Here is a 227,382-nt window from a genome sequence, read left to right as displayed (position 1 = left end):
GCATGTGGCTGGCGGAGCTCGCCAACGACCACAAAGCCCTCTCCTACATCCGCCACCGGGACCTCGCAGACCAGCTCGCGGCGGCGTCGAAGGAACTGCGCCGCGTGGGAACCTACGTAGGCAACATCCTGGTGCGGGAATCGTAGGTGACCACCGCCCTGCTCGTCGCCGTGATCGCCTTTGCGGGCTGCTACGCCTTCATCAACGGCTTCCACGACGTCTCCAACTCCGTTGCGGCCGCGCTGCGGACCCGGGCATTGACCCCAGGCGCCGCCGTCGTCTCGGCCAGCGTCTTTAATCTCCTGGGCGCGCTGATGAGTACCACCCTGGCATTGGTCCTGGCGGATCTGTTCATCAAGCTGCCCGCCGGAAGCAGCGGGCTGGGGATCCTCATAGCCGGGCTGGCAGCGGCCTGTGCGTGGGGTTTATGGACGTGGCTGCGCAGAATGCCATCCTCCTCCACACACGCCCTTGTAGGCGGCATTGTGGGTTCCGGAGCGGCATCCACGCTCGTTGGCGGGCAGAGCATCTCCGAGTCGTTCCGGGTGCTCTGGGACCAGATCGCCCTGCCCCTGCTGCTCTCCCCCGTGATTGCCTTTGTTCTGGCCTATCTGCTGGTGTATCCCGTGATGTGGCTGATGCGGTACAGCTCGCTGCGCCGGGGGGACGCCGGCAACCGGATTGCGCAGTCCGTGCTGTCCGCGGCCTTTTCACTGGGTCACGGCATGCAGGACGGGCAGCGGACCATGGCAGTGATTGTCCTGGGTCTGGTGGCTGCGGGCTACTCGACCGGCGGCCAAATCCCCTGGGGGGTGCAGCTGTTCGCCGGAGGCGCCCTTGCTGCGGGCGCACTGTTCGGCGGATGGCGGATCACCCACACCCTTGGCTACCGGCTGGTGCGCATTGATCCGCTGCGCGGCATGAGCGCGCAGGCCGTAGCCACGGCGATGCTCTTCCTGGGCGGGCTGTGGCTGCACATTCCACTCTCCAGCACCCAGACCATGACGTCCGCGATTGTCGGTGCGGGAGCCAACCGCCGCTTTGCCGCGGTACGGTTCATTCCGCTTCGCGAGATCCTGGTCACGTGGCTGATCACTGCACCGGCTGCAGCCCTGCTGGGCGGGATCTTCTTCCTGGCGCTCAGTCCGCTGCTCTGAGGCCGGCCTCCGCCTGCAAAAACTCCGGGTTACCCGAAGCGGCCTGAGACGTAGTCCTCCGTGGCCTTCACTGACGGATTGTTGAAGATCACCGTGGTGTCGTCATACTCAATGAGCTTGCCGGGCTTGCCGGTGCCGGCGATATTGAAGAACGCCGTCTTGTCCGAGACCCGTGCGGCCTGCTGCATGTTGTGCGTGACGATCACGACCGTGTAGTCGCTCTTGAGCTCCTCGATGAGGTCCTCGATGGCCAGCGTTGAAATGGGGTCCAGGGCCGAGCAGGGCTCATCCATCAGGATCACCTCGGGTGAGACCGCAATCGCCCGGGCAATGCACAGGCGCTGCTGCTGGCCGCCGGAGAGGCCTGAGCCGGGCTTGTTCAGCCGGTCCTTGACCTCGCGCCACAGGTTCGCGCCGGTGAGGGACTTCTCCACCAGGTCATCGGCGTCGGACTTGGAGATCCGCTTGTTGTTCAGCTTCACGCCGGCCAGCACATTGTCACGGATGGACATGGTGGGGAACGGGTTCGGGCGCTGGAACACCATGCCGATGTGGCTCCGGACGGTCACGGGATCGACGCCGGGGCCGTAGAGGTTTTCGCCGTCGAGCAGGACTTCACCCTCCACGCGGGCACCGGGAAGGACTTCATGCATCCGGTTCAGCGTGCGCAGGAAGGTGGACTTGCCGCAGCCGGACGGGCCGATGAACGCGGTCACCGAGCGCGGTTCCATCTTGATGCTGACGTCTTCGACGGCCAGGAAGTCGCCGTAGTAGACGTTGAGGCCCTTGACGTCGATTCGCTTGGACATGTGTTTCCTTCTGTTCTGTTCCGGTGGACATCCGTACGGATGTCCTGTGCCGCAGCAGCGGCCGGGTCGGTCTGGAGGTCAGCGGCCGGTCTTCGGCGCGAAGATTCGCGCGACCAGCCGTGCGGCAAGGTTCAGCAGCATGACCATCACGATCAGCAGCAGGGCGGCGGCCCAGGCACGCTGCGTGCTCGGGTCGGTGTTGGTCGGTGAGGTCGGGCTCATCAGCTGCCGGTAAATGAAGGTCGGAAGGCTGGCCATCCAGCCGGCAAACACGTTGAGGTTGATGGTGTTCACAAAGCCAGCCGTCACCAGCAGCGGTGCGGTCTCGCCAATAACGCGGGCTATCGCCAGGGTAACGCCGGAGGCAATGCCGGAGATGGCAGTGGGCACCACGACCTTGAGGATGGTCCGCCATTTGCGCACGCCCAGTGCATAGGCGGCCTCGCGCAGCTCGTTCGGGACGATCTTGAGCATTTCCTCCGTCGAGCGCACCACCACGGGGATCATCAGGACGGAGAGCGCGACGGCGGCAACAAAGCCGGTGCGGGTGCCCGGCCCGAACAGCAGGCCGAAGAACGCGGCGGCGAACAGGCCCGCGACGATCGAGGGGATGCCGGTCATCACGTCGACAAAGAACGTGATGGCACGGGCAAGGGGGCCGCCCTTGCTGTACTCGACAAGGTAGACGGCGGTGAGCAGGCCGATCGGCACGGAGATGACCGTCGCCCACAGCGTGATCAGCAGGGTGCCCATGATCGCGTGGTAGGCACCGCCGAGGACCGGTCCCCCGGTCTCCACGGTGTTGTTGTCCACGGTGCCGGTCATGCCGCCCATGGAAGTAAACAGGAAGTCCGGGCTGAGGCCGGGGATGCCGCGCACCAGCACGGTAAAGATCACCGAGACCAGCGGGACCAGCGCCAGGATGAAGGCGCCGTAGATCAGGTTCGTGGCGAAGCGGTCCGCAGCCCGGCGGCTGCCTTCGACGACGCGGGTGAGGATTGTTCCGGCAGCCACGAAAAGGACGGCGGAGAAGATCGCGAACGATGCGATATGGAAGCCGAGGAGAGCGGAAAGCGCAGCGCCCAGGATGACCGAGGCCGCCAGGACGGCCCACATGGCATAGCCCGGCAGCCGGTTCTTGGTCAGTGATGAGGAGCGGGTCAAAGTGGTGTCAATCATCAGTTGGCTCCCGAGAATTCTTTGTGGCGGCTGATGATCCAGCGGGCAATGACGTTCACGATCAGCGTGATCACGAAGAGGACCAGGCCTGCGGCGATCAGCTCAGAGAGGCGCAGGCCGTACGCCTCGGGGAAGTTCAGTGCGATTTCCGCGGCGATCGTCTGGTTGCCGGGCCGGATCAGGCTGGCGATGAGGCCGCCGGAGGACAGCACCAGGGCTACGGCCATGGTCTCTCCGAGGGCGCGGCCCAGTCCCAGCATCACGGCGCTGATAATGCCCGGACGCGCGAAGGGGAAGACGGACATGCGGATCATTTCCCAGCGGGTGGCGCCCATGGCCAGGGCTGCTTCCTCATGGAGCTTGGGAGTCTGCAGGAAGATCTCCCGGCTCAGCGAGGTGATGATCGGCAGGACCATGACTGCAAGGACGATGCCGGCGGTGAGCATGGTCTTGCCCGTCTGGCTCGCGGGTCCGGTGAAGAGGGGGAACCAGCCTGCGTTATCGGCAAGCCAGTTGTACGGGCCCACGAGTGCGGGTGCCAGCACGGTCATGCCCCAGGCTCCGTAGACCACTGACGGAATGGCGGCCAGCAGGTCCACGACGTAGCCAAGGGTCTGGGCGAGCCTGCGCGGCGCATAGTGGGAAATAAACAGGGCGACGCCGATTCCCACGGGTGTTGCAATCAGCAGTGCGATGGTGGCGGCAATGACCGTGCCGATCACCAGCGGGAAGATATAGGCCAGGAAGCCCGAGCCGCCTGAGATGTCCGATGAGGATGCGGTGAAGGTGGGGAGTGCCTGCCACAGCAGGAAGGCTGCGACGGCGAACAGGACAGTCAGGATGAGGCATCCTGCCAGGAGCGTGATGCCGGAGAAGACTTTGTCCCCCGCGCGCCCGGCACCGCCGGTGCCCTGTATTGACTTGCTTGACACTGCACAACCCTTCGAACTTTGTTGGCACTTTTGCATTACGTTGTGGACAAGACACCGCACTCGCCAGTTTTCACTGTCCATCGATGAGATTCAAGCTGGGCCCGGACCGGGCGAATGCCCCGCGCTGCGCCCGCGGCGCGGCGCGGGGACTGTCCCTTCAGCTCTTGGTTTCAGGAAGCAACCTTGATGGAATCGAGAGCTTTCGAAGCCTGTTCCTGCAGGTTAGCGGACAACGGGGCGTTGCCTGCGGCATCGGCCGCGGCTGCCTGGCCCTCAGCACTGACCACGTAGTGGCCAAAAGCCTTCACCAAGTCCACAGTTTCCTGGTCCTCATACGCAGTGCAGTAGAGGTGATAGGAGACCAACACCACAGGGTAGGCACCGGATTCAGTGGTGTCCCGGGCAAGTTCCATGGCCATATCCAGCTCCGGACGTCCCTCTCCCTCTACCGGAGTCGAAGCCTCCACGGCCTTCGCCGCCGCATCAGGGGTGTAGGCAACGTAGTCATCACCCACCTTCACGGCTACCGTGCCCATGGTTCCGACGGCTGAGGCGTCCGCGTAGGTGATTGCGCCTTCTGTAGCGCTGGCTGCCGATACGACGCCGCTGGTGCCCTGGGCGTTTTCCTGGCCGCTTAGCGCGGCTGGCCATTCGCCGTCGGGCTCATCGGTCCAGACCGACGGAGCCGCAGCGGCGAGGAATTCAGTGAAGTTTTCCGTGGTTCCCGACTCGTCCGACCGGTGGACCACCGTGATGGCGGTGGCCGGCAGTTCCGTGCCCTCGTTCTGGCCGGTAATGGCCGGATCGTTCCACACGGTGATCTCGCCGCGGAAGATCCCGGCGAGGGTGTCAGCGTCGAGGTTCAGTTCCTCCACAGCCTCGAGATTGAACGCGATGGCGATGGGGGAAATGTAGGCGGGAATGTGGAGGGCACCGTCGGGACCGCAGACTTCAAGGGACGATGCGGCTTCCTCGTCCGACAGGTAGGCGTCCGTTCCAGCGAACTGCACCCCTCCCGCCAGCAGGGCTTCGCGGCCTGCGCCCGAGCCGTCCGGTGAGTACTGGACCGAGGCGGTGGGGTTGGCGGAGTTGAACCCGGCGATCCAGGCGTCCATGGCGGCAGACTGCGAGCTGGCCCCTGCCCCGGTAAGCGTTCCGGAGGCGGTCGAGGCGGAGGCCGCGGCATCTGTGCCGGCGGCGGCGCCGGTGGCGTTGTCAGAGCCACAGGCGGCCAGGGCCAGGGCGGATGCCGAAAGAACGGCCGCGGTGCGGCCCAAGCTCAATACCTTCACGTTGTTGTTCCCTTTCAAGGGTGTGGTGGCATTTCCGGCGCCAAGAGCGCCGGGAGACCGTGTTCCTGGGCGGATTTCCCGTCCCGCAACTGAGCGTGCCCTCCCAAAGTGAACAAAAAGTGAACTGGGGCCAAGCACTGGGGGAATTCCCGTAGCGTTCAGGCCTCCCGCTTGTTTCCACAGGGTCCGGAAACAAGCGGGCATAGATCCAGCCGGCCATCTGCCGGTCATAGTGACTCGCCGGGTCGGCACTTCGGCGGAGCCGTCCTAGACTAATCCCATGCCAGCCCGTAACCGTATCGCCGCCAGCCGCGGGTTCCTGCGGGACCGGTTCCGGGTAGGGGTGAAGCGCAGCGGAGCCTCGGTCATCCCCGCACTGCAGATGACAATCTGCGCGGTGGGTGCCTATGCCTTTGCTGAATATGTACTCGGCCACGAAGGTCCGCTGTTCGCAGCGACCGCTGCCCTGATATCGCTCGGCTTTTCCCGGGAACCGCGGACCCGCCGGGTGCTGGAGGTCGGAATCGGCTGCACGCTGGGCATCACGATCGGTGAGGCGCTGCTCCATGTCCTTGGCACCGGTCTCTGGCAGGCCGCCGTCGTACTCTTTGCTTCCCTGATGCTGGCGCGTTTCCTGGACCGCGGAGTCATCTTCACCACCCAGCTGGGACTGCAGTCCCTGCTCGTGGTGCTGCTTCCGGCGCCCGACGGCGGTGTCTTCACCCGCAGCGCCGACGCGGTGGTGGGCGGCATCTTCGCCCTGATCGTCACCATGCTGGCGCCGCGCGACCCCCGGCGCGAACCGAAATCCAACATTCGGGAACTGCTCAGCGAACTCTCCGCCGTGCTGCGCCAGACCGCTGACGCGCTGGTCCGCAGCGACTCGACCTTGGCGTGGCATGCATTGGTCCGGGCCAGGAATACCCAGCCGCAGCTGGACCTTCTGGCCCGCAGTATCCGTGATGCCCGCGAGGTCGCGAGGATTTCTCCGGCCTACCGGCGGTACCTCGCCGAGCTCGGCGACCTGCGCGGATCCGTCAGTTACCTGGACCTGGCGATCCGCAACAGCCGGGTCTTCGCCCGCCGGTCCACCTCCGTGATCAACCACGCAGCACTGTCGGATTCAGCGCTGGAGAAAGTCTCCGAAGTCATCAATGACACCGCCGACGCCGTTGATGTTCTGGCCCGGGCCCTGGGCGGCGGGGAATCCGCAGCCATGCGCGAACGCCACCTGCGCCAGGCCCGCAACGAACTTGCCGCCGTCGCGTCCCGGCTGCACCCCGCGAATTTGGAGGTCACCGATCTGTACGGCGATGCCCTGGTGATGCTCTTCCGGCCGCTGGTGGTCGATCTCCTCGAAGCCACCGGCCTGCCGCACGAAGAAGCGGTCAGCTACCTTTCCGAGGTCTAGCCTCCCGGCGGCAGCCGGCCTGCGTGGCCGGCCGTGTCAGTGCCGCCAGATAGCCTGTTGGCATGGCCACCAAGACATCCCGGGCAAAAACTGCCAACTACCGCTGCACCGAATGCGGCTGGACCGCCGTGAAGTGGGTGGGCCGCTGCGGTGAGTGCCAGGCCTGGGGAACAGTGGAGGAAGCCGGGGAAGTCCTGGCCCGGACCACGCCTGCCGCAACAGTCGCCCGCCCGGCGCAGCGGATCGCCGACGTCGACGCCACCACTGCCGCTTACCAGCCCACCGGGGTGGGCGAGCTGGACCGCGTGCTGGGCGGCGGCCTCGTCCCCGGCGCCGTCATCCTGCTGGCTGGGGAACCGGGTGTCGGCAAGTCCACGCTGCTGCTGGATGTCGCCGCACGGGTAGCCGGGCAGGGCAAGGACGTTCTCTACGTCACCGGCGAAGAATCCACCGCTCAGGTAAAGCTGCGTGCTGAACGGATCGGCGCGGTGTCCCAGAGCCTCTACCTCAGTGCGGAAACCGACCTGGGCCAGGCGCTCGGCCAGGTCGAGCAGGTCAAGCCAGCCCTGCTGATCGTGGATTCGGTGCAGACGCTGAGCAGCTCTGCGGTGGACGGCAGCGCCGGCGGTGTCAGCCAGGTCCGTGAGGTCGCGGCGTCGCTCATCAATGCGGCCAAGACCAGGAACATGACCACCTTGCTGGTCGGCCACGTCACCAAGGACGGTTCAATCGCCGGCCCCCGGCTGCTGGAACACCTGGTGGACGTGGTCTGCCAGTTCGACGGCGACCGCCACTCGCGCCTCCGGCTGGTCCGTGCGGTCAAGAACCGCTACGGCCCCACGGACGAAGTGGGCTGCTTCGATCTCACTGAAGACGGCATCGAAGGACTGGCTGACCCGTCCGGCCTGTTCGTTTCCCGCACCAAGGAACCCGTGTCCGGAACCTGCATCACGGTAACCCTGGAAGGGCGGCGTCCGCTCGTTGCCGAGGTCCAGGCCCTGCTGGCTGAAACCGGAAATGCCCAGGCCCGCCGGGCCACGAGCGGCCTGGACTCGGCCCGAGTGGCCATGCTGCTTGCCGTGCTGCAGCAGCGCGCCTCCATGAACCTCGCCAAGGACGACAGCTACGTGGCCACCGTTGGCGGAGTGAAACTGTCCGAACCGGCAACCGACCTCGCCGTCGCCCTGGCCGTTGCTTCGGCCAAGATGAACAAGCCTCTTCCTGCCCGGCTCATAGCCTTCGGGGAAGTCGGCCTGGCCGGGGAGGTCCGTCCGATACCCGGCATAGCCCGCAGGGTGCAGGAAGCCGAACGGCTGGGGTTCAGCCATGCCGTGGTTCCGGCATCCCCCAACGGTCCGGGCCAGGTTCCCGCCGGCTTCAAGGTACGTGAGGTCACTACGCTCTCCGAGGCACTGGAACTGCTCTTCTAGGGCGCGCCTGTCCCGCGGGTGTGAGCTTTCGCTGTCATACTGCGGGAACAATGGGGCCAATGTGGCATGTTGGCGCATTACTATGGTGAAGTGTCTGCGCACCCCACGCCCAGAACGCCCGTGGGCCGGACTGGCCGGAAGGAAGTGACAATGGCACGCACCCCCGAGGATGCGCTGAAGGCCACTCTGGCCAGAGTGGCGCCCGGAACCGCCCTGCGCGACGGTTTGGAACGGATCCTCCGCGGCCGGACCGGCGCGCTGATCGTCCTCGGCTTCGACCGCACGGTGGACTCCATCTGCTCCGGCGGCTTCGACATCGGTATTGAGTTCTCCTCCACGCGCCTGCGTGAGCTGGCGAAGATGGACGGCGCAATCGTCTGCGACAAGGACGGGGCGAACATCCTGCGTGCCGCTGTCCAGCTGGTGCCGGACCACACCATTGAGACCCACGAGTCCGGAACCCGCCACCGCACGGCGGAACGCGTTGCCATCCAGACCGGCTTCCCCGTGATTTCCGTCAGCCAGTCCATGCAGATCATCCAGCTTTACGTCGGAGGCCTGCGCCACGTCCTGGAGGGATCCGAACCCGTCCTGGCCCGCGCCAACCAGGCTCTGGCCACCTTGGAGCGCTACCGCACCCGCCTGGACCAGGTGACCAATTCACTCTCCGCACTGGAGATCGAGGCGATGGTGACTGTCCGCGACGTCGCCGTCACACTCCAGCGCCAGGAAATGGTGCGCCGGATCTCCGAGGAGATCTCGCAGTACGTGCTTGAACTGGGAGTCGACGGGCGCCTGCTCTCCCTCCAGCTCGAAGAGCTCACAACCGGGTTGGGCCCGGGAAGCGAAATGATTGTCCGCGACTACGCCGACATCAGCAGCACTCCGGGCAATGTGGACGAACAGGTCGCAACGCTGCAGAACCTCAGCTCTTCCGACATGGTGGACCTGGGCAAGATCGCTGCCGTTGTCGGTTTCCAGCCAGGCCAGGATTCCCTCGAAGCAGTGGTCCAGCCCCGCGGCTACCGCCTCCTGAGCAACATCAAGAGCGTCCCGCCGGCTGTCTCGAACCGCCTGGTGGACCACTTCAGCGGCCTGCAGAACCTCATGGCCGCCAACATCGAGGACCTGATGCAGGTTGACGGCATCGGCGAACAGCGGGCGCGGACCGTGCGCGAAGGACTTTCCCGGATAGCGGAGACCAGCCTGCTCGACCGGTTCATGTAATCCCCTCAGGCTCCGCGGCAACGGCCGTCAATCCAGCTGGAAGACAGCTTTCTCGCTGGTTTTTCCGCCCAGGCTCGCCGTGAACACGTACCACCCGGGGTTGGGATTGCTGGCTACGGCCGTGCAGCCGGGCGCCGAGCGCAGCCGTTCCCACGTGAAATTGGCCGTTTCGGACGCACCCGCCGCGAACTCCTTCACCAGGTCTTCGCCGCCGTCCTGGCAGTCCACCGAGGAGAAGATGCGGTCCGAACCGCTGGTGACGGTGAACTCCATTTGTGTGGTCCCTACATTGATCTCGCAGGGCTCCGGACCCGTATTCGTCACGGTGAGGCTCAGCACCGGATTCACCCCGGCGGCATAGACCGGCGCGTCGGTGGCTGCTTCGACCTTGACTGCCGCGGCCGGACAGGCGGGATCCGCTTCACCCTCGGCAGGTGCGTCCGGCTCCTCCGGGGCCTTGCCGCCGTCGTTCTCCGCAGCTGACGGCGAGGCAGTCGGCGCGGACTGAAAAGGTTCTGCGGCATCCGCGTTGCCGGGACGCGAAAGGGCTCCGGCGAGTGCTGTGGCTCCCCAGACCCCGCCCGCTATGACGAGCAGCAGGGCCAGGAGCAGCACCAGGCGCCGCCTGCGGTAGACAGCCTTGCTGGGACGCGCAGGCATACGGGAGCCGCTGCCGCCGCGAGGCTTGGCCTTCGCGCCGGCAGTGCCTCCCCGGCCCGGCTTGCCCTGGGGCTTTTTTCCCGCCATGCGTTAAGGCTAGGGAGGCAGCGGCGGATTACTGCGCACACCACGCCGGTCAGTAGAGTATTGGTGGTCAGACAGAGGGAGCAGCGGATGGAACCGGAGCACAAACGGAAGCTCCATGCCCGCATTAACGGCTGGTTCGCCGAAAATGCCCGTGACCTTCCCTGGCGCGATCCGGAGTGCAGCCCATGGGGCATCCTGGTAAGCGAGGTCATGCTTCAGCAGACGCCCGTAGTGCGCGTCCTGCCCGTGTGGCACGAGTGGATGGAACGCTGGCCCGAGCCTGCCGCCCTCGCGGCTGAACCCAGCGGCGAGGCCGTCCGCGCGTGGGGCCGGCTGGGGTATCCGCGCCGGGCGCTGCGCCTTCATGCAGCCGCCGCAGCGATCACGGAAGTGCACGGCGGCAAGGTCCCGGATACCCATGCCGCCCTGCTCACCCTTCCCGGCGTCGGGGACTATACAGCCGCCGCCGTCGCGTCCTTCGCGTTTGGACGCCGGGAAACCGTAGTGGATACGAATATCCGCCGTGTCCATGCCCGGCTGATCACCGGCAATGCCCTTCCTTCCCAGTCCCTGACAGCTGCGGAAATGCGGCTGGCTGACTCGCTGCTTCCCGACGCCGACGCTGAAGCTGTCGCCTGGAACGCATCGGTGATGGAGCTGGGAGCCATGGTGTGTACCGCCCGCAGTCCCCGCTGCGAAGAGTGCCCCGTGCTCAGTAACTGCGCCTGGGTGCAGGCCGGGCGCCCGGAGCCGCACTACATCCCCAAGGGCCAGGCCTGGCACGGGACCGACCGCCAGGTGCGCGGCGCCATGATGGCGGTCCTGCGGCAGGCCGAGGGTCCGGTGCTCCGCGAACTGCTGCTCACCGGTCCGGTGGATCTCGGCGCTCCGGCCGCAGACTCCTCCTTGAGCCCGCTGGGCGCACTGCATGCGCTTTCCGCACCGCAGGAGCAGCTGGAACGCGCTCTGGCAGGTTTGCTGCGCGACGGACTGGCAGAACTTTCAGACGCGGGTGTCCGGCTGCCGGCGTAGGGGCTCTGTTTCCTAAATCTCGGCTTCCTAGATCTCGCCGAACCCGTTGCGGACCTCGAGTCCGAGCATCTCGATGGCCCGCTCGGCGTCCGGCCCGTGCGCCGAAACCGTCAGGGTGTCCCCCGCTTTCAGCCCCAGCGTCATCAGCATCATCACGGATTTAGCGTCCACGCCGTTGATGGTGATCTCTGCGTCCAGGTCGGCCATCGCCTGCGCCACGGCCGCTGCCGGCCGTGCATGCAGGCCCATCGGGTTGATCAGTTCCCAGGAGGCTTCCTGCACCCCGGTGTCGTCCTGGTCTATGTCGTCCAGCGTGTCGGCAGGCGCCTGACTGCTGTCCTTCGGCGGGGCGGCCGCTGCCCCGGCCATGGAGGCCGCTGTGGCCTCTGCATCCCGGATCACGGTTTCCAGCGGCTGGCCGGTCTGGGCAGCCACCGCTGCCGCCACCGCACCTTCGACCAGCGGAGCGTCAGCCAGGCGCACCCTCTCCGACTGCTCGGGATCCAGGAACTCCAGGGCCATTTCCGTGGTCATGACCGCAGACCCCAGGTCCGCCAGGATGGCGGCCCCTGCACCGCCGTCGGCCCGGGCTATGCCTGCCGTGATCTTCTCCAGGCTGGTGCCAATCCCGCCGTCATCCGTTCCGCCCGCAGCAATGATCGCCACATCGGGCGCCATCTGTCCGGCAAGGTCGCAGACGCCCTCAGCGAGCTTCTCGCTGTGGGAGACGATGACCAGTCCTACCTTCATGCCTGCTCCCCCGCCGCACGGGCAGCGGCCTTGAGGATGAGCGCAGTCGAGGCGGCACCGGGATCAAGGTGCCCGGCGCTGCGCTCACCCAGATAGCTTGCCCGGCCTTTCCGGGCGATGAGCGGTTCGGTGCCCGCCAGCCCCGCCTCGGCCGCGTTGGCAGCTGCATCCAAGGCCTCCGGGCCGCTGGCCTCTGCTGAGGCGGCTGTCTGCGCAGCTTCCACCGCCGGAGAGAAAGCATCCACCATGGTCTTATCCCCGGGCTCGGCCTTCCCCCGGCTCACGATGCCGTCGCGCGCCGCTGCAAGGAAAGCTGCGACGTCGTCCGCGGTCAGGGCGTCCTTCCCGGCCACAGCCGCAGCTCCGCGCAGGAACGCCGTGCCGTAGAGCGGCCCGGCGGCGCCGCCCACTTTGGACATGAGCGTCATCGCGGCAGTCTTGAAGACGTCCGAGGGCGTGGCCGGCACGCCGTCAGCGTCGAGCTTCTCGACGATGGCACTGAATCCCCGGTCCATGTTCTCGCCGTGGTCGGCGTCGCCGATCGCGCGGTCAAGGTCGATCAGCCGCTGCCGGTTGTCCGAGAGGGACACAGCCGCGTCCCGCATCCATGCTGCAGCCCACTGGGCATCGAGTTCCATTCCTACACCCCCCACCGCAGGGCCGCGGTATGAACCGGAGAGTCCCACAGATCGATCATGTCGTCGTCGAGTTTCAGCACCGTCACCGACGCGCCCTGCATTTCCAGGGCCGTGATGTAGTTGCCCACCAGGGACCGCTCAACATGGATGCCCCGGTCCGCCAGGACCTTGGCTGCATGCCGGTACACGATGTAGAGCTCACTCAGCGGAGTGCCGCCCATTCCGTTGACGAAGAGCAGCACACGCTCACCCGAGCCTGTACCTAGATCTGAGAGAACCGGTTCGAGGAGCTGGTCCGTGATGGCGTCAGCAGCGGCCATCGGCATGCGACGGCGGCCGGGCTCGCCGTGGATGCCCACCCCCAGTTCGATTTCGTCCTCGGCCAGTTCAAAGCTTGGCTCACCGGCGTGCGGAACCGTGCAGGCGCTCAGGGCGACTCCCATGGACCGCACGTTGGCGTTGACGCGTTCGGCAATGGCCGCCACTGAGTCCAGCGAGTCTCCGCGTTCCGCCGCCGCACCCGCAATGCGCTCCAGCAGCACAGTGCCGCCAACCCCGCGCCGTCCGGCGGTATAGAGCGAATCCTCCACCGCGACGTCGTCGTTGACCACCACCGTGCGGACCTGAATGTCCTCCATCTGGGCCAGTTCTGCTGCCGTCTCGAAATTCAGGATGTCCCCGGTGTAGTTCTTGACGATCAGCAGGACGCCCGCGCCGGAGTCTGTCCCCGTGATGGCGGGGAGGATCTGGTCCGGTGTGGGGGACGTGAAGACGGCCCCGGGCACGGCGCCGTCCAGCATGCCTTTGCCGACATACCCGGCATGGAGCGGTTCATGGCCGCTGCCGCCGCCGGAAACGAGGGCAACCTTGCCGTGCACGGGAGCATCGGCGCGCAGGACATAGGCAGGATCTGCGTGCACCTTCACGATGTCGCCGTGGGCCTGCGCGAAACCCTCCAGGGATTCAGCGACCACCGAGCGGGGATCATTGATGAGTTTCTTCATTGTCCGAACTCTCCTTTGCCCACAAAACGGGGTAAGACCGGGACCGGCATCCACGCTGGCCCACGCCCGCTGACTGAGAGCCACACTACCGCTCTGCAGGGACGCTGCACAGGCTTGGAAACTTCCCCCGGACGCACTGAAGGAAGGGCGTTACGCCCTTCCTTCAGTGTTCCCCGGCCAGCAGCGACAACAGCGACCGGGAGCGTCGGCGGGAGGTTATCCCGAGAGCGGGCTACTTGCCCTTGAAAGCGTCCTTGACGTGTTCGCCGGCCTGCTTCATGTTCGCCTTGGTCTGGTCCCCCTGGCCTTCAGCCTCCATGCTGCGGTCGCCGGTGACTTTGCCAAGGCCTTCCTTGACCTTGCCGCCGATTTCTTCGCCCTTGTTCTGCATCTTGTCGTCTGCGCCCATAAGAGGTACCCGCTTTCTGATCGGCAGGCTGTCCTTCCGGATAAGGAATGACCGCCTGCATTTGTGATGCTAAGTATGCTTAGCTTAGCGGTTTGAGGGTAGTGCGGCCACTTATCAAGCTCAGTTCTTCTATGCGCGAACAGTGCGGATCATGCGCGTATTACCGAGGGTATTCGGCTTCACCCGGGCCAGGTCGAGGAATTCCGCCACACCTTCGTCGTGGGAGCGCAGGAGTTCCGAATACACCTCGGGATCCACGGCGGACTGGTTTTCCATCACGACAAAGCCATGGCGCTTAAAGAAGTCAACTTCAAAGGTGAGGCAGAAAACCCGCGTGACACCAATTTCCGCGGCGTCCGAAAGCAGCTGTTCAAGAAGGATGTGCCCGACTCCGCGCCCGCGCCAGCCGGGGTGCGTTGCCAGCGTCCGGACCTCGGCCAGGTCCTCCCACATCACATGCAGGGCACCGCAGCCCACGACGTTGCCTGCAGGGTCCTCCGCGATCCGGAATTCCTGGAGCCCTTCGTAGTACGCCACCGCTTCTTTCGCGATCAGCACCCGCTCCTCGGCCAGCGGCGCCACCATTTCGCGGATCTTAGCGACGTCCGAGGTGCGGGCTCGGCGGACGGTGACCTGTGCTGTCTGTGCGGTAAGCGTCATTTGTTCAGTCTAGGACTTCTGCAACGGACTCCCTTGCGGGCGGGCAGGGAGGAAGACACAAAGAAGCCCCCGGAATCCCGGGGGCTTCTTTGCTTTAGTGCTCTAGTTTGCGTTGCCTGCGTCGCCCACACCGGCTTCAATGGCCGAGGGGGCCTCTTCGATGGCGCGGGGGGCTCCGTGTCCGGTGAAGGTGAACGTTGCTTCGTCTCCCTCGCCTTCCACGTCGACCGAAACCAGTTCGCCGGGCTTCAGGTCCCCAAAGAGGATCTTCTCGGAGAGCTGGTCCTCAATCTCGCGCTGCATGGTGCGGCGCAGCGGCCGGGCACCCATGGCGGGATCGTAGCCGCGCGTTGCGAGCAGAACCTTGGCAGCCGGGGTGAGCTCGATGCTCATGCCCTTTTCTGCCAGGCGCTTGCCCAGGCGCTCCAGGAACAGGTCCACAATCTGGACGATCTCTTCCTGGGTCAGCTGCGGGAAGACCACGGTGTCATCGACACGGTTGAGGAACTCGGGGCGGAAGTGCTGTCGCAGCTCTTCCGTAACCCGGGCACGCATCCGGTCGTAGCCGGTCTTCGTGTCGGTGCCGGACTGGAAGCCGGTCATGACGCCCTTGGAAATGTCCTTGGTGCCAAGGTTGGTCGTCATGATGATGATGGTGTTCTTGAAGTCCACCACCCGGCCCTGCGAGTCGGTCAGGCGGCCGTCTTCCAGGATCTGCAGCAGCGAGTTGAAGAGATCAGCGTGTGCCTTCTCCACCTCGTCGAACAGGACCACGGAGAACGGACGGCGGCGTACCTTCTCGGTCAGCTGCCCGCCTTCTTCGTAACCGACGTATCCGGGAGGAGCACCGAACAGCCGCGAGACCGTGTGCTTCTCGGAGTACTCGGACATGTCCAGCGTGATGAGTGCCTCTTCGTCTCCGAAGAGGAACTCAGCCAGTGCCTTGGCCAGCTCGGTCTTACCGACGCCGGTGGGACCGGCGAAGATGAACGAGCCGCCCGGGCGCTTCGGATCCTTCAGGCCGGCACGCGTACGGCGCATGGCCTGCGAGATCGACTTGATGGCCTGGTCCTGGCCGATGACCCGCTTGTGCAGCTCATCTTCCATCTTGAGCAGCCGCGTGGATTCTTCTTCGTTCAGCTTAACCACGGGGATGCCGGTGGAGTTGGCGAGAACCTCTGCGATCAGCTCCTCGTCCACCTCGGCGATGTCATCCAGGCCGCCGGACTTCCACTGGCGCTCCTTCTCCGCACGCTGGTCCTGGAGCTTCTGCTCCTTGTCCCGCAGCGAGGCAGCGCCCTCGAAGTCCTGCGCGTCGATCGCGGATTCCTTCTCCATCTTCAGAGCGGAGATGCGCTCGTCGATTTCCTTCAGCTCAGGCGGAGCCGTCATGCGGCGGATGCGCAGCCGGGCACCGGCCTCATCGATCAGATCGATGGCCTTGTCCGGCAGGAAGCGGTCGCTGATGTAGCGCTCGGCGAGGGTCGCTGCCGAAGCCAGTGCGGCATCCGTGATGGAGACGCGGTGGTGGGCTTCGTAGCGGTCACGCAGGCCCTTGAGGATTTCGATCGCGTGGGCAACAGACGGCTCGTTGACCTGGATCGGCTGGAAGCGGCGCTCAAGCGCTGCATCCTTCTCGATGTGCTTGCGGTACTCGTCGAGCGTGGTGGCACCAATGGTCTGCAGCTCACCGCGGGCCAGCATCGGCTTCAGGATAGAGGCTGCGTCGATGGCGCCTTCTGCGGCGCCTGCGCCCACAAGGGTGTGGATCTCATCGATGAAGAGGATGATGTCGCCGCGGGTACGGATTTCCTTGAGGACCTTCTTCAGGCGTTCCTCGAAGTCACCGCGGTAACGGGAACCGGCCACCAGTGAACCGAGGTCCAGGGTGTAGAGCTGCTTGTCCTTAATGGTCTCAGGGACATCACCGCGGACGATCGACTGCGCGAGGCCTTCGACGACGGCCGTCTTGCCGACGCCCGGCTCACCGATCAGGACGGGGTTGTTCTTCGTGCGGCGCGAAAGCACCTGCATTACCCGTTCCATCTCGTGCTCGCGCCCGATGACCGGATCAAGCTTTCCTTCACGCGCCGCCTGGGTGAGGTTGCGGCCGAACTGGTCCAGGACCACCGAGCCTGCCGGCTGGCCTTCGGCCTGCTGGCCGCCGGCCGAGACGGGCTCCTTGCCCTGGTAGCCGGAGAGCAGCTGGATGACCTGCTGGCGGACGCGGTTCAGGTCGGCCCCGAGCTTGACGAGGACCTGCGCCGCAACGCCTTCGCCTTCACGGATGAGGCCGAGCAGGATGTGCTCGGTGCCGATGTAGTTGTGCCCAAGCTGCAGGGCTTCCCGCAGCGAGAGCTCAAGTACCTTCTTGGCCCGCGGGGTGAAGGGGATGTGGCCGGACGGAGCCTGCTGGCCCTGGCCGATGATCTCCTGCACCTGTTCGCGCACAGCACCCAGGGAAATACTCAGGGATTCAAGGGCCTTAGCGGCTACGCCTTCGCCCTCATGAATGAGTCCAAGCAGGATGTGCTCGGTCCCGATGTAGTTGTGGTTGAGCATGCGGGCCTCTTCTTGGGCAAGCACGACAACGCGACGGGCACGGTCGGTAAATCTTTCAAACATGAGGCACACTCCTAGCTAACGCGTAATTCGATGCTACGGCGCACGGCCCGGGTTAAGGGCCGTGTTCGCCATGGGCGTGACCTCTGGGGGGCAGTTAGCCCTGGGCTGCGCGGTAAGCCTCGATGATCTCGCTGTTGACGCGGCCGCGCTCCGAAACGGTGTAGCCGTTGCTGCGTGCCCATTCCCGGATCTGTGCGGCTTCGTTGCTCCGGGATGCGCCGGTGCCGCGGGGACGGCCTGTGCGTCCTCCGGTCTTGCGTCCGGCATCAACATAAGGCTTCAAAGCAGCCCGCAGGTTCTTCGCATTGTCAGTCGAGAGGTCAATCTCGTACTGTGACCCATCCAGGCCGAAACGCACGGTTTCATCCGCACTTCCACCGTCAACATCATCAACCAGAATGATTTTTACCTTTTGCGCCATGTCAGGCTCCTATGCAGTACAAGCGGCGAATGTCGTTAAAATAACGGGACCGCTTTCGAGTATGGCGCAATTGGCAATGTCTCGTCAAAGCCGGGGAGGTAATTTTTTACTTTTATTGTTTATCTGCTCCGTCGGCAGCATCATTCTTGGGTTCCGCTGCCAGCTGGGCCTGCTCGGCTTCACGTTCCGCTTCCGCAAGTGCTTTTCGCTCGGAGCGGTCCGCGTTCAGTACTGCCTTCATGACGAAATAAAAGAGAGCTGCAACACAAATTGACGGCAGCAGGACTTCGACGTATTCCATCTTCTAACCCATTTCCGGCTTGAGCAGGGGGAACAGAATTGTTTCCCTGATTCCTGCGTTCGTGAAAAGCATCACCAAGCGGTCGATGCCGAGGCCGATGCCGCCCATGGGCGGAGCGCCGTACTCGAGTGCGCGGAGGAAGTCCTCATCCAGTGCCATAGCCTCATCATCGCCGGCGGCAGCGCGGCGGGACTGTTCAGTCAGGCGCTCACGCTGGATGACCGGGTCGATCAGCTCGGAGAAGGCAGTTCCCCGCTCCATACCGCCGATGATCAGGTCCCAGGCTTCGATCAGGCGGGGGTCCTCCCGGTGCGGGCGGGCCAGCGGCTGCGCCGACGGAGGGTAGTCGTACACAAAAGTCGGCTGCAGCAGTGTGGGCTCAACGATCTCACCAAAGAGCTCGATGACCAGCTTCTCGGCGTCCCACTTGGGGTCGACCTTCACGCCGCGCTCTTCGGCGATGCGGCGCAGGGTCGCAGCGTCCGTGTCCGGAGTGATCTCCTCCCCCACAGCCTCGGACAGGCCGGGGTAGACGGAGAGCCAGCGCCACTCACCGTCCAGGTCGATCACGCCTTCGGCAGTCTCGATCTGCCGGCTTCCAGCCGCATCCGCGGCGTTAAGGATGATCTCCTTGATCCGGTCCGCCATCACATACTGGTCGGCGTAGGCCTCGTAGCACTCCAGGGTGGTGAATTCTGGGCTGTGAGTGGAATCCACACCTTCATTGCGGAAGATCCGGCCCAGCTCGTAAACGCGCTCGATCCCGCCGACGACGGCGCGCTTGAGGTAGAGCTCGGTGGCGATGCGCAGGGTCATCGGCTGGTCGAACGCGTTGAGGTGTGTTTCGAACGGCCGTGCGGCCGCACCGCCGTGGATGAGCTGGAGCATCGGGGTCTCGACCTCGACGTAGCCGTGGTCATGCAGGGTGTCGCGGACGGCACGGATAATCGACGCCCGCTTGTAGACCATCTCCCGGGCTTCGTCACGGACCATCAGGTCCACGTACCGCTGGCGGACACGGGTTTCCTCGTTCAGGCCGGCGTGCAGCACGGGGAGCGGCCGGAGGGCCTTGGAGGCCATGGACCAGGACTCCGCCATCACAGACAGCTCCCCGCGGCGGGAAGAAATCACTTCGCCGCGGATGAAGACGTGGTCACCCAGGTCTACGGTGGCTTTCCAGTCAGCCAGGGCTTCTTCGCCGATCGAGGCCAGCGAGAGCATGGCCTGCAGGCGCGTGCCGTCGCCTTCCTGAAGGGTCGCGAAGCATAGTTTTCCGGTGTTGCGGATGAACACCACGCGGCCGGAGACGCCGACAGTTTCGCCGCTGGCCTCGTCTGCCTGCAGGTGCCCGAACTTTTCCCGGACCTCGCGCAGCGAGTGCGTTCGTGCGACTCCTACGGGATAGGCTTCGTCACCGCGCTCGAGCAGCTTGGCGCGCTTTTCAGCGCGGATGCGCATCTGCTCGGAGGTGTCTGCTGCTTCGGGAACGGGATTAGAGGAGGTCACGGTCCTTAAGTCTACCCAGCCGTGCGCGCTGCGCCGGACCCGCAGCGGGCAGCCCCGGTCCTTAGCCGCTAAGTTCCGCGTTGTCGATCAGGCGGATACTGCCCACACGGGCCGCGACCAACGCCAGCGCCGGGCCGGAAAGGGTGTCCGAGGGGCCGGCCGGCAGTGCTGCGAGGGTAAGCGGATCCACGACCTCGAAATAGTCGAGTTCGACGCCGCCGCGTGAAGTGATGAGTTCGACGGCGGCAGGCAGGTCCAGCGGCCGGCCCGCGGCTGCGCGTTCCTGCAGCTGGAAAAGCGCCTGCGAAAGCACCAGGGCGTCTTTGCGCTGTTCCGGGCCCAGGAAAACGTTGCGGCTGGACTCTGCCAGTCCGTCTTCGGCCCGGACAATCGGGACGGGAAAGACCTGCACGGGGAAGTTCAAATCAGCGACCATGCGCCGGATGAGGGCTACCTGCTGCGCGTCTTTCTGCCCGAAGTAGGCCCGGTACTCCGCCGGGACCGCCGGCTGGGCGCAGTGCAGCAGTTTCGCGACGACGGTGAGGACGCCGTCGAAATGGCCGGGCCGGAAGGCTCCTTCAAACCGGTTCCCCAGGTCCCCGGAACTGACCCGGACCAGGGGCGCCCCTCCGGGGTACATGGTTTCTTCGGCCGGCGCGAAGACGATGTCCACGCCCGCCTCCCCCAGCAGCGCGAGGTCCGCTTCCAGGGTCCGTGGGTAGCGGGCCAGGTCATCGGGATCGTCAAACTGGAGCGGGTTCACGAAGATGCTGGCGACGACTACGTCATTGTCTGCGCGGGCGGCCTGCGCCAGGGCTGCGTGCCCCTGGTGCAGGGCTCCCATGGTGGGAACCAGTCCGAGCGCGGGCCGGTCCTTGCCGGTCGCCTCGAGGAGTTCCGTGATTGCCTTGCTGAGCTCTGCTGGGGTTGTTGCCAGCCGGGGGTGGTTCACCGGGGTCCTTCGGGTTGGGAATTCAATACTTCTATGATGGCCTCTCCCTGGGCCTCGGTAAGAAGTCCGCGGGCAACAGCCCGCCGGGCGGTTGCGGTGGAGAGCGCCTGGTAGGCGGCGGCAAGGTCCGGAGCAGCGCCGGAGCGCAGGGCAGCCGAGTGCGCGGCTACGGTTCCAGTGTCTCCGCGGGCTACGGGACCGGTCAGTGCATGTTCCCCGGACGCCAGAGCGTTCTCCAGCGACGCGCGCATCAACGGTCCGAGCAGCCGTTCGGGCTGTTCCACGCCGAGGCCCCGCAGGAGTTCCGAGGACTGCGCGGCGATGGTCACCAGATGGTTCGAGGCGTGGGCCAGGGCTGCGTGGTACTGCACCCTGTCGGCTTCATCGATGACCACGGGCTCGGCACCCATTTCCACGACCAGGGCCTGGGCGATGGGCAGCACAGCGGTCGGAGCGGTCACGCCGAAGGAGCAGTCCGCCAGGCGGGTGAGGTCCAGGCTCATGCCGGTAAACGTCATGGCCGGGTGGATCGCCAGCGGAATCGCTCCGGCCTGCCGTGCCGGTTCCAGGACTGCCGTGCCGAAGCGTCCGGACGTGTGTGCCACGAGTTGGCCTGCCTGCCAGGCACCAGTTGCGGCGAGGCCGGAGACCAACGGCTCCAGGGCGTCGTCGGGCACGGCAAGCAGCACGAGTTCCGCGCGCTCAACAATGTCTGGAATCTCCAGGATGGGAACACCCGGCAGGAGGTTCTCCGCCCGTTCCTTGCTCGCATCAGAAACGGCCGAAACGCCTACTATGGCGTGCTCGGCCGCCCGCAGTGCGGCTCCCAGGACGGCGCCGACCTTGCCTGCGCCGATGACGCCGATTCCCAGCCGTCCGCGCCGGCGCTGATCAGCGGTGTTCATTCCAGTTTTCCTCCATCTGTGGTGCGGGATGCGCTGCCTCGCCAGGCTGCTCCGCTTCCGCCGGTGCTGCGGGTCCTGCGGGTGCTGTCGGTGCTGCCGGAGTCGGCAGCCCAGCTCCGGGACCTGCCGGTCCGGTTGCCGTTTCGCGGTGCAGCCAGCGTTCGGTGCGGTCCCGGCGGCGGGCATCGGCTGCCCGTACAGACTGCTCACTGAAGAGCTCCAGCAGCACGGAGTCCTCCAGCTGGCGGATCCGCGGGGAAACGGGCCCTGGCGTCGAATGCAGGCGCAGGTCTGCGATCCGCAGTTTCCGGGCCAGCGGGCCCTGTTCCAGTGCCATGGACTGGATGCGTTCATGCGGCACGACGGCGAGGCTGCGCCAGAGCCGGCCGCTTCGGCTGAGCAGGGCTGTCTCGGTTAGGGCATAGCCGCTGCGCCGCCACTGCAGGGGTGCAACCCAGCGGGCGCGGCGGGGTGAAACCGTAAAGCCGTAGTCCTCCCCGCTGCCCTGGATCCCGGCGGTGAAGAGTCCCACCGGGTCCGCGGTTCCGGGGTTCGGCAGCACCAGGGCGAGGATTCGAAGTGTTTCATCGAGGGTTCCCACCGGCAGGAGGCGGGTCCGGGCGGCGTCGTTCCCGGCCGCGGCGCCGTATCCGGCCACGTTAATCGAGATCCGGTACCAGCCGGTCAGGCGCCAGAGCAGGGGCTGGTTGACGGCCACCGCCTGGATGCGTCCCGGTGGAACAGTCTGGGTGCGGGTATCCAGGAGTCCGTAGCGGATCCGGACTCCATCACGGGAGATCGCTGCGCGGAAGTTCCAGGCACCGCTCAACGTCGACCAGTAACCGCCGGCGACGGCCAGCCCCACCGGGATGAGGGCCGCCAGGGAAATGCCTTCCCCGGTCAGGGCAGTGACGACGGCTATGGCCGCTGCCGCGACGAGCAGAAAGACGGTATTTCCGGACAGGAGCGTGGCGCCGATAACCCGTCCCGGGGTCAGCGCCAGGACCGGCTGTTCCGGAGCTTCCGAGGGCATGCCGGGCTCACCGGGCGCGGCTTCGGAAGGCTCGGCGCCGGACGCACGGTCAAGGATGGTTGCCCGCAGGGCGCGGGCGTCGTCCAGGCGCAGGAAGGCCAGCCGGACGGCTGACTCACCGGCGTCCGCAACCTCGAACCGGAGTTCGGCCAGCCCGAAAAGCCGGGCAAGCAGCGGCTGGCTGATGTCGATGGCCTGCACCCGGTCCAGGCGTGCCTGCCGGTGCTGGCGGAAGAGCACGCCGGACCTGACCCGCACATGTTCGGCCGTGACCTGGTAGCGGGTGAACCACCAGGAGAGGAAGAAGACGACCGAAATGACCACAAGGACGGCGATGAGGGCCAGGACACCCCAGAGAAGGGGGGTTCCCGGAGGCAGCGGCCCGGAGGACTCCTCCCGCAGGAAAAGTCCTTCGACCTGGTCGCGGCCCACGAAATAGGCAATGGCCGCCAGTGCGATCCAACCGCGGACCAGCGGAGAGACAGGGTGGACCCGCTTCCATTCGGCTCCGGGACCCGGTGCGGGCAGCTCCTGGCCGTCCGAAGCGCCGGGGTCCTCCGGGGAAGTCACAGTCCCGCCAGCTGCGCCTCGCCGCGCGCGGAGAGGTGCTCGCGCAGCCGGGCGCCTTCAGGGCCGGGGATGCCGGGGATGGTGGCGTTGGTACCCGTGGACGCAGTGTGCAGCTTCAGCGTGCAGAGCCCAAAGAGCCGCTCGAGGGGTCCCACGGCGACGTCGACGTACTGCATCCGCCCATAGGGCACCACCAGAGTGCGCTGGAAGAAGATTCCGGAGCGCAGCAGCAGGTCCTCGTTCCGTTCCGCGTACCCAATGGCGCGGACCTGGCGGGGCAGCAGGACGCCGCGCCACACGAAACCGGCCAGGAACACGGCGGGGAGTCCCCAGGCGATCCAGGCGGGGAAGCCGCCCCAGATGTCCAGGCTGCGCAGCACCAGGGGAACACTGAACACGGCCAGCGTGATGACGGCTTCTATCGCGAGGGAGAGCAGGCGCAGGGTCAGGTAGCGCGGTGATACCCGCTGCCACTGCAGTCCCTCCGGATCAATTGCTTGGCTATGCATACTCTCCCCCGCCGTCAGGCATATTGTCTTCTCGGCCGTCCTTGTCCTCGGGCGGCAGCTTGCAGAACCGTTCAACCACCAGTCCTGTGGCGATCATGACCATCCCGCCGGCTGACATGGCAAGCGAAGCCCACGTCGGCGCGTGGTTTGGCCGCATCTCCCAGAGGCCAAGCTGGTCCAGGAAGATTCCTCCGTGCCATCCCAGCAGCAACGCTCCGGCATAGGCCGTGGCCTGCGCCAGCACCAGCGTGCGGGCTGCGGCTATGGGGTCAAGCGGTTTCTCGCGGTCACCGTCCCGCCAGCGCCGCACGCGCAGGCCCAGGAAGAGGGTGAATCCCACGATGAAAGCCAGCGTGAGCAGGGCGGAAAAACCCAGGACCGGTGAAGGGAAGCCGTTGCGTGTGGCCCAGGCATTGACCTGCCAGCCGGCGATTCCACAGACCACCGCTACGACTGCCAGCCAGCGGTACCGAATGGTCCTCACGTTTGGGTTCACTCCCCCTCGAAAAGCTCTACTCCGGAATGGTCCTGCGCCCGGCTGGCCAATTCTGCCACCGGTTCCCCTTCCAGCACCGCGTCCGGATCCATCCACGCCCATGGCTGCAGCACAAAAGCCCGCTCTGCCGCCCTTGGGTGCGGAATCACCAGGTCGTCGTCGTTAACATGCTCGGTGCCGTACGTGATGATGTCGACGTCGAGCGTCCGGGGACCCCAGCGCACCTCTCGGGTGCGCTGGTGCAGGTTTTCCACCTGGTGACAGTGCTCAAGGAGCTGGTGCGGGTCCAGCGTTGTCTCGAAGGCCGCAACAAGGTTCAGGTAGTCGGGCTGCTCGGGTCCGCCCACCGGCTTGGTGCGCGCCACGGGGGAAACTGCCACAAGCTTCATGGCCGGATGGTCCGCGAGGGCGGCGACGGCGTCGGAGAGGGTGGTGCGGGATTCGCCCAGGTTGCTGCCCAGCGCCAGCACGGTCCGCACTGCTGCGCTCATGCCCGTTCCCGGTGGATGAGGATCTCGACGTCGCCAAAGGGAACCGTGATCGGAGCGTGGGGCTTGTGAACGGTAACGTCCACCGCGTCGATCACCGGAAAGGCCTCCAGGACATGGGATGCAATGCGTTCGGCAAGCGTCTCGATCAGGTTTACCGGATCACCCGCAATGATGGCGCAGACCTGCTCCGCCAGTTCGCCGTAATGCGCTGTCAGGGTGAGGTCGTCTGCGGCGGCCGCCGGACGAAGATCCGTGTGCAGCACCAGGTCAACGGTGAACTCCTGGCCGTCGCGCCGTTCGTGGTCGAAGACTCCGTGGAAGCCCGTTGCCTTCAGCCCGGTGAGCCGGATCCGGTCGCGGAGCGCGTCGGCCACGGGTTAGCCCTGCCAGGCTGCGGCGACTTTGACGGCGTCCGCGTTGGCTGCGACGTCGTGAACCCGGACAGCCCAGACGCCCTGGCTGGCGGCCAGGGCAGTGGTTGCCAGGGTCGCGTTGTCCCGCTCGGCCGGCTTCGCGGCCTTGCCTGCCGTTGTCAGCAGGGAGCCCAGGAAACGCTTGCGTGAGGCTCCGATGAGCACGCGGTGGCCCAGCAGGGTAAGGCGGTCCACGTTTCGCAGCAGTGCCCAGTCGTGTTCGGCGTTCTTTGCGAAGCCAAGTCCCGGATCCAGGATGATCTGCTCCGGAGTGACGCCGGCGTCGTAGAACGTATCGCGCAGTGTGGTGAGCTCAGCGATGACGTCCTCGACCACGTCGCCGTAGTCCGCCTTCGGATCCTGGCTGCGAACGCTTCCGCGGCTGTGCATCAGGACGTAGGGAACCTTCGTGCGCGCAATCAGTTCCGGCATCTCCGGGTCGAGCTGCAGGCCGGAAACGTCGTTGATCAGTCCGGCTCCGGCTTCAATGGCCTTTGCGGCGGTGGAGGCGTTCATGGTGTCGACGCTGATCAGCGCACCGGCTTTCACCAGCGCCTGGACAACGGGCAGGATCCGCCGCTGTTCTTCCTCGGGGCTGATCCGCTCGGCATCCGGACGGGTGGATTCCCCGCCGATGTCGATGATGTCAGCGCCGTCGTAGTGCATTTTGAGTCCCGCGCGGATCGCCGCGTCAGTGGTGGCGTGGTCTCCGCCGTCGCTGAAGGAATCCGGGGTCACGTTCAGGATCCCCATCACCAGGGTCCGTCCCGTGGGCAGGTCCTCGAAGCGGCGCTGCTTCGCAGCGGGGCGAATCACCGGCAACGGGTTGGTGGCAGGCCCGGTTCCGGGAGTGGCGGCTAGCGAATCCATGGAGTCGTCCTATCGTCCGAGTATCAGGCTCATTGCTTCAGCACGCGTGGCGGTCTCGCGCAGCTGGCCGCGCACGGCCGAGGTTACCGTTTTGGCCCCCGGCTTCCGCACTCCACGCATGGACATGCACAGGTGTTCACATTCAATGACGACGATCGCTCCGACGGGCTGCAGGTTGTCCATCAGGGCGTCAACAATCTGGGTGGTGAGCCGTTCCTGGACCTGCGGGCGCCGGGCGTAGACGTCCACCAGCCGGGCGAGCTTGCTCAGCCCGGTGACCTTGCCGTCGTGGGAAGGGATGTAGCCGATGTGCGCAGAACCGTGGAAGGGAACCAGGTGATGCTCGCAGGTGGAGTAGAACGGGATGTCCTTGACCAGCACCATTTCCTCATGGTCCAGGTCGAAAGTGGTGGCGAGCAGGTCCGTTGGGCTCTGGTGCAGCCCGGCGAAGATCTCCGCGTAGGACTTGGCCACCCGGGACGGCGTCTGCTTGAGGCCGTCGCGGTCCGGATCCTCTCCAATGGCAAGGAGAATTTCGCGCACCGCCCGCTCAATGCGGGGCTGGTCCACTTCTGAGGCGGCCTCATTCAACTCGGCCAAAGTCAGTTCGTCGTCGAAATCCGTCACTGCACGATCCTACCGTGGACGCTGAAGGTACCCTGACGGCCGGAGCAGGTGCCCCGGCCGTCAGTTCTTGCGCTATTCGCTGCGGTTGGAGGAGCCGGTATGACTGCCCCGCCCGCTGTTCTCGGGCTCGGGAAGCCCGTTCGCGGAAACATCGAAGTCCTGCGGAATTTCGGCGTCCGCAATCTGGTCCTGCGGGGCCACGGTGTCCGGGTCGGGTTCGCCGGCGGCCGCCGCCTGTTCCCGTTCGCGCGGAGAGACCACCGGGGGAATGTCATGCACCGGACGGGTGGGCTTGGAGAGCCAGACTTCCCGGAGGTCACGCTTGCGGACGTCCTTGAAGACCTCCGCGATCTCGGCCTGGTTCAGGGTCTCGCGCTCGAGCAGTTCCAGGGCCAGACGGTCCAGCACATCCCGGTTCTCGGTAAGGATCTGGTACGCCTCGTCGTGGGCGTTATCCAGCAGCCGGCGGACTTCTTCATCCACCACGTAGGCAACCTGGTCGGAGTAGTTGCGTTCCTGGCCCATGTCCCGGCCCAGGAACGGTTCCCCGCCGCCGGAGCCAAGCTTCACGGAGCCGATCCGCTCGCTCATGCCGTACTGCGTGACCATCTTGCGGGCCGTGGAGGTGGCCTTTTCGATGTCATTGGACGCGCCGGTGGAGGGATCGTGGAACACGATTTCTTCGGCGACGCGCCCGCCCATGGCGTAGGCCAGCTGGTCCAGCAGCTCGTTTCGGGTGATCGAGTACTTGTCATCCTGCGGCAGCACCATGGTGTAGCCCAGTGCCCGGCCGCGGGGCAGGATGGTTACCTTGGTGACCGGATCGGTGTTCCGCAGCGCCGCGGCTACCAGTGCGTGTCCGCCTTCGTGGTACGCGGTGATCTTGCGCTCGAGTTCCTTCATCACGCGGCTGCGCTTCTGCGGCCCGGCGATCACCCGGTCGATTGCCTCGTCCAGGGCGCGGTCGTCAATCAGCTGCGCATTGGAACGCGCAGTGAGCAGGGCAGCTTCGTTGAGCACATTGGCAAGGTCCGCGCCGGTGAAACCGGGGGTCTTCTTCGCCACGGTTTCCAGGTCGACGCCCGGAGCCATGGGCTTGCCCTTCGCGTGGACCTGGAGGATGTGCAGGCGGCCCTGCATGTCCGGGGCTTCCACGCCGATCTGCCGGTCGAAGCGGCCCGGGCGCAGCAGCGCCGGGTCCAGGACGTCCGGGCGGTTGGTGGCGGCGATCAGGATGACGTTGGTGTTGCCGTCAAAACCGTCCATCTCCACCAGCAGCTGGTTCAGGGTCTGCTCGCGTTCGTCGTTGCCGCCGCCCACGCCGGCACCGCGGTGACGTCCGACGGCGTCGATCTCATCAACGAAGATGATTGCCGGCGCGTTGTTCTTGGCCTGCTCGAAGAGGTCGCGGACGCGGGAGGCGCCCACGCCGACGAACATTTCCACGAAGTCCGAACCGGAGATCGAGTAGAACGGAACACCCGCCTCGCCGGCCACGGCGCGGGCCAGCAGGGTCTTGCCGGTGCCTGGAGGGCCGTAGAGCAGGACACCCTTGGGGATCTTCGCCCCGACAGCCTGGAACTTGGCCGGTTCCTTCAGGAATTCCTTGATTTCGTGGAGTTCCTCCACGGCTTCATCCGCCCCGGCGACGTCGGCGAACGTCACCTGCGGCATGTCCTTGTTGGTCAGCTTGGCCTTGGACTTGCCGAACTGCATGACCTTGGACCCGCCGCCCTGCATACGGGTAAGCAGGAACCAGAAGATAACGCCGAGGATGATGATGGGCAGGAAGAGTCCAAGGAAGCTCGTGAACCAGTTGGTCTGGACCGGCTGGTCGGTGAAGCCGTCGACGTCGGAGTCGTTCACCGCCTTGACGATGTCCTCGCCGCGGGCCGTACCGAAGAAGAACTGGACGTTTTCGCCCTTGTCTTCATAAGGCTCGCGAAGGGTCAGGTCCACGCGCTGTTCGCCGTCGTAGATCTTTGCCTGTTCCACCTTGTTGTCAGCCAGCAGCTGCAGGCCTACGTTCGTGTCAACCTGGGAAGCGCCGGAGGGGGCAAGGTTGGGAAGGATGATCAGCAGTGCGGCAAGAGCCAGCACAATCCAAATGATCGGTCCCTTGAAGAAGTTCTTAGATTTCATTCGTCGTCAGGGCCAAAGCCCCGTCCCTCCTGATCAACAACGCTTGTCTTGCGCGAGAATTTGCTGCCCCTGGCACCGTCTTGATGGCTGCAGCAATGTCTAGCTATACACCGTCTCCCCAAAAGACACGGTCGGAAAGATGCTTTAGTTCCCTCAGGGCGTAGCCGCCGGCCGTGATTCCGCTCATGCCGGCGGGAACAAAAAACCCGCCGTCCCCCGCTGCGCGGCCCCCAAAGGGGAATCGGCACCAGGGGCGGCGGGTCAGGGCACCTGCGTGCAGGTTACTCGTAGACGTGCGGAGCCAGGGTGCCGATGAAGTCCAGGTTGCGGTACTTCTCAGCGAAGTCCAGGCCGTAGCCAACCACGAATTCGTTCGGGATTTCGTAGCCGACGTACTTCACGTCGATTTCGACCTTGGCAGCATCGGGCTTGCGCAGCAGGGTGCAGATTTCCACGCTTGCCGGTCCGCGGGACTGCAGGTTGGTCCGCAGCCAGGACAGCGTGAGGCCGGAATCGATGATGTCTTCGACGATGAGGACGTGCTTGCCCAGCAGGTCGGTCTCCAGGTCCTTCAGGATCCGGACGACGCCGGAGGACTGGGTGCCGGAGCCGTAGGAGGACACTGCCATCCAGTCCATGGAGACGTGGCTGTGCAGGGCGCGTGAGAGGTCCGCCATGACCATGACGGCGCCTTTCAGGACGCCAACCAGCAGGACATCGCGTCCGGCGTAGTCGCGGTCAATCTCCGCCGCCAGCTCCTTGATCCGATCGGCAATCTGTTCCTTGGTGTAAAGAACGTGTTTGAGGTCTGACTGGACGTCGTGTGAATCCACGAATGGCTCCCGGGTACGAGATGTTGCAGCTGGTCTTAGGCGCTGCTCTTTTTCCTAAAAACAAGATTGCCATAGCTTGAGGCACCTTGGGGAACCGGTTTGCCGCGCACCTGGCGGTAAGCGCTGACCTTACCCACCAGCTGGACGGGCCCGGCCGAGCCCTCCCGGCGCAGCAGTGCCTCCACTGCGCGCACCCTTTCCCAGCTGGGACGGGCGGCTCCGAGCTCCGCGGCGGCCAGGGCCAGCACCCGTTGCCTCAGTGCCGGGGGCAGCGCCCGAAGGCCGTCTTCCGAGAGCAGGATCTCATCCGGGCTGCCCGAATCCGGCGCTTCGCTGCGCAGCCGCGCATAGGTTTCGGTGGCCTGCCCGTCCAGGTAATCGGCGTCCTGTGCCAGGATCCGGGAACTGCGGTACAGCGCCTCCGCAATGCCCGGCCCCAGCGCCTGTTCAAGGAACGGAAGCACCTCGGTCCTCACCCGGGACCGTGCGTAGGCCGGGTCCGCGTTGGTCGGATCGTGCCAGGGGTCAAGGTCCTGGGCGGCGCAGATCTCTTCAACCTCATCGCGGCGCAGCCCCAGGAACGGACGGAGGTAACGGCCGCGGCGGGGCGGAATGCCGGCAAGGGACCTGGTCCCGGATCCGCGGGCCAGGCCAAGGAGCACCTGCTCGGCCTGGTCGTCCAGGGTATGGCCGAGCAGGACGGCGCCGGCGCCGGCCGCCTCGGCGGCGGCATCAAGTGCTTCATACCGGACGCTGCGGGCGGCAGCCTCGGGTCCCATGCCGGATTCGGGAACCCGGACACGGTGGATGGTGACCGGGTGCAGTCCCATGGCACCCAGCTTCTGAGCAGCTTGCGCGGCAACCTCGGCAGATCCGGGCTGAAGCCCGTGGTCAACGACGGCGGCACCGACCCGATAGTCCCCGCGCCGGTTGAAGAAGGACGCCGTCTCGGCGAGGGCCAGGGAGTCCGGGCCACCGCTGCAGGCGACCAGGAGCACGGGCGGGGCCTCGCCGCCGGGGGACAGGCCGGCGTCGAGCAGGAATTCCCGCAGCATGGCCCGGGCCTTGCCCAGCGTGGGGTTCAGCCGCTTACGGGCGCGTACTGCGGGAACGAGGGGATGCGTTTGGGAATCATTCACGTGCGGGTTACAGCCCCATCCGCTGGATCCAGAGGTCCGGGTTGTGGATCTCCGCTTCGGTGGGCAGGTTTTCCGCACGTTCCCAGACCCGGTTGAAGCCCTGCATGCCGGCTTTGTCCACCACGGACCGGACAAACCTGGATCCGTCCGCGTACTGGCGCATCTTGGCGTCCAGCCCCATCACCCTGCGGAAGAACTTGTCCAGCCAGCCCCGGTTGGCACCGCGGTCATTGAAGCGGCGGCGGATGGTCTTCACGCTCGGGATGATGCTGGAGTCGACTGCGTCCATCACCACGTTGGCGTGGCCCTCCAGCAGGCTCATGACAGCCGTGATGTGGGAGAGCCGGGCTTTGTCTTCCGGATCCTGCAGAAGGGTCAGCACGTCCATCTGCCGTGCGGGAACGCCGTCCGAAGATTCAACGGCCTTCCCTGTTCCGGCAGCGGCGGAAAGCTGCTTGGCCAGCTGGTTAATCCGCTCCGGCAGGCCCTGCGCCTTGTCCATCAGTCCGTTGCTGAGCTGCCGGATCTGGTCCAGCATGTGGTCGCGCAGCCACGGGGCCGCAGCGAACTGCACCCGATGGGTCTGTTCGTGCAGGCAGACCCAGAGCCTGAAGTCCCGGGGCTCAACATTCAGTTCCCGCTCGGTACTGATGATGTTCGGGGCCACCAGTAGCAGCCGGCCGCCGGTCTTGGACGGGTTATCCGCTGCCAGCGCTGCGAATGGGTCGTACTGGCCCAGCACCTTGCTGGCCAGGAATGCCAGCACGGCACCGAGTTCGGCACCGGTCAGCGTCCCGGCGACGGCGGTATTCGTGGCGTTGACTGCCTCCGGGCGCGTCTGGGCCAGGTGCTGCAGCATGGGGTTCATCAGGGCGGCGAAACTCTGTGAGTTCGCTTTGGCCCAGGACGCACGGTCGACAATCAGGACCTGCGAGTCACGCAGGTCCTCCGCTGCATCCAGGCCCGTAATCCGGTGGACGTGGGTCACGGATTCATCCGCGAGGCGGCGCAGGTCAGTTACGGCGGCCTGGATTTCGCGGCGGCTCATCTTGGGTCCGGGGGCCACCAGGGCAGCGGCCGTGGCAGCTGCGAAGTCCCAGTTCACCAAACGGCTGGCGGTTGCGGCACTCAGGTGCTGCTGGTTGCTTTCCATGGCACCATTCGATCACAGGCGCAGCTCAAAGTGTTCCGTCCGGTTCCAATTGCGCGGGTGTTCAGCGGCAGCCGCAACCGGCCAGAACCGCTGCAGCGGCGTCAACGGCTTCCCGGGCCTCGAGCGTGTTTCCGTCCAGTCCCCGTGCCACCAGCGCGAACGCCAGAAGCCGGCCATCGGCGTCGGTGACGTACCCGTTGAGCGCGGTGACGGCAAACAGTGTTCCGGTCTTCGCCCGGACCAAGCCGGCTGCGGCGCCGCCGTCGTCATACCGCCGCTCCAAGGTTCCGCTCAGCCCGGCGACCGGCAGGCCGCGGGCAACCGCACGCAGCCCCTCGTCGCTGGAGGTCAGGACCAGCCGGACGGCGTCCGCGAGCTGCCGCGCGGTCAACGCGTTTTCGGCCGCGAGTCCGGACACGTCCGCCAGCACCATGCCTGCGGTATCGATCCCCAGGGCTGATGCCTGGTCAGCCACAGTGTCCAGTGCGCCTTCAAACGACGGCTCGTGTCCCGTTGCCGCAGCCGCCGAGCGGGCCAGGGCTTCTGCAAGATAGTTGTCCGAGACCATCAGCATCTGCTGGATCTGGTCGGAGACCGTGGCCGACTCGACGACGGCAAGCCGGCGGGCTCCCGCCGCCACGGTTCCCCGTTCCACGCCGTCGGCCACACTGAAGCCGGCTTTCTCTCCGGCCTGGGCCAGGGCGTTCCGGAAAGCTTCTGCCGCAGCCATCGCCGCGTCCCCGGTACGCGGACCGCCCTGCCGGGATTCGTCCGTCCAGGCGGAGTTCACGGCCAGGGGGTAGACGGGAGCGATCTCCCCCGCGTCGATGTCCGCTTCGTTCCAAGCGGAGGAGAGCGCAGGACCCGTGAAAAAGGAATCATCGACCTGGACCCGGACAGTCCCGGCGTTGGAACCCAGGGCCTTGGCGGCAGACTGGGCAAGCGTCGCCAGTCCGGCCCGGCCGACGACGGCATCGTCGGCGGACTCTCCCGTGCCCAGCAGCACGTCCCCGCCGCCCCTCAGGACCACGACGGTCTCTCCCGCGGCTGCCGGCGCCGCATGGACGGTGGTTTCAAAGCGGGACCCGGGGTCCAGAGCCGAGGCTACGGCAGCCGCGGTCAGGACTTTCAGGGTCGACGCCGGCATCCCGGCCACCGCCGGATTCCGCTCGTACAGAACCCGCCCGGTAAGGGCATCAGTGACTACGGCGGAAAACGATCCGGCACCTTCCAGTGCGAGCTCGGCGTCAAGCAGGCCGGCCAGGACCGCCGGATCCGGAACCGGGGCGGCAGGGTCGAGCGGGCTGACGAAGGAATTCTTCGTCAGTGCTGCGGGGGGACGCTGGTAGGAAGGCGTCACGCTCTGGCGTTCGACAGCGGAACCGTCCAGCTCCCGGAGCAGGGGCGGACCGGCGTAGACAGCCAGGGGCACCAGCAGGACGGCAAAGGCCAGCGCCAGCGCCAACCCGGAGAACATCCTCGCCAAGGGCCACCATCTTCTGTTTCGTCGCTTCCCTGATGCCTCAGGTCCCGCCCCAGCGGCGGCCGTCTGCAAGGCTTCCAGCGCCGGGGCGGACCCGGCAACGCCTGCGGACATATATCTTTAACACTAGACCGGCGCGGTGAGCCAAACGGACATTCCCAAATGGACGGGGAATTCCGGCTGCGCCCATTGTCCATCTGCGCACTAAAGTGCACTAAACCGTCTGTCCGTTTGCGCGGTCCGCCCGGGCCGTTTTCAAGGAGCCGATATGAAACTCGACGTAACGATCGAGATCCCCAAGGGATCCCGCGTCAAGTACGAAATTGACCACGAGACGCACCGCCTGCGGCTGGACCGCGTGCTGTTCACCTCCATGCAGTACCCGACCCACTACGGCTACTTCGAAAACACCCTCGGCGAGGACGGCGATCCGCTGGACGCCATGGTCATGCTGCAGGACTTCGACCTGATCCCGGGTGTGCTGGTTGAATCCCGCCCGATCGGCGTCTTCAACATGGTGGACGACGGCGGCGGAGACGCCAAGGTCCTCTGCGTTCCCGTGGACCCGCGCTTCGACCACATCCAGGACATCTCCGACGTGTCGGATTTCCTGCTGGACGAAATCAAGCACTTCTTCACCAAGTACAAGGACCTTGAGCCGGGCAAGTGGGTAGAGGCCGCTGACTGGGAAGGCCGCGAAGCCGCCGAAGCAGAGGTCGAAGCTTCCCTCGAGCGTTTCAAGGCGCAGGGCGAGGCCAGCGAAGAGGACGAGCCGCAGGGCCGCGACGTCGACGCGAACCCCGAAAACAACTAGGGACTTCCTCCCCCAACGAGATGACAGAAACTGCACGTACCAGCGCTGGTACGTGCAGTTTCTGCTATCTGGACGCGGCACGCCCAATCAACCCCTAGCGGTTGTTTCGCCGGTTGCTCTGGCATGCTGAGGCCATGCATTTTGTGCTGACCATCAACCAGCGGGACTCCCGCGAGGTGGGCGACCAGGTTCCGGAGCTGCTTCGCTCCCTGCGGCACATTCCTGCTGCCGCTGGATTCCAGCGCTCCGTGGGGGATGAGGTCCAGGGGATCCTTGCTGATCCCGCTGCAGCGGTGGACGCCGCCCTGATTGCCGTGCGGGCCCGGCGCTGGCACGTTGGCCTCGGCGTTGGTGAAATCCGCCGTCCCCTGCCGCAGGATGTACTCCAGGCTGAAGGATTCGGGCTGGTCTACGCCAGGCGCGCGGTGGAACGGGCGCAGCGCACCGGAGACCGCATACCGCTGGCCGTTGAAGGACCCGATACCCAAATTGCTGCCGAAGCCGAGGCTGTCCTGCGTCTGCTGGGGCAGCTGGTGGCCAGCCGCACCACCGCGGAATGGAACGTTCTGGACCTGCTGACGCCCGGAGCCCGGGGGCAGCAGAAGTACGTGGCCGAAGTACTGGGCATCAGCGCACAGGCGGTCAGCAAGGCAGTGGTGCGCGCCCACTGGGTCGAGGAGTGGGCAACCCGTCCGGCTGCTGCCCGCCTGCTGGACCTGGCTGCGGGGCCTGCTGCCCTCCCGCCGGCGCCGCTTCCCTATCTGCGCTGAACATATCCGTACTGAACATATCCGCACTGCCCCACATATCCGTACTGCCCCGAAGCGCCACTGACCAGAACCTTGCGGTCAGCGTGTGGTGGCAAGGCGCGGCCGGTCAGCGCGGGGCGAGCAGGCTGCGGATGACCTTCGCGGCGCCGTCCTCATAGACCGAGCCGGTCACTTCGGAGGCAACGGACAGCACTTCCTTCGGGGACTGGCCCATAGCGACACCGCGTGCGGCCCAGGAGAGCATTTCAATGTCGTTGCGGCCGTCGCCCACGGCAACGGTGTGCAGGGGGTCGATGTCCAGACGGCGGCGGACCTGTTCCAGCGCGGATGCCTTGGTGACGCCTGCTGCGGCGATGTCCAGCCAGGCGGTCCAGCCCACTGAATACGTCACCCCGTGCAGGCCGATGGCGGCCACGGCGTCGCCGAATTCCTCGGCAGTGCTGTCGGTGCTGAACACCACCACACGCACGGCTTTGCTTTCGCGCAGGTATTCGAAGTCCACGGCCTGTGCTTCCGCGCCGAAGCTGGCGTCCTGGAACCGTTCGGTGGACAGGAAACGTCCCTCGTGGTCTTCCAGGGCGAACTTGGCGGTAGGCAGTGACACGCGCAGGGCGTCCAGCGCGGGGCGGGGATCAAAGACCACCCGGTCCACAATTTGGTAGCCGTCCGGCAGGGAGGTGTCGATCTGGAGGGTGACGCCGCCGTTGGAGCAGACGGTGAAGCCGTCAGTGAGGCCAATGCTCTCAAGGACCGGAAGTGCGGCGCCAAAGGAGCGGCCAGTGGAAATCACCAGGTGGTGGCCGGCGTCGATCGCGTCCCTGGCCGCGGAGCGGACATTGGGGGACATGTGCCCGTCGTGGTCCACCAGGGTTCCGTCGACGTCCAGGGCGATGAGGTGCTTGCTGTCTGTGTTGAACCGGTCTTCGATGCCGGCGGAGGTGAGAGTTGTCATCGACTCATATAAACAGACGTAGGTAAATAGCGGTAGGACGCGGTTCACACTCCGGGTGAACCGCGGGTGAACCGTTACCGGCCCCCGCCGCTGCACCGAATGCGGCAGCAGGGGACGGGCCGGATCAGAGGACCGGAAGGACTTCCAGGCCACCCATGTAGGGCTGAAGCGCCGCCGGCACGTTGACCGAACCGTCCGGATTCTGGTGGTGTTCGAGGATAGCGACGATCCAGCGGGTGGTTGCCAGCGTGCCGTTCAGCGTGGCCACAGCGCGGGTCTTGCCGTCCTGGCGTTCGCGGATGTTCAGGCGCCGGGCCTGGAACGTGGTGCAGTTCGACGTGGAGGTCAGCTCGCGGTAGGCGTTCTGGGTGGGCACCCAGGCTTCGCAGTCGTACTTGCGGGCTGCGGACATGCCCAGGTCTCCGGCTGCAGTTTCAATCACCCGGTAAGGCAGCTCGACCTTGGCCAGCATTTCCTCTTCCCAGGCCAGCAGCCGCTGATGCTCGGCCGCTGCTTCCTCAACGGAGGTGTAGGTGAACATTTCCACCTTGTTGAACTGGTGCACGCGGATGATTCCACGGGTGTCCTTGCCGTGGGAACCGGCTTCGCGGCGGTAGCAGGAGGACCAGCCGGCGTAACGTACCGGACCACCCGTGAGGTCCATGATCTCGTCGGCATGGTAGCCGGCCAGCGGAACCTCGGAGGTGCCCACCAGGTACAGGTCATCCTCGGCCAGGCGGTAGATCTCGGCGTCGTGGGCCACGTCAAAGCCCGTGCCCTGCATGGTTTCCGGGCGCACCAGAGTGGGCGTGATCATCGGCACGAAGCCGGCTTTGACTGCCTGGTCCATGGCCATCTGGAGCAGGCCCAGTTCCAGCCGGGCGCCGACGCCGCGCAGGAAGTAGAAACGGGAGCCGGATACCTTCGCACCGCGCTCCATGTCGATCGCCCCCAGGAGCTCGCCAAGTTCGAGGTGGTCGCGTGGGGTGAAACCTTCCGCCGCAAAGTCGCGGGGCGTACCTACGGTCTTGAGGACGGTGAAATCGTCTTCGCCGCCTGCGGGGACGCCGTCTTCAACGACGTTCGCAACGCGCCGGACCAGCGCCTCCTGCTCCGCCTGGACGGCGTCTGCCTCGGTTCCGGCGGCCTTGACGGCTGCAGCCAGTTCCTTGACCTCGGCGAGGAGCGCCTGCTTCTCTTCGCCCTTGGCCTGGGCGACACGCTTGCCGAACGCATTCTGCTCGGCCCGCAGCGTCTCGTAGCGGGTCCGCGCCTCGCGCCGGCGGGCGTCTGCGGAAATGATCGCGTCCACCAGCTCGGGTTCAGCCAGCCGTGCCCGTTGGGAAGCTCGGAACTTGTCAGGGTTTTCTCGCAGCTCATTAACATCGATCACGGTTCAAGAGTACCGAAAACCACCTTGCCGCCCCGCACGCAGGGCTGGACTAGTCTGGAAATCACCATGCCTGCCGAAATAGCCGTCATCCTGCTGCTGACAACTGCCGTTATCGCGTCCGTGTCGACCTGGCAGGTGATGTCCCGGCGGGAGCGCCGCCTGCTCGCCGCACGCGTCACCCGCCCGGTAGCCGCAGCTGACCAGCGGGTGGCCATGGTCATCAACCCGATCAAGTCGCAGGCAGATTCCGCCCGCACCATCCTCGCCGCAGCCTGCGAAATCGCAGGGTGGGAACCTCCGCTGATTTTCGAGACAACGGTGGAGTCCCCCGGCCACCAGCAGGCGCAGCAGGCGCTGGAAGCCGGAGCCGACGTCGTACTGGCAGCCGGCGGGGACGGCACTGTCCGCGAGGTGGCCCGCGCACTGGCAAACGCACCCGCGGCCATGGGCCTGATTCCGCTTGGCACCGGGAACCTGCTCGCCCGGAACCTCGGCCTGCCCCTCAATGACCTGGCCGGCAGCGTCCAGGCGGCGCTGCACGGTTCGGAGCGGCGGATCGACATGGGCCGGCTGGTGCTGGAGGACGCCCGCACCGGGGCCCGCTCCACCAGCAACTTCCTGGTCATGGGTGGAATCGGCCTTGATGCGGAGGTCATCGCGGCTACGCGTGACGAGCTCAAACGACGCGTGGGGTGGCTGGCCTACAGCGAAGCCGGCGTGCGGCTCATGCCCGGCCCGCGGCGCCGGATGCGCATCCAGCTCGACGACGAGCCGGCGCAGGTGCGCAAGGTCCGGAGCGTACTCTTCGCCAACACCGGCCGGCTGCCGGCAGGAATCGACTTCATCCCGTCAGCCGCGGTTGACGACGGCATGCTGGACATCGTGGTGCTGAGCCCCCGGACGGTCCTGGGCTGGGCAGCTGTGGTGGGCAAGATCGTCACCCGCAACCGCCGCGACCTTCCCCTGATCGAATACCGCCGGGCGCGCAGGGTCACCGTCAGCACCGAGGAACCCACGATCACCCAGCTGGACGGAGACCTGACGGGCGCAGCAACCAGCGTCAGTGTGACGGTGGACCCGCGGTGCCTTCGCGTCCGGGCTGCTGACCCCCAGCCGCCCGGCGGAGGGGCCGGAAGCACAGCGGCCGCCTCCCCAGCCCGGTCAAGGCTGCGGAGACGGCCGCCAACCGGCTGATTCCCGCCGGAAAAGGTCCTAAAGTGCTAGTCCTGGGTGCCTTCAGAGTCGGTGTAACCGCCTTCTTCGTCGCGGGCCCCGCCGCGGGACGGCGGCTCCTTTGAGCCGTCTGCGTCCGTGTACTCGCCTTCATCCTTCTTCAGCGAAGCAGGGGAGGCCTGCTGGCGGATGAGTTCCTGCTCCTCAGCGAAGCGGATGTCGTTACCCTGGTCGCCGACGTCACCGCGCCAGTTATCGTCGCCGGTGGACTGGCCGCTTGGCTTGGGATCCGTCAGCTGCTCTTCTTCATTCGGGTGCTCGCTCATAGTCCGCCTTTCGTTTCGATGGCTTGCCCGGCTGCCTTGCGGCACGGGTCTATAAGCATACTTACCATAAGGCGGGAGCAAATGCTCGGCTAATCCCCGAGCATCTCGCGCACTGCCGTCTCCGAGGCTGAGTAGCCGGCCACTGGAATCACTTCCCCGGCCAGGAAACGGTCCACCACGCGCGGGTCAATGTAGGACTTGCGGGCGACGGCGGGGGTGTTGCCCAGGCGCTCCGCCACCTCACGCACGGTCCGGGCCACGGCCTGCTGCTGCGCCCGCCTGGTTGTGGCTTCGGAGTGCGCCCGGGCCAGCCCCATTGCCGCAGAGACCGTTGCCTGCCAGGTCCTGAAGTCCTTGGCGGTGAAATCTCCGGCCGTCGCCTCGCGCAGGAAACCGTTCAGCTGGGAGGCGTCGATGCTGTGCCACTGCCCGTCCACGCCGATGTACGCCAGCGCGGTGTCCGCATCCGGCCGCTCCAGCATTGGCACCAGGGCAGCGACCAGGTCCTCGTCATCCAGCTCCACGTACCATTCCTGGCCGTGCTTGCCCGGAAATTCCAGGATCAGCCGGGTGTCCTGGACCGTGACATGTTCGATCCGCAGCGTGGTGGTTCCGTAGGAGCCGTTCATTTCGGCGTACCGGGAACCTCCGACCCGCAGGGCTCCGGAGTCTATGATCCGCAGCGCTGCCGCAAAGGCCCGCTCCGGTGTGCTTTCGCTGCTCCGCAGGTATTTCGTAATGATCCGGCGGGCGGCAGGGAGGGCCTGGGCCAGCTCCAGGGCACGGTCAAACTTTTCCCGGTCCTTCATCTCGCGCCAGTGCGGATGGTAAATGTACTGCCGCCGCCCTGCCGCGTCCTGGCCCGTGGCCTGGATGTGCCCGTTGGGGTAGGGACTAATCCAGACATCCTGCCAGGCGGGCGGGATGGCCAGTGATCGTATGCGCTTCAGTTCCCGCGGATCCCGCAGCACCTCGTTCCTCAGGCCGCGGTAGCTGAACCCCTTGCCCCAGCGGCGGCGGGTGTATCCGGGATGTTCGCAGTTGCTGCGGCGCAGGCGGGGCACGGCTAGCCGTCAATCAACGATGCGAGCCACTGGTCCGCAGCCTCGAACGCCTCGTCGGAGGTATGCGGCGGCACCTCCGCACGGCGGTGGTCCGCCCGTGGATAGGAGCCCAGGAACCTCAGCCCCGGCGAGACCCGGTGCAGGCCCTTCAGTGCGTCGGCCACCCTTGCGTCAGAGACGTGCCCGTCGGCGTCGATGCTGAAGAAGTAGTCACCAAGGAAGGCTCCGGTGGGCCGGGACTCAATCCGGCTCAGGTTGACCCCGCGGGTGGAGAAGTGTTCCAGGATTTCCATGAGTGCGCCCGGACGGTCTTCGGGAAGCGGAATAACCACGGTTGTCTTGTCCGCGCCGGTCGGTTCCGGCAGGAGTCCGGGCAGGCTGATCAGGATGAACCGCGTGACCGCGTCCGCTACGTCCCCTATGTCCCGGGCAATAACGTTCAGCCCCAGCCGCGAAGCCACCAGGGGCGCGCAGATGGCGGCATCGAAGCCGGACTCCGGATCCTGGAGTCCGACGGCGGCTGCCGCCGTCGACGAGGCGGGCAAATATTCCGCATGTGGAATGTTTTGTTCCGCCCAGTCCCGGCACTGCGCCCAGGCGTGGCTGTGCGTGGAAACCCGGCGGATGTCTGCCAGTTCCATGCCGGGCCGAACCGCCAGGACAAAGGTGATGGGAACCAGGATTTCGCGCAGGATCCGCAGCGGCTGACCTACGGAGATCGCATCAAGCGTGGCGCTGACGCCGCCTTCTACCGAGTTCTCGATCGGCACCACAGCGGCATTGGCGTGCCCGGACCGCACCTTTTCCAGGGCCGAGCTGACGCTTGCGGACGGAATGCGCACCGCCTGGTCGGCTCCGGGAACCTGCAGCAGGGCCGCTTCGGTGAACGTTCCCTCCGGGCCCAGATAGGTGTAGACCATGGTGCCGGGCAGCCGCGGCGTCCCGGCGCTGCCGGAGCCGCTCATACGACGGTGGGTTCTTTCCCGTTGTCGGAGACCATCGGCTGGCCGGCCTCCAGCCAGGCGCCCATGCCGCCGGTGACGTTGACGGCGGAATATCCATGGGCTTCGAGCCACTGGGCAGCCCGGGCGCTGCGGCCGCCCGAGCGGCAGATCACCGCAAGGTCGGTGTCCGGGTCAAGGTCATCCAGGCGCTCCGGAAGCTGGTCCAGCGGAATGTGCAAAGCGCCGGGGGCGTGCCCTGCTTCCCATTCATAGTCCTCGCGGACATCAAGGATCCGGGCACCTTCAGGAATGGCCGTCACGGACACGTTTTCCATCTCGCTCATTGCTTCCTCGCAGTTGTCATAGCCGGGTCTGACAAGGCACGCGATAGCCTGCCGTCAGGTCTTTCCCACATTTTCTTCAAGCCTATAGTGGGACGCACCGCCAGAGAACCGAAGAGCCCCGGCCCCGGAGGTAACAAATGTCCATTGGTCCTACTACCGGCAACAGCGCCAACTCCTCCGCCGGAGAGTTGGGCGGCATGACCGCCGTCGCGCTGCGGGACGCTCTTGCCGCCGGCGAAATATCGGCGCGGGAAGCTGCCGAGTACTTTCTGGGCCGGGTCGCCGAGCTGAATCCGGAGCTGGGCTCCTTTGTTGAAGTCACCGCCGAGCCGGCCCTCCGCGAAGCTGCACGGGCCGATGTTGAGCACGCCCGCGGCCGGAACCTTGGCCTGCTGCACGGCATGCCGCTGGCGCACAAGGACCTCACCGACGTCGCGGGTGTTCCCACCACCATGGGCAGTGCCGCGGTACCGCGCGAACCCGCGGCGCAGGACGGCCCGCTTCCCGCCATTCTCCGGCGGGCCGGCGCCATCAGCCTGGGCAAGACGCAGGTGCCCGAGTTTGGCCTCAGCAGCTACAGCGAGAACCTCATCGGCCAGCCTGCGCGCAATCCCCTCGATCCTTCACTGAGTCCGGGCGGCTCATCCGGAGGCAGCGCGGCTGCGGTCGCTGCGGGAATGCTGCCGTTTGCGCCTGGCACCGACGGCGGCGGGTCAGTTCGGATCCCGGCAGCGGCGACCGGCCTGACCGGCCTCAAGCCGAACCGCGGACGGGTGCCTTCCGGCGGGGGCCAGCGCGACCTCGGCCAGTTTGTGGTCGCCGGGCCGCTGGCCAGGACGGCTGCCGACGCCGCCCTGCTGCTGGATGCCATGACCGGCGAGCCGAACTTCCACGCCACGAGTGCACCCGCCGTCCCGGGCAGTTTCCTGGCGGCCGCACAGCGCGCCGAGGGCCGCTTCCGCATAGGGGTCAGCGCACGCTCACCGTTTGAGTCCCGGCTGGAGATCCGGCTGGACCCTGACGCGCGGCTGGCCCTGGAGGCGGGCATCGTGGCACTTACCAACGCCGGCCATGACATCTCCGAAGCCGAGGTCCGATATGACGAGCGGTATCCGGATGCCTTCGGCCTGGTCTGGACCGCACCGCTGGCGAACATTCCGCTCCCGCCGGGCGCCGAGGAGCTGCTGACCCCGCTCACGGCAACCATGCGGCGCCGGGCCCTGCAGCGGTCCGCAGCAGACTTGGCCGCCGCCGTCGACATCCTGCGCGGTTTCGAGGAGGACACCATCTCCCAGTATTCGCAGTGGGACATGGTGCTCACACCGGCACTGGGCATGACGCCGCGTCCCATCGGCTGGTACTGGACCGGCGACGCCGACGAAGATTACGCCCTGCAGTGCCAGTATTCTCCGTTCACCTCCATGGTGAATGTGTGCGGCCTTCCCGCCATCACAGTGCCCACCTACCGGAATGCGGACGGACTGTGGATGGGCATCCAGCTCATCGGGCGTCCTGGAGCGGAAGCAGAGCTGCTTTCCGTGGCGGCGCAGCTTGAGGCCCACTAACAGCACGACGCTTAATGATCGGCAGTTTTGTCCAGCATGTGGACAAAACTGGCCATGACACGGTGATACCTGTCACAGACCCTTGATTGTTCTTCCACGGATCACCCCGGTTTTGGCGGAAATGTGCCGTTAGGGCCCCTTGGCCCTTTGGGATTATTGGACAATGAGTCCAAGTCCCACCACTACCGAACCCGCTGCCGCACTGCCGGCACGCAAGGCGTTCTTCGGCCACCCCCGCATGCTCGCGAACCTTTTCAGCGTTGAGCTCTGGGAGCGGTTCTCGTTCTACGGCATGCAGGGAATCCTGCTCTACTACATGTACTACTCCGTCACAGACGGCGGCCTGGGCATGGACGAAGGAGTCGCAGCCGGCCTCGTCGGAGCCTACGGCGGCGGCGTGTACCTCTCTTCCATCGCCGGAGCCTGGCTCGCGGACCGTATCCTCGGCTCGGAACGGACACTCTTCTACTCGGCCATGATCGTGATGATCGGCCACATCTCCCTGTCGCTGGTTCCCGGCTACGCGGGCCTGGCCATCGGATTGGTCCTCATCGCACTCGGTTCGGGCGGCTTGAAGGCAAATGCCACCGCACTGGTCGGCTCGTTGTACGAAAAGACCGACGAGCGGCGTGATGCAGGCTTCTCCATTTTCTACATGGGCATCAACATCGGCGCCCTCATCGGCCCGATCCTGACCGGCCTGCTGTGGGATTCCTTCGGCTTCCACGTCGGCTTTGGCCTGGCCGCGGTAGGCATGGGTATCGGCCTGGCACAGTACGCCGCCACCCGGAAGTACCTGCCCGAGTCCGCCCACCTGGTGGCCAACCCGCTGCCCAAAGCCCAGTTCGCCCGCGTCGGCGGCCTTGCCGTACTCGTCCTCGCCGCCGTCGGCGCCGCAATTGCCTTCGGCCTGATCAACAGCCAGAACCTTGTTGCCCTGATGGCCGTGGTGGCGCTGCTCTCTGCCATCGCGTACTTCGTGGTGATCCTGTCGAGTAAGCGGGTCAGCGCCATCGAGCGCAAGCGGGTCTTCTCTTTCATGCCGCTCTTTGTTGCCAGCACGGCCTTCTGGGCCCTGTTCCAGCAGCAGTTCACCGTCGTCGCGCTTTATGCGGATACCTCACTGAACCTTGACCTGTTCGGCTGGGAGATGCCGCCGAGCTTCGTCCAGTCCATCAACCCGGTGTTCATCATCGTGTTCGCCGCGATTTTCGCCAGCATGTGGACCAAGATGGGCACACGCCAGCCCGGCACACCGCTGAAGTTCGGCATGGGGCTGGCCGTCATGGGACTCGCGTTCCTGGCGTTCATCCCGTTCTCCGGCGGCGGCCCCGCCAGCACGCCGCTTCTTGCCCTGGCAGGCATCCTGCTGCTCTTCACGTTCGCGGAACTGACACTGTCCCCCACGGGGCTTTCCGCGGCGACCAAGCTCGCTCCGGCGGCGTTCCCCACCCAGATGGTGGCCCTGTTCTACCTGTCGGTATCCCTGGGCAGCACGCTTTCGGGCTGGCTCGCACAGTTCTATAACCGGGAGACCGAAGTCGGCTACTTCTCCTTCCTGGGCCTCACTGCCATCGCACTCGGCATCATTCTCGCGGCGTTCGCTCCGGCGATCAAAAAGCTCATGGGCGGCGTTCGCTAACAATTTTATAAATCGATACAAAAAGTGCCCGCTTGGTTACCAAACGGGCACTTTTTGCTATCCGGTCATACCCTCGAAGCGTCTGCCCGCACTAGACACTATGACGGCGGACCTCCCTATCTGGTGCAGGTTCGTCGCCGGAGAGCGCCGTTCCCGGAACAATTGTCTTCGCAGTGACGTAACCATTAGACAATGTGACTGTCCTCACAGTTAGTATCGGTAAACCAGCCGGTGCGAAACGACACCCGTGCATCCTCCGGAACGACGCCGACGTCGGCCCCCGAGGAACGGGCCAGGGAAGCCCGGCACCACGTCACCCTGCCCCCGGCGCCGTCCGCCGCTGGGCAGCGCATTGAAAGGGCAACGATGAAGCGTTCTACGACAGGGGCACTGGGGGCCCTTCTGCTGAGTGCATCACTCGCAGTCACCGCCTGCGGCGCCGACGCTGAAGCCGGCGATTCCGAAATGATCAAGGTCGGCATCACGCAGATCGTCGAACACGATGCGCTCACCTCCGCCAAGGAAGGGTTCAAGCGGGCCCTGGCGGAAAACGGGTACACCGAGGGCGAGAACATCACCTACGACGAGCAGAACGCAGCCGGTGAGCAGGCAACTGCCACCTCGATTGCCTCAAAGTTCGCCTCGGACGACCTCGATTTGGTGCTGGCAATCGCCACCCCGACGGCTCAGGCCGCCGCACAGGCCATCACGGATACTCCCATCCTCATCACCGCGGTCACCGAACCGGAAGAAGCAGGACTGGTCGATTCCTGGGACGCCCCCGGCGCCAACCTCACCGGAACCAGCGACCTCAACCCGGTCGCAGACCAGCTCGGGCTGATCAAGGAACTGGCTCCCGATGCCAAGACCGTTGGGATCGTCTACAGCTCCGGCGAAGTCAACTCCGAGGTGCAGATCGAACTGGCCCAGGAAGCAGCCAAGGAGCTCGGCCTGGAGCTGAAGCTCGCGGCTGTAAGCAACACCGCTGAGGTGCAGCAGGCCGCTGAGTCCCTGGACGTTGACGCCTTCTACATCCCCACCGACAACAATGTGGTGGCAGCACTGGACTCCGTGGTCCAGATCGCCGAGACCAAAAAGATTCCGCTGGTCACCGGCGACGCCGGTGCCGTCGAGGCCGGCGGCGTTGCCACCTGGGGCATCGACTACGAAGCACTCGGCTACCAGACCGGCCTGATGGCCATCAAGATCCTGGAAGAGGACGCCGACCCGGCCACCATGCCGATTGAAACCCTGGATGAAGTGCAGCTCGTGGTCAACAAGACCGCAGCCGCCAACATGGGCATCGAGATTCCCGCGTCGATGCTCGAAAAGGCCGACAAGGTCATCGAGTAATCCTCGAAGCTGCCTTTCCCACCCTGCTGTAAGGAACAGAACTTCCATGATCACTGCTGTTGAACTGGGGCTTATCTACGCCGTTATGGCCCTGGGCGTTTACCTCACCTTCCGGATCCTGGATTTTCCGGACCTTACCGTGGATGGCAGCTTCACCACCGGCGCAGCCGTGGCGGCCATTTCCATCACCAACGGGGTTCCGCCCCTGGCCGCCACGGCAGCCGCGTTCGGAGCCGGCCTCGTGGCCGGCTGCGTCACCGGCCTGCTGCACACCAAGGGCAAGATCAACGGCCTGCTGGCCGGCATTCTCACGATGATTGCCCTCTACTCCATCAACCTGCGGATTATGGGAACGTCCAACCTTTCCCTGCTCCGCGAGGACACCCTCATCACCCCGCTGCGTGAAAACGGCTATCTGGGCGGCGCCGTCGCCATTGCCCTGTTCGCGCTGCTGGCCCTCGGGGTGAAGCTCTTCCTCGACTGGTTCCTGCACACCGACCTCGGCCTGGCCATGCAGGCCACCGGCGACAACCAGGAAATGGTCAGCAGCTTTGGCGTCAGCACGGACCGGATGAAGATCCTCGGCCTGGCACTTTCCAACGGTTTCGTCGGTCTGTGCGGTGCCTTCGTGGCGCAGTACCAGGGCTTCGCTGACATCGGCATGGGCATCGGCCTGATCCTTGTGGGCCTGGCCTCGGTCATTATCGGGCAGGCCATCTTCGGCAGCCGCCTGATCGTGGTCTCCACCCTGGCCGTGGTCCTTGGCGCGGTTGTCTACCGCATCGTGATTGCCCTGGCGCTGGACCTCGGCTTCGAGCCCAACGACATGAAGCTGATTTCCGCAGTGCTGGTGGTGCTCGCACTCATCCTGCCGCAGTGGAAACTGTTCCGCCGGCTGCCCACCTTCAGCAGCCTGCGCAAGTCCAACGCCACCACAGCCAGCTAGGCCGGAAAGCAGAACAATGCTGAAAATCGACAACGTACAGAAGACCTTCTTCGCCGGCACCGTCAACGAACGTGTGGCCCTGGCACAAATCGACCTGGAACTGCACGCCGGGGAGTTCATCACCGTCATCGGATCCAACGGCGCCGGAAAATCGACACTGCTGAACATGGTCTCCGGCAAGCTCCGTCCGGACACCGGATCGGTGCTCATCGACGGCAAGAACGTCACGAAGCTGGCCGACTACCAGCGGGCCAGGTTCATTGGCCGGGTGTTCCAGGACCCCATGGCCGGTTCCGCCCCGCAGCTGAGCATTGAGCAGAACATGTCCATCGCCTACGAACGGGGCAAGCGCCGCGGCCTGGGCTGGGGTGTTTCCCCGAAGAAGCGCGAGCTGTTCCGCGAGGAGCTCAAGTCCCTGGAACTCGGGCTGGAGAACCGGCTCAAGGCCAAGGTCGGCCTGCTCTCCGGCGGTCAGCGCCAGGCGCTGTCCCTGCTGATGGCGACGTTCAGCGAGCCGAAGATCCTGCTGCTGGACGAGCACACCGCTGCCCTGGACCCGCAGCGTGCTGCCCTGGTTTCCCGCCTCACCGGGGAGATCGTGGCCCGCCACAACCTGACCACACTGATGGTCACTCACAACATGCAGCAGGCCCTGGACCTGGGCACCCGGCTGATCATGATGCATGAAGGCAGGATCATCCTGGACCTGGACAGCGCCCAGAAGAGCGCCATGACCGTACCGGACCTGCTGCACGAGTTCGAGAAGATCAAGGGCGGCCTGGACGACCGGACAATGCTCCAGTAACCCTCGTCCCCCTTTCCATTCCGCCGAGAGGCCAGTTGCGGCTGTTTTGAACGCTCAAACCAGCCGTAACTGGCCTCTCGCGTGGGCGGCGGGAACCGGAGAGGACGGCACGGAAGGCAGATGCCTGCCGGATCATCCGAATCTTTGGCATGCTTGGGTCTATGTCTAACCGCGCCGGAACACCTGCCCAACCATCCGACCTCGTTGACCTGACGGGACTGCTGGACGCCTATTTCGACGTCGCACCAGATCTGGACGACCCGGGGCAGCGTGTCGCTTTCGGAACGTCCGGCCACCGCGGGACTTCACTGAAGGGTTCCTTCAACGAGCCGCACATCGCTGCCATCACCCAGGCGATTGTGGAATACCGCACCGGACAGGGCATCACCGGCCCGCTGTTCATGGGCAAGGACACCCACGCACTGTCAGAGCCGGCACAGAACACCGCACTGGAAGTATTGGCCGGCAACGGCGTCGAGGTGCTGATCGACGCGCGCACCGGTTACACGCCGACGCCGGCGCTGAGCCACGCGATCCTCACACACAACGCGTCGCGCACGGACCAGGCGGACGGGATCGTGATTACCCCGTCGCACAACCCTCCGGCCGACGGCGGCTTCAAGTACAACCCGCCCTCGGGCGGGCCGGCGGACTCGGACACCACATCGTGGATCGCCAACCGGGCCAACGAACTGCTCGAGGACGGGCTGCGCGGGGTAAAGCGGATTCCCCTGGGGCAGGCCCGCCTGGCGGATTCCGTGGGCTCCTATGACTTCCTGCAGCACTACGTCGCCGACCTCGGTTCCGTCCTGAACATGGACGTCATCGCCTCCTCCGGCCTGCACATCGGTGCGGATCCCATGGGCGGCGCATCCGTGGATTACTGGGGCGCCATCGGCGAGCAGTACGGCCTGAACCTGACCGTGGTCAACCCGAGCGTTGACCCGCAGTTCGGTTTCATGACCCTGGACTGGGACGAGAAGATCCGCATGGACTGCTCCTCTCCGAACGCGATGGCATCCCTGATCTCGCAGGCCGGCCAGTACGACATCGCCACCGGCAACGACGCCGATGCCGACCGCCACGGAATCGTCACCCCGGACGCCGGACTGATGAATCCCAACCACTACCTCGCCGCGGCCGTCGAGTACCTTTACGCGAACCGGTCCGGCTGGCGCAGCGATGCCATGGTCGGCAAGACCCTGGTCTCCTCCTCGATGATCGACCGGGTCACGGACAGCCTGGGCCGCCGGCTCATGGAGGTTCCCGTGGGCTTCAAGTGGTTCGTTCCGGGCCTGCTTTCCGGCGAAGTGGCCTTCGGCGGGGAAGAATCCGCCGGCGCCTCCTTCCTGCGCCTGGACGGCACCGCCTGGACCACGGACAAGGACGGCATCCTGCTGGCCCTGCTCGCCTCGGAAATCACCGCAGCCACTCAGAAGACGCCGTCGCAGCATTACCGCGAACTCACGAACCGCTTCGGGGACCCCGTCTACGCCCGTGTGGATGCTCCGGCCACCCGCGACCAGAAGGCAGCGCTGTCCAAGCTGGCGCCGTCGGACGTCACCGCCACGACCCTGGCCGGCGAGGAGATCACCGCACGCCTAACCGAGGCGCCCGGAAACGGTGCTGCCGTGGGTGGCCTGAAGGTCACCACCGAGAACGCCTGGTTCGCGGCTCGGCCGTCAGGCACTGAGGACGTGTACAAAATCTACGCCGAGTCCTTCAAGGGCGAGGAGCACCTGCGGAAGGTCCAGGAGGAGGCCAAGGCGATCGTGGACGCCGTGATCTCCTAGGTCCATCGCACCGAGCTAGAGCAGGCGGCGCAGGATCCGGGACTTGAACCCGTTGTACGGCGGATACGCCACCCGCAGGGTGTCCAGCAGTGTGCCCTTGGAGAAGACCGGACGCAGCTGGCTGAACGTGTCGAAGGAATGCTTGCCGTGATAGGCGCCCATGCCGCTGGCACCCGCGCCGCCAAACGGCAGCTCCGGAACGGCCAGCTGCACGATTGCCGCGTTGTGGTTCACGCTGCCGGCACGGACTCCTTGTTCAAACTTCCGCTGGTTGGCGGCTGAAGAAGTGAACAGGTACGACGCCAGCGGCGAGGGCCGGGAGTTGATGATGTCCATGGCAGCGTCCAGGTCCGGGACAGTGATGACCGGCAGGATCGGCCCGAAGATTTCCTCCTGCATCACCGGGGATTCAAGCGCGACGCCGGTCAGGACCGTTGGCTCCAGGTACAGGGCCTGCCGGTCGCTGCGCCCTCCTGATGCCACGGTGCCGTCGGAAAGGTAGGCCGTGAGCCGGTCGAAGTGCCGTTCATTGATGATCCGTCCGAAGTCCGGGCTGCGGGACGGGTCCTTGCCCACGAATTCCCGGATGGCCTTGCCCAGGGCTGCCACCAGTTTCGGTGCCACGTCCCCGGTGGCCAGCACGTAGTCCGGCGCGACGCAGGTCTGCCCGGCATTCATCAGCTTGCCGTAGACCAGGCGGCGGGCGACGGCGGCCAGGTTGCCGTCCAGGACGACGGCGGGAGACTTGCCGCCGAGTTCCAGGGTGACCGGTGTCAGGTGTTCCGCCGCCGCGCGCATAACGGCTTTCCCGACCCGTTCCCCGCCGGTGAAGAAGATGTGGTCGAAGCGTTCCTTCAGCAGCGCCTCGGATTCCTCCTGGGCGCCTTCAATGACCACTACGGCCTCCGGGTCCAGGTAGTGCGGCAGGATCCTGGCCAGGGCTGCGGACGTGGCCGGGGCCAGTTCGCTGGGCTTGAGCACCGCGGCGTTGCCTGCTGCCAGGGCTCCGATCAGCGGCGCCAGCAGGAGCTGGACGGGATAGTTCCACGGCGAAATGATGAGCACGACGCCGAGCGGCTGGGGTTCAGTGCGCGCCGACGCCGGCTGCAGGCCCAGCGGGACGGGTACCTTGCGGCTCCGGGTCCACGCCGCCAGGTGCTTCAAGGTGTACTCCACTTCGGAGCGTGTGATCGACACTTCGGTGAGGTAGCTTTCGAGCGCGTTCTTACCCAGGTCGGCGTGCAGCGCAGCAGCCAGCTCTTCTTCCCGCTCGGAAAGCAGCCGCAGCATGGCCTGCAGCTGCCCGCGGCGCCAGGCCAGCTCCCGGGTCCGGCCGGAGTCGTAGGTCTTCCGGACGGCTGCGACCTGCTCGGGGATGGCCCCCATGCCCGCCTCGGCAGAAGCCAGATCCGCGCTCACGCGTCGCCTCCGGTTCGGGTGCCCTGACCCGCAGGGGCTGAACCCGCCGCCGGACGGCCGGTGAAATGGTCCATGGACTGGTAGACCTTGAAAACCCTGCCGGCCACAACGTCCCAAACCGGCTGCGGCAGCAGTCCGCGCAGGGCGCTTCCCAGCGGAACGGTCCAGGGCAGCTGCACGCGGGCCTTGCCGTCCAGCAGCGCCTTCCAGGCCTTGTCCACCACATATTCGGGTTCCATCAGGGGAGTCATCAGCGGGCCGCGGGCGCCTTCGAACATGCCGGTCTTGATGTAGCTCGGGATCAGCGTGGTCACCTGCACGTGCCCGTGACCGGCCTCTTCCAGCTCCAGCCGCAGCGAATCGCTCCACCCGATCACGGCCCACTTCGAGGCCGTGTAAACGCTCATCTTCGGAACGGACAGCGTTCCGGAAGCGGAAGCGACATTCAGGATCCGTGCCGGGGTCCGGCGGTCGATCATGCCCGGCAGGAAGGCCCGGGTGATATGCATGGGGGCCAGCGAATTCACGTCCATCACGGCGTCTATGTCGGCGTCCGAGTGCTCCCAGAAATACTTGCCGCGGACTATTCCGGCGTTGTTGATCAGGATGTCCGGAGTGCCGGCCTCAGCCAGGACGGCCTGGGCGGCTTCGGTGACCTCAGCCAGCGAAGAGACGTCAAGGCTCCAGGAACGCACGGTCGACGAGCCGAGGCCGCGCAGCCGCGCAGCCGCCGCCTCGAGCGCTACCGTGTTGCGGTCCCAGAGCAGGACCTCCCGGGCACCTTCGCGCACCGCCCGTTCGGCGTACAGGAGCCCCATGCCCATGGCAGCGCCGGTAATGAGGACCGTTCGTCCCGAAACTGTCATTCCCACGTGTATTCCGTCCGTCACAGGCCGCCTTCGGCCTCACAGCTTTCCCGGTAAAATTGGTCGTGCGTGCAACATAGCGTGGCACAGAAGCCCCGCCGGTAACATTCTCCACGAATCAATCCCCCAATGTCCCTTTGGAAGGCACACGCATGAGCAGGCTCGGCACAGACTGGAAACTCCACGGGAACGGCCGGACAGTTACTCCCGGCTCATTCGTCGCTCCGGATGAAAGGCTCAGCTGGCCGCGGACCATCGGCATCGGCGCCCAGCACGTTGTAGCCATGTTCGGCGCAACGTTCCTGGTACCCCTCCTGACCGGGTTTCCGCCCGCCACCACCCTCTTCTTCTCCGGCGTCGGGACGATCCTGTTCCTGATCATCACCGCGGGCAAGGTGCCCAGCTACCTGGGCTCCTCCTTCGCCTTCATTGCGCCGATCGCCGCTGCGGTAAACCAGCATGGACCCGGCGGCGCCCTGGGCGGTATCATCATGGCCGGCGCCACCCTGTTCCTGATCGGCCTCGCCGCCCAGCTGGCCGGCACCCGCTGGATCCAGGTCCTGATGCCGCCCACCGTCACCGGCGCGATCGTGGCACTGATCGGCCTGAACCTGGCGCCCACCACCCGGACCAACTACGAGGCCGGACCTATTACGGCAACGGTTACCGTCGTCGTGATCCTGTTGACGACAGTGCTGTTCAAGGGCCTGATCGGCCGCCTGTCCATCCTGGTCGGCGTCCTGGCCGGCTACGCAGCGGCCGTGATCCAGGGCGAAGTCGACTTCTCCACGATCAACGACGCCGCCTGGTTCGGCCTGCCGGAGTTCATGGCCCCGACCTTCCACTTCAACGTCATTGGACTGTTCGTCCCTGTTGTCCTGGTGCTGGTTGCCGAAAACATCGGCCACGTGAAGTCCGTGGCCGCAATGACCGGCCGCGACCTGGACCCGTACACCGGACGCGCGCTGATGGCCGACGGCGTTGCCACGGTCCTCGCCGGAGCCGGCGGCGGTTCGGGTACCACCACTTACGCGGAGAACATCGGCGTCATGGCTGCCTCCCGCGTGTACTCCACCGCGGCCTACTGGGTCGCCGGCATCACCGCTGTCCTGCTCAGCCTGTTCCCGAAGTTCGGGGCGCTCATCGCGACCATTCCCCCGGGCGTGCTCGGCGGGGCCGGCGTCGTGCTCTACGGCATGATCGGCATCCTCGGTGTCCGCATCTGGGTCGACAACCGGGTGAACTTCTCCAACCCGATCAACCTCTCCGTGGCCGGCGTCGCCCTGGTGGTCGGAATCGCCAACTACACCTGGAACGTCGCGGGCCTGACCTTCGAAGGCATCGCCCTGGGCACTGCAGCGACCCTGGTGATCTACCACGGCATGATGGCGATTGCCCGCTGGCGCGGCACCGTGCCGGACGAACCGCAGGAAGATGTCGGTTCCAAGCCTTCCAGCCTCGGCTAGGAACCGTTCGGGAGCCTAGGCCCCTTCAAGGGCCGCCTGCGTGGCGCGGGCAACGTAGAACTCTGCCCGCGCCATCGCGTCTTCCGGCCCCTGCGCCAGGTCCAGCACACTCACCGCAGCCTCGACGCCGTACTCGGCAAGAACTTTCGGGCTCAGCGTGATGGCTCCGGCCACCAGCACCACCGGGATGCCCCGGGCAGCCGCCAGGCGAGCCACCTCCAGCGGCGCCTTCCCGTACCGGGACTGCTCATCGATCGAGCCTTCCCCGGAGAGCACCAGGTCCGCCTGGTCCAGTGCCTGCACCAGCCCCACGAGGCCGGCAATGAGTTCAAAACCCGGTTCAATCTGCGCCTTCGTGAAAGCCAGGAACCCGGAGGGGAACCCGCCGGCCGCACCGGCACCGGGAACGTCGACGTCAACGCCGGTCGCTTCCTTGAGGACCCCGGCCCAGTTTCCCAGCGCCTCGTCCAGCAGCAGCCGGGCGGAGGAATCCGCGCCTTTTTGCGCGCCGAAGACGTGGGCGGCACCGTTGTGGCCGGTCAGCGGGTTGGTGACGTCCGCGGCGATCCGGATGCGGGTGTCCTTCACCCGCGGGTCCAGGCCCGAGGCGTCGACGGCGGCGGCCAGTGCGAGTCCTGCGCCGCCCGGGGGAACCGGGTCACCCGCAGCGTCAAGGATCCGCAGGCCCAGGGCGGTCAGGGCGCCGGAGCCGCCGTCGGTCATTGCTGATCCGCCGATACCCAGGATGATCTCCCGGGCGCCGGCGTCGAGCGCCGCCGTGATCAGTTCACCGCTGCCAAAGCTCGACGCCGCCAGGGACGTCTGCACGGACGGTTCCACGAGCATCAGGCCGGAGGAGCGTGCAGTTTCCAGGACCGCCGTCGTGCCGTCCATCGCCCAAACCGCGGTGACCTCGCGGCCAAGCGGACCCCGGACCCGCGCGGTGCGTTCCTCCGCTCCGGCGGCGAGGGCGGCTTCGAGGGTGCCTTCCCCGCCGTCGGCGACGGGAATTCGGGTGACGTCGGCGTCCGGGTAGACGGAGAGCACCCCCTGGGCCATGGCCGCAGCGGCCTCTTCGGCGGTGAGGCTGCCTTTGAACTTGTCCGGGGCTATGAGCACGCGCATGGACTACATCCTGCCAGCGATTGCAGCCGGCGGCACAGCTCCAGCGCCCGGCTTCAGCCCGGCCGCACTGCGCGGTGCGTTTGCACAGGACCTATAGACTTCCGGCAGGTCCGGCGGGCGCCGGAAGTCCAGACGATGGGGGAAGAGAAAATGATGGCTGTTTCAGGCGTGGGTGCGGTCTTTGCAATTCTGTACGTGCTGGTGATTGTCGCGGTGGCGGTACTCTCCGTCTGGGCGCTGGTCCTGCTGATCATTTTCCTTAGGCTCCGCATCGCCGAACTGCGCTCGGCAGCCAACGCCGCTCCCGCAGACCCCCTGGGCTAGGTGTACTGAGACAGCTAGGCGCTTCCGGAACCCTGCGGCCAGGCGCCGCGCGCAGAGAGCACCTGGGAGAGCAGGTCCGCACGGTCCGAAACGAGGCCGTCCACTCCAAGGTCCAGCAGGCCTTCCATCAGCGGGCGGGTGTTGACGGTCCAGACATGCACCTGGATGCCGGCGCGGTGGCAGCGCCGCAGGAAGGCAGGGCGGACCACCGGAATTCCGCGGAAGTTCAGCGGGACCTGCACGCAGCCAAACCGGCCCAGCCGTGCGACCAGTCCGCCCAGTCCCAGCGGAGAGAGCAGCAGCATCGCAGCGGTGCCGCCGGAACCGGCGGAGGAAGCCGCTGGACGGGAAAGCCGGCGCAGGCAATCCAGCCGCCTCCGGTCGGAGAAGGAGGTCACCAGCACCCGGTCATGTGCCTGGTGCTTTTCGATCAAGGCGGCCAGTGCCCCTGCTCCCGCAGCGTCCTTGATGTCCACGTTCAGGCGCACGTCCGGCCACCGGACCAGGACCTCCTCCAGCGTGGGGATCGGCTCGGTGCCGCCCACCCGGACCCCGCGCAGTTCACGCAGGCTACGGGCACTGATCGGGCCTGATCCGTCCGTGACGCGGTCCAGGGTCTCATCATGGAAGGCCATGAGCACCCCGTCACTGGTGGTCCGGACATCGGTTTCCAGGTACCCGAAACCCAGGTCCACCGCGGCTTGGAAGGCTGCCATGGTGTTTTCCAGTCCGGCTGGGCTGAAACCCCGGTGGGATAGGCCCAGCGGGGCCGCGGCGCCTGAGTGCTGCGGCAGGAAAGGCGGGGTGAAGTACGGCAGGGGTGCGCTCACAAGCTGTACTTTATCGCCTGCCGCAGGCCGACTTGCACTGCTGGCGGGTCCGCGGAAGCACTGCCGGAATTAGACTGGCTGCACCCGGGGGACGGCACCTTCGCCCACCGCGCCGGTAAGCCATGGAGGTGGCCGCATGCAGCACGGTTCTGCCCGGCGGACGGCGGGACGCTACCTCCGCTGGCCTGCGGACGGCCTGCGCGGCGCCCTGGCGAAGTCGCCGGTGACCCTCGTCTTCCTCACCCTGTTCTGGTTCCTGGGCATCCTGACCTCTTCAATCCTGCGGGGTCCGGAAAATCCCCTGCTTGGGTGGGTGAGCGTGTCAGTCCATACGCTGCCCGGCCACTGGCCTGCACTGGTGCTCTCGGCCCTGTGGGCCAACGGACTGGCCGGGTACATCGGCGGGACGGTCCTTGCCCTGGTGGTGGGCCTTCCGGCGGAACGGCTGCTGGGAAGCCTGCGCTTCCTGGCCGCAGCAGTGGGAACACAGGTGACCGGCGCGTTGGCCGGCATTGGCTTTGCGGCCGCCCTGCGGGGCGCCTTTGAGAACTGGGGACGTGAGCTCAGCACGGATACCTTCCTGGGGCCGGTGGCGGTGTTCTGCGGGGTCGCCGCCGCTGCTTCCGCCGGAGTTGGAACCCTCTGGCGCCGCAGGGTAAGGCTGCTCCTGTTTACCCTGCTGGTGGTGCTGGCGCTGTACTCCGGTGCACTGCGTGATGTGGTGGCCCTGGCGGCGGCACTGGCAGGCGGGCTGTGGGGACCATATCTGTTCGGGCGGCGGCCGCGCTTGCCCCGGAGCCTGGTTTCCAGCCGCCGCGAGGCCCGGGTGCTGGTTGCCCTGGCCGTGGTGGCTACCGCGGTGGGGCCGGTCATCGCCGCCCTGAACGTTCGCGCCGTCGGACCCCTGGCCGTCCTGGCCTACCTGTTCACCAACGCCGAGACGCTGGATCCGGTGGCACTCACCACCATCTGTGCCGATCCGGGCATGCAGGCGGAATGCCGGACTGCCAAGTTGGAGCAGAGCGCCGGACTGGCGGGCTTTTTCCTCGCTGTACTGCCGCAGGTACTGCTCGTCGTCTTCGCCGCCGGACTTCGTCGCGGGCGCAGGTCCGCCTGGATCGGTGCGCTGGTCCTGCAGGGGCTCATGACCCTGACCGCGGCCGTCCATACGGGTTTCTTCCTGGCCGGCCACACCGGCGGCGTGTACGGAGTGGACGGACGCGTGCAGCCCCTGGCGCTGGTGCTTCCCATGCTGCTGCCGCTGCTCATCTTCGTGCTGCTGGCCGCCACCGGCCGCCGCCTGTTTGCCGTGTCAGCCCCGCCGGGCACTTACCGGCAGCTGTTCCTGGTCTGCGTCACGGCAGGGGCACTGCTGGCCGCTCTCTGGGTGGCCGGCGGGCTGGTGCTGCGCACGGGCTTCACCCCGCAGGCCAGCCTGCCAACGCTGCTGGCGGATCTGCCGCTTCGCTTCCTTCCGGTCTTCGAGATCATCTCGGCCCCGCCGCAGCTGCTTCCGGAGTCCGTTCCCGCCATCATTCTGTATGAAGGCGTGGGCGTGGCGTTCTGGGCGCTGACCTGCGTGCTGCTCCTGCGTTCGTTCCTTGAACCGGCGTACAGCCGGTTCGCTGCGGATGAGGAACGGGCCAGGGGCCTGCTGGCCTCCAGCGGCGGCAGCACCATGGCGTGGATGACTCTGTGGAGCGGGAATTCCTACTGGTTCTCCCCCACGGGCCGCTCCTATGTGGCTTACCGCCTGAATTCCGGCGTGGCCCTGACCGTGGGAGACCCCGTTGGCCCAGCGGAGGAACTGAACCGCAGCGTGGAGGGCTTCGCCGCCTACTGCACCGACGCCGGGGTGACGGCCTGCTTCTACTCAGTGAATGAAGCAACACGGGACGCAGCGGCCGGGCTGGGCCACACCGACCTGCAGGTCGCGGAGGAGACACTGCTTCCGCTGGGGTCGCTCGAGTTCCGGGGCAGGCGGTTCCAGGACGTGCGGACAGCGTTCAACCGTGCCAGGAAGGCCGGGATCCGTGCCGAGTGGAGCACTTACCGCACCGCTCCGCTGTCCGTCCTGGACCAAATCAACGCCATATCCGAGGAGTGGGTGGCGGATAAGAAGATGCCGGAAATGGGTTTCACCCTCGGCGGGATCGAAGAGCTTGACGACGACGGCGTACGGCTTCTGCTGGCCGTCGACCAGGACCGTACGGTGCATGGAGTGACCTCCTGGCTGCCAATCTACCGGGACGGGCAAATCATCGGCTGGACGCTGGATTTTATGCGCCGGCGCGCACAGGGATTTCCTGTGGCCATGGATTTCCTCATCGCTTCGGCAGCACTGTCCCTGCAGGATGAAGGCTGCCGCCTCCTGAGCCTCTCCGGTGCACCCCTGGCCCGGAACGAGGCCTCCTCCCCGGCAGCATCCGGGGCCGGAACCGCTGCCGGGACCGGGGCAGACACCGCGGGGCGGCGGACCGCTGCGACGCCTCCTGCGCTTGAGTGGTTGATGGACCGGCTGGGAGCCACCCTGGAACCGGTTTACGGTTTCCGCTCCCTGCTGGCCTACAAGGCCAAGTTCCAGCCGCAGTACGTTCCGCTCTACATGACCTACCTTGATTCCGCGTCCCTGCCGGCGATAGCGAACGCGCTGGCCCGGGCCTACCTGCCACACGTGTCCATGGGCCAGACGCTCACGATCGCCCGCAGGATCATAGGCCCGCAGCGATGAACCTGGCGCTGACTACGGGAGCAGTCCCTCTCGCAGCCTTCGCTCTGGGAGTGCTCGGGCTGTGCTGGCTGTGCGCCGGGCCGCCGCGGTATGTCACCCGGGTGGTTCCGTTGGCGCTCATGGGCGCCCTGGCGGGAACCGTAGGGCTGTTCGTGGCCGCCGAGCTGCTGCTGTCCTGGTGGAATGCCTCGTTTCCGCGGTATCTGTACCTGTATTCCGCTGCAGGAATACTCGCTGTACTGCTTGTGGTCCCGCGCTGGCGGCTCAGCCGCGGCGTCACCGCGCGGATCCTGACGGTGCTTTCCACCGCCGCCGTGCTGCTTGGTTCGGCATCAGCCGCAAACGTTGCCTACGGGCAGTACCCCACGATCCAGTCCCTGGTGGAGCGGCCCGGAGAATCGAGCGGCGAGGTACCTCTTCGGAAAGCGGTTCCGGGGCAGGACACGACGCCAAGCACGGAAGCGAACTGGACGCCGCCGTCGGACATGCCCTCGGAGGGCGGCGTCTATAAGGTGCCGATCCCTGAGTCCGGCTCCGGGTACGCCGCCGGGCCCAGCCTGGTGTACCTGCCGCCCGCCTACCTGGGTACGCCCCACGCACAGAACCTTCCGGTGCTGCTTGCCCTGCACGGGCAGCCAGGCGGGCCTGCTGACTGGTTCGCGGGCGGCCAGCTCCAGCAGGTGATGGACGATTTCGCGGCGCAGCATCACGGGCTGGCACCCGTCGTCGTCATTCCCGATCTCTCCGGCGGATCCAACTCCAACTGGTCGCTTTGCCTTGATTCGAAACAGGGCCGCGGAGCCACTTATCTCGCTGAGGATGTGCCCCGCTGGATTCAGGAAAACCTTTCGGCCGGACTCAGCGGCCCGCGGCAGTGGGCCGCTGCGGGCTACTCCTACGGCGGAACCTGTGCCCTGCAGCTGGCCGTGAACTTTCCCGAAACCTTCCCAACGTTCATCGACATAGCCGGAGAGAACGAACCAACGATTCCCGGCGGAATGCAGTCACTGCTCAATACCTACTTTGGGGGCGACGCCGGAGCCTTCGCGGCGCAGAACGCCCTGGACGTGCTCAAACAGCAGTCCTTTCCGGATACTGCAGGAATAGTGGTCATCGGAAAGGACGACGGCGTGTACAAAGGGGAGGGCCGGCAGGTCTATGACGCAGCCCAGGCCGCGGGCATGGACATACAGCTGCAGGAACTGCCCGGCGGGCACTCCTGGCAGGTGTGGAAGGAAGGGCTCGCCGGCAACCTGGATTGGCTGGGCCACCGGCTTGGCATACTGGGACCATGAGCGACGCCCCTGCCGCCCGGCTCCAGCACCAAGTCTCCCGTGCTGCCCAGGCGCTGGGGAAGCACGGAGTCCTGCTCCTCACCTTGACTGCCGGCCTGGTGCCGGCCCTGCTGCTGGCCCTGCTGGCGGGAGGCGTATACGACGCCGTCGCGGAGGAGGACGGTGTGGCAGCCCTGGACCAGCCGGTGCTCACTGCCGCGCAGTCCATCCGTTCGCCGGGACTGGACACCGCGGTGACCTGGCTGACCAACCTTGGCGGGACCATCGGACTGCCGCTCCTGGCCGCAGCCGCAGTGGCCGTGCTGTGCCGGTGGCAGCGCAGCTGGACTCCCCTGATCCTTACCGCCTCAGCTGCTGCGGGTTCCCTGCTGATGACCATCGCAGGCAAGGCCCTGGTGGGACGGTCCCGGCCAGCGCTTTCCGACGCCGTTCCGCCGTATGAGTACTCCGCGTCCTTTCCCAGCGGGCATTCACTGAACTCCATGGTGGTAACCGGAACGGTTGCGTATCTGCTGTTCCTCTATCTGGACTCCCGGTGGGCCAGGATCATCACGCTGGTGCTGGCCGCCGGATTCATTGCGGCCGTGGGGCTGAGCCGGGTCTACCTGGGACATCACTGGCTGACGGACGTGCTGGTGGCCTGGTTCCTGGGACTCGCCTGGCTGGCCATCCTCATAACGGTCCACCAGCTGCTGCACGCCCGCCGGCTGCGGAACGTTCCGGCGCCGTAGCGCTACCGGCCGCTCAGCAGGTCCTCAAGCACCTGGGCTACGCCGTCCTCCTCGAACGGCGGCGCGGTGCGGGCCGCGGCAGCACGCACGGCAGGATGTCCGGAGGCCATGGCGTAACCCCGTCCGGCCCAGCCCAGCATCCCCAAATCGTTGGGCATGTCACCGAAAGCGACGACGTCCGCCGCCTCAATCTGCAGGGAAGCGGCGTACTCCGCCAGCGTCACGGCCTTGTCCAGGCCGGGAGCGGACATTTCCAGCAGCGGAACCGACGGGGCTGAATGGGTGGTGGAAACCAGATGCGCCACCTCGGGCTGGACCGTCCGGAGGAATTCGTCCGGATGGACGTCCTGGACCCGGGCGAGGAACTTCACCACTCGGCTTCCCGGCCCCAGCGACTGGACCAGCGGTGCGGGGGCGACTTCCCCCAGCAGGTCAGCACCGCCGTCCTGTAAAAACCCTGGCTCCAGGTGGAAACCTTCCACGGTTTCGGCGGCGAACCGCACGGCGGGATAAAGGCGGCGGATGATCCCTGCAGCCTGGAACATACCGTCCAGCCCGAGGGCCCTGGACCACGTCACCCGCGCGGCCTTGAGGTCATAGAGGATTGCCCCGTTGGAACAGATGACCGTGCCGGTGTGGCCCAGCTGGTCGCGGATCGGGCCCAGCCAGCGCGGCGGCCGGCCGGTGACAAAGACAATCTTGATGCCGGCGTCGGCGCACTTGCGGAACGCGTTGACGGTCCGGTCACTGATCCGGTTGTCCCGGCCAACTATCGTTCCGTCCAGGTCACTTGCTACCAGCCGCATGCCCCGCCTTTCCATCAGCTTCCAGATTAGCGGGAATGCACGCCCCTGCCGCCAGCCGCGGTTCGGCGGTCCCTTGTGGAACCGGGCGCTCTCCTAGAACAGCTCATCCCGCCGGGGCGGGTCTGCACCAGGACGGGACACGGTCATGGCTGCCGCCCGTGCGGCATAGGCGAGGATGGCTTCGAGGTCCCCGACGCCTATCTTCCGCAGCTCCGGGCGGCGGGCAGCGCCGTCGTAATTGCGGTCCATAAGCCCGGCAATCAGCGCCGACATAAAAGAGTCTCCTGCTCCAACGGTGTCAGCGACGGCGACGGCGGGCGCCGGCACCTCACAGCTCCCGGACGCAGCCACGCCCCAGGGTCCGCGGGAACCGCGCGTCACGACCACCACCGCCGGCCCCATGCCGAGCCATGCCCGGGCCGCGTCCTGGGCAGACTGGTCCGGGTAGAGCCAGGCGAGGTCCTCGTCGGAGGCCTTCACGACGTCGGCCAGGCGGACGAACTTTTCCGCCTGCTCCCGCGCATATGACACATCAGTGATGATGGTCGGCCGGCAGTTCGGATCAAAGGTGATGGTGGCCTGCGGATGCGCGCGTTCGACGGCGGCGAGCACCTCGTGCGCCCCCGGGGAGAGCATGGTGGCAATAGAGCCGGTGTGCAGCAGCGTGGTTCCCTCGAGCAGCCGCGGCAGCTTCTCCGCCAGGCCGGGCAGCGCCCACTCCAGGTCGAAGGTGTACCTTGCTCCGCCGGCTGGATCCAGGGTCGCCGTGGCAACGCTGGTGGGCCGGTCATCCGCCGGCAGGGCGGTGAGGACCGAGTTGTTCCTCAGGTGCTCGGCGATCAGCACGCCGTGGGCGTCACTGCCGTACCGGCCAACGAACTGCACCGGCCGGCCCAGCCTGGCCACTCCCACCGCGACGTTGAGCGGACTGCCGCCCGGGTGGGACCGGCGGGGCGCGGTATCACTGAGGACTTCGTCGATGAGGGCTTCGCCAATGACTGTGATCACGCCCTCAACCTACCGATTGCGGCACGGGCGGCGCTAGCCGGGATTCGCTTCAGCCGCGTCGTCGAGCGCACGCAGCACCTCCTCCCAGCCCGCCGTTCCCGGGGTGATCATCTCAAAGTGGTCCCCGGGAATGAGGCGCAGCTCCGCGGATCCGCCCGCCGCATGCGCAGCCCTGACGTAGGACTCGGCCAGTTCCAGGGGCACTGTTGCGTCCTCCTTGCCGTGCAGGGCGAACACCGGCACCGGCACCGGCACGGACCGGACCGGGTCGGCCGCCTGCCAGCGCTCCGGGTCTTCTTCCGAGCCCGCGCCCAGGAAGTTCTCCACTGCCCCGCTGCTCAGTCCCAGCTCGTGGGCACGGCGCAGATCCAGCACCCCGGACTGGCTGACGACGGCGTCCAGCGCCACCCGGGGCGCCTGCCGTCCCGCCGCCCAGACCGCCAGCTGCCCGCCGGCGGAATGCCCCAGGGCGATCACCGGTCCCGACAGGCCGGTGCCCCCGGGTTCGGGAAGGGCCGCCAGCGCATCGATGCCGGCGCCAATGTCAGCGAAGGTCTGCGGCCAGCCGCCGCCGTTTCCCGCGCGGCGGTACTCCAGGTTCATGGCAGCCCATCCCCGCCCCGCCAGGTCCGCGGCCAGCGGCCGGCCCAGTTCCAGCGAGTACGTTGAACGCCAGTATCCGCCGTGGATGATGACCACGGTTCCACGGACAGGCTGGCCTCCCGGCGGAAGTGTCAGCTCGCCGAACTGTTCAGGATGGCTGCCGTAAGTGAACCGCTGTGGCATGGATGGTCCTTCGTCAGGGAGAGGTGCCTGCGGCTGCCTGCACGCGGCGGGCCGCCGTCGTCCTAATCTGGAGATGAGCCTAACCGCCGCCGGACCGTCCAGTGTCTGCGGCGTGCCCTAGGCTGGCAGAAACTGCGAAAGGACAGAAGTGAGCGCGTGGGACACCCTGGATGACCGGCTGCGCCCGGTGGTCCAGGCCAGCACGGACGAGTATGCCCGGGTGCGCCCGGCACTGGAATCCGTGACGGCGGAAATGGAAGCCAGCCTGCGGGCCGTGTTCGAGGACACCCCGGTGAAGCCGCTGTTCATCGCTTCCCGGACCAAATCGGTGGAGTCGTTCCGGGACAAGGCCTCCCGCACGCTGCCCTCCGAGAACCCGGACGAAGTGCCGAGCCTGCTTTTCCCGGATCCGCTGCGGAACCTGACCGACTTGGTAGGCGTGCGCGTCATCATGACCCTGCCGCACGAGGTGGATGAGGCAGCGAACCTGATCAAACGCCAGCGGGCCGAGTTCGACTGCCGGGGGGACCGGGAGAAAGACATCGGCTCGATCGAGTCCGGAACCTACGGCTACTCCAGCCGGCACCTGATCCTGCGCACCATCCAGAACGAGACGGTGCGCAAGTTCCACCGCCTGCTCGAACCGGCGCAAAAACCCAACGGCAGTTACCTTTTCGAGGTGCAGATCCGCACTGTGCTCGCTCATGCGTGGTCTGAAATTGAGCACGACATCCGGTTCAAAGCCGGGGATCCGCGGGCCTGGAGCCCGTACTTCGACCGGCAGTTCATTGCCACGGCCGCCATGCTGGAGACTGTGGAGAACGAGTTCGCTGAGCTGCACGAACGCTATGAGGCGGTCACTGGTTTCTGGGACGACGAGGGTGAGGGGGCGGCGCCGCTGACTCCCAACCGGATCCGGCATGTCTGGATGACCCTGCTGCCCCATGTGAACCGCAAGGCCGGTGACGACTGGGGCTGGGCCGCGGAACTGCTGGCGGCGCATGGCCTGAAAACCACCATGGACCTGGCCGGGCTGCTCCAGGCCGAGGCCATCACCAAGGTCCGCGCGGCCTTGGACCACCGCTACTCTCCGGGACCGGACCGCCTGCTGGACGACCTTCTGCTCTGGAGGTTCGGCAAGAAGCACATCGACCTGACGGCCGAGCCGGAGGACGCTCCGTCCCAGCCGAGGCGTGAATCCCTGGGCCGGCGCTACCGGCAGATGCAGCTCTACCGCGCGCGGGAGAACTAAGGCCTGCTGCCGTTTGCAGGTTCTGCTGCCGGTTGTAACCGGCAGCAGAACTGCGAACCCGCCGGTTTCCTGCCAACCGGAGCCGACTCCTACGCGGAAGAGCGGAGGACCAGGGTCACGGGGGGCAGGCTCTCCGCCGGTTCCGCTGTGAGGCCGGCGGAACTATCGGTGGGCACCAGCGACGCAGTTGCCAACTGCGCAAAGAGGACCCCGATCCTGCGTGCATGCACGCTGACGGTGGTCAGCGGGGGGATAGCCAGCCGGGCGAGCGGAATGTCCTCTGCACCGACCACAGCCAGGTCCGACGGCGCAGACAGGTTGAGCATGGACAGTCCAGCCAACAGCGCAAACGCGTATTCATCGTCAAAGGCACAGACCCCGGTCACGGGTATGCCTGCCTGGCGCCACCGGCCAATGGCCGCGGCTGCAGCCGCCGGATCAAGGCCAATCCGCTCGACGGCAGGCGGCAGCAAACCATTTCGGGAGCAGGCCTCCTGGATGGCCGCCAGCCGGGCGTCCGCGCGCCACTGGTAGCCGGGGCCGGCCGGCAGGGCAACGCCAATGCGGCGGTGTCCGGCGGAGGACAGGTACTGCACCTGCATGGCGCCGATCCCCAGGTCCGCTCCCAGCGGATCCGCGTGGTCCTGCTGCAGCGACGCCATGGGCACACCGCTGGCCTGCAGCGAATCCAGGTCCTCGGCATTCAAGGGTGTCGCCACAATCAGCGCCGCGGGAACGAGTGACCGGACCAGCGGGGCGGCCGCACCTCCGTCGGGCAGCCGGTGCGCAATGAGGCGCAGACCGGCCTGTTCAACATATTCCGAGGCGCTGTCCAGCACCATCGCGAGGGCACGTCCCAGGGGTTCGGGCGGCAGCAGCATCAGAACCAGGTCGCTGCGCCCGCGGCGGAGCGTGCGGGCAGCCGTCGACGGTGAGTATCCCAGCTCCTGTGCGGCAGCAAGGACGCGTTCTCGGGTAGCCTCCGAGATGCTCTGCCCGGAACGTCCGTTGAGGACGTAGCTGACGGTGGCCCGGGAGACCCCTGCAACCCGTGCCACGTCCTCCGACGTCACCCGTGATGCCATTGAGCGCCCAGCCTTTCGTTTCACGGACCGGGATCCCGCGGTTCTTGCGATGGGGCCCCGGTATTGAGCTAATCTGACCTTACACGCGTTACTTACACGTGTAACCACGTGCGGCCTGTACCCCGGCCGCACCGACGAAAGGACTACCCTCTATGTCCACTACACCCCTAACAGCCCGCAACACGATCGAGGAATGGCTCAACCACCCCGTGGGCGGCCCGGTCCTGCGCGGCTTCCTGGCCCAGACCGGAAGCGACGAAGCTTCCCTCGGCCCGGCCAAGGCACTGAAGCTCCAGCAGCTCGTGGACCTGAGCCAGGGCCAGATGCCCCAGGCAGCGGTCGATGAAATGGTGAAGGCGGCCAATGGCGGCGTCATGCCGGAGCTCGAAGAGACTGCGCTTCCCACCGTTCCGGGCCGCTTCGAGAACAAGACCGTGATCGTCACCGGCGCCGGCTCCGGCATCGGCCGGGCGACCGCGTCCCGGATCGCCCGCGAAGGCGGCAGGGTGATTGCCGTGGACATCGCCGAAACGAAGATCAAGGAACTGGCCGAAGAACTTGGTGACGCCATTGTCCCGGTAGCCGCCGACCTCACGGACCTCGACGCCGTGGACCGGATCATCGCTGCAGCCGGCGGACAGGTCGACGGCCTGGCCAACGTCGCCGGCATCAATGACGACTTCAGCCCCCTGCACGAGGTCTCCGACGCCATGTGGCAGAAGATCTTTGCCGTGAATGTGGACGGCCTGGTGCGCCTGACCCGCGCCGTGCTTCCCGGCATGCTGGAGGCCCGCAAGGGCACGATCGTGAACGTCACCTCCGAAGCAGGCCTGCGCGGTTCCGCCTCGGGTGTGGCTTACACGGCCTCCAAGCACGCAGTTGTTGGCATCACCAAGAGCGCCGCCTTCATGTATGCCAAGGAAGGAATACGCATCAACGCGGTTGCTCCGGGCGGCGTTGCCACCGGCATTCCGATGGGCGGCAAGACCTCCGAGTACGGCGAGGCCCGCCTGACGCCGGCCCGCGTGATGATTCCCGGCCTGGCCTCCGCCGAGGACCTGGCAGCCTCCATCACGTTCCTGCTCAGCGATGACTCCGTGAACATCAACGGCGCCATCCTGCCCTCTGACGGCGGCTGGTCCGCGGGCTAAACCGCACCAAACACAACGGCGGCGGCCGGCTCCCTTCTCCGGAAAGGGAACCGGCCGCCGTCGTCATTCGAGAGGCCAGTTACGGCTCGTTTCACGCCTCATAAGAGCCGTAACTGGCCTCTCGGCGGGGGTTAGGAGCCGGAAACCGCAGCCGCGAGCTTGTTCAGCGAGGCTTCCAGCTCTTCCTTGCTGACCATCGGGAAGGACACCTTTTTCAGGGTCTCCTTGTCCGTGACCTTGCTCCAGTCATAGGTCAGGGTCACTTCGGTGGAATCCGGACCCATGGAAGCCAGCTCCCACATCCATTCCCAACCAGCGGGCTCCGTGCCCGCGACGGCGGTCTTCCAGGCCAGGAGCTTGTTGTGGTCGAAGCCTGTGACGTGGTTGTCCGTCTTGTACTCACCCATCTTGGAGTTGTTCATGTTCATGGTGAACACATCGCCGACCTTGGCGATGCGGTCGGTCTTCTCATCCGAAACCACCATGCCCGAACCGTCCAGCTCGTGGTGCCGCTCAGGGTTGGAGAGCAGGTGGAAGATGTCCCCTGCCGGTGCGTCGATGACGCGGGATACGGAAATGGTCGACTGTTCGTTGGACATAGTGCTCCTTCGTGTAGACGGATCATGCCATCCCGGCGGGCGGTAGCCCGCGGGAAATCTAGTCTTGCGTTGAACGCTGGGCCTCTTCGAGCGTCCAGCCGCTGATGAACGGCGGGTCCTGCCCCTCGTCCCGGGTGTACTGGCGGCACCGCTGCCGCTCGTCCTGCAGCCACTGCCGGAAGCCGGCCTGGGTGGACCCCAGCGACGGTACGCGGTCCAGCACGTCGATGGCCAGCTGGAACCGGTCAATCTGGTTCAGCATTGCCATGTCGAACGGCGTGGTGGTGGTGCCCTCTTCCTTGTAGCCGCGCACGTGCAGGTTGGAATGGTTGGTGCGGCGGTACGTCAGGCGGTGAATCAGCCACGGATAGCCGTGATAGGCGAAAACCACAGGCCTGTCCTTCGTGAACAGGGTGTCGAAGTCCCGGTCGGAGAGCCCGTGCGGATGCTCGGTGGAATCCTGCAGCCGCATCAGGTCCACTACGTTCACCACGCGGATCCGCAGCTGCGGCAGCCGTTCCTTCAGCAGTGCGGCGGCAGCGATGATCTCCAGCGTGGGCACGTCCCCTGCACAGCCCATGACGACGTCGGGATCCGGCTTCACGCCGGGGGACTCATCTTCGCTGCCGGCGAAGTCCCAGACGCCGATACCGCGTTTGACGTGCAGCTTGGCCTCTTCCGGATCCAGCCACACGGGCGCCGGCTGCTTGCCGGAGACCACCACGTTCACCCGGTCCCGTGTCCCGAGGATGTGCTGCGTGACGGCCAGCAGCGTGTTGGCATCCGGCGGCAGGTACACCCGGATCACGTCGGCTTTCTTGTTCACCACGTGGTCGATGAACCCCGGATCCTGATGCGAGAACCCGTTGTGGTCCTGCTGCCAGACATGGCTGGAGAGCAGGTAGTTCAGTGACGCGATGGGCTGCCGCCAGGGCAGCTCCCTGCTGACCTTCAGCCACTTGGCGTGCTGGTTGAACATCGAATCGACAATGTGGACGAAGGCTTCGTAGCAGTTAAAAACGCCATGCCGGCCGGTGAGCAGATAGCCTTCCAGCCAACCCTCGCAGAGGTGTTCGCTGAGCACCTCCACCACCCGGCCGCTGCGGGCCAGATGTTCGTCCACAGCCTCGATCCGCTGCTGCCACACCTTGTCCGTGACCCCGTAAACCTCCTGCAGCCGGTTGGAGGCCGTCTCATCCGGGCCAAAGATCCGGAAGTTCTCCGGGTTTAGCCGGATGATCTCTGCCAGGTACTTTCCGAGGTTCAGCATGGGGCTCACGCGTTCCCCGCCCGGCTCCTCAATCGCGACGGCGAAGTCCGCGTAGGCGGGCAGGCGCAGGTCCTGGAGCAGACGGCCGCCGTTCGCATACGGAGTGGCGCTCATGCGCAGGTTGCCGGCCGGGGCCAGGGCCGCGATTTCGCCGCGTAGGCGGCCGTCGCCGTCGAACAGTTCCTCCGGACGGTAGGACTGCAGCCAGTCCTGAAGCTGGGTGAGGTGTTCCGGGTTGTCGTGTACCTCGGACAGCGGCACCTGGTGCGCCCGCCAGGTCCCTTCCACGGGTTTGCCGTCCACTTCCCGCGGGCCGGTCCAGCCCTTGGGGGAACGGAGAACAATCATGGGCCAGCGCGGGGCGTGGGGGTCGACGTCGCCGGCAACCGGAGCGTCGGCCGGAACGGCCTGCTTCTCGCCGGACCGGTACGGCTCCTGGATCGCGTGGATCTCTGACAGGCAGGTGCGCAGCGCCGCGGCGAAGTCCTCATGCGCGGTCATTATGGCGTCCGGGTCCGTCACGGTCACGAAGTGCGGGCGGTAGCCGTAGCCTTCGAGCAGCTTCACCAGCTGGGATTCGGGCATCCGGGAGAGCACGGTGGGGTTCGCGATTTTGTAGCCGTTCAGGTGCAGGATCGGCAGGACCGCTCCGTCCGCGGCTGGGTCCAGGAAGCTGTTGGAATGCCAGGACGCGGCCAGCGGACCGGTCTCGGCCTCGCCGTCTCCAATGACCGTGGCCGCCACCAGGTCCGGGTTGTCGAAGACGGCGCCATAGGCGTGCGCCAGCGAGTAGCCCAGCTCGCCGCCCTCATGGATGGACCCGGGCGTTTCCGGCGCCGCATGGCTGGGCACACCACCGGGATAGGAGAACTGCTTGAACAGCGTATGCAGCCCGTCCTCGTCCTCGCCGACGTGGCTGTAGATCTCCGAGTAGGTCCCTTCCAGCCAGGCGTTCGCAACATTGGCCGGGCCGCCGTGGCCCGGGCCGGTAATGAACAGGAACTGCTGGCCGGTCTCATTGATCAGCCGGTTCAGGTGCGCGTAGATGAAGTTCAGGCCGGGGGTGGTTCCCCAGTGTCCCAGCAGGCGGGCCTTCACATCGCCGGGTTCAAGCGGCCGGCGCAGCAACGGATTGTCCCGCAGGTAGATTTGGCCGGCGGAGAGGTAGTTGGCCGCCCGCCACCACGCATCCACCGCCTGCAGCTGGTCCTGGGGCGGCAGTGCCGTTCCGGGCAGTCGATCTTCAGGGGTTCGGGTATCGGTCATTGCTGCGTTCCTCCCGGTTGGGGTGGTGGACGTTCTTGGCTGTCCCAGGCGGTTGCCCTAGGACGGTGCGGGAATTTCCGGTACGACGTCGGAGGGCCGTTTGTCCGGCCGCAGCCCGCGCCACACCGGGTGCCGGAGCTTGCCGGTGCCCGTCCGCTCCGCGTAGGTCACCTCACCCACCAGGACCGGGCGGACCCAGTGCGCGTCGGAGGCGTCGGCCCGGGGCACGTCGTCCAGCGGAGCGGTCTTGCGGGAGAGTTTCTTCAGCCGGGAGCCCACCAGGGCGAGGTCCTTCTCGCTCAGCCCGGAGCCGACCCGGCCGATGTACTGCAGCTCGGTTCCGTCCGGCACTGCCACCAGCAGGGACCCGACTTTGTTGGCCCGGTTGCCCTGGCCCGGCCGCCAGCCCACTATGACTACTTCCTGGCTGAACTGGTTCTTCAGCTTGATCCAGCTGCGCGACCGGATGCCGGCTGAGTAGTCCGCTGAACGGCGCTTGGCCATGACGCCCTCAAGCCCCAGTTCCTTGCTGGCCTCGACGGCGTCCTCCATGCCCAGGTCCAGGGCGGGCGGAACCTGGATATGCCCGCCGTCGTCGCTGGATTCCACGGCCTGTTCCAGGATTTCGCGGCGCTGTTCCCAGCTGAGCTCCAGCAGGGAGTTCCCGTCCAGCCAGAGCAGGTCGAAGATCATGAACTGCACCGGAGTCTTGGCTGCCGCGGCTTCCGCGTCGCGGGCACGGGTCAGGTGCATGCGCGGCTGGAGCAGGCCGAAGTCCGGGCGTCCTGCCTTGTTCAGTGCCACGATCTCCCCGTCCAGCACCGCCCGCTCACCGTTCAGCGAGCGGCCCAGTTCCTGCAGTTCGGGGTACGCCACGGTCATGTCATTGCCGTTGCGGCTGATCAGCCGGGTGCCCTCCGGGGTCACTTCGGCGATCGCCCGCACACCGTCCCACTTCATCTCGAACGCCCAGTCGGCGTCGTCGTTGATATCCGCCTTGGAACCCAGCGTGGCGAGCATGGGTTTCAGGGACGGCATGCCGGAGTCCTTGATGTCCTGCCTGACCGCCGAAGCGTCCGGAAGCGGCAGCGGGTCCGGCCGGGCTTTGGCCGCGGTCTTCACTGCCTCTGCAGGGTTCGGAGTGGACGTGGCGCGTTTCGTGGACGGGGTCCGCTTGGCCGCAGACTCCGAGCCCCCTCCTGTCTCCGGAGCTTCCGCCGGGCGCTGGTCCTTCATCAGGTGCAGGAGCCAATTGTTCTTGCCGTCCTCGCCGCCGGTATGGATGAAGGCAAATCGCCGGTCCGCCGCACCGTCCCGGGCCAGGCCGCCGTCGGGCTGGCCGTGCACGGTGACAATGACTTCCTTGTCCGGGCGCCATTTTTCCGTGTCATAGGTGCCGTGGTCCCAGATCGTCACTTCACCGGCACCGTATTCACCCTTGGGAATGGTGCCTGAGAAGCCGCCGTAATCCAGCGGATGGTCCTCTGTCTGCACCGCCAGGTGGTTTCTGTTCGGCGTAGTGGGCGGGCCTTTGGGAACTGCCCAGGAGACCAGGACGCCGTCGCGCTCCAGCCGGAAGTCCCAGTGCAGCCGCCTGGCGTGGTGCTCCTGGATGACGAAGCTGTTGCCGTCGCCCTCCACGGCCTTGGGCGCTTCTTCCGGAACGGGCTCCGGTGTCTTTGCGGCATCGCGCATGCTGCGGTACTTGTGGAGCCTGTCCGGTGCCGTCGACGCGTCAAGGTCGCCGGCATCCGCCTGTCCGGAGTGCATTCCGGCCAGCGGATCCCCCAGGGTGTCCACCCGCTCCAGGACCTGCTCATAGTCCAGCTGCGCCAGGTCGGGGTCCTCCAGTTCCGCCCAGGTCCGCGGCGCGGCGACCGTCGGGCGGAACCGTCCGCGCAGCGAGTACGGGCAAATGGTGGTCTTGTTGGCGTTGTTCTGGCTCCAATCCACCAGCACCTTGCCCTTGCGCAGCGTCTTCTTCATGTCGCTCACCACCAGGTCCGGGTGGTCAGCTTCCAGCGCCCGCGCCAATTCATGCGCGACGGCGCTCACCTCATCCGACGTCTGCTTTTGATCCAGGGCAGCGTAAAGGTGGATGCCCTTGGAACCGCTGGTGACCGGGCGGGCGTCGAGCCCCATGTCGGTGAGGATGCCCCGGGCCAGGCGGGCTACCTCGGCGCACTGCGCCAGCGAGGCGCCTTCCCCGGGATCCAGGTCCAGGACCAGCCGGTCCGGATTCTGCTTTCCTCCCCGCGGCCCGAACTGCCACTGCGGGACGTGGATTTCCAGGGCAGCCAGCTGGGCCAGCCAGGTCAGCGTGGCCAGGTCATTGACCAGCGGATAGACGTTCGTGCTCTCCTTGTGCTCAATGGCGTTGCGCTTCACCCAACTGGGCGCGGAGTCGTCGATGTTCTTCTGGAAGAAGACCTGCCCGGGCTTCTGCGGAGTTCCGACGCCGTTGACCCAGCGCTTGCGGGTGGCGGGCCGGTTGCGGGCGTACGGAATCAGGGTGTCCGCAATGGCGGCATAGTAGGACAGCACATCCGCTTTGGTGGTACCGGTTTCGGGGTAGAGCACCTTGTCGAGCGAGGTCAGGCGCAGGCGGTGTCCGTCCACGTTGACTGTTTCCCGCTGCTTCGGGGCCGTTCCCGTAGTTGCCATGCCCCCTAGTCTTACCGGGATTAGCAGCCGATTTCCAGTAGCCATCAGCATGCTTACAAAATGTTGCGGGGCTTTTGGGACGGGTTCGCGCAGGGACCTCCGGCACGCAGGCATCGTGTGTATGTTGGGGAAATGACTGACACGCAGCGGGTCCTGGTCACTGGAGCAACCGGCTACATCGGCGGGCGGCTGGTGCCGCTGCTCCTCGCGGACGGGCACGACGTGCGGGTGCTGGTCCGCTCACCCGACAAGCTGAACGATGTCCCGTGGCACGACGACGTCGAGATCGTCCAGGGCGACCTGTCGGATGCGGACTCCGTCAACTCCGCGTTCCAAGACATCGACACGGTGTATTTCCTGGTCCATTCCATGGCCTCGGGCAAAGGGTTCGCCGCGCAGGAAGAGAACATCGCCACCATCGTGGCACAAGCCGCTGAGACCGCCGGCGTCAAGCGGATCGTGTACCTGGGCGGCCTGCATCCCTCCGAGGGTGAGCTCTCACCCCACATGGCGTCAAGGACCGCCGTCGGCGAGATCCTGCTCAGAGGGGCCGTTCCCGCAGTGGTGTTCCAGGCCGGGGTGGTGATCGGTTCCGGCTCGGCGTCGTTTGAAATGATCCGGCACCTGACCGAGACCCTGCCCGTCATGCCCGCTCCGAGCTGGGTGCGCCGGAAAATCGAGCCGATCGCCGTACGGGACGTCCTGCACTACCTGACCCGCGCCGTCGACCTGCCCGAAAACCTGAACCGCACCTTCGACCTCGGCTCCGGCGACGTCCTGGAGTACGCCGACATCATGAACGGCTATGCGGAGGTGGCAGGACTGCCCCGGCGGCGGATTTATGCCCTGCCCATCCCGGCACCCAAGCTGGCCGGCCTGTGGGTGGCACTGGTAACGCCCATCCCGCTCTCCATGTCCCGGCCCCTGGTTGAATCCCTCCAGCACGATGCCGTGGCGAAGGAACGGGACATCAACGGCTACATCTCGGAACCGCAGAACGGACTGACGAACTACCACGACGCCGTCACCCGGGCGCTGGGCAGAGAGGCACGCAACGAGGTGGAGACCACGTGGGCCAGCGCCTCCAGCGCGGCCGACCTCGCGTCGGAGCCCCTTCCGTCAGACCCCGACTGGGCCGGCCAGACGGTCTACGTGGACCAGCGCCGTCGCCGCTCCGACGTTGACTCCAGCCACGTATGGAAAGTGATCGAAGGCATCGGCGGCAACAACGGCTGGTACTCCCTTCCCATGGCCTGGGCCATCCGCGGCGTCCTGGACAAAACCGTGGGCGGTGCCGGGCTGAGCCGCGGAAGGCGGAACCCGGCCACACTCTTTACCGGCGACGTCGTGGACTGGTGGCGGGTGGAGTTCCTCGAACGCGGGACGCTGCTGCGGCTGCGGGCGGAAATGCGGGTCCCCGGCAAAGCCTGGCTGGAGCTTCGGGTGGATCCCGACGGCGGCGGCAGCGTCTACAGCCAGCGCGCCATCTACTTTCCGCGGGGGCTTCTGGGACGGCTGTACTGGTGGCTGATCTATCCCTTCCACGGGTTGATCTTCCCATCCATGGCGAAGAACATTACCCGCCAGGCGGCCAGGCTGGCGGAACTGGGGTAAAGCTTTACCCCGGCCCTTTGTCAAGGTTTGATTCCAGTTTTCCCTGCTCCGCGCGGGGATTGGCTGCGCAGCAGGTCAGCGGGCTAGATTCGTTCCAATCCCGCTCCCCTGCCGAAAGCGTCCAACGTGTCCCTGCCACCGTCCACCCGTGCACAGGCGCGGCAGCAACGGTCGGCCCCTGCCTTCCGGTATGACATCGAGGGCCTGCGCGCCGTCGCGGTGGCTGCCGTGCTCGGAAACCACCTGTATGCGTGGCCGGCAGGCGGCTATGCCGGCGTGGACGTCTTCTTTGTCATTTCGGGTTTCCTCATCACCACCATCCTGGTGCGCGATATTACCTCTCCGGAGAGGCTCTCCCTCGGCGATTTCTACCGCCGCCGGATCCGCAGGCTGGTTCCCGCCGCGGTGGCCGTCCTCGCAACCACTGTCACGGCCGCCTTCGTGGTTTTTGGGCCCGGACGCGCGGCGGCGATCCTCGAAGACGCCGTATGGTCCTTCTTCTTCCTGGGCAACTGGCGCTTTGCGGCGTCCGGGACGGACTATCTGAACGCCGGAGCGGCAGTTTCCCCGCTGCAGCATTTCTGGTCCCTCGGCGTTGAGGAACAGTTCTACCTTGCCTGGCCCTGGCTGCTGATGTCAGGCATCGCCCTGGCCGCGGTGCTGCGCTGCACCGACCGCGGAATGCGTGTGCTGCTGCTCGCCCTGATCGCCGGTTTCTGCGCGCTCACCTTCGTCTTTGCCCTGTGGGAAACCGTGCACCGGCCCACGACGGCGTATTTCTCCACCCTCAGCAGGGCCTGGGAACTCGGTGCCGGAGCCATGCTGGCGGTCGCGGCACCGTGGCTTGTCCGCCTGCCGGGTCTCTTCCGGGCAGTTGCCGGATGGATTGGACTGGGCGGCCTCGCCCTGTCCTTCGCTGTCCTGTCGTCGCAAAGCACTTTCCCCGGCCCCTGGGCACTGCTTCCCGTAGCCTCCACCGTCCTGCTCATCGCGGCCGGAACGGGTGTCCCGGGGCACGGCTACAACCGGATCATGTGGCCCCTGACGAATCCTGCCAGCCGCTACGTTGGACGCATTTCCTATTCCCTCTACCTCTGGCATTTCCCGGTCATCGTCTTCTTCACCGCCCTCTTTCCGGAATCCCCTGCCCTGCCCGCCCTCCTGGTGTCGCTGCTGCTGGCCAGTCTCTCCTTCCACTTCCTAGAGGATCCCGTCCGGCACTCGCGCTGGCTGATGCCCCGGTACACCGCGCGTGAACGGGGCCGGCGCTACTTCCAGCCGGCCACGGCACCGCGTCCGGCCCGGCTGGCCGCCATGGCCGCCGCAACGGGCCTGCTGGCATCGGGTCTGGCGGCGGTCGCCATCGATACTGCCCTGCAGGACAGCCTGCCGCCGGCAGCGGCAGAAACACTGCAGCGGCCCCTACCGATTCCGGCGCCGTCCAGCGTGGAGTCCCCCGTTCCCGCGGAGACTCCCGGCGAAACCGTCCCCGCACCCCAGGATCCCCTGACGGCCCACACCGCGGCCCTGCGCGCAGCCCTTCAGAGCCCGGAATGGCCGGCCCTCTCACCGGATCCTGCATCCTTCACCGAGGGCGGGCGCAACGCGAAACCGGTTGAGTGGATCCAGGACGGCTGCCTTGGCAGCAATGAGGCCAGGAACCCGGATCCCGTCGCCAACACGGCGCACTGCGTCTACGGGGACCCCGGCGCATCCCGGGACCTTGTCCTGTACGGGGACTCGGTGGCGATGGCCTATCTTCCCGCGCTGAGGGCTGTCCTTGACCCCGGACAATGGCGGATCCACGTCTACACCGCTGCGGGCTGCACTCCGGCCGAGGTTGCCCAAACGCGGATCGGCGGCGCCCCCTATCCCGAGTGCCCGGTCTTCCGGGACTGGGCAGTCCAGAGAATCGGCGAGCTGAGCCCGGAGGTGCTGCTCATGGCATCGTTCCGCTACGACCCGGCGCTCTCCAGCGGCGCCACCGGGAAAGCCGCCGACGCCGAGTGGGAGAGCGGAACGCAGCGAATCCATGAGCGGCTGGCGTCAAAGGCGCAACGGACCCTGGTCCTGGGGGCACCGCCGGAAGCAAAGGATCCGGCACAGTGCGCCACCAGGTTCAGCAGCCCGAAGGACTGCGAGCAGGCCCTTCCGGAAGGACACGGTGACCGGGCGGCGCTCGAAGCCCGCGCCGCCACGGCCGGAAACCCCGACGTTCGGTGGATAGACACCACCGCGTGGTTCTGCGTTGACGGACGCTGCCCCTCCTTCGTGGGCAGCACACCGCTCTACGCCGATGCCTACCATCTGTCCGCTGCCGGTGCTGTGTCCCTGGGACCGCTGGTGGCCCACGCACTGTCCGGGGAAACGGCCGGCGAGGTCCGGGGATGACGCAGCCATGCCGCCGAACAGTCTCGCTCACGTAGTATGACTTCAGCCAAACAGAACCAAGGGGATTGAACATTGCAGGAAAAGAGCAGCCGTAAGCGGTGGATCCTGGCCGCTGCGGCCGGGGTCCTGGTCATCGGCGGCGCCGCCGGCGTGGCAGCTGCCACCGGCGCGTTCGACGGCGGAACCACCGCGCAGGCACCTGGGTCCACTCCGTCGCCCAGTAAGCCGGCCGAACCTGCCATCCCGGTTGAATTCACCGCCGAACCCGCAGATGCCGCAGTCGAGGTCAATCCGATAACGGTCCCCACCTTGAAGGTCCAGCACGGCACCATCGAATCCGTGAGCCTTGCCCCGGAAGCCGGCGGTGAGGACGTTGCCGGCGAATTCGCCGGGAACCGGACAGAATGGGCAGCATCAGAGCCCCTGGCTTTCAACACCCGGTACACCTTCACGTTCACGCTGGCGGATTCCAACGGCGAGACGAAGACTTCATCGCAGGCCTTTCACACCGTCACCCCGCCGAATGAAGCCAACGCCTTTATGGGTCCGCTGGACCAGTCCGTCGTCGGCGTCGGGCATCCGATCGAGATCAATTTCAGTGAACCTGTGCTGAATAAGGAAGCCGTCGAAGCTGCCATCACGGTCACCAGCACCAGCGGGCAGGTTGGCGCCTTCTATTGGATTTCGGATAACAAGGCACGCTACCGGCCGGAAACATTCTGGGAACCAAACTCCACCGTGACCGTGGACATGAAGCTGTTCGGTGTGGATTTCGGAAACTCGATGATCGGCAACTTCAACGAAAAGCGGACCTTCCAGGTCCATAACAGCCGCGTTGCCGTCGTGGATAACCTGACCAAGACCATGCAGGTCTTTATTGACGGGCAGCTCACCCGTTCGTTCCCCGTAACCCTGGGCGACTCGGAATGGCCTTCCCCCAGCGGCTACCAGGTGGTCATGTCCCAGCATTCGACGCTGCCGTTCCGGGCCGAGAGCATTGGGCTGAAGCCGGGAGACCCCGCCTACTACGAACCGTTCGACGCATCCTGGGCAAGCCGCCTGACCAACAGCGGCGTCTTTGTCCATCAGGCGCTGCCCGGGGCCATGGGCGCACTCGGCGTCATCAACGTCTCCCACGGCTGCATCGGCATGTCACCTGAAGGGGCGAAGTACTTCTACGACACCTTCGAACCGGGGGACCTGGTGCAGGTATTGAACACCGGCGTTGGCCCCGCAGCCATGTGGGACGGCTACGGGGACTGGAATGTTCCGTGGACGGAATATTCCACGCAGGCGAAGAGCTAGTTCCGGCGGCGCCCGAACACGAAGTAGGCGATCGGGCCAATAAAGTTCACGGCACAGGCTGCGCTCCAGGCAGCTTTGGGACCGTTGATTTCACTGCCCGGACGGCGCCAGATGTCCACGAGCGCGGCGCCTGCCAGCAGGAACTGGATGCTCGAGAGGATCCCGAGACCCTTTTTCTGGTCGGACGTCAGGTCCTGGAAAGACTTTTTCCCGCTCATTGATTCTCCTCGCTTGGCTTGCCATGCCCGGCTTGGGCCTTCATCGGCCCATCCGCATCCGGAAAGCCTGCATCTGTTCGATGACGACCTGGACGATGGCGGTTATTACCCCCAGCATAATCAGGTTCGGTGCCGCATAGCGGAGCCTCATGGTCCACGGTTCGTTCATATACCCGCTGTAGTTCATCTGCGGCTCTGCCGGTTCCGGCGGGACGATGAGGTCCGCGAACAGCCCAAAGAGGCCCAGCACCACCAGCCCGCCCGCGAGGCCCCAGGCCGCGAGACGGTATTTGCGCTGGCGCCGCTCAAGTTCCACCCAGACTTGCGGAGGAGCGCTGGTGGGGTGCGATACTGCCGGGACGTCGCTGATCTCCACAACTTGGGGAGCCTCGGCGGTAAACCGCTGGATGCCTGTCCCGCCGTCCCCGCCTCCACGCTGGAAGGCGGCGTCATAACGCGGATCGAAGTCGCTCTGCCTGCTGGTCATGGGCAGTGTCCCCTTAGCTTGTCCGGGGGGGGGGAAGCCGGCGGCCGCGTCCTGGCCGCCGGCCCTGCCGCTTTCCCCGGCCCTCCCCCATTGATGGAGCACACTGTAGTCCATCCCTGCGGCAGTCGGGCCGGGGACTTGGGACTACTGCGCCAGGAACTTCAGCAGTGCATCGTTGACATCGTCTGCGTGAGTCCACAGAAGGCCGTGGGGCGCTCCCTCAATCTCGATGTACTCGGCCGAAGGCAGGGCCTTGGCGAAACGCCGCCCCGTTGCGTCAATAGGCAGGATGTTGTCCGCTGTGCCGTGGACGATCAGGGCGGGAACGTCGATCTTGGGAATGTCCTGGCGGAAGTCGGTCAGCCAGGTGGGCTGTGCCGCAATTGACGCGACGGGACTGGCGCTGGAGGCCAGGTTCCACCCGGCGTCCATGACCTCCTGGCTAAGCCGCGAAGTGCCCAGCAGTTCATCGGCGTTGTAGAAGTTCTTGAAGAACTCGGTAAAGAAGGCATACCGGTCCGCAGTGACGGCCTCCAGCTGCCCGTCGAAGACCTCCTGCGGGACACCTTCCGGATTGTCGTCCGTCTTCAGCAGATACGGTTCCAGCGAGCCCAGGAACACGGCCTTGGCGACGCGGCCGGAACCGTAAGTACCGAGGTAGCGGCCGACTTCCCCGGTACCCATGGAGAAGCCGACCAGTACGGCGTCCTGGAGGTCCAGGGTGTTGAGCACGGAGTTGAGGTCCGCTGCGAAGGTGTCATAGTCGTAGCCCGTGGCCGGCTTCCCTGATCGGCCGAAACCGCGGCGGTCGTACGTGATCACCCGGTAGCCCGCCGCCAGCAGTGCAGCGGTCTGCTTCTCCCAGGAGGACCCGTCCAGCGGGTAGCCGTGGATGAGGACAACCGGCTGCCCGGAGCCGTGGTCCTCGTAATAGAGGTCTATCGGGGTGCTGTTTTCCGTACCAACACTGATGCGTCCCATTCTTGTTCCTCCTCGTGAAGCGGTGAGATTCATCATTCTCCATTCGGTGACCACTCTAGGGAACGATCGTTCTCAGAGAAGTACAATGGAGTCTATGAACTTAGCGGACGAACGTGGACACGTGATCGACGTCGCGGACCGCCTTTTTTATGAGCGCGGCGTCCAGGCTGTCGGCATGGCTCAACTTCGGCGCGAGGTCGGCCTCCCGCTGAAGAAGCTCTATACCCTGTTCCCGTCTAAGCAGGCCATACTATTCGCCGTGCTGGACCGGCGCCATACCACCTGGACTACCGGGTTGCAGGCCAGGATCGAAGAAGCAGCGGAACCGCGGCAGAAGCTGCTGGCCGTCTACGACTACCTTGCCGGCTGGTTCGCGGAGGAATCTTTCCGCGGCTGCGCCTTCATCAACACCTTTGGCGAACTGGGAAGCCAGTCCCCCGACGTGGCACAGCGTACGCGGGCCCATAAGGAGTCTTTCCAGCGCGTAATGGACGAACTGGTTGCGGCAGCCGGCGGGGATCCGGGGCTCGGCCCCCAGCTGGCCCTGCTCGCCGAGGGAGCACAGACGACGGCGGCGATTTGCGGATCCGCAGAACCGGCCCACCAGGCACGCCGGGCCGCGGAAATCCTGATTGACGCACAGGTACGGGCGGGCTCCGCCTAAGCAGGCCTTCTGTGCCTACACAGGGGTCCGGAGAAGACTGAAGGCAAGTACGGCCATGAAGACGGCGATCCCCAGGTCGAGCACCCGCCATGCCCTGGGCCGGGCGAACACCGGCGCCAGGAGCCGGGCCCCAAAACCCAGGGCGGTAAACCACACGGCACTGGCCGTCACGGCGCCGGCCGCAAAGATCCAGCGGCCGTCCGCTCCGTGGGTGGCTGCAAGCGAACCGAGCAGGACCACCGTGTCCAGGTACACGTGCGGATTGAGCCATGTGAGGCTCAGGCATGTGAGGACAGCCGCCGCCATCGATCCGCTCCCTGATCCAGCTGCATGCAGCGCTGAAGGCCGGATAGCCCGCCGAAGGGACAGTCCTGCGTAAACCAGGAGAAATGCTGCTCCCGCCCAGCGCAGCACCTCCACCAGGAAGGGGGCAGATTCGGTCAGCCTGCCGATGCCTGCTGTTCCGGCGAGGATCAGGACGGCATCGCTGAGGATGCAGACAGCGAGCACTGCAGGCAGATGTTCGCGCCGGATTCCCTGCCGAAGGACAAAGGCGTTCTGCGCGCCAATGGCGACAATCAGTGCCAGTCCGCTGCCGAAGCCGGTGAGCAGGGAAACGAGGTCGGGGGTCATGCTCCCTACGTTAGGGGGCCGCGAACGCGCTTCCTAGCTAATTATTTTCACGGAACATTAGTATTTCTAAACATGGACTTCAATGCGGACCAGCTGCGCGCCCTGAGCGCTGTCATTGACCACGGCGGATTCGACGCCGCCGCCGCCGCACTGCACCTCACCCCGTCCGCCGTCAGCCAGCGGGTGAAGGCACTGGAGGTGCGGGCCGGCTGTATCCTGGTCCGCCGTACCCGTCCGGTGGCGGCCACGGAGCCCGGCGCCGTCCTGCTGCGTTTGGCGCGGCAAATCGCCGCCCTGGAGAGCGACGCCGTCGAACGGCTGGGACTGGCGGAGCAGGGACGGCCGCCCAGTGTGCAGCTGGTGGTCAATGCCGACTCGCTGGCGACCTGGGTGCTTCCGGCCTTGGCGGGGCTGCCGGACGTGAGCCTGGAGTTCACGCTGGAGGACCAGGACCATTCGGCGGAGAGCCTGCGGAACGGGACTGCCATGGGAGCCGTGACCTCCAGCCCGGCGGCCGTACAGGGCTGCTCCGCCACACCGCTCGGGGTCATGCGGTACCGGCCGATGGCCAGCGCTGCGTTCTGCCGCCGCTGGTTTCCCCAAGGATGGACGGCCCAGGCAGCCGCCCTGGCACCCATGATCGTCTTCAACCGCAAGGACGCGCTCCAGGAAAGATTCCTGGAGGAGAGATTCGGGTCCGGGGTCATGCCGCCGCGCCACTACGTTCCTGCGTCCTCAGACTTCCTGCAGGCGGTGCGGCTGGGGTTGGGCTGGGGCATGCTTCCGGACCTCCAGAGCGACCCGTTGGTGGAAAACGGCTCCCTGGTACTTCTCGATCCAGGACAGGTCCTGGATGTTCCCCTCTTCTGGCAGCAGTGGCGGGTGGAGATTCCGGCACTCGAGCGCGTGGCGGAAGCGCTGGCACGGGCCGCAGGGCGGGACCTCCGCCAGAGCTAACAGCTAGAGGGCCGAGTGGTCACCCAAATGGTGGAAGGTGCGGTCATGGTAAACCAGGGGTGCTGCGGGCGGGCCGGTCACGATCTCCTCCACGCCGGCGGCTAACAGGATTGAACTTCCGGCCTGCATCCGTGACATGACGCGGCACACCAAAGCACGGGGCACGCCGTGCAGCAGCGGTTCTCCCCCGGGAAGACGAGTCCAGGCACGGTCCGGACCGAACCTCTCGGAGCCGGCAGACGCGAAAACAGCTGCCAGCTCTGCGTTGTCGGCACCGAGCAGATGCACCACCACGGTTTCCGCAGCCCCGATGACGCCGGCTGATCCCTGCGCCGAGGCCAGGGAGAAGGCCACGATCGGCGGAACGGCGGATACCGAACTCACGGAAGATGCCGTCAGTCCGACGGGACCTTCCGACCCCTCGGCGGTAATAATGGCGACTCCGGCGGGATGGCCGCGGAAGGCGTCTTTGAAGTCATCAACGAGGGGATGGGTTACTGCCGTTGAAGTCATGCCTCAACGTTAGAACCTCAACAATAGTTGAGGTCAAATCAGAGACCCGGTTCCAGCATCCGCGCTCCCGGTGCCTCCAGCCCCGAAGCATCCTCCGGATTCACGAAACCGCATTCGGCCAGGGACAGGCAGCCGCAGCCAATACATCCTCCGAGCCGGTCACGCAGTGCCTCCAGCTGCCGGATCCGGTCATCGAGTTCGGTCCGCCAGACGGCGCTCATGCGCCGCCAGTCATCCTGGTCGGGCACACCGTCGTCGGGAAGCTCGGAGAAAACCGCGGCGATATGGGAGAGCGGGATTCCCGCCCGCTGGGCGGCCCGGATCACCGCGACACGGCGCAGCACCGAGCGGTCGAAACGACGCTGGTTTCCGCCGGTCCGGCGGCTGCGGATCAGGCCCTGGCGTTCATAGAAGTGCAGGGCGGAGACGGCGACGCCGCTTCGCTCAGCGACCTGCCCCACTGTGAGTTCATCACGTACCCGGGATTGAGAGTCCATGCCGTAATTCCTGCCTCTCCCCGCCGGACCGGCCGAAAATTAGCCGGATGCCGTCTCCATTAAACCAACCGGCGGAACGGCGTGGCCGTAGCGGAAGAGGTTCTGCGGGTCCCAGGCGGCTTTGGCATCCCGGAGCCGGGAGTACATCTCCGGTTCCCAGGCCCGGGCACGGTCGGTCTCGTCCCCCGCCGGGCCGTGGAAGTTGATCAGACTGCCGGCTGCCCAGGGCTCCAGCGCGAGAGCCAGCCTTGTCAGTGCAGCCTGGACGGGATCGCCGTCGGACTGGCCGGCGACGCCGAGGATAAAGAGATGGAAGGCGGCAGTGCGTCCCGACACGGCATCCGGGAATGCGGGGGCTTCGCCCAGCGCCCCGCCAAGAAGGCGCAGTTCGGCCATGACCAGTGGTGTCTCGGAACCCGGGCCAATCTGCTGCAGCAGTTCACCGGCCGCTTCGTCGCTGAGCTCCGTCAGCAGCACTCCCCGTTCCATGCCGGGAGCGGGATCCGTGGGGTCGCCGTGTACTGCATCGACGTCCCGGTAGTCCATGGGGCCGGCGGTGTCCCGCAGGGTCTGCACTTCCCGCATGGGCCCCAGGAGCGTATCAGCGTCCCGTGCTTCCCCAAAGAACGCGAAGCGCAGGATGACCGGGGCCGTACCCCGCACCTCTTCCGGAAGGAACGGAAGGTCGGGAAGGTGCATGAATGCCAGCGACGCTGAAGCCTCCCGCGGCAGCGTCGGTGCCCACTGCCGGAAAAGTTCCAGCACCCGGGCAGAGGAATCTTCCGCATAAACGAGTTGCCCGCCGTAGAAATCCCCCAGCGGAACCACTCCCAGTGTCATGGATGTGACAATTCCAAAATTTCCCTTGCCCCCTCGCAGCACGGTAAAGAGCTCCGGCTCAGTCTCCGGATCGATTCGGCGATGCCGGCCTTCGGGGGTGACCAGATCGAAACTCCGGACATGGTCCGATGCGAAGCCGAGCGTCCGGCCCATCAAAGGCAGCCCGCCTCCGAGGGTGTAGCCCACCACGCCCACGCTGGAACTGGAGCCGTGCGCCGCTGTCAGGCCCAGCGGCAGCAGCTTCTCCAGCACCGAGGACCAGCGCACGCCCGCCCCAACCGTGACGGCCCCGGCTTCCTGATCCACGGCAACCTCCTGGAGCCGCGACGCGTTGACCAGCAGTCCTTCGTCCATGGGCGCAGAGGCGTTATGTCCTGTTGCCTGGACGGCCACCGGAATGCTGCGTTCGGCCGCCCATCCGACTGCCCGGGCGACGTCGCCGGCATCGAGCGCTCCCAGTGTGGCATCCGGCCGGTGCACCTGCGAGAGGTTATAGGCCGCAGTGTCCTCGGCGTAGGCGGCTTCGCCCGGCAGGCCGATAATCCCGCTGACCAATCCGCGCAGCGTCTCTAGGTCTTGTTCCTGGATCATGGGGTTTCTCCCGGATTGGCTGTTCCTTATGGGTCAGCTACCGCCCCGAGCGCCGGATAACTGCTCATAGGCTAAAGGCGGATCACCGCAGCGCCAAGGACCCTCGGGAAATCGGCTGCGGTGCCGAAGTCTGGAAACTCTCAGCCTGCTTGGTGTTCACTGGGTACATGAGAGCGATCTGGAAGGGTGCCATAGCGTTCGGGCTGGTCAACGTGCCGGTGAAGGTGTATTCCGCCACCGAGGACCACGACGTCAGCCTGCATCAGGTACACGAAAAGGACGGCGGGCGGATCCGCTACCAGCGGCGCTGCGAAATTTGCGGCGAAGTCGTCGAGTACAAGAACATTGCCAAGGCTTACGACGACGGCGAGCAGACAGTTGTGCTCACGGATGAGGACCTGGCATCACTGCCGGTGGAGAAAAGCCGTGAAATCGACGTCGTGGAGTTTGTTCCGAGCGATCAGGTGGACCCCATCCTCTTCGACCGGACCTACTACCTGGAGCCGGACTCCAAATCCACAAAGTCCTACGTGCTCCTGCGCCGGACCCTCGAAGAGACGGACCGGACAGCCATCGTGCAGTTCTCCCTGCGGCAAAAGAGCCGGTTGGGTGCACTGCGGGTCCGCGGCGACGTCCTGACACTGCAGACCCTGCTCTGGGAAGACGAGGTCCGCGAGGCTGCCTTCCCCTCCCTGGAGGAAAGCGTCCGCATTTCGGCCAAGGAGCTGGAGATGTCCTCCGCGCTGGTCGATTCGTTCAGCTCCGACTTCGACCCGTCGGGATTCACCGACGAATACCAGGAACAGCTGCGGACCCTCATCGAGGCCAAGCTGGAAAAGGGCGAAGCGCTGGACAGGCAGGAAACCTTCGGCGAAGAGGCGGAGGAGGAGGGCGGAAAGGTCCTGGACCTGATGGAGGCACTTCGCCGCAGCGTCGAGAAGAACCGTGGCAAGAAGAGCGGAACCGCCACGAAGAAGGAACCAGACGAGAAAAAACCGGCGGCGAAATCCTCCAGCCGGAAAACCAAGAAAGGCGCGTAAGGGATGAGCTTTACGAGTTATTTCCGTGACCGTCGCGGCAGGCAGACCGTTTTCCAGCGCCCCAACCTTCCGCTCCTCGCCTGGGCAGGTTTCGGGGCGGCCTCTTCGATGGCGCTCACGCCCCGCTACCGGACGTTGCTTCACCGGGCCAGCCAGGGATCGATGATGTGGTGGGCCGCCGGTGAGACGTTCCGCGGCCGCAGCCCCTTCCGCCGGACGATTGGCGCCGCCACGCTGATGCGTTCGCTGAGGCGGTGAAGGGAGGAGGCTACTACTGCCGGTAGCCTTCGACTTCGCTGACAGGCCGGACTGATGCTTCGTCCGGGTTCACGCCGGCATCAATGCGGGCCCGTCGCTGCCGGAGCAGGTCCCAGCACTGGTCGAGCTGCTCGCCTACCCGTCGCAGCTGTTGAGCGTGCTGATCCGGATCCTGGTCGGGGCCCGCCTCCCGCAGGGCCTGCTCCTGGTCCACCAGTTCCTGGATGCGTGACTGAATCTGCTCGGTATCCATGGGCCCACGGTACTCAGCGAGGCGCACCGGCACCACACCCGCACGCCGGTTTTCATCCGGGCAGCTGACGGAGGAAGCCCGAGAAACCGCCGGGTGCCCGGCCTTGGGAACGGCCCGATGTGACTGCACGGTTCCAGTCCGTTGCAACCCACGGCACGCCGGCGGCTTTCATCCGGTTGGCCAGGTCCACGTCTTCGTGCTCCGCGGCCGGCGAAAAACCACCTGCCGCCACGTAGGCCCGGTCAGAAAAACCAAGATTCGCCCCGTGAACGTGCGGATGCCCCTCGGCCAGTTCATGACGGGCGTGCCACAGGGCCAGGTGCCGCGGAGTGAGGTCGGCGGCGTCGGGCACGACCGTCCCCAGCACCAGCCCGTAGCCGGCAGCGGCGAACTGCAGCTGGGTGTGCAGCCAGTTGCGCGGAACTACTGTGTCCGCATCTGTGTTGCCGATCCACTGGGCACCGGCGTCCAGGAGTGCCTCGACCCCGGCGGCCCGTGCCCCTCCAACGTTCCCGGTACCGGTTTCCAGCAGGTGGAGCTGAAGTCCCAGTTCATACGCCGCCCGGTGTGCGGCGTCAGCGGTGCCGTCGGTGCAGGAATCCACCACGACGGCGACACTCACGCCACCGGTCACCCCGGCTTCCGGCGAGCAGGCCGCCGCTACCGAGGCCAGCGTCCGCGGCAGCAGTTCTTCCTCATTCCGTGCAGGAATGACAACGCCGGTCCGTCGCAGGGTCAAAGCAGGCCCTCACGGCGGGCGGGCGATACTGCCGGCCGATGCACCAGGACGTCGATCCGAAAGTCTTCCTCGATGTGCTCGGCCTGGATGTGGAGGCCGCTGCCGTCCCGGAACGCCTCATGGATGTCGTCACCGCAGAGCGGCCAGTCGGCCATGGGGTGCCGCCAGTGGCAGAGCAGCAGCACACCGTCTTCCGCGAGCGTTCCTGCAGCCTGCGACACAACTTCGCGAAGCTGGGACGGGGACATGAAATAGCCAACTTCGGAGATGACCAAAAGATCGAATTCTCCTGCGGGCCAGTCACCGGGAATGCTGCCCTGGACCAGGCGGACCCCCGGCTCGGCGGCCAGCCGCTCCCCGGCCAGGTCCAGCGCCCGCTGTGAGACGTCCATGGCGATTACTGAGTCAGCACGCCGGGCCAGTTCCGCTGTCAGCACCCCGATGGAGCACCCGGGTTCGAAGACCCGTCCAAAGCGTTCCCGGGGCAGCATGGCGAGCGTCAGGGCGCGTTTACGGTGTTCGTAGAAGCTTCCCTCGAAGTTCCATGGATCGGAGGAGCGGGCGTACAGGTCCTCGAAGACCCTGCTCTGGGATTTGGGAACCGTGACGGCGAAGCTTTCGAACGGACGCTCGAAATGTGCCAGGACTTCCGGTGCGAGCAGTGCCTCGTCCCCGGGCAGGCCGGAGAGCGGATTCACCTGGCTGGAATGGGCGGCCATGGCATCGCGTTTTGCCGCGGCAGCGTCCTGCCCCAGCGGAAACACACGCAGTTCAGCCGGCACATCGGTGGGCGTCCCCCAGTGCCAAAGCCAGATGGGGTACTCCAGGAGCGGTATGCGTGCCTTTGCGGCGAATGCAGCTGCCGCCTGGCCGGCAGTGTCGTGGTCTGTGTGCCCGTCGCCCCGCCACGGTGCGGCAAGCCACAGATCATCACTGTCTTCCCCGACCACTTCCGCCAGGATCCGGTCCAGCTCCGTCCGGTGTGCGGACAGTCCGCCGTCCGGCAAAGGGAGCAGATGGACCCGCGCTGCGGGCGCAAGCCGGGAGACGGCGTCGTGCAGCTCCTTGTTCCGGAGCGCAGCCAGCGCCTGAGGTGAGTACGTTTTTGAGTTTGGATGCGATCCTTCCCCGGCGGTTGCCACCACCACATCGACTGCGGTCCCCGCAGCTGCCAGGGATGCAATCAGCCCGCCGGCTCCCAGGGTTTCGTCATCCGGGTGCGCGGCAAGCACCACCAGCCGGGACGGCACGCCGGGAAGGTCACCGGACAGCGGTTGGACGTCCCGCAGCACCTCCAGCCAGGCGGGCTCGCTGCGGGTTTGGTCCAAGTGCGTAAAACTCACCAAGGATCTGCTCCTCCGGCCAGCACGGCACTGCCCAGCGAAGCGTCGTCGCGCTCGGCGTGGTGCTGGCGTATGTACACATGCAGGTCGGCTACCCGCCGGGCATGTTCCTCTTCCGTCGCCAGCGGCCCCGGCCCCATCCCATGGGCAGCCGCGACGAGCACCCGTTCCGCTGCCCCGGCGACAACGCTCCTGACTCGGGCCGCCAAAACGGCGCCGGCAGGGCCGTCTGCCCGGCCGGCATCAACCTCAAGCGCAGCCGAGGCCAACGCCGTGCGGGCCGCGAACAGGGCGGTGTCCACCTGCCCCATCAGCATCGACGCAATCTGGTCCGGCGTACGTTCACGGCTCGCCTGCAGCAGACGGCGTGCAACGCCTACGGCTCCGCCGTACCAGACGGCAGCCACCCCCATGCCGCCCCAGGCGAAGCCGCTGCGCTGCAAGTACCAGTTGTCTGCCCCGACGGGAACGCCGGGAACGTTCGAGAAATCGACCGGCGCGCTGTCCACGGCGGCCAGCCCCCGGCTAATCCAGGGCCCCTGGCAGGCCACTACGCCGGGGTCCCGAAGGTCGACGGCGAACGCCCGGCGGGTTTCTGCGCCGGTACGGGCGGTCACCACCGCATAATCCAACTGGTCGGCCAGGGAGCACCACGGCTTGCGGCCGGTGATTGTCCACTCACCGTCCTGCTGCTCTGCTTCGAGGCCCACCCCGCTCGCTTCTGCCGCGAAGACGCCCCATGACCCGGCGTCGAAAGATATGCCCTTAGCAGCATATTCATCATGCTCGGGGTGGGCGGTGGACTCGGACAGGATGGCGCGAGCATCGAGATGAGGCTCGACCACCCGTGCTGCCGTCAGATCGGCGGCGCCCAGGGTGGCGAGCAGCTCCCACAGATACCGCGTTGACCCATGGCCCGGCAGCGGAGCTTCCGCGGCCGCTGATTTTAGGATCGAGAGCGCCGACACGGCCGAACCGTTGATGCCCCCTGCCAGGCTCGCCAGATCGGCGAGGGCAGCATCGGTTGAGGGCTCCCGGGACGCGGATGCCAGCCGGACTACGCCCGTCATCGGCGGATGCCGGCGGACAGTGTCCTGGCGGAGGGTCGGCCATCATCGATGTGTTGCAGGTGCACGGCAGCACTCCCTTCATAAGGATGCTGTCTAAATTACAGCCTGCGCGCCGAGTACGGGAATCTGCCGTCATACTCGCTTTCTCGAGTGACACGCTTCGGACATGCGAAAGGCACGGCCGGCATGCCGTGCCTTCCTGGAACCCTCAGTTTGGAATACTGCCTTCACCAGGGGATCCCCGGCTGCCGCTGCTTCCGCGCGCCCGTTCAGGGCCGAGCACAAAACCGAGAATGATCATGACGACTGCCAGCCCCAGATGCAGCCAGTTGTCAGCCCAGTTGAACGGGACGAAATTACCTGCTCCGTTCAGGGGCACAATCAATCCGTAAATGAACAGAAGCAGGTACAGGACACCGGCACCAATCAGGTATGTCCGGGCTGACGAGTGGGTTCTGGCCATCCACAGGCCAATGAATCCGAGCAGCATGTGAACGACATTATGGAGTACGGAGACTTGGAAGAGGCCTAAAAGTGCGGCCTCTGATGTATACCCGGCAAAGTAAAGCGCGCCGTAGTTCGTGGTGATTCCGGGGATGAAACCCAGTACACCAATAGCCAGGAAAATCACGCCAAAGACAATCGCGGCTATCTGGGTGCTGGTTCTGTGGGAAGACAGTCCCCGGCTGCTGCTTGCGTAAGACATGGCCAACTCCTTAGCTCCGGCGAAGAGTCGTGGACTCCGGCCATACGGAGGCCCGTAAACCTACGCCTTAAACTGTGGCACAGCGGCTTGCCCTTGGGAAGTAGGCTTACTATCCAGTGTTAACGTGTACGCGAAAGTGCTCAACAGACCTTGACGAACGGTCTCACGGCCTGTGGGCTGGAGCCCGGTCCACAGGAAGGAACGCCATGCAATCGCTCTGGCTGGATACTGCTCCCGCAATCACCTCTGACACCTTCGTCCCGGGAAACAGCTATGACACGGTTGTCGTAGGTGCGGGACTCACCGGGCTTACCACTGCCCTCCTCCTTGCCCGGCAGGGACAGCGCGTTGCCGTACTCGAAGCACGGAAAACCGGCGCTGTCACGACTGGAAACACCACAGCGAAAATCAGCCTCCTGCAGGGCACCGTCATCTCCTCGGTTGCCAGGCACCACAACACCGGAACAGCCGCCGCGTACGTCGACGCCAACCGCCGCGGACAGGAGTGGCTGCTGCGGTTCTGCACCAAGGCAGGTGTGCATTACGAGGTCCGGGACGCCTGGACCTACGCCGTCACCGAAGCGGGCGCGTCCTCGCTGGCCGAGGAGCGTGACGCCTGCCTTGCGGCCGGACTTCCGGTCCAGAGCATGACCGAAACCGAGCTGCCGTTCGCCGTCAGGGCTGCCCTGAAGCTCCCCGGCCAGGCACAGTTCCACCCTTTGGAGGCACTGGCAGCCCTGGCACGTGAAATTCGTCAGCACACCGGGGTCATCGTTGAGGGCGTCAGGGTCACCGAAGTCCATCACACGCCTGAGGGGAAGGTCCGCGTGGACACTGCGGACGGATCCATCGAGGCCGGCACCGTAGTCCTTGCCACCGGAATACCGATCCTGGACCGCGGAGGTTACTTCGCCGTCGTCAAGCCGCTTCGTTCCTACGCAGCTGCTTTTCCCGTGACGGGTGAGGTTCCCACCGGCATGTACCTGTCCGTAGACCAGCCGGCGCGCTCACTCCGAACGGCCAGTGTGGACGGCACGCAATATCTGGTCTCCGGCGGCAACGGCCATCCTGTGGGCCGTGCTTCCCATACGCGCGACCGCGTCACCGACCTGTTCCGCTGGACGCAGGAGCACTTCAATGTCGCAGAGGCCCGCTATGACTGGTCTGCCCAGGATTACGGACCGGCGTCGGCAGTACCGTACGTGGGGGAACTGCCCCTGCTCGGCAAGAACATCTATGCAGCCACCGGATTCAACAAGTGGGGCATGACCAACGCTGTGGCGGCTGCGTTGTCGCTGGCGGCAAAGATCCTCGGGGAACCCGATCCGTCCCAGGACCTGTACAAGGCGAAGCTCAGCGTGCCCGACGCCATGTCCACTGTGAAGGACAACGCCGAGGTAGGCCTCCAGATGATCAGCGGCTGGGCCGGCGGACTCGCCCGCACGGCTGATTCTGTCCCGTCCGAAGGTCTCGGCGTCGTGGTCAGGGAGGGCGGTACGCCGGTGGCAGTCTGCACCGTCAACGGTGTCACGACCCGGCGCTCAGCCATCTGCCCGCACCTCCACGGCATCCTGAACTGGAACGACGCCGAAGCCTCCTGGGACTGCCCGCTGCACGGCTCCCGCTTCACAGCCACGGGCGAGGTGTTGGAAGGACCCGCGGTCCGGGGACTGGATCCGGCGTAAGCGGGCGCGCACGGCCGTGTCCAGGACACAAAAAGCCCGGTGTCCCTCCTCTAAACGGGAGGGGCACCGGGCTTTATGTCCGGATCGGACAGGGATGCGGCTAAACGCCGCTCGCCCTGGGGCCGCCCGACTCCGGATCATCGAGTGAGGGGTCGGCCGTTGGGGCGGCCTTCAGGCCCCCGGCGCCCGTGGCCGCTGTTGGGGCAGCGTCCACATTTCCGCGCCAGGAGCCTGTTTCAGATCCCCTTGACTCGATGAATTCCTTAAACCTTGCGAGGTCTCCCTTGACCCGGTGGTCATCGGCACCCACAGCAGCACCGATCTTTTCAGCAAACGTCTCGGGATCCCAATCCAGCTGAACAGTGACACGGGTCTCGGCGTCACCAAGGCGATGGAATGTCACGACGCCGGCGTGTGACTTTCCGTCGATGCTCTTCCAGGCAACACGCTCATCCGGGTGCTGTTCCGTGACCTTCGTGTCGAACGTCCGCTCGACGCCCCCGATCTTGGTGGTCCAGCGGGATTCCATGTCCGTGATCTGGGTGACGGACTCCACACCCTTCATGAAGTGCGGGAAAGACTCAAACTGCGTCCACTGGTTGTAGGCCGTGGTCACAGGTACAGCAACGTCAATGGATTCTTCTACGGTGTGCATAGTGTCCCTTCAGTCGCGGGTGGCACTGTTCTGTGTGAAACAGTCCCCAATACTAAGGGGCCTTATTTCATCCCCGGCCCCACCGTAACCAACTGGACAACAGATCACAAGCTGAAGGTAAGCTTGCTTATATCCCGTCGCGGCCCGAAACGGAGATCCCGCACGGCGCCGCGGCCGAACCGGCCATTTCTCGTCAACAGTGGAGGAAATATGAAGGCATCAAAGCAGCTGACCACCAACCTGCAGGCCGTCCTTGTGGACCTGATCGAACTTCACCTGCAGGGGAAGCAGGCGCACTGGAACGTGGTGGGCAAGAACTTCCGCGACCTCCACCTGCAGTTGGACGAGATTATCGACGACGCCCGTCTCTTCGCGGACGAACTCGCCGAACGTATGCGCGCCCTTGAAGCCGTCCCCGATGGCCGCAGCCAGGCCGTCGCGGAAGGCACGTCCCTGCCGCCGTTCCCCGCGGGCCTGGTTGACACCAAGGACACCGTCACGCTGGTAGTGGCACTGCTGCGTGGAACTGTCCAGACCATGCGGGACGTCCATGACCAGGTAGACGAAGAGGACCCGACGACCGCGGACATCCTGCACGGTTTTATCGGCAAGCTCGAGCAGTACGCCTGGATGGTCGACGCTGAGAACCTGACGCCGACCGCCAACGTTGTCCACCCGAAGGGTGCAGATAAAGCCGCCACGGTCTAGGCTGCCCCCCACGATTAACTGACGGCCGCGGGGGGGGGGTCCGGATGCGCGGCCGGCCCGCCAGCGCGTCGCGGCGCGTGGGGGCCCGCCCCCCCCCCCAAGCCCCCCCCGGCCGCCGCCCCCCACACCGCGCCCCCCCGCGCCCGTCAGTGCTTTCCAGTCCGTGGTGATTCCCGTCTCCTCCACCGCGTGGACCCGCTGATCACCGCAGCTCTGTCAGCGCCGGGTGGCAAGATGGATAACTGCCGGATTTCCGGCGAACTGACCGCCCGGAAGGAAAGCACGACACCATGATGGGTGGCCACCACGCCGCGAGCGGCGCTGCAGCCTGGGTAGCCGCAGCCTCCACTGCGCCTTATGCCCTGGGCTGGTACCCCGTGAGCCCGCTTGGCATAGTCAGCGGAGCCCTGCTGACCGCCGGAGCTGCCCTGCTTCCGGACCTGGACCACCACAGCGGCACGATCGCCAACTCACTGCCCCCGGTGACCAAGATCCTTGCCCGCATCACGGAACGGGTCAGCGGCGGCCACCGCCGGGGCACCCACTCCCTGCTGGGACTGGCCGTTTTTGTAGCCCTGGCCGGTGCGCTGGGTGAAATGACAACGGAGGTCCGCGGCTTCGGGACGATCGAGATCGGAGCCGGCCTGCTCTCGGTGCTGCTGATGGGGTTTGCGCTGAAGGCCTTGAAAATTGCGGGAGGTGCCGCCCGCAGCTGGCTGCTGGCGGTCGGCCTGTCGCTCTTTATTGCGCTCTACGCCCCGGAGAACAACGGCTGGCTGCCCCTCGCCGTCGGGCTGGGCGTTGGCGTGCACATCATTGGTGACCTGCTGACCCATCAGGGGGTGATGATCCTGTGGCCCCTGCGCATCAAGCGCCCCCGGAAAATCGCTTCGATGCCGCTGGTTGCGAAGCTGTGGAAAACAAGCGGCTGCCTGTCGCTGCCGGTCATCGGCCGCGCAGGGTCATGGCGGGAGTGGGCCATCATGGTGCCCGTCTCGGTGTACGCGATCTACGGTGTCATTGAGGGCGGATTCAACGCCCTCCGGGGCTGGATCACCTGATCCGTTGCACAGACGCCCCGGTTAGCGTGCTTTGCCGGGACGACGGCGGGGCGGTTTAGCCCCTGCAGCTTTGCCGGGCCTTGCCTGCTTGCCGGGTGCTGCCTTGCCCCGGCCCGTTTTGGGGCCGGACTGGGTCTTCCCTGCGGAGCCCTGGCCTGATCGTTCTCCGGCGGACGAACCCCGCTTGGCCTTCTTGCCCGGTTCGGCCTGCGCCGACGGCTGGCGGGAGCTGTTGGCCGTGCGGCCACGGACAATGCCGATGAACTCTTCGACGTCGGGGTCCTCGGAGTCTTCGCGCCAGGCCACCGCTATCCGGGTGCCCGGTGCGTCCTGCACGGGCCGGGCAATGATGTCCCTGCGTGAGTGGATCCTCGCCACGGACATCGGCAGGATCAGGAGCCCGACGCCGGAAGCAACCACTTCCAGCCCCATGGCAACGCCCCCAAGGTCAGCGGGGTCCATGACGTTCTCGCCCGCAAGGTCGGCCAGGGCCAGTTCCTCGAACGCGGCCACCGGGTGGTCTTTCGGCGCGGCAACCACGGGCTGCTCCCGGTAGAGCGGGATCGCGTGCAGGCCCTCGGGGCGCTGGAAGCCGTCCTCCGGGATACGAAGGAACACCAGGTCCGCCCTGCCGGCAGCCAGTTCTTCCAGAACGGCCGCTTCGTCGACCTGCTGTGCCTCCAGGGACCGGCCCTGGCGTTCATTCCAGCGCGAGATCCACTTGCCCGGCGTCACACCGGGAACATAGGAGACTTTCAGCGGTGCAGCTGCCGGTCGGACCGGCTGGGAGGACTCGTGGGACACCTGTTCACAGTAGCCCACCGCCGGGCGGGTGGAGGGCCGGATACCCTTGATACATGACCCCCGAAAAATCCTCCCAGTCCATGAAGCCTGAGACGGCTGCAAAGAAGTTGGGCATTTACCTTCCCGCAGCTCCGCAGGAGTTCCAGGACAATCCTGTGACCCGCGCGCAGCTCGACGAACTGCTGGCTGCCCCGCCGGAATGGCTGGTCGAACTCCGCCGCAACGGTCCGCACCCGCGCCCGGTTGTCGCCCAGAAGCTGAACATCTCGATCGGCGGCCTGGCCCGCGGCGGCATCACGGATCCGCTGACCACCGCGCAGATCACTGAACTGCTGGCCGCTCCCCCGGCCTGGCTCGTTGCCGAGCGTGCCAGCTTTGCCGCTGTCCGCGCTGAGGCCAAGCGCGTCAAGGAAGAAGCGGCTAAGAAGCCCAGCAGCTAAACCCAAGCGGCACCCACCCAGGGGCCAGTCACGGCGTGTTGGGCCTCCCAACCAGCCGTACTGGCCCCAGGGCGTGTACCGGACATAAAAAAATCACCCCGGCCATCCAGCCGGGGTGATTCTGTTTGGTGCGCGAGGGGGGATTTGAACCCCCACGCCCTTTCGGACACTGGCACCTGAAGCCAGCGCGTCTGCCGTTCCGCCACTCGCGCAAAGTGATTTCCCTCAGCTTCGGATGCATTGTTTCTCACATCGTGCGGTGAGACCTGAGCATTCCTATTCCTCGGGAACAGCAGAATCAAGCATACCGGCATTTTTGCGAAACACCTAAACGGGGCCGGCGGGCCCCGCCACGGCCGCTGGCTCCCGCAGCATGCGGCGCCGGACCAGGGCCTGAGCGTTCCGAATATCGCCCTTTTGCGGCTGCGATGCGCTTCCCCCGCACCCGTCGGGACCTAAATCAGCGATCTGAACCCACCGCCAGGGTGTTAAGACAATTTTCAGCGGACCCCAGTAGTATCGGAGTGATTGGAACCTCTCCGGCTGCCTGCAGCCCTGCACGGGCCGACGGAGATTGTTTCCCTTACCGCCCTGTGCGCCAAGCCGGGACGGAGCAAGGTATGAAACCGAACAGCGGGCACGTCCAGACAAGGGAAGGAGGCGGAGATGGGTCTACTCGACAACGTTGAGCGCGGCATTGAACGAATGGTCCGTGGAGCTTTTTCCACCGGTTCCTCGGGGCGTGTTGAACCGCTGGAACTGGCAATAGCCCTTCGCCGGGAACTGGATGAGAAGTCCATGACGGTCGGACAGGGACGCACCCTGGCCCCGAACGTCTTCACCGCACGCCTTTCAGACGCTGACTTCGCCCGCGCCCAGGAGTGGGGCGCTCCGCTGGCCGAAGAGCTGTGCGACGTCGTCATCAAGCATGCGCGCAGCCAGACCTACACTCTCCAGGGCCCCGTACGTGTCTCCTTCACAAGGGACTCCACCCTCAAGCCGGGCGCCCTCGAAATCGATTCGAAGACCGAGAAGTCCCAGGGACCTGCTGCACGCGTTCCGCAGCCGCCTGCTCCCCGGCAGGGTCCCACCCGGATGCAGCCGGTGCTGGACATAGACGGGCAGCGCTATTCGCTGAACGCTTCATCGGTTGTCCTGGGCCGATCGTCCGAGGCAGATATCCTCGTTGATGACACCGGAGTCTCCCGCCGCCACCTCGAGATCCGCTCTGATGGTTCCACCGTCCGGGCCGTAGACCTCGGTTCGACCAACGGCAGCTACGTCAACGGCCAAAAAGTCCAAGGAGAAACCATCCTCACCGACGGTTCCACTATTGCCATGGGTCGCACCCGCATTGTCTTCCGGCTGCTGCCCGTACGGCCCGGGGGTCGGTAGTGGACGGCACCCTTGTTCTCACGCTTCTGCGTTACGGCTTCCTGCTCCTGTTGTGGGTGATGGTCCTGGCCGTTGTGGGTGCCATTCGCAGGGATCTCGTCCTGGGGGCACGCAACAAAACCGGAGTACCCACCGCCCGGCAAGTACGGAAGAATCCAGAGCTGGAACGCACCCCGCCGGCACCGGCGCGGGTCCAGGCCCGCCAGATGGTTGTCACGGAAGGTCCGCTCCGCGGCACCACCCTTGATCTGGCAGCAAGCCCCATCCTGCTCGGCCGCGCCCAGGAAGCAACCCTGGTGTTGGAGGACGACTACGCGTCCGGCCGGCACGCACGCCTGTTTCCGCAGGGAAGCCGCTGGTTCATCGAGGACCTCGGTTCGACGAATGGAACCTTCCTTGGAGGATCCCAGCTCACCCGCGCACAACCCGTTGACCTGGGAATGCCGATCCGCATCGGCAAAACGGTCATCGAATTGAGGGCCTAGCAGTGACGCTTGCCCTCAGGTACGCTGCCCGCTCCGACGTAGGAATGGTTCGTTTCAAGAACGACGATTCTGCCTACGTCGGGCGTTACCTTGCCGTCGTTGCCGACGGTATGGGCGGACACGCCGGCGGCAACGTGGCATCGGCCTCGACGGTCCTGGACCTGGTCCATCTGGACCGTCCCGACCTCGATGACGACGCCGTTACCGTGCTGGCCGACGAAATCCAGGCAGCAAATTCCCTGCTCTCCGAACTGGTGACCACGTCTCCTGAGCTCTCGGGAATGGGGACCACGGTCACAGCCATGCTGCTCCAAGGCAATAAGGTTGCCCTCGCCCACATCGGCGATTCCCGTGCCTACCGGCTCAAGGACGATACCTTCGAGCAGATCAGCGTGGACCACACTTTCGTGCAGCGGCTGATCGACGAAGGCCGTCTGCGCCCGGAAGAGGCCGAGACCCACCCGCATAAGAACGTGCTGATGCGCGTGCTGGGGGACGTCGACGCCAGTCCCGAACTGGATCTGGCAACCTTTGAGGTAGCCGCCGGGGAGAAATGGCTGCTTTGCTCCGACGGGTTGAACGCAGTGCTAAGGGACGACGACATTGAAGCCGTCCTGCGCGGATCCAGGGATATCGCCACGGCCGTCGACACTTTGGTGGAACTCACGCTCGCCGGAGGCTCCCCCGACAACGTCACCGTCGCGATCATCGAAGTGGCCGAGATTTCTGACGAGGAGCGCGCGCCCGCTCCGTCACCCGCCCGGGAACCCGCACCCGTTACCGGCGGAAACCCGGTGCAGGAAGCCGCTTCGGCTTCCCGCTCCCGGGACGCTGCCGGAACTGTTCCGGCTGCTGCAGGCCCCGAAAGCGCAGCCAAGGACGACGCCGATACCGAAGATCCGGACCAGGACCGCGACGCTGCGAATCCTGTACGCGCCGAGATCATCCGCCGCGATCTGGCTTCGCGTCCGCACCAGCTGGTTGGTGCTGCTGCGCTGGCGACCGAGACCGGCCAGATTCCCATCGTCACCGAGCGCTCAGCGGAACGCCGAGCAGCGCGCATGCTGATGCACAAGGCCGACGACGACACTGGGGACCAGCCGGAAGAAGTGCAGGAACCCAAGAAGCGCAGGCGCTGGATCCTCGTGGTGGTCTTGGCCGTCATAGCAGCACTGCTCGCCTCGGTACTGTGGGTCGGCTATGCCTGGACCCAAACCCGCTACTACGTGGGCGCATCGGAAAACCGGGTGGCGATCTTCAACGGGGTCTCCCAGACGCTGGGTCCCATCAAGCTTTCCCACGTGGCGGAGACGAGCAACATTCCGGTAGACAGCCTCCCCGAATACTGGCGCGGCCGGGTCAACGACACCGTTCCAGCCAGGGACCTGGTGCACGCCGAGCAAATCGTTGACCAGCTGCGGGGGACCGCCAAGGCGATCCTGTGCCCGCAGCCGGCGAATCCTTCGCCCTCGCCCTCAGCCACGGCATTGGCGGACGCGCTCGAGTCCACCGACGACGGAGCGGCCGTACCCGCCAACCCGTGCGGAGGGGAACAGTGATGTCAGAACTCGCAGCCCCGGCCAAGCCGCGGCGCAACATCGAAGCCCTCCTGCTGGTGGTGGCCCTCGCCGTCGGCGTCGGGGCAAACATGCTGGTGGGAATCGATGAAGACCGTGCCTTCGACTCGGATTTCTGGCTGCAGGGCGGAACGCTCGTAGCGCTGGTACTGGCTTTCCACGTCGTCCTGCGGTTCCGGGCTAAGTATGCCGATCCGGTAATACTTCCGATCGTGACCGCTCTGAACGGCATTGGCCTGGCCATGATCCACCGCCTGGACATCGCGAAGGGCTCTGATGCCGCAGACCGGCAGCTCCTCTGGAGCACCGTAGCCGTAGCCGCCGCCATAGCTGTCCTTTTCCTGATCAAGGATCACCGCATCCTGCGCCGCTACACCTACATTTCCCTGATCGTCAGCGCGGTCCTGCTGCTTCTGCCCCTCACCCCGCTGGGCTTGACGATCAACGGGGCGCGGATCTGGATCAGTGTGGGAGGCGGGACGTTCCAGCCCGGCGAAATCGCCAAGATCACCCTGGCCATATTCTTCGCAGGTTATCTTTCCACGAACCGTGACCTGATCCTGCTTGCAGGACGCAAGGTCGGGCCGCTGCAGCTCCCCCGGTTCAAGGACATGGGCCCCATGATGGCCGCCTGGGCCGTAAGCATCGGTGTCCTGGTGTTCCAGCGTGACCTCGGCTCCTCCATCCTGTTCTTCGGTCTCTTCATGGCCATGATCTACGTCGCGACGAGCCGCGTGAGCTGGGTCCTCATTGGCCTGGCGCTCATCGGCGCCGGCGGGTTCGTTGCCGTTCAGATTTTCAGCCACGTTGCCCTGCGCATCGACGGCTGGCTGAACGCCTTCGATCCTGAAGTGATCGAGCGGTCACCGGGCGGCAGCTACCAGGTGATTCAGGGCCTCTTCGGCCTTGCCAGCGGCGGCATGACCGGCACCGGCCTGGGGCAGGGCCGGCCGGATCTCGTGGCGTATGCGAACTCGGACATGATCATTGCTGCCCTCGGTGAGGAGCTGGGACTGATCGGTGTCTTCGCAATAGTCCTCATGTATGTGCTGCTCGTTTCGCGCGGGTTCCGCGCGGCGCTCGGCACCCGGGACGGTTTCGGAAAACTGCTCGCCGTCGGCCTTTCCTTCACGATCGCACTGCAGTGCTTCGTCGTGATCGGCGGCGTCACCCGCCTGATCCCCCTCACCGGCCTGACGACACCCTTCATGTCGGCCGGCGGCTCCTCACTGCTGGCCAACTGGATCATCGTGGCCCTGCTCCTGCTGATTTCCGACGCCGCCCGGCGCCCGGCGGCCACCGGGCTGCCCCTGGATATGGAGCCGGCTCTGGCCGCTCCGGCCGCAGCCGGGCCACGCCGCCACACCGCCAATGATGCCGAGGGAGGACGCTCGTGAACCAAGCAATCCGCAATAGCTGGATCGTCGCCCTGGCAATGTTCCTGGCCATCCTCGGCTCGCTGACCTACGTTCAGTTCTTTGCCGCAGATGACCTGAACAAGAATCCGATCAACAGCCGCAGCTTGTATCAGGACTTTGGGAAGAACCGGGGTTCCATCCTGGTTGACGGTGTTCCGATCGCAGAGTCGGTGCCGTCGAATGACCAGTTCAACTACCAGCGGGTCTACAACGATCCTGAGCTGTATTCAGCGCTCACCGGGTTCTTCTCTCTCTCCCAGGGCAGCTACCAGCTCGAGCTCGCGATGAACGACGAGCTGACGGGCAACACTGACCAGCAGTTCTACGACCGGCTGGTCCAGCTGTTCTCCGGCGCCCAGGCCGAGGGCGCATCCGTTGAACTCACCATCGATCCGCAGCTTCAGCGGCTTGCCTATGACCTCATTCCCGAGGGCCAGAAGGGATCGATCGTCATGATGGATCCCAAGACCGGTGACATTCTGGCCATGGTGTCCAAACCGTCCTATGACACGAACCTGCTGGCCGGCCACGACACCGAAATCGCCAACGCGAACATGGAGCAGCTGCTCACCGTCCCGGGACTGTCCCCGTATCTGAACCCGGCGACCCAGTCCCTGCTGGCACCGGGCTCCACGTTCAAGCTGGTGGATGCGGCGGCGGCCCTGGAAACCGGGAAGTTCAACGCCGACTCCGTGATCCCCAATCCGGCGGCCCTGCCCCTGCCGGGGACCAATATCTCCCTCCCGAACTTCACCAACGGTGCCTGTGCCAGCCGCAGCGAGGCCGACATCCAGTTCGCCCTGGAACAGTCCTGCAATACGGTCTTTGCGCAGATTGCGTGGGACGTGGGCCAGGATGCCCTGGCCCAGCAGGCAGAGAAGTTCGGCTTCGGGGAATCGTTCAGCATCCCCACGCAAGTCACTGCCAGCCAGTTCCCGGAGACCGAGGACCAGGCAGAGCTCGCCCTGTCCTCCATCGGGCAGGGCAGCGTCACCGCGACGCCGCTCCAAGTGGCCATGATCTCCGCCGCCATTGCCAACAACGGTGTCCAAATGACCCCGAACCTCATCAAAACGGTGCGGGCGCCGGACTTGTCAGTACTCGACGAACCTGAACCCACCGTCCTGAATGAGTCCATCAGCCCCGGCACCGCCGCGCAGCTGACCGACTGGATGGTGAGCGTGGTCGAGAACGGCACAGCTTCCGCAGCCCGCATCCCGGGCGTGAAGGTGGCAGGCAAGACCGGCACCGCCGAAGTCCAGGACCGCGGCGACAATGCCTGGTTCACCGGCTTCGCCCCGGCAGACGACCCCGAAGTGGTCATTTCCATCGTGATGGAAAACGTTGACCTGACCACCGGATCCCAATTGACCACTCCAAGCGCGCAAAAACTCCTAGAGGCGGTGTTGAATAAGTGAGGCCTACTTCGGGAATCACCTTAGGCGGCAGGTTCCAGCTGACCGATCGTATTGCTATCGGCGGCATGGGCGAAGTCTGGAAGGCACGGGACCTCGTCCTGGGCCGGATAGTCGCCATTAAGATCCTCAAGGAGGAGTACACCGGCGATCCGGGCTTCCTGAACCGTTTCCGTGCCGAAGCACGCCACACGGCCCTGCTGAATCACGAAGGCATCGCCAACGTCTTCGACTACGGCGAGGAAGAGGGATCCGCCTACCTCGTGATGGAGCTGGTCCCCGGCCAGCCGCTCTCCACCATCATTGAGCGTGAAAAGGTCCTGTCTCCGGACCGTACCCTGTCCATCATCGGCCAGACTGCCACCGCGCTGGCCGTTGCCCACCGGCAGGGGCTCGTGCACCGCGACGTCAAGCCCGGCAACCTCCTGATCCTGCCTGACGGGCGGGTGAAGATCACCGACTTCGGCATTGCGCGCCTTGCCGACCAGGTGCCCCTCACCGCCACCGGCCAGGTCATGGGAACGGCCCAGTACCTGGCCCCGGAACAGGCCACGGGCCAGCAGGCTACCGGGTCAAGCGATATCTATGCCCTCGGCGTCATTGGGTACGAGCTGCTCGCCGGAACGCGTCCGTTCTCCGGCGAGTCCCAGATCGCCATTGCACTGGCCCAGGTCAATGACACCCCGCCGCCGCTGCCCGAATCCATCCCCACTCCGGTGCGGGCACTGATCATGTCCATGCTGGCCAAGGACCCTGCGGACCGCCCGGCCGACGCCGAAGCCCTTGCCCGTGCCGTCGCAGCTATTCGCCGCGGAGACATCAGCGCGGCCGAGCAGGCAGTCCCCGGAATGCTGCTTTTCGGTTCAGGAGACAGCGCTGCCACGGGAACGATGACGGCTCCCGTACCTATGCAGGGGGATACCTCTGCAACCCGTGCAGTGGATGCTTCACCCTCCACCTCGGCCCTTCCCGTTACCGCTTCGGCAGGCCAGGACACCGGTTCGGTGGCTGCCTCACGGGAATGGACGGATGACGACGTCGACGACGACGGTTACGGCAACGACGACGGCTACGACGACGAGCCCAAGCGTAAGAAGTGGCTCATTCCGCTGATCGTGGTCCTTTCCCTTGTCCTGGTCGCGATCATCGCCCTCATCGCAGTGAACCTAAACTCCGATCCCGCCGGGGACCGGACCACACAGTCTCCGTCGAGTTCGACGTCGGCCAGCCCCACGCGCAGCAGCGCCTCGCCGACATCCAGCTCCGCGTCCCCGACAACGGCTTCAGCCAGCCCCACCACGTCGGCCGCGGAGGAGGAAATCACCGTCAACGCTTCCCAGTACCAGGGCCGCGACGTGAACACTGTTTCCCAGGAGCTGAGCTCCCTGGGCCTGGCAGTAAGCCGGAACCCCGTACCGTCCGACCAGCCCGAAGGCACCGTGCTTGATGTGAACCCGGTCGGCCCGCTGTCCCGGGGCGACGCAATCGCCGTCACCTACTCCAGCGGACCGGAACTGGTGACCGTCCCCGGCGGCCTGACGGATTCCCAGGCTTCCGCGGCAAGCCAGTCGATTGTCAGTGCCGGTCTGGTTCCCAACCGTGTGGAGCAGCAGGCTCCCCAGCCTGCCGGGACCGTCATCAGCGTGAATCCGGGTGAAGGAAGCAACGTTCCCAAGGGCTCGACTGTAACCATCGTGATCTCCACAGGCCCGGCTCCCGAACCCAGCGGAACGAACACCCCGTAGGCAACCATGAGCGCGGATTTCCTGAGAGGGCACCCAACACTGAACACCGACCGCATCCTCAACGGTCGTTACGACGTCGGTGAACTGATTGGCCGTGGCGGCATGGCCGACGTCTACCTTGGCCGGGATACCCGGCTGGGCCGGTCAGTGGCCATCAAGGTGCTGCGCCCGGACCTGGCCCGGGATCCACTGTTCCAGTCCCGCTTCCGGCGTGAGGCGCAGGCTGTCGCGGGGTTGAACCACCCCTCAATCGTTTCCGTGTATGACACCGGCGACCAGGAAATCGCCAATGGATCTCCCGACGACGTCCGGCTGCCCTTCATTGTCATGGAGTATGTCTCCGGGCGGACGCTGCGTGACCTGATCAAGGCGGGGGAGATCAGCACGGACGATGCCATCACCTACACCCTCGGCGTTCTCTCTGCCCTCGAGTACAGCCACCGTTCAGGCATTGTCCACCGGGACATCAAGCCGGCGAACGTGATGGTCACCGCCGAGGGAAACGTCAAGGTCATGGACTTCGGCATTGCACGCGCCATCGCCGACTCCGCTGCCACCATGACGCAGACCCAGGCGGTCATTGGCACGGCGCAGTATTTGTCTCCGGAGCAGGCCCGGGGCGAGACCGTGGACGCACGCAGTGACCTGTATTCAGCTGCCTGCCTGCTCTTCGAAATGCTCGCCGGACGGCCGCCGTTCGTGGGCGAAAGCCCGGTATCGGTGGCTTACCAGCACGTTCGGGAAGCTCCACCAGCAGCCAGCAGTTTCAATCCTGAAGTTTCTGCGGCCCTTGATGCCGTATTGGAGCATGCCCTCGCCAAGGACCGCAGCGAGCGGTTCCAGAACGCTCATGCCTTCCGGGACGCCCTTGAAGCAGCCCGCAACGGGACTTCCGCCGTGCCACAGCGCTCAGGCGACACCGCTCCCACCGAGGCCCTTGCGGTCTCCAAGGCTCCAGCAGTGCCAGTTCCGGAGGAAGAACCGCAGACACGGGCCATGGCACGGGTGCGCGAGGGCGGACCGCTCACCTCAACTCCCGTGGATGAGTCGCTCGAAGACGACAATGATCAGTCCCCACTGTCTGTCGGCACCCGGGAGGAGCGGGACCCCCGGCACAAGTCCCGGAGCCGTGCCTGGATCATCACCTTGTTTACGGCGGTGGCCCTGCTGCTGACTGCCGGAGGCATCTTTGCCTACAACTGGGCCAACCAGCCGCCGCCCCCGCCCGTGACCGGGGCTATTCCGGATGTAGCTAACATGAGCCAGACGGATGCCATCAACACCATCACTGCTGATGGATTCCGTGCTCCCGTGATCGAGCAGGAGTACAGCGACACTGTGGAACCCGGTCTGGCGATCGGCACAGAACCCGGTGCCGGCAGTACCGTCAGGTTCGACAGCGACATCACGCTGTTAGTTTCCCAGGGACCATCGGCTGTTCTCATTCCGGATACCCTTCCGGGAATGAGCGAGGCCCAGGCCAGGGACACCCTGCGCCTATTGGGCCTTCAGGGCGGTAACACAGCCACAGCCAACAGCCCTGATGTGCAGGAAGGGCATGTCATCGAGACAAAGCCCGGTGTGGGTACCTCGGTGCAGGTCGGCAGCACCGTAGATTTGGTGCTTTCGACAGGCAAGGTCACTGTGCCGAACCTTGTGGATATCGATGTGGAAGAAGCCAAGGCGTACCTGGCGGATCCTGCGTACGGGTTGCAGGCGACGGTGGAAGAAGTGGAAAACAGCGTGGTGAAGCCGGGAACGGTGACTGCGCAGAGCGAAGCCCCCGGATCGGATGTTCCGCAGGGCAGCACCATCATACTGACGGTTGCCAAAGAACCAGCCAAACCGTCACCCTCGCCCAGTACTTCCGAGTCACCGTCGGAACCGGGCAACCGTCGCGGGGGCGACTAACCCACGGGGTTAGGAACGGGAGCTGATCAGCGGGCTCAGGGTTGCCGCGTACGCTGCTGCCCCTTCGAGGCCGAGGCTCTCCAGCCAGTTGCCCAGCATTTGGTAGCCCCCTTCCGTCAGGACCGATTCGGGATGGAACTGCACCCCTGACAAAGGCGCCGTGCGGTGCCGGAGCCCCATGATGATTCCGCTGGCGGTTCGGGCGGTTACGTCCAGCTCGCCGGGGATCTGTTCCGCCACCGCAGCCAGGGAGTGGTAGCGCGTTGCGGTCAGCGGGCTGGGAAGTCCGGCGAAGACATCGGTTCCGTGGTGCTCAATTTCCGAGGTCTTACCGTGCATCAGTTCCGGTGCGTGGGTGACGGTTCCGCCGAATGCTTCGGCGAGGGCCTGGTGTCCAAGACAGATTCCGAGCATCGGCTTGCCGTTGTCGCGGCACCAGCGAATGAGTTCAATGCAGACCCCTGCGTCAGCCGGCGCTCCCGGGCCCGGAGACACCAGGACTCCGTCCCGGGATGCTGCGAGTTCCTTTGCCTCATCCAGGCTTACATCGTCATTGCGTACGACTGTAGTCTCCGCGCCGAGCTGCTGCAGGTAGCCGACCAGCGTGTAGACGAAGCTGTCGTAGTTATCGACAACGAGGATACGGGTGCTCATTGGGTCAGGAACCGCCAATCGTTGAATCGGTCAGGGGGCTCAGGAAACTGAACTCCGAGAACCAGGGGAAGACATAGGTCATAAGGGCCAGCACCACACCGGCGACGAGTACCACCGCAGTGACAATGCGTATCCACAGCGGCCCGGGCAAATGCCGGAAGATCCAAGCGTACATTTTATCCCTGTCTTGACGGGGTGGCCGATGCCACAGTCCGTATTTCTTCCGGGGGCCCGGCTGCGGCGGGCTGCCACGAGTCCAGGACCGCGTAGGCGATGAATCTTTCCTGCGACCCGAACCGTGGATTGCAGGTCGTCAGCGTCAGGATGCGTTCCTGCGGCTCCGCACCCGGTTGCGTCGGGACGGCTGCCAGCACGTCGACCTGCTCCGGCAGGACTATCTGGCTGTTGCGGTACACATAGGTGTAGTACCCCTCCGCCGTCTGGACGTAGATGCGGTCACCCGGGACCAGGGTGTCGACGGCGTCCAGCACCTGTCCATGGGTCTGTCTGTGTCCGGCAAGGGCAAAGTTTCCTATTTCCCCCGGCATTCCCGTCTCTGGATAGTGGCCCAAGCCGAGAGTGTCCAGCACTTCTGGTCCGATTCCCTCGGTGATGGGCCTCGCATGGTCGGGACCGAAACGGGGAATGTAAATGGCCGCAAACGTAGTGCCGTCCGACTCGGGTGAGGGCAGCACCGCCGGATCACCGTAGTCCTCCGGCGGGGGTGCCTCGCTGGACATGGGCGGCACCTCAAAACCGTCAAACAGCTCTTCCATGGCGGCGTCCTGCAAACGGTCAGACTCAATATTGGTCCACCACAGTTCCCAGACGACGAAGAGTACGATCACCAGTCCGGCAGTGATAAGCAGTTCCCCGAGCACCTGCACGGCCATGGAACCGCGGCTGCGCGGCCTGCCGTTCCTGTTCCGCCGGTTTTCCGGCCTGTCTTCCGTGAGTCTTCCCGAAGCGGAGTCGGCCGTTTGGTCCACCGCACCCGTCATACTGTCACTGGTCCTCTCGGTAATCCATCCGGCGTACTGCCGCGTCGGAACTGGTCATTCGCTACGATTGAAGAGAGGGACCCTGCAACAGCTGCCCAGCCCACCGCCGATACCCAGACAGGATATAGGCCCAGGCCCTGCCGGGCGAGTGAAGTTCGGGGCTCCCAGAGACAATAACCCGCACCGGCGTCCAGTGAGCCGGTTCCGCTAGGAGGATCCGTGCCCGAGTCAAAGTCCCGCAAGAAGCCAGCAGCCGCAGCGGCGCCCGCTGCAGCCAAGGGAAAGGCAGCCCCCAAGCCGAATCCCGTTTGGTACAAGCCGGTAATGTTCGGCCTCATGATCATCGGATTGCTCTGGATCATCGTGTTTTACATTTCCCAGGGTGTGTACCCGATTCCGGCCCTCGGTGGCGGTAACATCCTGGTTGGCTTCGGCGTTGCGATCGTGGGCTTCCTGATGACAACCCGGTGGCGCTGACCTGCGACTGGTTCAAACTCCCGGTGTGCCTGCCACACCGGGAGTTTTGTTTTAAACAGGCTTACCCACAGGCACCCTACTTATCCACAGACACTTATCCACAGCCGTGGATAACCTGTTCAAGAACGCAGGGGCACCCTGCACCGAGAAAGGTGTCCCCCGAAGGGGGTTATCCACAGTTCAACGTGGATAAGCTGGGGATAACCGGGAGCTAACAACCGGGACCTTATACCCAACATGTGCACAGAGTTGTCCACAACTGTGGAGAACTTTCGGCCCCTTCAGGAGCCAAACCGCGCCAGCCTAGGGATCTGAGTTATCCACACCTGTGGAATTACATGTGTGTAACTCGGAGACAACACTGGATAACTCTTCGACGGCTTTGTGTACCGCCTGTGCACAACTTCACGAATGCTCTGTGGAAAACCCTGAGGTAGGGGTCCGGGAGCTGCGTCAGATAGCCAGGTCACCCCCGCAGGACCATGAGTTACACGCCTGTAAGTTATTAACAATGTGGGTATCTCTGTGGATAAGACTGCTGTGCCCTGTGGAGAGTGTCGCCGTTCAGTACCAGGGCCGTGTGCGATCCGGTCCCGGCCCCGCTCCGTTTAAAGGAAAAGCGGCCCCCGGAAATCCGGGGGCCGCTGCCAAACTGGAACCTAGAAGTTAGGCGTCCACAGCAGGGCCACTGCTGTCAGGATGAGGGCGATAACGCCCAAGCCGCCAAACTGAACCAACGCCCGGCGGGGGCCCTTGGGGGCGTAGGCGAGGACAGCCCCACAGGCAGCACCGGTGAGAATCCCGCCCAGGTGTGCCTGCCAGGAAATGTTGGGATAGACAAAGCCCAGCACCAGGTTGATGCCAATCAGGATCAGCAGGGCTTTGACTTCACCTCCGCGTTGGCGCTGGATCACGAAGAGAGCACCAAAGAGGCCGAAGATTGCGCCGGATGCACCCACAACTGCCTGGAAGGCCGGCGCCAGGAGGATTACGCCGACTGAGCCGCCCAGCGCGGAGATCAGGTACAGCAGCGTAAAGCGCAGCCTGCCAAGCAGCGGCTCAAGTGATCTTCCCAGAAGCCAGAGGGCATAGAGGTTGAACGCGATGTGGAAGATGAACCCGGGGGAGTGGAGGAAAGCAGCTGTCAGCAGCCGCCAAGGCTCGATGTCCGTGTAGACGGGAGCAAACCAGAAGAGTTCGGTGAAACCCGGTGCAATCCACTGCAGGACATAGGCGGCGGCACACAGGGCCATGAGGGTGATCGTGACTACAGGCTTACCGGAACGGACCGCGCCGCCGTATGACGTCCGGTAGGCAGGCGTGCCTGCCCGGCTCTCCTGGAAACAGTCCGCGCATTGGATGCCCACGGGCGCGCTGTGCTGGCATTCCGGGCACGCCGGCCTGCCGCAGCGCTGGCAGCGGATGTAACTGACCCGGTCGGGGTGCCGCGGACAGACGGGTACATCATGGGCCGGCTCTCCGGCCGGTACTCCGTAGGACATTGGTGTTCGGCTCCGATGAGTGCTTATGGATGTACCCCGGCCGGATCCCGGCCGGGGTACATTCGGCGGTCAGGTTAGAGCTGCTCGACCGTGATGTTGTTGATGACGATGTCTTCGGTCGGCTTGTCCCGCATGTCGGTATCGACAGCATTCAGCGCGTCAACGACGGCCTTGGACTCGTCGTCTGCCACCTCGCCGAAGATGGTGTGCTTGCCCTGCAGCCAAGTGGTCGGCACAGAGGTGATAAAGAACTGCGATCCGTTCGTTCCGCGGCCCATCTGGATGCCTGCGTTGGCCATGGCCAGCTTGTACGGAGCGGTGAAGTCCAGGTCGGGGCTGATTTCGTCGTCGAACTGGTAACCCGGTCCGCCGGTGCCGCGGCCCAGGGGATCGCCGCCCTGGATCATGAAGTCCTTGATGATGCGGTGGAAGATCGTGCCGTCGTAGAGCGGGCGGCTGGTCTTCTCGCCGGTCGCCGGATCGGTCCATTCGATCTCACCTGTGGCAAGGCCGACGAAGTTCCGGACCGTCTTCGGGGCGTGGTTGCCGAAGAGGTTGATGCGGATATCGCCCTTGGAGGTGTGGACGGTTGCTTGTGCTGTAGGAATAGCAGTCATAGCAACATTCTTCCACGGCCGACTTTGGCGTGGGGGGAAAACGGCCTGTTCAGCGCACAGTGAAAACTTCGCCGCCCCTGGCCCTCTGATAGCACAGAACTGTCATTGCACGTAGGCTAAGGCTGAACCGTCACTTTCCTGGGAGGTAGTTTTGAACAAGAAGGACCGCATTGCCCGTGACTTCGAAGCGAATGTCACCGCAGGCGTGGAATCGGCGCGTGACTGGGCAACCCCCAAAGTAGAAGCAGCTGTCGGATGGGCGGTTCCCCGCATCGAAAAGGGAATCGAGACCGCTTCGCCCAAGATCCAGGATGGGCTCAAGCGTGCTGCCGACGAGATCGCGCAGGGCGTTGCCGTGGTGACCCCGCGGATCCAGGACGGCCTCCAGAAGGTGGGACCGAGAATCAGCCAGGTCGTCGACGACGCAACGCCGAGGATCCAGACGACGCTTGACCGCGCGACCCCGGCCCTGACTCATGCCAAGGACAAGGTTGTCGACGACTACATCCCCAACCTGTCCTCCCGTATCGGAGACGCTGCAGACTCCGTCTCGCGCGGACTGGGCAACGCCTCGCTGCCGGTGCAGGCAGCCGTGGCCAAGGCGACCGGCAACAAGAAGGCCATGAAGCAGGCCCAGAAAGCCGCTGCCAAGGCTGCCAAGGAACTGAAGAAGCAGCAGAAGCGCGGCGGCAAGGGCTGGCTCGTGTTCGGCATCATCGTTTCTGCGGCAGTTGCCGCTGTTGCGGCGTGGCGGGCTTCGCGTCCGGTGGAAGACCCGTGGAAGACTCCCGCTCCGGCCCAGCCGAAGCCGGCAACAGTCCCGGTCCCGGCGCCCGCTCCCGCGGCCGAAGCCACCAAGCCGTCCGCTCCTTCGGCCACCGAGAAGGCCAAGGACTCAGTCTCTGCCGCTGCCGGCAAGGCCAAGGACTCCGCTGCGACCGTGAAGGAAGCTGCTGCTTCCTCCGCTTCCAAGGCAGGCGAGAAGGCCACGGAGGCCGCCAAGCACAGCAAGGAAGCAGCATCCACGTCCGCCAAGTCCGGCGGAGCGCACGCGGATTCCAGCGCCAAGGCTGACAAGAACGAGAAGTAGCATTAATCCGGCCTTCCGGCCGGACCGAAGGAAGGGACCCCGGTAATCCGGGGTCCCTTCCTTCGTTTGGGCCTGGCCTGCACGGCAGCCGCGGATCCGGGACCAGCGGGAGCTTCTCCTAACGATCCACGTCACCGCCAAGGACCGGCGGTGCAGGGGGCAGCGGATCCTCCGCCGCACCGTTCGGCTCCTTCCCCCGGCGTTTAGCCTGTCCCCAGAGAACGACGGCGAGTCCGGCGATAATGACCGCCAGCCCAAGATATGTCCCGCCGGGCAGTTCCTCGCCAAGGAAGACCGCTGCCAGGATGGCCGCACCCGGGATCTCAAGCAGGATGATCATGGACACCACGAGTGGACTGATCACTGCCAGGAGATGGTTGAACACGGTGTGCCCCAGAAGCTGCGCCATCACTGTGACCGCCAGGATCCCGAGCCAGGCACCAGGCTCGAAGCCGATGATCGGCTGCCGGAAGACGGCGCACATGAGTGCGAGTATGACCGCGCAAGCCCCGTAGCAGAGGGTCGTGTAGGTTCCGGTGGTCATGGTTTGGCGAGCCCTGCCGCCGGCAATCGTGTACAGGCCGGCCAGCGCACCTCCGGCCAGCGCCAGGGCGTCCCCGAGAAGTGCCTGCGGCGAGAGTGCCACGTCAAAACCCGTGATCACGACGACGCCGGCGAAGGCAGCCAGGAGGCCAGCCAGTGTCGCTGGAGCGATCCGGATCCCGCGGAACACCCCAAAGAGGGCAATCCAGCCCGCCTGGAGGCATACCAGTGCGGTCGCGACAGCGACGGACGTCAGCTGGAGCGCGGTGATGAAGCAGGCAAAATGCAGTGCCAGGGCCAAAGCTGCAAGCGCGGTCCAGCGCAGGTCGCTTTTGGTGAGGCGCCGGAAGTCAGCCGGTCTCCGCAGCGCTGCCGGCGCGCCCATGATCAGTGCGCCCAGCGCATTGCGCCAAAAAGCGATCGCCAGTGCAGGGGCAGCAGTGGCAGCCATGATGGGCCCGGAAGCCGAGACACCCAGTACGCCGACGAGGGCGAGGAAAAAGGTCACTCAATGAGATTAGGGCCTGCTCCCGGCGCCCGCTGCCGGCCGCGCCGGAGCATGGTGGTCCATGGCGGATGAGACCATGCGCGTTAACGCAGAAAGTCCCGGCCGCAGTGGCCGGGACTTTCTTTCGGTGGAGGCACGGGGACTCGAACCCCGAACCCCCTGCTTGCAAAGCAGGTGCGCTACCAATTGCGCCATGCCCCCGAATTGGAACTGCTCCAGTATATCCCACCCTGGCGGGTGTTCAAACCAAGCCGGTTCCTGCGGAGCTACTCAACCTTATCGGTTGAAGCCTTCCAGTCGGATTTCTCCGAAGCAGTTTCCTGCCATTTCTTGAAGGCGAAGACGCCTGCTGCCGTTACTGCCGCGAGTGCGAACAACTTCTTCACAGTGTCTCCTTGCCGTTGTGGTCAACCACTTTCGTGGTCTTCCGTGGGCGTACCAGGACTTGAACCTGGGACCTCTTCGTTATCAGCGAAGCGCTCTAACCGCCTGAGCTATACGCCCCGATACCTCACCGGGCCGAGATAAGACTCTACCGTACCCTCGACCCGTTCCCCAAATCCGGATCCCAATGTTCCGGCGCGGACCTGGAGTCCGCGCCGGAACACCGGCGGAATTAGTCGTCCGTGAGGGTGACGCCGATGCCGCCCACCAAGGTGGAGGCAATGTTGTACAGGACCGCTGAAAGCATGGAAAGCGCCGTCAGCAGGAGCACATTGACCACCGCGATGATGGTCGCAAAGGAGACTACCTGGCCCAGCGAGGCGAACTCGCGGAGGTCGAAGCCGCCGGATTCGGACCCTGCGATCTCGCCCAGGAGCCGGTTCACCTGGTCGAAGATTCCGGTGAGGTCCAAAACGGTCCACAGCACGATGGCCGCGACAACAGTCACCACGCCCAGGGCCACGGACAGGAGGAAGGACATCTTCAGAACCGACCACGGATCGATCTTGCTTACGAGCAGCCGGGCCTTGCGGGCCTTGGCCTTGGGTGCCGGCTTGACCAGTGGCTGCCGGTTGCCTGACGCGCTCTGACCCGTACCAGGCCGCTGGGCGGGCCGGGCCGGGGTCTTTACCCGCGGACCGCCGCCGGACCTGGCGTTAGAGTTGGTCGAGCTCACTCGGTACCTCCATCTTCAGCAGACTGCGCGTCGCGCCCAGCCGTTTCATCTGTAGACAACGGTACTTCATCCACAGACACCTCCACAGACTCGGCATTCTCATCGCCGTCCACCTCTTCGACCGCCAAGTCGCGTTCGGAGTTGCGGGCTACCGCAATGATCCGGTCGTTCTTGTCCGGTTTGGCGAAGATGACTCCCATGGTGTCCCTGCCCTTGGCCGGAACGCCGGAAACAGCCGAGCGGACAACCTTGCCGCCCTGCATGACCACCAGGACTTCGTCCTCTTCCTGGACGACCATGGCGCCGACCAGATGGCCGCGCTCCTCGTTGTATTTGCCGACCTTGATCCCGAGCCCGCCGCGGCCCTGGACCCGGTATTCGTCTACCGATGTCCGCTTGGCATAGCCGCCCTCGGTCACGATGAAGACGAAGGAGTCCTCGGTGACGACGTCGGCAGCCAGCAGCTCATCATCCTCACGGAACTTCATGCCCGTGACGCCGGAGGTTGCCCGGCTCAGCGGCCGAAGCGCTTCGTCGGAAGCAGTGAACCTCAGCGACTGTCCCATGCGGGAGACCAGCATCAGGTCATCTGTTTCGCTCACGAGCTGGGCCGAGACCAGTTCATCGCCTTCACGCAGGTTGATCGCGATAATGCCGGCGGAACGGTTGGTGTCGTAGTCCTGCAGGCGGGTTTTCTTCACCAGCCCGCGCTTGGTCGCAAGGACGAGGTACGGAGCGACGTCGTAGTCGGACAGGTCCAGTACCTGGGCAATATGCTCTCCCGGCTGGAAGGCCAGCAGGTTGGCCACATGCTGGCCCTTGGCATCCCGTCCGGCCTCGGCCAGTTCGTACGCCTTGGCCCGGTAAACCCGGCCCAGGTTGGTAAAGAACAGCAGCCAGTGGTGCGTGGTGGTGACGAAGAAGTGTTCGACGACGTCGTCCCCGCGCAGCTGGGCTCCGCGGATTCCCTTGCCGCCGCGGTGCTGGGCACGGTAGTTGTCGCTGCGGGTGCGCTTCACGTAGCCGCCGCGGGTAATGGTGACCACCATTTCCTCTTCGGGAATGAGGTCTTCCATGCTCATGTCGCCGTCGTAGCCCATCAGGATCTTGGTGCGGCGGTCATCACCGTGCTTGGCAACGATTTCGGCCAGTTCTTCGCTGACGATCTGCCGCTGGCGTTCATCCGATGCGAGAATCGCGTTGTATTCGGCAATTTCCAGTTCCAGCTTGGCGTGCTGGTCCTGGATTTTCTGCCGTTCCAGTGCTGCCAGGCGGCGCAGCTGCATATCCAGGATGGCCTGTGACTGCAGTTCATCGATGTCCAGCAGCTGCATCAGTCCGGTCCGGGCTTCCTCCACGGTGGAGGAGCGGCGGATCAGGGCGATGACGTCGTCGAGCGCGTCGAGTGCCTTGAGCAGGCCGCGCAGGATGTGCGCAACTTCCTCGGCCTTGCGCAGCCGGTAGCGCGTACGCCGGACGATAACTTCCATCTGGTGGGTGACCCAGTGACGGATGAAAGCGTCCAGGCTCAGCGTCCGCGGCACGCCGTCGACGATTGCGAGCATGTTCGCGCCGAAGTTTTCCTGCAGCTGGGTGTGCTTGTACAGGTTGTTCAGTACGACCTTCGCGACGGCGTCGCGCTTGAGCACAATCACCAGGCGCTGGCCCGTGCGGCCTGAGGTCTCATCGCGCATGTCGGCGATGCCGGTGATCTTTCCGTCCTTGACCAGCTCGGCAATTTTGATGGCCAGGTTGTCCGGGTTGGCCATGTACGGCAGCTCGGTGACAACCAGGCAGGTGCGTCCCTGCAGTTCCTCGACGTTGACCACGGCCCGCATGGTGATGGAGCCGCGGCCGGTCCGGTAAGCGTCTTCGATGCCCTTGTGCCCAAGAATCGTCGCACCGGTGGGGAAGTCAGGTCCCTTCACCCGCTTGATCAGCTCTTCGAGGAGTTCCTCGTTGCTGGCTTCCGGGTGCTCCAGGTACCACTGCACACCGTCGGCAACTTCGCGCAGGTTGTGCGGCGGGATGTTCGTGGCCATGCCGACGGCGATGCCCGAGGATCCATTGACCAGGAGGTTCGGGAACCGGGCCGGCAGGATGGTGGGTTCCTGGTTACGGCCGTCGTAGTTGTCCATGAAGTCGACGGTTTCCTCGTCGATGTCACGGACCATTTCCATCGCCAGCGGCGCCATCTTGGTCTCGGTGTAACGCGGGGCGGCAGCGCCGTCGTTTCCGGGCGAACCGAAGTTGCCCTGGCCGAGCGCCAGCGGGGCACGCATGACCCAGTCCTGGATGAGGCGGACCAGCGCATCGTAGATCGCGGAGTCGCCGTGGGGGTGGTACTGGCCCATGACTTCGCCGACCACGCGCGCACACTTGTTGAACGAACGGTCCGGCCGGTAGCCGCCGTCGTACATCGCGTAAATGACGCGGCGGTGCACAGGCTTCAGGCCGTCACGCACATCGGGGAGGGCACGTCCAACGATGACTGCCATGGCGTAGTCGAGGTAGGAACGCTGCATTTCCGTCTGCAGGTCGATCTGCTCGACGCGGTCGGAGAGGACGTTCCCGCTCAGGGGCTCGAGTTCGCCGCCGGGGACCTCCGGGGTCTCATCACTCATTAATTCTGTTCCGTTCTAAGTTCAAGTCCGTGTACGTTTCCCGGGGTGTTTGCACGACCACCGGCGACCCTGTCCTGCGGCGGCGCGAAGCCGCCGGCAGTATCAGATGTCGAGGAAACGCACGTCCTTGGCATTCTGCTGGATGAAATTGCGGCGGGATTCGACGTCCTCACCCATAAGCACCGAGAAGATCTGGTCCGCCGAGGCGGCATCGTCCATGGTTACCTGGAGGAGAGTGCGGTGGTCCGGGTCCATGGTGGTGTCCCAGAGTTCGGTGTAGTCCATTTCGCCAAGGCCCTTGTAGCGCTGGATTCCGTTGTCCTTGGGCAGTCGCTGGTTGTTGGCCAGCCCGCGGGCCACGGTTTCGTCGCGTTCGCGGTCGCTGTAGACGTAGTCGTGCGGGTGGTTGGACCACTTGATCCGGTACAGCGGGGGCTGCGCCAGGTACACGTAGCCCTGCTCGATCAGCGGACGCATGTAGCGGAAGAGGAGCGTCAGCAGCAGCGTGGTGATGTGCTGGCCGTCAACGTCGGCATCGGCCATCAGCACAATCTTGTGGTACCGCGCCTTTTCGACGTCGAAATCCTCACCGATGCCGGCGCCGAAGGCCGTAATCATGGACTGGACTTCGGCGTTGCCAAGGGCGCGGTCCAGGCGGGCGCGCTCCACATTCAGGATCTTGCCGCGCAGCGGCAGGATGGCCTGGGTTTCGGGGTTGCGTCCGCGGACGGCGGAGCCGCCTGCAGAGTCACCCTCCACAATGTAGATTTCCGACCGCGAGGGATCCTTGGAGGAGCAGTCCTTGAGCTTGCCCGGCATGCCGCCGGACTCCAGCAGGCCCTTGCGGCGGGTGGATTCGCGGGCCTTGCGGGCTGCAAGCCGCGCCTGGGAGGCCTGGATCGATTTGCGGATCACATCACGGGCAGGGCCGGGGTTGCGTTCCAGCCAGTCGCCGAGCTGGTCCGTGACAACACGCTGGACAAAGCCCTTGACCTCGGAGTTGCCGAGCTTGGTCTTCGTCTGGCCTTCGAACTGCGGTTCGGCGATCTTCACGGAAATGACGGCGGTCAGGCCTTCACGGATGTCGTCACCGGTGAGGTTGTCATCCTTTTCCTTGATGATGTTCTTCTCGCGTGCGTACCGGTTGATCAGCGAGGTCATGGCGGCACGGAAGCCTTCTTCGTGGGTGCCGCCCTCATGCGTGTTGATCGTGTTCGCGTAGGTGTGGACGCTCTCCGAGTACGCGGTGGTCCACTGCAGGGCCATTTCCACGGCCATCTTCTTGTCATTGTCTTCGGTCTCGAAGGCAATGATGTCGTCGTGGATGACCTCGACCTTTTTGGAGCTGTTCAGGTGGTGGACATAGTCCAGCAGGCCGTTGGCATACATGTAGTCAACGGTGCGGTGCTTGGGTGCGCTCTCTTCGGTCTCGGCGCCGTCCTCCGCGATCTCCTCAGCGGATTCGTCCAGGGTGCGTTCGTCCGTCAGGACGATGCGCAGTCCCTTGTTGAGGAAGGCCATCTGCTGGAAGCGTGCGCGCAGTGTCTCGAAATCGAATTCCGTGGTCTCGAAGATCTCAGGATCCGGGTAGAACGTCTGCGTGGTACCGGTTTCTTCGGTCTCTTCGCCCTTGCGCAGGCTCCCGACCGGGACGCCGCCGTTTTCGAAGGTCTGGCGCCAGACAAAGCCCTGCCGCTTCACTTCGGTTTCCACCCGGGCGGAAAGGGCATTCACTACGGAAATGCCCACGCCGTGGAGGCCGCCCGAAACGGCGTAGCCGCCGCCGCCGAACTTGCCGCCGGCGTGCAGGATGGTCATGACCACCTGGACGGTGGGCATGTTCTCGGTCGGGTGCATGTCCACGGGGATGCCGCGGCCGTTATCCGAGACGCGGACACCGCCGTCGGCCTGGAGCGTTATATCGATGCGGTCGCAGTAGCCGGCCAGCGCTTCATCAACGGAGTTGTCCACCACTTCATAGACCAGGTGGTGCAGCCCGCGCGGGCCGGTAGAGCCGATGTACATGCCCGGACGCTTGCGGACGGCTTCAAGGCCTTCCAGGACAGTGATCTCATTGGCGCCGTATTCGTGGGGCGCCTGAGCGTCGTTGTGATCCTCCGGGGCGGGCTCCGTGTTGTCTAGCTCATTGTCGTTAGCCACAGGTGCTGTCGACTCCTCTTGTGTCGGTCAGAATTTGGCACCCTGACCAGCGGAGAGGGCACCTCTCCTAGCAATTCTACCGTGCTGAGGGTACCTTTGCTGGCCAAAACACCCCTTAGGAGGCCACTAAAGCGGGTTCCACGCGCTTTTCCGGGCCCCAGACGAGGCCGGATACGTCCGATGGGGTTTTCAGCCGTCTATGGCGGGTGCAGCGGGTGTGAACGCGAGCACAGAAACCAGCATTTTTCAACAACTTTTTTCCGGCCGCGCGTGCTTTATCCGTAGGTGTCCCGCGGTCCCCTGCCCTTGACGCTCCGCAGTCCCTTCCGCCAGTTGGGTGCTGCCGGGCCAACGACTTCGATCCGGGTGACGACGCCGGGACCCAGTTCCGCTTCGAAACGGGCAATCAGCGTCTCCCGAAGCAGCCGCAGCTGCGTGGCCCAGGCAGTGGAATCGCAGCGGACCTGGACGGTGGTGTCCGAGAAGGACTCCGGTTTGCAGTGCGCACTAACGTCCGGGCCTACCAGCTCCTCCCAGCGGGAAATTACGGAACCGACGGCCACCGGAGAATTCCAGCCCCGTTCGTTGACGAACCGGTTGAAGACTTTGCCCAGGCCTTGAGGGTCGCGCCCGGTGTATTCGCCCGGAACAAAAGGGGTTTGCCGGCGCTGTCCCTGTTTGCGCCGGCTCGCCGGAACGCGCTGGTTGCCGCGCGCCTGCGCAGCCTGGCGCATCCGATTCAGCTGTTCCCGGGCAGCATCGGGGCGGTCGTCCCCTCCGTCCGGCCCGGCATGCTCCGGAGAATTAGCCGGCGGCAGCACTGACGCCTCCAGGGATAACCGGAATCTGCCGGCCGGAGAGGGCAGCCGGAATGTCTTCGCCCACGGCAGCCGTCACCAGCACCTGCTCGGCGCCGGAAACTATGGCTGCCAGGCGCTGGCGCCGGCCGGCATCGAGTTCGGCAAAGACATCGTCCAGGATCAGGATCGGGCCGCTGCCGGGAGCATCGTCGTCGTCCCGCAGCAGGTAGTAGGATGCCAGCCGCATGGCCAGCGCGAGGGACCAGGTTTCTCCATGCGAGGCATAGCCTTTGGCGGGCGCCGGCCCCAGCAGCAGTTCAACTTCATCCCTGTGCGGACCGACCAGGGAAATTCCGCGGTCCACTTCGCGCTTGCGGTTGGCGGCGAAGGCCTGCAGGAACCGCTCCTGCAGTTCCTCCTGTCCCAGTCCCAGCAGTTCTGCAGAATCTGCAGGTCCCTCAGCGGCGCCGTCGTCCTCTACCTGTCCCAGCAAAGTTGACCGGTACACGCCCCTGGCGGCTTTCGAGCCGTCGGTCAGGTCTGCGTAGGCGCCGGCAAGGTGCGGGCTCAGCCGGTCCAGAGCCTGCAGCCGGGCCGCAAGGAGCTGTGCTCCGGCAGCGGCCATGTGGTGATCCCAGACGTCCAGGGTTGCTTCATGCGCAGAGGTGAAACGCCCGCTCATCCGGGCCGACTTCAACAGTGCATTGCGCTGTTTGAGCACGCGTTCGTAGTCGGCGCGGGTCGCGGCATGCCGGGGAACGAGGGAAACGATCATGTCATCGAGGAACCTGCGGCGGGCGGAGGGATCCCCTTTGACCAAGGCCAGGTCTTCAGGGGCGAAGAGCACCGTGCGGCAAATGCCGAGAATATCGCGGGCCCTTACGGGATTGGCGCGGTTGATCCGTGCACGGTTGGCCCGGCCGGGATTGATTTCCACTTCCAGCGCCGTGGCCTGGGACCCGCGCACAATCCGTGCCCGAACCAGGGCCTGGTCGGCGTCGAACGCCACGAGCGGAGCATCGGAACTGACCCGGTGTGAGGACAGGGACGCGAGATACCCAATCGATTCCACAATGTTGGTTTTGCCTGTGCCGTTGGGGCCGACAAAGACGCTGACTCCGGGCTCCAGACTCAGGTCAAGCTGCCCGTAGCTGCGGAAACCCGTCAGCGAAAGGTAATCAACGTACACGCTGGGCCACCTGGTCTATCCGTCCTGTCCGTCTTCCTCAATGCCATCACTGCCGGCCCTGAAGCCAGGCATCCGTCCTGAACAGCCTACCGCCGGCTACTCCGGCGTCCCGGCATCGCGGATGGCCTGTTCCGCTGCGCTCAGCGGAACCCCTCCCCGTCCCGGATCCTGTTCCTGCCGGGCCGTTTTCACTGCGTGGCCGCCGAATTGTCCGCGCAGGGCGGCAACCAGCTTCATGGCAGGAGAATCGTCCTGCCTGGAGGCGAACCGGGCAAAGACAGCCGACGCGATGGCAGGAGCCGGAATTTCAGCGGCCATTGCTTCCTCCACTGTCCACCGTCCCTCCCCGGAATCCTCAACGAATCCCGCTACTCTCTCCAGTCCCGGATCCTCCTCCAGGGCCCGGACCGCCAGTTCCAACAGCCAGGAACGGATGACGGTTCCGCTTTGCCAGGCCCGCAGGATCCCTGGAACGTCGTCGATGATCTCCTGGGCCGCTAGGAGCTCATACCCTTCGGCATAGGCCTGCATCAGGCCGTATTCGATCCCGTTGTGCACCATTTTGGCGTAGTGTCCGGCTCCGGTTCCGCCGGCGTGGACGAAGCTGTCCGCCCGGTGGCCGGAAGGACGCAGCGCGTCAAAAAGCGGCAACGCCCGGTCAACATCAGCGGCGGAACCGCCGACCATGAGGCCGTATCCCTTTTCGAGGCCCCAGATTCCGCCTGACACGCCGCAGTCGAGGTAACGGATGCCCTTTCGCGCCAGAAGTTCGGAATGGCGCAGGTCATCAGAAAAGCGGGAGTTGCCGCCGTCGATGACCAGATCCCCGCCGTCGAGCACTTCGGCGAGGTCGCTGATGACCGCTGCCGTGGTGGCCCCGCTGGGAACCATGACCCATACGATCCTGGGTGCAGGCAGTTCAGCAGCGAGTTCGGCAAGGGATCCGGCATCGCTGATTACGGGGTTCTTGTCGAACCCTGTCACCTGGATGCCGTTGTTCCTCAGCCGCTCGCGCATGCTGTAGCCCATCTTCCCCAGTCCAATGAGGCCAATGTGCATGTCGGTTCCTCTCTGCTGTCCACGAAGGTGGGCGGAAAGGCTCCCGAACTGCTCCGGTGGAAGCCTTACTGGTTAGGCAGCCGGACTGGCATCAGAAGGTACCGGTAATCCTCTTGGTCGTCACCGGTGAGTTCTTCCTGGGCGGAGATCACAGCAGGCTTCGGCGGGGTGGTGAAGGAGAAACGGACGTACTTGCTCGGGAAGGCGCCAAGGCCTTCGCTGAGGTAGTGCGGGTTGAAGGCGACTGTGATCTCGTCACCAATCAGTGAAGCTTCAAGTGCCTCGGATGCCTGGGCGTCCTCTCCCGTGCCGGCATCGAGGGTCACCTGGCCGTCAGTGAAGGCCAGCCGCACCGGAGTGTTCCGTTCGGCAACGAGCGACACACGCCGCACCGCTTCAACCAGAGCGGATGTTTCCACGGTGGCGTGAATCGGGGTGTTGTCCGGGAAAAGGGAACGGATCTTCGGGTAGTCGCCGTCGACCAGCAGCGAGGTGGTGCGCCGGCCGCCGCTTTCGAAGCCGATCAGCTCGCTTTCCTCGGAAAGTGCAATGTTCAGGGCGCCTCCGCCGCCGAGGGTCTTGGCAACTTCGTTGAGGGTCTTCGCCTTGACCAGAGCACTCGTTGAGATGCCGGGGGTTGCAGGCTTCCAGGGAAGCTCCCGCAGTGCCAGCCGGTAACGGTCAGTCGCAAGGAAGGTAATCAGGTCGTCTTCGATCTCCATGCGGACGCCCGTAAGGATCGGCAGGGTGTCATCGCGGCTCGCGGCAATGATGACCTGGGAGACGGCCTGGGCGAACGCGTCTCCGTCGACGACGCCGCTGACATCGGGCAGCGCCGGGAGTTCCGGGTATTCCGAGACCGGCATGGTGGCCAGGTTGAAGCGGCTGTTGCGGCAGGTGAGAGTCACCTTCGACCCGTCGGTTTCGACGTCGACCGGAGCGGAAGGCAAGCTGCGGCAGATCTCGGCAAGGAGCCGTCCCGAGACAAGGATCGTGCCCTCTTCGGAGATGTCAGCAGGAATCTGCAGGCGTGCGGAGATCTCGTAGTCGAAGCTCGCGATGCTCAACGAACCTGACTCGGCCTTGATCAGCAGGCCGGAAAGGACAGGAACCGGCGGGCGGGGTGAGAGGGACCGTGCCGTCCAGGTAACCGCCTCGGCCAGGACATCCCGCTCAACTCTGAACTTCACTGCAGGGTGCCGCCTTTCACAACGTACTTATCAGTACTACTGAACTTTCATGAACGTGAGGGAGCATTGCGTGCGGCTGGGCCGCGCGGCTGTCCGCCTGGGAATCACCACAATACCCTGTGCCAGCTTACCTTCAGCGGTGCTTGGCTGCATGGGCCGCAAGAAGGGCATCCGGGAGTGATTGTGCTGTTGCCCAATGGGCACCTGCCAGGTTGAAAGAAGGGCTCTTTGGAACATCGGATGTCTGGGCTGGAAGGTCAGATGTTATTTGGTGGAACCCAAATTCTTAAGATTCGTAGTGTTAATAACCCTTGTGGATACTGTGGATAACTCGCTCTGCCGGGCCGGGTTGGCGGATTAAGGCTGTTGATAACTTGTGGACAGTCAGCCTACGCGCTGATGGACCCTGTTGGGAACTTTTTGACAGTTCCGCGTATCCACAGGCTGAACGCCCTAACGACGAGTTGTCCACCGAGTTATCCACACCCTTGTCCACACTTGTTAATTTCGAGCCCCTTCGGGGCCCTTACATCCGCGGAGGGACGGGGTTTTCTAGGCTTCACGCTGCTGCTGCTTGATGCGGTTTGTCAGTTCGGTGACCTGGTTATAGATGGCCCGGCGTTCCGCCATGAGTTCGCGGATCTTCCGGTCGGCGTGGATCACGGTGGTGTGGTCCCTGCCGCCGAGCTCCTGGCCGATCTTCGGAAGGGACATGTCGGTGAGTTCACGGCAGAGGTACATGGCGATCTGCCTGGCGGTCACCAGCGTCCGGGTCCGCGACTTGCTGCACAGTTCCTCGAGGCTGATCTGGAAGTAGGCCGCTGTCTGTCCGAGGATCGACGCTGCCGTGATTTCCTGGGCACCGTCATCGGTGATCAGGTCCTTCAGCACGATTTCGGCCAGGCCGACGTCGACCTGCTGGCGGTTCAGGCTCGCAAAGGCGGTAACCCGGATGAGGGCACCCTCCAGTTCCCGGATGTTCGTGGAGATCTTCGAAGCGATGTATTCGAGGACGTCGTCCGGGGCGCTGAGCGAATCCCCGATGGCCTTCTTGCGGAGGATCGCAATGCGCGTTTCCAGTTCCGGCGGCTGGACGTCGGTGAGCAGGCCCCACTCAAAGCGGGAGCGCATCCGCTCTTCAAATCCCGAGAGCTGCTTCGGGGGCAGGTCAGAGGTGATCACAACCTGCTTGTTGTGGTTGTGCAGCGCATTGAAGGTATGGAAGAACTCCTCCTGCGTGGCGTCCTTATTGGCCAGGAACTGGATGTCATCGATCAGCAGGATGTCCACGTTCCGGTACAGCTGCTTAAAGCTGGCGCCTTCGTCGTAGCGGATCGAGTTGATGAAGTCGTTGGTGAATTCCTCGGAGTTCACGTAGCGCACGCGGATGCCGGTGTAGAGGTGCCGGGCATAGTGGCCGATGGCGTGCAGCAGGTGGGTCTTGCCCAGTCCGGAGTCCCCGTAGATGAACAGGGGGTTATAGGCCTTCGCCGGAGCTTCAGCCACGGCTACTGCTGCCGCGTGGGCAAACCGGTTCGATGAGCCGATGACGAAAGTCTCAAAGACGTACTTCGGATTCAGCCGGCCGAATTCCTGTGATGTGCTGGGCGGCGTCGGGGACGGAGCACTCTCTCCTGTAGGTACCGGAGACGGGGCAGGCTCTTCGGGTTCGGGTTCCGGCTCGGCCTGGGCAACCGGCGTCAGATCCGCATCAATGACGAATGCGCATTGGATATCTGCCTGGAAAACCGTCTTGAGTACTTCATCCAGGATGTTCTTGAGCTGCGTCTGCAGTACTTCCCGGGTGAGTTCGTTGGGAACAGCGACCAGCAGAGTGGTTCCAATCAGTCCCTGCGCCTGTGCCAGGACCACGAAACCGCGCTGACGGGGAGAGACCCTGTCGTCGGTCTCCAGGGTTCGGATGACCTTGCGCCAGGAGCTGCCGACATCGTTGATTTCGTCCGTACCCACAAAAACCTCTCGTGACGCCGCATGGCGATCTAAGAAACCGGAAACCAGGCCTGGATTCCGGAGGATCATCCACAGAGTTATGCACACCCGTGGATAAAACACCCAGCGCCAAGCCTAGATCATCATTTCGGCTCTCGGTAGCTGGATTCCTGCGCCCCCGTGCCACTTGGGACATCACTCACAATGCCACGGCAGGACCGCGGCCAGGGCAGTTGTCCACAGGTGTGGGCAGTTCTGTACAAACAGGCCGTGGAAGCCCGGTTTGACTGGATTCAGGGTCTCACCTAACGTTGAGTAGTCCTTTGTGTCTGCTATCTGCACTCATTCATGCCCATCAGGGTTCTGGGAATCAGGGTCCAGGTCCGGGTTGAGCGTAGTCAGTCACATGAAAACTTAGCGCCGCTTGTGCTTCCCCCTTGATGCAGCAGGCGCAGCGCATATTGTCTTGGAGTAACCACCGTGAGCAAGCGGACTTTTCAGCCGAATAACCGCCGTCGTGCCAAGAAGCACGGCTTCCGCCTTCGCATGCGCACCCGTGCCGGCCGTGCCATTCTTTCTGCACGCCGTGGCAAGGGCCGTACCGAACTGTCGGCGTAAAACAGCCTTAGGTTTGTCGATGCTGCGTCAGCAGCTCTGTCCACCTCCCTCGGCGGCCTAATGCTGGCCGCGAGGAACCGGGTGCGTTCGTCGGCGGATTTTTCCCATACTGTACGTTCCGGCGCCCGAAACGGGCGCCGGAACGTAGTCTTATATGCAGTGCCCAACCCGGCCGCGCCCACGCGCGTCGGGTTCATTGTGTCGAAAGCCATTGGGAACGCCGTGACACGTAACCTCGTTAAGAGAAGACTGAGAGAAGCAGCAGCGCAGAGCCTGGCCCAGAACCCCACCGGGTTCGACATTGTCGTCAGGGCACTGCCGCCGGCGGCATCGGCATCTTGGGCGCAGTTAAGCGCGGATTATGCTGGTGCCCTCTCTGCATGCATTGGCAAGCTTTCGCGGCAGTGACCACAAAGGTGAGGGAGGGACATACGATGGGCCGCACCGGCAACCAACCGGCGAAGGCCTATGTTCCTGCTGTCCTCGTGAAGGCGCTACTGCGTTTCGTGTGGCATCTGCCCCGAAACGTCCTGATCGGGATTCTGAAGGTTTACCGCAAGCTCATCTCACCGCTGTACGGGCCGGTATGCCGCTTCTTTCCATCTTGTTCTGCGTATGCCCTTGAGGCCGTCACCGTTCACGGTGCGGTGAAGGGCACATGGCTGGCCGCCCGCCGGCTCATCCGCTGCCACCCCTGGAACGACGGCGGAGTTGACCACGTGCCCGAAGGCCGAAGGACCTGGCCGCAGGAATCAGTCCCCAGGATTATTGTGCTGAATCATCCCGTGATTCCGGCAGACGAAGACAGCCGCCCCGCGGCTTGAGGAGTGTAAATGGGTTTCTTCGACACGATCATGTTTCCATTCAAATGGGTGGTGTCATGGATCATGTGGATCTTCCACGAGGGATTTGTGTTCCTCGGGATGGACGCCGCATCCGGATGGACCTGGACGCTGTCCATCATTGGCCTGGTTATTGTCATCCGTGCCGCCCTGATTCCGGTTTTCGTCAAGCAGATCAAGGCGCAGCGCGGCATGCAGTCGCTGCAGCCGGATCTGCGTAAGCTCCAGCAGAAGTACAAGGGCAAGACGGACCAGCTCTCGCGCCAGGCCATGACGCAGGAGCAGATGGCCCTGTACAAGAAGCACGGCACGAACCCCTTCGCGGCGTGCCTGCCGATGCTGATCCAGATGCCGTTCTTCTTCGCCCTGTTCCAGGTGCTGAACGGTGTTTCCAACGCCAGCTCGGACGGCGAGGGCATTGGCGCTCTCACCCATGACGCCGTCGTCCAGTTCGATGAAGCCACGATCCTGGGTGCGCCGCTCTCCTCCTCGCTGCTGCACGGATTCGGCACGGAGGGCCACACTTCCGTTGTGGTTCTCTCGATCATCATGATCATCGCCATGACGGCGTCGCAGTTCATCACGCAGAAGCAGATCATGTCCAAGAACATGTCTGAAGAAGCGCTGCAGAGCCCGTTCATGCGCCAGCAGAAGATGATGCTCTACGTACTGCCGCTCGTTTTCGGCATCGGCGGCATCAACTTCCCGATCGGCGTCCTGATTTACTGGACCACCACCAACCTGTGGACCATGGCGCAGCAGTTCTTCGTGATCCGCCGCATGCCCACCCCCGGGTCTCCTGCCGCCAAGGCCCTGGCTGAGCGCCGTGCCCGCAAGGGCCTGCCGATGATGCCGCTGCTGGGCGAAAAGAAGTCCGAGCCGGTGGAAGAAGTACCCGTCCCTGCCAAAGCACAGCGCCAGCAGCCCCAGCGCAAGAACAGGAAAAAAAGATGAGCACTGAGCACGTCGAAGAGTCCGTGGAAGAACTGCCTGAGGCTGCTGAAGGCGGCACCGTGAGCCGTCTGGAGGAAGAGGGCGACGTCGCCGCTGACTACCTTGAGGAGCTGCTCGACATCGCCGACATTGACGGTGATATCGACATCGAGGTCCGCAGCGGACGTACCTACATTTCCGTTGTCTCCGAAGAGGGAGACGACTCTGGCCTGGAGTCCCTGGTAGGGCGCGGGGGCGAGGTTCTTGAGGCCCTCCAGGAGCTCACCCGGCTCTCCGTGCTGACGGCGACTGACAATCGTTCACGCCTTGTCCTGGACATCTCCGGGTACCGCAAGGAACGCAGCGAGGAACTGTACCGGATCGCGGAGGATGCGGTTTCCCGCGCCAAGACGTCCGGCAAGGAAATCGCGCTGGCACCGATGAGTGCCTACGAGCGCAAGATTGTTCACGACGCCGTTGCGGAGCTTGGGCTCGTCAGCGAGTCCGAAGGTGAAGGGCCGGAACGCCACATCGTGGTGTCCCTTTCCGACGCATAGCCTTGCCCGTCCGGATATCTCGCTAAGACTAGGATCTGTTTTTCGTGGTTGAAATTACGCCCGCCGAGCATGCTGCTGCGGTCAAGGTCTTCGGATCCCGCCTCCCGCTGGCAGAGCGCTATGTGGAGCATTTGGCTACTTCCGGCATGGAGCGCGGATTGCTCGGGCCGCGTGAAGTTCCGCGGTTGTGGAGCAGGCATGTGCTCAATTGCGCTGTCGTAGCTGATCTGATTCCCGACTCCAGCAGGGTGGCCGATGTTGGTTCAGGTGCCGGGCTGCCCGGGCTGTGCCTGGCTATCGCCCGGCCTGATCTGGTGATGACTCTGATCGAGCCCCTTGAGCGCAGGGTGACCTGGCTGAACGAGGTTGTTGACGATCTGGGGCTTCAGAACGTGGAGGTTATCCGCGGCCGGGCTGAACAGGTAGTCGGCAAGGTGGAGGTAGACGTAGTCACCGCCCGAGCCGTCTCCGCCCTCACCGGACTGGCCGGCCTGACGATTCCGCTCCTGCAGGGTTCCGGGGTAGTGCTGGCCATCAAGGGGCGCAGCGCCGCGGAGGAAATCGAAAAGGCTGCCAAGCAGATTCGCCGGCTTGGCGGCAAGGAGACATCCGTCGTCACCGCCGGCGAGGATGTGCTTGAGGAGCACACGACCGTAGTCCGCATTGTTGTCTAGGCCCTGCCTGGTACTGCACACACCCTGCCCGATCCGGGGATTTGACCGGCCAGCCGATAGGCTAGGGGCAGTAATGCCTTATGTTGTGAAAGTGAGCATGTCCAGGTGAGTGTGCGCGATTCTGCCGCAAAACGAATTCCCCCCTTTGCTGCGCTGGGTTCTGCCTTCTCATCGCCTTTTTCGAGGAATCAACCTGAAGAGGTTGTAGAACCAAAGCTTGACTTGCCTGTTTCACGTGAAACGGGACATGCTGTTGCAACACTGTCTGCCGGCGCATCGTATGTGCCTGTTCCCGAGACCAGCGAAGGTGGTGTAGCCGGCCAGGCGGTTTATCCGTCAGAGTCGGTAGACGTTATGGATCTGATGGACGAAAGCACACCACTGGCCCGCGAACTTGCCAGTGAGAACCGGCGCCGCGAGAGGCTCCGGGGCAGGGTCCTGCCGCGGCCTGCCGAGACCCGGATCATGACCGTGAGCAACCAAAAGGGCGGCGTCGGGAAGACGACGACCACAGTAAACCTTGCCGCCGCTCTGGCCACGGCCGGCCTCAACGTCCTGGTGATCGATATCGATCCGCAGGGAAACGCTTCTACTGCCCTCGGGATCGACCACAGGGCAGACGTGGAGAGCATCTACGACGTCCTCATCGATGATTTGCCCCTGGGTAAGGTTGTGGCGCAGTGCCCCGACATCCAGAACCTGATCTGTGCTCCTGCGACAATCCACCTTGCGGGTGCGGAAATCGAGCTGGTCTCCCTCGTAGCGCGTGAGCAGAGACTGCGGCGTGCCATTGAGGTTTACGCCAAGGAACGCAAGAACGCCGGCGAAGAGCGGCTGGACTACATCTTCATTGACTGCCCGCCGAGCCTGGGACTGCTCACCGTCAACGCTTTTGTTGCGGCGAAGGAAGTCCTCATTCCCATTCAGTGCGAGTACTACGCATTGGAGGGCTTGAGCCAGCTTCTGAAGAACATTGAGATGATCCAAAAGCACTTGAACGCTGATCTGGTTGTTTCAACGATCCTGCTCACTATGTATGACGGCCGGACCAACCTGGCTGCACAGGTTGCAGCTGAGGTCCGCGAACACTTCCCACAGCAGGTCCTGGCCGCTGTCGTGCCCCGTTCGGTGAGGATTTCTGAGGCGCCGAGCTACCAGCAGACCGTCATGACGTACGATCCGTCGTCGACAGGTGCCCTTTCCTACCTGGAAGCTGCTGCCGAGATCGCCCAGCGATCCGTCTAGACACTCCCTTTGGGATACCGGGTGAACCCGACGGTGGACCGTAGAATACTCTCACAATCAATCCATGCCGCTTGCTGTGTGCATAAGGGAAGGACTTACCCATGACCGAAAAGCGTCGTGGTTTGGGCCGGGGTCTGGGAGCATTGATTCCCAGTACTCCCGAGTCTTCGGAGACAACTGGAACCTCCCAGTCGACCAGGGCTGGCCGGCCCGTTGATTTGTTCTTTGCTGCTGCAAGCGATGAGGTTGCGCCGGGCCGCACAGGCGGAGTGCGCCGTGGTGCCGGAATCAACAAGGAAGCCCTCCGGGCCCCTGCCAAGAAGAAGCCGGCAGCCCGCTCGGCAGCTAACCGGAAGGCGGCCCCCAAGGCAGACGCCGCCACGGCGGCAGCTGCACAGGAAGATCTGGCTGCCCGCCCGCAGGCAGGCGCTGAGAAGCCCGCAGAATCGGCTGTAGAGGCGCCCAAAAAGCCCAGCACGGCCCGCAAGAGCCCCGCTGCACCCAAGGAGCCAGTGCAGGCCGTAAAGGCTCCGGAAGACGCGTTGGCAGGCGTTGTCGCGGATGGGGCGGAAGCACCTGCGGACGCTGAGAGCGGTGTTTCACGTGAAACGTTGCTGGAAGTACCTGGTGCGCGGTTCGCTGAACTCCCAATTGATTCCATTCATCCGAACCGTAAGCAGCCGCGAAGTGTCTTCGACGAAGAAGACATGTCCGAACTGGTGCACTCTATCCGAGAGATCGGCGTTCTCCAGCCGATTGTGGTCAGGCCGTCCGCTGAGGGCGATGAGGATCATCCTTACGAACTGGTCATGGGTGAGCGTCGCTGGCGCGCAAGCCGTGAAGCCGGCCTGGACACGGTGCCAGCCATTGTCCGGTCCACCCAGGACGTCGATCTGCTGCGCGACGCACTTCTCGAAAACCTGCACCGAAGCCAACTGAATCCGCTTGAAGAGGCTGCTGCGTACCAGCAGCTCCTGGACGACTTTGAGTGCTCGCACGAAGAACTGGCTGAACGCATTGGCCGTTCACGTCCGCAGATTTCCAACACGTTGAGGTTGATGAAGCTCCCTCCGCTGGTGCAGCGTCGTCTCGCAGCTGGGGTCCTGTCCGCCGGGCACGCCCGCGCGCTCCTGGGGCTGAACGATCCCGCGGAGATGGAGAAGCTTGCCCAGAAGATTGTCGCCGAAGGTATGTCAGTTCGCGCAACCGAGGAAGTTGTGGCGTTGTCTGACGGTATTCGCCGGCCTGCGAAGGAGGCCAAGCCCAAGGTTGGAGCGCGGCACGAGCGCCTCGATTACCTGGCTAATTCGTTGTCTGACCGTCTGGATACCAACGTCAAGATCACTCTTGGTGCCCGCAAGGGCAAGGTGAGTATCGAGTTCGCAAGCGTGGATGATCTGAACCGAATCATGACTGTCCTCAATCCCGTCGAAGGGCAAGCGTCCTAGAGGACCGTACACAGATCGCGGCCCCTGTTTCACGTGAAACAGGGGCCGCTTTTTGTTGTATTACTGCCTTCTGGGCGCACGCCGGGTGAAGCAGCTGCGCACAGTTTGAGACGGGCACTTAGCGCAGCTCAAGGTGGCAATACCGCTGGCATTTGGAGGGACTGCAGTGCGCCCATCCGTTTCACGTGAAACGGATCATTCCGCAGCTGGAGCACATGTCGATTCCCAGCTGCCCAGGGGATGCCCGCGCTGGGGCGCAGCTATTTGTTCTGGATTGGTGTTCGTTGCGCGACATTCTTATCCTCAGCCCACCTTCAGACCCCACCCCGACGCAAGAGGGTTGCAGCGGAGCGACTTTTTGAACGAGCAACCAGCAAATTTGGCGCCGGACGATGACGACGGTTTCACGTGAAACATGGATCGTGGGGGCCTGCTGGCAATTGCCCCCTCGGGCAAGCTGCGGTGCTGAGCTGGTGGAAATGTGCAACTTGGATTCACCGACGCGTCAGGTGTACGACCGCTCCCAACAAGTGGCAGTATCGCTGTCGCAGTGCGGGGAACAGCGTATTTAGGTTGGTTGTTGATAATCGGCTGATGTCTGAGGTCTGTCCGCTTGCCATCCTGCGGCAAAGTATTGAGTAATCCAGGCGCGCACACGCTCTTCGGTTCAGGTTTGCAGGCGACGCACACGTCGAAAGGGCAGGGTACTCTTGCTCCGATTTGCAGTTGTGCCCACGTATCGCCTCGGGAACGTGGCGTGGTTCCAGCCATTTCTAGCGGGCCCGCGCCTTTCGAGTCCAAGCCGTTGTTTCGCCGGTTTCACGTGAAACGGGAGCTTGGTGTCTCCTTACAGGTACCAGCCTTGAAGTCTCTTGGTTGGCTAAGAGGGGCGGAGTAGGTACCTCGGGTCATTTTGGAGTCCGGTCTTGGGCTTTCATCGCAATGGCAGCCACAGCAGTTACGTGCCCGATGGACTGTCCCTGTAAGACGAAAGTGGGTGACAGTTGTTTCCTCACCAAACACAATCGATTGTGAGCAATAGACCTGGAGTGGTCCACCGTGTTGTCCGTAGCAAGCCCTCGCGACACCTGTCATACCCGGTTTATGAGAAGGAGGGTCCTGAGAGCTGAGTCGTCTACGGACTATGGTGAAATTCAGCGTTTCGACCAGGGCCAGCATGCCGCCGCAGGCAACTCGAGACCACCCCGGAATCTGGTTCCTGTTTCACGTGAAACAGGAACCAGATCTAATTCCGGCAACTCTGAGATCGTGCACCGTAAAGAATCTCCAGTCTTGGGGAGCAGCGTATGAGCGGTATCAATGGCCTGCCAGGGTGTTGTTCGTTTCGACCGTTTTCGGTTTCAAGTGATTTGCCTGGACGCTACTCTCCCTGGAGTTGTCGAGTGCTAGCGATGTGGGGCCAGCGGATACAGCCGTCTATCGGGTGGCGCTGACTGGGGATCGGTGGCCCCAACTGTGTATCCCGCAGGAAACGAGGTGCGGAATGAAGGTCCTCGGTTGCTTACCAGCGAGTATGTCCCCGAGGATCTGCTCCCCATGCAGGGCAGAACGTTGATTTCGGTAGAGGCCTATAGAGTACGTTTCCCCGGATATTGGACTCAGTGCCTGGCGATTTCGTTTGGTATATTTTGCTGGTTTTGGATCCCGCTGGGGCCGTTTCGACCTGCGTGGTGAGTCGGTCCGTGCCAGCTTCCAACGTTTGGTGTTTCACGTGAAACACAAATGACGGCCATGTCGTCTCCTGCACTTGAGACTGTGGGCAACCCGGAGCCGCCTGGGCGGCCAGCACCCCAATAGCTGAACAGATCGACGGGGATCTGCCATCGTTGCGTTATTGCCGACAATTCAACTCTCTCCTCAGGTCAGTGAGATCCGTCGGCGGCACCGGCGAGTTTGTAGTCAACACCGCGGATCGTGACAGCTTTGCCTCCGCCATTTCCCTGGTGTAAGCACGGCGAAAATCGAAGAAGGAGGACTCAGTGTATTCCCGATGATCGCGGTCTCGGTTCTGCGGTTAACAGCCGACGGGGTATCACGCAGAGATGTCGATGGCGCGGTTGCATAGGCTCTGGCTCATGCGCACGACCGCTGACGGAACAGGGATCATTGCGTCTTCGCACACCGTGGGTACGTCGTTTCACGTGAAACGACAAGGTACCACTGTGGGGCCGTGCAGGCTTGAGGTGCCGGAGCCCCACCGACCGTCGCATTGAACGACGCGTGAGGCTTGGCCGGCCTGCTGTGCGCCGCGTGATCACCCAAGGACCGACCGCCCCCTAGCCAGCCGATCCACCCGGAAGAACGAGCGCACCGTGGACGACATGTGCTGGCCTACGGTTCGGAGACGAGGTGCGGGACACAGCTGCGTTCGATATCGACAATCCCTCGAGTTCGAGTTCGAGTGCGAGTGCGAGTGCGAGTGCGAGTGCGAGTGCGGGAGCGAGTGCGGGAGCGGGAGCGAGTGCGGGAGCGGAGCGGGAGAATGCGAGTGAGTGACCGGCTGGTAGACCAGGAATGAGAATCGGAACGGGAACGGGAAGGGGAACGAGATGGACGTCGACGGTGGCTGGGATGGGGCATGGATGTAGCGGTGCACGTCGAAGAGGATCTCGATACCGGCCAGGAACCGTCAACCACCGCTCTGGCTCATCTCCGAGCCCGACGTCAGCTGCCCAGCTGCCGGAACAGTTTCACGTGAAACACCACCATCGGTAATCCAGGACCGCGCTGATCCAGATCGCTGAACTCCCCACGCCAAGTGATGCTGCAGCGGTACCGCTTCCTCGGACGGAACACTCTTAGGCCGCAGTCAGCCCCGCCGCTACACAACACCTTTGGGAGGATTAGGAGCCCGGGGCCTGTTCAGCGTGTTCTCTGCAGACTGACCGATACTGGGGTTTGGTATCTGAAGCGACCGGGACTAGGCCGGCGTGGTGGGAGCAGAGACGCGTAGTTTTCGCTATGGGACAAGTATGCCGCGGGTGGGTGCCGAGTGATTTCAGGGGAGGCTATAAGTATGACCCCCGTCAGCGGAGTACTGGATATCGAAGGTGAAGCACCCGGTTCCCGACCAACACCTGGGGATCGCCCAATGCTTGCTGCGTATCAACGCCGCCGAAGTAGCGCTTCCCGGATCCAAAGACGACGGGTGCAACGTCCATTCGCACCTCGTCCACTAACCCGGCGGCGAACGCCTGCCCTCCAACGTCGCCAGCTGCGACTTCGACGATCCGACTGCCCGCGAGTTCCTGCGCTGCGGCAATAGCCGCCTCGATGCCCTCGACAAAGTAGAACGAACCCTCCGGGTCCCAGTCCGCTGGGGGAGGCCGATGGGTGACTACAACCATATGGTCCACTCCGGACGGAGGGTTTCCGTCCCAGCCTTCTGTCAGATCGAAGACGTGGCGTCCGACGACGGTCACTCCGATCTGGTCCCAATAGCTCCGGGTGTACTCGAAGGAAGCCTGGGACACCTTCAGTTCCCCGCTGGCATCCAGGGGTACATCGCCGCCGGTCAGCCACTCGAACAGCGGACCCGGCTGGTCTTGCTGGTCTGAGATGTAACCATCCAGTGATACGGAGCTGTACATGACTACCTTGCCCACGGAGCTCTCCTCAGGTGTAGAGACCCCCAACGTACAAGCCGGGACTTCTTCTCCGCGAGAGTGCGGCCATTCCCAGCCAGCCGGTCTCCGCACGGAGAGCCAGTGCAGCACGGTCCCCTAACGGTTGTGGGAGCCGTGCCCGAACGTGCCCGAGACTATCTCTTCGAGTGCCTTTACATGTCCACGGTAGGCCTTGAAACCGTCCTTCGTTAGGCTGAGCCAGGTCTTCCTGGAATCCAGGGTTCCGCGCTCCTGGCTCACGTAACCGGCGTCCACCAGCGCAGTTACCTGCTTGCTGAACGCAGACGGGGACAGGCCAAGGGTCGTCCGGAGGACAGAAGTCTCCACCGATGTTCCGGCGGCCAGCATGGCGCAGAGCCGCAGCCGTGCCGTGGGATGTATGTGGGGATCAAGTTCGGCTTTCAACGGCGGGTAACCCGGTAATGAACTATCGAGCCGACGGCGTAACTCGCCACGGTTCCCGCCGCACAGAACAACACCATTCGGGTGAGACCCATTTCTGCCGCCACGATCGACGCAGTCAGGAAGACTCCGGAGAGTACGACGGCAGCCAGGAACGCACGGATCCGCGGCACGGCAAACGGGGCACCCATACGGGACCCGGCCCAGTAGTTGAAAAAGCAGAGGCCCATCACCAGGACAGCCAGGAGACCGGATCCTGTGGGCGAGTCCAGCAGCGGAAGGATCGCAGCAGCACCGAGGAGGACCCCGTTGGCAGCGTAGAGCCACCACGGCCAGGCGAGGCTGCGGATGGCGTCCTGTGCATTCCTGGCAGCGGACAGATCCGCCGACGCCCGGTTTCCGTCCGGGAGGGGTCCGTTAGTTTCCATGGCGGAAACGATAAGACATAGTTTTCGGTCTGGAAAGAGTAATGCCGTGCAGGCCGGGATTCCGGCCTGCACGGCATTCAAGGTCTTTACAGGCCGGAAACCCGCCTATGCTCGTCGGCCGGATTGAACCGGCTGACGTCGTCGAGGACCAGGGTGCCTGTGGGCTGATCCTCTTCCTCGAGCAGATAGAGCCGCTGGATCGCGATGACAATGGAATCAGCCACAGTCTGCCGGAACACCGGATCAGCAAGCCTGTGGGCGTCATGGAAGTTGCTGAGATAGCCGAGGTCGATTCCCACCGAAGGGATGCCCGGAAGCTTCAGGGTGTCCCACGTGCGGGCGTGCACGCCGAGACTTTCCATGTCCGTCCGCGCTGCCAGTTCCTTGATCATCAGGATCGCGGCACGCTGCCCGATGGGGGAGCGGGGCTCGCCGGTGGACGGCAGTCCCCAGTAGTAGGCGGCGATGCCTGACGCAGCCGGCTGGTCCAGCCAGTCGCAGTGAATGTCGACGTTCAGGCTGGGCAGCCTGCTCATCGGATCGGTGCCGTTAGGGTCCCAGGCCACTACCTCGGCGCCGAACTCCTTCAGGATCCGCTCTACCCGCTCGCTGACGTCCGAGGCCACGAGCAATTCCGTCAGGGGCTGGCCGCTCAGGCGTTCGGTGACGTGTTCAGAGGGCGTTTGTGAGCGGCCGGTGTTGAGGGTGATGGTGCGGCCGCGCAGGGCAGCGGTGGAGCGGTCCAAGCGCTCGTAATCGCGCAGCGCGAAGGCCTGGCTGGGGGAAATGGCACGGTTCACCCGGGACATTGCGGTCACCGTGTCGCCGTCGCACACGCCCGTACCGGGGATACCCAGGTTCTCTTGGAGCTCGGCCACCGCGTATCTGGTGCGCACACCGAATTCGCCGTCAATGTGGCCGTAGTAGAAACCCAGGTGGGACAGATGGCGCTGCAGTTCGGCGACGTCGTCGCCCCGCACGGCCGGCTGGTCCTCGACGTAGGCGAGGGGACGGTCACCGAAACGGAACTGGGCTTCGGCCAGCGCGCGCTGGGTGTCCGGCCCCGCCACGCCGTCGACGATCAGGCCGCGGCTTTGCTGGAAGGCGCGCACGGCGGCATCGACATGGTCGTCGAAGACGGTGGGGTCGTTGACGGCATCAGGCGCGAGGTAGGACATGGGAATGCCGGCGCGCAGCAGCGCTTCGCGAAGCGCCACCACGCGCCGGCTGGAGTCCAGCCTCCGCAGACAATCGTCCGTCGGATGCATCATGAGGCCTACTTCAGGAACGCCGCGAATTCCTGCTCGAGAACCTGCTTCGGCTTCGCGCCGATCGACGTGGCAGCAACCTCACCGCCCTTGAAGACGTAGACGGCGGGGATGGACGTGATGCCGTACTTGGCGGCGATCGCCGGATTGTCGTCCACATTGACCTTCACGACGTCGACCTTGTCCGCGTACTGCGCTGCGATGTCGTCGAGGATGGGGGAGAGCATCCGGCAGGGACCGCACCACTCAGCCCAGAAGTCCACGATTACCGGCTTGTCGGCGGTCAGTACGTCGGTGCCGAAGGAGGAATCCGTTACGTCTTTGGCGTTGCTCATTGTTCTTGCTCCTTGTGGATCTCTAGACGGCAGCGTTTTCGGAAACTGTTTCCGATGCCGGGGTGGGGACTGTGGCGGCGGTAGCTGCCGAGCCCATGTCTGCCAGGTAGTGCTCGACGTCGAGCGCAGCCACGCAGCCCGAGCCGGCTGCGGTGATGGCCTGCCGGTAGGTCGGGTCGATGACGTCGCCCGCGGCGAAAACGCCGGGGAGGGAGGTCTTGGAGGTCCGGCCCTGGACGGCGATGGTTCCGGCTTCAGTCAGCTCGAGCTGGCCGCGGACCAGGTCGACGCGCGGGTCGTTGCCGATGGCCACGAAGATTCCCGTGACGGCCAGGTCTGATTCGGAACCGTCCTGCGTGTTGCGCAGCCGGGCGCCGGTGACCTTGTCTTCGCCGTGGATACCAACGACCTCGGAGTCCCAGACGAAGCGGATCTTCTCATTGGCAAGGGCGCGGTCCTGCATGATCTTGGAGGCGCGCAGGGTGCTGCGGCGGTGCACCAGGGTCACCGAGGATGCAAACTTGGTCAGGAAGAGGGCTTCTTCCAGGGCGGAATCGCCGCCGCCGATGACGGCGATGTCCTGGCCCTTGAAGAAGAAACCGTCGCACGTTGCGCACCAGCTCACGCCGCGGCCGGACAGGCGCTTTTCGTCTTCCAGGCCCAGCTCACGGTAGGCGGATCCGGTGGAGATGATTACGGACCGGGCGAGGAAGGTTTCACCGGGTCCGATGGTGACCTTCTTGACGTCGCCCGAGAGGTCCACGCTGGTGACGTCTTCGAAGAGGATCTCGGTACCGAACCGGCTCGCCTGCTTCTCGAGGCTCACCATGAGGTCAGGGCCCATGATGCCTTCAGGGAAGCCGGGGAAGTTTTCCACATCAGTGGTGTTCATCAGTTCGCCGCCGGCGGTGACCGAGCTGGCGATCAGCAGCGGCTTGAGGTTCGCCCGGGCTGTGTAGATGGCCGCGGTGTAGCCGGAGGGGCCGGAACCAACAATGATGACGTCACGGACTTCCTGGGTGGAAGCTGCGGTGTCAGGGCGAATTTCTGTGCTCACGTGCTGTGAACCTCTTTCCTTGAAGTCTCGGTGGAGAACGGCCGTCTTCCGGTTGGTGGGACGCCCGGGGTATCTCTAGCCACCCGTCACAACACTGTCAGGCAACAGCTTATTCCGAATGGCTCCTGCATCACATGGTCAGCCGCCGGGGCGGTTCCCGGCGGCTGAAATGCGGCAGATCAGGACACGGCAATTTCCGCGATCCGCAGGCCCCAGGGGTACTCGGCCTGTACACCGCTGAGCCGCGGCAGCTGGGTGAAGTTGATGATGACGTAGCTCGCCGACACCGGTTCGCCGTCCACCTTGGGGACCGTAATCGATGTCTCCGGGCCGGTGAAGCCGCTCTGTGCGACCGTCTGGGCGCCATCCAGGGACGGCGAATCATTCAGCATCACAGAGAAGCTTCCGCCGCTGCCGTTGAGCTGGGTGATGTCGACCTTGGTGATGGCCGACTCTTCTTCGAGCTCGACGACGAGCGCCAGGCTGGGGGCCAGGCCGCCGAACGTGTCGGACGCGTAGACGTAGCTGGACCAGTAGCTGGCCGCATTGCCGTCGACGATCTGCGGGAGGGCGGCGTCGTTCGCCGAATCCAGCTCCTGGTTGCCCGGAACCAGCCGGGTAACGCCTGCCGTGGCAGGCGCGGGCAGCGCTGTCCCCGTTTCAGCCGGGGCGCCTTCCGTGGTGCTTGGAGCCTCGGCACTGGGCGTAGGTTCAGGGTTCGCGGCGAAGAAGTCGCCGACCTTGCCCAGGCTGGTGAAGGAGAAGACCACCGCGACGATCAGGATCAGGCTCAGGATGGCGCCTACCAGCAGGCGGCCGAATTTGCGGCTGTTGCCGTTGCCGGCGCCGTCGTCCTCATCCCGCTCGTCATCGTCGTAGTCTCCGGAGTCATAGTCGGAGTCCAGCGCCGTGCGGGGAAAGCTGGAGGCCTGCCGGGTGTCCTGTCCGGCGGCAGCGTAGCCTTCGGCCGGGAAGTCGTCTTCTTCGTCCCAGCGGCTGACTTTGGGCTCGCCGGCCGGAACCGTCCGGGCGGGCGTGGTCTGGGCTGAGCCCTTCGGGCTCTGGCGCGGCGGCGGAGGAATGGACGCGGCACCCGTGGCTGCCTCGGCAGGTGCTTCCTGCGCGCCGCCGTACTCCAGGTCCCGTGCGGCAGCGGCCGAAGCTGCTCCTGCGGCTGCGCCGCCCGCGGCAGCACCCGCGCCGCGGCCGAAGCGCGGGAGGTGCGGCTTGGACAGCCCGGAGAGGAGCGGCTTACGGTCCGGGCGGTCCTCGACGTAGCGGTCCTCTTCGACCGTCTCAGGCTCGCGTGAGCGAGCGACGCCGAAAATCTCCGAGCCCAGCGTGTCGGTGAAGAACGGTTCGACGTACGGGGCGTCGCGTTCGATGACCAGGTCCAGCAGATCGGCTGCGTTGCCGCTGGAGGTCACCAGGTAGGTGCGTCCGTCGCTGACGCCCAGATCCAGGATCTGCACCGTCGACTGCCGCTCGCCAATGGCGATCTCACGTGCGCTTGCACTGACCTGCGTGGCGTTCTGCGGCGCAGCTACAAGAATGCTGACGGCGCGGTTGAGCACTTGGTCCACTCCGTCGAGGACGAGGTCATTCTCTGCCGATGCCAGCACCTGGGCAGTGACCTTGTATCGGCCGCCCAGCACTGATCCAGCGTTTACCGGCTGTGGCACGTGTTCCTCCCGTGGAAACGGCTATGTCTGCGAAGAGATGCTGCTTCCGGCGCCGGTGAGGCTGCCGGTGCGGTTAATACGCGCGGGCCCTCCAGGCCTTCCCGTACTGCCCACTTTGTACCCATGCTACCCGCGGCAGGCAGCAAAGCCGGAGTTGGTCGTCTTAGGCCCGGCGCAGGAACTTCGCCAGGACGGGTTTCAGCAACTCTTCCAGTTCACGTACTTTCAGCACCCGGAGCATCCCGAGGTACACCGCGGTCATCAGCACGCCGCAGACGGCCAGCACAACGGTGGCACTGATGAGGGACTGCCAGGCGAAGCCGTCCGCGCTGTATCCGCCCAAGGCTGCCAGGGCGGCTGCCCCAACTGCGGCCGCGGCGAGAGCAGCCACAGTAAGCCGCACGTGGACGTCGAACACCCGGTCCGCACCGTAATAGCCCAGCTTGCGCTTGAGGAAAATGTGGCTGAGCACCACGGCGCAAATGTTCCCGATCGAGTACGCCACGGCGAGGCCAAAGACAATCCGGTCCGCGGGCAGCGCGGCGGCAACCAAGGCCAGGCTGATGCCCAGCACAGCGAGGATGATCTGCATGATCATTGGCGTCTTGGCGTCTTCACTGGCGTAGAAGGCCCGGTTCATCAGGAACGTTGCGCTGAGGAAAGGGGCACTCACGGCCAGGAGGACAAGCACCTGCCCCTGGACCGCTGCCGAAGCGTTGGATCCGCCTCCGAACCACATGCCGATCGGGCCTGCCAGGACCACCATCACCGCGGCGCAGAAGACAGTGGCTACGCCGATGACCCGCAGGCCGCGCGAAATGGTCTCCCGCACGCCGTCGAGGTTTTTTTCCACGAAAGAGTGGGACATCCGGTTAAACAGGACTGTGGCCAGGGACAGCGCTATGACGGAGTGCGGAATGATGTACAGCATTGCCGCGGTCTCGAGGTTCACCTGCCCGGCGATCTGCTGCGGAGGATTCATCGCCAGGAACGCCGGCCGTGCTTCGGTGGCGATCGTGGCCACGTTTGTGTAGACGAGGTAGGCGCCGTTGCCGACCAGCATGGTGATGATGGTCCATTTAGCCACCCGGGCGGTATCGCCAAGCCCTACTCCGCGCAGGCCGAAGGAAGGCCGGAGTCCCAGCCCGAGCTTCTTCAGCGGAAACAGCAGCACCAGTGCCTGCAGGACAACGCCGAGCGTGGTGCTTCCTGCCAGAATCAGCGTGGCCGTAGGCGTCCAGGTGTCCGGGGCGAACTGCTCGGTGGTCTCCCGGCCGATGAGCGAGATGAAGAGGACAAGCCCGCCGATGGCTACGAGGTTGTTGACGACGGGCGCCCACATATAGGCGCCAAAGCGGCCATTGGCGTTCAGGATCTGGCCGATCACCGCATAGGCGCCGTAGAAGAAAATCTGCGGCAGGAGCCAGTACGCGAACGTGGTGGCCAGGGCCAGTTCATCTCCGCTCAGGCGTGTGCCGAGGGAGACGACGAGCGGCGCGGCGAGGGTGGCGACCAGGGCAATGCCGGCCAGGAAAGTGAGGCTCAGGGTCATGATCCGCGAGACGTATTCGGTGCCCCGGTCTTCGCGCTTGCTTGCCTTGATGATCTGCGGGACGAGCACGGCGTTGAACACGCCGCCGGCGACCAGCAGGTAAATGAAGTTGGGCAGGACGTTTGCGACGCCGAAGAGGTCAGTGACACCGGCAGTGCTGCCGATCGCTACGGCGAGCAGGGAGGTGCGGACGAGCCCGAGTACACGGGAGACCATGGTTCCCGCGGCCATCACGGCGCTCGAACGGGCGGTACTGGGAGCGGTAATCTGTGCGGCCATTATGTCCTTATGCTCTCACCTTCAGGCAGCGTTGGCTCAACGCAGGGCCGCGGGCCGCACCTAGAGATGCTTGGGCAGAATTTCCCGGGCGAGGTCGGCGATGCGCCGCTCATTGGGAAAGGAGAGCCGCCGTCCCAGCATGCTCAGGGGGACCCAGGCAACGTCGACCGCCTCGTGGTCCGGGTCGTTTTCGATGGTCAGTTCCCCGCCCACTGCTTCCAGCAGGTAGTGGTGGACCGTCTTGTGGACCCGGTGGCCGCTGACCGTGAACCAGTAGTCGATGCTTCCCAGGGCGGTGAGGATCCGGCCGTCGATCCCGGTTTCCTCCGCGATCTCACGGATGGCGGCCTGCTGGTTGTCTTCATCATCCTCGGGGTGTCCCTTGGGAAGGCACCATTCGAGCCGTCCGCCGCGGTTGAGGCGGGCAATGATGGCAACCGGCAGCTGGGGGTCCGTGGAATCCACCACAATGCCGCCGGCAGAGACTTCTTCCACCGTGGGAAGGGCCGCGTGGGCCGGGTGCGCGCCGGAGCTTCCCATTGACGCAGTCAATGGGGTCCGCTTGGGCGCACTCGGGACGGGATGGGCCATACCCCCACTCTAACTATCTTTCCGAAGCGATGATGACTGTTCGGAGCCTGCCCCCGCGCCGCCGCGGCAACCCCGGCGTGTCCGCGTCCTTTGCAGCCGGTGTTGTCCGCACCGGACGGTTTATCTGGCACGCTTAAAGCACTATGGCGCACCTTTCCGACAGCTCGTTTCCCGATACACCCCTGCCCGATGTCATTCCCCGGCTCGGAGCCCTCTTCGAAGCTGCCGGGTTTGAGCTGTCCCTGGTGGGCGGCCCGGTCCGCGACCTGTTCCTTGGCCGCGTCTCTCCTGACCTGGATTTCACGACCAACGCCCGCCCGGACGACATCATCAAGGTCGTGCGCGGGTGGTGCGACACGTACTGGGAAATCGGACGCGAGTTCGGAACGATCGGGATGCGCAAGGACGGCTTCCAGATCGAAATCACGACCTACCGTGCAGACGCCTACGACCCGGATTCCCGGAAGCCGGCTGTTGCGTTCGGGGAACGGCTCGAGGACGACCTGTTCCGCCGGGACTTCACCATGAACGCCATGGCTCTGCGGCTTCCGCAGATGGAGCTCGTGGATCCGTTCGGCGGAGTCCGGGACCTGCACGCCGGGCAGGTGCGCACGCCCGGTGCACCATCGACGTCGTTCTCTGATGATCCCCTCCGCATGATGCGTGCGGCGCGCTTTGCCTCCCAGCTGAACGTCGCACTCGCCCCGGAGGTCTTCGAGGCGATGAAGGACATGGCGGAGCGGATCACCATCATTTCCGCCGAGCGCGTCCGCGATGAACTCGTGAAGCTGATCAACGGCAAGGCCCCCGCGGACGGGATCGACCTGCTCGTGGAAAGCGGCCTGGCCGACTACGTGCTCCCCGAGGTCTCGGCGCTGAAGCTGGAGATCGACGAGCACCACCGCCACAAGGACGTCTACCAGCACTCCCTGACCGTGCTGCGCCAGGCCTGCGACCAGGAGACAGGCGCGGACGGTCCGGTGCCCGGCCCCGACTTCGTGCTCCGCTTCGCTGCGCTGATGCACGACGTCGGCAAGCCCGCCACGCGGCGCTTCGAATCCACGGGATCCGTCAGCTTCCTGCACCACGACGTCGTCGGCGCCAAGCTGGCGGCTAAGCGGATGAAGGCCCTGCGCTTCGACAACGACACCATCAAGGCAGTGTCGCGCCTGGTGGAGCTGCACATGAGGTTCTACGGTTACGGCGACGCCGGCTGGAGCGATTCCGCCGTGCGCCGTTATGTGAACGACGCCGGCCCCCTCCTGGAGCGGCTGCACCGCCTCACACGCTCCGACGTGACGACCCGCAACCGGCGCAAGGCCGAGCGCCTGGCTTTCGCCTACGATGACCTCGAACAGAGGATCGCAAAGCTGGCCGAGCAGGAAGAGCTTGCCGCCATCCGCCCGGACCTTGACGGCAGCCAGATCATGGCGCTGCTGGGGATCGGGCCGGGCCCGGTGGTGGGCCGGGCTTACCGCTTCCTGCTGGAGGAACGGATGGAGAACGGTCCGGCGGACCCGCAGGAAGCTGAGGCAAAACTGCGGACATGGTGGCAGGATCAGCCGGAGAGCAGCCAGGCCGCGGCGGAAGACTAAGGACGAAAAAGGACTCCCGATGACTGCAGAGAACCTCTGGCCGGTAGCGCCGGACCTGACCCCTTCCGGGACGGCACTGCCCACCCTCTGGCTGGTCAGGCACGGGGAGACTGAATGGTCCCGGGACGGCAATTACACGGGACTCACGGATATCCCGCTGACGGCGGCCGGCGAGGAGCAGGCCGCCGCCGCACGGGAGAAGCTCGGCCACGTAGATTTCGACAGGGTGTTCACATCTCCGCTGGTCCGCGCCCGCCGGACGGCCGAACTCCTCGGCCATCCGGACGCCGAAGTGCTCCCGCATGCCCATGAGTGGGACTACGGAGAAAACGAGGGCCGCCGCAGCACCCAGGTGAGGGCAGAGAATCCCGGCTACATCATCTGGAACGACGGCGTTCCCGGCGGTGAAACCCTCGCGGACGTTGCTGCCCGGGCAGACCGCATCATTTCCGCGGTGCAGGCCGGCTGCGGCACCGAGATGGACAGGGACCCGGGGGCAGTTCCGATTGAACAGGCGCTGCTGGTGGCCCACGGGCACTTCCTGCGCGTGCTGGCCGCACGCTGGCTGGGCCTGCCTCCAGACAAGGGCAGGCATCTCGCCCTGGCCACTGCGGCGGTCTGCGTGCTGGGCTGGGATAAGCACACCCCGGCGATCCTCAGATGGAATATCTGAAAAAGTTTTAAAACTTTTTGCATTTAGGACTTGGCAGCGTGCCGGCAGCGGGTTATATTTTTTCCAGCGCCCCGTCGAGACTGATCACACACTGATCTCGCTTTGATGTCACTTTGATGTCACGCTGGGCGAATGAACGGATCGGTTTCCGGGCAGACATTATCTGCACGGACAGGCACGGAAAAAGGGGTGGACTATGGATAACGACTTCGCAGGCATTGCCTGGCGGACACTGTTCGCCACGGGCACCCCGGGCCTGAGCATCCGTACTGGGCGGTGTGGAGCCGCACCGACGGCGGGCTTTGAGCCCGGCCGGCTGCACGGGACGCGGACCACTCCGTAACCCTGCCCCGCGCTCGGACCGGCAGTCCGGTCCGCACGGCACACCGGTTCCTGCCCGGCCCTATCGGCGTCATTCGCACAACTCCTGGCTCCCGGCATTTCCGCTGCCTGTCCGCACCCGATGCGGCCATACATCAGCACGCGGAATATTCCCGACAGGAATACATCAATGACTCCGGACCCTTAATCACGCTTCTTTAGCGTTTAATTTCTGCGCCTTCAATGCGCCTTTTTTCGGAGAAATCACCATGCCTAATTCAAACCTGCCCTTTTTAGGGCTGCACGAGGATGAATACCCTCAATCTTTACGTCCATTACCCGCGAAACCCCGCCGCCTTGAGGGCACTGCGGCCGGCGTTGGATCCTCCAGTCATCCGCGGAGAAGCCGGTCCCGCATGTTCAGGCTGCCGGGGCTGGGGCGGCTGGTCCGCGCCCTTCGCGGCAGCCTCGTCCGGAGTACACGCGCACTTGAGGCGGCTGAGGAGCGGCAGCTTGACCTGCTGAACCTGTACACCTCCTCAAGCCGCACCAGGGGGCGGCCGGGCCCGTGAGAGCCTGCACACCCTTGCCCCGGGATCCGCGTGGTTGCGCGGGGATCCCGGGGGTAAGGAATCAAAGCGGGACCTCCCGGCGTTGTATGGTCGATAGGTAGGAAACACAGGCCAGTGACGAAGGGAGTGCTGTGCCCCAGGTCAACCGGGTGGCCATGCTCTCGCTGCATACCTCGCCACTCGAACAGCCTGGCTCCGGCGACGCCGGCGGCATGAACGTCTACGTTCGTTCGGTTGCCCTCCAAATGGCGAAAATGGGCGTTGAAGTGGATATCTTCACGCGTGCCAGCTCGCCGGACCAGCCTCCAGCCGTGGAGATCGCCCCCGGAGCCGTTGTCCGGCACATCCCCGCCGGACCACGCCGGCAGGTGGCCAAGGAACTGCTTCCCGGCTTCATCGAGGAACTCAGTGAAGGCATCAGGGATGCGGCCCGCAGGCTGCCGCACCGCGGCAGGTACGACGTCCTGCACTCGCACTACTGGGTTTCGGGCGTTGCGGGACTCACCCTTTCCCGGGAGCTCGAGACCCCGCTGGTCCACACCATGCACACCATGGCACGGGTCAAGAACCTCCAGCTCCAGCCGGGCGACCGGCCCGAACCGGACGTGCGGATCCAGGGCGAACAGGACATAGTCGACTCCGCTGCACGGCTGATAGCCAATACCACCACCGAAGCACTGGAGCTGGTGAGCTGGTACGGCGCACGCCAGTCCGCCATCGACGTCGTGGCACCCGGTGTCGACCTGGACGTTTTCTCCCCCGCGGGACGTGCCCTGGCTAAGCCGCTGCACGGTGTCCGCCGCGACGAGTTCCATGTTGTCTTTGCCGGCCGTATCCAGCGGATGAAGGGACCCCAGGTCCTGGTCGAGGCCGCCGCCCGGCTGCGGGCCTCGCGGCCGGATATTCCGCTGCGCGTCAGCATCCTGGGCGCGCCAAGCGGTTCCGAAGTCCTGGACCTGGAGGAAGCGGTGCGTTCTGCCGGCCTGCAGGGAATTGTCCACCTTCATCCCCCCGTTGCCGCCGGCGGGCTCGCCGGCTGGTTCCGCTCCGCCGACCTCGTGGCGGTGCCCTCCTACAGCGAGTCCTTCGGGCTGGTGGCCTTGGAAGCCCAAGCCTGCGGAACGCCGGTCATTGCGGCCGACGTCGGCGGATTGCCGAAGGCGGTCAGCTCGGGCCGTACGGGCGTGCTGGTCCAGGGACACGATCCGGCCCGCTGGGCTGCCGAACTCGAGGCGCTGTACGACCACGCCTCCTGGCGATCCGACCTGGGGCGCTCCGCCGCAGTCCACGCGCGTTCCTTCGGCTGGCAGCGCACAGCAATGCTGACAGTGCAGGGATACGCGCAGGCCGCGGACGAGTTCTCCGCCCACGCCGTGCACAACTAGCCGCGCTGCCCTGCCGGAACGGACCCATTGACGGTGGCCGGGGCTGATGCGAGCGTGGAACCATGCCCAACGATCTCGACATCTCCCGTGCCGCAAAGATGCAGCCCATCACCGCCGTCGCCCAAGCCGCCGGAATCCCGGACAACGCCTTGGAACTCTACGGCCGCTACAAGGCGAAAGTGGACCCGGCGCTTGTCCCGTCCCGTGAGGAGCTGGGCAAAGTCGTCCTCGTGACGGCCATGAGCCCCACTCCGGCAGGGGAGGGGAAGTCCACCGTGACCGTCGGGCTCGGGGACGCACTGGCGCGCGCCGGCCGAAAAACAGTGATTGCCCTGCGCGAGCCTTCCCTGGGCCCGGTCCTGGGCATGAAAGGCGGCGCGACGGGAGGCGGCTATTCCCAGGTAGTGCCGATGGAGGAAATCAACCTCCACTTCACCGGGGACTTCCATGCCATCACCAGCGCCAACAACGCCCTCGCTGCCCTGGTGGACAACCACATTTTCCAGGGCAACGCATTGCACATCGACCCGCGGCGGATCACTTTCAAGCGGGTCCTGGACATGAATGACCGCGCGCTGCGCAACATCGTCATCGGCCTCGGCGGGCCCACCCAGGGAACGCCGCGGGAGGACGGCTTTGACATCACCGTTGCGAGTGAGGTCATGGCAATCTTCTGCCTGGCGACCGGCATCGAAGACCTCACCTCCCGCCTGGCCCAGATCACGGTGGGTTATACCTATGACCGCAAACCCGTGACGGTGGCGGACCTCGGGGTCCAGGGTGCCCTGGCGCTGCTGCTCAAGGACGCCCTCAAACCCAATCTCGTGCAGACGATCGCCGGTACGCCCGCGCTGGTCCACGGCGGACCGTTCGCCAACATCGCCCACGGATGCAACTCGGTGATTGCGACGGGACTGGCCCGCGAACTGGCCGACGTCGTCGTGACCGAGGCCGGATTTGGTGCCGACCTGGGTGCCGAGAAGTACATGGATATCACCTCCCGGGTGGCAGATGTGGCCCCGGACGCCGTTGTGGTGGTGGCCACCGTCCGGGCGTTGAAGATGCACGGCGGAGTCCCCAGGGACCGTCTGGACGAACCAAACCCTGCCGGCCTGGAAGCCGGGACGGCGAACCTGCGCAGGCACGTGCGGAACATTGCCCGGTTCGGCCTGACGCCCGTGGTGGCAGTAAACCGCTTCACCACGGACACGCCGGAAGAACTGGACTGGCTCCTTAGCTGGTGCTCGGAAGAGGGCGTCGAGGCTGCGGTGGCTGATGTCTGGGCAGAGGGCGGCGGCGGACCCGGCGGTGACGACCTCGCAGCAAAGGTGCTGGAGGCCCTCCGCAAGCCTTCTGCGTTCGCGCCGCTGTACCCCCTGCAGATGAGCATCGAAGAGAAAATCCGCACGGTCGTGCAGGACATTTACGGAGCGGACGACGTCGAGTTTTCCGTCCCTGCGCTCCGCCGGCTGGAGGAAATCAAGGCCAATGGCTGGGAGCACTTCCCGGTGTGCATGGCCAAGACACAGTACTCGTTCTCGGACGATGCCACGAAGCTGGGTGCCCCGGTTGGTTTCACGGTGCACGTGCGGGATCTGGTGCCCAAGACCGGAGCGGGGTTCATCGTCGCCCTGACCGGCGCCGTGATGACCATGCCCGGGCTGCCCAAATCCCCGGCCGCTCTCCGGATGGGCGTGGCGCCGGACGGAACGCCGTCCGGTCTCTTCTAACGCCCTCGTCATCATCGAGATAGCAGAAAGTGCACGTCCCGGCGCCGGGACGTGCACTTTCTGCATCTCCATTTTTTTGGGGGAGGGGAGCTTAGCGCTCCACTTCGCCCCGGATGAACTGCTCGACCTTTTCGCGGGCCAGGTCATCGTTGTACTGCTCGGGCGGGGACTTCATGAAGTAGCTCGACGCCGAGAGGATGGGGCCGCCGACACCGCGGTCCAGCGCGATCTTCGCCGCACGGACGGCGTCGATGATGACGCCCGCGGAGTTGGGGGAGTCCCACACTTCCAGCTTGTACTCCAAGGACACCGGAGCGTCGCCGAAGTTCCGTCCTTCCAGGCGGACGAAGGCCCACTTGCGGTCATCCAGCCACGCAACGAAGTCGGACGGGCCGATGTGGACATCCTTGGCAGCCAGTTCGGCGGCGACATTGGAGGTGACGGCCTGCGTCTTGGAGATCTTCTTGGACTCCAGGCGCTCACGCTCGAGCATGTTCTTGAAGTCCATGTTGCCGCCCACGTTCAGCTGGTAGGTGCGGTCCAGCGTGACGCCGCGGTCTTCGAACAGCTTTGCCATGACGCGGTGAGTGATGGTGGCGCCGATCTGGCTCTTGATATCGTCGCCGACGATCGGCACGCCGGCGGCGGTGAACTTATCCGCCCATTCCTTAGTGCCGGCAATGAAGACGGGCAGGGCGTTGACGAATGCCACGCCGGCGTCGATGGCGCACTGGGCGTAGAACTTCGCCGCCTGCTCGGAACCGACCGGCAGGTAGCAGACCATGACATCAACGTTTGCGGCCTTGAGCTCGGCGACGATGTCTACCGGATCCTCGTCGGATTCGGAGATGGTCTCGCGGTAGTACTTGCCCAGTCCGTCGAGCGTATGGCCGCGCTGGACCTTGACGCCGGTCTCGGGGACGTCGGCGATCTTGATGGTGTTGTTCTCACTGGCACCAATGGCCTGGGCCAGGTCGAGTCCGACCTTCTTGGCATCGACGTCGAAAGCTGCGGCGAACTGAACGTCGCTGACGTGGTAGTCGCCAAACTGGACGTGCATCAGGCCGGGGACGGTTGCTGTCGGGTCGGCATCACGGTAGTAATGGACGCCCTGCACCAGCGATGCAGCACAGTTTCCAACACCAACGATTGCTACCCGGATCGGGTTATTTGCCACTGTTCTCCTTTGAAGGCTTTCCTGTGCCGCCGCCCGCCGCTGACGCGCGGATCTGCCGCAGCAGGCGGCGCAGGCAACTGACATAGTCTACTTCGTCCGGCAGTGACTCCCCGGGGCCGCCAATCCGGGCCGTTTCGCCGGGCTTCAGCACCTCACCCGGTGCCGGGCATGTCTGCCCTGGGCGGGCTGCTTCACCAGCTCAAAACTGAATCCGGCGCCCTGCAGACCCAGACCCGGCTCGCCCTCCGCTGACCGCTTTTGGACAACGGCCGGTGGCAGGGCCAACCGGGGCGCCTACGCTGGATGAACAGCGCCGGAGCCCTCCACTAGGAGTGAACCATGAGTCACATGCCAGCTGCCTTCCGTGCCCGCGCCGCCGTCGTACTGGCAGCCGCCGGACTTCTGGCCGGAGGCGGGCTCACCGCCTGCACCCAGAGCGGCGACGAATCCCCGCAGAGCCCGACGGCGGAGTCCTCCACATCCCCGCAGCTGGCCGACGAGTGTGAGCTGCCGGAACCTTCCGCCACCCCCAGCCCGGAGAACAGCGACTTCTCGGCAACGGATGCGGACAGTTCCGCGCTGGAAGTGGGCAGTGGTGCGCAGAAAGCCGTTGGCAGCTCCACCATCAGCAAGTCGGGAGACAGCTCCAGCACTGATTCCTCCAGCTTTACCGGACTGAACGCTGCCGTGCTGGTATCCGGAGGCGGCTCCCTGGCCATGAACGGGACCACGGTGGAAACCACGGGAGCCGGGGCCAACGGGGTGTTTGCCACCGGCACCGGATCCTCGGCGTCACTGCAGGATGTGAGCGTGAAGACCGAGGGCAGCTTTTCACATGCCCTGGAGGTCACCGAGGGCGGCAGCATCACTGCCGTCAGCCCGCAGCTCTCCACCGCCAGTGACCATTCCAGCGTTATCGCCACGGACCGCGGCGGGGGAGAGGTCCAAGTCAGCGGCGGGAACGCGACTGCCGGCGGCGAACTGTCCGCCGTCATTTATTCCACCGGGACCATTGCCGTATGCGGACTGACCGGATCATCGGCACTGGCCGAGGCCGCCGTCGTCGAGGGCGCCAACTCGGTGAGCGCAACAAGTTCCGACCTGACCGGCGGCACCCACGGCGCCTATCTGTACTCAAGCACGCCGGGAAACACCGGCGGAGGAACCTTCAGCATGTCCGGCGGATCACTGACGGCCAAGGACGGCAACGCCGTTTTCGTGGACGGCGTCAGTGCCGCCGTCAACCTCAGCAATGCAGCCAAACTGGACCCGGGAGCCGGCGCACTGATCAGCGTTTCCAACAACGGCAGTGCTTCGGCGTCGCTGCAGGAAACGGTGCTGGAAGGACAGCTGACCGCCGACGCCGGGAGCACGCTGTCGGTGTCCCTGGCTGCCAACAGCCAGGTCACCGGGACGCTGGGCAACGTTGGGCTGGAACTGGATAACACCAGCACGGTGGAACTCACGGCGGACTCCTCCGCCACGTCGGTCCAGGGCGCCCTGGTAACGGGCAGCGAGATCACCAACATCACGGGCAATGGCCACACGCTCACGTACGACCCGGCTGCAGAGGGCAACTCGTACCTGGGCGGCCAGGACTATCAGCTGTCCGGAGGCGGCACCCTCCAGCCCTCGTGAGGTTCCCGAGCGGGCAGTCTCAGGCGAACAGCGGATCTATGAGGCCATGAAGTTCGTCGCAGAGGACACCAGGTCCACACGGGAGCGCCTGCATACTGGAAGGCATGGATTCTTCGCCCCGCCGCCGGCAGATGCGCATTGTGGTCCCCAGCCGCAACGACCGGTTGCTGAGGCGTTTCACGGAAGTCATCGGCGGACCCCTGGGCCGCTTTACCGCCCCCGGGATCGTCTCCCCGGGATTCTTCACCGTGGAGCGCGTGCTCATCTTCATGACCACGGGGGCGGCTCTCCTGGCCCTGCTGGCCAAGACACCCTGCCGGCTCAACGGCTGGTCCGACCAGTTCTACCAGGCCTGCTATTCGGACTGGCCCGCGCTGTTCAGTGCCCGCGGACTTGGCGACGGCATCTACCCGTTCATCAGCTCCGGTTCGGAGTTCGAATACCCGGTGCTGCTGGGGCTGCTGGCGGGGTTCGTAGCCTGGCTGGTGCCCGCGGGGGCCGAGTCCCGCGGCCTGGTCTACTTCGACCTCAATGCGGTACTCGCTACGGCAGCCTGGATCGTTACGGTCGTGGCAACCATGCGCATGGCCAACCGCCGGCCCTGGGACGCGGCCATGGTGGCCGTGGCACCTGCGCTGATCCTGTCCGTCTACATCAACTGGGATATGTGGGCGGTGATGCTGGCGGCGCTGGGCATGCTCGCCTTCGCCCGGAACCGTCCCGTGGCCGCCGGGATCTTCTTTGGCCTGGGAACTGCGCTGAAGCTCTATCCCGTCCTCATCCTCGGAGCCATCCTCGTGCTCGCGCTGCGGACCTTGAAGCTGCGGCCCGCGCTGCTGACCTTCGGCGCCACGGCCGGAACCTGGCTGGTGGTGAACATTCCGTTCATGGTCCGCGACTACGAGGGCTGGAAGTACTTCTACGACTTCTCCGCCGAGCGCGGGTCCGGCAACTCCAGTGTCTGGCAGGCCTGGGACATCACGTTCCCGGAGCAGGCTGTAGACGCTGAATTCATCAGTTTCTGGGCGCTGTTCCTCTTTGCTGCGGCCTGTGCCGGAATCGCCGTCCTGGGCCTTGCCGCCCCGCGGCGGCCGCGGCTGGCCCAGCTGGCCTTCCTGATCGTCGCGGCCTTCATCCTCACCAACAAGGTGTACTCCCCGCAGTTCGTCCTGTGGCTGGTACCGCTGCTGGCGCTGGCACGGCCGCGCTGGCGGGACTTCCTGGTCTGGCAGTTCTTCGAGGTCATGCACTGGTGGGCCATCTGGCTCTACCTGGCAGCCGTGATCGGCGGCGGGCCCGCGGAGAACAACCTTGACGGAGGATGGTTCGTGCTGTCCGTCCTGGGGCACATGCTGGCCACGATGTACCTGATGGGGCGTGTGGTCATGGACATCCTGGATCCCCGCACGGATCCGGTGCGCCGGATGTCCATTGACGATCCGCAGGGCGGGCCCTTCGACCACGCCCCCGACCGGTGGCGGCTGAGGCTCCGCCGCCAGCGGGTACCCTTGGAAACGGACGCAGCCCCGGCGAAAGAAGCATTGTGACTCCCGCTCCCTACCGATTCCAGCAGCTGTCCCGCGAGGACTTCGAGGCGCTGGCAGACCGTCATGCCGACGTCGTTATCCCGCTCGAACAGACCCCGTACTGGGCGGATTTCGAAACGCGGCTGGGCCGGGACCCCTACGGCATCTGGGCCTATTACGACGGCGACAAGCTCGTTGCCACGGCAAGTTTCCTCCGCTCCCGGCGCCGGTTCCGGCCGTCCCTGGTCGCCGTCAACGGACCGACCTGGTTCGCGGAGCGGACCCCTGACGCTGAAGCCAGGCTGGTGCAGACCGTCCAGGCACAGTTCCGTGCCGATCCGGGGGTGAAGCCGCTCTACGTGCGCATGCAGGTGGAGCACCGCCGGGACCCGGTCACCGGCCCGCTGGAACACGGCTGGTACGAACGCGAAATCGTCGTCGACCTGACGCCTGACACCGAAAAGATCTTCGCCTCCTTCCGGTCCAACGCGCGGAACCTGATCCGCAAGGCGGAGAAGCTTGGCGTCCAGGTCCGCACCGTGGAACGGGACGCCTGGGCCAAGGTGTTCCGCACGGAGCTCTTCCCGATCATGCAGGAGACCGCCGCCCGCGACGGCTTTTCCAGCTTCGACTCCTCCTTCTACGAGACCCTCCTGGAGGAACTGGGCGACCATCTGCGCCTGATGGTCGCGTATGTGGAGGACAAGCCCGTCTCCTGGCTCATCACCACCGAGTACCGCGGCTACTCGGTCTACTACTTCGCCGCCAGCTCTCGGGACGCACGGAAGACCAACGCTCCCTACCTGCTGCTCTGGGAAGCGTTCAAGGTACTCAAGGACGCGGGAAACACCGCCTGCGGGCTGACCGGCATCGAAAGCGAGAACTACCCTTCGCTTGCCAACGTCACCACGTTCAAGCGGAACTTCTCCAAGACGGTCATCACGGTTCCGACCACGTATGACATTCCGCTGGCCCCGGCCCGCTACAAGGCCCTGGCAGCCGTCCTGCGGCTCCGCCGTGAGGCCCCGGCGAAGCTCCGGGCGATAGCCGGCCGAGTAAAGAACCTCCCGACGTCAGCGAAGGCACGCCGTGACTGATGTGACCGTGGTGGGAGCCGGGCCCAACGGCCTGGCCGCAGCCGTCACCATGGCCCGTGCCGGACTCTCGGTCCGGGTCCTGGAGGCGGCGCCCACCGCGGGCGGGGGATCCCGCACCCGGGAGCTGATGCAGCCCGGATACCGGCACGACATCTGCTCCGCTGTCCATCCCATGGCGCTGGCGGCACCGTTCTTCCGTGACTTTGGGCTGGCGGAGCGGATCCCGTTCGCCGTGCCCGTTGCCTCCTACGCCCAGCCCCTCGATCAGGGGCGCGCTGCCGTCGCGTACCGCGACCTGGAACGCACGGTCCAGGGGCTTGGCGTGGACGGACAGGCTTTCGGCGCACTGCTGCGCCCGCTGGTCGAACACAGCGAAGCCATCACCCGCATGCTGATGAACCCCCTGCTGCGGCTTCCCCGCGAACCGCTGGCCGCGCTGCGGTTCGCGGTGGCGGTGCTGGAGCAGGGAAGCGGAGCCTGGAACCGCCGGTTTGCCGGCGACGCCGCTCCAGCGCTGCTCACCGGCGTCATGGCCCACCCTGTGGGCCGCTTGCCCTCGCTGCCCTCGGCCGGGGGCGGCCTGCTCCTGGCAATGCTGGCCCACACCGTGGGCTGGCCTGTTCCGATTGGCGGATCACAGGCCATTGCGGATGCGCTGGTGGACGATCTGGTCCGGCACGGTGGGGAACTTGAAACCGGGCATACCGTGGATTCGCTGTCCGAGCTCTCCGGGTCCCGCGCCGTCCTCCTGGACACCGCGCCGGCCGGGCTGCTGAGGCTTGCGGGGGACCGGCTGCCCGCCCGGTACGCGCAGCGCCTGGAGAACTTCCGCTACGGCAACGCTGCCTGCAAGGTTGATTACATCCTTTCTGGCCCGGTCCCCTGGGCCAACACCGACGTGGCAGCCGCGGGAACCGTCCACGTCGGAGGGACACGGGAGGAAACTGCCGCAGCAGAAGCGGAGGTCGCGGCCGGACGCCACCCGGAACGGCCCTACGTCCTGCTCTCCCAGCCGAGCAGCTTCGACCCGTCCCGCACTCCGGACGGGCAGCACGTCCTGTGGGCGTACTGCCACGTTCCGGCCGGATCCGGCAAAGACATGACCGAAGAGGTCACCGCACAAATCGAGCGCTTCGCCCCCGGTTTCCGGGACCTCATACAGGACTCCACTGCGACGACGGCGCAGGGCCTCGCTGCGTACAACGAAAACTATGTCGGCGGAGACTTTGGGGCAGGTGCGCTAACCGTGGGCCAGATGCTCCGCCGCCCGGTGCTGTCGCCGAATCCGTGGGCCACCCCACTGCCCGGGGTGTACCTCTGCTCCGCCTCCACGCCGCCGGGTCCGGGCGTGCACGGGATGGGCGGCTTCCATGCAGCCGCGCTGGCACTGCGGCGGACCTTCGGCCTCCCGGTTCCCGCGCTGGGCCCGGACGGTCCGGCCTGACAGCCCGCTTGCTCCGGCGCGTCCCCGGGTGCCCCGGGCGTAAACGCAGTCTCCCAGGCGGTATCTTGTAGGTGCAGGCGGGCGGGCCGCAGGTAAGCTCAGCCGGGGGAAAACCATGACAGTGCCAGCGCGCGAGCGTGAACGCAGCCGCAAGCCGCGGATCCCGCCCCAGCCGGCTGTACGCTCCCGGCCAACCCGGATTATGCAGGCGTCCCCGGCAGCGGCCGCCGGCAGCGGCAGCCTCCGCGGCCGGCACCGGCCTCCGCGCCCGTGGTCCCGGACCGCCGTCGTCCTGGCAGGGCTGGGCGCCCTCTTGCTGGCAGCGGCCGGAATCCTCGGTTACCGCCATGTCAGCCACAATGTCCTCGGTCCAGCGGCGCAGGTGGAATCCTACCTGGCAGCGCTCGTCTCCGGTGATCATGCGGCCGCAGCGGAGCTACTCCCGCCAACCGGCGCCGCCACAGTTCAAGACGCGCAAATCTACGCCGCTGCTTCGAACCGGATCACAGGATATGAGGTCCTGGGCCAGGAGATGCGCGGCGGGGAGGCAGTGGTACGCACTGTCCTCCAGCAGCGGGGCGAGTCGAAAACGGTGGACTTCGCGCTGTCCCGGGCGGGCCGGGAAGCCGTTATTTTCGCGGGGTGGCAGCTGGACCATACTGCCGCCCGCGAGGTGGACGTTGCCGTTCCGTCCGGGACGGCCGCCATCCGCCTCAACGGAGTATCCGTACCCCTTTCCGGACAGGCCCGGACACTGCGCCTGCTTCCCGGCGAGTACGTCCTCGAGGGGCCCGAGAGCCGCTACATCAGCTACGGACCTGCCCGCACCATCGCGGTGGAGCCGGGGATGGCCGGGGCTCCCGTGCCCGTGCGCCTTTACGCCTCGGCCACGGCCACGCTCGCCCAAGACGTCCAGGCGCAGGGACAGGCATACCTTCTGGACTGCCTCAGCAGGCAGGAGACGGCCCCGGAGGCCTGCCCCAACGCGGCGTACGCCGGTGCGGATCCGGCGCGGTACCGGGGAATCGAGTGGACCCTGACCAAGGAACCCGTCTACCGCGTTACCGGCACCCCGGAAACCGGACTCGCCGTCTACGCGGCGGGCGGCAAGGCGCGAGCCACCTACCAGGAAGAAAGCGGCGGACGCTGGCAAACACGCACCGACGACGTCGGTATTGCCTTTGGCTCCGAACTCTCGGTCGCGGGGGACATCCTGGAGCTCGACTTCAGGCCGTAGCGGCCCAACGCGGGGAAAGCCCTTGCACTGCGGCCGGTGCCGTGGCGAACTGGAAACAGGAGGTTCCCATGACGGACACACCCGAACACCTGAACAACCATCACCGTGACACGCTGAACCAGATCCTGCGCCACCCGGTCTCACACAACATCGAGTGGAAACGGGTGCGTTCCCTGCTCGAGGAGGTGGCGGACACCACGCGGGAGCACAACGGGAAGTACGAGGTAACCCTGGCCGGGCACACTGACTACCTGACGCCCCCGCACGGCAAGGACATCGACGAACAGACTGTGGTGGACCTGAGACAGATGCTGGAGCGCGCCGGCTACTCCCTGCAGGAGTAACGGGCGCCTGAGCACTGCTACTCGACGGTGAGTTCGCCCATCCGCGACCACTCCTGGCCGTCGATCAGGGTGTTGATGATCTGCGGCGTCTCCACCAGCGCCGGAAGCATGTCCTTCATGGCCTGCTGGAAGTGGTCGCTGTTCACGTGGGCACCAGCCGCGTCGTCCTTGAAGGCTTCAACGAGCACGTACTCGTTGGGATCCTCCAGGCTCCGCGACCAGTCGAACCAGAGGTTCCCCGGCTCGGAACGGGTGGCGGCGGTGAAGCCGGCGGTCAGTTCAGGCCACCGTTCGGTCCACTCGGGCTTGACCTTGAACTTGACGACGATGAAGATCATCTTCTCCTGCTTTCGGTAGGGGGGCGGGACATCAATCCTATGCCCCGCCCCGCCGGGAACTCATGCGGGCTTCCGCCTCCCGGCGCAGTGGGAGGATGGAAGCGTGGCTCATCTCGACGTATCCAACATTGACTACTTCCTCTCCGACGGCAGGCAGCTGCTCAGCGGGGTCAGCTTCAAGGTCGGCGACGGCCACAAAACGGCCCTGATCGGACCGAACGGCACCGGCAAGACCACGCTGCTGCGCATTATTGCGGAGGAAATCAAACCCGACGAGGGCACGGTGTCCCGCTCTGGGAACATGGGCATCATGCGCCAGTTCGTGGGTCAGGTCCGGGACGGCAGCACCGTGCGGGATCTCCTCGTTTCCGCCGCGCCCCCGGCCATCGCCGCTGCCGCCCGCGCAGTGGATGAGGCTGAGCTGGCCATGATGGAGAACGACGACGAACCCACGCAGATGCGCTATGCCCAGGCCATCGCGGACTGGGGAGACGCCGGCGGGTACGAGCAGGAGACCGTCTGGGACGAAGTCACCATGGCCGCCCTGGGGATGCCGTTCGATTCGGCCCAGTACCGCAAGGCCAGCACCCTTTCCGGAGGGGAACAGAAACGCCTCGTCCTGGAAGCGCTGTTCACCGGCCCCGATCAGCTGCTCCTGCTGGACGAACCGGACAACTACCTGGACGTGCCGGGCAAGCGCTGGCTCGAAGCGAAGCTCGCCGAGTCGAAGAAGTCGGTGCTGTTCGTCAGCCACGACCGGGAGCTGCTGGCCAACGCCGCCACCCGGATTGTCACGCTGGAACCGGGCATCAACGGCGCCTCCGCCTGGATTCACGGAGGTGCCTTCGAGAGCTACGTCCAAGCCCGTGAGGATCGGAACGCCCGCTTCGAGGAGCTGCGGCGGCGCTGGGATGAGGAGCATGTGAAGCTCAAGGAACTCGTCAACATGTACAAGAACAAAGCTGCGTTCCGCTCCGACATGGCTAACCGGTACCACGCAGCCCAGACCCGGCTGGCCAAGTTCCTGGAGGCCGGCCCGCCTGAGGCGCTGCCGATCGAACAGAACGTCCAGATGCGCCTGCGCGGCGGCCGGACCGCCAAACGTGCCGTGGTCGCGGAAAAACTGGAGCTCACCGGACTGATGAAGCCGTTCAGCACCGAAATCTGGTTCGGTGACCGGGTGGGGGTCCTTGGATCCAACGGCTCCGGCAAGTCCCACTTCCTGCGTCTGCTGGCAGCCGGAGGAAGTGACCCGGACAAGGAACACGAACCGGTCTCGGAGGTTGAAATCGCCCCGGTTCCGCACGAAGGTTCCGTGAAGCTCGGCGCCCGGATCCGGCCCGGGTTCTTTGCCCAGACCATGCTGCGCCAGGACCTGCTGGGCAAAACCCTTCTGGACATCCTGCACCGCGGCGACGAGCACCGGTCCGGCCTGGGCCGCGAAGCGGCGGCCGGTGCACTGGACCGTTACGGCCTCGCCTCGCAGGGTGAGCAGAAATACGAGTCCCTCTCCGGCGGCCAGCAGGCGCGGCTGCAGATTCTGCTGCTGGAACTCTCCGGAGCCACGCTGCTGCTGCTCGACGAACCCACGGACAACCTGGACCTGCACTCAGCCGAGGCGCTGGAAAAGGCCATCGACGCCTTTGAAGGTACCGTCCTGGCCGTCACCCACGACCGCTGGTTCGCGCGCAGCTTCGACCGGTTCCTGGTCTTCGGTTCCGACGGCCGCGTGTATGAGTCCGAGGAACCGGTGTGGGACGAGAAAAGGGTCGAACGGGTCCGCTAACGGAGCTCACCTGCACATTTCCCTCCGGAGGCCCCTGGACTCCAGAATGATGGTGTGAACACCAAAACCCTGGACCGGGCCCTTCTGGCTGTCTTCGCAGTTTTCGCCCTCAACGGTCTGATTTTCGCCAGCTGGGCGGCGCGGATTCCCGCCGCGGCCCAGGCCCTGGACATCGGTTCTGCCGGGGTGGGACTGCTGCTGCTCTTCTCCGCAGTGGGCTCCGTGGGAGCCCTGCCGCTGGCCGGAGCGCTGGCCCAGCGGGTGGGGACCGCCAACGCAGTGCGGGCCGGCGGGCTGCTCGCCTCCGCAGCCGCACTGGTCATCGCGGCGGGACTCTCTGCCGGATCGATCCCCCTGACTGCCGCCGGACTGCTGATCTTCGGCTCCGGCATTGGTCTCTGGGATGTGGCCATGAACCTGGAAGGCACGGAGGTAGAGCGGGGACTGCGCAGGACCCTGATGCCCAAGTTCCACGGGGCCTTCAGCGGCGGTGCGTTCCTGGGCGCGATGATCGGTGCCGGCCTGTCTGCCCTGAACGTCAGTCTCCCTGTGCACCTGATCGGAATCGTGGCGGTGGCAGTTGTACTGGTGATCCTGGTGCCCAGGGCCTTCCTGCCGGATTCCCCCGAAATCCGTGATCCGCAGGAGGAGGCAACGGCCAGGCCTTCCAGCTTCGGCGCCTGGAAAGAGGGCCGCACTCTGCTGATCGGCGTCGTCGTCCTGGGTGCGGCACTTACCGAAGGCGCCGCCAACGACTGGGTGGCCAAGGCAACCGTGGACGGGCTGGATGCCTCAGAAACAGCAGGTGCCGTGATGTTCGGCTTGTTCGTTGCGGCCATGACCGCCACCCGCTGGTTTGGTGCCCGCCTGATCGACCGCATGGGCCGGGTCCGGGCGCTGCGGCTGTGCATGGGTGCCTCCCTTGCGGGACTGATCCTTTTTGTCTTCGCTCCCAGCCTCTGGCTCGCCGGCATCGGCGTCATCCTGTGGGGCATCGGAGCCGCACTGGGCTTTCCCATGGGAATGTCCGCTGCCGGTGACGATCCCGTGCACGCCGCAGGACGCGTCTCGGTGGTCTCGACCCTCGGCTACACGGCATTCTTCGTGGGACCGCCGCTGCTGGGCTTCCTCGGCGAGCTTTGGGGGCTGCGCAACGCACTGCTCGTCGTCGGCGCAGCAATGCTGATGTCCATCGTGTTTGCCCCGGTTGCTGCCGAGCGTGACCCCGAGGAGCTGCATGCAGGAAATCCTGCCTCCTAGGGTGTATTTCCAGCCAAAGTTCCCGCGCTGTCACCTTCCGGACTGAAACTGTCCGGATAAGCACTATCCAGCGGGTGCGGGCAGTCCTAACCTGTTCGCATGTCCCTTCCCTTCAACCCCAACAACCAGGTGCGCCCGGTCTCGGAAGGCCGGCGAGATCCACTGATTCAGGCACGCGGCCTGACTAAGGTCTATAAGTCCAAATCCGGGCCGGTGTTTGCCCTTGACGGCCTTGATATTGGTGTTCCGCAGGGCACGGTAACGGCACTGCTGGGACCGAACGGTGCCGGGAAAACGACGGCGGTCAAGGTGCTCACTACCCTGATCAAGCCCAATGCCGGAACCGCCTCCATCGACGGAATCGACGTCGCGGCACGGCCGAAGGATGTCCGCCGGATCATCGGGGTCTCCGGACAGTACTCTGCGGTGGATGAGAACCTGACCGGCATCGAGAACCTCCGGATGGTCGGCAAGCTCTACCACCTGCCCACGGCGCAGGCCCGGCAGCGTGCCGGTGAATTGATCGAGCAGTTCGACCTGGCCGAGGCCGGCAACCGGCCGGTTAAGGGCTATTCCGGCGGCATGAGACGCCGGCTCGACCTGGCCGGTGCGCTGGTCAACAATCCCCGGGTCCTGTTCCTGGATGAACCCACGACCGGCCTGGACCCGCGAAGCCGGCTGGCGCTCTGGGATGTCATCAAATCCCTGGTAGCTGCCGGTACCACCCTGCTGCTGACCACCCAGTACCTGGAGGAGGCGGACCAGCTGGCGGACACGGTTGCCGTGATCGACGGCGGCAAGGTGATTGCCGAAGGCACCTCGGACCAGCTCAAGGCGCGGATCGGCGGGCACCGGGTAGCCGTGGCACTGGTGGAGGGATTCGACTCCGATGCGGCCCGGAACATCCTGGCGCGCTACGGCAGCGGGGAAGTCCACACCGCAACCGACGGCCGGGCCCTCGAGGTCGCGGTCACCGAAGGTCCGCCGGCACTGGAGCAGGTGCTGCGGGACCTGGCCGCTGAAGGAATCGAACTGCACGACGCCGGTATCCGGCGCCCGACCCTCGATGACGTGTTCCTGAAGCTCACCGGACACACCACCGAGGAAGAAAAGGAAGATGCCAAAAAGGCGAGGGCAGCACGATGAGCGCCGCAACAGCCACTGCCAGGTTCCAGGACGGTTCCGGAACCACGGCCGGCAGCTGGGTATCCGACGGCTGGACCGTCACCAAGCGGAACCTGATCAAGATCCGCCGCACGCCGGACATGGTCGTGTTCGCGGTACTGCAGCCGATCATGTTCGTGCTGCTGTTCAGCCAGGTCTACGGCGGATCCATCCAAGTGGCCGGCACCAATTACACGCAGTACCTGATGGCAGGCATCTTCGCGCAGACGGTGGTGTTCGGCTCCACGTTCTCCGGGTCAGCCATGGCCCAGGACCTGAAGGAAGGGATCATTGACCGCTTCCGTACCCTGCCCATGAGCCCTTCGGCGGTGCTGATCGGACGGACAAACTCGGACCTGGTGCTGAACGGAATCTCGGTGATCATCATGATGTGCACCGGGCTGCTGGTGGGGTGGCGGGTCAATACGTCCTTCTGGGAATTCCTGGGCGGGGTGGGCCTGCTGCTGCTCTTCTCCTACGCCTTCAGCTGGGTCATGGCGCTGCTGGGCATGTCGGTGCGTTCCCCGGAGGCGATCAACAATGCCTCCTTCATCATCCTGTTCCCGATCACCTTCATCTCCAATGCTTTTGTGCAGAGTTCCACGCTGCCGGAACCGCTGCGGACCATCGCCGACTGGAATCCGGTCTCCGCCCTGGTCCAGGCCGTCCGCCAGCTCTTCGGCAACCTGGGTTCGACGCCGGTTCCGGACACCTGGCCCATGCAGAACCCGATCACCACGGTGCTGGTCGGCTCCGCGCTCATGCTGGTGGTTTTCGTACCCCTGGCAGTACGCAAGTTCGAGGCGGTGAGTTCCCGCTAGGACCCGACCCGCGAACGGAAGGACACCCCCATGATCGAGGCAGCAGGACTCACCAAGCGCTTTGGCAGCAAGACGGCCGTCGACAGCATCACTTTCTCCGTCCAGCCCGGAAAGGTGACCGGGTTCCTTGGCCCCAACGGAGCCGGGAAATCGACCACCATGAGGCTGATCGTCGGACTGGACCATCCCACCGCCGGGAAGGTGATCGTCAACGGCAAGCCCTATGACCGGCACCGGATGCCGCTGCACGAGGTGGGCGCACTGCTCGAGGCCAAGGCCGCTCATCCCAAGCGCAGCGCTTACAACCACCTGCGGGCCATGGCCGCGACCGAAGGCATCCCGGCTTCGCGGGTCAAGGAGGTCATTGAGCTCACCGGGCTGGGGCCGGCAGCCAGGAAACGGGTCGGCGGGTTCTCGCTGGGCATGGGCCAGCGCCTGGGTATCGCCGCCGCCCTGCTGGGGGACCCGCAGACGCTGATCCTGGATGAACCGGTGAACGGCCTGGATCCCGAAGGCGTGAAGTGGGTCCGCTTCCTGGTCAAGGGCCTCGCCGCGGAAGGCCGCACGGTTTTCATCTCCTCCCATCTGATGAGCGAGATGGCTGTCACCGCAGACCACCTCATCGTGATCGGCCGCGGAAGGATCCTGGCCGACGCTCCGATCGACGAAGTCCTCACCAGCGGCCAAAAGGAGCGGGTCCTGGTGCGCGCGGACGACGCCGATGCCCTGGCAGCCGCCGTAGGGTCGCCGGGCGTGGAGGTACGCAGGACGGCGGCGGACGAACTGGAGATCCTGGGCCTGCCGGCCCGCAGCATCGCCGAAACCGCCTTCACCCGGGGAATCCTCATCACCGGACTGATCCCACAGCAGGAAACCCTTGAAGATGCCTACATGGAGTTGACCGGCGGCGAGGTCGAGTACCGTTCCGGGCCGGTCAGCGAGCAGGCGCTCCCGGCTGCCGAAGGGCAGGGCAAATGAGCACGGCCGCAGCTCCCGCATCCCGGACGCCCCGCGCCTGGTCCGGCGGACCGGTGACGTTTGGGCGGGTGCTCCGCTCGGAGTGGATCAAGACGAATACCGTGCCGTCAACGGTCATTCTGCTGGCGGTGAGCTTCGCGGTCATGGTTGGACTTGGAACCCTGGTCGCATGGGGCATTGTCCAGCTCGCCAGCGATCCGGAGTCCGGCCCGCCGCAGGGGATTGGGCAGTCGCTTCAGAGTGCCGCGTACGATGTTCCGGCCGCAGGCCTGCCGTTCGGCCAGCTCCTGATCGCCGCCCTGGCGGTGGTGGTGATCGGCTCCGAATACACCACCGGCATGATCCGCAGCACCATGGTGGCGGTGCCCACCCGCACCCCCGCCCTGCTGGCCAAGACCCTGGTGATCGCCGTCATTTCCTTTGTGCTCGGCGTCGTGGCCGCCTTCACGACCTATCTGCTGGCCCAGCCGATACTCGCCGGCTCAGACCTGGACTTTGGACTGGACGCCCCTTGGGTGCTGCCTTCCATCATCAACACCGGTACGGTCCTGGCCCTTATAGCCATCATGGGTGTGGGGATCGGCGCCCTCCTGCGCAACACCGCCGGGGGAGTGGTGACCCTGGTTGGCGCCCTGTTCGTACTGCCGATTATTGCCGGCCTCCTGACCGGGCTGGCGGACTGGGTCGAAGACGCGGCCCGGTTCCTGCCCAGCAGTGCTGCGGCCCAGCTTGTGGCTACGAACATCCAGCCGGGTCAGTTCAACCAGGTGGAGGGCGGCCTGATCCTCGCCGGCTGGGCCGTGATCCTGCTGGCCGCCGCCGCCGTCGTCCTGAAGAAGCGGGACGTTTAGGCTCCGCCCTGACCGGACTCAGGGCGGACCCGCAGTCATCCCTAAGGGTGAGCCCTGAAAAGTCCTGAATCATCCCTTGGAACGGTCCGGTGGCCGCTGCACTCGCATAGGCTGGGGGCAGCCCCCACGAACCTGTCCGTTCCAACATGAGGATTCCAATGATCGAGGCACACGGCCTCTCGAAACGCTACGGCGCCAAAACGGCAGTCGACAACGTTTCTTTCACTGTCCAGCCGGGCAAAGTCACCGGCTTCCTGGGCCCGAACGGTGCCGGCAAGTCCACCACCATGCGCATGATCGTGGGACTGGACCGGCCCAGCGCCGGCACGGTCACCGTCAACGGTGCACCGTACGCCCGGCACAAGGCACCGCTGCATGAAGTGGGTGCGCTGCTGGACGCCAAGGCAGTCCACACCCGCCGCTCGGCATACAACCACCTGCGCGCCATGGCCGCGACCCACGGCATCTCCAACAAGCGCGTCAACGAGGTCATTGAGCTGACCGGGCTGGGGTCCGTGGCGAAGCGGCGGGTTGGCGGCTTCTCCCTGGGCATGGGCCAGCGGCTCGGCATCGCCGTCGCAATGCTGGGGGATCCCAGCACCCTGATCCTGGACGAACCCGTCAACGGTCTCGATCCCGAAGGCGTGCTCTGGGTCCGCAACCTGGCCCGCGGCCTGGCAGCCGAGGGCCGCACGGTCTTCCTCTCCTCCCACCTGATGAGCGAAATGGCCGTCACGGCGGACCACCTGATCGTCATTGGCCGCGGCCGGATCATCGCCGACGCCCCGATCCAGGAAATCATTGACGGCGGCGGACGCCAGCGCACCCGGGTACGCACCGACAACGCTGCCGATCTCTTGCCGGTCCTTGAAGGACAGGGCGCGGAGATCAAACGCATTGAGGACGGGCTCTTCGAAATCAGCGGCGCCGATTCACGCTCCATCGCGGAAATTGCGCTGGACCGCCGGATCCTGCTCACGGAACTGACTCCGATCCAGGTCTCGCTCGAAGACGCCTACATGGAACTCACCCGGGACGACGTTGAATACAAGTCCCACGGATTTAGCCAGGAACCGGCTGCAGCAGCCGAGCCTGTTGTGGAAGGAACCCGAGCATGAGCACCGCAACCGCGCCCGCGCCCACGCGCAGAGCAGCCCGTCCCGACGGCAGCGGCGTGAACTTCGCCCGGATCCTGCGCTCTGAGTGGATCAAGGTGACCACGGTCCCTTCCACTGTGATCCTGCTGGCTACCACGCTGGTGGTCATGGTGGGGATCGCGGCACTTGTTGCCTGGAGCTGGGCGACGACCGCCCAGATGCTCTCGGACGATCCCGCGATGGGTCCGGCCATGGGCGTTGGATCCGGCATGGACCTGCAGGCCATGGTCTATGACACACCAGCCTCGGGCGTGCTGTTCGGCCAGCTCCTGATTGCGGCCCTCGCTGTGGTCCTTGTTGCCTCCGAGTACAGCACCGGAATGATCCGCTCCACGATGGTGGCAGTTCCCACCCGCACGCCGGCGCTGCTCGCGAAGGCAATTATCACTGCGGTTATTGCCTTCGTCATCGGGGTCGTTGGGGCTTTTGCCAGCTTCCTGATCAGCCAGCCCCTGCTGGCACCGGAGAACCTTGACTTCGGCCTGGACGCCCCTTGGGTACTGCCCAGCATCATCAACACCGGAACGCTCCTGGCCGCAATCGCGGTGATGGGTGTTGCTACCGGGTCCCTGCTGCGCAGCACGGCCGGCGGCGTCGTCACCATCATCGGCGTGCTCTTCGTCCTGCCGGTGATCGTTCAGCTGATCTCCGGGCTGGCGGACTGGATTCCCGACGCCGCCCGCTTCCTTCCCAGCAGTGCCGGAACCCAGCTGGTAGCCACCAGCATTTCCGACGGTGCCCTGAACCAGCTAGAGGGCGGGCTCGTCCTGGGTGGATGGGCCCTCCTGCTGCTGATCGCATCGCTGGTTGTGAACAAGGTCCGGGACGTCTAGGACCTGACAGGCCCGCCCGGCTGCCAAAGGCCGGGCTGCATAAACCCGGTGGAGGGGAACGCGGATGAACGGCCGCGCTCCCCTCCACTGTTATGTCCGCCGCTTCCCGTTCCCGGTCCCGGTTTCTGGTTGAATCGGACTATGAATCCAACGCCGCACGAACACGTCACCGACCTGGCCGAATACGTTGCCGCCTCGCCGTCGAGCTTCCACGCCGCGCGGACCGCAGCGGACCGGCTCGCGGCCGCCGGTTTCACGGAGCTGCGCGAAGACTCGAACTGGCCGGCCGCACCCGGCCGTTATGCAGTGGTGCGCGACGGCGCCTTCATTGCCTGGATCGTTCCGGAGGACGCCACGCCGACCACCGGCTTTAACATCTTCGGCACCCACACCGACTCGCCCACGTTCAAGCTCAAGCCTTCCTCCACCACCGGAAAGTTCGGCTGGCTGCAGGCGGGCGTGGAGGTCTACGGCGGGCCGCTGCTGAACTCCTGGCTGGACCGGGAGCTGGAGCTGGCCGGACGGCTGGTGACGCTCGACGGCGTCGAGCACCTGGTTGCGACCGGTCCGCTGCTGCGCTTCCCGCAGCTTGCCATCCACCTGGACCGCGCAGTGAATGAGGGCCTGCTGCTGGATAAGCAGCAGCACATGAATCCTGTCTGGGGCCTGGGTGATCCTTCGTCAGCGGACCTGCTGGGACTCCTTGCAGCCAAGGCCGGCCTGGACCGGGAGGAGATCGGCGGGTACGACGTCGTTGCCGCCGACACCCAGCCGGCCCAGGTCTTTGGCGCCAATGCGGAGTTCTTCGCCTCCGGCCGGCTGGACAATCTCTCTTCGGTGCATGCCGGCCTGCAGGCGCTGGAGGCAGCTGCCGCCGCCAAGGCCGGCGGGTCGATTGCCGTCCTGGCCGCCTTCGACCATGAGGAAGTCGGCTCCGGCAGCCGGTCAGGCGCTGCGGGACCGTTCCTCGAGGACGTCCTGGCGCGGATCAGCTCCGGGCTGGGCGCCGGTGCCGTCGAAGCGCAGCGCGCGTTCGCGGCGTCGTTCTGCATCTCCGCCGACGCAGGCCACGCCGTGCACCCCAACTACGCCGAACGCCATGACCCCGCCAACCGGCCGGTCCTGAACGGCGGCCCGCTGCTGAAGATCAATGCCAACCAGCGGTACACCACCGACGCACCGGGCGCTGCGTACTGGGCCGGGCTGTGCCGGGAAGCCGGGGTGCCCTACCAGGAGTTCGTCTCGAACAACTCGATTCCCTGCGGCTCCACCATCGGGCCGCTGACGGCGACACGGCTGGGGATCCGGACCATCGACGTCGGGATTCCCCTGCTCTCGATGCATTCGGCCCGCGAGATGGCCGGTGTCAGCGATCCGTACCGGCTTTCCCAGGCCGCGGAGCTTTTCTTCACCCGCTAGCCGGAGGAGCGCAGGGGGCGGATACCCGTCCACAGGTGAACTTTGCCCCGGTGAAAATCCGATAGGATAGGGGAGTCTGTGCTGTCGGCTATGGCTGGCAGGTTCTGTGCGTGCTGCGGGTAATCCGCCGCCGCAGGGAGCAAAGACAACGCTAAAGAACCTCCTGTTACGGAAATACCGTGACCGTATAGCCCAAAGGAGGTGGGTTCACAAATGCGTGCTTATGAACTGATGGTAATCATCGACCCCGAGGTCGAAGAGCGTACCGTGGAGCCTTCGCTCGACAAGTTCCTCAATGTTGTCCGCAACGACGGTGGAACCGTCGACAAGGTCGACATCTGGGGCCGTCGCCGCCTGGCCTACGAAATCAAGAAGAAGGCTGAAGGCATCTACGCGGTGGTTAACTTCACCGCCAGCCCTGCAGCAGCTGCTGAACTTGACCGCCAGCTTGGCCTCAACGAGACCATCCTGCGCACCAAGATCATCCGCCCCGAAGACCAGAAGGTTGTCGCCGAGTAGTTTCGGCCCACCCTTTATTCGTCAATGAAAGGCCCGCTCACCCGGGCCGAGACACCAGGAGGCATACATGGCAGGCGAGACAACGATCACCGTGGTCGGAAACCTGACGAATGATCCGGAACTCCGGTTCACCCCGTCCGGTTCGGCAGTGGCGAACTTCACCATTGCCTCGACGCCGCGCACCTTCGATCGGCAGTCCAACGAATGGAAGGACGGCGAAACGCTGTTCCTCCGCGCGTCGGTCTGGCGTGAAGCTGCGGAAAACGTCGCCGAATCCCTGACCAAGGGAACCCGCGTCGTCTGCCAGGGCCGCCTGAAGTCCCGTTCATACGAGACCAAAGAAGGCGAGAAGCGCACCGTCATGGAGCTCGAGGTCGATGAAATCGGCCCCTCGCTCCGGTACGCCTCTGCAAAGGTCACCCGCACCCAGCGCTCCGGCGGCGGTGGCGGTGGCTTCGGTGGAAATGCTGGAAATTCCGGCGGCTTCGGCGGCAACTCCAACTCCGGTTGGGGCGGCCAGCAGCAGCAGCAGTCCGCACCTGCGGACGATCCCTGGGGCGCCCCTGCGGGCGGCAACTCAGGCGGCTGGGGAGCCGGCCCGGATTCCAACGATCCGCCCTTCTAAGCAGTACCTGGTGCCGCAAGGCGCCAACCTCTGACGGCAACCGCCGTCGAGCCCATCCCGTGGAATGAATCCACGGGCTCCACTAGACATAAGGAGCTCCACGATGGCTAAGGCTGAACTTCGCAAGCCCAAACCAAAGTCCAATCCCTTGAAGGCCGCTGACATCACTGTCATCGACTACAAGGACGTAGCATTGCTGCGCAAGTTCATTTCCGACCGCGGAAAGATCCGCGCTCGTCGCGTAACTGGCGTATCCGTGCAGGAACAGCGCAAGATCGCACAGGCAATCAAGAACGCCCGTGAAGTTGCACTCCTGCCTTACTCCGGCGCTGGCCGCGGCTAAAGGAAAGGAACCTAACTCATGGCAAAGCTCATTCTGACCCACGAAGTAACCGGTCTCGGTGCTGCAGGTGACGTCGTCGAGGTAAAGGATGGTTACGCACGTAACTACCTGGTGCCCCGCGGCTTCGCCCTGACCTGGACCAAGGGCGGCGAAAAGCAGGTTGAGTCCATCAAGGCTGCCCGCGCCGCGCGCGAGCACGCTTCGCTGGAAGATGCCCAGAAGCAGGCCGCTGCTCTCTCCGCCAAGCCGGTCAAGCTGACCGTCAAGGCCGGCGAGTCCGGACGCCTCTTCGGTACAGTCAAGCCCGCTGACGTTGCCGCTGCTGTTGAGGCCGCCGGCCTCGGCAGCATCGACAAGCGCAAGGTTGAACTGCCGACGCACATCAAGTCGGTTGGTTCCTTCCAGGCCAACGTCCGCCTGCACGACGACGTCGCAGCCGTCATCGACCTCGAGGTCGTTGCCAGCTAGTACGTTGCGCACAGCGTGATGAAAAACGCCCTCCGCCTGTGGCGGGGGGCGTTTTTGCGTGCTTGGGGAATGATTCGCAGGCTTCCTTTCCTAAGTAGCGCCAGTAATTCCACAAGTATGTGGATATCGACTGTGGATAAAGGGCCCCATATGCCCGTTTCCTGCCGGTGTCAACCTGAAGGTTGAGGGTGAATGTTGACCAAAAAAGGTGGTCATGCACAGGTGTGGACGAACATAACGCCTAGTCACAGCCTTGTTTTGGGCAAAACTATTTTGTTATCCACAGCCTTATACCCATCCTGTGCACAAGACACGCCCAGTTATGCACACGGTATCCACACCGCCTGTGGACAACTCGTTTGTTGAGGCAGCCATACGGGGCTACGGTTGCGGTGGACTCCCTCATTGGTGCACCCGGAAATGGTTACGGCGAGGGCGGTGCCGCGCGCGAGGTGCTGTCAGTGCCGCCTGCTAGGACTGAGTCAGTCCTGCCAACACGGGCGCCCGCCGGACGGGTCCATGGATCTAACGTTTTTGGAAAGGGTGGCCATAGTGTCGCTTGCACAGGCGGATGCCGCTGAATCGACCCGCAACTCCGATTTTGGCCGCACTCCGCCGCAGGACCTGGTAGCCGAGCAGTCTGTCCTCGGCGGCATGATGCTCTCCAAGGACGCGATCGCCGACTGCGTCGAGGTGCTGCGGGGGGTGGACTTCTACCGCCCCGCCCATGAGTCCATCTACGAGGCCATCATCGACCTCTACGGCCGCGGCGAACCAGCGGATGCGGTGACAATCTCGGATGAGCTGACCAAACGCGGTGAAATCGGCCGGATTGGCGGTCCCGCTTATCTGCACACGCTGATCCAGTCCGTGCCGACCGCCGCAAATGCCGGTTTTTACGCGGAGATCGTCCGGGAACGCGCAGTCCTGCGCCGGCTGGTGGACGCGGGAACCAAGATCGTCCAGCTGGGCTACTCCAGCGACGGCATGGAGGTTGACGACATCGTCAACGCGGCGCAGGCCGAGGTCTATGCCGTGGCAGAACGCCGGACAGCCGAAGACTATGTTCCGCTGAAGGACATCATCGAAGGCACCGTCGATGAGATCGAGTCCGCCGGCCACCGCGGCGAAGGCATGATCGGCGTCCCCACCGGGTTCTACGAGCTCGATGAACTCACCCAGGGCCTGCACGGCGGCCAGATGATCGTTATCGCGGCCCGACCGGCCGTAGGTAAGTCGACCTTCGCACTCGACTTTGCCCGCTCCGCGGCGATCAAGAACAACATGACCACCGTGTTCTTCTCCCTGGAAATGGGCCGCAATGAGATCGCCATGCGCCTGCTCTCTGCCGAGGCAACAATCGGCCTGCAGGACTTGCGCAAGGGCACCATCAAGGATGAGCAGTGGGGCAAGATTGCCACCACCATGGGCCGGATGAACGACGCCCCGCTGTTCATTGATGACAGCCCGAACATGTCCCTGATGGAGATCCGGGCAAAATGCCGCCGGCTGAAGCAGCGGCACGACCTCAAACTGGTGGTCCTGGACTACCTGCAGCTGATGTCGTCCGGCAAGAAGGTGGAGTCCCGCCAGCAGGAAGTCTCCGAGTTCTCGCGTGCCCTCAAGCTGCTCGCCAAGGAGCTCGACGTCCCCGTGATCGCGCTGTCCCAGCTGAACCGTGGTTCCGAACAGCGCACCGACAAGAAGCCGATGGTCTCCGACCTCCGTGAATCGGGATCGATCGAGCAGGACGCCGACATGGTGATCCTGCTGCACCGTGAAGACATTTACGACAAGGAATCCCCGCGCGCCGGTGAAGCAGACGTGATCGTGGCCAAGCACCGTAACGGTCCGACCAAGACGATCGTCGTGGGCTTCCAGGGCCACTATTCACGCTTCTCCAACATGGCCGTCGAAGGCGGCTCCGGCTTCTAGCCGGACCGCGCGTCCAGCCGAAGCCCCACAGGAGCAATACCGTGCCAAAGTCCAAACCCCGCAAGAAGGCCGCCGCCAAAAAGAGCCAGGCGCGCCGGAGCCAGCATGAATCGAACCGGATATTCGGTGACGCCGAGTCCTTCGTGAGCGACGAAGGAGACGCCCTGCTGACCGCCCGCGGCTGGATCAGTGAGCGTAACCAGCCCGGAGGACTGGACCAGGGTGACTGCTGGTACTGGATGCCCTCGCAGCTCCCGGCTTACCTGGAGGAAGGGGAGCCGGTCCCGACGTCGGTGTATCCGGTCAGCTCGGGATTCGTCAGCCAGCTCGCCACCCCGGACGGCTCGGTGCCTCCCGGGGCGGAGACAAGGTACGCGTCCCTGGACGAGCTGGAAGCGGACCTGGGCCGGCTTGAGTCCTACCGCGTACCCAAGCAGGCGTGGACCGTTCTTGGGGGAGGCCCCGGCCCGGAGGAGACCCCCGGCGAGCTGATTGACAGCATCGCCGAAGAATGGGAACTCATCGCAGAGCTGATCCACTTCCCTTACAGCGAGGAGGGCGATGGGTCCTTCGACGCCGTCGTCCAGGCAGCGCAGGATGGGCGCCTTACCGAATACGCCTACCAGTCCGTCCTCGCGGGGCGCGGGCTGCCGCGGGCCTAGAGACGGGGCTCTCCGCCGCCAGCAGCAGGGTTGGCAGCGGCATCCCGGCTGGAGGCCAGCTGCCACGGGACGCTGGCAACCATGATGCCGGGCTCAAAGTGCAGGCGCGCCTTGATTCGCAGGGCAGTCTGGTTGTGGACAAGCTGCTCCCACCAGCGGCCGACGACGTACTCAGGGATGTAGACGACGAAGAGTTCGCGCGGCGAACTGCGGCGTGCCTCACGCAGGTAGGCCAGGACCGGGGACACAGTTTCACGGTACGGAGATGAGAGTACCGTCAGCGGCACGGGGATCCTCAGCCGCTCCCAGTCATCGATCACCTTTTGCGTTTCCTCCGGATCCAGGTCCACAATGATCGCGTTCAGGCTGGAGGGCCGGGAGGCCCGGGCGTACGCGAGGGCCCGCAGCACGGGTTTGTGCACCTTGGATACCAGGATCACGGCGTTGACCCGGCTGGGCAGGGCCAGGAGTTCGGGGTCTTCCTCCACACGAAGTTCCTCGGCAACGGACTGGTAGTGAGTGCGGATGCCGTTCATGACCACGTACAGGAAAGCCATTGCCAGCAGCGCAATCCAGGCACCGTGTTCGAACTTCGTGACGATCACGATGACCAGGACCAGCGCCGTCATGCCGAACCCGCAGGCGTTGATGACGCGTGAGCGCTTCATCCGCGCCCGTACTTCCTTTGTCCGCTCCGTGCGCAGCTTGGCGGTCCAGTGCCTGATCATTCCCAGCTGGCTGGCGGTGAAGGAGACAAATACCCCGACGATGTAGAGCTGGATCAGCCGCGTCACGTCCGCGTTGAACACCAGGACCAGCAGCAGGGCCGCCAGCCCAAGGACGATGATGCCGTTGCTGAAGGCCAGGCGGTCGCCGCGGGTGCGCATCTGCCGCGGGAGGTACCCGTCCTTCGCGAGGACGGAGGCGAGGATGGGGAAGCCGTTGAAAGCCGTGTTGGAGGCAAAGACGAGGATCAGCCCGGTGGCGGCAATCACTATGTAGAACAGGAGGGACCCGTCACCGAAAACCGTTTCTGCCAGCTGGCTGATCACCGGGTGCTGGATGTACCCCTGCACCGGCTCCCCGTTCAGCAGGAGCTGGGTGGCCGGGTCCTGCACGAAGTGGACCTTGGCCAGGCTGGCCAGGGCCAGGATTCCAGCCAGCATGAGCGCTGCCAGACCGCCCAGCAGGAGCAGCGTGGTGGCGGCGTTGGTGCTTTTGGGCTTGCGGAAGGTGGGAACGCCGTTGCTGATCGCTTCGACGCCGGTCAGTGCGGCGGCTCCGGAGGAGAAGGCGCGCAGGAGCAGGAAGGCGCCGGCCAGTCCCGTCAGTCCGGCGTCCATGCCGGCTTCCGGAAGGAGTTCGAATTCGGCAGACGGGGCCTGGGCCAGCGACCCGGTGGCGGATTGGATGAGACCCACGGCGCACATTCCCAGCACGGAGGCCAGGAAGAGGTAGGTGGGTAACGCGAAGACCTTTCCGGCTTCCCGGATTCCGCGCAGGTTCACCAGCATGAGGATGAGTACCCCCGCTGCGGCCAGCAGGCCCTGCCGGCCGTGCAGCACAGGGACAGCCGTTACCAGGTACTGCGCGGCTGAGGACATGGAAACGGCAACGGTCAGCACGTAGTCCACCAGGAGTGCGGATCCCACGGTGAGGCCGGCCCGCCGCCCGAGGTTCTCGCTGGCGATCTCATAATCGCCGCCGCCGGAGGGGTACGCATGGACGTTCTGCCGGTAGGAGGCCACTACGGTGAGCAGCACGATGATGACGGCCAGGCCCACCCACGGGGACAATGTCACCGCGGCGACCCCCGCCAGCGCGAGGGTCAGGAGGATTTCATCGGGCGCGTAGGCCGCGGACGAGAGTGCGTCCGACGCATAGACCGGCAATGCCACCCGCTTGCGCAGGAGAGTGTGCGAGAGCTGTTCATTGCCGTACGGACGCCCCACCAGAATGCGCTTCAGCGCATTGAAGAATGTGAGCACGAGGTCAAACCATAGACCGCTTGGAGATCCAAGTCCAGACGCCCGGAGAGCCGGTCTGGGAGCCCACGTGGCGAAGTACACATTAGGCCCCTCGATCCGCATGAACACGCGGGAGTGAAGCATGGTTACGGTTCTGTTTGCAAGGTCTCGGTTTGATATCGATTCGAGTCTTTCCTAGCTTGGATATAGCCCGAATGACGGGCGGACCGCCGGGTCCTCAAGAGCTGATTTGATCCGGCTGGCGGACATCGTTCTGATGTTGACGCCCCGAACCATGCACGGTATCCCGCGCCACCTCTATGTCGCCGCGGCGGGAATACCTGAAACCAGACCTCTAACAGTCGAGGGTCGGCGACGTCGTAATGAAGTCCGGGGACGGATGGAGCGCAGGTGGGCCCTGAGGAGCAGACACAGCTAATGAAGAACTCGAAGATCACCCGTTACGTTCGTCGTGGACTTGCCGCCGCCGTTATCACTGGTGCCAGCGCTGCCGGCCTTACCGGAATGGCCGCTCCGGCCAACGCTGCATCGATGGACTGGGACGCCCTGGCACAGTGCGAGAGCGGTGGAAACTGGAGCATCAACACCGGTAACGGCTTCTCCGGTGGCCTGCAGTTCCTGCCCAGCACCTGGGCAGCCTTCGGCGGCACCGGCAACCCGGCCGACGCCAGCCGTGAGGAGCAGATTGCCGTAGCCGAGCGCGTTCTTGCAGCACAGGGCCCCGGCGCGTGGCCTGCCTGCACCGCGAAGCTGGGCATGACTGGTGCTACCGCGAACCCCCAGGCTGCTCAGGCCGCTCCGGTTGAGCAGGCTCCCGTCGCCGAGCCCGAGGTCCAGACCTACTCCGTTCCGGTCGAGACCTACACCGAGCCCGCTCCGGCTCCGGCTCCGGCAGAGGCTCCCGCTCCGGTAGAGGCTCCCGTCGCCGCCCCGGTCCCGGCCCCTGTGGCTGAGGTTCCGGCTCCGGCACTGAGCGGCGAAACCTACACCGTGCAGGCTGGTGACACCCTGTCCGGCATCGCCGAGAAGCTCGGTATCGAAGGTGGCTGGCCGGCACTCTACGCAGCCAACGCCGATACCATCATCCATCCTGACCTGATCCTGACCGGACAGGTTATCCAGCTGCCTGCCTAATAGAGCAGCTCTGGAAGGGCAGGACACCTGCGGGTGTCCTGCCCTTCTGCCGTTAAGTGCCCAGCTGCGGATCAGCCGCCCGCGATGGACTGAAGGACCAGCACTTCAGAGCCCGGGGCCACGGGACTGTGCAGCCGGTCAAGCGAGCGGATGTCCTCGCCGTTGACGTATATATTCACGAACTTCCGGACCAATCCGGTTTCGTCGCGGATCCGCCGTCCCAGAACGGGAAAGCGGTCTCCAAGTCCGTCAAGCAGCGTCCCGACAGTCAGCCCGTCGCCGGCGGGCACACTCAGTTCAGACTTGCCTCCGGCGCTCGGAGCGAGCACGGCAGGAAGCAGGACCCGGATCTCCCCTGATGGCATCAGCCAGCCATTCCCGTGGGTGCTGCGCGGACGCACAGCACGTCCGGCAGATTGGTGGCCACCAGGGTGAAGGTCTCTCCTTCATCGGAGCTGGCGTACACGTCTCCTGCCCTGGTGCCGAAATACACTCCGACCGGTTCCGCACTGTCCAGCCCGGCGGCGTCGCGAAGAATGGCGTTGTATTCCGCCGCAGGCAGCCCTGAGTCCAGCCGGGTCCAGGACGTGCCGGCGTCAGTACTGCGGTAGACCGCCAGCTGTCCCTGCGGCGGTATGCGTTCACCGTCGGCCACCAGCGGGACGGTCCAGATGCTTCCTCCCCGCCGTGGATGGGCCAGCATGACAAATCCGAAGTCAGCCGGCAACCCGTCGGCGATGGATACCCAGGTGTCCCCGGAGTCATCGGACCGGTACACGCCGTGGTGGTTCTGCGCATAGAGCCGTGAGGGGTCCTCGGCATCCCGCGCTATCTTATGTACGCACTGGCCGAACTCCGGATCCGGGTCGGGAAGGAAATACGCAGAGATTCCCTGGTTGCGGGCCTGCCAGCTTCCACCGGAGTCATTCGAGCGGTACACCCCGCCCGAACTGATCGCCACGTGCACTGTGTCATCCGCCGGACTGGGCAGCACAGTGTGGGCTGCGGCTCCGCCGTAACCCTCGCCCCAGTCCGGCCGATGCGGGTGGTCCCACAATGGACGGTTGAGTTCAAAGCTGTTGCCGCCGTCGGTGGATTTCCATACAGAGATGGGTTCGCAGCCCGCCCACACGACGCCCGGCCGCGACTCTGAATCGGGCTGAAGCTGCCAGATGCGTCCCAGCGACTCGCCGGTCCCTTCGGGAAACGTAATGGCGCCCGCCTCGGGCTCTGACCACGTTTCACCCAGGTCATCGGAGATCACCACCGTGGGACCCCAGTGCGGCGACAAAAGGCCCGCCAGGATGCGCGGAGGTGAAGTGCGCGTGTCGATTCCCACACTGGCCACCTCATGCATTAGAAAGTGCGGGCCGCTGAGCGCCCACGTGTTCCGGTCTGCGCTCCGGGCAAGCCACAGCCCCTTGCGGGTGCCGATGGCCAGTACCGTGTCTTGGCTTGGGCTCATGGCTGATATTGGACCATCCAGCCGGCGGCCGGACAAGGGGATGCCAAATGCGGATTATCTGCTGCGGGAACCTTCCCAGATGGAAAATACGCACGCTGTGGACTAAGCATGGAGGAATGGTCCCTGTTATCCACCTGAGTGAACCGGCTTGATCTACATCGATCCGCCGCTCTGGCCTGCTCACAACACCTGCTTTTCCCACCTGGTCTCAGACACCTCGCTGGAAGAGCTGCACGAGTTTGCCGCAGCGGCCCGTATCCCGCGCCGTGCCTTTGACCAGGACCACTACGACGTTCCGGAGCACCGCTACGAGGAGTTGGTCCGAGCCGGAGCGCGGGCGGTCGACGGGCGGACACTGGTCCGTGCGCTGATCGCCGGAGGGCTCCGCATCCCCGCACGGGAACGGGCTGCCTCCCTGGTACATCCGCTGCGCCGGCGCTGGGACTCCCTGGTTCCCGGCGCCGACGAGGTGGGTGCGGAGCTGCTCAACCGGTGGGGAGAGCCGCACCGCCGCTACCACGACCGCCGGCACCTGCTCCAGGTCCTCGAAGCACTGCACACCCTGGGGGCAACCGACCGTCCGGTGCTGCTGGCGGCCTGGTTCCACGACGCTGTGTACGACGGCGTTCCCGGAAGGGACGAGGAGTCCTCGGCCGTACTGGCCGAGACGCTGCTGCCCGAAGCGGGCATCAGCGCTGGCGAGGTGGAGGAAGCAGCCCGACTCGTCCGGCTCACAGCCGGCCACGATCCGGAACCGGACGATCGGCACGGGGCGCTTCTTTGTGACGCGGACCTGTCCGTGCTGGGACAAAGCGCCGAAGCGTATGACCGCTATGCCGCCGACATCCGGCGGGAATACGGACACGTCGAGGAGGATGCATTCCGTGCCGGTCGCCGCACCGTGCTCCAGGCGCTCCTCGGAAATGGCACCGTGTTCCGTACCGGCCGTGCCGAGGCACTCTGGGGAGAGGCAGCGCGATCCAACCTGGCGCGCGAACTGGCCGTCCTGGCTCCCGCCGACGCAGGCCTGTCCGTACCGGAGAGCAGCACCGAGGGCGGAAGTGCCTCGCGTGGCTAATCCGTCAGGCTTCACCGGACATCCGAAGGGCAGTGCTGGTTACCGCGGCGTCCTGGTCGGCCTGGCTGCCGCTGGACTGGCCACTTTCGCCCAGCTCTACTCCGTTCAGGGGCTGCTGCCGCAATTGTCCGAGGACTTTGGGATCAGCGCAGCCACCGCGGCCCTGAGCGTCTCGGCGGCAACCCTGGGTTTGGCTGCCGCCGTCATCCCCTGGTCCGCTGCCGCAGACCGATTCGGACGGCTGCCCGTCATGCGGACCGCGATCATTGCCGCTGTGGTCCTGGGACTGTTGGTACCTCTCGCCACAGACTTCTCCGTCCTGCTGCTGCTGCGCTTTGTCGAGGGCGCGGCGCTCGGCGGAATCCCCGCCGTCGCGCTGGCTTACCTCAGTGAGGAAGTCAGCCCGGTTCACGCCGCCGTCGCCGCGGGGACGTATGTGTCCGGAACGACCATCGGCGGTCTCGCAGGCCGCATCGTGGCAGCTCCGGTGAGTGAATATTCCAACTGGCGTATCGGTGTTGCGGCGGTGAGCCTGCTGGCAGCGGTCTCCGCCGTTGTTTTTATGCTGTCTGCGCCCCGGCAACGCGGCTGGAGCCCGAGCCCCAAGCAGAAAGGCGGCCCCGGACTCGCAGCCCGCCTTGGGGTAAACCTGCGATCACGCCGGCAACTGGTGCTCTACGCGCAGGCGTTCCTTTTAATGGGCGGCTTCGTGGCTGTGTACAACTATCTCGGTTTCCGGCTGGGCCTCCCGCCGTTCAACCTCCCGCAGGCCCTGGCCAGCTCCCTGTTCCTGGCGTACTTGGCCGGGACGTGGTCCTCACGGGCAGCAGGGAAGGCTGCGGGAATGCTGGCCGGCGGGCGCCGAAACGTCCTCCTTGCCAGTACGGCGGTCATGGCAGCGGGCCTGGCGGTCACGTTGTTCGAGTCCCTGGCTGCCGTCATCACGGGGCTCATTATTTTTACCGCCGGCTTCTTCGGAGCGCACGCCATTGCCTCCGGCTGGGTACCGGTGCTCGCTTCCGAAGGAAAAGCCCAGGCCTCATCGCTGTACAACCTGGCGTATTACGGCGGCTCCAGCCTGATCGGATGGGCCGGCGGACTGTTCTTCCAATCAGCGGGCTGGCCCGCCCTGGCTGGGTTCGTAGGGCTCCTGATGCTCCTCGCAGCCGTCCTGGCAGCGACCCTCCCCGGCAAGCGGGAGCACGAACTGCGGCCTAAGCCGGCCAGCCGTAGGCTGGAAACGTGACAACGCGGACCCCGGCAACCACCAGCGGACTCGGCCGGCGAATCCTGGCCCTGGCGCTTCCGGCGCTTGGCGCACTGATCGCGGAGCCGCTGTTCCTGCTGACCGATGCAGCGATCGTCGGGCACCTGGGAGTGAACCAGCTCGCCGGTGTTGGCCTGGCCTCCACGGTGCTGCAGACCGCCGTCGGCCTGATGGTTTTCCTTGCCTATTCGACCACCGGCACGGTGGCCCGGTACCTCGGCGGAAACCGGCAGCGTGAAGCTGTAGCCGCAGGCCGTGACGGAATTGCGCTGGCGGTCATCCTTGGCGCAGTGCTTTCGCTGGCCGGGATCCTCCTTGCTCCCTGGCTGGCCGGAGCTATGGGCGCTGACGGCGAGGTGCACCGCTATGCGGTGGAGTACCTCCGCTGGTCCATGCCGGGACTGACGGCGATGCTGGTGGTGCTGGCAGCTACCGGGGTGCTGCGCGGACTGCAGGACACCAGGACTCCCCTGGTCGTAGCGGTTGCGGGCTTCAGCGTGAATATCGCACTGAACTTCCTGCTGGTGTACGGGCTCGATCTTTCCGTCGCGGGCGCTGCGATGGGCACGAGCATCAGCCAGTGCGGAATGGCCGCGGTCTACCTGGTGATGGTGGGACGCATGGCGAAACGGGAATCCGTGCCGCTGTGGCCGTCCCGTGCCGGAATCGCTGCGAGCATGCACGTCGGCTCCTGGCTGATGCTGCGCACGCTCAGCCTGCGGATCGCTGTCCTGGCGGCCGTCCTGGTCGCCACGGCGCAGGGGCCGGTGTCCCTGGCAGCCCACCAGCTGGTTATGACGTTCTTCACGTTCCTGGCCTTCGCGCTGGATGCGCTGGCCATTGCTGCCCAGGCAATGATCGGCAAGGAGCTTGGTGCCGGGAACCGAGAGCTGACCCGTGCCCTGACCCGCAAAATGTCGGTGTGGGGGATCGGGTTTGGCGTACTCACCGGGCTGCTTCTCGCGGTGTCCGCCCCGTTCGTGGGCTGGATCTTCACCCCGGATACCGGCGTGCAGCAGGCACTTACCGCAGGGCTGTGGGTCTTGGCTGCGGCCCAGCCCATCTGCGGGCTGGTGTTCGTCCTGGACGGCGTCCTCATTGGTGCGGGTGACGCGAAGTACCTGGCACTCACGGGCGTTGTAAACCTGCTCGCCTATCTGCCCCTGCTGTGGTGGGTCCACTCGTCCGGCCTGGAGGGCGGCTCCGGCATTGCGTGGCTGTGGGCTGCTTTCGGACTTGGCTATATGGCCGCGCGGGCGGTGACCCTCACCCTGCGCGCCCGGGGCGAAGCCTGGATGGTTACCGGTGCGGCACCGGCCAGGACAAAGGACTAAGCTAATGATCGGCCGGACCGGCCGACCACCAACCTGAAAGCGGAGGCTTACCGTGGGCGCACCCCACTCCAAGGCACCTTGGGGCCCGATCCTTCTCCGTTCCGCCATTGCTGCTGTGTACGGCGGGATCACGATCTTCTGGCAGGACCCCACTTTGGCTGTCTTGGCCGCCGCAGGTGCCGCCTACCTCCTGCTGACCGGTGTCAGCCTCTGGCGCATGTCTTCCCTGGCCCGCTCCTGCGACATCGCGCGGGTCCCGGGGGCTCTGCTGGTGTCAGCTGTCGTCTACGCGGCGGCAGGCATCGTGGTGGCCGCAGTGCAGTCCACCACTGTGTTCGCCTACGTGGCCGGTGCTGCCCTGCTGGTGGGCGGCCTCATTGAACTCGTGTTCTGGTTCCGCGTCCGCAAGACGTTCACACCGGCCCGTGACTGGCTCATTACCGGTGCCGCAGCGGTCGGTGCCGCCGTGCTGATGCCGCTCTTCCTGGCATTGGCTGAGGGCACCCACGTCCGGGCACTCCTGGGCGTCAGCGGCGGTTCCGCCGTGATCATTGCCGTGGTCCTGGCGATTTCGGGTCTGGGGCTGCGTCATGACGCAAGCCTGACGCCGGAATCGACGGAACACTCACAGGCCGTAAACTAGGACTATCCGCGGCTTCTACTTGGGGTAGAAGACCGCCAGTCGACAACGCAGGAGGACAAATAGTGGCCAAGAGCCAGCCCGGTGGGACCCAGAAACGGAATTCCGTGAAGGCCCCGCTGGTTTTCTCCGCAGTCCTGGCCGTGATCGCCGGTATCACCACCATGATCTTCGCCACCGGCGGCGCCACCAAGGAGCTTCGGGTGGACCTCGGCCTGACGGCCGCCGGGATCGCCTTCATCGCCTCTTTGCTGATTTCCTCCCTTCTGCTGATGACGGAAAAGCCGAACCCGGAACACCTGAGTGAAGGCTCCGGTGTCCACCGTGCCTCGGCAAAGATTCCGGGCGGTGCCGGAAGTGTTGGTGCCCCGGAAAAGAAGAAACCGGCCGGCGAAACGCCGGGGGATCCTGACGCCGCCGATGTTCCCGGGAAACCGGGCACCGACGCTTAGTCCGGCTTAGGTCCGGAGCCCTGGCGCTTCTTCCGTTTGCGGCGCGATGGACGGCCGGTTTGCCGGCGTCCGCCTTTTCCCGCAGGAGCGACGGTGGGCTGCACAGCCGGCGGGGCGTCTCCCAGCAGCTGATCCAGGCCGGTTTCTTCGGCTGCATCGAGGGACGTCACGGCCGGAGCTTCCCTGGCATCTGCCGGCCCGGCGCTGCGGCGGTGCAATACCAGTGCTGCCACGGCTGCGGCAACGGCAACAGTGCTGGCCAGCATTGCGAAGGCATTCAGGTACAGCCACAAAAACATCAGCATCGGCGGCACTGAGGCGGGCATTTGCAGCAGCCCCAGCGCAGACAGGACCCAAAAAAGGACACTCGCTCCGATCAGGATCCAGGCGGTACGGGGAGGAACGGCAGACCGCAGTTTGTGCTCCATGAGGCGCTCCTGGAGGCAGGTGTCAACAGGCGCCGTACTGCTCGACCCGACAAGTCTAGGACGCCGCCGGTGCCGGATCATAGGCAGGCTGGTGCTTTCGGCGGCTGCCTTCCGCTTGCTGTGCCGGCCGCCGCGACCTGCACCGCCGCTAACCGGACCGTCAGAGTGGCGGGCGAAGCTTGCTACGGCAACCCGTAGGGCTGCTGGTTTTCCAGCAGGTTCGACGCCAGCCGACGCCGGTAGGCGCGCACATTTTCGCGGTTGCCGCAGTTGCCCGTCCCGCAGTAGCGGCGGGACCGGTTGCGGGACAGGTCGATCAGGACGCCGCTGCAGTCCGGTGCGGCGCAGATCCGGAGGCGTTCCAGTTCACCGGCCCGGACGACGTCGGCAAGTGCCATGGCGGCCTCCGTCGCCATCCGGTCAGCCAGGTCCGCATCGGGGGGCGTGCAGTGCAGGTGCCAGCCCCAGCCGTCGTGCCGGACCAGCTGGGGAAGTGCCTGGGAGCTGGCCAGCAGGCGGTTGATCCCCTGGGCAAGCGTTTCCTCGCTGCTGTCCCACAACTGCAGCAGGTCGGTGCGCAGCCGTTGCACCGCCTGCCGTTCGGCTGCGGTATGCGTCCGCGATCCCGAGAAACGCTCCTGTTCCAGGAACAGGGTGAGGCCGGGGTCGTCGGCCAGCGGATCGGGGTCGAGGAAGGCGGTGTTCACCAGTGCGGCGGCGCTCGCCAGCGCTACCTCTGTGTCATAAGCGAAAACCATCTTGACTCCTGACATTGCCCGCCTTAGTGTCACAAGCATAGGCCCTTTTAGCTCGTGACATGATCCATGGGGGAGCGGGCCTGCCACCTCGAAAGGTCCACCATGGCTCAGTCCACATCCGGTCCGGGAGCAATGCCCCCGGCTGCCGCTGCCGGAGCTTCCGGCATCCTCATCGCCCTCCTTTCTTCCGCGGTTTTCGGACTTTCGGGCTCCTTTGCGAAATCCCTGATGGAAGCAGGGTGGACCCCGGCCACGGCCGTCGCTTTCCGGATGGGCGGGGCCGCCGCCGTGCTTCTGGTTCCGGCCCTGATTGCCCTCCACGGCCGCTGGTACCAGGTCAGGCAGAACTGGAAGACCATCGTCCTGTTCGGCCTGGTGGGCGTCGCCGGCTGCCAGTTCTTCTATTTCAATGCCGTCGAACGGCTCTCAGTGGGCGTGGCGCTGCTGCTGGAGTTCCTTGCACCGGTGCTGATCGTGCTGTGGATGTGGTTCCGAACCCGCCGCCGTCCCGGGACGGCGACGATGCTGGGAGCGGCGGCCGCCGTCGTCGGCCTGGTCCTGGTACTGGACCTGGCCGGAGATGTTCGGGTCGACCCCATCGGGGTCATCTGGGGGCTGGCAGCTGCCGTGTGCCTGGCGATGTACTTTTTCATTACGGCGAAGCAGAACGAGACCCTTCCGCCGCTGGTGCTCACTGCCGGCGGCCTGCTGGTCGGGGCGGCGTCCATGGTGCTCCTGGGACTCACAGGGGTGCTGCCCACCGGATTCACCACCCAGGACGTGGAACTGGCCGGTTGGGTGACCCGCTGGTGGGTCCCGCTGGCCGGTCTGGTGCTGCTCTCCACCGTGCTCGCCTACGTCACGGGGATCATCGCCGCCCGCGCCCTCGGGCCCAGGGTTGCTTCCTTCGTGTCGCTGACAGAAGTGCTCTTTGCCGTGCTGTGGGCCTGGCTCCTGCTGTCCGAACTGCCGGGAGCTGTCCAGATGGTCGGAGGAGCTTTGATCGTGACGGGCCTGATCCTGGTCAGGACGGACAAGCACACGGATGTTCCGGCGCTTGGCGGCGAGGCATTTCCCCTGGAAGCACCACCTCAAACGGGTGGAAGCCGGCGCCTGTAGGGCACCATTTCGGGTAGGCTCGCCCGGCAGGACAAAACAGAAAAAGCGGCACGACAATACGGGGGAACCGTGAAGATTTACCTATCCACTCCGGTGGGCACGGCGCTGTGCCCCGGAGCAGGATCACGTGGCCGGACTGGCGCGGCGGGTGCCGCATGAGCCGCACCGCTGCCACGGCGGCCCGTTCCCGCTGGCTCAAGCTGGCCTGGATGGTCCCCGCGGCCCTGCTGCTGCTGGCAGCCGTGGTGCTCGCTGCACGCTGGCTGAGGGAAACGCCCGGAGCCCAGGATTTCCTGGCTGCCTATCCGGGCCACTCGACGCTGCCCGATGGTGCGCCCGTTGGAATCCCGGCCTGGGTGGGCTGGCAGCACTTCCTAAACTCCCTGCTGCTCCTGCTGATCATCCGGTCCGGATGGATGATCCGGACGCGGCAGCGGTCCATCGGGTCCTGGACCAGGAACAACAAAGGCCTGATCCGCACGAAGAACCAGCCCAAGCGCATGAGCCTTGACCTGTGGTTCCACCTCAGCCTTGACGTCCTCTGGGTGCTGAACGGCTTGCTTTTCTATGTCCTGCTGTTCGCGACCGGACAGTGGATGCGACTGGTCCCCACCAGCTGGGACATCTTCCCGAATGCAGCGTCAACAGCCCTGCAGTACGCCTCGCTGGACTGGCCGACCGAGAGCGGCTGGGTCAGCTACAACGCCCTCCAGCTGCTCTCCTACTTCTCCATTGTCTTCATCGCCGCGCCGCTGGCCATCCTCACTGGCCTGCGGATGTCGCCGTCGTGGCCCGCCAAGGCACCGCGGCTGAACCGGGCCTTCCCGATCCAAGCGGCCCGGGCGCTGCACTTCCCCGTCATGATCTACTTCGTGCTCTTCATCATCGCGCACGTCACGCTGGTGCTGGCGACGGGCGCCCTGAGGAACCTGAACCATATGTACGCGGCGTCCGACGGCACCGGATGGACCGGCTTCTGGTTCTTCGCTGCTTCAGTGGTCATCATGGTGGCGGCCTGGGTTGCGGCACGGCCCGTCTTCCTGCGGCCCGTGGCCGCGCTTACCGGCAAAGTCGGCCGGTAAGCGCGGATCCATTCCCGTTCCGGACGGTTCGGCCTAGGTTTCGAGGCTTTCCGCCGGCATCGTTGAGCCGGCTGGTTCCACGCGGATTTCACGCTTGAGGATTTTCCCGGTGGGACCCTTCGGGAGTTCATCGGTGAACACCACCCGCCGCGGATACTTATAAGCGGCCAGCCGGTCCTTGGCGAAGGCCTGGATGTCGTCGGCCAGGGCCTGGCGGGCTTCATCGGTGGCCGGCACGGCTTCCGCCTTGAGGCCGATCACCGCTGCCACCTCTTCACCGTTGAGCTCGTCCGGCATGCCGACGACGGCAGCTTCCGCCACCGCCGGGTGTTCGTAGAGGACTTCTTCCACCTCGCGCGGGTACACGTTGTAGCCGCCCCGCAGGATCATGTCCTTTTTGCGGTCCACGATGTAGATGTTTCCGTCGTCGTCGAACCGGCCGAGGTCCCCGGTGCGGAACCAGTCGTCCGGAATCGCTTCCGCGGTGGCTTCGGGATTGTTCCAATACCCCTTCATGACGCCGAGGCCGCGCACGGCAATTTCCCCGATCCCGCCGATGGGTACGTCGTGGCCTTCGCCGTCGAGCACCCGTACTTCCATGCCGTAGACCGGTTTGCCGATCGAGCCGGGCCTCCGGTTGTCCCCCGGCAGGTTGAAGGAAACGATCGGTGAGGTCTCTGAGAGGCCGTACCCCTCCAGCAGATCCGTGCCGAATACTTCCTCGAATTCCCGCAGGACTTCCAGCGGCATGGCTGATCCGCCGGTGATGGCTCCGCGGACTGAGGACTTGTCCGTGGTGGCAACGTTCGGGTGCCGCAGCATGCCGATATACATGGCCGGTACACCCTGGAAGATGGTGACCTTGTCCCGTTCGATGATCTCCAGTGCGGCACCGGCGTCGAACCGGGGCAGCAGGCTGATGCTGGCTCCGGTCATTACCCCGGCATTCAGGGCTGACGTCTGGCCGAAGACGTGGAAGAAGGGCAGCCCGCCGAAGATTACATCGTTTTCTCCAGTGTCCAGGAGATTGGAGGCCACTTCCGCGTTGCTCAGGAGGTTGTCATGGCTTAGCGCTGCCCCTTTCGGCCGTCCGGTGGTTCCGGACGTGTAGAGGATGACGGCGGTGTCACTGCCGTCGACGTCGGCTACTGCCTCATCCGATTCCGAGTCGGCCAGCAGCTGCCGGAAACTGCCGGTGTTGACTGGAATGACGTCCACTCCGCCGGCTTCTTCGGCTCCGGCATTGGCCTCAGGCAGCATCAGTTCGAAGGCGAAGAGCAGCCCCGCGCCCGAGTCCCGGAGAGTGTAGGCGACCTCCCGTCCCTTGAGCAGGGGATTCATGGGGACGACGACGGCACCGTAGCGCAGGACGCCGTAGTAGACCGAAGCCATCGGAGGAATGTTGGGCATCATCAGCGCCACCCTGTCCCCGCGCTGCACGCCGCGGGCCCGCAGGAGCCCGGCGACCTTGGAACTCATGGCGTTCAGCATGGAGTAGCTGATCACCGTGTCGTTGATCTTCAGGGCCGTGTGGTCCGGAAGCCGGGCGGCGGTGTCGGGAAGAATGCCGGCGAGGTTGGGCATGGACGATCTCCTTTGATCGGGCGCAATGCGGCCACAGTGCCCCGAGGCTACCAACCGGCGCCGGTCTCCGGAATGGAAGATCACGGAATTCCTGTTCCCACCCTTCGTTCTGCCGTAACCCTTTTCGATATCTATCACTTTGCATCTACCTTGGAACCTGGGGGGAAGTCCATAGCGAAGGAACCGCCATCAGAGATCTGCAGGACAGGGCCAAGGCCACGCGCGATGCCATTCTCGCGGGGGCAGCATTGGTTTTTGAGGAGTACGGCTACGGCCGCGCCTCCTTGAGCCAGGTGGCCGACCGGGCCAAAGTCACCAAAGGTGCCCTCTACTTCCATTTCCCGTCCAAGGAAGACCTTGCCAGGGCGGTCATAACCGAACAGCATTCGTTCGTCTCCGCGCAAAATGAAGAGTTGCTCAAGCAGGGATTTCCGCCGCTGGAATCGATGATCCTGATGTGCCGGCGTTTCGCAGCGAACCTCCTCACCGAGCCCATGGTCCGTGCTGGATCGCGCCTGACGCTGGAGGCATCCTCCTTTGACGAGGACGTCCGCCAGCCCTATGAGGACTGGATTGCCCTCATGGGCCGGCTGGCCCGCGAGGCCCAGCAGCGCGGAGAGCTTCGCGGCGACCTGGATCCGGACTCCCTTGCGCGGTTCGTCGTTTCCTCCCTCACCGGGGTGCACATCGTCTCGGCCGTTCTCACGGATCGGGCTGACCTCCTGCGCCGGGTGGACGAGATGTGGGCCATGCTCCTGCCCGGTGTCGTCTCCGACGACGTGCGGGACACTTCCCGTGAGCTGATCCGAAAAACCACCGGCGCATAAAACCGGTCATCCGCCTTGTTTTAAACCGTTCCACCCCTTAAGCTCTGGGCTGTGGGGGGTACTGTGAGGAAGCCGGTAGTCCGCATCCTGCAACGCTGACGTCGCTGCGCTGATGCGCTGCAAAATCACGGCAGGATCGTCTGCCGGCTTTTGCAGTAGGGGAGGGCGGGTGCCGGCTTCGGCCGGCACCCGCCCTTTATCTCTTTCAGGTGCCTACTCGCGGCGCAGCTTGTCCTGGACGGCGCCGGCAACCTTTTCCACCGTGTTCGGCAGTTCCGTGGTGCCGTAGAACCGCGAATCCGGGTGGGTGGGCGGCGGCATCGGTGCCGAGGTGGTGGGACCGTCGTGGTAGGTGAACTCTCCCTTGCCGTCCGGCGTCGGCCCGGAAGCCCAAGAGCCCTCTGCTGCGGCAGCCCCGTCGGAGAAGTTCAGGTACTGGTAGGAGACCGAGCGCTCTTCCTTGTTGATCGGGAAGTTGCTTGGCACCGGCAGTGACTCCGCGCCCTCCTCCTGCAGTTCGCGCGCAGCGGCGAGCCACTGGTTCTGGTGCATGGTGTCCCTTGCCAGCAGGAAGGAAAGCAAGTCACGGACACCGGAGTCGTCGGTCATATGGTAGAGCCGGGCGACCTGGACGCGTCCCTGCATTTCCGCGTTGGCGTTCGCCGTGAAATCGGCGAGCAGGTTGCCGCTGGCGGTTACGTAGCTGCCCTGCCAGGGGTTGCCGTTGCTGTCCACAGGCCGTGCTCCGGCACCCGCAACGATTGCCTGCTGCATGTCGGTGCCGCCGATGACGGCGGCGATGGCCGGATCGGACTGCACGGCATCATCGGTGATTCCCAGCGGGGCCTTTTCCAGGAGCTGGGCGATCATGGTGGCGAGCATCTCGACGTGGCCGAACTCTTCCGCGCCGATGCCAAAGAGCAGGTCCCGGTACTTTCCCGGAATGTGGGTGTTCCACGCCTGGAAGCTGTACTGCAGGGCCACTGTGATCTCACCGTACTGCCCGCCCAGCACTTCCTGCAGCTTCCTGGCATAGACGGCGTCGGGGTTGTCCGGGGTTGCTTTGAACTGCAGTTCCTGTTTGTGAAAAAACACGGTTCCACTCTCCAAACACTGGGGGAAGATCCACCGCCATTGGCGCTCCGGCCGCTCGGTTCGGACCGGCAGCGACGGATCCATGCCCAAGAACCTAACCAGTTTGAGCCGGGATGTGAAGTGCTAAGCAGGCTTATTTATTCATGTTTATAATCCCTGCATGACTGAGCAGCTTGGTCTGGATCGGAGCGCAGAAACTCCGTCAGCGACATACATCCTGCCGCTAAAACGTGGCCGTGCCGGAGGACTTGGCGACCTGCCCGGGTATCTTCAGCGGGTGGTGTCCTGGTCCGCCGTGCTGGTAGTTGACGGGTCGCCGCCGGAGGTGTTCGCAGAACATTCGCGGCTCCTTCCCGCCGGCGTTGTGCACCTGCGCCCGGAATACGCCTGCCTGAACGGCAAGGTTTCCGGAGTGCTGACCGGAATTGGGCACGCCCGCACCGAGACTCTGGTGATTGCCGACGACGACGTGCGGTACACCGCGGATTCCTTCCGCCGGGTCGCGGACCTCCTGCAGTCCGCAGACGTGGTGCGGCCGCAAAACAACTTCTCCGACCTGCCCTGGCACGCCCGCTGGGATACGGCACGGAGCCTGCTGAACCGGGCGCTGGGCGCAGACTATCCCGGAACGCTGGGGTGCGGCGTTCGGCGCTGCTGGCCACGCACGGCTACGACGGCGACGTCCTGTTCGAGAATCTGGAGCTAATCAGGACCGTCCGCTCCGCGGGGGGCCGGGAAGTCGTGGCGCGGTCGCTGTTCATTCCCCGCAAACCCTGCGCGGCCGGGCACTTCCTTCGGCAGCGGGTCCGCCAGGCTTACGACGACTTCGCCCAGCCCGCACGCCTGGCACTGGAGCTATCCCTGCTGCCGGGAGTGCTGCTCGGACGCCGGCGCTGGCCGTTGCTGCCGCTGGCCGCGGCCACCACGGCTGCCGGAATTGCCGAGGCGGGCAGGAGGCGTGCCGGCGGCACCCGGGTGTTCCCGCCGTCGTCCGCCCTCTGGGCTCCGGTCTGGCTGCTGGAGAGGTCGGTGAGCATCTGGGCGGCGCTGGTCTGCCGGCTCGCCGGAGGTATCCCCTATGCAGGGGCACGGATTACGACGTCGGCACACAGCAGGGGCGTCCTGCGGCGACGGTTTGCCGGCCGGCAGGCTGTCCGGTCCGGCCGTACTGGCGCTGGGGACCCCGCTGCCCCGGTCAGGCTGGGTGCGGCGCCGGCTGCGTGAGCGTGCAGGGAACCTCGTCCGTCCCACCCCGCATCAGGCCCAGATTGCGGAATCCCTCCAGCCAGCCGCCCATGGGCCAGGTGCCCCAGCGGTCATGGAAGAGGTTTGCGTTTCGCACAATGTCGGCCAGATGCTGCACGGGGGGATCCTGGGTTGGATGCCACTGGTGATAGGCCCGCGCCGCCCCGATCCAGGCCAGCCCGATGCCTCGGCGCTGTGCCACCCGGGCAAAGTCGGTGTCTTCTCCGCCGTAGCCGGTGTAGTCCTCGCAGAATCCGCCGATCCGGTGCCAATCAGCGGCTGTGAGTGCAAAAGAGAGCGACCAGAACAAGTCCGGGTTCTCGTCGGGAACGATCTCCCCGGGACCTGGTGCCGGCCGGGCCGGATGGGGTGCGTCCAGAGTGCCAAGCACGTCCAGGTCGTAGCCGGCCGGCCCCGGCGGATCCAGGTAGGTCACCGGTCCGCAGAGCATCCGGCCGGCTGCGGCTTCGTCCCTCGCAGCCGATGCGTAGCCGGCGAGAAGTTCCGGGGCGGGCAGGCAGTCCACGTCCAAAAAGACCAGGAGCTCGGCGCCCCGGTCCAAAGCCGCCCGGGCGCCTGTGTTCCGGGCAGCTGCGAGCGGAAGGGCAGAGCCGGAAGCGGGGACCTCGATGACCGTTCCCGAAAGCAGCGGATCGGGGAAGCGGCCGGAAATCTCCGGGTCCGCCATCGCCACAACGATGCAGTCGTCTGGGAGCCGGGTGGACCTGAGCAGTGCCTGCTGCTGGGCAGCCAGGTGGGCATGCCGTCCGTGGGCCAGGGTGATGACGCTGGTTTTCACGTGCGGGTCCCTGCCGGCAGGGTCACATGGTCCGCCTCCATGCCTTCCGCGACGGCGGAGATGATGGCAGCAGCCCGTGCTGCGCCGCGTCCGTCATTCCACAGGAACCAGTTCCGGCCATCCAAGGCAGCGGCTTCTGCGAGCACTTTTGCCCAGTCCTGCCGGGCGAAGGCAGAGGTCACGATGGCCGGAATTCCCGCCATTGAGCCAAGGACCCGCGCGGTGGTGAATTGTTCTTCGTGCGGCCGTTCCTGCGGAACAATCACGGCAGGAATGCCTGCGGCCGCCACATCGGCGACGGCGCCCTGGCCGGCGTGCGTTACCACCAGGGAAGCGGCGCGAAGCCGGGGCAGGGGATCGGCAGTCCGGTTGCCGGGGTTGGTTCCTACCGCGTCCCATTCCACGCCGGGTGTCTGCGCCCGCGCGGACTGGATGTCGGCGTCGCTCATTCCTCCGCCGCCGGCGCCGCCGAGCACAACCACACGGGTGACCGGTCCGGGCGGACGGCCCTCCGTCACGGGGTGGCCGGAAATCGCGCCGACCGGTGTTACCCGGGCAGCCAGTTCGGGATCCCCGGTGTACAGCATGCCCGTGGCCTGGCGCGGCCAGGCGGAGATCAGGGCGTCGGAGACACCGAAGCCGAGCGTATGCGCGGGGTCTTCGCGGACTCCGGGCAGTGCAACGGAGACAACGGGCACGCCGTGCAGGCGGGCGAGCACGGCCACTTCCACGGAGACGTCCGCAACCAGCACGGACGGCTCTGCACGGCGGATCCAGGCAGAGAGCTGGCCCATGCGCTCCCGAAGGCCGGCGTCGTGGACCGGGACCCAGTGCAGCTGGCCGTTCGCATCAACCGCCTGCGGGCCGGGACTGAGGTCATCGCGCTCCAGCCGGATCCAGGGTCCGTCCCAGTCGGCGGGGCACGGCAGCGAGGACAGTCCGGTGACACTCCCGGCTGGAAGTTCGGCAGCGATTGCCTGCGCCCGGCGCAGGTGGCCCATGCCCTGGTGGTGGATGTAATACCCGATCATGCGGCCACCGTCTGGCTCCCCGCCGCCAGGAGCAGGGACTCGTATTCATCCACCATCCGGTCGTGGGAGCAGAACGCCTCGGCCCGGCGGCGGGCAGCCCCGCGGTCCAGTCCGGCTGCCTCGCGGAGGCCGGAAGCCAGGGCGTCGACGTCGTCCGGCGGGGCCAGGCGCCCGCAGTCCTCCGTCAGGATCTCCGGGAGTGCTCCGCGTTCGAAAGCGGCAACCGGCGTGCCGGCGGCCAGCGCTTCAGCGGCCACCAATCCGTAGGGCTCATCCCAGCGCGGAGTCACCAGCGCTGCGCAGGCGTTCCGGACGGCGCGGCGGAGCTGGACGTGGTCGAGGTGGCCCAGATACCGGATGCTGCCGTCCAGCTGCGGCTCTATCTCGGATTCAAAGTAGGCGCGGTCGAAGACCGGTCCGGCGAGATCCAGCGGCATCCCCGCCAGTTTCGCGGCGCGTATGGCAAGGGCCGTGCCCTTTTCGGGAACGATGCGTCCAAACCAGATCGGCGCTCCGCCGCCTGGCCCCTGCTCCCACTTGCGGGTATCCACGCCGTTGAGGATGGCCGTGGATTCGACCAGCGGCGCCCACGCGTTGCGGGTGTGGTTGCTGACAGCGATGAAACGGGTCAGGTCACCGCGCACCCGGATGGCCGACTCGATCCAGCCCACGGGAGGGGTGTGCAGGATAGTCACCAGCGGAACGTGCAGCATCCGTGACATCGCAACGGGCAGGTGATGGATGCTCGTGTTCAGGACGGCGTCGTACCTGTGGTGTCCGTGCTCGGCGAGGTCGAGCATGAGCGAGAGGTAGGCGTGGTGCTCTGCCATCCACTGTTCCGGCAGTGCTCCGACGTCGTTCCGGGCGGCTGCACTCATTTCGAACGCGGGCACCTCAAGGAACTCCACCTGCAGGTCCGGGTCAGATCCGGCGGCCGCAAAGAGCGTGATGTCGTGCCCCCGGGAGCGCAGCGCCGAGACCAGCGCATGGGTGTGTGCCTCGAGACCGCCGGCAAACGGTTCACTGATCGGGAAGCGGGACGGTCCGACGATGCACAGTCTCACTGCAGCACCCCGATGCGGTCCAGCAGTGACGCGTACAGCTCTGCGTGGGCCCGCGCGATTGTGTCCCGCTGCCGGGCGCGGTCAGCTACGGTAAGCGGGTTCGGAGGCCCGGCGCCGCGGGCTGCCAGGACGGCGGCCTTCAGAGACGCAGCGTCCAGCCCGGCCTCATTGTGGCAATAGCTGAAGACCGGCCCCTGGTCCGCGTAGAAACCGCAGTCCGGAGCGGCAACGGCTGTGCCCAGGTCCCGGCAGGCTTCAAGCCAGCCGGAGTGCGTGCCGAAGCGGTACGGCAGTACTGACAGGTCCAGGCCGGAGAGATATTCCCACAGCTCGTCGTCGGGCAGGAAGTCGTGGATCTTCACCTCCAGCTCGCCGGATCCCGAATGGTCCCGCAGGAACTGCGCCAGCTCGGCGTTGTACCGGGCGCCGTCGGGCTGCAGCACATCGCAGTGCCCGTTGACCTGCACCACCATGGAGCCGTCCTCGCGTGCGGCTTCCAGCAGGGCACGGATGACCGGCAGCGGTTCCATACTCGCCCGCAGGCTCTTAACGTGTACACCTACCCGGAAAGGCCCGTTGGCTTTGTGGGGACGGGCAAAACCGGCCATGGTCTCAAGTTCGACGACGTGGGGATGCGGGAGAACCCGGGCCAACCGGCCCCAGCGGCGTTCGATTTCCGCGGCTGCGCCCGCGGTGAGGGTGATGAGCTCGTCAGCGGCAGGGATCAGGACATCAAGGTGGGCATCATGGGCTGCGGGCGACTCGTGGTGGGGATTGCGCAGGTCATGCACCGTGTACACCAGCGGCTTGCCGTGGCGCTTCAGGGCGCTGACCGCTTCCTGGAGGTCCCGCGGATCCTGGGCGTCGAACCCAAAGTGGATGTGGAAAACGTCGAACGATGAGGCATTTTCCTCGATCCAGCCGGCATGGAGCATCACCGGCGGCCACCACTTCTCCGTGGCTGCGCGGTCCGGAGAGTCGGGGTCCGGGTCCGGGAGGCGGACGACGGCGGGAAGTTCCCCGGCCGGACCGGGAAGCGGAGCCAGGTGGCGGATATACACGTGACCGGAAGGAACACTGGCGACCCGGATGGATTCTCGCGCCCTCACATCGGACCCCCGTTCGTGTTGTGGCGGCGGGCCGTCAAAGCACCGGAGCCGCGCGTGATGAAATAGTAAGTACCGTTAGTAATCAATAGCATAAGAACGCAGAAAGGTGGCAAAAGGCCTTTATGGATGCCGGAACTGAGCCTCTGAATCAACTCCCGGACCTCGTCGCAGAAGAGGTCACCCGCGCAGGTTTGACGGTCGCGCTCGCAGAGTCCCTGACCTGCGGAAACCTCACTGGCGTGCTTGGAAAAGGCGGGGACACGGGTTCGTGGTTGAGCGGGGGGATCGTCGCCTACATGACGGAAATTAAACACGCAGTGCTTGGCGTCAGTGCTGGTCCGGTCGTGAGCGCCCGGTGCGCCGAAGAGATGGCAGCTGGTGCAGCAAAGCTCTTCGATGCCGACCTGACCATTTCCACCACCGGTGCGGGCGGTCCCGGTCCGCTCGAGGGCCAGCCGGCGGGAACCGTCTACATTGGCTGGAGCCTCCGGGGAGAAACCGGCCATGCCCGGCATTCCTTCGAGGGCGATCCGGCCAAGGTGTTGGAGCAGACCGAGGCTGCGGCCCTGCGGCAGCTGTACGACCTGGCACGCCGGGCATAACCGGCCACCCGGGTGGGCACGGGGCAGGGCCCGTAAGGGTTACAGTTCGGTCCACCGAAAGCGTCTTGCAGCCCTCTGATGCGCCTCGCCGCCCCGCAGCTGACTAATTCGTTCCCGTTCTGCGTCGGCTGTGCCCGCTGCGGTCCACCGTTTGCCCTGCCTACCCTGCCCTACCCGGCGGTGAACCCCAGGGCATCGGCGACGCCGGCCACCCGCCTGCGGTCCTCAGCGTCCAGTCCGCGCAGCGGGCGGGGCAGGCACTTCCGCGGGGCGAGGCCCAGATGCTCAGCTACGGCGGCGATGACCCGCAGGCTGCCGTGTTCGGCAAAGAGCTCCCAAAGCGGCGCCAGCCGGGCAGACTCAGCGGCGGCGTCGTGCGGCCTGCCCTCGCGGGCGGCGCGCAGGATCGCCAGCGCCGGTTCGGGGAGGGTGCCGGCCACGGCGGAGTACCAGGCGTCGCAGCCGGCGTTCAGCCCGTCCGCAGCAGCCGCATCGCCTGAGATTCCGATGGTGACGTGGTCCGGGATAACCGCACGGACGGCGCTGACCCGCCCTGCTGCGGCCGCGGCGGTAACCGGGGGGATCTTGATCGAGGCGATGCCGGGCAGTGCCGCGATCTGTCCGTACAGCTCAGTGCTGAAGGTGAAATGCGTCGTGCCGGGGTTGTCGTAAATGATGACCGGCAGGTCCGTGGCGTCGGTGACGTCGCGGAACAGGCCATAAACGTCGCCGTCCGTCAGGGCCTGGTAACTCACCGGGGCAAGCAGGATCCCTGCGGCCCCGGAATCTTCGGCGGCCCGCACATTTGCCAGCACCTCGGAGGTGCGGAGGGCACCGACGCCCACGATCAGCGGCTTCGAGCCGGTGTTCGCAGCGGCCAGCTGCACAACGCGCCGGCGTTCCACGGGGCTCAGATAGGCGTAGGACCCGGTGGAGCCCAGCACCGCGATCGAATCCACGTCCGAGGCAGCCAGCCGTTCCACCAGGCAGGCAAATGCTGCCTCGTCCACGGCGTCGTCCTGCATCGGTGTCAGGGGAAAAGCACTGAGTCCGGTAAACAAACCACGTTCCTTCCGGTGCCCGCAGGGAACACGCTTTTCCGCTGCGCATGAGTATTCGGCTATGTTCCCAGACCTCGGCGTTCCGGTCGTGGACCGCAATCTTTGTGACGCGGCCGCACCTGGCTGGCGAGGGCCTTTTGACGGTCTTACCGTGTCTTATCGGCGGCTGGTCCCATAGGGCGCAGCGCGGCATAAACCCGCATGTCCCGCCGCTCGCCGCCGGTCAGCGGATAATTCCGGCGCACACCCGCCGGGGCATACCCGGCACGCTCGGCGGTTCGGACCGACGCGGTATTCCAGGGCTCAATAAACAGCTCGATCCGCTCGAGACCGGCCAGGGACCAGCCGAAGGCAGTCAGCGCAGCCAGGGCCTCGGCGGCGAAACCTCTCCCACGGAATTCAGGGGCGACGGCGTAGCCCGCGCTCGCGTATCCGTCCGTGAGATGCTGCAGCCACAGGCCGCAATGTCCAACCGAAAGGCCGGATGCCTGCTCTTCAATGGTGAAGGAGAACCCTCTGCCTTCGCGGTGACGTCCCCGCTGGCGCTTTACCCAGGCCAGCGCTTCCTGCTCACTGGCGTGCAGCGGAAGAGTGCCGGTGGCGGTCACATAGGGATCCGAAGCCAGCGCCCGGGCCATGCCGGCATCTGCGCCGGTCACCTGGCGCAGTAAAACACGGCCGAAGGCGGGGGCGGTGGGAGGCCAGGGCGGCAGTGGATCGGGCATGGACCCATTATTGGCCGGACCGCCCGCCGGGGCCTGAAGAGGGACTCAGAACACGCGGCGGTAATCTGGAACCGGATCCGATGAACGGCCCCGGCAATCCGCCCCGGCCGCCGGACTTCCCCGCACCTGAACGGAACCGCCTTGTCTTTTCCTGCTCCGATACCAACGCCGGCACCAGCCCCAATGCCTGCTCCCGCACCCCGGCAGACGGTCCTCACCACGCTGCGCTCGCCGCGCCTGCTGAAGACCGAAGTGCTGGCCGGACTCGTCGTCGCACTGGCGCTCATTCCGGAAGCCATTGCGTTCTCGGTGATCGCTGGCGTCGACCCGCGCATGGGCCTGTTCGCTTCCTTCACCATGGCCGTAACCATTGCGTTCGTAGGCGGCAGGCCGGCGATGATCTCCGCTGCCACCGGGGCCGTCGCCCTCGTGATCGCGCCCGTGGTGGCCAACTACGGCGTCGAGTACCTCGTGCCCACGGTAATCCTGGCCGGTGTCCTGCAGATCCTGCTGGCCCTCGCAGGCGTTGCGAAGCTGATGCGCTTCATCCCGCGCTCCGTCATGGTGGGATTCGTCAACGCCCTCGCCATCCTGGTGTTTTCCTCCCAGCTGCCGGAGCTGACCGGGGTGCCGTGGCTGGTCTACCCGGTTGTCGCCGCCGGACTGGTGATCGTCTTTGGCCTGCCGCGGCTGACGACGGCGGTGCCCGCGCCGCTGGTCGCGATTGTGGTCCTCACAATTGCTGCGGTGGCAGCCGGCTGGAACATCCCGACTGTGGGGGACAAGGGTGAACTTCCCAATTCGCTGCCCGCGCTGCTGTTCCCGGACGTTCCGCTGAGCCTGGAAACCCTCGAACGTATTCTTCCCTATGCCGTGGCCATGGCCTTTGTGGGACTGCTCGAATCCCTGCTGACCGCCAAGCTGGTGGATGACATCACAGACACCCGGTCCTCTAAGCCGCGGGAGGCCGCCGGGCAGGGCATCGCCAACATCGTTACCGGATTCTTCGGCGGCATGGGCGGCTGCGCCGTCGTCGGCCAGACCATGATGAATGTCAAGGCCTCGGGCGCCCGCACCCGGATCTCGACGTTCCTGGCCGGCGTTTTCCTGCTCATCCTGGTGGTGGTCCTCGGCGACATCGTGGCCCTGATTCCGATGGCTGCGCTCGTCGCCGTGATGATCTTCGTGGCTTATGCGGCCTTCGACTGGCACAGCATCCGCCCGTCCACCCTGCGCCGGATGCCCAAGTCGGAGACCGCCGTCATGCTCATCACCGTCCTGGCCACGGTGCTCACGCATAACCTCGCCATCGGCGTCGGAGCAGGCGTGTTGGCTGCGATGGTGCTTTTCGCCCGCCGCGTGGCGCACTTCGTCACCGTGCAGCGCATGGTGGACGGCGACGGCGCCAAGGTCACTTACGCGGTTCACGGTGAGCTGTTCTTCGCCTCCTCCAACGACCTCTACACCCAGTTCGAGTACGCCCTTGATCCGGCGGACGTTGTGATCGACCTGGGAGCTTCGCACGTCTGGGATGCCTCCACTGTCGCCGCGCTGGATGCGATCACCGAGAAGTACCGCAGCCGGGGCAAAGCTGTCCGGATCATCGGGCTGAACGACTCCTCGCTCTCCATGCAGGACCGGCTTTCGGGCGAACTGCCGTAATTCTGGCTTAGCCAGCCCCGCCGAAGGCAGCAGCCAGCCCGCTCCACCGGCAACATAATGAGTGCCTTAATCAACCGTTGACTTTCTCAATCATTCCCGTCAGGATGGAACAAAAGAGCAGGTCAACGGAGCCCGGTGCTGCCGGGAAGAAGGAGTCATCATGTCCCTGGACGGCAAAGTCGCGATTGTTACCGGCAGCGGGCGGGGGCTGGGCCTCGCTTACGCCCGGGAGCTGGCCCGGCAGGGTGCGGCTGTGGTGGTGAACGACGTCGATGCTTCTGTGGCTGAGGAGGCAGTCTCGGTGATTACGGCTGACGGCGGGCGTGCCGTGGCTGTTGTTGCCCCGGTGGGGTCCACCGAGACGGCGAAGGCCCTGGTGGATGCTGCGGTGGAGAACTTCGGCGGCCTGGACATCCTGGTGACCAATGCCGGGGTACTGCGCGATAAGTCGCTGCTGAAGATGACCGATGAGGACTTTGACCTGGTGATCAACGTGCACCTGCGCGGGACGTTCACCTGTGTGCGGGAGGCCTACGCCTACTTCAAGGAACACAGCGTGGCCGGCCGGATCATCACGATCGGTTCCCCGACCGGGCAGCGCGGAAACTTCGGACAGACCAACTACGCTGCGGCGAAGGCCGGGATCGTGGGCATGGTGCGGACCTGGGCGATGGAGATGAAGAAGGCCGGTGTGACTGCCAATGCGGTGATTCCGGTGGCTGCGACGGCGATGACGAAGACGGTCCCGTATTTCGCTGCCGCCGTGGAAGCGGACGAGCGCGGTGAGGCGATGCCTGATTTCTTCCGCAAGGACCTGGGTTTTGGTACGGCGGAGGATGTTGCCGGGCTGGTGGCGTTCCTGGCGTCGGAGGAAGCTGCCGGGATCACGGGTCAGGCGATTGGTGTGGGCGGGGACCGTTTGCAGCTGTGGTCCCATCCTGAGGCTGTGGCCACTGAGTACCGTGACGGCGGCTGGTCCTATGCGGATCTCGCGTCGGCGTTCCCGTTCGCCGGGCAGCAGCAGAGTGTGGGGGAGAAGTTCCCGCCGCTGCCCGCCGAGCTCCAGCCCGAAGCGGCGGCGAAGTAGCCATGGCACCCACCCGCTACGAGCTGGGCCTGGACGTTGACTCGCTCACCGCGATCGACATGCATGTGCATATCGAAATTGACGGGCACGGACACGTCTCGCTGCCGCAGGACCTGATGGACGCCTCCAGCAAGTACTTCAAGACCGAGGAACGGACGCCGTCGCTCGATGACATCGCGGCGACCTACCGCGAGCTGAACATGGCCGCCGTGGTCTTCACGGTGGACGCCCGGACGCGGTTGAAGCACGAGCCGAACAGCATCGAAGACATCGCCGAGGGCGCGGCCCGGAACAACGACGTGCTGATCCCGTTTGGATCGGTGGATCCGCTCACCGGTGCGGAAGCCATCGACCGGGCGAAACTGCTGGCCGAGGACTACGGGGTCCGCGGGTTCAAGTTCCACCCCAGCCTGCAGGGCTTCAACCCGTCGGACGAACGCTATTACCCGCTGTGGGAAGCCCTGGAGCAGCTCGGCCTGCCTGCGGTCTTCCATACCGGGCAGAACGGCATGGGCGCCGGCACCCCCGGCGGGTCCGGAATCAAGCTGGGCTACTCGAACCCGCTGCTGCTGGATGATGTCGCCGCGGATTTCCCCGGGTTCCAGATCATCATGGCGCACCCGTCGGTGCCGTGGCAGGACGAAGCCAACTCGATCGCCACCCACAAGTCGAACGTCTTCATCGACCTGTCCGGCTGGTCGCCCAAGTACTTCCCGGAGTCGCTGGTGAAGCTCTCCAACTCCGTCCTGCAGGACAAGGTGCTCTTCGGCACCGACTACCCGCTGATCACTCCGCAGAAGTGGATGCGTGCCTTCGAGGACCTGCCGTTGAAGGACGAGGTGCGGCCCAAGATCCTGAAGGAAAACGCCGTCCGGCTGCTGGGCCTGGGCTCATGAGCACCGCAGGAACTACAGAACCCCTGTACGCCGCGGACCGGTACGGCTACTCCGACCTGCTCAGCGGTGCCGAACAGGAAGTACTGGGAAAGCTGCGCGCTGTCCTGGACTCCCAGGTGGCCCCGCTGCTGGCGGACTACTGGGAAGCCGGTGAGTTCCCGTACCAAATTCGCCAGCCGCTCGTGGACCTGAACCTGATGGCGCCCGACGGCGTCGCCGACAGCCAGGGGCGCACGTCCGGCCTGTACGGCGGCTTCCGCAACTTTGAGCTGGCCCGCACGGATGCTTCCGTGGCTACGTTCTACAACGCGCAGTCCGGACTGTTCCGCTCCACCGTGCTGCACGGCGGCAGCGCCGAGCAGGCCGCGGAACTGGACCCGAAAATCCGGTCCTTCGAGCTCACTGGCGTCTTCGCGCTGACCGAACCGGAGCACGGCTCGGACATTGCCGGCGGACTGGCAACTTCGGCCCGGCGCGACGGCGATGAGTGGATCATCGACGGCGCCAAGCGCTGGATCGGCGGCGCCGCTACGGCGGACGTGCTTGCCGTCTTCGCCCGGGACGAGGCAGACGGACAGGTCAAGGCCTTCCTCGTGCCGCGCGAAGCGCCGGGTGTGACCCTGACCAAGATCCTGCGCAAGACCTCCCTGCGAATGATGCAGAACGCCGACATTGAACTGCGCTCCGTCCGGGTTCCGGACTCGGCGCGGCTGGCGAACATCAACTCGTTCAAGGACGTGGCCGCGCTGATGCGCCGGCTGCGCTCCGACGTCGCCTGGATCGCCGCCGGCATGCAGGCGGGCGCCTATGAGGCGGCCGTGCGCTACACCTTGGAACGGGAACAGTTCGGCCGCCCGCTTGCCTCTTTCCAGCTCACGCAGCAGAAGCTCGCCACCATGCTGGCCAACCTGACGGCGTCACTGGGCATGGTCGTCCGGCTGACCCAGCGCCAGGAAGAAGGCATCTTCCGGGACGAGGATTCCGCACTGGCGAAGATGTTCACCTGCACCTCGCTCCGGGAGACCGTCGCCCTGGCGCGCGAAGTGGTCGGAGGCAACGGGATCACCCTGGACACCGGCGTCGCCCGTTTCCATGCCGATGCTGAGGCCGTCTATTCCTACGAAGGCACCCACGACATCAACGCCCTGATTGTCGGGCGCTCGATCGCCGGCACCGGCGCCTTCCGCTAACCCATTCATTCCCTGCAAACCGAAGGAAAAAGAACATGAGCGCTACCGTTGTCACCCTCGAAGAACTTCCCTCACTGGTCGGCAAGGACCTGGGCTACACCGATTACATCGAGATCACCCAGGACCAGATCAACACCTTTGCCGACGCGACCGATGACCACCAGTGGATCCATACCGATCCGGAGAAGGCCAAGGACGGGCCCTTCGGAGCTCCGATTGCCCACGGGTTCCTGACCCTGTCCCTGATCATTCCGCTGTGGAGTGCCCTCTTTGACGTGGACGGCGTGAAGACCAAGGTCAATTACGGCCTGGACCGGGTCCGGTTCACGAACCCGGTGAAGGTGGGCTCCAAGGTCCGGCTGCACTCTGTGATCGCGGAGGTCACCGAGGTGAAGGGCGGCGTGCAGATCAAGACGTCCAACACCATCGAGATCGAAGGCGAGGAGCGTCCCGCCGTCGTCGCTGAATTCCTGGCCCGTTTCTACGCCTAGCCGGACGCCCGGAAAGGGAGCGAGCAGATGCGAAACGAGGGACTGGGATCCTGGATCCACCGCCGCCGGGTGAAGTCCGCCGGTGTTACGGCCGTGGCCGGGGCCGGAATTGAGCTGACGTACGACCAGCTGGCCGAGCGGATCGAACGTCTGGCCAGCGCATTGGCAGCCCGCGGCGTTTCGCCGGGCAGCCGGGTCGCCTACCTGGGCAACAACCACCCGGCGTTCCTTGAGTCGCTCTTTGCGGCGGGTTCCCTGGGCGCGGTGTTCGTGCCCCTGAACACCCGTCTGGCCCCGCCGGAAGTTCGGTTCGCGCTCCAGGATTCCGGGAGCACCGTGCTGATCCATGCGGCGGAACTTGATTCACTTGCGGTCCTTGGCTGCACGGATTCTCCGGTAACGCACCGGCTGATGGTGGCCCCGGAGGCCGGCCCGGCGGCGTCCCCGGCCGGGACGGAAACAGTGTCCGGCGCTCCTGCGGCAGAGCCCTATGAGGCTGTGCTGCAGGATGCCGACGCTGAGCCGCGGGATGTGGAGGTCGGTCTTGAGGACCCCGCCGTCATTCTGTACACGTCAGGCACCACCGGAAACCCCAAGGGTGCGCTGCTCACCCATGGAAACATGACGTGGAACAGCGTGAACGTACTGGTCGACTACGACGTCAGCTCCGAAACCGTTGCCCTGATGATCGCCCCGCTGTTCCACGTCGCCTCCCTGGGCATGGGCGCCCTGCCGGTGCTGCTCAAGGGCGGGAAACTCGTTCTTCACAGCAGGTTCGAACCCGGTGCGACCCTCGCCGCGATCGAGGAACACCGGATCACCTCACTTTCCGGGGTTCCCACTACCTACCAGATGCTGGCCGAACATCCCGGCTGGGAGTCAACGGACCTCTCAAGCCTCCGCATGCTCACCTGCGGCGGCTCACCCGTCCCGGCGCGTGTGCTCGATGCCTATGAAGAGCGGGGCCTGTCCTTCTCGGGCGGCTACGGGATGACCGAAACCTCGCCCGGTGCGACTGCGCTGCCGGCCAGGTATTCACGGGCCAAGGCCGGATCTGCCGGACTGCCGCACTTCTTCACCGATGTCCGGATCGCCGGAAGCGGGGAAGCCCCGGCCGGCCCTGGGGAAGTGGGTGAAATCCAGATCCGCGGCGGCAATGTGATCCGCGAGTACTGGAACCGCCCGGACGCCACATCGGCGGCCTTCTCCGACGGCGCCTGGTTCAATTCAGGGGATATGGGCTACTTCGACGACGACGGCTTCCTGTACATCTCAGACCGGATCAAGGACATGATTATTTCCGGCGGCGAGAACGTTTACCCGGCCCAGGTGGAACAGCTGATCATGGAGCTGCGGGAGGTCTCCGCCGTTGCAGTGATCGGCGTCCCGGACGAGCGCTGGGGGGAAGTGCCGCACGCGGTGATCGTCCGCGCGGAAGGCGCAGAACTCGATGAGAAGGCGGTCCTGGACCACCTCGAAGGGAAACTGGCCCGCTACAAGGTCCCGAAATCCGTGGAGTTCCGCGAGTCCCTGCCCACCACTGCCAGCGGCAAGATCCGCAAGGCGGACCTGCGGCAGAACGCGCTGAGAGCCTGACTCCAAACAGCAGGCCGGAGGCCGCCTGCGCTGATAGTGTCTGGCGCCATGGAGAAAAACCTCGCGGACTTCCTGGCCAGTTTCAACGCCGCCGTTGAACTGGCCCAGCAGCACCGTGCCGCGTCCTCGACCCGGCCGCGGCTGCGGGATGCCCTCAGTGCCTACCTCGGGCTGCCGGCCCAGGACGTGCCGATCGTCGTGGAAGCGATCCCGTTCCACCGCTTCGCCGACGTGGACATCGCCATGGAGCAGATCGCGGGGGAGGACCCCGGGAACACGCTGATCGGCCTGGGCGGGGGACAGCAGCGCCAGCACCTGGGTCTCTCCGACATTGTGCAGGAGGAGGGCTACGGTTATATCCCGGTTGGCCAGCCGGACTTCGTCAACATTGCCGTCGGGCCAGACAGCAGCCGGGAAGCGGTCGGATTGGGAATCCGGCTGTTCCGCCACGACGGGGTGCCGGTGGCCGTCCTGCAGCGGAACGGTGACCCGCAGACGGGCAGCCCTGACGTGCAGCTGGCGGTCATGGCCGCAGAACGTCCAGTGGCGGCGGCCGTCCTGGCAGCAGTCCAGGAACACCTGCGGGTCCACAGCATCCTGCGCGGACAGGTCATCTCGCTCGGCTTCGATCCCTACGGACCGGGCGGTGCCGGGGTGAACTTCCTGACACGTCCTTCGCTGCCGCGGGAGAAAGTGATCCTGCCCGACGGTGTGCTCGAGCGGGTCCGCAGCCACGTCCTGGGCATCGCCGGGCACCGCGGCCGCCTGCAGGCCGCCGGCCAGCACCTCAAACGCGGGGTCCTGCTCTACGGTCCGCCCGGAACGGGTAAAACGCACACTGTACGGCACCTGCTCAGTGAAAGTCCGGGCACGACGGCGGTCCTGCTCACCGGCGCTTCGCTGGGGGCGATCTCCCAGGCGGCGAGCCTTGCCCGGGCCATGGCTCCGTCCCTGGTGGTCCTCGAAGACATTGACCTGGTGGCCGAAGACCGGAACATGGGCCACGGCCCGCAGCCGCTGCTCTTCCAGGTCCTTGACGCCCTGGACGGGCTCGATGCCGACGCCGATATTGCCTTTGTCATGACCACCAACCGGGTGGACGTCCTGGAGCCTGCCCTTGCCCAGCGTCCCGGACGGGTGGACCTTGCCGTCGAAATTCCGTTGCCGGACGCAGGGGACCGGGTCCGGCTCATGGAGCTTTACGCTCCGGCCGGAGTGTTTTCCGCGGCGGCGCTGGCTGCGGTGGCGGAGCAGGCGGACGGCGCGACGGCGTCGTTCGCGCGGGAGCTGGTGCGCCGGGCAATCCTGGCGGCAGCGGAGGCCGGCGAGGATCCCGGCGATGTCCATCTGCTCGCGGCCGCGGAGGATCTCTCCGGACAGCGTGAAGCCATGACCCGCTCACTGCTGGGCGGAGCGGATCCGACTGCCGGCTTCACTGCGAACGGGGACGCCGGCGACGGACGGGGAGCTCCTGCACCGGGAATCGCCTGGCTCTAGGGCCGCAGGCTCACAAAAGAGAGCTGCCGCGCGTTTACAGTATGTGGAAGTGAAACCGTTCGAAGCGATCGTCAGGGAACACGGCGCCGTCGTGCTGCGGGTCTGCCGTGCCGTACTGGGGCCCGACGACGCGGAGGACGCCTGGTCGGAAACGTTCCTCTCCGCCCTGCGCGCCTATCCCTCGCTCGATCCCGCGGCCAACGTCCAGGCCTGGCTGGTGACAATCGCCAAGCGCAAGGCCATAGATTCCCGCCGGGCCGCTGCCCGGCGCCCGGTCACAGTGCCTGACCTCCCCGAAGCTGCGGGAGGCGCGGACCCCGGACCGGGAGAGCACGACGGGCTGTGGGCCGCCCTGCGGACGCTGCCGCAGCGCCAGCGTGAAGCCCTGGCCTACCACCATCTGGCCGGGCTGCCCTTCGCGGACGTGGCGCTCCTGCTCGAGAGCACTGAAGCGGCCTGCCGCCGGTCCGCTGCTGATGGAATGAAGAAGCTCCGATCACTGGATGTGGAGGACCTCCGATGACCCTGGAAACAGAAACTGCCGCGCAGGACGCGCCGGAGGCCGAGAGCGAGACGCTGGCCAGGCTGCATGCCCGGCTCACTGCCGACGCCGCCGGACAGGACCTGCTCGATGTTGCCTACACGGTGATGGATTCACCCGTCGGGGGACTGCTGCTCGCCGCAACGCCGGCTGGGCTGGTCCGGGTCGGCTTCGCCGTGGAAGGGCATGACGCTGTGCTGGCAGAGCTCGCTGTCCGCGTCAGTCCGCGGATCCTGGCCGATGCCGCCCGCCTGGTTGAACCCGTCCGCCAGCTCCGGGAGTACTTCGCCGGCTCGCGGAAAACCTTCGATCTGGCGCTGGACCTGCGCCTGGCCACCGGTTTCCGGCGCACCGTCATCGAACACCTCTCCGACATCGGCTACGGTGCCACCGCGAGCTACGCTGCCCTGGCGGTGCTCGCGGGGAACCCGGGCGCCGTCCGTGCCGCCGGAACCGCCTGCGCCCGGAATCCGCTGCCCGTTGTTGTGCCCTGCCACCGGGTGGTCCGCTCGGACGGAAAAATCGGGAACTACCTTGGCGGCAGCGACGCCAAGCGCACCCTGCTCACCATGGAGGCCGCCGCATGAGCGGCGAACTCTTCCCGCGCGAACGCAACGCCCCGTCCGCCGGTGCGGTCCACGTGCCGGGCTGGTTGACGGCCGAGCAGCAGCGCAGCATCGTCGAGGCCTGCCGGGCCTGGGCCATTGGACCCGTCCCGATGCGTTCGGCGGTCCTGCCGGGCGGGCACAAAATGTCGGTGCAGACGGTGTGCCTTGGCTGGCACTGGCAGCCCTATAAATACACGCGTACGGCCGACGACGCCGGCGGCGGCCGCGTGGCCGAAGTCCCTGGCTGGCTGGTGGAGCTGGGCCGCCGGGCAATCCGTGCCGCCTACTGCACTGAAGGGGAACCGGGCTACGCTCCGGACATCATCGATCCCGAGGATTACACCCCGGATACGGCCCTGATCAACTACTACGCCGAAGGGGCGCATATGGGCATGCACCAGGACAAGGATGAAAAGTCCTCGGCCCCGGTGGTGTCCTTCAGCATCGGTGACAGCTGCATATTCCGTTTTGGGAATACACAAACGCGCACCCGGCCCTACACCGACATCGAGCTGTCCTCCGGTGACCTGTTCGTCTTCGGCGGTCCTTCCCGTTTCGCGTACCACGGGGTGCCCAAAACGCTGGCCGGGACCGCCGATCCTGAGACCGGACTGAGCAAGGGCAGGATCAACATCACCCTCCGGATGACGGGAATGGAATGAGCCCGGCGGAGGCGGGGGAGCCGGACCGCATGTACGTGCTGGCCGCGGCCGGCCCGTTTCCGTGGCAGCCGCTCGTCCGCAGCCTGGCCGCCCACGCCGTGCCGGGGCTGGAAACAGTGGAGGTGACGCCGTCGGGCGCAGTCCTTACCCGGCTGTGGCCTGCCCCCGGCGGACCGGTGCTGGCGCAGATCGGCATCGGTGCACCGGACGGGGTCTCCGTGAGCCTGAACGGCGGCCGGCAGGAGAACGACGCAGGGTGCCTTGGTGCGGTCCGCAGCTGGCTGGACCTCGACGCCGATACGCACGCCGTAGACACCGCGCTGGCTGCCTTCCCCCGGCTGGCCCCGCTGGTCGAACGCTATCCCGGACTCCGAATCCCCGGTTCGGTGGACGGGTTTGAGACAGCGGTGCTGACCGTCCTCGGGCAGCAGGTGTCGCTTGCTGCGGCCCGTACCTTTGCCGCCCGCCTGATCGCTGCCTATGGAACCGCCGGCCCCGGCGGACTCCGGACCTTCCCCGCGCCGGGCGAACTGGCCGCCGTCGCGCCCGCTGACCTGCAGGCGGCAGTGCGGATCACCGGTGCCCGCGCGGGAAGCATCCATGCCCTTGCGGAAGCTGCAGCCGGCGGGCTGGAGCTGGGACGGCACAGTGACTGGCAGGCGGTCCGTCCGGCGCTGCTGGCCCTTCCCGGCATCGGACCCTGGACCGCGGACTACCTGGAAGTCCGCGCTGCGGGGGACCGGGACGCGTTCATTCCGGGGGACCTGGTCCTTCGGCGGGCCCTGGGGGTCGCCACCGCGAAGGAGGCATCACGTCTGGCCGAAGACTGGCGGCCCTGGCGCGCCTATGCCTTGTTCCACCTGTGGACGGAGGCGGCGTACGACGTCGTCCCCGCACCCGCCTAGCGCCCGCCTGCCGCCTGTCTATCCCGGCGCGATGGCAGGGTTACGCGCCAATGAGGGTGAGAAGCAGCGCCAGCAGCGCCGGAATCCCGCGGATGAGGGCAATCCGCCCCAGCGGCCACCGGCCGGCCAGCAGCACCACCGAGGCCAGGACCATGCAGGCGGTGGAGAAGCTCATCAGGGTCAGTCCGGCTGCGGGATTGCCGACGCCGATGAGCAGGACCCCCAGGACAGCACCCACCCCCAGGAACAGGTTGTAGAAGCCCTGCGTGTAGGCCAGCGGCTGGGTGGTTTCCGCGTCCTGCTCAGAAGTGATTCCGTACACACCCATGGTCTCGGCTGCGGTCCAGCGCAGGGATTCCAGGAAGAAGAAATAGAAGTGCACGGCGGCGGAAACCACGGTCAGTATCGCTGCAGCAACCAGCATTGAACCCCCTTGGGGCAGGGACCGGGGGCACCTGGGCGATTCCGCCTTCGTGGCCGCGCTGTGGTCCGGAGTGAGCCCATCCTTCCACTACCTTCAGGGGCAGCCAAGGGCAGGGGCAGCTCCCAGTTGGCGGTGGGGACTAATCGGCGGCTAGCCTTGAAGTTGCAACCGGACGTGCCGATTCCAAGGCATTGAACTCCGGGCCGCCTGATGCCGCTTTCCCCCAAAGGAGCACCCCACCGTGCGCAGTTCCCGTTCCCTTCGTGCCCTGGCAGTAGCCGCCGCCGCAGCGCTGGCGCTTTCTGCCTGCGGTTCTGACTACCCCCTGGGTGAGGAACAGCGCAAAGCCGCGGAAAACAGCACCTCCAAGCTGGAGGGGATCATCTCCGGTTCCGGGTCCACGGCACAGGGCCCTGCCATGGATGCCTGGATCGGCGGCTTCCGCGTGCTGCATCCCAAGGTCCAGGTCCAGTACTCGCCGGATGGCTCGGGCGCCGGACGCAACGCACTCCTGGCCGGTGCCGTGCAGTTCGCCGGATCGGACGCCTATCTCCAGGACGAGGAACTGGAGGAGGCCCGGAAAGTCTGCGGACCGGACGGCGCCCTGGATATTCCCGCCTACATCTCCCCCATTGCAGTGGCGTTCAACCTTCCCGGCATCGACACGCTGAATCTCGACGCGGTCACCATCGCGAAAATCTTCCGCGGCGAAATCGACGCCTGGAACGATCCGGCAATCGCAGGCCAGAACCCCGGAGTACAGCTGCCCGCCACCCGGATCACGGCCGTGAGCCGCGCGGACGATTCCGGTACCACCGAAAACTTCACCGAGTATCTGCATGAGGCGGCCCCCGAAGCGTGGCCCACGGATCCGTCCGGTTCCTGGCCCGGCGGCCTCGGCGGCGAAAACGCTCAGGGCAGCGCCGGCGTCATCAGCACCGTTACCCGGACCGAGGGTGCCGTGGCCTACTCGGATGACTCGGTAGTGGATGAATCCCTGGGTACCGTCAATCTCAAGGTCGGTGAAGAGTACGTCCCCATCAGCGCCGAGGGTGCGGCGATCGCCGTCGAGCAGAGCACCCGTGTGCCCGGACGCGGCGAGCATGACATTGCCCTGCACCTTGACCGCACGACGACGGCGCCCGGAGCCTACCCGCTGATTCTGGTGTCCTACCAGATCTTCTGCAGCGGCTACGAGGATGCGGACACGGTTGAGCTCGTCAAGACCTTCGGCCAGTACGTGATCAGCGATGAAGGCCAGCAGGCATCGGCCGACGCCGCCAAGAGCGCGCCCATCCCGCCGACCCTCGCAGAAGACGCACGGGCTTCCATCGAGAGCATCACCACGCTTCCCTAGCCGTTCGGCGAAGCCTGAACCTACCCCTCTGACAAGGGGGTTCATCCCGGCGGCAGTTCAGGTCGCCGCTGCCTTTACAGTCCGCCGCGGGCGGTCTTCGGCACGCCTCTTGCGCGCTCTGGGGACCGGTGGCACCGTGGACCTACCGTGAAGGAAAGGGGCAGGACATGCAGCCCATCAAGATCGAACGGTGGTGGCCGTACCTCGACACCACGGCTAAGCAGTGGCTTAGGGAGAACCTGCGGCAGGACGGTATTCCCAACAAAATTCAGGACCGGATCGCCGAAGCGGGCGGCCCGGTCATCGATCCCATCCTGGATATGCGGGACTGGGACTTCATCGAGACGCAGTCCGAACTGGTCGATTAGCGTCTGCGGCACCTGAGCCCGCTCATTTGAGTAGAACTGCTGCGCTCACATGATAAATTGAGCCGCACCTATCCGTTCTTCCGACAGGTGTGACTCATGAGCAAGCTCAGCACGGCGTCCCTGGCGAGCCTTCCCCGGGCCCTGTCCGCCCCGCAGTACGACCGTTCGCAGGTGAGCACCGGGATTGTCCATTTTGGTGTCGGCGGTTTCCACCGTGCCCATCAGGCCATGTACCTGGACCGGCTGATGAACGCCGGAAAGGCCCTTGACTGGGGTATCTGCGGCGTCGGAGTGCTGCCCGCCGATGCGGCGATGAAGTCCGTCATGGATGCCCAGGACTGCCTGTACACCCTGGTGCTGAAAAACCCGGACGGCACCCGCGAAGGCCGGGTGATCGGTTCCATCACTGAATACCTGCTGGTACCGGAGGATCCGGAAGCCGTCATCGCGAAGATGGCCTCCCCGCAGATCCGGATCGTTTCCCTGACCATCACCGAAGGCGGATACAACTTCCACCACGTCACCGGGGATTTCGACGCCGACACCCCGGACGTGCAGGCGGACCTGGCTCCTGGAGCCGTTCCGGCAACCGTTTTCGGGCTGGTCACCGAGGCGCTCGCCCGACGCCGGGATGCAGGCGTACCGCCGTTCACCGTGATGTCCTGCGACAACATCCAGGGCAACGGAGACGTAGCCCGCAGGATGTTCACCGCCTTCGCGGACCTCCGCGACCCGAAACTGGGGGAGTGGATGCGGGCCAACGTGGCTTTTCCCAACTCGATGGTGGACCGGATCACCCCCGTCACCACGGATGCGGACCGGGCCATGGTCGCGGAGGACTTCGGCATAGAGGATGCCTGGCCGGTGGTCAGCGAGGACTTCGAACAGTGGGTCCTGGAAGACCATTTTCCGCTGGGCCGGCCGCCGTTCGAAGATGCCGGCGTGCAGGTGGTGGACGACGTCGAGCCCTACGAACTCATGAAGCTGCGCCTGCTCAACGCAAGCCACCAGGGTCTTTGCTACTTCGGGTACCTGGCCGGCTACCGCTACGCCCACGAGGTCTGCCAGGATCCGGTCTTTGCCCGGTTCCTGCTGGATTACATGGAGCGCGAGGCCACGCCCACGCTCAAGCCGCTGCCCGGTGTGGACCTGGATGAATACCGGCACAAACTGATTGAACGTTTCTCCAACGAGCATGTCCGCGATACCCTGGCCCGGCTCTGCGCCGAAAGCTCCGACCGGATCCCCAAGTGGCTGCTGCCCGTCATCCGCGAGAACCTCGAGGCCGGCGGCGAGATTCACCGGTCCGCGGCAATCGTGGCCAGCTGGGCACGCTATGACGAGGGAACTGATGAGCAGGATGAGCCGATCACCGTGGTGGACCGCCTGCGCGGGCCGCTGATGACCGCCGCTGCCCGGAACCGTGAAGATCCGCTGGCCTTTGTGTCCCAGCCCGAGCTCTTCGGGGACCTCGCCTCGAATGACCGTTTTGTCCAGGCCTACACACGGGCCCTGGCCTCCCTGCACGACGCCGGCGCCCGGGCTGCGGTCGAGGAACTCGTCCGCGGGCCTGGGAACCGGGAAGGCAGCTAGCGCCGGGAGGCGTCCGCCGGTTCCGGTGTGTCATCCGGCGCCGGGCGGGTGCTGGCCGGCAGGGCAGCGGCCAGCACGAAGACGAGTACGAGGGCCGCACCCCAGATGATGGCAGCGAGGTTGCCGCCGACTAGGAACGGGAAGTTCCAGAGAGAGAGTGCCAGCACACCGAGCAGGCCGATCCCGCCGGCCACTGCCGCAGCCCGCACCATGCCGGGAGCGGACACTCCGCCGCCGCGCGTACCGAAGCCTACAATCGCGAAGCTGGTCAGGGTCATCATGACGATCACGCCGATGGCCCCTGCGCCGGAGTACCAGGTGTAGATCTCCAGGACCGGATCCAGTTGGGCGACGGCGGAGACCAGCACGACGGCGGCGGTCACGCCGGTAACCCAGAAGGAGGCACGGGAGGGTGCCCGGTGGGCGGGGTGGACAGCAGCCAGACCGGGCGGCAGCACCCCGCGCTGGCCCAGCGTGAAGAGGTAGCGCGAGACGATGTTGTGGAAGGCCAGCATGCAGGCGAACATGCTCGTCACCACCAGGACCTGGACGATGTCCGTCATGATCGGGGCGAGGATTTCCCCGGCGAAGCCGACTACCACGCTGTCAGGGCTGTCCGTGGCCAGGGCCACGGCATTGCCGGCCCCGAGGCCGCTGATGATCAGCCAGGAGGAGAGGATGTACAGGGCGCCGATGGAGAGGACAGCGATGTAGGTGGCCCGGGGGACGGTGCGCTCCGGATCCTTGGCCTCGTTGCGGAACACCGCAGTCGCCTCGAAGCCGAAGAAGCCGAGGAAGGCGAACAGCAGGCCCAGGCCCGGCGCACCGGACATGGCTTCGGCCGGACTGAACGGGACGGAGCTGAGTTCCCGGCCGGAGAAGAGCACGCCGAGGTCGATGGCCAGGACGGCGGCAACTTCCAGGACCAGGACGGTCCCCAGCACCTTGGCGGAAAGGTTAATGTCCCGGTAGCCCAGGAAGCCAACGACGGCGATCATGGCAGCCGAGATCGCCCACCAGGGAACCTGGACCCCGGTCCAGAGCTCAACCAGGTTTCCTGCCTGCACGCCCAGGTAGCAGGTCATCGAGACCGTAAGCAGGACGTAGGCGAAGAGCGCCAGCCCTGCAGTGCCGAGCCCGGCCCGGCGGCCGAGCCCCCGGTCGACGTAGGAGTAGAAGGCACCGGCATCCGGCACGTGAGGGGTCATCCAGGCGTAGCCGACCGAGAACAGCAGCAGGATGGCCGTGGCGGCCAGCACCATCAGGGGCATGCCGACTGATTCGGATACGGTGAGGATGAGGGGGAAGTTAGCCGCAACAACGGTGATGGGGGCCGCAGCGGCGACGACCATCAGGACGATTCCGGGCACGCCAAGCCTGCGGGTGAGAGTGGTTTCCAACGGTTTCCTTAGCTCTGTGGCCGATCTATCTCCAGCCAGCACAGAGCCGATATTAGTAAAACCGCCGGGTTGGCCCCGTCACACGCGTGTCACACACGGTGTCCGGCCGGTGGCGGGAAAAGCAGAAGGTCCCGGTCCGGAAAACCGGACCAGGACCTTCTTATTGGTTGCGGGGGCAAGATTTGAACTTGCGACCTCTGGGTTATGAGCCCAGCGAGCTACCGAACTGCTCCACCCCGCGTCGTGCTTAGAACTCTACCGTACGCCTGCCGGAGCTGCTAATTTCGTGGTCCCCGTCACCTCTTTGCGGCGGCTTCCGGATCACGCCCGGCGGTGCCGGAGAGGGCAATGGCAAGTTCTTCGTCAATCAGCAGGGTGGTCACGAACCCAGCGGCCAGGACGGCCCGCACGGCTTCGGCGCGCGCTGCACCCTGGGCCACCGCCACTACCTTGGGGGTGTGCTGCAGCTGGGCCACGGTTACCGCCAGCACCCGCTCGTCGAGTTCTGAGTCCACCGGATTGCCTGAAGCGTCCAGCAGTCGCCCCGAGCATTCAGCCACGGCGCCGGCGCGGGCAGATTCCAGCCTAAGACGGTTGTCCACCCGGTTCCAGACGGTCGACAGTCCCGGCATCCAGGCCCCGACGGCGACGACGGCCGCGTCCAGGGTGTCCGCCTTCCTCAGGGTGTCTGCGATCTCCGGCTGGCGCCGAAGGCTGTCTGCCGTCTGCTTGTTCTCGACCACAAGGGGCGCCCAGAGCGGCCAGGTCCTCACGCCGTCGTGCCTGCCCAGTCCCTGGATCAGTTCCAGCGAATTGCCGCTGCCTGGAACAGGCAGGGCTCCGGTCAGCTGCACCACGTCGCAGGGCGGCAGGCTGGTCACGTGCTGCGCCGCCAGATCCAGCGTCCGGGACCAGGAGATGCCCACGGTGGCTCCGGGGAAGGCAGTCGAGGCCAGTTCCGCAGCAGCGCCGCGGGCCATGGCATCGCGGGTGGCGCGGTCATCCTGGCCCGTCGGTGTGATCCGGACATGCTCGACGCCGAGTGAGGAAGCCAGGCGGGCAGGGTCCAGGTCCGTGGCGGTGGAGGGGAAGCGGACATCGATGTGCACGATGCCCAGCGCCCGTGCTTCATCCAGGTAACGGGCCACCTGAAAGCGTGAAATCCCGTAACTCCGGGCAATCTCCACTTTGGAGTGGTTATGGACGTAATAGTCCCGGCCAATCCTGGCCAGGAGTTCCTCGTGGGACCTGCCTGTTCCGGTAATAATTCGACCCTGCCTGTTCCCGAATGAGCAACTCATTGTTGCTCATTTGATCCTATCTGACTAGAGTCACTCCCCAAATGAGCGCTCGAGAAATCTCAAATGAGCAGAGGGACCGGATGAGATCACAACGCAGCAGGCCACCGGGCCGCAGCCGCCGTTTCGGTAAGGGGGTTGCAGCTGCCGCAGCGTCGCTGGCACTGGTCCTCACCGGCTGCGCCGGAGACAGCGCTGACGGGCGTCAGGAAATCGTGGTGGCGATCGTTTCCAACCCGCAGATGACCGACGCGATCTCGCTGCAGGACCGCTTCAAGGAAGAGCATCCGAACATAGACGTCCGGTTCGTGTCGCTGCCCGAGAATGAGGCACGCGCCAAGATTACCGCCTCCGTCGCCACCGGCGGCGGGGAATTCGACGTCGTCATGGTCTCCAATTATGAGACCCCCATGTGGGCGGAAAACGGCTGGCTGACCAACCTCCAGGACTACGCCGAGGGCACGCAGGGCTACGATCCGGACGACTTCATCCCCAATATCCGCGAGGCCCTTAGCTATGAGGGGGACCTGTACTCGGTGCCCTTCTACGGTGAGTCTTCCTTCCTGGCCTACCGCGAGGACCTGTTCGAAGAAGCCGGGCTGACCATGCCGGAGAAGCCAACGTGGGATGACATTGCCGGTTTCGCCGAAAAACTCCACAGGCCGGACGAGGATTTCTCCGGGATCTGCCTGCGCGGGCTGGCGGGCTGGGGCGAAGTCATGGCTCCGCTGAGCACCATGATGAACACCTACGGCGGCGGCTGGTTCGACGAAGACTGGAACGCCACTCTTGACTCCCCTGAGGTTGAGGCGGCCGTGACCGACTACGTGGACCTGGTGCGGAACTCAGGCCAGCCCGGCGCTGCCACCAGCGGCTACGGCGACTGCCTCACGAGATACTCGCAGGGCAACGCGGCGATGTGGTACGACGCCACGGCCATGGTGTCCTCAGTCGAGGACCCGGCGTCGTCCCTGGTCGTCGGGAAAACGGGCTATGCACCCGCTCCCGTGCAGGAGACCGAGTCCGCCGGGTGGCTCTACAGCTGGTCGCTCGCCATCCCCTCAACCAGTGAGGAGAAGGACGCCGCCTGGGACTTCGTGTCCTGGATGACCAACAAGGAGTACATCGAGCTGGTGGGAGAAGAGATCAGCTGGGAACGTGTTCCGCCCGGCAGCAGGCTCTCCACCTACGAGATCCCCGAATACGCCGAGGTCGCCCAGGCTTACGCCGAACCAACCCTGAGTGCGATGGCCGGTGCTTCCCAGGACACCTCGATGGCAGCACCAGTTCCGTATCCCGGACTGCAGTTCGTCGGCATCCCCGAATTCCAGGACCTGGGAACCCGGGTGGCACAGCAGATTTCCGCGGCCATCGCGGGCCAGAAAACCGTAGAGGAAGCCCTTGAACAGTCCCAGCGCTACGCCCAAACCGTCGCGGAGAGCTACCAGTCAGGAGAGAGCTGATGGCCACACTTCTCGAGCGGCATAACCAAAAAGCCCGCCGCGACGTCGCACACCGCCAGGCCGGGGGAATGTCGCGGGCCGAAGGGTGGCGGCGGCGCGGGCCGCTGCTGCCGGCGCTCATCTTCACGCTGATCGTTACGCAGGTCCCGTTCCTGTTCACCATCTGGTATTCGCTGCAGAACTGGAACCTGCTCAATCCCGAGGGTGACCGGTTCGTCTGGTTCTCCAACTACATCGAGATCTTCGCTGACTCCACCTTCCGGCAGGCGGCACTGAACAGCGTGATCTTCACGGTGGGCTGCGTCTTCTTCGCCATGATCCTGGGGATCGTCTTCGCTCTGCTGCTGGACCGCTCCTTCGCCGGCCGGGGAATCGTGAGGACCCTGCTGATCACACCGTTCCTGATCATGCCGGTGGCCAGCTCACTGCTGTGGTCCGTCTCCATCCTGAACCCGAGCTACGGGCTGCTGAACTGGCTGATCGGGCTGGTCGGCATCCCGCCGGTGGACTGGACCTCCGCCCATCCCATCGCCTCGATCCTGATGGCTCTGGTTTGGCAGTGGACGCCCTTCATGATGCTGCTGGTCCTGGCCGGACTGCAGGCACAGCCCAAGGACGTGCTGGAAGCAGCGCAGGTGGACGGCGCCGGATGGTGGCGCACGTTCATCTCGGTGACCCTTCCCCAGCTCCGCCGCTACATAGAACTGGGTGTCCTCCTCGGAGCCATCTATGTGGTGAACACGTTCGACCAGATCTATCTCATGACGGCCGGCGGTCCGGGGACGGCCAGCGCCAACCTGCCGTTCTACATCTACCAGCGGGCGTTCCTCGGCTTCGACATCGGCCAGGCTGCCGCCATGGGCGTGGTGGTCGTGATTGCCACGATTATCGTTGCCACCTTCGCCCTCCGCCTGATCTTCCGCAGCTTCGACACAAAGGACTAGCCGTGGCCACGCAGATACAACCGGCTCCGGCCGAACGCACGCCTTCCACCACCGGTACTTCGTCCGCGCCGCGCCGCAAGCGCAAGCCCCGCGCCGGCGCCTCCCTGCTGACCACGCTGACCTGGATCCTGGCCATCGCGTTCTTCTCACCGGTGCTGTGGATGGTGCTGACTTCCTTCAAACAGGAATCGGCGGCCGCCTCCAACCCGCCGTCGTTCTTCTTCACCCCCACCCTGGACCAGTACCGGGCGGTGCTCGACGCCGGCGCCGGCACCTATTTCGTGAACTCGCTCATCGCGACCGGCGTCTCCACCCTGCTGGTGGTGGTCATGGCCGTTCCGGCGTCCTACGCCCTGTCCATCCGGCCGGTGAAGAAGACCCAGGACGTGCTGTTCTTCTTCATTTCCACGAAGATGCTGCCGGTGGTGGCCGTGATCATGCCGATCTACGTCATCGCCGGGCAGCTGAAGGTCCTGGACAACATTTGGACCCTGGTGGTCCTGTACACGTCCATGAACCTGCCAATCGCGGTGTGGATGATGCGCTCCTTCTTCCAGGAGGTCCCTTCGGAGGTGCTCGAAGCGGCGCAGATGGACGGCGCCGGGCTGCTGAAGACCCTGTGGCGGGTGCTGATGCCCATGGTTGCGCCCGGGCTCGCCGCAACCGCACTGATCTGCGTGATCTTCGCTTGGAACGAGTTCTTCTTCGCGCTGAACCTCACCGCCGCGAAATCCTCCACCGTCCCGGTGTTCCTGGTCTCGCAGATGACGAGTGAAGGACTGTACCTGGCCCAGCTCTCCGCGGCATCGGTGCTGGCGTCCCTGCCCGTGGTCATTGCCGGCTGGGTTGCCCAGAAACAGCTGGTCCGCGGCCTGTCGATGGGTGCGGTCAAGTGAGCCTGCCTTCGACCATGCGCGTTTCCGTACTCGATACTCCGGGCAAGCTCCGGCTAGAGGAGCGGCCCGTGCCCGTGCCGGGCCCGGGTGAAGTCCTGGTGCGGATCGCTTCCGTGGGGGTCTGCGGTTCGGACACGCATTACTACCGCGAGGGACGGATCGGGCCCTACGTGGTGGAATCGCCGCTGGTTCTGGGCCATGAGGCGTCCGGGCGCGTGGAAGCAGTGGGCGACGGCGTCGACCCCGCCCGGGTTGGCACCCGGGTCTCGCTGGAGCCGGGGATCCCGCAGCCGTACTCCGCCGAGACGCTTTCCGGGCACTACAACCTGGACCCTGGGGTCCGCTTCTTCGCCACTCCGCCGGTGGACGGCGTCTTCAGCGAGTACGCGGTGCACCCGGCGGCTTTCAGCCACCCGGTTCCGGAGCACGTGTCCGACGACGCCGCTGCACTTCTCGAGCCGCTGGGCGTTGCGCTGGCTGCCCGAGCCGCCGGGAAGGTGCAGCTCGGAAACCGGGTGCTGGTTGCGGGCGCAGGGCCCATTGGGCTGCTCGTTTCCGCCGTATGCTCGCTGGCGGGGGCGGAGGTCACGCTGACGGACGTCCGCGCGGAAAGGCTGGAGCAGGCCCGGCGCTACGGGGCTTCCGGCACTTTTACGGCAGCAGGCGCGCCTGTTCCGGCTCCGGAATACCAGGTCTTCATCGATGCCACCGGGGCGGAATCCGCCGTCCTGTCCGGGCTGTCCCGCCTTGCTCCCCGCGGCCGCTGCGTCCTCGTGGGGATGGGGTCGGACACCATCGCGGTCCCCGTTCCGCTCATCCAGGGCAGGGAACTGCTCATCACCGGGACCTTCCGGTACGCCAACACCTGGCCGCTCGCCGTGGAAATCGCGTCCCGCGGGCTCATCGACCTGGACGGCCTGGTCACCTCGCGGCACGGGCTTGACGACGTCGAGGCCGCGCTAGTTGCCGGGGCCCGGGACGGTGCGCTGAAGGCAGTCGTCACGCCGTAACGAGGCCGCCCCAATCCCGCCGCCGGTGATAGGTTCAACCTCAAATGCGCCAGACTCACCGGGGAGGACAGGCATGGCCCAGGCAGTGAAAGCAGCAGCGCCGGACACCGCTCACGCCTCGAGCTTTCCGGAGTGGAAAAAAATCGTCTCGGACTCCTTCGTGCCGCTGGAGGCCTCCCCCGTCCACCCCGGGGACACTGTTTTCTCCGGCCGGCTGACCGGCCGCCGGCTGCGTGAACTGGCCATTGTGCAGGTTGACGCCATGGCGCACTGCGTGGAGCGCACACCCGAACTGATCAACGGCGCCGATGGCGGCTTCTACAAGCTCAGCCTGCAGCTTTCCGGCCGCGGCATCCTGCTCCAGGACGGCCGGGAGGCGGTGCTGGAACCAGGTGACCTGGCCATCTACGACACCGGCACCCCCTACACCCTGAGCTTCGACAAGCAGTTCACCACACTGGTGCTGATGTTCCCGAAGCAGCTGCTCGGGCTCGCCCCGGAGGACATGGCAGAGATGACCGCCGTGCGCCTGGGCCGCGGGCACCGGCTGGGCCGCGCCGTCGTCCCCTTCCTGACCCAGATCGGGCGAATGCTCCCGGAACTGGACGGCCCAATCGGGCACCGGCTGGCCATGAACACGGTGGACCTGCTCTCCACCCTGCTCGCCGACGAGGCCCATGCCCTCCCGGACACGGAAGCCGGCGGCCAGGAACGCCTGCTGCGCCGTGTGCAGCACTTCATTGACGGCCAGCTCGCCAACCCGGACCTGTCACCGGGATACATTGCGGCCGCCCATTTCATGTCTGTTCGCAGCCTGCACAAGCTCTTCGAAGACTCGGGCACCACAGCTGCAGCGTGGATCCGTGCGCGCCGCCTGGACGGCGCCCGCCGGGACCTCGCCGACCCGCTGCAGGCCGGCGTTCCGGTCGGGGCGATTGGCGCCCGGTGGGGACTGCCGGACCCGGCACATTTCAGCCGTGTCTTCCGCGCCGCCTACGGGCAGTCACCGTCGGCGTACCGCTCCGGCCGCTGAGCCGCGCCCGGGCATCCGTGCACGGGAAGACAATTGCCGCACGCGCAAAGCCAAGCAGAACAATAGTGATCTGGCGCACAGTGGGAGCAGTGATCCGTCCCGCCGTTGCAAAGGAGCAATCATGCACACCACCGAATCCCTCACCAGCTACCAGGACCTGCTGGCCGCCATCGCCGCCGCCGGAGAGTCCCGGGATATCCTTGATCCCGCCACCGGTGAGGTGGTGGCCGCAGCTCCCATCCACACCGTCGATGACCTGGAACAGTCCGTTGCCGCGGCCCGCGCAGCGCAGCCGTCCTGGGCGGCCCTCGGCCACGCCGAACGCTCCGCGTTCCTCTTCAAGGCCGCGGACGCCGTGGAGTCCGCCGCCGAAGGGCTCGCCGAACTGCTGTCCCGGGAGCAGGGCAAGCCCCTGAACGGCCCGAACGCACGCTTCGAAGTGGGCGCCTGCGCTGCCTGGCTGCGCGCCACGGCGTCGTTCGAACTGGAACCCGAAGTGCTGGTGGATGACGAGGGCGGCCGCGCCGAACTGCACTACCGCCCGCTCGGCGTTGTGGGGGCGATTGGCCCGTGGAACTGGCCGATGATGATCAGCGTCTGGCAGCTGGCGCCCTCCCTGCGCATGGGCAACACCGTGGTGATGAAGCCCTCCGAATACACCCCGCTCTCCGTCCTGGCCCTTGCCGCAGTGCTGAACCAGGCGCTGCCGGCTGACGTGCTGCACGTAGTCTCCGGCGGACGGGACGTAGGGGAGGCCCTCGCTGGACATCCGGACATCGACAAGGTGATGTTCACCGGCTCCACAGCCACAGGCAAGGCGATCATCCGCTCCTCCGCGGACACCGTGAAGCGGCTGACCCTGGAGCTCGGCGGCAACGACGCCGGTATTGTGCTGCCCGACGCCGATCCCGCCGCGATCGCCGAGGACCTGTTCTGGGGTGCGTTCATCAACACCGGCCAGACCTGCGCGGCGCTGAAGCGCCTCTATGTGCACGAGGACATTTACGACGCCGTCGTCGACGCATTGGCCAAGGTGGCCGCGGCCATGCCCATGGGCGTCGGCCTGGACGAAAACAATGTCCTGGGCCCGCTGCAGAACAAGGCCCAGTTCCAGATTGTTGCCGACTTGGTGCAGGCTGCGAAGGATGCCGGCGCGCGGATCGTCACCGGCGGCAACCCGCAGACGGACCAGCCCGGGTATTTCTACCCGGCCACGCTGGTGGCGGACATTGACAATGACAATCCGCTGGTGGTGCAGGAGCAGTTCGGCCCGGCGCTGCCAATCATCAAGTACTCCTCCGTGGAGGAGGCCGTGGAAATGGCCAACGGGCTGGATGTTGGCCTGGGGGCGTCGGTGTGGTCCTCGGACAAGGATGCGGCCCTGGCCGTCGCCGCGCGGATCGAAGCCGGCACCGTCTGGATCAACAAGCACGGCGCCGTGGACCCGCGGATGCCGTTCGGCGGCGCCAAGCAGTCGGGATACGGGCTCGAGTTCGGCGTCGAAGGGCTCAAGGGCCTCGGCGCCCCGCAGGTCCTCAGCTACTGAACCCCTTCCAGCGAACGAACGAACGAAAGCAATGAAGCAGCACATGGAAACCGAATACCTTGTGATTGGCGCCGGGTCAGCCGGCAATGTTGTGGCCCGCCGGCTCCTCGACGCCGGCAAGCAGGTCACTGTCCTCGAAGCGGGGGACCAGGACATCAATCCCGACATCGCCCACCTGAACACCCTCGGCGCGCTCTGGCACAGCCCGCAGGACTGGAATTACTACACCACTGAGCAGGCCGGTGCATCGGGGCGCCGCATGCACCTGCCTCGCGGGAAGGTGATGGGCGGATCGCACGCTCTGAACGCCTCCATTTGGGTCCGGGGCGACCGCTGGGATTATGATTCCTGGGCCGAAGCAGGCTGTGCAGGCTGGTCCTGGGAAGACGTGCTTCCGGTGTTCAAGCAGATTGAGAACTTCGACGGCGGTGCTTCCGATACGCGCGGCACTGACGGCCTGCTGGACGTAGTCCAGGACTTCCCCCGCAATCCGGTCCAGGAAGACATGCTGGCCGGGGCACAGGAAATTGGCCTTCCGCTAAACCCGGACTACAACTCGGGCAGCGTTGCGGGCGTCTCCCGGATGCAGCTGAACGTCCGGGACGGCAAGCGGTTCAACACCTGGCACGCCTATCTCAAGCCCGTCATGGACCATCCGAACCTGACTTTGGTGACGGGTGCCCACGTGCGGAGGCTGATCGTTGAGGACGGCTCGGTCACCGGCGTTGAATTCGAGTACGACGGCGAACTCCGCACCGTGCGGGCAGGGGAGACCATCCTGTGCGCCGGGGCTATTAATTCCGCCGAACTGCTCCTGCGTTCGGGAATTGGACCGGCTGCGGAGCTGGCGGAAATCGGCGTCGAACCGGTCCTGGACCTGCCCGGGGTGGGCAAGAACCTGCAGGACCATCTGCTCGCTCCGGTGATCTTCTCCACCGGCGCCCGCGAGGTGCCCGACGGCGAGGTGGCCCCGGCGGAAGTGCACTTTTTCGCCAAGTCCCGGCCGGACCTGCCGGTGCCCGACACACAGCCCATCTTCTTCTCCGTGCCCATGTACTCCCAGGACTACGGCCTGGGGGAAATGACCGGACCTGCAAACGGCTTCTCCATGCTCGGCGGACTGGTGCGTCCGGCCAGCCGCGGGGAAATCACCCTTACCGGACCTGCTCCGGAAGATCCGCTCCGGATCGACCTCGGTGCGCTTAGTGAACAGGCCGACGTCGACGCTCTGGTGGCCAGCGTCCGGCAGTGCCGGGAAATTGGCCGCACTGAGGCGCTGGCCGGGTGGGAACCGAAGGAACTGCATCCCGGACCGGCGGTGTCGGACAGTGATGAGGATCTGGCCCGGTACGTGCGCGATTCCGTGGTCACCTACCACCACCAGGTTGGCACCTGCCGGATGGGAACCGATGACCTGGCCGTCGTCGATCCCGCTGACCTGCGGGTGCGCGGGCTCTCCGGAATTCGAATCGCCGATGCTTCGGTTATGCCGCTCGTGACCACCGGAAACACCAACGCCCCCACGGTCATGATCGCTGAACGTGCTGCGGGGATGATCCTGGCCTAGCCGAGAGGGCAGTTACGGCTGGTTTGAGCGTTGAAACCGGCCGTAACTGGCCTTTCGGCGGGTCCTGGGGACGCGGAGCGACGGTAGAAGTTGCCGAGTTCTGCAGATCAGCGTTCGTCGCAGAGCAGGTGGTACCAGCTGTCCGCCAGGACCTCGATCGCGTGCTCGCGGTTCGGTTCCAGCTTGCGGCGGGTCCACAGTGTGGCGACGTAGTCCAGCTGCGTGTACGCGAGCGAACCGCGGACGTGGTGTGTTTCCTCAGGGAAACGTCCGGCCTGCTGCATCCCCGCGACGATGTCCGAAATGACTTCCTCATGCCAGGCCTCCACCATGGTCCGGACCTCGGGGTCCACGGCCGCAGCCTCGTCCAGGACGTCGAGGTAGGGGCGGAACACCGGCCAGAGCGCAGCGCGCGATTCCAGCCAGGCGCGGATACCGGAGAGCTCGCCTTCACGGACCACGTCCACCAGGTCCGAAGCAGTGGACGTGCTGTCCGGTCCGCTGGCCCGGTCCAGGAATGAATTGACCCGGCCCATGAACTCCCGCATGAGGTCCGTGCGCGAAGGATAGTAGGCGTAGAACGTGACCCGGGTGGTGCCTGCAGCAGAGGCGATCTCGTCGATGGTGGTGGACGCGTAGCCCTTGGTGGTGAACTGCTCCAGGGCCCGTTCCACGATGGTGTCCCGCGTGAGTTGTTTCTGGGCTTCTCTCAGCGACGACATGGAATAACCCTAACTGAAGCGGGATGCCTGCAACCGCAGGCGTCCCGCTTCATCAGTTTGCCGGAACCGGTGCCGCGGCGCCTGTATTGGCCAGGCGGCGCAGGCGTGGAACCGGGATGCGGTAATTGACTGCCACCGCCGTTCCGGAGCCGTCCGGATGCTCCCAGCGCATCAGTGCCGAATGCTCCGCGGGACCGGTCTCGTGGAAGTCCGGAGCACCGTCCACGGGGGTTGGCCCCACGGCCTTCAGGGAGAGGCCGAATCCCTCGGTCCAGAAGTACGGCTGGAAGGACAGCTCGGGTGCGGCATCCCCGTGCAGCAGGCCCAGCGCAGCGGTCTTGGCCTGCTCGATGGCGCTGGTCCACAGCGGCACCCGGGCGTACCCGCTGCCGGAGGGGAAGGCAGCGACGTCGCCCGCTGCCACAATCCCCGGGCGTACCCGCCCTCGGCTGTCCGCCAGCAGGCGTCCTCCGGTGAGCACGCCCGACCCTTCGAGCCAGGCCGTGTTCGGCTCATCACCAACAGCGCTGACCACAACGTCGGCGCCCAGCACTACCCCGTCCTGGAGCGCGACGGCGGGAGCCTGCGCAGTCCCGGCGAGCCGGGCCTTCCCCGCGGTGACGAAGCGCAGGCCCTGCCGCCGGGCAGCGTCAATAAAAACGCCGGAGAGGTGGCTGCCCAGCTGCCGGGTCAGCGGCTGCACGTCGGAAACCAGTGTGACCCGGCATCCCTGGTGCAGCGCACCGGAGGCTATTTCCATGCCCAGGGCACCGCCGCCCACCACGATCACGCTGGGATTTCCCGCAGCCACACGGTCCTTCAGGGCGACGGCATCCTCGATCGTGCGCAGCGTGAGCTCGGGTGAGTCCGCCCCGCCCAGCCGCCGCGCACGGGATCCGGATGCAATCACCAGTCCGTCGTAGGGCAGCTCGGTCCCGTCGTCCAGGCGCACCCGGCGTGTCTGGACGTCGATCCCGGCAGCGGCAACACCGAGGATTTCCTCCGCCCCATGGGACGGGTCCGGCAGCTGGTGGGCGCTGAGCTGGTCGTCGCCGTGCAGCAGTGCCTTGGACAGCGCCGGCCGGCTGTACGGCTGGTGTTTCTCGGCACCCACGACCGTGAGGCCGCCGTCGAATCCGCCGGAGCGGAGCGCATCACAGGCGGTCAGGCCCGCAATGCCGTTGCCGACGACGACGATGCGGCGCAGCGTCACGATGCCAGCCGGAGGGCGGCCACGGGGCAGATGCGCACGGCGGCGTTCGCAGCCGCGAGGTCCGCTCCCTCGACGTCCGGGACGTCGATCACCAGTTCGCCGTCATCGTCCAGGTGCATGAGCTCCGGGGCTGCTTCTTCGCACAGTCCGTGGCCTTCGCAGCGCGGACGGTCCAGTTCGATCCTCATGCCGCCACCACCTTGATGACCGGCAGTTCCTCAATGCTGCGGGTGATGTTGCTCGGAATCCGGACCTCGTCACCCAGCTGGATTTCCGCGACTTGGCGGCCCAGCGCACTGATGATGGCGTGGCCTTCCAGCCGGGCCAGGCCCTGGCCGGCGCAGCCGTGGGGGCCGTAACCAAAGGAGAGGTGGTCCACCGGATTCCGGGTGATATCGAAGGTGTCAGGGTCTTCGTAATGCCGCGGGTCGTGGTTGCCGGCGCCGAACAGGATGCCCAGCTGCGCTCCGGCCGGGATCAGCGTTCCGTCAACCTCGGTATCCCGGGTGGCGGTCCGTCCCCACACATGGATGGGCGCCCAGAACCGCAGCACCTCGGCGAACGCAGAGGAGACCAGGTCCGGGTTCTCCCGGAGCAGCGCCAGCTGTTCGGGGTGCCGGCCAAAGAGCGCGACGGCGTTGCCGATCGCAGCGATCGTGGTGTCCACCCCCGCACCGAGGTACTGGTGGATGATGTGCCCGGCGGTGCCGGCGGGAATGTCGCCGCGTGCTTCGGCGTCGAAAATGCCGCGGCCAATCGACCCCGGTGCCAGGTCCTCCGCAGTCACGGAGGCGCACCAGCCGTAGAGCTCCCCGGCAATGGGGAAGTTCTCCTGGGTGCGCTGGTTCAGCGGGCCAAGGACCTGCATGGCGGCCTGCCCCCAGCGGAGCATGTTCTCCTTCACTCCGCCGGTGAAGCCGATCAGGTCGGCCACGATTTCCAGCGGGAAGGCCCGCGCCAGCGCATCGATGGCTTCGAAGCTGCCGCCGGCGACCAGCTCGGCCACCAGCTTTTCCGCCTTCTCATCGATGACGACTTTCAGTCCGCGCAGGGCACGCGGGGTCAGGTTTTCGGAGAGCGTGGCGCGCAGCTGCGTGTGCACGGGCGGATCCGAGGCCAGGGACGTCCCCTGCAGGGCTTCGTTGACCATGGGATTGAATCCCATGGAGGTGGAGGAAAAGGTCTCCGGGTCATTCAGCGCGTCCCGGATGATGTCATAGCGGGTCAGGACGTACAGGTCGTTCTTCGGCAGGTAAACCACGCCCGCCTGCTCGCGCAGCGCGGTGTAGGCCGGGTAGGGATCCAGCAGGACTGCGTCGTCCCAGATGTCGATATCAGATTCAGCGCGTGTGTTCACGGCAGAGTCTCCTTCGGTGGTGGTGGGGGAGTGTGGGTCAGCTGCCGGCGGGCACGGTTGCGGCTGCGGCAGGAGTCTCGGTGCCGGGCGCCGGGGCGGAGGAGGACCGGCCCGGGACGAAGAGCGTCAGGATGGCGGAGATGGTCGCGGTGATGCCTGCTACCAGGTAGACGGTCTGGAAGCCCTGGCCCAGCGAGGAGCCGGCCGCTCCCTGGATGGCGGGCTGGGCGCCGTTCAGGGCCTGGACCATGCTGTCCACGGCTGCCTGCGGTGCTCCGGACGCCGCGGCCTGGCCGGTGAAGCCGGCAATCACGTCCGGCCAGCCGGAGAGGAAGGCGAGCGGAGGGATCTGGGAGAGTCCTTCCGCTGCTTCGGCGGGGAGGCCGGCGCCGCCGAGGATCCCGGCCAGCGGGGCGGCGAAGAGGGAAGCGCCGACGCTGAAGGCGATGGCGGAGCCGATGACCGGACCGAGTGCGAAGCCCAGGTCCCGCAGCAGGTTGGTGGTGGCTGAGGCCATGCCGATTTCCTGCGGTGCCACGGTGTTGATGGCGACGGCGGTGACGGATCCAACGGTCAGCGCGAAACCGGTGCCCAGCAGGGCCAGCGGCGGGATGAACGCCGTCCAGGGCGTGCCGCCGAACGCTTCGGGCGTGCCCAGGGAGAACCCGGAGAGCCAGTACCCGGCGGCGGCCATCAGCGCGAAGCCTGCGGTGAGCACCCAGCGCGGGGCAGCGTGGTGGATAAGCCAGCCCACCACGGGGATGAAGATGAACGCGGGTCCCTGGATGAAGACGAACAGTACGCCGACCTTCCAGGTTTCGGTGAGCGCCAGGCCGCCGACGGCCACGGAGGTGCTGAAGCAGACGGCCAGGAAGGCGAACATGCCGGTCACGGCCACGATGCCGGTGATCGAATAGGCCCGGTTCTTGAACAGGGACAGGTGGATGAGAGGCTGCGGGGTGCGGGACTCGATCAGGATGAACAGACCCAGCAGCAGGGCCCCTGCAACGTAGGCCGCGATCACCACCGGTGCGCCGAAGCCGGAATCCACGGCGGTGACCGTTGCGAACAGGGCGGCGATCAGCCCCAGGGCCAGGGTTGCCTGGCCGGGAAGGTCCAGCTTGCGGCCCTGCGGAGCCGCAGAGTCCTGGGCCTTCAGTGAGAGCAGCAGCAGCACCGCTGCCAGTCCGGCGGCTACGAAGTAGGCCACCCGCCAGCCGCTGTAGATATTGGGGTCGCCGGGGGTCGCGCCCGGAATGGTGAAGAGCTGCGAAGTCAGCCCGGCCAGCACCGGGGAGATAACGGCGCCCAGGGAGAGGAAGCCTGCCCAGGTGGCGATCACCTTGGCGCGGGCCCGCGGGTCCGGGGTGATGGCGGCGATCATCGAGAGGGAAATGGGGAACAGGATGCCGGCGCCGATGCCGCCAATAGCCTGGGCGGCAATCATTACGCCGGTCACCGGCGCCAGCGCAGCGAGCACGGCTCCGGCGATGGTCAGCCCTGCCCCGGCGAGCAGCAGCTTCTTCCGGCCAAAGAGGTCTCCGAGGACGCCCCAGCTGAGTTCAAATACAACGACGCCGATCATAAAGACCCCGGCGATCCAGGTCAGTCCGGCGCCCGAGGTGTGGAACTCGGCCGCAAACGTGCCGTTCAGGGCTCCGGGCAGTGCGTTGGTCATCTGGGCGAGGGTGACGGCACTGTAGGCGGCAAGGAAGGTTGCCCGAACGGAGCCACCACCCGCCGTCGGCATGTTCTGGCTCATCGCTGAAACTCCTTCGTTTCGTGTGGTCAGACGGAGGGGGTGTCGGTGACCGGCGTCACAGGAGACAGTGTGGGTGAACCTTTACAGCGTGTCAATAGCAACAACAGTGCGACTGCGTCACAAACGCATTGAAAAGGTTTTGCTTGACATCGTGTAAAGAAAACTGTGAGGATAGCCACACAGCAGCGGGGCATGGCCCAGGTCACATCCCGCCTCCGCCCCGATCTTCCAAGGAGACGCCACGTGAGCGACTTCGCCGGCGACGACGCCAGCACCCCTTCCGGCCCTCGGGTAAACACTGTCCTGGGTCCGGTCCCCGCATCCGAGCTGGGAGTCACAGCTATCCATGAAGCGTTGCTTTCGGTCATTCCCGGAGCCGAATATGCCCCGGACATCACTTTGGACCGCGCGGCGATCTTCGAGGTGCTGGCCGGAAAGCTGAAAGACTTCCGCAGTGCCGGCGGCGGCACCGTAGTGGATAGCACCGGCATGTTCCACGGACGGGACCTGCCGCTCTACGAGGCGCTGTCCCGGGCCACCGGCGTCCACATTGTCGCTTCCACCGGCATGGGCCCCGAGGAGATGCTGGGCGGGTACTTCCTCACCCCGCAGACCAACCCTCCCACGCCGTGGCCGGCAGAGAAGTTTGCGGATCTGTTCTCCAGGGAAGTGAGTGAGGGCATGGTGATTCCGCGCCTGGAACGCCGGGCAGCTGCCGGGCTGGTTGCCACGGCAGCGGACCGCTCCGGAATCACGCCCACCGAGGAGAGCCTTTTCCGGGGTGCGGCCCGCACGGCCTTGGCTACCGGTGTTCCCGTTTCCCTGCGGTTCGGCACCGAGCCCGTACGCGAACTCGAACTGGTGCTGGACGAAGGGCTGCCGGCGGACCGCGTGGTGGTCGGCGGGCTGGACCGCAAAGACGCGGCAGGCACCGCCGTCAAAATTGCCCGCCTGGGAGCCTACGTGGGGATCGACCATGTGGGCCTGAACGACGACGCCAGCTACCTGAACGATTCCGAGCGCGCAGCCTTAGTCCTGGAGCTCGTGGATGCCGGCTGCACAGACCGGATTCTGCTCTCTTCCAACGCTATTGGCGCCGCCTTTGGGCAGCCGGACTATGACCTTCCCTACGGCCACGTGCTGACCAGCTTCCTGCCGTTCCTCCAGAAGCAGGGTCTCTCCGAGGCGGATGCCCGGCTCATCACCGCCGAGAATCCCCAGCGGCTTCTTTCCGTCCGCTAGAGCGGGCCTCCCACAGGTTTCAACTAATTTTTCGAGGTGTTGGTTTGTCGAAGGTAAACACAGTATTGGGCACGATCCCGGCCGAAGAGCTGGGAATCGTGGCGGTCCACGAGCACATTGGCTACGGCATGCCGGGCAGCGAGCTGGACTCAAAATGGTGGAAGACGCCGGAAGAACGGTACGCGGAGACCGTGCCGAAGCTGCGGCAGTTCCACGAATACGGCGGCGGCACCTTCGTTGACGCCACGGGCATCTGCAACGGCCGCGACGTGGACTACTACAAGTCCCTGTCAAAGAGGACCGGCGTGCACATTGTTGCCTGCACCGGATTCGTGGGCGGCGACACCGCCCTGCCGCACTTCGCACGCGCTTCCGTGGAGTACCTGGCGAAGGTCTTCGTCCATGAGATCACCGTTGGGATCGGGGACACCGGCGCCAAGGCCGGTGTGATCAAGGTCGGCGTCAGCCGCGGCGGCCGCATGACCGAACTCGACAAGCGCATCTACCGTGCTGCAGCGCGGGCGGCAGCGGCCACCGGCGTTCCGATCCTTACCCACCTGGCGATCGACCCGCAGCCGGCAATCGAGATCTTCAACCAGGAAGGGCTGCCGCTGGACCGCGTGCTCTTCGGCCACGCCGACGATGGACTGAACGCCCCGAACACCCCCAGCGAATGGATCATGAGCCAGGGCGGGCGCATCGGCTTCGACACCTTCGGGTATGAGACCGAACTCCCGGATCCGCCCTTCTGGGCGCGGCCGCGCAAGGAGCGCCTGGACCACTTTATGGACCTGGTGGAAAAAGGCCACCTGAACCAGCTGCTGGCCTCCGCCGACGCCAACTGCAGCCCGCTGGGCTGGCCCGGCGTCAAGGGCCACACCGTGAACTACATCTTCGAGGACCTGATCCCGGACCTGCGCCGGGCGGGCCTGGACGAAGCGTCCATCAAGGCTCTCTTTATCGACAATCCCGCCGATTTCCTCTCCATCCACGCCTGATCCAGCATCCCTTCCTCGGCGCAGCGACGCGCCGTCCTGTCAGAAAGTGATCCAGCCATGAAGACTTCAGAAATCCAGAACCTGTCCATCGCCGTCGTAGGCGGCGGCTACGGCGGCGCTGCCG

General features: G+C 65.4%; 216 protein-coding genes, 4 tRNA genes and 1 pseudogene (2 of these 221 cut by a window edge). 111 read left to right on the top strand and 110 right to left on the bottom strand.

From position 1 onward, the window contains the following. Together LOC59_RS14735 and LOC59_RS14730 are read left to right on the top strand one after the other, a co-directional pair. Positions 1–146: the 3' portion of a DUF47 domain-containing protein gene (locus LOC59_RS14735; RefSeq protein WP_227896538.1), read on the top strand. 472 nt of this gene lie to the left of the window's left edge; 146 of the gene's 618 nt are visible here — the last part of the coding sequence; its start codon lies beyond the left edge, outside the window; the stop codon is at positions 144–146. Beyond that, positions 147–1,157 (top strand): inorganic phosphate transporter, encoded by a 1,011-nt coding sequence (locus LOC59_RS14730; RefSeq protein ID WP_227896537.1) that lies wholly within the window; start codon positions 147–149, stop codon positions 1,155–1,157. It begins immediately after the preceding gene. 29 nt (positions 1,158–1,186) lie between these two features. Here LOC59_RS14730 and pstB read toward each other — a convergent pair whose 3' ends face one another. The 4 genes from pstB to pstS (LOC59_RS14710) all read right to left on the bottom strand — a co-directional run bounded on the left by pstB (position 1,187) and on the right by pstS (LOC59_RS14710) (position 5,369). Continuing rightward, on the bottom strand, positions 1,187–1,966 hold the full coding sequence (gene pstB / locus LOC59_RS14725) for a phosphate ABC transporter ATP-binding protein PstB (RefSeq protein ID WP_227896536.1): 780 nt from the start codon (positions 1,964–1,966) through the stop codon (positions 1,187–1,189). A 78-nt stretch (positions 1,967–2,044) separates the two neighbouring features. Then, positions 2,045–3,142, bottom strand: a complete 1,098-nt coding sequence (gene pstA, locus LOC59_RS14720; RefSeq protein ID WP_423721987.1) for a phosphate ABC transporter permease PstA — start codon at positions 3,140–3,142, stop codon at positions 2,045–2,047. A gap of 2 nt (positions 3,143–3,144) precedes the next feature. Further along, the gene (pstC, locus tag LOC59_RS14715; RefSeq protein WP_231704561.1) at positions 3,145–4,113 is read right to left on the bottom strand and encodes a phosphate ABC transporter permease subunit PstC; all 969 of its coding nucleotides are present in this window, start codon (positions 4,111–4,113) and stop codon (positions 3,145–3,147) included. Between the two features lie 134 nt (positions 4,114–4,247). Next, positions 4,248–5,369 carry a phosphate ABC transporter substrate-binding protein PstS gene (gene pstS, locus LOC59_RS14710; RefSeq protein ID WP_227896533.1) on the bottom strand — a complete coding sequence of 374 codons (1,122 nt, stop codon included), beginning with the start codon at positions 5,367–5,369 and terminating at the stop codon, positions 4,248–4,250. Between the two features lie 280 nt (positions 5,370–5,649). Between pstS (LOC59_RS14710) and LOC59_RS14705 the strand changes: the two genes are divergently transcribed. The 3 genes from LOC59_RS14705 to disA all read left to right on the top strand — a co-directional run bounded on the left by LOC59_RS14705 (position 5,650) and on the right by disA (position 9,437). Next, positions 5,650–6,780, top strand: coding sequence for an FUSC family protein (locus LOC59_RS14705; protein WP_227896532.1), 1,131 nt, complete (start codon positions 5,650–5,652; stop codon positions 6,778–6,780). A 62-nt stretch (positions 6,781–6,842) separates the two neighbouring features. Then, on the top strand, positions 6,843–8,210 hold the full coding sequence (radA, locus tag LOC59_RS14700; protein ID WP_227915824.1) for a DNA repair protein RadA: 1,368 nt from the start codon (positions 6,843–6,845) through the stop codon (positions 8,208–8,210). A gap of 150 nt (positions 8,211–8,360) precedes the next feature. Further along, positions 8,361–9,437: a DNA integrity scanning diadenylate cyclase DisA gene (disA, locus tag LOC59_RS14695; protein WP_227896530.1), complete on the top strand. Its 1,077-nt coding sequence runs from the start codon at positions 8,361–8,363 to the stop codon at positions 9,435–9,437. Between the two features lie 27 nt (positions 9,438–9,464). Here the strand turns inward: disA and LOC59_RS14690 are convergent, their stop codons facing one another. Next, positions 9,465–10,184, bottom strand: a complete 720-nt coding sequence (locus LOC59_RS14690) for a hypothetical protein (RefSeq protein ID WP_227915826.1) — start codon at positions 10,182–10,184, stop codon at positions 9,465–9,467. Between the two features lie 87 nt (positions 10,185–10,271). Here LOC59_RS14690 and LOC59_RS14685 point away from each other — a divergent pair, with 87 nt between their 5' ends. Further along, a complete protein-coding gene (locus LOC59_RS14685; protein ID WP_227896528.1) occupies positions 10,272–11,216 on the top strand; it encodes an A/G-specific adenine glycosylase in 945 nt (314 codons plus the stop codon). A gap of 27 nt (positions 11,217–11,243) precedes the next feature. On the opposite strand, the gene dhaM is transcribed toward LOC59_RS14685, so the two are convergent. The 23 genes from dhaM to dacB form a co-directional block, all read right to left on the bottom strand. Further along, positions 11,244–11,966 carry a dihydroxyacetone kinase phosphoryl donor subunit DhaM gene (gene dhaM / locus LOC59_RS14680; RefSeq protein WP_229972775.1) on the bottom strand — a complete coding sequence of 241 codons (723 nt, stop codon included), beginning with the start codon at positions 11,964–11,966 and terminating at the stop codon, positions 11,244–11,246. Further along, a complete protein-coding gene (gene dhaL / locus LOC59_RS14675; RefSeq protein WP_227896526.1) occupies positions 11,963–12,604 on the bottom strand; it encodes a dihydroxyacetone kinase subunit DhaL in 642 nt (213 codons plus the stop codon). Before dhaL ends, dhaM begins: the two co-directional genes overlap by 4 nt. Before the next feature lie 2 nt (positions 12,605–12,606). After that, positions 12,607–13,608 carry a dihydroxyacetone kinase subunit DhaK gene (dhaK, locus tag LOC59_RS14670; protein ID WP_227896525.1) on the bottom strand — a complete coding sequence of 334 codons (1,002 nt, stop codon included), beginning with the start codon at positions 13,606–13,608 and terminating at the stop codon, positions 12,607–12,609. A gap of 232 nt (positions 13,609–13,840) precedes the next feature. Further along, a complete protein-coding gene (locus LOC59_RS14665) occupies positions 13,841–14,017 on the bottom strand; it encodes a CsbD family protein (protein WP_227896524.1) in 177 nt (58 codons plus the stop codon). Between the two features lie 129 nt (positions 14,018–14,146). Next, positions 14,147–14,677, bottom strand: a complete 531-nt coding sequence (locus tag LOC59_RS14660) for an amino-acid N-acetyltransferase (RefSeq protein WP_227896523.1) — start codon at positions 14,675–14,677, stop codon at positions 14,147–14,149. Between the two features lie 102 nt (positions 14,678–14,779). Beyond that, entirely contained in the window at positions 14,780–17,302 is a 2,523-nt protein-coding gene (locus LOC59_RS14655) for an ATP-dependent Clp protease ATP-binding subunit (protein WP_227896522.1), read from the bottom strand. 94 nt (positions 17,303–17,396) lie between these two features. Beyond that, positions 17,397–17,723, bottom strand: a complete 327-nt coding sequence (locus tag LOC59_RS14650) for a histone-like nucleoid-structuring protein Lsr2 (protein WP_227896521.1) — start codon at positions 17,721–17,723, stop codon at positions 17,397–17,399. Between the two features lie 112 nt (positions 17,724–17,835). Next, positions 17,836–18,024, bottom strand: coding sequence for a hypothetical protein (locus tag LOC59_RS14645; protein WP_227896520.1), 189 nt, complete (start codon positions 18,022–18,024; stop codon positions 17,836–17,838). Between the two features lie 3 nt (positions 18,025–18,027). Beyond that, complete coding sequence (lysS, locus tag LOC59_RS14640; RefSeq protein WP_227896590.1) at positions 18,028–19,482, bottom strand: lysine--tRNA ligase; 1,455 nt, start codon at positions 19,480–19,482, stop codon at positions 18,028–18,030. A 109-nt stretch (positions 19,483–19,591) separates the two neighbouring features. Beyond that, positions 19,592–20,482, bottom strand: coding sequence for a pantoate--beta-alanine ligase (panC, locus tag LOC59_RS14635; protein WP_227896519.1), 891 nt, complete (start codon positions 20,480–20,482; stop codon positions 19,592–19,594). After that, the gene (locus tag LOC59_RS14630; protein ID WP_227896518.1) at positions 20,479–21,387 is read right to left on the bottom strand and encodes a Rossmann-like and DUF2520 domain-containing protein; all 909 of its coding nucleotides are present in this window, start codon (positions 21,385–21,387) and stop codon (positions 20,479–20,481) included. The genes panC and LOC59_RS14630 overlap by 4 nt, the downstream gene beginning before the upstream one ends. Then, positions 21,374–22,990 (bottom strand): PH domain-containing protein, encoded by a 1,617-nt coding sequence (locus LOC59_RS14625; protein WP_229972773.1) that lies wholly within the window; start codon positions 22,988–22,990, stop codon positions 21,374–21,376. Before LOC59_RS14625 ends, LOC59_RS14630 begins: the two co-directional genes overlap by 14 nt. Then, entirely contained in the window at positions 22,987–23,499 is a 513-nt protein-coding gene (locus LOC59_RS14620) for a PH domain-containing protein (RefSeq protein ID WP_227896516.1), read from the bottom strand. Before LOC59_RS14620 ends, LOC59_RS14625 begins: the two co-directional genes overlap by 4 nt. Beyond that, the gene (locus LOC59_RS14615; protein WP_227896515.1) at positions 23,492–23,983 is read right to left on the bottom strand and encodes a DUF3180 domain-containing protein; all 492 of its coding nucleotides are present in this window, start codon (positions 23,981–23,983) and stop codon (positions 23,492–23,494) included. Before LOC59_RS14615 ends, LOC59_RS14620 begins: the two co-directional genes overlap by 8 nt. A gap of 8 nt (positions 23,984–23,991) precedes the next feature. After that, on the bottom strand, positions 23,992–24,486 hold the full coding sequence (folK, locus tag LOC59_RS14610) for a 2-amino-4-hydroxy-6-hydroxymethyldihydropteridine diphosphokinase (RefSeq protein ID WP_227896514.1): 495 nt from the start codon (positions 24,484–24,486) through the stop codon (positions 23,992–23,994). After that, on the bottom strand, positions 24,483–24,860 hold the full coding sequence (gene folB, locus LOC59_RS14605) for a dihydroneopterin aldolase (protein ID WP_227896513.1): 378 nt from the start codon (positions 24,858–24,860) through the stop codon (positions 24,483–24,485). Before folB ends, folK begins: the two co-directional genes overlap by 4 nt. A gap of 3 nt (positions 24,861–24,863) precedes the next feature. Continuing rightward, positions 24,864–25,769, bottom strand: coding sequence for a dihydropteroate synthase (folP, locus tag LOC59_RS14600; protein WP_227896512.1), 906 nt, complete (start codon positions 25,767–25,769; stop codon positions 24,864–24,866). A 9-nt stretch (positions 25,770–25,778) separates the two neighbouring features. Then, positions 25,779–26,396 carry a GTP cyclohydrolase I FolE gene (folE, locus tag LOC59_RS14595; RefSeq protein ID WP_229972771.1) on the bottom strand — a complete coding sequence of 206 codons (618 nt, stop codon included), beginning with the start codon at positions 26,394–26,396 and terminating at the stop codon, positions 25,779–25,781. Positions 26,397–26,468: 72 nt separating this feature from the next. Beyond that, positions 26,469–28,538 carry an ATP-dependent zinc metalloprotease FtsH gene (gene ftsH, locus LOC59_RS14590; protein ID WP_229972769.1) on the bottom strand — a complete coding sequence of 690 codons (2,070 nt, stop codon included), beginning with the start codon at positions 28,536–28,538 and terminating at the stop codon, positions 26,469–26,471. 281 nt (positions 28,539–28,819) lie between these two features. After that, positions 28,820–29,371: a hypoxanthine phosphoribosyltransferase gene (gene hpt / locus LOC59_RS14585; protein ID WP_229972762.1), complete on the bottom strand. Its 552-nt coding sequence runs from the start codon at positions 29,369–29,371 to the stop codon at positions 28,820–28,822. A 35-nt stretch (positions 29,372–29,406) separates the two neighbouring features. Beyond that, positions 29,407–30,426 (bottom strand): tRNA lysidine(34) synthetase TilS, encoded by a 1,020-nt coding sequence (gene tilS, locus LOC59_RS14580; RefSeq protein WP_229972848.1) that lies wholly within the window; start codon positions 30,424–30,426, stop codon positions 29,407–29,409. A gap of 91 nt (positions 30,427–30,517) precedes the next feature. Next, on the bottom strand, positions 30,518–31,663 hold the full coding sequence (locus LOC59_RS14575; RefSeq protein ID WP_227896508.1) for a zinc-dependent metalloprotease: 1,146 nt from the start codon (positions 31,661–31,663) through the stop codon (positions 30,518–30,520). A gap of 61 nt (positions 31,664–31,724) precedes the next feature. Beyond that, on the bottom strand, positions 31,725–33,140 hold the full coding sequence (gene dacB, locus LOC59_RS14570) for a D-alanyl-D-alanine carboxypeptidase/D-alanyl-D-alanine endopeptidase (RefSeq protein WP_229972846.1): 1,416 nt from the start codon (positions 33,138–33,140) through the stop codon (positions 31,725–31,727). 274 nt (positions 33,141–33,414) lie between these two features. On the opposite strand from dacB, the gene LOC59_RS14565 reads away from it, so the two are divergent. Beyond that, positions 33,415–33,960: an inorganic diphosphatase gene (locus tag LOC59_RS14565; protein WP_227896507.1), complete on the top strand. Its 546-nt coding sequence runs from the start codon at positions 33,415–33,417 to the stop codon at positions 33,958–33,960. 134 nt (positions 33,961–34,094) lie between these two features. Further along, positions 34,095–34,730, top strand: coding sequence for a hypothetical protein (locus tag LOC59_RS14560; RefSeq protein ID WP_227896506.1), 636 nt, complete (start codon positions 34,095–34,097; stop codon positions 34,728–34,730). A 106-nt stretch (positions 34,731–34,836) separates the two neighbouring features. On the opposite strand, the gene LOC59_RS14555 is transcribed toward LOC59_RS14560, so the two are convergent. Both LOC59_RS14555 and serS read right to left on the bottom strand, forming a co-directional pair. Continuing rightward, positions 34,837–35,682, bottom strand: a complete 846-nt coding sequence (locus LOC59_RS14555) for an HAD family hydrolase (RefSeq protein ID WP_227915837.1) — start codon at positions 35,680–35,682, stop codon at positions 34,837–34,839. A gap of 124 nt (positions 35,683–35,806) precedes the next feature. Beyond that, complete coding sequence (serS, locus tag LOC59_RS14550; RefSeq protein ID WP_227896504.1) at positions 35,807–37,075, bottom strand: serine--tRNA ligase; 1,269 nt, start codon at positions 37,073–37,075, stop codon at positions 35,807–35,809. Between the two features lie 66 nt (positions 37,076–37,141). Between serS and LOC59_RS14545 the strand changes: the two genes are divergently transcribed. Next, positions 37,142–38,269, top strand: a complete 1,128-nt coding sequence (locus LOC59_RS14545; RefSeq protein WP_227896503.1) for a diacylglycerol/lipid kinase family protein — start codon at positions 37,142–37,144, stop codon at positions 38,267–38,269. A 26-nt stretch (positions 38,270–38,295) separates the two neighbouring features. On the opposite strand, the gene LOC59_RS14540 is transcribed toward LOC59_RS14545, so the two are convergent. The 4 genes from LOC59_RS14540 to LOC59_RS14525 all read right to left on the bottom strand — a co-directional run bounded on the left by LOC59_RS14540 (position 38,296) and on the right by LOC59_RS14525 (position 40,926). After that, the gene (locus LOC59_RS14540; protein WP_227896502.1) at positions 38,296–38,574 is read right to left on the bottom strand and encodes a hypothetical protein; all 279 of its coding nucleotides are present in this window, start codon (positions 38,572–38,574) and stop codon (positions 38,296–38,298) included. 89 nt (positions 38,575–38,663) lie between these two features. Continuing rightward, on the bottom strand, positions 38,664–39,638 hold the full coding sequence (locus LOC59_RS14535; RefSeq protein ID WP_227896501.1) for a DNA topoisomerase IB: 975 nt from the start codon (positions 39,636–39,638) through the stop codon (positions 38,664–38,666). Between the two features lie 2 nt (positions 39,639–39,640). Then, positions 39,641–40,603 carry a prephenate dehydratase gene (pheA, locus tag LOC59_RS14530; protein WP_227896500.1) on the bottom strand — a complete coding sequence of 321 codons (963 nt, stop codon included), beginning with the start codon at positions 40,601–40,603 and terminating at the stop codon, positions 39,641–39,643. Further along, complete coding sequence (locus LOC59_RS14525; RefSeq protein ID WP_227896499.1) at positions 40,600–40,926, bottom strand: rhodanese-like domain-containing protein; 327 nt, start codon at positions 40,924–40,926, stop codon at positions 40,600–40,602. Before LOC59_RS14525 ends, pheA begins: the two co-directional genes overlap by 4 nt. Before the next feature lie 137 nt (positions 40,927–41,063). Here LOC59_RS14525 and LOC59_RS14520 point away from each other — a divergent pair, with 137 nt between their 5' ends. The 6 genes from LOC59_RS14520 to pgm all read left to right on the top strand — a co-directional run bounded on the left by LOC59_RS14520 (position 41,064) and on the right by pgm (position 49,030). Next, positions 41,064–42,491, top strand: coding sequence for an amidase (locus LOC59_RS14520; protein WP_229972761.1), 1,428 nt, complete (start codon positions 41,064–41,066; stop codon positions 42,489–42,491). A 163-nt stretch (positions 42,492–42,654) separates the two neighbouring features. After that, the gene (locus tag LOC59_RS14515) at positions 42,655–44,133 is read left to right on the top strand and encodes a peptide MFS transporter (RefSeq protein WP_229972759.1); all 1,479 of its coding nucleotides are present in this window, start codon (positions 42,655–42,657) and stop codon (positions 44,131–44,133) included. Positions 44,134–44,364: 231 nt separating this feature from the next. Next, the gene (locus LOC59_RS14510) at positions 44,365–45,486 is read left to right on the top strand and encodes an ABC transporter substrate-binding protein (RefSeq protein ID WP_331460466.1); all 1,122 of its coding nucleotides are present in this window, start codon (positions 44,365–44,367) and stop codon (positions 45,484–45,486) included. 46 nt (positions 45,487–45,532) lie between these two features. Then, on the top strand, positions 45,533–46,432 hold the full coding sequence (locus LOC59_RS14505; protein WP_227896494.1) for an ABC transporter permease: 900 nt from the start codon (positions 45,533–45,535) through the stop codon (positions 46,430–46,432). Positions 46,433–46,448: 16 nt separating this feature from the next. Further along, positions 46,449–47,237 (top strand): ABC transporter ATP-binding protein, encoded by a 789-nt coding sequence (locus LOC59_RS14500; protein WP_227896493.1) that lies wholly within the window; start codon positions 46,449–46,451, stop codon positions 47,235–47,237. A 161-nt stretch (positions 47,238–47,398) separates the two neighbouring features. Continuing rightward, positions 47,399–49,030 (top strand): phosphoglucomutase (alpha-D-glucose-1,6-bisphosphate-dependent), encoded by a 1,632-nt coding sequence (gene pgm, locus LOC59_RS14495; protein WP_229972757.1) that lies wholly within the window; start codon positions 47,399–47,401, stop codon positions 49,028–49,030. Between the two features lie 15 nt (positions 49,031–49,045). Here the strand turns inward: pgm and LOC59_RS14490 are convergent, their stop codons facing one another. Both LOC59_RS14490 and LOC59_RS14485 read right to left on the bottom strand, forming a co-directional pair. Then, entirely contained in the window at positions 49,046–50,449 is a 1,404-nt protein-coding gene (locus LOC59_RS14490) for an aldehyde dehydrogenase family protein (RefSeq protein ID WP_227896491.1), read from the bottom strand. Continuing rightward, positions 50,446–51,315, bottom strand: coding sequence for an SDR family NAD(P)-dependent oxidoreductase (locus LOC59_RS14485; protein ID WP_231704560.1), 870 nt, complete (start codon positions 51,313–51,315; stop codon positions 50,446–50,448). The genes LOC59_RS14490 and LOC59_RS14485 overlap by 4 nt, the downstream gene beginning before the upstream one ends. A gap of 152 nt (positions 51,316–51,467) precedes the next feature. Here LOC59_RS14485 and LOC59_RS14480 point away from each other — a divergent pair, with 152 nt between their 5' ends. Then, complete coding sequence (locus tag LOC59_RS14480) at positions 51,468–52,781, top strand: uracil-xanthine permease family protein (protein WP_227896489.1); 1,314 nt, start codon at positions 51,468–51,470, stop codon at positions 52,779–52,781. A 15-nt stretch (positions 52,782–52,796) separates the two neighbouring features. Here the strand turns inward: LOC59_RS14480 and LOC59_RS14475 are convergent, their stop codons facing one another. Continuing rightward, positions 52,797–53,906 carry a glycerate kinase gene (locus LOC59_RS14475; RefSeq protein WP_227896488.1) on the bottom strand — a complete coding sequence of 370 codons (1,110 nt, stop codon included), beginning with the start codon at positions 53,904–53,906 and terminating at the stop codon, positions 52,797–52,799. Positions 53,907–54,056: 150 nt separating this feature from the next. Here LOC59_RS14475 and LOC59_RS14470 point away from each other — a divergent pair, with 150 nt between their 5' ends. Continuing rightward, the gene (locus tag LOC59_RS14470) at positions 54,057–54,230 is read left to right on the top strand and encodes a hypothetical protein (protein ID WP_227896487.1); all 174 of its coding nucleotides are present in this window, start codon (positions 54,057–54,059) and stop codon (positions 54,228–54,230) included. A 14-nt stretch (positions 54,231–54,244) separates the two neighbouring features. Here LOC59_RS14470 and LOC59_RS14465 read toward each other — a convergent pair whose 3' ends face one another. Then, complete coding sequence (locus tag LOC59_RS14465; RefSeq protein ID WP_227896486.1) at positions 54,245–55,060, bottom strand: glycerophosphodiester phosphodiesterase family protein; 816 nt, start codon at positions 55,058–55,060, stop codon at positions 54,245–54,247. A 136-nt stretch (positions 55,061–55,196) separates the two neighbouring features. Between LOC59_RS14465 and LOC59_RS14460 the strand changes: the two genes are divergently transcribed. The 3 genes from LOC59_RS14460 to LOC59_RS14450 are packed head-to-tail and all read left to right on the top strand — an operon-like array spanning position 55,197 to position 59,817. Beyond that, entirely contained in the window at positions 55,197–57,791 is a 2,595-nt protein-coding gene (locus LOC59_RS14460) for a bifunctional lysylphosphatidylglycerol flippase/synthetase MprF (protein ID WP_229972755.1), read from the top strand. Then, positions 57,788–59,086 (top strand): alpha/beta hydrolase, encoded by a 1,299-nt coding sequence (locus tag LOC59_RS14455; RefSeq protein ID WP_227896484.1) that lies wholly within the window; start codon positions 57,788–57,790, stop codon positions 59,084–59,086. Before LOC59_RS14460 ends, LOC59_RS14455 begins: the two co-directional genes overlap by 4 nt. Next, positions 59,083–59,817 carry a phosphatase PAP2 family protein gene (locus LOC59_RS14450; protein WP_227896483.1) on the top strand — a complete coding sequence of 245 codons (735 nt, stop codon included), beginning with the start codon at positions 59,083–59,085 and terminating at the stop codon, positions 59,815–59,817. Before LOC59_RS14455 ends, LOC59_RS14450 begins: the two co-directional genes overlap by 4 nt. A gap of 2 nt (positions 59,818–59,819) precedes the next feature. On the opposite strand, the gene LOC59_RS14445 is transcribed toward LOC59_RS14450, so the two are convergent. From LOC59_RS14445 to LOC59_RS14435, 3 genes are all read right to left on the bottom strand, one after another. After that, on the bottom strand, positions 59,820–60,623 hold the full coding sequence (locus LOC59_RS14445; RefSeq protein ID WP_227896482.1) for an HAD family hydrolase: 804 nt from the start codon (positions 60,621–60,623) through the stop codon (positions 59,820–59,822). Between the two features lie 93 nt (positions 60,624–60,716). Continuing rightward, entirely contained in the window at positions 60,717–61,631 is a 915-nt protein-coding gene (locus tag LOC59_RS14440; RefSeq protein ID WP_227896481.1) for a carbohydrate kinase family protein, read from the bottom strand. Positions 61,632–61,664: 33 nt separating this feature from the next. Then, positions 61,665–62,417: an alpha/beta hydrolase family protein gene (locus tag LOC59_RS14435; RefSeq protein WP_227896480.1), complete on the bottom strand. Its 753-nt coding sequence runs from the start codon at positions 62,415–62,417 to the stop codon at positions 61,665–61,667. A gap of 148 nt (positions 62,418–62,565) precedes the next feature. Between LOC59_RS14435 and LOC59_RS14430 the strand changes: the two genes are divergently transcribed. Beyond that, entirely contained in the window at positions 62,566–63,669 is a 1,104-nt protein-coding gene (locus LOC59_RS14430) for a GTP pyrophosphokinase (protein WP_227896479.1), read from the top strand. A gap of 89 nt (positions 63,670–63,758) precedes the next feature. Here LOC59_RS14430 and LOC59_RS14425 read toward each other — a convergent pair whose 3' ends face one another. Next, positions 63,759–64,754, bottom strand: coding sequence for a LacI family DNA-binding transcriptional regulator (locus LOC59_RS14425; protein WP_229972753.1), 996 nt, complete (start codon positions 64,752–64,754; stop codon positions 63,759–63,761). Between the two features lie 152 nt (positions 64,755–64,906). Between LOC59_RS14425 and LOC59_RS14420 the strand changes: the two genes are divergently transcribed. Beyond that, positions 64,907–65,905, top strand: a complete 999-nt coding sequence (locus tag LOC59_RS14420) for an SDR family NAD(P)-dependent oxidoreductase (protein ID WP_227915861.1) — start codon at positions 64,907–64,909, stop codon at positions 65,903–65,905. A 131-nt stretch (positions 65,906–66,036) separates the two neighbouring features. On the opposite strand, the gene LOC59_RS14415 is transcribed toward LOC59_RS14420, so the two are convergent. The 3 genes from LOC59_RS14415 to LOC59_RS14405 are packed head-to-tail and all read right to left on the bottom strand — an operon-like array spanning position 66,037 to position 71,704. Continuing rightward, positions 66,037–66,504, bottom strand: coding sequence for an SRPBCC family protein (locus LOC59_RS14415; protein ID WP_227896476.1), 468 nt, complete (start codon positions 66,502–66,504; stop codon positions 66,037–66,039). 58 nt (positions 66,505–66,562) lie between these two features. Beyond that, positions 66,563–69,040 (bottom strand): phosphoketolase family protein, encoded by a 2,478-nt coding sequence (locus LOC59_RS14410; RefSeq protein WP_229972751.1) that lies wholly within the window; start codon positions 69,038–69,040, stop codon positions 66,563–66,565. Between the two features lie 57 nt (positions 69,041–69,097). Beyond that, positions 69,098–71,704 (bottom strand): ATP-dependent DNA ligase, encoded by a 2,607-nt coding sequence (locus LOC59_RS14405; protein ID WP_229972749.1) that lies wholly within the window; start codon positions 71,702–71,704, stop codon positions 69,098–69,100. 132 nt (positions 71,705–71,836) lie between these two features. On the opposite strand from LOC59_RS14405, the gene LOC59_RS14400 reads away from it, so the two are divergent. The 3 genes from LOC59_RS14400 (at position 71,837) to LOC59_RS14390 (ending at position 77,014) form a co-directional block, all read left to right on the top strand. Further along, positions 71,837–73,318 (top strand): SDR family oxidoreductase, encoded by a 1,482-nt coding sequence (locus LOC59_RS14400; protein WP_229972746.1) that lies wholly within the window; start codon positions 71,837–71,839, stop codon positions 73,316–73,318. Positions 73,319–73,444: 126 nt separating this feature from the next. Further along, the gene (locus LOC59_RS14395; RefSeq protein WP_229972744.1) at positions 73,445–75,709 is read left to right on the top strand and encodes an SGNH hydrolase domain-containing protein; all 2,265 of its coding nucleotides are present in this window, start codon (positions 73,445–73,447) and stop codon (positions 75,707–75,709) included. A gap of 72 nt (positions 75,710–75,781) precedes the next feature. Further along, a complete protein-coding gene (locus LOC59_RS14390; RefSeq protein ID WP_229972742.1) occupies positions 75,782–77,014 on the top strand; it encodes a L,D-transpeptidase in 1,233 nt (410 codons plus the stop codon). Here LOC59_RS14390 and LOC59_RS14385 read toward each other — a convergent pair. The 3 genes from LOC59_RS14385 to LOC59_RS14375 form a co-directional block, all read right to left on the bottom strand. After that, positions 77,011–77,232 (bottom strand): PLD nuclease N-terminal domain-containing protein, encoded by a 222-nt coding sequence (locus LOC59_RS14385; protein ID WP_227896470.1) that lies wholly within the window; start codon positions 77,230–77,232, stop codon positions 77,011–77,013. The genes LOC59_RS14390 and LOC59_RS14385 overlap by 4 nt on opposite strands. 40 nt (positions 77,233–77,272) lie before the next feature. Further along, the gene (locus tag LOC59_RS14380; RefSeq protein WP_229972740.1) at positions 77,273–77,719 is read right to left on the bottom strand and encodes a hypothetical protein; all 447 of its coding nucleotides are present in this window, start codon (positions 77,717–77,719) and stop codon (positions 77,273–77,275) included. 144 nt (positions 77,720–77,863) lie between these two features. Then, positions 77,864–78,700, bottom strand: coding sequence for an alpha/beta fold hydrolase (locus LOC59_RS14375; RefSeq protein ID WP_229972738.1), 837 nt, complete (start codon positions 78,698–78,700; stop codon positions 77,864–77,866). Between the two features lie 94 nt (positions 78,701–78,794). Here LOC59_RS14375 and LOC59_RS14370 point away from each other — a divergent pair, with 94 nt between their 5' ends. After that, a complete protein-coding gene (locus LOC59_RS14370) occupies positions 78,795–79,364 on the top strand; it encodes a TetR/AcrR family transcriptional regulator (RefSeq protein WP_229972736.1) in 570 nt (189 codons plus the stop codon). 15 nt (positions 79,365–79,379) lie between these two features. Here LOC59_RS14370 and LOC59_RS14365 read toward each other — a convergent pair whose 3' ends face one another. Continuing rightward, a complete protein-coding gene (locus LOC59_RS14365) occupies positions 79,380–79,997 on the bottom strand; it encodes a LysE/ArgO family amino acid transporter (RefSeq protein WP_227896466.1) in 618 nt (205 codons plus the stop codon). Positions 79,998–80,069: 72 nt separating this feature from the next. Between LOC59_RS14365 and LOC59_RS14360 the strand changes: the two genes are divergently transcribed. Beyond that, positions 80,070–80,954 (top strand): LysR family transcriptional regulator ArgP, encoded by an 885-nt coding sequence (locus LOC59_RS14360; RefSeq protein ID WP_227896465.1) that lies wholly within the window; start codon positions 80,070–80,072, stop codon positions 80,952–80,954. A gap of 3 nt (positions 80,955–80,957) precedes the next feature. On the opposite strand, the gene LOC59_RS14355 is transcribed toward LOC59_RS14360, so the two are convergent. From LOC59_RS14355 to LOC59_RS14345, 3 genes are read right to left on the bottom strand one after another with little or no spacing between them, the layout of a single operon-like run. Beyond that, the gene (locus LOC59_RS14355) at positions 80,958–81,467 is read right to left on the bottom strand and encodes a flavin reductase family protein (protein ID WP_227896464.1); all 510 of its coding nucleotides are present in this window, start codon (positions 81,465–81,467) and stop codon (positions 80,958–80,960) included. A gap of 38 nt (positions 81,468–81,505) precedes the next feature. After that, complete coding sequence (gene soxR, locus LOC59_RS14350; protein WP_229972734.1) at positions 81,506–81,964, bottom strand: redox-sensitive transcriptional activator SoxR; 459 nt, start codon at positions 81,962–81,964, stop codon at positions 81,506–81,508. 39 nt (positions 81,965–82,003) lie between these two features. Next, positions 82,004–83,395 carry an FAD-binding oxidoreductase gene (locus LOC59_RS14345; protein ID WP_229972732.1) on the bottom strand — a complete coding sequence of 464 codons (1,392 nt, stop codon included), beginning with the start codon at positions 83,393–83,395 and terminating at the stop codon, positions 82,004–82,006. A 167-nt stretch (positions 83,396–83,562) separates the two neighbouring features. Between LOC59_RS14345 and ku the strand changes: the two genes are divergently transcribed. Continuing rightward, a complete protein-coding gene (gene ku / locus LOC59_RS14340) occupies positions 83,563–84,435 on the top strand; it encodes a non-homologous end joining protein Ku (RefSeq protein WP_229972730.1) in 873 nt (290 codons plus the stop codon). 3 nt (positions 84,436–84,438) lie between these two features. Continuing rightward, positions 84,439–84,693, top strand: a complete 255-nt coding sequence (locus LOC59_RS14335; RefSeq protein WP_229972728.1) for a hypothetical protein — start codon at positions 84,439–84,441, stop codon at positions 84,691–84,693. 13 nt (positions 84,694–84,706) lie between these two features. Here the strand turns inward: LOC59_RS14335 and LOC59_RS14330 are convergent, their stop codons facing one another. The 5 genes from LOC59_RS14330 to LOC59_RS14310 all read right to left on the bottom strand — a co-directional run bounded on the left by LOC59_RS14330 (position 84,707) and on the right by LOC59_RS14310 (position 88,804). Further along, positions 84,707–84,946, bottom strand: coding sequence for a DUF2630 family protein (locus LOC59_RS14330; RefSeq protein ID WP_229972727.1), 240 nt, complete (start codon positions 84,944–84,946; stop codon positions 84,707–84,709). Positions 84,947–84,998: 52 nt separating this feature from the next. Beyond that, positions 84,999–85,685 carry a glycosyltransferase gene (locus tag LOC59_RS14325; RefSeq protein WP_229972725.1) on the bottom strand — a complete coding sequence of 229 codons (687 nt, stop codon included), beginning with the start codon at positions 85,683–85,685 and terminating at the stop codon, positions 84,999–85,001. Further along, positions 85,682–87,028, bottom strand: coding sequence for a PIG-L family deacetylase (locus LOC59_RS14320; protein ID WP_229972723.1), 1,347 nt, complete (start codon positions 87,026–87,028; stop codon positions 85,682–85,684). Before LOC59_RS14320 ends, LOC59_RS14325 begins: the two co-directional genes overlap by 4 nt. Beyond that, on the bottom strand, positions 87,025–88,098 hold the full coding sequence (locus LOC59_RS14315) for an acyl-CoA dehydrogenase family protein (protein ID WP_229972721.1): 1,074 nt from the start codon (positions 88,096–88,098) through the stop codon (positions 87,025–87,027). The genes LOC59_RS14320 and LOC59_RS14315 overlap by 4 nt, the downstream gene beginning before the upstream one ends. 208 nt (positions 88,099–88,306) lie before the next feature. Continuing rightward, positions 88,307–88,804: a DUF4383 domain-containing protein gene (locus LOC59_RS14310; RefSeq protein ID WP_227896455.1), complete on the bottom strand. Its 498-nt coding sequence runs from the start codon at positions 88,802–88,804 to the stop codon at positions 88,307–88,309. A gap of 206 nt (positions 88,805–89,010) precedes the next feature. Here LOC59_RS14310 and LOC59_RS14305 point away from each other — a divergent pair, with 206 nt between their 5' ends. Continuing rightward, the gene (locus LOC59_RS14305; RefSeq protein WP_229972718.1) at positions 89,011–90,489 is read left to right on the top strand and encodes an FAD-dependent oxidoreductase; all 1,479 of its coding nucleotides are present in this window, start codon (positions 89,011–89,013) and stop codon (positions 90,487–90,489) included. A gap of 211 nt (positions 90,490–90,700) precedes the next feature. Here LOC59_RS14305 and LOC59_RS14300 read toward each other — a convergent pair. Continuing rightward, positions 90,701–91,144, bottom strand: a pseudogene (locus LOC59_RS14300) (SRPBCC family protein); the annotation flags it as partial. Between the two features lie 210 nt (positions 91,145–91,354). Here LOC59_RS14300 and LOC59_RS14295 point away from each other — a divergent pair. Next, entirely contained in the window at positions 91,355–91,852 is a 498-nt protein-coding gene (locus LOC59_RS14295) for a Dps family protein (protein ID WP_227896453.1), read from the top strand. Positions 91,853–92,142: 290 nt separating this feature from the next. Then, complete coding sequence (locus LOC59_RS14285) at positions 92,143–92,913, top strand: metal-dependent hydrolase (protein ID WP_229972716.1); 771 nt, start codon at positions 92,143–92,145, stop codon at positions 92,911–92,913. A 21-nt stretch (positions 92,914–92,934) separates the two neighbouring features. Here LOC59_RS14285 and LOC59_RS14280 read toward each other — a convergent pair whose 3' ends face one another. Beyond that, positions 92,935–93,717: a LysR family substrate-binding domain-containing protein gene (locus LOC59_RS14280; RefSeq protein WP_229972714.1), complete on the bottom strand. Its 783-nt coding sequence runs from the start codon at positions 93,715–93,717 to the stop codon at positions 92,935–92,937. A gap of 80 nt (positions 93,718–93,797) precedes the next feature. On the opposite strand from LOC59_RS14280, the gene LOC59_RS14275 reads away from it, so the two are divergent. Next, entirely contained in the window at positions 93,798–94,157 is a 360-nt protein-coding gene (locus LOC59_RS14275) for a DUF5997 family protein (RefSeq protein ID WP_227896452.1), read from the top strand. Between the two features lie 126 nt (positions 94,158–94,283). On the opposite strand, the gene LOC59_RS14270 is transcribed toward LOC59_RS14275, so the two are convergent. Further along, positions 94,284–94,369: transfer RNA gene (locus LOC59_RS14270), tRNA-Leu, on the bottom strand. Between the two features lie 454 nt (positions 94,370–94,823). Between LOC59_RS14270 and LOC59_RS14265 the strand changes: the two genes are divergently transcribed. The 7 genes from LOC59_RS14265 to pknB are packed head-to-tail and all read left to right on the top strand — an operon-like array spanning position 94,824 to position 104,103. Further along, complete coding sequence (locus LOC59_RS14265) at positions 94,824–95,552, top strand: FhaA domain-containing protein (protein ID WP_227896442.1); 729 nt, start codon at positions 94,824–94,826, stop codon at positions 95,550–95,552. Then, a complete protein-coding gene (locus LOC59_RS14260) occupies positions 95,552–96,037 on the top strand; it encodes an FHA domain-containing protein FhaB/FipA (RefSeq protein WP_423721922.1) in 486 nt (161 codons plus the stop codon). The genes LOC59_RS14265 and LOC59_RS14260 overlap by 1 nt, the downstream gene beginning before the upstream one ends. A gap of 2 nt (positions 96,038–96,039) precedes the next feature. Further along, a complete protein-coding gene (locus LOC59_RS14255) occupies positions 96,040–97,596 on the top strand; it encodes a PP2C family protein-serine/threonine phosphatase (protein ID WP_331460465.1) in 1,557 nt (518 codons plus the stop codon). Continuing rightward, positions 97,596–99,011: an FtsW/RodA/SpoVE family cell cycle protein gene (locus LOC59_RS14250; protein ID WP_227915885.1), complete on the top strand. Its 1,416-nt coding sequence runs from the start codon at positions 97,596–97,598 to the stop codon at positions 99,009–99,011. Before LOC59_RS14255 ends, LOC59_RS14250 begins: the two co-directional genes overlap by 1 nt. After that, complete coding sequence (locus tag LOC59_RS14245; RefSeq protein WP_229972712.1) at positions 99,008–100,450, top strand: peptidoglycan D,D-transpeptidase FtsI family protein; 1,443 nt, start codon at positions 99,008–99,010, stop codon at positions 100,448–100,450. The genes LOC59_RS14250 and LOC59_RS14245 overlap by 4 nt, the downstream gene beginning before the upstream one ends. After that, entirely contained in the window at positions 100,447–102,192 is a 1,746-nt protein-coding gene (locus LOC59_RS14240) for a protein kinase domain-containing protein (protein ID WP_229972710.1), read from the top strand. The genes LOC59_RS14245 and LOC59_RS14240 overlap by 4 nt, the downstream gene beginning before the upstream one ends. A 6-nt stretch (positions 102,193–102,198) precedes the next feature. Next, positions 102,199–104,103 (top strand): Stk1 family PASTA domain-containing Ser/Thr kinase, encoded by a 1,905-nt coding sequence (gene pknB / locus LOC59_RS14235; RefSeq protein WP_229972708.1) that lies wholly within the window; start codon positions 102,199–102,201, stop codon positions 104,101–104,103. Between the two features lie 9 nt (positions 104,104–104,112). Here pknB and LOC59_RS14230 read toward each other — a convergent pair whose 3' ends face one another. Genes LOC59_RS14230 through LOC59_RS14220 form a run of 3 tightly spaced genes read right to left on the bottom strand, consistent with a single transcriptional unit; the run spans position 104,113 to position 105,650 of the window. Then, complete coding sequence (locus LOC59_RS14230; RefSeq protein WP_227896437.1) at positions 104,113–104,757, bottom strand: aminodeoxychorismate/anthranilate synthase component II; 645 nt, start codon at positions 104,755–104,757, stop codon at positions 104,113–104,115. A 4-nt stretch (positions 104,758–104,761) separates the two neighbouring features. Continuing rightward, complete coding sequence (locus tag LOC59_RS14225; RefSeq protein ID WP_227896436.1) at positions 104,762–104,932, bottom strand: hypothetical protein; 171 nt, start codon at positions 104,930–104,932, stop codon at positions 104,762–104,764. Between the two features lies 1 nt (position 104,933). After that, positions 104,934–105,650 carry a class E sortase gene (locus LOC59_RS14220; protein WP_229972707.1) on the bottom strand — a complete coding sequence of 239 codons (717 nt, stop codon included), beginning with the start codon at positions 105,648–105,650 and terminating at the stop codon, positions 104,934–104,936. A 327-nt stretch (positions 105,651–105,977) separates the two neighbouring features. Between LOC59_RS14220 and LOC59_RS14215 the strand changes: the two genes are divergently transcribed. Then, complete coding sequence (locus LOC59_RS14215; protein WP_227896435.1) at positions 105,978–106,235, top strand: cell division protein CrgA; 258 nt, start codon at positions 105,978–105,980, stop codon at positions 106,233–106,235. Between the two features lie 659 nt (positions 106,236–106,894). Here LOC59_RS14215 and LOC59_RS14210 read toward each other — a convergent pair. Both LOC59_RS14210 and LOC59_RS14205 read right to left on the bottom strand, forming a co-directional pair. Continuing rightward, entirely contained in the window at positions 106,895–107,488 is a 594-nt protein-coding gene (locus LOC59_RS14210; protein ID WP_331460464.1) for a rhomboid family intramembrane serine protease, read from the bottom strand. Between the two features lie 323 nt (positions 107,489–107,811). Further along, entirely contained in the window at positions 107,812–108,354 is a 543-nt protein-coding gene (locus LOC59_RS14205) for a peptidylprolyl isomerase (RefSeq protein WP_227896433.1), read from the bottom strand. 151 nt (positions 108,355–108,505) lie between these two features. On the opposite strand from LOC59_RS14205, the gene LOC59_RS14200 reads away from it, so the two are divergent. After that, positions 108,506–109,444 (top strand): hypothetical protein, encoded by a 939-nt coding sequence (locus LOC59_RS14200; protein WP_227896432.1) that lies wholly within the window; start codon positions 108,506–108,508, stop codon positions 109,442–109,444. A 118-nt stretch (positions 109,445–109,562) separates the two neighbouring features. Here LOC59_RS14200 and LOC59_RS14195 read toward each other — a convergent pair whose 3' ends face one another. The 12 genes from LOC59_RS14195 to dnaA all read right to left on the bottom strand — a co-directional run bounded on the left by LOC59_RS14195 (position 109,563) and on the right by dnaA (position 122,608). Next, positions 109,563–110,495 (bottom strand): DMT family transporter, encoded by a 933-nt coding sequence (locus LOC59_RS14195; RefSeq protein ID WP_227915896.1) that lies wholly within the window; start codon positions 110,493–110,495, stop codon positions 109,563–109,565. A gap of 128 nt (positions 110,496–110,623) precedes the next feature. After that, positions 110,624–110,696, bottom strand: a tRNA-Ala gene (locus LOC59_RS14190). A 65-nt stretch (positions 110,697–110,761) separates the two neighbouring features. Next, positions 110,762–110,881, bottom strand: coding sequence for a DLW-39 family protein (locus LOC59_RS14185; RefSeq protein ID WP_227896430.1), 120 nt, complete (start codon positions 110,879–110,881; stop codon positions 110,762–110,764). 44 nt (positions 110,882–110,925) lie between these two features. After that, positions 110,926–110,999, bottom strand: a tRNA-Ile gene (locus LOC59_RS14180). 112 nt (positions 111,000–111,111) lie between these two features. Further along, positions 111,112–111,615: a DUF3566 domain-containing protein gene (locus LOC59_RS14175; RefSeq protein ID WP_227915898.1), complete on the bottom strand. Its 504-nt coding sequence runs from the start codon at positions 111,613–111,615 to the stop codon at positions 111,112–111,114. Continuing rightward, a complete protein-coding gene (gene gyrA / locus LOC59_RS14170) occupies positions 111,612–114,239 on the bottom strand; it encodes a DNA gyrase subunit A (protein WP_227896428.1) in 2,628 nt (875 codons plus the stop codon). The genes LOC59_RS14175 and gyrA overlap by 4 nt, the downstream gene beginning before the upstream one ends. Before the next feature lie 102 nt (positions 114,240–114,341). Further along, a complete protein-coding gene (gyrB, locus tag LOC59_RS14165) occupies positions 114,342–116,399 on the bottom strand; it encodes a DNA topoisomerase (ATP-hydrolyzing) subunit B (protein ID WP_227896427.1) in 2,058 nt (685 codons plus the stop codon). A 275-nt stretch (positions 116,400–116,674) separates the two neighbouring features. Continuing rightward, positions 116,675–117,220: a DUF721 domain-containing protein gene (locus LOC59_RS14160; protein WP_229972702.1), complete on the bottom strand. Its 546-nt coding sequence runs from the start codon at positions 117,218–117,220 to the stop codon at positions 116,675–116,677. Next, positions 117,204–118,388 carry a DNA replication/repair protein RecF gene (gene recF, locus LOC59_RS14155; RefSeq protein ID WP_227896425.1) on the bottom strand — a complete coding sequence of 395 codons (1,185 nt, stop codon included), beginning with the start codon at positions 118,386–118,388 and terminating at the stop codon, positions 117,204–117,206. The genes LOC59_RS14160 and recF overlap by 17 nt, the downstream gene beginning before the upstream one ends. 96 nt (positions 118,389–118,484) lie before the next feature. Then, complete coding sequence (gene gnd / locus LOC59_RS14150; protein ID WP_229972700.1) at positions 118,485–119,447, bottom strand: phosphogluconate dehydrogenase (NAD(+)-dependent, decarboxylating); 963 nt, start codon at positions 119,445–119,447, stop codon at positions 118,485–118,487. A gap of 65 nt (positions 119,448–119,512) precedes the next feature. Beyond that, positions 119,513–120,637, bottom strand: coding sequence for a DNA polymerase III subunit beta (dnaN, locus tag LOC59_RS14145; RefSeq protein ID WP_229972698.1), 1,125 nt, complete (start codon positions 120,635–120,637; stop codon positions 119,513–119,515). Positions 120,638–121,189: 552 nt separating this feature from the next. After that, entirely contained in the window at positions 121,190–122,608 is a 1,419-nt protein-coding gene (dnaA, locus tag LOC59_RS14140) for a chromosomal replication initiator protein DnaA (RefSeq protein WP_227896423.1), read from the bottom strand. Positions 122,609–123,067: 459 nt separating this feature from the next. On the opposite strand from dnaA, the gene rpmH reads away from it, so the two are divergent. The 8 genes from rpmH (at position 123,068) to LOC59_RS14100 (ending at position 128,904) form a co-directional block, all read left to right on the top strand. Then, a complete protein-coding gene (rpmH, locus tag LOC59_RS14135) occupies positions 123,068–123,205 on the top strand; it encodes a 50S ribosomal protein L34 (RefSeq protein ID WP_022892375.1) in 138 nt (45 codons plus the stop codon). A gap of 60 nt (positions 123,206–123,265) precedes the next feature. Next, positions 123,266–123,613 carry a ribonuclease P protein component gene (gene rnpA, locus LOC59_RS14130; protein WP_227896422.1) on the top strand — a complete coding sequence of 116 codons (348 nt, stop codon included), beginning with the start codon at positions 123,266–123,268 and terminating at the stop codon, positions 123,611–123,613. Positions 123,614–123,639: 26 nt separating this feature from the next. Beyond that, complete coding sequence (gene yidD, locus LOC59_RS14125; RefSeq protein WP_227896421.1) at positions 123,640–124,029, top strand: membrane protein insertion efficiency factor YidD; 390 nt, start codon at positions 123,640–123,642, stop codon at positions 124,027–124,029. Positions 124,030–124,038: 9 nt separating this feature from the next. Further along, on the top strand, positions 124,039–125,001 hold the full coding sequence (gene yidC / locus LOC59_RS14120) for a membrane protein insertase YidC (protein WP_227896420.1): 963 nt from the start codon (positions 124,039–124,041) through the stop codon (positions 124,999–125,001). Further along, positions 124,998–125,537, top strand: coding sequence for a Jag family protein (locus tag LOC59_RS14115; RefSeq protein WP_229972696.1), 540 nt, complete (start codon positions 124,998–125,000; stop codon positions 125,535–125,537). Before yidC ends, LOC59_RS14115 begins: the two co-directional genes overlap by 4 nt. Positions 125,538–125,581: 44 nt before the next feature. Then, entirely contained in the window at positions 125,582–126,211 is a 630-nt protein-coding gene (gene rsmG / locus LOC59_RS14110; protein ID WP_227896418.1) for a 16S rRNA (guanine(527)-N(7))-methyltransferase RsmG, read from the top strand. Between the two features lie 105 nt (positions 126,212–126,316). Then, positions 126,317–127,456 (top strand): ParA family protein, encoded by a 1,140-nt coding sequence (locus LOC59_RS14105; protein ID WP_279324714.1) that lies wholly within the window; start codon positions 126,317–126,319, stop codon positions 127,454–127,456. A gap of 101 nt (positions 127,457–127,557) precedes the next feature. After that, entirely contained in the window at positions 127,558–128,904 is a 1,347-nt protein-coding gene (locus LOC59_RS14100; protein ID WP_229972694.1) for a ParB/RepB/Spo0J family partition protein, read from the top strand. Positions 128,905–131,951: 3,047 nt separating this feature from the next. Here the strand turns inward: LOC59_RS14100 and LOC59_RS14095 are convergent. The 9 genes from LOC59_RS14095 to LOC59_RS14055 all read right to left on the bottom strand — a co-directional run bounded on the left by LOC59_RS14095 (position 131,952) and on the right by LOC59_RS14055 (position 140,094). After that, positions 131,952–132,530: a dihydrofolate reductase family protein gene (locus tag LOC59_RS14095; RefSeq protein WP_229972692.1), complete on the bottom strand. Its 579-nt coding sequence runs from the start codon at positions 132,528–132,530 to the stop codon at positions 131,952–131,954. Positions 132,531–132,647: 117 nt separating this feature from the next. Beyond that, complete coding sequence (locus LOC59_RS14090; protein WP_229972690.1) at positions 132,648–132,956, bottom strand: transcriptional regulator; 309 nt, start codon at positions 132,954–132,956, stop codon at positions 132,648–132,650. Then, a complete protein-coding gene (locus tag LOC59_RS14085; protein WP_227915910.1) occupies positions 132,953–133,381 on the bottom strand; it encodes a hypothetical protein in 429 nt (142 codons plus the stop codon). Before LOC59_RS14085 ends, LOC59_RS14090 begins: the two co-directional genes overlap by 4 nt. Positions 133,382–133,467: 86 nt before the next feature. Next, on the bottom strand, positions 133,468–134,652 hold the full coding sequence (locus LOC59_RS14080; protein WP_229972688.1) for a peptidoglycan-binding protein: 1,185 nt from the start codon (positions 134,650–134,652) through the stop codon (positions 133,468–133,470). A gap of 5 nt (positions 134,653–134,657) precedes the next feature. Then, complete coding sequence (gene trxA, locus LOC59_RS14075) at positions 134,658–134,984, bottom strand: thioredoxin (RefSeq protein WP_227896413.1); 327 nt, start codon at positions 134,982–134,984, stop codon at positions 134,658–134,660. Positions 134,985–135,006: 22 nt separating this feature from the next. Then, positions 135,007–136,041 carry a thioredoxin-disulfide reductase gene (gene trxB / locus LOC59_RS14070; RefSeq protein ID WP_229972686.1) on the bottom strand — a complete coding sequence of 345 codons (1,035 nt, stop codon included), beginning with the start codon at positions 136,039–136,041 and terminating at the stop codon, positions 135,007–135,009. A gap of 179 nt (positions 136,042–136,220) precedes the next feature. Then, positions 136,221–137,723, bottom strand: a complete 1,503-nt coding sequence (locus LOC59_RS14065) for a discoidin domain-containing protein (RefSeq protein ID WP_229972685.1) — start codon at positions 137,721–137,723, stop codon at positions 136,221–136,223. Between the two features lie 163 nt (positions 137,724–137,886). Then, positions 137,887–139,554 (bottom strand): murein biosynthesis integral membrane protein MurJ, encoded by a 1,668-nt coding sequence (gene murJ, locus LOC59_RS14060; RefSeq protein ID WP_227896410.1) that lies wholly within the window; start codon positions 139,552–139,554, stop codon positions 137,887–137,889. 60 nt (positions 139,555–139,614) lie between these two features. Next, positions 139,615–140,094, bottom strand: a complete 480-nt coding sequence (locus LOC59_RS14055; RefSeq protein ID WP_422454040.1) for an NUDIX hydrolase — start codon at positions 140,092–140,094, stop codon at positions 139,615–139,617. A 194-nt stretch (positions 140,095–140,288) separates the two neighbouring features. On the opposite strand from LOC59_RS14055, the gene LOC59_RS14050 reads away from it, so the two are divergent. The 4 genes from LOC59_RS14050 (at position 140,289) to LOC59_RS14035 (ending at position 146,421) form a co-directional block, all read left to right on the top strand. Next, positions 140,289–141,740 carry a CCA tRNA nucleotidyltransferase gene (locus tag LOC59_RS14050; protein WP_227915913.1) on the top strand — a complete coding sequence of 484 codons (1,452 nt, stop codon included), beginning with the start codon at positions 140,289–140,291 and terminating at the stop codon, positions 141,738–141,740. Positions 141,741–141,759: 19 nt separating this feature from the next. Then, the gene (locus LOC59_RS14045; protein WP_227915914.1) at positions 141,760–142,413 is read left to right on the top strand and encodes a histidine phosphatase family protein; all 654 of its coding nucleotides are present in this window, start codon (positions 141,760–141,762) and stop codon (positions 142,411–142,413) included. A gap of 1,024 nt (positions 142,414–143,437) precedes the next feature. Beyond that, positions 143,438–144,691, top strand: coding sequence for a D-inositol-3-phosphate glycosyltransferase (gene mshA / locus LOC59_RS14040; protein WP_227915916.1), 1,254 nt, complete (start codon positions 143,438–143,440; stop codon positions 144,689–144,691). Positions 144,692–144,753: 62 nt separating this feature from the next. Further along, positions 144,754–146,421, top strand: coding sequence for a formate--tetrahydrofolate ligase (locus tag LOC59_RS14035; protein ID WP_227915917.1), 1,668 nt, complete (start codon positions 144,754–144,756; stop codon positions 146,419–146,421). Between the two features lie 91 nt (positions 146,422–146,512). Here LOC59_RS14035 and LOC59_RS14030 read toward each other — a convergent pair whose 3' ends face one another. Continuing rightward, positions 146,513–147,598 (bottom strand): inositol-3-phosphate synthase, encoded by a 1,086-nt coding sequence (locus LOC59_RS14030; protein WP_227896404.1) that lies wholly within the window; start codon positions 147,596–147,598, stop codon positions 146,513–146,515. A 339-nt stretch (positions 147,599–147,937) separates the two neighbouring features. Between LOC59_RS14030 and LOC59_RS14025 the strand changes: the two genes are divergently transcribed. The 6 genes from LOC59_RS14025 (at position 147,938) to LOC59_RS14000 (ending at position 154,884) form a co-directional block, all read left to right on the top strand. Next, a complete protein-coding gene (locus LOC59_RS14025) occupies positions 147,938–149,236 on the top strand; it encodes a hypothetical protein (RefSeq protein ID WP_229972683.1) in 1,299 nt (432 codons plus the stop codon). 104 nt (positions 149,237–149,340) lie between these two features. After that, on the top strand, positions 149,341–150,783 hold the full coding sequence (locus tag LOC59_RS14020) for a glycosyltransferase family 87 protein (protein WP_229972681.1): 1,443 nt from the start codon (positions 149,341–149,343) through the stop codon (positions 150,781–150,783). Then, a complete protein-coding gene (locus LOC59_RS14015; RefSeq protein WP_229972679.1) occupies positions 150,780–151,859 on the top strand; it encodes a lipid II:glycine glycyltransferase FemX in 1,080 nt (359 codons plus the stop codon). Before LOC59_RS14020 ends, LOC59_RS14015 begins: the two co-directional genes overlap by 4 nt. Continuing rightward, positions 151,852–153,303: a phytoene desaturase family protein gene (locus LOC59_RS14010; RefSeq protein WP_227915922.1), complete on the top strand. Its 1,452-nt coding sequence runs from the start codon at positions 151,852–151,854 to the stop codon at positions 153,301–153,303. Before LOC59_RS14015 ends, LOC59_RS14010 begins: the two co-directional genes overlap by 8 nt. 115 nt (positions 153,304–153,418) lie before the next feature. Then, entirely contained in the window at positions 153,419–154,540 is a 1,122-nt protein-coding gene (locus tag LOC59_RS14005; protein ID WP_229972677.1) for a hypothetical protein, read from the top strand. A gap of 68 nt (positions 154,541–154,608) precedes the next feature. After that, positions 154,609–154,884 (top strand): hypothetical protein, encoded by a 276-nt coding sequence (locus tag LOC59_RS14000; RefSeq protein WP_227896398.1) that lies wholly within the window; start codon positions 154,609–154,611, stop codon positions 154,882–154,884. Between the two features lie 17 nt (positions 154,885–154,901). On the opposite strand, the gene LOC59_RS13995 is transcribed toward LOC59_RS14000, so the two are convergent. After that, positions 154,902–155,222 (bottom strand): putative quinol monooxygenase, encoded by a 321-nt coding sequence (locus tag LOC59_RS13995; RefSeq protein ID WP_227896397.1) that lies wholly within the window; start codon positions 155,220–155,222, stop codon positions 154,902–154,904. Between the two features lie 103 nt (positions 155,223–155,325). On the opposite strand from LOC59_RS13995, the gene LOC59_RS13990 reads away from it, so the two are divergent. The 15 genes from LOC59_RS13990 (at position 155,326) to LOC59_RS13920 (ending at position 170,043) form a co-directional block, all read left to right on the top strand. Then, positions 155,326–157,008 carry an ABC-F family ATP-binding cassette domain-containing protein gene (locus LOC59_RS13990; RefSeq protein WP_227896396.1) on the top strand — a complete coding sequence of 561 codons (1,683 nt, stop codon included), beginning with the start codon at positions 155,326–155,328 and terminating at the stop codon, positions 157,006–157,008. A 54-nt stretch (positions 157,009–157,062) separates the two neighbouring features. Then, positions 157,063–158,268 (top strand): MFS transporter, encoded by a 1,206-nt coding sequence (locus tag LOC59_RS13985; protein ID WP_229972674.1) that lies wholly within the window; start codon positions 157,063–157,065, stop codon positions 158,266–158,268. 99 nt (positions 158,269–158,367) lie between these two features. Then, complete coding sequence (locus LOC59_RS13980) at positions 158,368–159,414, top strand: ATP-binding cassette domain-containing protein (RefSeq protein WP_229972672.1); 1,047 nt, start codon at positions 158,368–158,370, stop codon at positions 159,412–159,414. Beyond that, positions 159,411–160,253: an ABC transporter permease gene (locus LOC59_RS13975; protein WP_227896393.1), complete on the top strand. Its 843-nt coding sequence runs from the start codon at positions 159,411–159,413 to the stop codon at positions 160,251–160,253. The genes LOC59_RS13980 and LOC59_RS13975 overlap by 4 nt, the downstream gene beginning before the upstream one ends. A gap of 30 nt (positions 160,254–160,283) precedes the next feature. After that, positions 160,284–161,231 (top strand): ABC transporter ATP-binding protein, encoded by a 948-nt coding sequence (locus tag LOC59_RS13970; RefSeq protein WP_227896392.1) that lies wholly within the window; start codon positions 160,284–160,286, stop codon positions 161,229–161,231. Further along, a complete protein-coding gene (locus LOC59_RS13965) occupies positions 161,228–162,082 on the top strand; it encodes an ABC transporter permease subunit (RefSeq protein WP_227915928.1) in 855 nt (284 codons plus the stop codon). Before LOC59_RS13970 ends, LOC59_RS13965 begins: the two co-directional genes overlap by 4 nt. Before the next feature lie 158 nt (positions 162,083–162,240). Continuing rightward, on the top strand, positions 162,241–163,200 hold the full coding sequence (locus LOC59_RS13960) for an ABC transporter ATP-binding protein (RefSeq protein ID WP_227896390.1): 960 nt from the start codon (positions 162,241–162,243) through the stop codon (positions 163,198–163,200). Further along, positions 163,197–164,072 carry an ABC transporter permease gene (locus LOC59_RS13955; RefSeq protein ID WP_227896389.1) on the top strand — a complete coding sequence of 292 codons (876 nt, stop codon included), beginning with the start codon at positions 163,197–163,199 and terminating at the stop codon, positions 164,070–164,072. The genes LOC59_RS13960 and LOC59_RS13955 overlap by 4 nt, the downstream gene beginning before the upstream one ends. A 141-nt stretch (positions 164,073–164,213) precedes the next feature. After that, on the top strand, positions 164,214–165,491 hold the full coding sequence (locus tag LOC59_RS13950) for a M18 family aminopeptidase (protein ID WP_227915929.1): 1,278 nt from the start codon (positions 164,214–164,216) through the stop codon (positions 165,489–165,491). Between the two features lie 213 nt (positions 165,492–165,704). Next, entirely contained in the window at positions 165,705–166,010 is a 306-nt protein-coding gene (rpsF, locus tag LOC59_RS13945) for a 30S ribosomal protein S6 (RefSeq protein ID WP_066300367.1), read from the top strand. A 67-nt stretch (positions 166,011–166,077) separates the two neighbouring features. After that, positions 166,078–166,635 carry a single-stranded DNA-binding protein gene (locus tag LOC59_RS13940; protein ID WP_191745394.1) on the top strand — a complete coding sequence of 186 codons (558 nt, stop codon included), beginning with the start codon at positions 166,078–166,080 and terminating at the stop codon, positions 166,633–166,635. A gap of 103 nt (positions 166,636–166,738) precedes the next feature. Beyond that, positions 166,739–166,978, top strand: a complete 240-nt coding sequence (rpsR, locus tag LOC59_RS13935) for a 30S ribosomal protein S18 (RefSeq protein ID WP_007269381.1) — start codon at positions 166,739–166,741, stop codon at positions 166,976–166,978. Positions 166,979–166,996: 18 nt separating this feature from the next. After that, the gene (gene rplI, locus LOC59_RS13930; RefSeq protein WP_055242872.1) at positions 166,997–167,446 is read left to right on the top strand and encodes a 50S ribosomal protein L9; all 450 of its coding nucleotides are present in this window, start codon (positions 166,997–166,999) and stop codon (positions 167,444–167,446) included. A 552-nt stretch (positions 167,447–167,998) separates the two neighbouring features. Further along, complete coding sequence (gene dnaB, locus LOC59_RS13925; protein ID WP_227896386.1) at positions 167,999–169,381, top strand: replicative DNA helicase; 1,383 nt, start codon at positions 167,999–168,001, stop codon at positions 169,379–169,381. Between the two features lie 41 nt (positions 169,382–169,422). After that, the gene (locus LOC59_RS13920; RefSeq protein ID WP_227896385.1) at positions 169,423–170,043 is read left to right on the top strand and encodes a hypothetical protein; all 621 of its coding nucleotides are present in this window, start codon (positions 169,423–169,425) and stop codon (positions 170,041–170,043) included. On the opposite strand, the gene LOC59_RS13915 is transcribed toward LOC59_RS13920, so the two are convergent. Further along, a complete protein-coding gene (locus LOC59_RS13915; protein ID WP_227915935.1) occupies positions 170,040–172,031 on the bottom strand; it encodes an APC family permease in 1,992 nt (663 codons plus the stop codon). The genes LOC59_RS13920 and LOC59_RS13915 overlap by 4 nt on opposite strands. A 417-nt stretch (positions 172,032–172,448) precedes the next feature. On the opposite strand from LOC59_RS13915, the gene LOC59_RS13910 reads away from it, so the two are divergent. Further along, positions 172,449–173,165, top strand: coding sequence for a LysM peptidoglycan-binding domain-containing protein (locus tag LOC59_RS13910; RefSeq protein WP_229972670.1), 717 nt, complete (start codon positions 172,449–172,451; stop codon positions 173,163–173,165). 71 nt (positions 173,166–173,236) lie between these two features. Here the strand turns inward: LOC59_RS13910 and LOC59_RS13905 are convergent, their stop codons facing one another. Both LOC59_RS13905 and LOC59_RS13900 read right to left on the bottom strand, forming a co-directional pair. Continuing rightward, positions 173,237–173,530, bottom strand: coding sequence for a MoaD/ThiS family protein (locus tag LOC59_RS13905; RefSeq protein ID WP_227896382.1), 294 nt, complete (start codon positions 173,528–173,530; stop codon positions 173,237–173,239). Next, positions 173,530–174,630: an exo-alpha-sialidase gene (locus LOC59_RS13900; RefSeq protein ID WP_231713763.1), complete on the bottom strand. Its 1,101-nt coding sequence runs from the start codon at positions 174,628–174,630 to the stop codon at positions 173,530–173,532. The genes LOC59_RS13905 and LOC59_RS13900 overlap by 1 nt, the downstream gene beginning before the upstream one ends. Positions 174,631–174,778: 148 nt before the next feature. Here LOC59_RS13900 and LOC59_RS13895 point away from each other — a divergent pair, with 148 nt between their 5' ends. The 5 genes from LOC59_RS13895 to LOC59_RS13875 all read left to right on the top strand — a co-directional run bounded on the left by LOC59_RS13895 (position 174,779) and on the right by LOC59_RS13875 (position 179,401). Beyond that, positions 174,779–175,708 (top strand): DUF4031 domain-containing protein, encoded by a 930-nt coding sequence (locus tag LOC59_RS13895; protein ID WP_229972668.1) that lies wholly within the window; start codon positions 174,779–174,781, stop codon positions 175,706–175,708. Next, positions 175,701–176,954 carry an MFS transporter gene (locus LOC59_RS13890; protein ID WP_227896380.1) on the top strand — a complete coding sequence of 418 codons (1,254 nt, stop codon included), beginning with the start codon at positions 175,701–175,703 and terminating at the stop codon, positions 176,952–176,954. The genes LOC59_RS13895 and LOC59_RS13890 overlap by 8 nt, the downstream gene beginning before the upstream one ends. Further along, positions 176,951–178,309 carry an MATE family efflux transporter gene (locus LOC59_RS13885; protein ID WP_227896379.1) on the top strand — a complete coding sequence of 453 codons (1,359 nt, stop codon included), beginning with the start codon at positions 176,951–176,953 and terminating at the stop codon, positions 178,307–178,309. Before LOC59_RS13890 ends, LOC59_RS13885 begins: the two co-directional genes overlap by 4 nt. Positions 178,310–178,361: 52 nt before the next feature. Beyond that, entirely contained in the window at positions 178,362–178,952 is a 591-nt protein-coding gene (locus LOC59_RS13880) for a DUF308 domain-containing protein (protein ID WP_227915947.1), read from the top strand. Between the two features lie 62 nt (positions 178,953–179,014). After that, positions 179,015–179,401, top strand: coding sequence for a hypothetical protein (locus LOC59_RS13875; RefSeq protein WP_229972666.1), 387 nt, complete (start codon positions 179,015–179,017; stop codon positions 179,399–179,401). On the opposite strand, the gene LOC59_RS13870 is transcribed toward LOC59_RS13875, so the two are convergent. Together LOC59_RS13870 and LOC59_RS13865 are read right to left on the bottom strand one after the other, a co-directional pair. Beyond that, positions 179,398–179,829 (bottom strand): hypothetical protein, encoded by a 432-nt coding sequence (locus tag LOC59_RS13870; RefSeq protein ID WP_229972664.1) that lies wholly within the window; start codon positions 179,827–179,829, stop codon positions 179,398–179,400. The two genes, LOC59_RS13875 and LOC59_RS13870, sit on opposite strands and share 4 nt — an antisense overlap. Positions 179,830–180,011: 182 nt before the next feature. After that, positions 180,012–180,587 (bottom strand): CGNR zinc finger domain-containing protein, encoded by a 576-nt coding sequence (locus LOC59_RS13865; protein ID WP_227896446.1) that lies wholly within the window; start codon positions 180,585–180,587, stop codon positions 180,012–180,014. Between the two features lie 102 nt (positions 180,588–180,689). Between LOC59_RS13865 and LOC59_RS13860 the strand changes: the two genes are divergently transcribed. Together LOC59_RS13860 and LOC59_RS13855 are read left to right on the top strand one after the other, a co-directional pair. Then, positions 180,690–181,706 carry an EamA family transporter gene (locus LOC59_RS13860; protein ID WP_229972663.1) on the top strand — a complete coding sequence of 339 codons (1,017 nt, stop codon included), beginning with the start codon at positions 180,690–180,692 and terminating at the stop codon, positions 181,704–181,706. A gap of 155 nt (positions 181,707–181,861) precedes the next feature. After that, a complete protein-coding gene (locus LOC59_RS13855; protein ID WP_229972661.1) occupies positions 181,862–182,788 on the top strand; it encodes a cytochrome b/b6 domain-containing protein in 927 nt (308 codons plus the stop codon). Between the two features lie 33 nt (positions 182,789–182,821). Here the strand turns inward: LOC59_RS13855 and LOC59_RS13850 are convergent, their stop codons facing one another. Next, the gene (locus tag LOC59_RS13850; RefSeq protein WP_229972659.1) at positions 182,822–184,372 is read right to left on the bottom strand and encodes a long-chain-fatty-acid--CoA ligase; all 1,551 of its coding nucleotides are present in this window, start codon (positions 184,370–184,372) and stop codon (positions 182,822–182,824) included. 143 nt (positions 184,373–184,515) lie between these two features. Here LOC59_RS13850 and LOC59_RS13845 point away from each other — a divergent pair, with 143 nt between their 5' ends. After that, positions 184,516–185,199 carry a ScbR family autoregulator-binding transcription factor gene (locus tag LOC59_RS13845; protein WP_331460471.1) on the top strand — a complete coding sequence of 228 codons (684 nt, stop codon included), beginning with the start codon at positions 184,516–184,518 and terminating at the stop codon, positions 185,197–185,199. A 213-nt stretch (positions 185,200–185,412) separates the two neighbouring features. On the opposite strand, the gene LOC59_RS13840 is transcribed toward LOC59_RS13845, so the two are convergent. Then, positions 185,413–186,294, bottom strand: a complete 882-nt coding sequence (locus LOC59_RS13840) for a manganese catalase family protein (RefSeq protein ID WP_227896372.1) — start codon at positions 186,292–186,294, stop codon at positions 185,413–185,415. 160 nt (positions 186,295–186,454) lie between these two features. Here LOC59_RS13840 and LOC59_RS13835 point away from each other — a divergent pair, with 160 nt between their 5' ends. Together LOC59_RS13835 and LOC59_RS13830 are read left to right on the top strand one after the other, a co-directional pair. Beyond that, positions 186,455–187,000, top strand: a complete 546-nt coding sequence (locus tag LOC59_RS13835) for a glycosyltransferase family 2 protein (protein WP_229972656.1) — start codon at positions 186,455–186,457, stop codon at positions 186,998–187,000. Then, complete coding sequence (locus LOC59_RS13830) at positions 186,931–187,518, top strand: hypothetical protein (RefSeq protein WP_227915955.1); 588 nt, start codon at positions 186,931–186,933, stop codon at positions 187,516–187,518. Before LOC59_RS13835 ends, LOC59_RS13830 begins: the two co-directional genes overlap by 70 nt. Here LOC59_RS13830 and LOC59_RS13825 read toward each other — a convergent pair. Genes LOC59_RS13825 through LOC59_RS13810 form a run of 4 tightly spaced genes read right to left on the bottom strand, consistent with a single transcriptional unit; the run spans position 187,490 to position 191,542 of the window. Next, entirely contained in the window at positions 187,490–188,338 is an 849-nt protein-coding gene (locus LOC59_RS13825) for a glycosyltransferase family 2 protein (protein ID WP_229972655.1), read from the bottom strand. The two genes, LOC59_RS13830 and LOC59_RS13825, sit on opposite strands and share 29 nt — an antisense overlap. After that, complete coding sequence (locus LOC59_RS13820) at positions 188,335–189,369, bottom strand: glycosyltransferase (protein ID WP_229972653.1); 1,035 nt, start codon at positions 189,367–189,369, stop codon at positions 188,335–188,337. Before LOC59_RS13820 ends, LOC59_RS13825 begins: the two co-directional genes overlap by 4 nt. After that, a complete protein-coding gene (locus LOC59_RS13815) occupies positions 189,366–190,433 on the bottom strand; it encodes a glycosyltransferase (protein ID WP_227915960.1) in 1,068 nt (355 codons plus the stop codon). Before LOC59_RS13815 ends, LOC59_RS13820 begins: the two co-directional genes overlap by 4 nt. Then, positions 190,430–191,542: a glycosyltransferase family 1 protein gene (locus tag LOC59_RS13810; protein WP_229972651.1), complete on the bottom strand. Its 1,113-nt coding sequence runs from the start codon at positions 191,540–191,542 to the stop codon at positions 190,430–190,432. The genes LOC59_RS13815 and LOC59_RS13810 overlap by 4 nt, the downstream gene beginning before the upstream one ends. A 122-nt stretch (positions 191,543–191,664) precedes the next feature. On the opposite strand from LOC59_RS13810, the gene LOC59_RS13805 reads away from it, so the two are divergent. Continuing rightward, on the top strand, positions 191,665–192,144 hold the full coding sequence (locus tag LOC59_RS13805; RefSeq protein WP_227896366.1) for a CinA family protein: 480 nt from the start codon (positions 191,665–191,667) through the stop codon (positions 192,142–192,144). A gap of 170 nt (positions 192,145–192,314) precedes the next feature. Here LOC59_RS13805 and LOC59_RS13800 read toward each other — a convergent pair whose 3' ends face one another. After that, positions 192,315–193,205 carry a dihydrodipicolinate synthase family protein gene (locus LOC59_RS13800; RefSeq protein WP_229972649.1) on the bottom strand — a complete coding sequence of 297 codons (891 nt, stop codon included), beginning with the start codon at positions 193,203–193,205 and terminating at the stop codon, positions 192,315–192,317. Positions 193,206–193,351: 146 nt separating this feature from the next. After that, complete coding sequence (locus LOC59_RS13795) at positions 193,352–193,930, bottom strand: GNAT family N-acetyltransferase (protein ID WP_229972647.1); 579 nt, start codon at positions 193,928–193,930, stop codon at positions 193,352–193,354. Between the two features lie 183 nt (positions 193,931–194,113). On the opposite strand from LOC59_RS13795, the gene LOC59_RS13790 reads away from it, so the two are divergent. From LOC59_RS13790 to LOC59_RS13740, 11 genes are all read left to right on the top strand, one after another. Next, complete coding sequence (locus LOC59_RS13790) at positions 194,114–195,592, top strand: SulP family inorganic anion transporter (RefSeq protein ID WP_229972645.1); 1,479 nt, start codon at positions 194,114–194,116, stop codon at positions 195,590–195,592. A gap of 160 nt (positions 195,593–195,752) precedes the next feature. After that, positions 195,753–196,679 (top strand): SDR family NAD(P)-dependent oxidoreductase, encoded by a 927-nt coding sequence (locus LOC59_RS13785; RefSeq protein ID WP_229972643.1) that lies wholly within the window; start codon positions 195,753–195,755, stop codon positions 196,677–196,679. 2 nt (positions 196,680–196,681) lie between these two features. Then, positions 196,682–197,575 carry an amidohydrolase family protein gene (locus tag LOC59_RS13780; RefSeq protein WP_227896108.1) on the top strand — a complete coding sequence of 298 codons (894 nt, stop codon included), beginning with the start codon at positions 196,682–196,684 and terminating at the stop codon, positions 197,573–197,575. Next, entirely contained in the window at positions 197,572–198,765 is a 1,194-nt protein-coding gene (locus LOC59_RS13775; protein ID WP_229972641.1) for an acyl-CoA dehydrogenase family protein, read from the top strand. The genes LOC59_RS13780 and LOC59_RS13775 overlap by 4 nt, the downstream gene beginning before the upstream one ends. Before the next feature lie 35 nt (positions 198,766–198,800). After that, positions 198,801–199,256, top strand: a complete 456-nt coding sequence (locus LOC59_RS13770; RefSeq protein WP_227893939.1) for a MaoC family dehydratase — start codon at positions 198,801–198,803, stop codon at positions 199,254–199,256. Positions 199,257–199,283: 27 nt separating this feature from the next. Then, positions 199,284–200,852 (top strand): acyl-CoA synthetase, encoded by a 1,569-nt coding sequence (locus LOC59_RS13765; protein WP_229972639.1) that lies wholly within the window; start codon positions 199,284–199,286, stop codon positions 200,850–200,852. A gap of 48 nt (positions 200,853–200,900) precedes the next feature. Further along, complete coding sequence (locus LOC59_RS13760; protein WP_227896105.1) at positions 200,901–202,349, top strand: AAA family ATPase; 1,449 nt, start codon at positions 200,901–200,903, stop codon at positions 202,347–202,349. 49 nt (positions 202,350–202,398) lie between these two features. After that, complete coding sequence (locus tag LOC59_RS13755) at positions 202,399–202,872, top strand: RNA polymerase sigma factor (RefSeq protein ID WP_423721798.1); 474 nt, start codon at positions 202,399–202,401, stop codon at positions 202,870–202,872. Continuing rightward, complete coding sequence (locus LOC59_RS13750; protein ID WP_229972637.1) at positions 202,869–203,477, top strand: methylated-DNA--[protein]-cysteine S-methyltransferase; 609 nt, start codon at positions 202,869–202,871, stop codon at positions 203,475–203,477. Before LOC59_RS13755 ends, LOC59_RS13750 begins: the two co-directional genes overlap by 4 nt. Continuing rightward, positions 203,474–204,160, top strand: coding sequence for an alpha-ketoglutarate-dependent dioxygenase AlkB family protein (locus tag LOC59_RS13745; RefSeq protein ID WP_229972635.1), 687 nt, complete (start codon positions 203,474–203,476; stop codon positions 204,158–204,160). The genes LOC59_RS13750 and LOC59_RS13745 overlap by 4 nt, the downstream gene beginning before the upstream one ends. Continuing rightward, a complete protein-coding gene (locus tag LOC59_RS13740; RefSeq protein ID WP_229972633.1) occupies positions 204,157–205,065 on the top strand; it encodes a DNA-3-methyladenine glycosylase family protein in 909 nt (302 codons plus the stop codon). The genes LOC59_RS13745 and LOC59_RS13740 overlap by 4 nt, the downstream gene beginning before the upstream one ends. A 40-nt stretch (positions 205,066–205,105) precedes the next feature. Here LOC59_RS13740 and LOC59_RS13735 read toward each other — a convergent pair whose 3' ends face one another. Continuing rightward, positions 205,106–205,489, bottom strand: coding sequence for a DUF1304 domain-containing protein (locus tag LOC59_RS13735; RefSeq protein WP_227896100.1), 384 nt, complete (start codon positions 205,487–205,489; stop codon positions 205,106–205,108). 241 nt (positions 205,490–205,730) lie between these two features. Here LOC59_RS13735 and pstS (LOC59_RS13730) point away from each other — a divergent pair, with 241 nt between their 5' ends. The 3 genes from pstS (LOC59_RS13730) to LOC59_RS13720 all read left to right on the top strand — a co-directional run bounded on the left by pstS (LOC59_RS13730) (position 205,731) and on the right by LOC59_RS13720 (position 208,807). Beyond that, on the top strand, positions 205,731–206,846 hold the full coding sequence (gene pstS, locus LOC59_RS13730; RefSeq protein WP_229972631.1) for a phosphate ABC transporter substrate-binding protein PstS: 1,116 nt from the start codon (positions 205,731–205,733) through the stop codon (positions 206,844–206,846). 167 nt (positions 206,847–207,013) lie between these two features. Continuing rightward, positions 207,014–207,214, top strand: a complete 201-nt coding sequence (locus LOC59_RS13725) for a hypothetical protein (protein WP_227896098.1) — start codon at positions 207,014–207,016, stop codon at positions 207,212–207,214. A 96-nt stretch (positions 207,215–207,310) separates the two neighbouring features. Beyond that, the gene (locus LOC59_RS13720; protein ID WP_229972629.1) at positions 207,311–208,807 is read left to right on the top strand and encodes a mannitol dehydrogenase family protein; all 1,497 of its coding nucleotides are present in this window, start codon (positions 207,311–207,313) and stop codon (positions 208,805–208,807) included. Here the strand turns inward: LOC59_RS13720 and LOC59_RS13715 are convergent. The 3 genes from LOC59_RS13715 to LOC59_RS13705 form a co-directional block, all read right to left on the bottom strand. Then, on the bottom strand, positions 208,804–210,207 hold the full coding sequence (locus LOC59_RS13715) for an APC family permease (protein ID WP_229972628.1): 1,404 nt from the start codon (positions 210,205–210,207) through the stop codon (positions 208,804–208,806). The two genes, LOC59_RS13720 and LOC59_RS13715, sit on opposite strands and share 4 nt — an antisense overlap. 164 nt (positions 210,208–210,371) lie before the next feature. Next, positions 210,372–210,448 (bottom strand) — tRNA-Met (locus LOC59_RS13710). A gap of 55 nt (positions 210,449–210,503) precedes the next feature. Further along, complete coding sequence (locus tag LOC59_RS13705) at positions 210,504–211,394, bottom strand: sugar-binding transcriptional regulator (RefSeq protein ID WP_229972620.1); 891 nt, start codon at positions 211,392–211,394, stop codon at positions 210,504–210,506. A 194-nt stretch (positions 211,395–211,588) separates the two neighbouring features. On the opposite strand from LOC59_RS13705, the gene LOC59_RS13700 reads away from it, so the two are divergent. The 7 genes from LOC59_RS13700 to LOC59_RS13670 all read left to right on the top strand — a co-directional run bounded on the left by LOC59_RS13700 (position 211,589) and on the right by LOC59_RS13670 (position 219,964). Further along, positions 211,589–212,968, top strand: coding sequence for an ABC transporter substrate-binding protein (locus tag LOC59_RS13700; protein ID WP_229972618.1), 1,380 nt, complete (start codon positions 211,589–211,591; stop codon positions 212,966–212,968). A 68-nt stretch (positions 212,969–213,036) separates the two neighbouring features. Next, positions 213,037–213,912 carry a carbohydrate ABC transporter permease gene (locus LOC59_RS13695; RefSeq protein WP_331460470.1) on the top strand — a complete coding sequence of 292 codons (876 nt, stop codon included), beginning with the start codon at positions 213,037–213,039 and terminating at the stop codon, positions 213,910–213,912. 2 nt (positions 213,913–213,914) lie between these two features. Next, positions 213,915–214,808: a carbohydrate ABC transporter permease gene (locus tag LOC59_RS13690; protein WP_423721792.1), complete on the top strand. Its 894-nt coding sequence runs from the start codon at positions 213,915–213,917 to the stop codon at positions 214,806–214,808. Next, complete coding sequence (locus LOC59_RS13685) at positions 214,805–215,818, top strand: NAD(P)-dependent alcohol dehydrogenase (RefSeq protein ID WP_229972616.1); 1,014 nt, start codon at positions 214,805–214,807, stop codon at positions 215,816–215,818. Before LOC59_RS13690 ends, LOC59_RS13685 begins: the two co-directional genes overlap by 4 nt. Before the next feature lie 73 nt (positions 215,819–215,891). Beyond that, complete coding sequence (locus tag LOC59_RS13680) at positions 215,892–216,851, top strand: helix-turn-helix domain-containing protein (RefSeq protein ID WP_229972614.1); 960 nt, start codon at positions 215,892–215,894, stop codon at positions 216,849–216,851. Between the two features lie 121 nt (positions 216,852–216,972). After that, positions 216,973–218,397 (top strand): aldehyde dehydrogenase family protein, encoded by a 1,425-nt coding sequence (locus LOC59_RS13675; RefSeq protein WP_229972612.1) that lies wholly within the window; start codon positions 216,973–216,975, stop codon positions 218,395–218,397. 43 nt (positions 218,398–218,440) lie between these two features. Continuing rightward, positions 218,441–219,964, top strand: coding sequence for a GMC family oxidoreductase (locus LOC59_RS13670; RefSeq protein ID WP_229972610.1), 1,524 nt, complete (start codon positions 218,441–218,443; stop codon positions 219,962–219,964). A 107-nt stretch (positions 219,965–220,071) separates the two neighbouring features. Here the strand turns inward: LOC59_RS13670 and LOC59_RS13665 are convergent, their stop codons facing one another. The 5 genes from LOC59_RS13665 to LOC59_RS13645 are packed head-to-tail and all read right to left on the bottom strand — an operon-like array spanning position 220,072 to position 225,018. After that, on the bottom strand, positions 220,072–220,686 hold the full coding sequence (locus LOC59_RS13665; protein WP_229972608.1) for a TetR/AcrR family transcriptional regulator: 615 nt from the start codon (positions 220,684–220,686) through the stop codon (positions 220,072–220,074). Positions 220,687–220,738: 52 nt separating this feature from the next. Then, on the bottom strand, positions 220,739–221,899 hold the full coding sequence (locus LOC59_RS13660) for an NAD(P)/FAD-dependent oxidoreductase (RefSeq protein WP_229972607.1): 1,161 nt from the start codon (positions 221,897–221,899) through the stop codon (positions 220,739–220,741). Then, entirely contained in the window at positions 221,896–222,087 is a 192-nt protein-coding gene (locus LOC59_RS13655; RefSeq protein WP_227896087.1) for a ferredoxin, read from the bottom strand. The genes LOC59_RS13660 and LOC59_RS13655 overlap by 4 nt, the downstream gene beginning before the upstream one ends. Continuing rightward, a complete protein-coding gene (locus LOC59_RS13650) occupies positions 222,084–223,256 on the bottom strand; it encodes a cytochrome P450 (protein ID WP_229972605.1) in 1,173 nt (390 codons plus the stop codon). The genes LOC59_RS13655 and LOC59_RS13650 overlap by 4 nt, the downstream gene beginning before the upstream one ends. Before the next feature lie 37 nt (positions 223,257–223,293). After that, on the bottom strand, positions 223,294–225,018 hold the full coding sequence (locus LOC59_RS13645) for an MFS transporter (protein WP_229972603.1): 1,725 nt from the start codon (positions 225,016–225,018) through the stop codon (positions 223,294–223,296). 243 nt (positions 225,019–225,261) lie between these two features. Here LOC59_RS13645 and LOC59_RS13640 point away from each other — a divergent pair, with 243 nt between their 5' ends. The 3 genes from LOC59_RS13640 to LOC59_RS13630 all read left to right on the top strand — a co-directional run. Beyond that, positions 225,262–226,260 carry a phosphotriesterase gene (locus LOC59_RS13640; protein WP_229972601.1) on the top strand — a complete coding sequence of 333 codons (999 nt, stop codon included), beginning with the start codon at positions 225,262–225,264 and terminating at the stop codon, positions 226,258–226,260. Positions 226,261–226,325: 65 nt separating this feature from the next. Continuing rightward, positions 226,326–227,258: a phosphotriesterase gene (locus LOC59_RS13635; RefSeq protein ID WP_229972599.1), complete on the top strand. Its 933-nt coding sequence runs from the start codon at positions 226,326–226,328 to the stop codon at positions 227,256–227,258. A 57-nt stretch (positions 227,259–227,315) separates the two neighbouring features. Then, on the top strand, positions 227,316–227,382 hold the 5' portion of the coding sequence (locus tag LOC59_RS13630) for an FAD-dependent oxidoreductase (protein WP_227896082.1). Its footprint extends 1,055 nt past the window's final position; the window shows 67 of its 1,122 coding nt (coding positions 1–67); the start codon lies at positions 227,316–227,318; its stop codon lies off the right edge, out of view.

The organism is Arthrobacter sp. zg-Y916 (assembly GCF_020907385.1).
In the GTDB taxonomy this organism is placed as follows: Bacteria; Actinomycetota; Actinomycetes; order Actinomycetales; family Micrococcaceae; genus Arthrobacter_B; species Arthrobacter_B caoxuetaonis.
This window is presented reverse-complemented; position numbering and strand designations above follow the sequence as displayed.

What these genes read in the sequence shown, in the direction of transcription:
- LOC59_RS13835 (WP_229972656.1), top strand. Translation starts at nt 186,455, where the DNA reads ATGACTGAGCAGCTTGGTCTGGATCGGAGCGCAGAAACTCCGTCAGCG.
- LOC59_RS14650 (WP_227896521.1), bottom strand. Translation starts at nt 17,723, where the DNA reads ATGGCGCAAAAGGTAAAAATCATTCTGGTTGATGATGTTGACGGTGGA.
- LOC59_RS14685 (WP_227896528.1), top strand. Translation starts at nt 10,272, where the DNA reads ATGGAACCGGAGCACAAACGGAAGCTCCATGCCCGCATTAACGGCTGG.
- LOC59_RS14460 (WP_229972755.1), top strand. Translation starts at nt 55,197, where the DNA reads ATGCAGCACGGTTCTGCCCGGCGGACGGCGGGACGCTACCTCCGCTGG.
- ftsH (WP_229972769.1), bottom strand. Translation starts at nt 28,538, where the DNA reads ATGAAATCTAAGAACTTCTTCAAGGGACCGATCATTTGGATTGTGCTG.
- pstC (WP_231704561.1), bottom strand. Translation starts at nt 4,113, where the DNA reads ATGCAAAAGTGCCAACAAAGTTCGAAGGGTTGTGCAGTGTCAAGCAAG.
- LOC59_RS14405 (WP_229972749.1), bottom strand. Translation starts at nt 71,704, where the DNA reads ATGGCAACTACGGGAACGGCCCCGAAGCAGCGGGAAACAGTCAACGTG.
- disA (WP_227896530.1), top strand. Translation starts at nt 8,361, where the DNA reads ATGGCACGCACCCCCGAGGATGCGCTGAAGGCCACTCTGGCCAGAGTG.
- LOC59_RS14005 (WP_229972677.1), top strand. Translation starts at nt 153,419, where the DNA reads ATGACAGTGCCAGCGCGCGAGCGTGAACGCAGCCGCAAGCCGCGGATC.
- pknB (WP_229972708.1), top strand. Translation starts at nt 102,199, where the DNA reads ATGAGCGCGGATTTCCTGAGAGGGCACCCAACACTGAACACCGACCGC.
- LOC59_RS14660 (WP_227896523.1), bottom strand. Translation starts at nt 14,677, where the DNA reads ATGACGCTTACCGCACAGACAGCACAGGTCACCGTCCGCCGAGCCCGC.
- LOC59_RS14230 (WP_227896437.1), bottom strand. Translation starts at nt 104,757, where the DNA reads ATGAGCACCCGTATCCTCGTTGTCGATAACTACGACAGCTTCGTCTAC.
- LOC59_RS14375 (WP_229972738.1), bottom strand. Translation starts at nt 78,700, where the DNA reads ATGGGACGCATCAGTGTTGGTACGGAAAACAGCACCCCGATAGACCTC.
- rplI (WP_055242872.1), top strand. Translation starts at nt 166,997, where the DNA reads ATGGCAAAGCTCATTCTGACCCACGAAGTAACCGGTCTCGGTGCTGCA.
- LOC59_RS14505 (WP_227896494.1), top strand. Translation starts at nt 45,533, where the DNA reads ATGATCACTGCTGTTGAACTGGGGCTTATCTACGCCGTTATGGCCCTG.
- LOC59_RS14080 (WP_229972688.1), bottom strand. Translation starts at nt 134,652, where the DNA reads ATGATGCATCCGACGGACGATTGTCTGCGGAGGCTGGACTCCAGCCGG.
- tilS (WP_229972848.1), bottom strand. Translation starts at nt 30,426, where the DNA reads ATGCTGCGGGAATTCCTGCTCGACGCCGGCCTGTCCCCCGGCGGCGAG.
- LOC59_RS14445 (WP_227896482.1), bottom strand. Translation starts at nt 60,623, where the DNA reads ATGCGGCTGGTAGCAAGTGACCTGGACGGAACGATAGTTGGCCGGGAC.
- LOC59_RS13745 (WP_229972635.1), top strand. Translation starts at nt 203,474, where the DNA reads ATGAGCGGCGAACTCTTCCCGCGCGAACGCAACGCCCCGTCCGCCGGT.
- folK (WP_227896514.1), bottom strand. Translation starts at nt 24,486, where the DNA reads ATGAGCGCAGCAGTGCGGACCGTGCTGGCGCTGGGCAGCAACCTGGGC.
- LOC59_RS14355 (WP_227896464.1), bottom strand. Translation starts at nt 81,467, where the DNA reads ATGACTTCAACGGCAGTAACCCATCCCCTCGTTGATGACTTCAAAGAC.
- LOC59_RS14575 (WP_227896508.1), bottom strand. Translation starts at nt 31,663, where the DNA reads ATGGAAAGCAACCAGCAGCACCTGAGTGCCGCAACCGCCAGCCGTTTG.
- LOC59_RS13975 (WP_227896393.1), top strand. Translation starts at nt 159,411, where the DNA reads ATGAGCGCCGCAACAGCCACTGCCAGGTTCCAGGACGGTTCCGGAACC.
- LOC59_RS14100 (WP_229972694.1), top strand. Translation starts at nt 127,558, where the DNA reads ATGACCGAAAAGCGTCGTGGTTTGGGCCGGGGTCTGGGAGCATTGATT.
- LOC59_RS14485 (WP_231704560.1), bottom strand. Translation starts at nt 51,315, where the DNA reads ATGACAGTTTCGGGACGAACGGTCCTCATTACCGGCGCTGCCATGGGC.
- LOC59_RS14665 (WP_227896524.1), bottom strand. Translation starts at nt 14,017, where the DNA reads ATGGGCGCAGACGACAAGATGCAGAACAAGGGCGAAGAAATCGGCGGC.
- LOC59_RS14315 (WP_229972721.1), bottom strand. Translation starts at nt 88,098, where the DNA reads ATGACGGGCGTAGTCCGGCTGGCATCCGCGTCCCGGGAGCCCTCAACC.
- LOC59_RS14555 (WP_227915837.1), bottom strand. Translation starts at nt 35,682, where the DNA reads ATGACAACTCTCACCTCCGCCGGCATCGAAGACCGGTTCAACACAGAC.
- dacB (WP_229972846.1), bottom strand. Translation starts at nt 33,140, where the DNA reads ATGTTCTCCGGGTTGGCGCTGGCGCTGGCCTTTGCCGTCCTGCTGGTG.
- LOC59_RS13950 (WP_227915929.1), top strand. Translation starts at nt 164,214, where the DNA reads ATGAATCCAACGCCGCACGAACACGTCACCGACCTGGCCGAATACGTT.
- LOC59_RS14335 (WP_229972728.1), top strand. Translation starts at nt 84,439, where the DNA reads ATGAGCTTTACGAGTTATTTCCGTGACCGTCGCGGCAGGCAGACCGTT.
- LOC59_RS14055 (WP_422454040.1), bottom strand. Translation starts at nt 140,094, where the DNA reads ATGGGAAGCTCCGGCGCGCACCCGGCCCACGCGGCCCTTCCCACGGTG.
- yidD (WP_227896421.1), top strand. Translation starts at nt 123,640, where the DNA reads ATGGGCCGCACCGGCAACCAACCGGCGAAGGCCTATGTTCCTGCTGTC.
- LOC59_RS13940 (WP_191745394.1), top strand. Translation starts at nt 166,078, where the DNA reads ATGGCAGGCGAGACAACGATCACCGTGGTCGGAAACCTGACGAATGAT.
- dhaL (WP_227896526.1), bottom strand. Translation starts at nt 12,604, where the DNA reads ATGGAACTCGATGCCCAGTGGGCTGCAGCATGGATGCGGGACGCGGCT.
- dhaM (WP_229972775.1), bottom strand. Translation starts at nt 11,966, where the DNA reads ATGAAGGTAGGACTGGTCATCGTCTCCCACAGCGAGAAGCTCGCTGAG.
- ku (WP_229972730.1), top strand. Translation starts at nt 83,563, where the DNA reads ATGAGAGCGATCTGGAAGGGTGCCATAGCGTTCGGGCTGGTCAACGTG.
- LOC59_RS14295 (WP_227896453.1), top strand. Translation starts at nt 91,355, where the DNA reads ATGAAGGCATCAAAGCAGCTGACCACCAACCTGCAGGCCGTCCTTGTG.
- LOC59_RS14085 (WP_227915910.1), bottom strand. Translation starts at nt 133,381, where the DNA reads ATGGAAACTAACGGACCCCTCCCGGACGGAAACCGGGCGTCGGCGGAT.
- LOC59_RS14000 (WP_227896398.1), top strand. Translation starts at nt 154,609, where the DNA reads ATGACGGACACACCCGAACACCTGAACAACCATCACCGTGACACGCTG.
- LOC59_RS14415 (WP_227896476.1), bottom strand. Translation starts at nt 66,504, where the DNA reads ATGTCCAACGAACAGTCGACCATTTCCGTATCCCGCGTCATCGACGCA.
- LOC59_RS13735 (WP_227896100.1), bottom strand. Translation starts at nt 205,489, where the DNA reads ATGCTGGTTGCTGCAGCGATACTGACCGTGGTTTCCGCCGCCGTGCAC.
- LOC59_RS14365 (WP_227896466.1), bottom strand. Translation starts at nt 79,997, where the DNA reads ATGACCCCCGACCTCGTTTCCCTGCTCACCGGCTTCGGCAGCGGACTG.
- LOC59_RS14540 (WP_227896502.1), bottom strand. Translation starts at nt 38,574, where the DNA reads ATGAGCGAGCACCCGAATGAAGAAGAGCAGCTGACGGATCCCAAGCCA.
- LOC59_RS14035 (WP_227915917.1), top strand. Translation starts at nt 144,754, where the DNA reads ATGCCCAACGATCTCGACATCTCCCGTGCCGCAAAGATGCAGCCCATC.
- LOC59_RS14045 (WP_227915914.1), top strand. Translation starts at nt 141,760, where the DNA reads ATGACTGCAGAGAACCTCTGGCCGGTAGCGCCGGACCTGACCCCTTCC.
- LOC59_RS13900 (WP_231713763.1), bottom strand. Translation starts at nt 174,630, where the DNA reads ATGAGCCCAAGCCAAGACACGGTACTGGCCATCGGCACCCGCAAGGGG.
- folP (WP_227896512.1), bottom strand. Translation starts at nt 25,769, where the DNA reads ATGGATTCGCTAGCCGCCACTCCCGGAACCGGGCCTGCCACCAACCCG.
- LOC59_RS14050 (WP_227915913.1), top strand. Translation starts at nt 140,289, where the DNA reads ATGGCGCACCTTTCCGACAGCTCGTTTCCCGATACACCCCTGCCCGAT.
- LOC59_RS13785 (WP_229972643.1), top strand. Translation starts at nt 195,753, where the DNA reads ATGTCCCTGGACGGCAAAGTCGCGATTGTTACCGGCAGCGGGCGGGGG.
- LOC59_RS14220 (WP_229972707.1), bottom strand. Translation starts at nt 105,650, where the DNA reads ATGGCCGTGCAGGTGCTCGGGGAACTGCTTATCACTGCCGGACTGGTG.
- LOC59_RS14420 (WP_227915861.1), top strand. Translation starts at nt 64,907, where the DNA reads ATGTCCACTACACCCCTAACAGCCCGCAACACGATCGAGGAATGGCTC.
- lysS (WP_227896590.1), bottom strand. Translation starts at nt 19,482, where the DNA reads ATGCGCATCCGCGCTGAAAAGCGCGCCAAGCTGCTCGAGCGCGGTGAC.
- LOC59_RS13655 (WP_227896087.1), bottom strand. Translation starts at nt 222,087, where the DNA reads ATGAGGATCGAACTGGACCGTCCGCGCTGCGAAGGCCACGGACTGTGC.
- LOC59_RS13955 (WP_227896389.1), top strand. Translation starts at nt 163,197, where the DNA reads ATGAGCACCGCAACCGCGCCCGCGCCCACGCGCAGAGCAGCCCGTCCC.
- LOC59_RS14370 (WP_229972736.1), top strand. Translation starts at nt 78,795, where the DNA reads ATGAACTTAGCGGACGAACGTGGACACGTGATCGACGTCGCGGACCGC.
- LOC59_RS14690 (WP_227915826.1), bottom strand. Translation starts at nt 10,184, where the DNA reads ATGGCGGGAAAAAAGCCCCAGGGCAAGCCGGGCCGGGGAGGCACTGCC.
- LOC59_RS14480 (WP_227896489.1), top strand. Translation starts at nt 51,468, where the DNA reads ATGAGCAGGCTCGGCACAGACTGGAAACTCCACGGGAACGGCCGGACA.
- LOC59_RS14470 (WP_227896487.1), top strand. Translation starts at nt 54,057, where the DNA reads ATGATGGCTGTTTCAGGCGTGGGTGCGGTCTTTGCAATTCTGTACGTG.
- gyrA (WP_227896428.1), bottom strand. Translation starts at nt 114,239, where the DNA reads ATGAGTGATGAGACCCCGGAGGTCCCCGGCGGCGAACTCGAGCCCCTG.
- LOC59_RS14630 (WP_227896518.1), bottom strand. Translation starts at nt 21,387, where the DNA reads ATGAACACCGCTGATCAGCGCCGGCGCGGACGGCTGGGAATCGGCGTC.
- LOC59_RS14400 (WP_229972746.1), top strand. Translation starts at nt 71,837, where the DNA reads ATGACTGACACGCAGCGGGTCCTGGTCACTGGAGCAACCGGCTACATC.
- LOC59_RS14305 (WP_229972718.1), top strand. Translation starts at nt 89,011, where the DNA reads ATGCAATCGCTCTGGCTGGATACTGCTCCCGCAATCACCTCTGACACC.
- LOC59_RS13820 (WP_229972653.1), bottom strand. Translation starts at nt 189,369, where the DNA reads ATGATCGGGTATTACATCCACCACCAGGGCATGGGCCACCTGCGCCGG.
- LOC59_RS14560 (WP_227896506.1), top strand. Translation starts at nt 34,095, where the DNA reads ATGCATTTTGTGCTGACCATCAACCAGCGGGACTCCCGCGAGGTGGGC.
- LOC59_RS14345 (WP_229972732.1), bottom strand. Translation starts at nt 83,395, where the DNA reads ATGATCCAGGAACAAGACCTAGAGACGCTGCGCGGATTGGTCAGCGGG.
- LOC59_RS13765 (WP_229972639.1), top strand. Translation starts at nt 199,284, where the DNA reads ATGCGAAACGAGGGACTGGGATCCTGGATCCACCGCCGCCGGGTGAAG.
- LOC59_RS14205 (WP_227896433.1), bottom strand. Translation starts at nt 108,354, where the DNA reads ATGACTGCTATTCCTACAGCACAAGCAACCGTCCACACCTCCAAGGGC.
- LOC59_RS13790 (WP_229972645.1), top strand. Translation starts at nt 194,114, where the DNA reads ATGCCTGCTCCCGCACCCCGGCAGACGGTCCTCACCACGCTGCGCTCG.
- LOC59_RS14435 (WP_227896480.1), bottom strand. Translation starts at nt 62,417, where the DNA reads ATGCCACAGCGGTTCACTTACGGCAGCCATCCTGAACAGTTCGGCGAG.
- LOC59_RS14250 (WP_227915885.1), top strand. Translation starts at nt 97,596, where the DNA reads ATGTCAGAACTCGCAGCCCCGGCCAAGCCGCGGCGCAACATCGAAGCC.
- rpsR (WP_007269381.1), top strand. Translation starts at nt 166,739, where the DNA reads ATGGCTAAGGCTGAACTTCGCAAGCCCAAACCAAAGTCCAATCCCTTG.
- LOC59_RS13680 (WP_229972614.1), top strand. Translation starts at nt 215,892, where the DNA reads ATGGCCCAGGCAGTGAAAGCAGCAGCGCCGGACACCGCTCACGCCTCG.
- LOC59_RS13865 (WP_227896446.1), bottom strand. Translation starts at nt 180,587, where the DNA reads ATGGTTTTCGCTTATGACACAGAGGTAGCGCTGGCGAGCGCCGCCGCA.
- LOC59_RS13740 (WP_229972633.1), top strand. Translation starts at nt 204,157, where the DNA reads ATGAGCCCGGCGGAGGCGGGGGAGCCGGACCGCATGTACGTGCTGGCC.
- LOC59_RS13910 (WP_229972670.1), top strand. Translation starts at nt 172,449, where the DNA reads ATGAAGAACTCGAAGATCACCCGTTACGTTCGTCGTGGACTTGCCGCC.
- LOC59_RS13700 (WP_229972618.1), top strand. Translation starts at nt 211,589, where the DNA reads ATGAGATCACAACGCAGCAGGCCACCGGGCCGCAGCCGCCGTTTCGGT.
- LOC59_RS14025 (WP_229972683.1), top strand. Translation starts at nt 147,938, where the DNA reads ATGAGTCACATGCCAGCTGCCTTCCGTGCCCGCGCCGCCGTCGTACTG.
- LOC59_RS13665 (WP_229972608.1), bottom strand. Translation starts at nt 220,686, where the DNA reads ATGTCGTCGCTGAGAGAAGCCCAGAAACAACTCACGCGGGACACCATC.
- LOC59_RS14265 (WP_227896442.1), top strand. Translation starts at nt 94,824, where the DNA reads ATGGGTCTACTCGACAACGTTGAGCGCGGCATTGAACGAATGGTCCGT.
- LOC59_RS13970 (WP_227896392.1), top strand. Translation starts at nt 160,284, where the DNA reads ATGATCGAGGCAGCAGGACTCACCAAGCGCTTTGGCAGCAAGACGGCC.
- LOC59_RS14515 (WP_229972759.1), top strand. Translation starts at nt 42,655, where the DNA reads ATGAGTCCAAGTCCCACCACTACCGAACCCGCTGCCGCACTGCCGGCA.
- LOC59_RS13750 (WP_229972637.1), top strand. Translation starts at nt 202,869, where the DNA reads ATGACCCTGGAAACAGAAACTGCCGCGCAGGACGCGCCGGAGGCCGAG.
- LOC59_RS14475 (WP_227896488.1), bottom strand. Translation starts at nt 53,906, where the DNA reads ATGCGCGTGCTCATAGCCCCGGACAAGTTCAAAGGCAGCCTCACCGCC.
- LOC59_RS14525 (WP_227896499.1), bottom strand. Translation starts at nt 40,926, where the DNA reads ATGAGCGAGATGGAAAACGTGTCCGTGACGGCCATTCCTGAAGGTGCC.
- LOC59_RS13695 (WP_331460470.1), top strand. Translation starts at nt 213,037, where the DNA reads ATGTCGCGGGCCGAAGGGTGGCGGCGGCGCGGGCCGCTGCTGCCGGCG.
- LOC59_RS13795 (WP_229972647.1), bottom strand. Translation starts at nt 193,930, where the DNA reads ATGCCCGATCCACTGCCGCCCTGGCCTCCCACCGCCCCCGCCTTCGGC.
- LOC59_RS14020 (WP_229972681.1), top strand. Translation starts at nt 149,341, where the DNA reads ATGGATTCTTCGCCCCGCCGCCGGCAGATGCGCATTGTGGTCCCCAGC.
- LOC59_RS14360 (WP_227896465.1), top strand. Translation starts at nt 80,070, where the DNA reads ATGGACTTCAATGCGGACCAGCTGCGCGCCCTGAGCGCTGTCATTGAC.
- LOC59_RS14655 (WP_227896522.1), bottom strand. Translation starts at nt 17,302, where the DNA reads ATGTTTGAAAGATTTACCGACCGTGCCCGTCGCGTTGTCGTGCTTGCC.
- LOC59_RS13675 (WP_229972612.1), top strand. Translation starts at nt 216,973, where the DNA reads ATGCACACCACCGAATCCCTCACCAGCTACCAGGACCTGCTGGCCGCC.
- gnd (WP_229972700.1), bottom strand. Translation starts at nt 119,447, where the DNA reads ATGCACATTGGCCTCATTGGACTGGGGAAGATGGGCTACAGCATGCGC.
- trxA (WP_227896413.1), bottom strand. Translation starts at nt 134,984, where the DNA reads ATGAGCAACGCCAAAGACGTAACGGATTCCTCCTTCGGCACCGACGTA.
- LOC59_RS14210 (WP_331460464.1), bottom strand. Translation starts at nt 107,488, where the DNA reads ATGGCCCTGTGTGCCGCCGCCTATGTCCTGCAGTGGATTGCACCGGGT.
- LOC59_RS14500 (WP_227896493.1), top strand. Translation starts at nt 46,449, where the DNA reads ATGCTGAAAATCGACAACGTACAGAAGACCTTCTTCGCCGGCACCGTC.
- LOC59_RS14385 (WP_227896470.1), bottom strand. Translation starts at nt 77,232, where the DNA reads ATGAGCGGGAAAAAGTCTTTCCAGGACCTGACGTCCGACCAGAAAAAG.
- LOC59_RS14410 (WP_229972751.1), bottom strand. Translation starts at nt 69,040, where the DNA reads ATGACCGATACCCGAACCCCTGAAGATCGACTGCCCGGAACGGCACTG.
- radA (WP_227915824.1), top strand. Translation starts at nt 6,843, where the DNA reads ATGGCCACCAAGACATCCCGGGCAAAAACTGCCAACTACCGCTGCACC.
- LOC59_RS14545 (WP_227896503.1), top strand. Translation starts at nt 37,142, where the DNA reads ATGCCTGCCGAAATAGCCGTCATCCTGCTGCTGACAACTGCCGTTATC.
- LOC59_RS13965 (WP_227915928.1), top strand. Translation starts at nt 161,228, where the DNA reads ATGAGCACGGCCGCAGCTCCCGCATCCCGGACGCCCCGCGCCTGGTCC.
- LOC59_RS13780 (WP_227896108.1), top strand. Translation starts at nt 196,682, where the DNA reads ATGGCACCCACCCGCTACGAGCTGGGCCTGGACGTTGACTCGCTCACC.
- LOC59_RS14645 (WP_227896520.1), bottom strand. Translation starts at nt 18,024, where the DNA reads ATGGAATACGTCGAAGTCCTGCTGCCGTCAATTTGTGTTGCAGCTCTC.
- LOC59_RS14450 (WP_227896483.1), top strand. Translation starts at nt 59,083, where the DNA reads ATGAGCGACGCCCCTGCCGCCCGGCTCCAGCACCAAGTCTCCCGTGCT.
- murJ (WP_227896410.1), bottom strand. Translation starts at nt 139,554, where the DNA reads ATGGCCGCACAGATTACCGCTCCCAGTACCGCCCGTTCGAGCGCCGTG.
- LOC59_RS14115 (WP_229972696.1), top strand. Translation starts at nt 124,998, where the DNA reads ATGAGCACTGAGCACGTCGAAGAGTCCGTGGAAGAACTGCCTGAGGCT.
- LOC59_RS14620 (WP_227896516.1), bottom strand. Translation starts at nt 23,499, where the DNA reads ATGCATAGCCAAGCAATTGATCCGGAGGGACTGCAGTGGCAGCGGGTA.
- dhaK (WP_227896525.1), bottom strand. Translation starts at nt 13,608, where the DNA reads ATGAAGAAACTCATCAATGATCCCCGCTCGGTGGTCGCTGAATCCCTG.
- LOC59_RS13645 (WP_229972603.1), bottom strand. Translation starts at nt 225,018, where the DNA reads ATGAGCCAGAACATGCCGACGGCGGGTGGTGGCTCCGTTCGGGCAACC.
- LOC59_RS13850 (WP_229972659.1), bottom strand. Translation starts at nt 184,372, where the DNA reads ATGCCCAACCTCGCCGGCATTCTTCCCGACACCGCCGCCCGGCTTCCG.
- LOC59_RS14310 (WP_227896455.1), bottom strand. Translation starts at nt 88,804, where the DNA reads ATGTCTTACGCAAGCAGCAGCCGGGGACTGTCTTCCCACAGAACCAGC.
- soxR (WP_229972734.1), bottom strand. Translation starts at nt 81,964, where the DNA reads ATGGACTCTCAATCCCGGGTACGTGATGAACTCACAGTGGGGCAGGTC.
- LOC59_RS13960 (WP_227896390.1), top strand. Translation starts at nt 162,241, where the DNA reads ATGATCGAGGCACACGGCCTCTCGAAACGCTACGGCGCCAAAACGGCA.
- pstB (WP_227896536.1), bottom strand. Translation starts at nt 1,966, where the DNA reads ATGTCCAAGCGAATCGACGTCAAGGGCCTCAACGTCTACTACGGCGAC.
- LOC59_RS14520 (WP_229972761.1), top strand. Translation starts at nt 41,064, where the DNA reads ATGTCCATTGGTCCTACTACCGGCAACAGCGCCAACTCCTCCGCCGGA.
- LOC59_RS13805 (WP_227896366.1), top strand. Translation starts at nt 191,665, where the DNA reads ATGGATGCCGGAACTGAGCCTCTGAATCAACTCCCGGACCTCGTCGCA.
- LOC59_RS14455 (WP_227896484.1), top strand. Translation starts at nt 57,788, where the DNA reads ATGAACCTGGCGCTGACTACGGGAGCAGTCCCTCTCGCAGCCTTCGCT.
- LOC59_RS13980 (WP_229972672.1), top strand. Translation starts at nt 158,368, where the DNA reads ATGTCCCTTCCCTTCAACCCCAACAACCAGGTGCGCCCGGTCTCGGAA.
- pgm (WP_229972757.1), top strand. Translation starts at nt 47,399, where the DNA reads ATGTCTAACCGCGCCGGAACACCTGCCCAACCATCCGACCTCGTTGAC.
- LOC59_RS13670 (WP_229972610.1), top strand. Translation starts at nt 218,441, where the DNA reads ATGGAAACCGAATACCTTGTGATTGGCGCCGGGTCAGCCGGCAATGTT.
- pheA (WP_227896500.1), bottom strand. Translation starts at nt 40,603, where the DNA reads ATGAGCGGCTCCGGCAGCGCCGGGACGCCGCGGCTGCCCGGCACCATG.
- LOC59_RS13905 (WP_227896382.1), bottom strand. Translation starts at nt 173,530, where the DNA reads ATGCCATCAGGGGAGATCCGGGTCCTGCTTCCTGCCGTGCTCGCTCCG.
- LOC59_RS13995 (WP_227896397.1), bottom strand. Translation starts at nt 155,222, where the DNA reads ATGATCTTCATCGTCGTCAAGTTCAAGGTCAAGCCCGAGTGGACCGAA.
- LOC59_RS14275 (WP_227896452.1), top strand. Translation starts at nt 93,798, where the DNA reads ATGAAGCCTGAGACGGCTGCAAAGAAGTTGGGCATTTACCTTCCCGCA.
- rnpA (WP_227896422.1), top strand. Translation starts at nt 123,266, where the DNA reads ATGCTGGCCGCGAGGAACCGGGTGCGTTCGTCGGCGGATTTTTCCCAT.
- LOC59_RS14225 (WP_227896436.1), bottom strand. Translation starts at nt 104,932, where the DNA reads ATGTACGCTTGGATCTTCCGGCATTTGCCCGGGCCGCTGTGGATACGC.
- LOC59_RS14705 (WP_227896532.1), top strand. Translation starts at nt 5,650, where the DNA reads ATGCCAGCCCGTAACCGTATCGCCGCCAGCCGCGGGTTCCTGCGGGAC.
- LOC59_RS14565 (WP_227896507.1), top strand. Translation starts at nt 33,415, where the DNA reads ATGAAACTCGACGTAACGATCGAGATCCCCAAGGGATCCCGCGTCAAG.
- LOC59_RS13860 (WP_229972663.1), top strand. Translation starts at nt 180,690, where the DNA reads ATGGCTCAGTCCACATCCGGTCCGGGAGCAATGCCCCCGGCTGCCGCT.
- LOC59_RS13770 (WP_227893939.1), top strand. Translation starts at nt 198,801, where the DNA reads ATGAGCGCTACCGTTGTCACCCTCGAAGAACTTCCCTCACTGGTCGGC.
- LOC59_RS13720 (WP_229972629.1), top strand. Translation starts at nt 207,311, where the DNA reads ATGAGCAAGCTCAGCACGGCGTCCCTGGCGAGCCTTCCCCGGGCCCTG.
- LOC59_RS13870 (WP_229972664.1), bottom strand. Translation starts at nt 179,829, where the DNA reads ATGGAGCACAAACTGCGGTCTGCCGTTCCTCCCCGTACCGCCTGGATC.
- LOC59_RS14285 (WP_229972716.1), top strand. Translation starts at nt 92,143, where the DNA reads ATGATGGGTGGCCACCACGCCGCGAGCGGCGCTGCAGCCTGGGTAGCC.
- yidC (WP_227896420.1), top strand. Translation starts at nt 124,039, where the DNA reads ATGGGTTTCTTCGACACGATCATGTTTCCATTCAAATGGGTGGTGTCA.
- LOC59_RS13760 (WP_227896105.1), top strand. Translation starts at nt 200,901, where the DNA reads ATGGAGAAAAACCTCGCGGACTTCCTGGCCAGTTTCAACGCCGCCGTT.
- rpsF (WP_066300367.1), top strand. Translation starts at nt 165,705, where the DNA reads ATGCGTGCTTATGAACTGATGGTAATCATCGACCCCGAGGTCGAAGAG.
- LOC59_RS14425 (WP_229972753.1), bottom strand. Translation starts at nt 64,754, where the DNA reads ATGGCATCACGGGTGACGTCGGAGGACGTGGCACGGGTTGCAGGGGTC.
- LOC59_RS13775 (WP_229972641.1), top strand. Translation starts at nt 197,572, where the DNA reads ATGAGCACCGCAGGAACTACAGAACCCCTGTACGCCGCGGACCGGTAC.
- LOC59_RS14330 (WP_229972727.1), bottom strand. Translation starts at nt 84,946, where the DNA reads ATGGATACCGAGCAGATTCAGTCACGCATCCAGGAACTGGTGGACCAG.
- LOC59_RS13855 (WP_229972661.1), top strand. Translation starts at nt 181,862, where the DNA reads ATGAGCCGCACCGCTGCCACGGCGGCCCGTTCCCGCTGGCTCAAGCTG.
- LOC59_RS14380 (WP_229972740.1), bottom strand. Translation starts at nt 77,719, where the DNA reads ATGACCAGCAGGCAGAGCGACTTCGATCCGCGTTATGACGCCGCCTTC.
- LOC59_RS13725 (WP_227896098.1), top strand. Translation starts at nt 207,014, where the DNA reads ATGCAGCCCATCAAGATCGAACGGTGGTGGCCGTACCTCGACACCACG.